Origin of the sequence: Ancylobacter vacuolatus (assembly GCF_030813595.1) — a bacterium.
Classification (GTDB): domain Bacteria; phylum Pseudomonadota; class Alphaproteobacteria; order Rhizobiales; family Xanthobacteraceae; genus Ancylobacter; species Ancylobacter vacuolatus.
In genome coordinates this window covers 57,243-249,700 of sequence record NZ_JAUSUH010000006.1, presented here as the reverse complement: position 1 = coordinate 249,700, position 192,458 = coordinate 57,243, and the positions used below count along the sequence as shown (strand labels likewise).

Genomic DNA, 192,458 nt, shown 5'->3' with positions numbered 1-192,458 from the left:
TGAGGTGCGAGCGCAGCGAGCCTCGAAGGATGGTCATCCGGGAGAGAAGATGGGTGCGTTCGTCTACATGCTTCGCTGCGCCGACGGTTCGCTCTATGTCGGCTCAACCAGCGGTGCATTGGAAAAGCGCCTCGCCGAACACCAGAGTGGCAGCTATCCCGGCTACACGTTTCGGCGCCGGCCGGTAACGCTGGTCTGGTCGGAAGCGTTCGAGCGCATCACCGACGCCATCGCCGCCGAGCGACAGATCAAGGGGTGGAGCCGGCTCAAGAAAGAAGCCCTCATCCGTGGCGACTGGGAGACGGTGCGAGGGGCCGCGCGGCGGCCGTCTCTGCGCAAATAGTGACGCGCTTGTGCGACCATCCTTCGAGGCTCGCTGCGCTCGCACCTCAGGATGACGTGGCTTTCGCGGATTCGCAGCCCAGCATCGTTTGCCTCCGACGAGCATCGCCCCCTGAGGTGCCCGGCATCACCGGTCCTCGAAGGATTCCCGCCCCACACACTCCTTCCTTCCGCCAACACGCCGTCATTCTGAGATGCGAGCGCAGCGAGCCTCGAAGGATCCCCGGCCCACACCCTACTGCCTTCCGCCAAAGCGCCGTCATCCTGAGGTGCGAGCGCAGCGAGCCTCGAAGGATGGTCATCCGGGAGCGGGCATCATTCTCTTCCTGCGGGAGATCAAGCCGCGCCTTCGCCCCTCCCCTCCCCCTCCACCCGTTGCCCTCTTGCCCCTTATCGCGTAAAAGCCCGCGCTCGCCCGAGCCTGTGAATGGCAGGGCCTTCAGGAGATCAGCACATGGGCTACAAGGTCGCCATCGTCGGTGCCACGGGTAATGTGGGCCGCGAAATGCTCGACATTCTCTCCGAGCGCGGGTTTCCCGCCGACGAGGTGGTCGCGCTTGCTTCTCGCCGTTCCGTCGGCACCGAGGTTTCCTTCGGCGACAAGACGCTCAAGTGCAAAGCCCTGGAGAATTATGACTTTTCCGACACCGACATCTGCCTGATGTCGGCCGGTGGCGACGTGTCCAAGGAATGGTCGCCGAAGATCGGCCGCCAGGGCTGCGTCGTGATCGATAATTCCTCCGCCTTCCGCTACGACAGCGACGTGCCGCTGATCGTGCCGGAAGTGAACGCCGACGCCATCACCGGTTTCACCAAGAAGAACATCATCGCCAACCCGAACTGCTCGACCGCCCAGCTCGTCGTGGCCCTCAAGCCGCTGCACGATCTGGCGACGATCAAGCGCGTGGTGGTGGCGACCTATCAGTCGGTCTCCGGCGCCGGCAAGGACGCCATGGACGAACTGTTCGCGCAGACCCGCGCGGTGTTCGTCTCCGACCCGGTGGAAGCCAAGAAGTTCCCCAAGCGCATCGCCTTCAACGTCATTCCTCACATCGACGTCTTCATGGAAGACGGCTACACGAAGGAGGAATGGAAGGTGATGGTCGAGACCAAGAAGATTCTCGATCCCAAGATCAAGCTCACCTGCACCGCCGTGCGCGTGCCGGTGTTCATCTCGCATTCGGAAGCCGTGAACGTCGAGTTCGAGAAGCCGATCTCGGCCGAGGAGGCGACGCAGGCCCTGCGCAACGCTCCGGGCGTGCTCGTCATCGACAAGCGCGAGCCCGGTGGCTACATCACCCCCTATGAGGCCGCTGGCGAGGACGCCACCTATGTCTCGCGCATCCGCGAGGACGCGACGGTGGAGAACGGCCTCTCCTTCTGGTGCGTGTCGGACAATCTGCGCAAGGGCGCGGCGCTGAACGCGGTGCAGATCGCCGAAGTGCTCATCAACCGCAAGCTGATCAAGCCCAAGGCCAAGAAGGCGGCCTGACGCCGCCCGCACGACCTTGTGAACTGATGAAACGGCCGCCTCCGGGCGGCCGTTGCCGTTTGTGCTGCAATGCGTCACCATTCCGCCGAACTGCACCGCCACCACTGCGACACCTTGGCGGCTTCGGAGAGGCCCGACGTGATTCAGCGATTTCTGGCGACCCTCTTCGTTCTCACTGCACTGACTGGCGCTGCCACTGCACACCCGCATGTGTGGGTCGAGGTCCATTCCGAGCTCGACTACACCCCCGCCGGCACGCTCGCCGGCGTGCGCCATCACTGGAAGTTCGACGAGGCGTTCTCGACCTATGCGCTGCAGGGGCTGGAGACCACGCCCGACGGCAAGCCGAGCGAGAAGACGCTGAAGGAACTGGCGCTGGTGAATATCGAATCCCTGCACGAATTCGATTTCTTCACCTATGCCAAGCGCGGCAAGCAGGACGTCAAGTTCCTGCCGCCAAAAGATTATTCCCTCACCTATGACGGCACCGCGCTCACCCTGCACTTCACCCTGCCCCTCGCGGAGCCCCCGGCGAAGAAGGGCGAATTGGCGCTCGACGTCTACGATCCCACCTATTTTGTCGCCTTCCAGCTCGCCGACACCGATCCCATAAAGCTCGCCGGCAATGCCGGGGACTGCGCGCTCACCCTGCACCGCCCCGACCCGGCGGCGACCGGGAGTTCGACCACGCTGTCGGAAGGCTTCTTCAACGCCCTCACCTCGGCCAGCGAGTTCGGCTCGCAATTCGCCAACCGCGTCACGGTGAAATGCTCGTGAGCCGGCGTCTGGCGCTCTGCGTTCTGGCGCTGGGCGCCGGCGCGCTGATGCTGCACCCGGCCCTGGCGCAGAGCCCGTTCGGCGTCGGTGCCCCGGCCGCGCCGGAGAGCGGCGGCCTTGCCGGCTTCATCCTCTCCAAGCAGGCGGAATTCTACCGGCTTCTCACGTCAGCCGTGCGGGCCTCGAAGCAGGACGGGCACGCGGTGTTCCTGCTCGGCGGCATCTCCTTCGCCTATGGCGTGTTCCACGCCGCCGGCCCCGGCCACGGCAAGGCGGTGATCTCCTCCTATCTGCTCGCCAATGAGGCGACGCTGAAGCGCGGCGTCGGGCTCGCCTTTGCCAGCGCCCTGGCGCAGGCGCTGACCGCCATCCTGGTCGCTGGCATCCTCGCCGCCGTCATCGGCACCACCGCCGCCACGATGAGCCGGGCGGTCAGCCTGATCGAACTCGCCGCCTATGGCCTCATCGTCCTCATCGGCCTGCGCCTCGCCTGGATCAAGGGCCGCGCGCTCCTCGCCGCCTGGCGTGGCGGGCCGGCGCATCGGCACGGGCCGGACTGCGGCTGCGGCGACGACCTCGCCCATATGCCGGCGCCGGACGAGCTGCCGCGCAGCAATGGCTGGCGCGAATGGTGGGGCGCGGTGATGTCGGTGGGGCTGCGCCCTTGCTCGGGCGCCATTCTGGTGCTGGTCTTCGCGCTGGCGCAGGGCATCTTCTGGGTCGGCGCCGCCTCCGCGCTGCTCATGGGCGTCGGCACGGCCCTGACGGTGAGCGCCATCGCGGCGCTGGCCGTCTTCGCCAAGCACGCCGCGGTGCGGCTTGCCGCCAGCCACTCCGGCCCGGCGGCGGCGGTGGCGTTGCGCGGCCTGGAACTCCTCGCCGCGCTGATGCTGGTTGCCTTCGGGCTGGCCCTGTTCTTCGGCTTCATGGCCACGGAGCGGCTGACGCTGGGATAGTGCGTCACTCCTGCAGATAGTCGAAGGCCACCTTGCCGAGGCCGAGGGTAAGGTCGGTGCGAAAATGCGCCGCCGAGATCACCTCCAGCACGGGCAGCTTGGCGACATCGGCCAGCGCATGCGGGAACAGGCCGAGCGCTCCGGGACCGGTCCACGCCTCCTGCACCGTGATGTCTTCCAGATAATACTCGACCAGCTCGCATACCCGCGTGGTGCCGTCGACATGGGGGATGATCTTTATCACCCAGTTCGGTCCCAGTAGCGACGCGTGCAGCGCCGCCTTGTCGAGCGCCTCGAACTTGTAGCCCATGGTGGCGGAGGCGACGAGCACGCTGCCATAGTGCAGCGTTCCGACCAGCGTATCGCTCTCGACGCGCAGCGACGGCTTGGCAAGCTTCTTGGGAAAGCCCCACAGCTCGCGCCCGCCGGCTATCGGCGCCTCGTCGTCGAGATACATGGAATGGACATAGCCGCCTTTCACGCCGTTGAGTTCGACGGGAATGACCTGCCCGGTCTCGGTGTAGTCGCCGAAACCGGTGGAATCCGGCATGCGGATGAACTCATATTTGACGATCGGCTCGAGCACTTTGAGCGGCTCGGGCACCACCTTCTCCAGCGCCGCCAGATCGGTGCGGTAGGTGATGACGAAGAACTCGCGGTTGAAGAACCGATACGGCCCCTTGGGATAGGAGGGGCTGGTGAGCGGCATGGAATAGGCGGTGCGGCGAACGTCGTCGATCTTCATGCGGGCTCTCTCCTGCGATGGCCGAGCCTAACCGATTTGCGCCCCCTCGGCAGGGGGCTGCGGCCGTGCCCGTGAAGTTTGGGCCCGGCCGCGCGGGACTCAGAAGCGGTAGGTGAAGCCGCCCTTGATCGCGTTGGTGTTCACGTCGCTGGCGAACTGCCCCTCATAGCCGACATTGAGAAGCACGTTTGCTCCCACCGCAAAGTCGATGCCGGCGCCGAACAGGAAACTGTCCTCGGCGATCGGCGCACCGGCGACGGTGAAGGCGGTGCCGGTGGACGCGAAGGTCATGCCCAGTTCCGGCGTGATGTCGCCATAGGCATGGCGCCAGGCGAAGCTGGCATGCGGCGTCACCGTGCCCTCGCCCATGGCGAGCGTGGTGGCGAGGCGCAGGCCGAGCGTCGAATAGGGCACGTCATAGGACAGGCCGGCAGAGACGAGGCCGCTGGTGAAGGCACCGGCCTCGGTGAAGCTGTCCGTGTCGATCCAGCTCCACGCCATCTGCGCGAAGGGCTCAAAGGCGATGCCGCCGGCCTCCATCGCATAGGCCGCCTCGACGAAGATGTTGGCCGTCGATCCGTCATAGGAGCCGAGCGGGTTCTCGAACAGGCTGAGCATGGCGACGCTGCGCGTGGTGTCGATGTCGCTCCAGCCATAGCTGGCGCCGCCGCGCAGGCGGAAGGCATCGAAGCTCGCGCCGGCATAGGCGGCGAGGAGCACCGTGTCGGCGTCGGCGCTGCTCATCTGGTCGTCGACATCAAGGCTCGCCGAGGCATAGCCGGCTGCCAGGCCGAAAGTGTAGTTGCCGGAGGTGACGTCGCCGCCGGCCAGGAAGCCGCCGAGCGAGGAATCGACATCGGCGGAATTGCCGGTGCCATTTGCCGAGTTCCACTGGCCGAAGCCCTGCGCCCAGGCCGCATAGACCGGACCCGCCGGTTCGGCGGGCAGCGCCTTGACGGGGAACGGGCTCGCCGCTTCCGGCGCCTTCGCCGCATAGGCGGTCACAGGTCCACCTGCGGCAAGCGCCGCCAGGGCCGGCGAGGCCCCACCCGCGGAAGTCTGGCGCAGGCGGCCGATCAGCGTGTCGGCCACCAGCGTCGACTGGAAGTACAGCGTCGTGCCGACCGAGGCATGCACCTCGCCGGAGAGCAGGTCATAGCCGGCGCGGATCGCCTGTTCCTGACCGGCGCTGCCGGCGAGCACGGTGGCCTGCAGCAGGCTGCCATCGGCGCGGTCAAGGGCGCCGGCGACGCTCGCCTGGTTGGCGGTGCGGGCGAGGCTGGCGAGGGCCACCTCGTTGCGGCTGAGGGTGAGCGTCACCGAGGCATCGTCGCGGCCAAGCTCGGCATCGACAAAGAGGAAGCTGGGTTCCTCAAGCGCGAACTGTGCCGACGGCGTGGTGGTCGTCGCAGCGGAGACGATCTCGTAGACCGTGCCGGTGTAGACCGGGCCGATCGCCGAGAGCACCACCGTGCCGCCATTGATCGTCAGCGTGTCGGTGATGATCTGGTCCGAGGTCAGCCCGCTCAGCTCGACCTCGTAGAACGAGCCAGCCGCGAAGGTCGTGGTGCCCAGCACGGTGACGGTGCCGATGGAGTTGCCCGGCGACACCGTGCCGCCGGTGCCGACAGCGAGAGCGCCCACAGTGGCGTTGCCGCCGAGGAAGGCCCCCTCGCCAATCTCGACCGAGGCCGAGGCCAGCGATCCGTTCAGTACCAACGTGCCATCGATCCCGATCTCGCCGTCGAAGGTCGAGCTGCCGGTGGCGGTGAAGCTGGAGCCCTCATCCACGAAGAGCGCGTTGAAGTCGCGATACTGCGCGTCGTCGCCCAGCAGTGAGAGGTCGAACGTGCCCGTGCCGCTGAGTTCAAAGGTGTTGTCGCCATCATTGCCGATGACGAGGCCGACGACCTCGCTGCCCGCGACATAGACGAACACGTCGTCGCCGCCGCCCATATCGACCGCGACTTCGCTGCCGCTGCTGATGAGGCCGCTATTGACGATGGTGTCGTCCTGCGTGCCGATGAGGGTGATCGCCGTGCCGTCCGAGCGGATGGTGCCCATATTGACGATCTGCGTCGCGAAGGGCGCCGCACCTTGCGAGCTGTCGTCGATCAGGATGGCGCGGCCGACATCGTCCGACCCCTCGTTCGGGTAGTTGTCGAACGCCTCGATGACGGCGCCCGCATGGTTGATGATCGTGCCGCCGCCCGCGGCGATGCCATCGGCCGTGTTGGGCGTGCCGTCATTGGTGCCGGTGGCGCCGGTGCCCTGGATCAGGCCGTAATTGTCCAGCACCAGCTGGCCGTCGACATCGACGCCGTCGCCATCGCCGTCCGGCACGCCGTCGGGATCGCCGTCATCGTCCAGGAGACCCGTCACCTCGCCGCGGATGGTGCCATAATTAATGACCGTGACCACCGTGTCGCCGGTGCTGTCGATGTTGATGCCCGACCCGTTGCGGCCGGCGATCAGCCCGCCCTTGTCGTTCTGCACCGTCACCTCGCCGTCGCCGGTCACCCCGTGCTTGGCGCCGAGGATCTGGCCGGTGGCCTTGTTGACGACCGTGCCGCCGGCTTCCTGGAAATCGATGCCGTCGCCGGTCTGGGTAAGGTCGGTAGACTGGATGAGGCCGTAGTTGGTCACGATGGCCCCGCTGCCGGGGCGGATGCCGTCGGCGGTGGCCGATTGCAGCGTGCCGTAATTGGTGATGAGGATCACATTGTCGGGCGAGGTCAGGTCGGCGAAATCGAGCGCCTGGCCGGCGCCGCCATCAATGAGGCCGTGATTCTCGATGATGATCTGGGCATCGGAGGTCTTCGAGTCGGCGGCGAACTTGAAGCCGTCGTCGAGACCGAGAATCCGGCCGCTTTCCTCGTTGACGAGGGTGAACGAGACCAGCGTATCGATCGTCTTCTTGTCGTCGAACTTCAGGGCGCGGCTTCCGGCATCCAGCGTCTGGATAGTGCCTGAATTGGTGAGGAGGATGGTGCCGCCGCCGAAACGGATGGCGTCGCTGCCCTCGGCGGTGAGCCTGCCACTATTGTCGATCTGGACAATGGCGCTCTCCACCGTCGCCTTGTTGAGGTCGAACACCTGGCCGCTGGTCGCCGTCATGGAGCCCGTGTTGACGACACTGAGTGCGCCATTGGCGAAGGAGCCGCTGAGCCGCACCGTGTCATCACCCGAGGTGATGTCGCCACTGTTGGTCAGCGTCAGCGTACCGCTGACCTTGGAAGCGGCGTCGAGCGCGCGGCCGGTGCTGGTGATCGTGCCATCATTGCGCAGGTCAACACCCGCGCCGGTGGCCGCCGCGCTCCAGGTGATCGCCGTGCCGGTCACGTCGAGCGCACCGCCTGCCGCAATGACGCCGGTGTCCGTGCCGGATACGGTCTGCGCCGTGGTCACGGTCGCGCCGGCGGGAACCGCGAACGAGTCGGCGCGGGCGCCGGACAGCGGCGCCCCGAGCAGAACGCCCGCAGCAAGCAGGGCCGCGTGGCTGGCGGATGAAAACAGGCGGTTCATGGCGGTCAGTTCCCCGGCATCAAATTGTGATGTCCGCGCTAGCGAGCGGGGATGACAGGCAGGTGACTGTTCGACGACACGCACCCGCTTGTTCGCACACGGGCGAAATACCCGGGCAAGCGTGGTGCGAGCGCCACAGGGGCGTCGACTAAAGCTCTGGTTTTACGGTATTAAATAACCTCAGAAAACGGTAAGGCCCGCCGCGCCGCTCTCGGTGCCGATGGCGAGCGCGCCGCCATCCCCGCGCCAGGCCAGGGCACTGACGGTGGTGCCATCGGGGCCGCGCAGAAGGATCTCGGCGCCGTCGGAAATCCGCACCATCAGCACCAGCCCGTCCTCATAGCCGCAGGCGATCACCTCGTCGCGCGGATGGGCGGCAACCGCCGAGACGCGCACGTCGCGCGGCGCCAGCATGGAAGGCTGCTTGCCCATCGGCCCTTCCTTGCTGGCGAAGGGCCAGAGGATCGCCTCGCTGGAGCCTGACGTGGCGAGGAACTTGCCGCCTGTCGTGAAGGCCATTGACGTCACCCGCGAGGGATAGCCCGTCATCCGCATATGGCCACCATCCGAGAGGCGCCAGCCATGCAGCGCCGCTTCCTGCATGGTCGTCACCACGAAGCGCATGTCGGGGCTCCACATCACACCGCGATGCGAGCCCTTCCATTCCAGGAGTTCAGGCTTGGCCTGCGCGTTCGGAAACCACAGCGAGACGCCGCCATAATGGGCGACGGCGAGGCGGGTGCCCTTCGGCGCGAAGGCGAGGCCGCCCACGGTAGAGGGGAAGTCATGCGACTTGCGTTCGCCCTTGGCGGGCTGGAAATGCGCGGTCTTGCCGGCCGAGAAGGCGAAGGCCCCCTCGCTGCCCGCCGCCACCTGGTCGATCCAGCGGCCCTTCTGCTCATAGAGCGCCTGCGCCGAGCCATCGGCCCGCGTCGCTACCACGCGGCCATCATCGCCACCGGTGAGGATCCGCTTGTCGTCGCCGGCGACCGAGAGCACCGCGCCATGATGCGCCCGCACCCGGACCTCGTCTTCCTCCACCAGCACGATCTCACCCTCGCCCAGCACGAAGGCGGGGGTCGTGCCGAGAAAGCGCAAGCCGACCACGGCCCCGCCGAGGTCGAGCGGGCGCAGCTTCGAGGTGAGGGAGGAGGGAGAGGAGGTATCGGTCATGACGCTATCGGTGCTCGGAAAGGACCGCAGGCTTAGCCGATGCGGGCGACCACGTCACGCCCCGCCGGCCGGCGACAATCGATTCGCCGGCCTGCCATCGCTCTGCGTTCACGCCACGCAGCTCAGAAACCCCTTCTCCAGCGCGGCCGCATCGAGCTGCCGGCCGATGAAGACGAGGCGGCTCAGCTTCGGCTCGTCCGCCCGCCAGGGGCGCTGGTGGTCGCCGTCGAGAATCATGTGCACGCCCTGGAACACGAAGCGCTCCGGGTCGTCCTTGAAGGCAAGGATGCCCTTGGAGCGCAGGATGTTCGGGCCCTGCGTCTGGGTCAGATCCTGGATCCAGGGAAAGAACCTGTCGGGGTCGAGCGGCTTGTCGGACGAGAAGGAATAGGAGCGCATGTCCTCGTCATGGAAATGCCGGTGGCCGCCTTCCAGAAAGTCCGGGTCGATCGCCTGGATGCGGTCGAGGTCGAAGGCCCCCTGCCCCAGCACCTTGTCGATGGCGATCTCGGAGCGCTGGGTCCGGTGGATGCGGGCGAACGGGTTGATGGCGCGGATGCGCATCTCCACGTCCTTCAGCTCGGTCTCCGTCACCAAGTCGGTCTTGTTGAGCAGGATCACGTCGGCGAAGGCGATCTGGCTTTTCGCCTCGGGCGCGTCCTTCAGCCGGTCCTTCAGCCATTTGGCGTCGGCCACCGTCACCACCGCGTCGAGCGAGGTCTTGGCGCCCACCGTCTCGTCGACGAAGAAGGTCTGGGCGACCGGGGCCGGGTCGGCAAGGCCGGTGGTCTCGATGATGATGCCGTCAAAGTCGTTCTTGCGGCGCAGCAGCCCGTCGATGATGCGGATGAGGTCGCCGCGCACGGTGCAGCAGATGCACCCATTGTTCATCTCGAACACTTCCTCGTCGGCGCCCACCACGAGGTCATTGTCGATTCCGATCTCGCCGAACTCATTGACGACGACAGCGTATTTCTTGCCGTGCGGCTCGGAGAGGATGCGGTTGAGCAGCGTCGTCTTGCCGGCGCCGAGATAGCCGGTGAGCACAGTGACGGGAATCTTGGGCGAAGCCACGTCGGGCATGGTGAACTCCAATGGTCATCTCAAACGCATCATCCCGGACGCCGCTCTGCGGCGATCCGGGATCGCTTGTTCCGTTCAAATGTGCCGAGCACTCCCGGATCGGCCTGTGGCCCTCCGGGATGTCAGCAGACCAGCGTCAGCTCGACAGGGCCGAGGAGAGCTGGGCGACGTTGTTCTTCATCATGTCGATGTAGGTGCTCGCCGGGCCTTTGTCATCGGAGAGCGCGTCGGAAAACAGCTCGCCGCCGACCTTGGCCTTGGTCTCCTTGGCGATGCGCTTGACGAGGCGCGGATCGGAGATGTTCTCCATGAACACGGCCGGGATGTTGTCGGCCTTGATCTGGCGGATGATGTGGGCCACGTCCTTGGCCGAAGCCTCGGAATCGGTGGAGACGCCCTGCGGGGCGATGAACTCGACGCCATAGGCGGCGCCGAAATAGCCGAAGGCATCATGCGAGGTAATGATGCGGCGGTTCTTCTCCGGAATGCTCGCCACCGCCGCCTTCACTTCGGCGTCGAGCGCCTGCAGCTTGGCGGTGTAGGCGGCCGCGTTCGCCTCATAGGCCGCCTTGCCGGCGGGATCGGCGGCGATCAGCGCGTCGCGGATGTTGGCGACATAGATCTCAGCATTGGCAACCGACTGCCAGGCGTGCGGATCGACTCCGCCATGGTCGTGCCCGGCGTGATCATGGTCATGCCCGTCCTTCTTGGCATGCTCGTCATGATCATGGTCCTTGTGGTCCTTGCCGTGGTCGTGCGCGGCGTGGTCGTCCTCATCCTCGTCGGCCATTTCGCGCGGCGTGATGCCCTTGGTGGCGACGACGATCTCGGCCTTGGTGCCGGAGGCCTTCACCAGCCGGTCGATCCAGCCCTCGAAGCCAAGGCCATTGACGAAGACGATCTGCGCGGCGGACACCTTCTTGGCGTCGCCGGGGGCCGGCTGGAACACATGCGCGTCGCCATTGGGACCGACGAGGGTGGTGACCTCGACCCGATCACCGCCGACCTGCTTCACGAAATCACCGAGGATCGAGAAGGAGGCGACGACGGGGATCTTGGTGGCGGCTTCCTGCGCGGTGGCGGGAAGCGAGATCGGGAGGGCGATGCCGAGCGCGAGCGCGCCGGCGAGAGTGAGGCGGCGGGTGAGCATTGGGGGGGCTCCTCAGGCTTCGAGATGGCGTTGCGGCAGGAAGCGGGGCAGAAGCCCGCCGACCGGCCCGAAAAGCACGGACAGCGCATAGGCACCGCCGGCGACGAGGATGATGGCGGGCCCGGAGGGCACGCCGGAATGATAGGAAACCAGCAGCCCCAGCACGCCGGAGCTACAGGCGATCAGCACCGAGACGCCGACCAGCGTCGTCAGTTCGCGCGTCCAGAACCGTCCGGCGGCGGCCGGCAGCATCATCAGCCCGACCGCGAGCAGCGTGCCGAGCGCGTGGAAGCCGCCGACGAGATTCATCACCACCAGCGCCAGGAAGATGAGGTGGGTGGGTGCTCCCGCCCGGCTCACCGAGCGCAGGAAGCCGGGATCGACGCTCTCCAGCACCAGCGGCCGCCAGGCCAGCGCCAGCGCCACCAGCGTCAGGCTGGAGATCGAGACGATGAGCAGCAGCGTCGCGTCGTCGAGCGCCAGCACGGTGCCGAACAGCACATGCAGCAAATCAACATTGGAGCCGCGCAGCGACACCAGCAGCACGCCAAGCGCGAGAGAGATGAGGTAGAAGGCCGCGAGCGCCGCGTCCTCCTTCATCTGCGTCGCCCGCGCCACCGCGCCGGCGCCGAGCGCCACCGCAAAGCCCGCCACCAGCCCGCCCACCGTCATGGCGAACAGGTTCAGCCCGGCGGCGAGGAAGCCGACCGCCGCGCCGGGCAGGATGGCGTGGGCCATGGCGTCACCGGCAAGGCTCATCCGGCGCAGCATCATCAGCACGCCGATAGGGCCGGCCCCGACGCCGAGCGCCAGCACGCCCACCAGCGCGCGGCGCATGAAATCGAACTCGGCGAAGGGGGCGATGAGGAGATCGTACATCACGCTGCCCTTCCCGAAACCGGGCCACAGGCCGGCGCATCCTCGTCCCACGCTTCGCACATGCGCCGCGCCTCGGCGAGATTATGCGATGTCAGCACCTCGCCGGTGGCGCCCCAGGCGACCGCCTCGCGGGCGAGGAGCAGGGTGCGGGGAAAAAGCCCGCGCACCAGTTCGAAATCGTGCAGCACGGCGATGACGGTGCGGCCCTCGCCGTTCCAGCGCTTCACCAGCGCGGTGAGATCGGTGATCGTGCCGGCATCGAGCGCGGTGAAAGGCTCGTCGAGCAGCAAAAGCCGCGCATCTTGCAGCAGCAGGCGGGCGAACAGGGCGCGCTGCATCTGGCCGCCCGACAGCGTGCCGATGGGGCGCGCCTCGAAGCCTTCAAGACCCACGGCGGCCAGCGCGTGCTCGATGCGCGCGCGATCCGCGCGGTTGATGCCGCCGAACAGCCCGGCGCGGCGCCACAGCCCCATGGAGACGAGGTCATAGACGTCGATCGGGAAGGAACGGTCGACCTCCGCCGCCTGCGGCAGATAGGCGATCTCCCGTGCCGGCACATGGCCCTCAATGCGCCCGGTCAGCGGCGTCAGCACGCCGGCAATACCCTTGAGCAGCGTCGACTTGCCCGCCCCGTTCGGCCCGCAAATGGCGAGCAGGTCGCCCTCGGCCACATCGCCGTCGAGATGATGCACGGCCGGGTGGCGGTCATAGCCGAGGGTCAGGTTGCGGAAGGCGAGGACGTTTCCCATCACGCACCCGCCCCGATCACCGCCAGCGCCATCGCCCACAGCGCGGCCGCCAGCGGCAGGGCGATGGCGAGGCGCTGCAGGGCGGAGAGCCGCAGCAGTGAGAAAGCCGGACGGGCCGACGGATGCCGCTCGCCCGCCTTGTGCGAATGGTGGCGGGAGCCCGGACGGGCCGGTGCAGTGCCGTGAGGAGGGTGGCTGTCGTCGTGTCCATGGCCCGGCGCATGCGCGTGCCCATGCCCGGCGGCGCCCGCCTTTCCACGTCCCTCCGGAGGGGCGGAAGTGTGGGCGTGGTCGTGCAGGCGGACGGGGGCGACAGACATGATCAAACTCCAGAGGCGGAAGTGATACTGTATATCGGCGGGGTCCGTCCAGATGAAAGATACACTGTATCAAACGGCTGACGGAGCGTCATCGCCCTCCGCGCTGGGCGCCGGAGGCCGCGTGCCCGTCGAAATGATGGGTCGACACGTCTCGACGGCGCGCCCGCATCGACCTATGAGAGGGCGCCTCTGTGCCCGCCGGCCTTGCCGGCCCGTCGACCTGGAGCCGTTGGAGCCCATTCATGGATATTTCGCGCATTTCGGTCGGGCCCAATCCGCCTGACGAAGTTCACGCCATCATCGAAATCCCGGCCGGCGGCGCGCCGGTGAAGTACGAGATCGACAAGGAATCGGGCGCGCTGTTCGTCGACCGCTTCCTGCACACGCCGATGTTCTACCCGGGCAATTACGGCTTCGTCCCGAACACGCTCGGCGATGACGGCGACCCGATCGACGTGATCGTCATCTCGCCGATCCCGCTGCTCGCGGGCTGCGTCATCGCCTGCCGGCCGATCGGCGTCCTGATGATGACCGACGAGAAGGGCGGCGACGAGAAGATCCTCGCCGTGCCGGCGGACTCGGTCTACCCCTACCATTCCAAGGTCAAAAGCTATGCGGATCTGCCGCCGCTGATCATCGAGCAGATCGGCCACTTCTTCACCCACTACAAGGATCTGGAGAAGGGCAAGACGGTCACGGTCTCCGGCTGGGAAGGCCCCGAGCGCGCCCGCGAGCTGATCCTCAAGGCGATCGCCGCCTATAAGTGAGCGGGGCGCCGGTCCGGCGCCGCGACGCGCGAAAGGCCCGGGCATTCCCGGGCCTTTTTGCTGTCAGGACACGCCGGCCGCCTCCACGAATCCCATCTGCGCCAGCGCCCGCTGCACGCCGGCCGTCAGCGTAACGCCCTCGCGCGCGGCACGCTCGCGGTTAAACAGCCGCCTGGTGCCCGGCAGCCGCGCCCCAGGCTCGCTCTCCACCGTCAGCGCCAGGCGCTCCAGATGGTCGAGATAGGCATCCCCCGCCACCGCGCCGGGATTTATCGCGATGACCACATGTCCGACCGCCGCCGGCGGCCCCGCACCGTCGAAGAAGCTCGGCGCGTCGAAGGAGAAGGTCGAGGCGGTCAGCGCCGCCGCCATCACCTCGATGACGAAGGCGAGCGCCGTGCCCTTGGCTTCGCCCATCGGCACCATGGTGCCGGCAAGCCCGGCCGTGGCGCTCGTGGTCGGGTTGCCCTCCCGGTCATAGGCCCAGCCCTCGGGAATGGCGGTCTCCCCCCGCTGCACGGCAGCGAGAATGTTCCCGCGCGCCACTTTGGCGACGGAGAGGTCCACCACCGCCGGCGCCCGGCCTCTGAGCGGCGTGGCGAAGGCGATCGGGTTGGTACCGAACACCGCCCGCTTGCCGCCCCAGGGGGCAATGGAGGCCGAGGCATTGGAAAAGGCGAGGCCGACCAGCCCCTCATTGGCGAGTGCTTCCACCGGCTGGCCGGCGACGCCGAAATGGCTGGAGCGCCGCACCGCCATCAGCGCCACGCCGCTCGCGCGCGCCAGCGCGGCCAGCGCCGGCAGGCCGAGCGCGAGGGCGGGATAGGCGAAGCCATTGCCGGCGTCGACCGCCAGCACCGCCGGCGCCACCCGGCGCATCTTCGGCACCGCATGACCGTCGATCTTGCCGGCCGCCGCCATGGCGCTGTAGCTGGGCAGGCGGGTGAGGCCATGCGTGCCGAGCCCATCCGCCTCGGCGCGCACCAGCGCGTCCGCGGTGAAGGCGGCATTGCCGGCAGACGCGCCAAAGCGCTCCAGCACCTGCGCCGCATAGGTATGGGCCGCCTCGAGACTCAGTTTTCGGCCGTGAAAGCCGGTGCGCGCGACCGAGCCCTCCATCAGCGCCCGGCCCCGCCGCGCGGGCCCGCCGGCAGCCGCGACAGGTCGAAGCGATGCACATCGCCGAGCAATTCGACAAAGGCCCGGGCGCCATAGAGCGCGCAGACCTCGCCCTTCTCAAGGCTCGCCTCGGTGGCATCGCCCATCGCGCCCGAGGGCTGGATATCCTGCGCCATCCAACCGAAGCCGGCCGGCGAGCCGGCGCGCAGGAAGGCGAATTCCTGCTCCATGGCGAGCGTCACCGGGGGAAAGTCGCGCACCTCGTCCATCCGCACCGTGTCAGGCCGGAAGGCCAGCATCAGCGAGGTCTCCACCCCGCCGGCATGAATGCCGTGCTGGCGCTCCTGCGCGGTGAACAGGCCCTCGGGATAGCCGAAGCGATGCCAGGACACCATCACCGCCAGCATGCCGAGCCGGGCCCGCAACTCGCGCGCCACGATGTCGAGTATAGGCACATTGCCGCCATGGGAATTGACCAGCACCAGCTTGCGCACCCCCGCGCGGTGGACACTCTCGCCGATCTCGGTCCAGGCGCGGATCACCGTCTCGGCCGAGAGCGTCAGCGTGCCGGGAAAATCGAGGTGCTCATTGGACTTGCCGATGGCCTGCAGCGGCAGGAACACGGCGGGAATATCATCCGGCAGCAGCCGCGCCACTTCCCTGAGATAGCCCTCGCCGATGAAGGCATCGACCCCAACCGGCAGATGCGGCCCATGCTGCTCCACCGCCGCCACCGGCAGCACGGCAATCCAGTTCTCGGTGTCGCCTTCGGCGAAGTCGGTCCAGCTGAGTTCGGTCCAGAAGCGTTTGGGGGGCATGGCGGCAGGTCCGGTCGTTGGAATGGGCGGGTTCTAGGCTCAATCCGCCCGCGCGGCCAGCGCCTCGATCTCCACCTTGAACTCCGGCCGGGCGAAGCCGGAAACGATCATCAGCGTCGAGGCCGGCGGCGGATCGGCGATGAAGCGGTCGCGCGCCGCCATATAGCCGGGAAGATGGGCGCGGTCGGTGACATAGGCGTTCAGCCGCACGATATCCTCGCGCGCCATCCCCGCCGCAACGAGGCAAGCGTCGATGGCGGCAAGGCACAGGGCGGCCTGCGCCTCCACGCTCTCGGGAACCACATCGTCGGGCGAAATGCCGAGCTGGCCGGAAACCAGCAGTAGCCGCGCGCCGGCGGGAATCTCGACGGCGTGGCTGTAGCGGGCGAAGGGCGGACGGATGGCGGGGGGCACGAGGTGACGGAGCATGGACGGGCCTCCCGTGTGTGGCCGGCCGGGCTTTTGCCGGCCGCTGCTGCGCATGCACAGTCTAATCGCCGCAGCATATGTGCATGACGATTAAGCTCGCCTATCATGAGGGCATGGGTCACGTCACGCACCGCCCTTCTTAGCCGGATGGAGATTTCGATGCGCCCGCGTCTGTCGCGCTTGCGTTCCCTCTTCCCCCTCGTCGCACTGGCGGTCGCCGCCTTGCTGAGCGCCGTTCCGGCACGCGCGGCGGACAAGGTGACCTTCGGCACCAATTGGGTGGCCCAGGCCGAGCATGGCGGGTTCTACCAGGCGCTCGCCGATGGCACCTATGCGAAATACGGGCTGAACGTCACCATCCTGCCGGGCGGACCGCAGGCCAATAACCGGCTGCTGCTGCCGGTCGGCAAGATCGACTTCTACATGGGCGCCAACATGCTGCAGGCGATTTCCTCCGTGGTCGAGGAAATCCCCACCCAGGTGGTCGCCGCCCTGTTCCAGAAGGACCCGCAGGTCCTGATCGCCCATCCCGGCGTCACCGCCTTCGAGCAGCTGAAGACGCGGACCCTCTTCATCTCCAAGGAAGGGCTGGCGAGCTATTATCAGTGGCTGGTTGACGCCTATGGCTTCAGCGAGAGCCAGGTGAAGCCCTACACCTTCAACGCCGCGCCGTTCCTCGTCGACAAGAACAGCGCCATGCAGGGCTACATCACCTCCGAGCCCTATGCGATCGAGCAGCAGGGCGGGTTCAAGCCGACGCTCTTCCTCCTCGCCGATTACGGCTTCCAGACCTACGCCACCACCATTGAGACGCGCAACGAACTGGTGAAGCAGAACCCCGACCTGGTGCAGCGCTTCGTCGATGCCTCGATCATCGGCTGGTACAATTACCTCTACGGCGACAACGCCAAGGCCAATGCGCTGATCAAACAGGACAATCCCGAGATCACCGACGCCATGATCGCCTTCTCCATCGCCAAGATGAAGGAATATGGCATCGTCGATTCCGGCGACACCGCCACGCTCGGCATCGGCGCGATGACCGATGCGCGGATGAAGGGGTTCTACGACACGATGGTGAAGGCCAAGGTGCTGGAGCCGGGCATCGACTACGCCAAGTCCTACACGCTGCAATTCGTCAACAAGGGCGTCGGCAAGGAGCTGGCGCCGAAATGAGGCCTCCCCGACATGAGCGCACGGCTATGGGGCCGCCCGCGTGCCTGAGATGAGCGCGGCGGCGCTTGATATGGCGCCCCGCGCGGTGAGCGACGGCGCGCCGCTGCTGCGTCTTTCCGGCGTCGGCAAGCGCTTCTCCAATGCCGTCACCGCGCTGGAAGGGCTGGACATGGAGGTGCGGCAAGGCGAGTTCGTCTCGCTGCTCGGCCCCTCCGGCTGCGGCAAATCCACCGCGCTGCGCCTCATCGCCGGGCTCACCGAGCCGAGCGGGGGCCGGCTTGACTGGGGCGCGGACGAAATGGCCCGCCGCGCGAGGGAGCCCCACGCCATCGGCTTCGTGTTCCAGGAGCCGACGCTGATGCCGTGGGCCAGCGTGTTCGGCAATGTCCACCTGCCGCTCAAGCTCGACGGCATCGGCCGGCGCGAGGCCGAGCCCGCCATCCTGGAGGCGCTGGAGCTGGTCGGCCTTGCCGGCTTCCGCGACGCCTATCCGCGCGAACTCTCCGGCGGCATGAAGATGCGCGTCTCGATCGCCCGCGCGCTCGTCACCAAGCCGCGCCTGCTGCTGATGGATGAGCCCTTCGCCGCGCTGGACGAAATCACCCGCTTCAAGCTCAATAATGATCTGCTGGAGGTGTGGCGGCGCCTGCGCTGCACCATCGTCTTCGTCACGCATTCGGTGTTCGAATCGGTCTACCTGTCCTCGCGCATCCTGGTCTTCCGGGCCCGGCCGGGGCGGGTGTCGGCGGAACTCGTCATCGATCCGGACCAGCCGCGCGACGAGACCTTCCGCACCTCGCCCGAGTATGCGGGCCTCTGCCGCGAAACCTCCCTCGCCCTCGCCCGGGCGATGGACGCGACGTAGCGGAGGCCGCCATGTCCACCTCGCCGTTGCGCTGGCTCCTGCCCCTCGGCGTGATGGCGGCGCTCGTTCTGGCCTGGGCGCTGGCGGTGAAGCTCAACAATCTGCCGCCCTATGTGCTGCCGGCCCCCGACACGGTGCTGGAAACGCTGATCAAGGACCGCGCCGTGCTGTTCGCCTCCATGCTGGTGACGCTGCGGACCACCTTGATCGCGCTGGCGCTGGCGGTGGCCGGAGGCGTGGCGCTGGCATTGCTGTTCGCCAGCGCCCGCATCGTCGAGTTCTCGCTGTTCCCGATCGCCGTCATCCTGCAGGTGACTCCTGTCATCGCGGTGGCGCCGCTCATGCTGATCTACCTCTCCACCGATACCGCCGTGCTGGTCTGCGCCTGGATCGTCGCCTTCTTCCCGGTGCTGTCCAACACCACGCTGGGGCTGAACTCCGTCGATCCCAATCTGCGCGACCTGTTCCGCCTGTCCGGCGCCACCCGCTGGCAGACGCTGGCGCAGCTCAAGCTGCCCACCGCCCTGCCCTATTTCCTCGGCGGGCTGCGCATTGCCGGCGGGCTGGCGCTGATCGGCGCGGTGGTCGGCGAAATCGCCGCCGGCTCGGCCGGCCAGGGATCGGGCCTCGCTTTCCGCATCGTCGAATCGGCCTACCGGCTGAACATTCCGCGCCTGTTCGCGGCGCTCATCCTCATCTCGCTCACCGGCATCCTCATCTATGCCGCACTGAGCCTGCTCTCCTGGCTGGTGCTGCGGCGCTGGCATGAGAGCGAACTCGGCGGCCGGACGTGACGATGCTTGATCTCAAGGCTCCCCCCGCCGCCTTCGTTCTTGCCCAAGCCCGGGTGCCCGCCTGCCTCGTCCCGGCCGTCGCCGGGCCGGCGGATGGCGAGGGGCTGATGGCGCTCGACATCGCGCTGGAAGGCGCGCGCATCGCCCGGATCGCGCCCGCCGGCACGCTGATGGACGCCGGCCCGCGCCGCGATCTCGAAGGCGGGCTGGTGCTGCCCGGCCTGGTCGACATCCACACCCATCTCGACAAGGGCTTCATCTGGAAGCGGGCGCCGAACCCGGACGGCACCTTCGAGGGCGCGCTGCGGGCGGTGAACGCCGACCGCGCCGCGAACTGGAGCGAAGAGGACATAAGCCGGCGCTTCGACTTCGCGCTGCGCTGCGCCTATGCCCACGGCACGGTGGCGATCCGCACCCATCTCGATTCCGATGGCCCGCGCGCCGCCACCGCGTGGAAGGTCTTTGCCCAGATGCGCGAGGCCTGGCGCGGGCGCGTCGAGCTGCAGGGTGTGGGCCTGACCGCGATCGACAGCGTGCGCGATCCCGCCGCTTTCGCCGGCCTGATCGATCTCCTGCGCGCGCATGGCGGCCTGCTCGGCAGCTACACCTATGTCACGCCCCACCTTGAAGGCGGCCTCGCGCGGCTGTTCGAGGCGGCCGAGCGCTTCGGCCTCGGGCTCGATTTGCATGTCGACGAGCGCGACCGCGAGGGGCGCGGCCTCGACCTGCTGGCGCGGATGGCGCTGGAGCGAAGCTTCGAGGGACCCATTCTCGTCGGCCATTGCTGCGCGCTGGCGGTGAAGGACGCTGACGAAATCGACCGCACGCTCGACCGGGTGGCGCAGGCCGGCATCCGTGTCGTCTCACTGCCCATGTGCAATCTCTACCTGCAGGACCGTCAGCCCGGCCGCACCCCACGCTGGCGCGGCGTGACCCTGCTGCAGGAGATGAAGGCGCGCGGCATTCCCGTCATGGTGGCGAGCGACAATGCGCGCGATCCCTTCTACGCCTATGGCGATCTCGACCTTGTGGAAGTCTACCGGGAGGCCGCCCGCATCGCCCATCTCGACCATCCCCATGGCGCGTGGCCGGCCAGTATCGCCCGCACGCCGGCCACGCATATGGGCGTAGCGGCCGGCACGCTGGCCGAGGGCGCTGCGGCCGACCTCTCGCTATTCCCAGCGCGCAGCCTCAATGAATGGCTCTCCCGCCCCGCAATGGACCGCATCGTGCTGCGCGGCGGGCGCGCCATCGACACCACGCCACCCGACTATGCCGAGCTTGACGATTTGATGGAGCGCCCCGCGTGACATATGACCTCGCCGCCCTCAAGGCCCGGCTGGAGGGCATCCATATCGAGGAAAATCCCGCCCTTCTCCGCCAGAAGAGCCGCGATTTCTACTGGTACTCGCCGACGCTGAAGCGCCAGCTCGACGCGGTGATCGGCGACATCCTCGCCGCGCCCACCAGCGAGGAGGAGGTGCTGCGCATCCTCGCCGCCTGCTTCGATCTCGGCATCCCCGTCACCCCGCGCGGAACGGGCACCGGCAATTATGGCCAGGCGATGCCGTTGGCCGGCGGGCTGGTGCTCGACCTCTCCGGCCTCGACCAGGTGCTCGACATCTCCACCGGCCGGGTGCGGGCGCAGGCGGGTGCCCTTCTCGCCGACATCGACGCTGCCTGCGCGCCGAGCGGCCAGGAACTGCGGCTCCACCCCTCCACCTACCGCACCGCCTCGATTGGCGGCTTCATCGCTGGCGGCTCCGGCGGCGTCGGCTCCATCAGCTGGGGCGGGCTGCGCGACCTCGGCAACATCCTCTCGCTGCGCATCGCCACGATGGAGGCGACCCCGCGTATCCTCGTCCTCTCCGGTGAGGAGGTGCAGAGGGTCGCCCACGCCTATGGCACCAATGGCATCATTCTAGACGTCGAGATGCCTCTCGCCCCCGCCTATGACTGGATCGAAGCGATTATCGGCTTCACCGATTTCGCCGAGGCCGCCGCCTACGCCCAGGCGCTGGGCGAGCAGGACGCCATCCTCAAAAAGCTCGTCTCGGTCATCGCCGCGCCGGTGCCGCAGACCAGCTTTCTGCGCCACCGCTCCTTTTTGCCGGACGGGATGCACATCGTGCTGGTCATGCTCGCGCCGATGGGCCGGGCGGCGTTCGAGAGCTTCACCGCCCGCCGGGGTGGAACGATGCTGTTCCGCTCCGACCTGCTGGCCGAAGCTGACAGGAAAGGCCTGCCGCCGCTCTATGAGCTTGCCTGGAACCACACGACGCTGCGGGCGCTGCGGGTCGATCCCGCCATCACCTATCTGCAGACGCTCTACCCGCATCCCGACCCGCTGACTCGGGTGGCCCGCATCCATGCCCTTCTCGGCGACGAAGTGCCGGCGCATCTGGAATTCGTCCGCTTCGACGGGCGGATCACCTGTTTCGGCCTGCCCCTGGTGCGCCACACCAGCGAGGAGCGGCTGGAGGCCATCGTCGCCCGGCATGAGGAAATGGGCATTCCGGTGTTCAACCCGCACCGCTACACGCTGGAAGAAGGCGGCATGAAACAGACCGACCCGGCGCAGCTCGCCTTCAAGCGCGAGGCCGACCCGAAAGGCCTGCTCAACCCCGGCAAGATGATCGCCTGGGAGAACCCCGCCTTCGACTTCACCACCGGCCGTACCTATCTCTTCCCTGGGCTGGAAAGCCGCAACATGGGAGAGGCCGGCTGATGCGTGCGCTTGTGGTCTATTGCCATCCGGTGGCAGAGAGCTTCACCGCCGGCGTGCGCGACGCCGTCATCCGCGGCTTGAAGGCCGCCGGGCACGAGGTGGACCTCCTCGACCTCTACGCCGAAGGCTTCGCCCCGGTGATGGGACGCGACGAGCGGCTCGCCTATCACGAGCCGGGAGCGAATGTGCTGCCCGTTGCCGACTATCTCGAACGGGTAAATCAGGCGGAGGCGCTCGTCTTCGTCGCGCCCACCTGGTGGTACGGCCCGCCCGCCATGCTCAAAGGCTGGCTCGACCGGGTGCTGGTGCCGCACGAGACCTTCGGCATGCCCCAGCCCTACCGCCCGCTTGAACGCCGGCTCACCAATATTCGCCTCCTCGCCACCGTCACCTCGCTCGGGTCACCCTGGTACTGGTGGCTGTGGATCGGCCAGCCCGGCCGGCGGATCCTGCTCGATGGCATTGGCGGGATCGTGCATTCGCGCGCGAAGAAGCTCTGGCTGGCCTTGCACCGCATGGATTCCGCCACCGCGGAGCGCCGCGCCGCCTTCCTCGCCAAAGTCGAGGCCCGCTTCGCCCGGCTGTGACATCCACGCGCGACGGGCGTCCGTTGACCTGACCTCCGGTTGCATCCGGTTTTGTGTCACGGCAATGCGTTATTTTCGCATTAGATAATGGTACCGTGGCGTGTTTTGGATCGCAGGAGCGCCCATGAAGGACGGCTTCGACAAGAAGATTGGCCAGAGGCTGCATCATGTGGCGCGACTCCAGCGCTCCCTGGCGGCGCGTCGTCTGCAGGACATCGGCCTGTTTCCCGGCCAGGAAACGGTGCTTAAGCTGCTGTGCGAAACCGACGGGCGCACCATGACCGAGCTCGCCGCCGCGCTGAAGGTCCGCCCGCCCACCGCCTCTAAGACGGTCGGCCGGCTGTCCGCGCAGGGGCTGCTGGTCCGCCGCGCCTCGGAGGGCGATGCACGGCTGGTGCGGGTCCACCTCACCGATGAAGGCCGCCACCGGGCCGAGGCGATCGACGCGATCTCGGATTCGATCGAGGACACGATGACCGCCGGCCTCGACGGCAAGGACCGCAAGCGGTTTCGCAAGATGCTGCGCAAGATCGACCGCAACCTCTCGACCCAGCTGGGCGCCGTCTCCGCCGACGCCGACGAAGACGCCGAGGACGGGCTGGAGGAAGAGCCGGCCTGAAAACGGAAGGGCACTTCGGCCGAATCGGGCTTGAAACCTTCCTGGCTTTGGTGAGGAATGGCGGCCCCTTCGTCCGCAGGAGTGCCCCATGTCCGGCCGCCCCGACCTTCTCCAGACCGGCCCGATGATGGGCATGATCGAGGCGCAGCTGAACGAGCACTTCACCGTTCACCGGCTCGACGCGCCCGGCGCCGAGGCCATGCTGGCCGAGGTCGGCCCACGCATCCGCGCGGTGGCCACCGGGGTCGGCTCCACCGGCGGCGGTGCCCGCCGGGTGACGGACGCGCTGATGGCCCGGCTGCCGGCTCTCGAAATCGTCGCCAATTTCGGTGTCGGCTATGATTCGGTGGATGCCGAGGCGGCCGGCCGGCGCGGCGTCGTCGTCACCAACACGCCCGGCGTGCTCGACGACGAGGTCGCCGATCTCACCCTGGGGCTGCTTCTCGCCACGATCCGGCAGATTCCACAGGCCGAGCGGCATCTGCGGGAGGGGAAATGGCCCTCCGGCGGCTTCCCGTTGACCGCAACCCTGCGCGACCGCACGCTCGGCATTGTCGGCATGGGGCGCATCGGCCGCGCCATCGCCCGCCGGCTGGAAGGCTTCGGCCGGCCCATCGCCTATCACAGCCGCCGCCCGGTGGCGGATGTGGCCTACACCCATTATCCCGACCTGATCGGGCTGGCGAAGGCCGTCGACGCGCTCATCGTCATCGTGCCCGGCGGGGCCGAGACCGAACGCATGATCAATGCGCAGGTGCTGGCCGCGCTCGGGCCGAAGGGCGTGCTGATCAATGTCGCGCGCGGCTCGGTGGTCGACGAGCCGGCGCTGATCAAGGCGCTGGAGGACGGCACCATCGCCGCCGCCGGGCTCGATGTGTTCGCCAACGAGCCGCAGGTGCCGGAGGCGCTGATCGGCATGAACAACGTGGTGCTGCTGCCGCATGTCGCCTCCGCCACCCATGTCACCCGCGACGCCATGGGCCAGTTGGTGGTCGACAATCTCCGCGCCTGGGCGGCGGGCCAGCCGGTGCTGACGCCGGTGCCGGAGACGCCCGTGAACCGGGCCGGTTGAGGGAAGACGCCGATGCGCGCGCCCCGGATGCTTGATCGTGGCGCCTGGCGGCTCGGCGTCGCGCTCGCCTTGGGCGCTTTCGTCGTGATGCTCGCAGGCCGGGCGTCGGCGCAGGACGACACCGTGCCCTCGGCCGGCGCGCTGGCGGCTGATTACCGGCTGACCAATGCCGATGGCGACCGCGTATGCCTGATCGCGCTGTCCGACACGCCGCTGGGCCGCGGCCGCGCCACACCGGAGCGCTACTCGCTCGGCCTGGATCGCGCCGCCTGCGCCAGCGCCATCCTGTTCAGCGTCGATATCGCCTCCTGGGCCCCGGGCCCCGGCCACTCGATCCGCCTGTATGGACCGGACGGGGCGCTGGTGGCCGAGTTCACCGAAGGGGTAGGCGGCACCTGGGAGGCGCTGCGCGAGGGCGATGGCGTCTATTTCCTGGTCAATCCCCGTCTCACCGATCCCGGCCTGCACGCCGGCGATCTTGTCGGCGCCTGGGATATCGCCGAGGTGGCGGGCAAGCCGCTGTGCCGGCTTGAACTCACCGATATCGACGGCGGCGGCGGCACCCTCCGCGCCCGGCTCATGCCCGGCTGCCCGGCCCGCCTTGTCGCGCGGGCACCCGACCGCTGGCGCCTCGACAGCGGCAGCCTGGTTCTGCTCACCGCCCGCGGCGAGGGCCTGCGCTTCGCCGCGCAAGAGGATGGGGGCTGGGAGAAGGTACCGCCGGAAGAGGGAACCCCGCTTTTGCTCAGCCGGCCTTAGCGGGCCGCTCGTTGCGGCGACGGGGCGCGGTGGCGTCGCTCCCCGAATGTTGAAATCACAACGACCACACCGCGCAATTGCACTGAGAAGTCCACTTCCCGAGGGACGGACGAATTATAATGACCACACATGTTGCGATATTTCTGCATGTTGCGACGATCGGCCGCTATAATGAGACTCTGAATGAAGCCTTGGGCGCAGTTTTTAGCTCAAATTATTATGACTATGTCAAAAAGATTGAAATTAATGTTGTTGGCACTGGACCCGTATGCCTTGATTACACAGATCATAAAACAACCGTTCACAGACGCAGCGACAATATCACAGATTTCGAAATACCTACGATCTGCTCCCTAAAAAAATATAGCAGAGATAATATCGACGCAAAAATACTTTATCTAAATTGCCTCGGTGGACGATATGTCGGCGCCGGATACGAAACAAGACGAACCTGGCGACAGATGTTGTATCAATACTACATCGACGATATGCCCAATTGCCTTGCGCTTCTGACGCGCTACGACGCCTGCGGCGTGTTCTGGCATGAGAAGCCACTCCCCCATTTTGCGAGCAATAACTGGTGGGCTAACGCCAGCTATATCGCGTCGCTGATAGACCCTGTCGCCTATGCGGACTGCGTCGAAAAATTAAATCTCGATGCACTCGGTGCAAGCTGGAAGGAAGCAGCGCACAAGCGCCGTCATTCGGCAGAATTCTGGATTGGCTCTGGCGAGGACATCAATCCCGTCAGCCTGATGAAATTCCGATCCATTGTACTGCCAAAGACATTTACATCATCCTATCCCTGGTGGGACCTCCACGGAATTGATTGGGGACTGCGCGCCCGCATAGAGAGAAAGAAGGGGGCACGGTATGAGCGCCTGCTCTCGTCGGCGCAGAACCTCCGGGCGGCCACTCGCTATCACGTGAAGAAGGCCTATGATCGGCTTATGACGTTACTCGTCCGATCATAGGTCCGGATGGTTGCGCACCCTTGACCTGCTACAGCGCCAAGAGGCTTCCGGCAGTGAACAGCGTCGCACTCCGAAAGATAGCCGACCCACCGCAGAGTCGGGCTGTCCGCTGCTGCGGAAATACACCTGCAAGCACCGTTATGCGCACCCTACATTAAATTGTCACTTTGATTTTTCATACAAATTATAGATGAAAGACGACTATGACGCCCGTTATTTCGATATGCATCCCGACGTATAATCGCGCAAAAATGCTATCTGAGCTGCTAGATAGCATAATGAATCAAGAAAACGTCGACGATATTGAAATTATAATAAGTGATGACGCCTCCACTGATGACACAATTTCCATAGCAAATTTGTACAGTCACAGCTTCAAAAACTACAAATTAATTTCGCAAAAGACCAATTTAGGCATAGATGGAAACTTTCTTGCTGTGGTCGCCGCGGCCACCTCTCCTTACATTTGGCTGATGGGTGACGATGATCGATTGGAACCGGGAAGCATCCGTCGTCTCCTTGATGCGATCGAGCTCTGGCCTGACGCCGTGGGGTTCACACTCGGCGTGATCGACTATGATATCACCATGAGGACCGCTGTCGGCATTCGCGCAACCCCGCCCACCCAATTGATGACGGGTTCAAAAGCCGTATTTTCAACTATAGCGGACCTATTGGGCTTCATGTCCGCACTTGTTGTAAAAAGGGATCTTTGGAACCAAGAAATCAATGATCCAAAGATAAAATCGATCACGAATTACTATGTTCAGGTAATAATACTCGGGCGCATCATCGGAGAGAATGGTCAGTGGGGCGTTATTCAGCCTCCCTGCGTTGGTTTCCGAACAGGAAATGATCAGTTGCAGGCCCGATATGGTTGGCTGAAGCGACTCAAGATCGACGCACAGGCCTACGGGGAAATAGAACACATTCTATTCGCAGACGCGCCCGAAACGCGGGCCATCATGCGCAAGCGCATTTTCAACACGCACATAATGGCACGAGTTATGAATGCCAAGACCACGACCGAGCCGACCGACGGAATTATATCGGCGATTATCTTCCTCGCCAAAAACTATGGGACACTTCCTTCATACTGGATTATTGCCGTTCCACTCCTAATATCCCCCAAATGGTTCGTTCGATTTTATCGAGGATTATATCGATCTTACTTCAAATCATCTGGAACAAATCGAGCGTCGCTGAATCAGGGCGCCCGCGGCCGTTAGAAATTCCTGTTCGCCTCCTGATCAATTTCTGGGAAAGCTGCGAGAGAGGCTGGGCTTCTCGCACAGCAACCGACTGGTCAGATCAGCCGCAGGCCGCGCAGGCTCGCGTGGCCATCCTTGCCGACGATGATGTGGTCATGCACCTCGATGCCGAGCGGCTTGGCCACGTCGATGATGGTCTTGGTCATCTGGATGTCGGCATTAGAGGGGGTGGGATCGCCGCTCGGGTGGTTATGCACCAGTATGATCGCGCTCGCCGCCACCTCCAGCGCCCGCTTCACCACTTCCCGCGGATAAACCGGCGTGTGGTCCACCGTGCCGCGCTGCTGCACCTCGTCGAGGATCAGCTGGTTGCGTTTGTCGAGGAACAGGATGCGGAACTGCTCCTGCTCGACAAAGGCCATGCTGGCGCGGCAGTGGGCGATCACCGCGCTCCAGGAGGAGAGAACGGGGCGGGCCCGCACCTGGCCGCGCGTCACCCGCTCCACCGCCGCGCCGATGAGCTTCAGCTCGGTGACGATGGCCTCGCCGACCCCCTTCACCTCGCGCAGCCGCCCGGGCGGGGCGCCGACCACCTCGGCGAAGGAACCGAACCGGTCTATCAGCGCCTTGGCCAGCGGCTTCACATCCGCCCGCACGACGGCGCGGAACAGCACCAGCTCCAGCAACTCATAATCGGGCAGCGCCTCGCCGCCCGCCTTGCGAAAGCGCTCGCGCAACCGCTCGCGATGGCCGAGAAAATGCGGCTCCGCCTCGGCGAAGCCGGCCGGCGCGGCTCCTTCATCAGGATCGTCCGGCAGGTCGTCACGGCCGCCGCTGCGCCCTGCTCGGTTACGCGCCATGCGGGCTCCCGCCTCGCTCAGTCGTTGCTGAAGATCGGCTTGTGATAGCCCTTGGGCGAGAGCGTGAAGATCTCGCACCCGGTCTCCGTCACCCCCACCGTGTGCTCGAACTGGGCGGAGAGCGAGCGGTCGCGCGTCACCGCCGTCCAGCCGTCGGAGAGCACCTTCACATGCGGGCGGCCGAGATTGATCATCGGCTCGATGGTGAAAATCATGCCGGGCATCAGTTCCGGCCCGTCGCCGCGCCGGCCGACATGCACGATGTTGGGCTCGTCGTGAAAGAGCTGGCCGACGCCATGGCCGCAGAAATCGCGCACCACGCTCATGTGCAGCGGCTCGACGAAGTCCTGGATCGCCGCGCCGATATCGCCGACATGGCGGCCCGGCATCACCTCGGCAATGCCGCGCATCATCGATTCATAGGTCACGTCGAGCAGGCGCTCGGCGCGGCGGGGAATCTCGCCCACCGGGTACATGCGGCTTGAATCGCCATACCAGCCGTCGACGATCAGCGTCACGTCGACATTGACGATGTCGCCCTCGCGCAGCGGCTTGTCGTTCGGGATGCCGTGGCAGACGACATGGTTGATCGAGGTGCAGGTCGATTTGCGGTAGCCGCGATACATCAGCGTCGCCGGCAGCGCGCCATGGTCCATGGCGAAGTCGAACACCAGACGGTCGATCGCCTCGGTGGTCACGCCCGGCGCCACCAGCTCATGCACGAGGTCGAGCGCCTGCGCCGTCAGTTGCCCGGCCTTGCGCATGCCGGCAAAGCCCTCGGGGCCATGCAGCTTGATATGGCCAGTCTTGCGCAGCGGCGCGCCGGCCGCCTCCACATAGCTCATCATCGAACGTCCAACAGCACGTGTTCAGGGCGAATGCCCGCGCCGAATGTAAGCCATCCGCGCTCCGGCGCAAGGAAAGCGCGCGCAGAACAGGCGCGCCGCCCCTTACCCCACCGCCTCACCCCACCGGCTTGGCCATATGCACCAGGCGTCGGTCGGGCAGTTGTTCCACCCGCTCGATGGCGTAGCCCTTGCGCCGGTACCAGTTGATGTTGGCCGAGAGCGGCTCGCCGGTATAGAGCCGCACGGTGGGCCGCCCCAGCGCCCGCGCCCGCGCCTCGGCCGCCGCGAGCAGCAGGTTGCCATGACCGAATCCCTGCGCGCGCGGGCAGGCGGCGAGGCTGTCGGCCAGAAGGTCCTCGCGGCGCGACTGAAGGATGGCGACGGCGACGACCCCCTCGTTGCCGTCGAGCACCCACACCTCGCGCTCGCGGAACACCCGGGCATAATCCCACAGCAGCGGCACCGGCTCGACCCCGAGCAGGATGCGGTTGCGGGCATAGGCGGCGCGCTGCAGCGTCTCCACCGCGGCAAGATCGGAGAGATCGGCCCGGCGCAACGTGCGGCCTTCCACGTCAAGCGCACGCGCATTCAGCACCGAGAGCGACACGTTCTGTCGGCCGGCCGCGTCGAAATTCTCCGCCGCCAGCCAGGCCTCCATCGCCACGGCGATCTGCGGCCATTCCTCCGCAAGAATCGAGAACCAGGCCGTGTCGCGGTTACGGCCCTTGACGATCATATGGTGGCGAAAAAGGCCCTCGAAGCGGAAGCCGTAGCGTTCCGCCGCCCGGCGCGAGGGGGCGTTGAGCGCGTTGCACTTCCACTCATAGCGGCGATAGCCCAGCGTCTCGAACACATGCCGGGCCATCAGATACATCGCCTCGGTGCCGCCGGGGGTCCGCATCAGCGCCGGGGTGTAGAGAATATGGCCGACCTCGATGGTCCGGTTCGCCGGGTCGATCCGCAGATATGTCGCATGGCCGACCGCCACGCCGCTCGCCTTGTCGACAATGGCGAACATCAGCGGGTCGTCGCGCTCCGCCGCCGCGCCGTAATAGGCGGCGAAGGCGGCATAATCCTCATAAGGACCCGTGGGCAGATAGGCGAAGAGCGCGTCGCGTTCCGGCCCGTGGCTGGCGGCGAACAGCGCCGGGCCATGCGCGGCGAGATCGAACGGCACAAGCTCCACATGCTGACCGGAGAGCCGGGTGCGCGCCGGTCGCGGCGCCGGGACAGTGTCCACAAGGGCGCCGAGCGGCAGCGCCTGCGGCGCGGATGTCTCGTCGTGCGGCACAGCCATCAGCGTCTCACCCAACTCACGCGCCACCGGCCACGCGACTGGCCATTTGCCGGTCCGGCCGGGACAGCCCCTTGAACCTCGCCCCGCTCCCGTGTGACACGAATGCGAAAGACTGCAAGAGCTTTGATGCGCCGCGCCAACGGAAACGCCAACAGAACGCCGACGAGGACATGATGAAGCCTGCCACCCGCCTGCCGCTCCACCCTGTCGCGGCCTTCGACCGGATCGGCGAGGAGAACGCCTTTGCGGTGCTGGCGCGCGCCGCCGCGCTGTCGGCGCAGGGGCGCGACATCATCAATCTCGGCATCGGCCAGCCCGATTTCGCCACTCCCGGCCATATCGTCGAAGCCGCCATCAAGGCGCTGCGCGACGGGCAGCACGGCTACACCCCTTCTGTCGGCATCCAGCCGTTGCGCGAGGCGGTGGCGGGCGACATCCACCGCCGCTTCGGCCTCGATATCGACCCCGGCCGGGTGATGATCGTGCCCGGCGGCAAGGTGACGATGTTCTCGGCCATCCTCATGCTGGGCGAGCCCGGCGCGGAAATCCTCTATCCCGACCCCGGCTTTCCCATCTACCGCTCGATGATCGAGTTCACCGGCGCCACCCCTATCCCGGTGCCGGTGCGCGAGGAGAACGGCTTCGGCTTCTCTGCGGCGGAAGCGCTCGCGCTCATCACCGAGCGCACCCGCCTCGTCATCCTCAACTCGCCGGCCAACCCGACCGGAGGCGTCACGCCCAAGGCCGAGATCGACGCCCTCATTGCCGGGCTGGCGCAGCACCCCCATGTCGCCATTCTCTCGGACGAGATCTACGATCAGTTCCTGTTCGACGGCGAGGCGCACACCACCCTGCTGGCCTACCCGGAAATCCGCGACCGCCTGATCCTGCTCAATGGCTGGTCGAAGACCTATGCGATGACCGGCTGGCGGCTCGGCTGGGCGCTGTGGCCGGAAGGCCTGTTCGACGCCGCGCGCAAGCTCGCGGTCAATGCGTGGTCCTGCGTCAACGCGCCAGCGCAGTTTGGCGCGCTGGCCGCGCTCACCGGGCCGCAGGACTGCGTGGCCGAGATGGTGGCCGAATTCGACCGCCGCCGGCATCTGGTGGTGGACGGGCTCAACGCTTTGCCGGGCGTGCGCTGCGCTGTGCCGAAGGGCGCGTTCTATGCCTTCCCCAATATATCAGCCACCGGTTGGACCTCGGCGAAGGCGCTCGCCACCGCCTTGCTGGATGAAGCGGGAGTCGCCACCATAGGCGGGCCGGATTTCGGCGTGTTCGGCGAGGGCTATATCCGCCTGTCCTACGCCAATTCCGCCGCCAACATCTCCCGCGCGCTGGAGCGCATGGACGCCTTCCTGCGGGCGGCCCGCGCCACCTGAACGCGCTGGGCCGAACGGAGGCCGAGAACGATGAGATCCCGCCGCCTCGGCCCGCTGCTGGCCGCGCCCCTGCTGTTCTTGGCCGCCGCCGCATGGGCTGGGGACGCGGCGGAATGCCGGCGGCAGAACCAAGAGCCGCGCGCCTATCTCGACTGCCTCACCGCGCTGCAGGTGGCGGGCGAGCGGCAACTCCAGCGCAGCGTCGTGGGCGTCGGCGCAACGATCGAGGCGCGGGCCGATCTCCAGCCGGCGCAGCGGCGGCGGTGGATCGAGTTGTTCGAGGAATCGCAGGGGCGCTTCGTCCATTGGCGCAATTTCGAATGCCAGAGCATCGCCCCGTTCGAGGGCGAGGGGCCGCGCCAGAGCTTTGGCGGGCGGCTGGGCGGCTCGGGTGTGATCGAGCAGCGGCTGATCTGCCTGATCAATCACAATGAGCACCGCGCCCGCGATCTCGATGCCCGCTACGCCCCGGCGGGTGGCTGGCCGCCGGCACTTCGTGCAGTAGAGCCGGCAGAAGACGGTGCAACCACGCCTGCGCAGCCGACGGCGCCCGCCACCGCTCCGCGCATCATCATGATCGCGCCGTGAGCGCCGCACCGCACGCCGCACCGGGATAAACCGGCGAGGTGTCTTGTGCCGGAGCCGTGGTGCGGGAATCATGGGCCGAGACTCCCCCCACTTCTGAAGGATCACCGACCATGGATCTCGGACTCAAGGGACTGCGCGCCGTCGTTACCGGTGGCACCAAGGGCATCGGCCTCGCCATCGCCGAGACGCTGGCGGCCGAGGGCTGTGATGTCGCCGTGTGCAGCCGCCATGACGGGGAGGCACAGGCCACCGCCGCCCGGCTGGCGGAGGCGGGCGTGAAAACGCTCGGCGTCGGGGCCGACGTGTCCGACGGCGCCGCCCTCGCCGGCTTTGTGGAGAAGGCGGCCAGCGCGTTTGGCGGGCTCGACATCGTTGTGGCCAATGTCAGCGCGCTCGCGGTCGGCCATGAGGAGGAGCACTGGAAGAAGGGCTTCGACACCGACCTCATGGGCACGGTGCGCCTCGTCAACGCCGCCATGCCCTATCTCGAACAGAGCGCCGCCGGCTCCATCGTCACCATCTCCTCGGTGTCCGGCCGCGAGATCGACTTCGCCTGCGGCCCCTATGGCGTGTTCAAGGCGGCGCTGATCCATTACACGCAGGGCCTCGCCTACCAGCTGGCGCCGAAGAAGATCCGCGCCAACACCGTCTCCCCGGGCAACACCTATTTCGACGGCGGCATCTGGAACCAGATCAAGGACGGCAACCCGGCCCTGTACGCCGAGGCGCTGGCGCTCAACCCAACCGGCCGCATGGCGACGGCGCAGGAAATCGCCAACGCCGCCGTCTTCCTGGCGAGCCCGGCGGCGAGCTTCATCTATGGCACCAATCTGGTGGTCGATGGCGCCCTGACCCGCGGCGTCCAGTTCTGAGCCTGCCTTTCCGTCCCGCCCCGGGCGGGACGGAAAGCCGCCCCGACCTTGCCTCGCTGGTGGAATAAAGCGAGGCTCCCGCGCGAATCGACGCGCATAGGGAGGGACGCATGGCCCGGGTCATTTCAATCGGCGAAGTCATGGTCGAGCTGGCACGGGGCGCCGATGGGCGCTTCGGCCAGTCGGTCGGTGGCGACACCTTCAACACCGCTGTCTATCTCGCCCGCGCCGGCGTTGAGACCGCCTATGCCACCGCGCTCGGCGACGACCCCTATTCCGACGCCATCCGCGCCTCCGCCCAGGGCGAGGGCCTCGACACAAGGCTGATGGCGCGCGTGCCGGGGCGGACCGCCGGCCTCTACCTCATCGACACCGACCCGCAGGGCGAACGCAGCTTCACCTATTGGCGCGACACCGCCCCGGCGCGCGAGCTGTTCGAGCTGCCCGGCTGGGAAGTGGTGTGCGAGGCGCTGATCGAGGCCAATCTCATCTATCTCTCCGGCATCACCCTCTCGCTTTATTCCAATGCCGGGCTCGGGCGGCTGCTGGCGACGCTGGAATTCGCCCGCGAGCGCGGCACCCGCATCGTCTTCGACGGCAATTTCCGCCCGCGCAACTGGCGCGGCGACGTGGCGAGGGCGCGCGCGGTCTATGCCGAGGCGCTCAAGCGCACCTCCATCGCCCTGCCGACATTCGAGGATGAGGCAACGCTGTGGGGCGACGGCTCCCCCACCACCACCGCCGAGCGCCTCGCCACCTTCGGCGTCCAGGAAATCGTGGTGAAGAACGGCGCCGAGGGCGCGCTGGTCGTCAGCGGCGGCACGGCGCAGCTCGTGCCCATTCCCCAGCCGGTGGAACCCGTCGACACCACCGCCGCCGGCGACAGCTTCAACGCCGCCTATCTCGCCGCCCGCCTTGCCGGCGAGTTGCCGACAGCGGCGGCGGAAGCCGGGCACCATCTGGCGGGCCGCGTCATCCGCCATCGCGGCGCGCTGCTGCCCCGCCACGCCAACGCCTGAGGCCCTTCACTGAGAAGGACTGCAAACGCTTCTGCGAATGACTTGCAAGTCATTGCCGTTGCTTGCTTTTCATCGCATGAGCGACTAAGCGCAGGGCCTGAGGCGCGCGGCGCCATAACAGGTAGGCGCCGATGGCTCTCTCCTCGCGGATCGCCTTGATCAATGTTGGCATCAGCCTGATCGTACTTGGGCTGAAATATCTCGCGTTCCTGCTCACCGGCAGCGTGGCGCTGTATTCGGACGCGCTGGAAAGCATCGTCAACGTGGCCACCGCCATCGCCGCCGTGGTGGCGCTGCGCGTCAGCGCCAAGCCGGCCGATGCCGCCCACCCCTATGGCTATGCCAAGGCCGAGTATTTTTCCGCCGTCATCGTCGGCGTGCTGATCGTCGTCGCCGCCATCACCATCTTCCGCGAGGTCTATCTCGGCTGGCTCGAACCGCACAGCTTCGATGCCTCGCCCAAGGGCCTGGCAATCAACGCCCTCGCCACCATCATCAACGGCATCTGGTGCGCGATCCTGATTCGCGAAGGCCGCCGCGCCCGCTCGCCCGCGCTCGCCGCCGATGGCCGGCACCTGCTGACCGATGTCGTCTCGTCGGCAGGCGTGCTGCTCGGCGTCGCGCTGGCGGCGCTTTCCGGCTGGGAGAAGCTCGACCTCGTGCTGGCCGGGCTGGTCGCGGTGAACATTCTGTGGTCAGGCTGGTCGGTGCTGAAGGAGAGCGTCGGCGGGCTGATGGACCAGGCCGTGCCGGCGGAGACGCTGGAGCGCATCCGCCGCCGCATCGCCGCCGAGGCCACCGGCGCCATCGAGGCGCATGATTTGCGCACACGGCAGGCGGGGCGGATGATCTTCGTCGATTTCCACCTCGTCGTTCCCGGCGACATGCCGGTCAGCGAGGCGCATGCCATCTGCGACCGCATCGAAGACGCGCTGGAGGCGGAGGTCGCCGACGTGCTCGTCAACATTCATGTCGAGCCGGAAGTGAAGGCCAAGCAGCAGGGCGTGCCGGTGCTGTGAGGCTGGCGGTTGCCCCGCCCTGCCGACGATTGCCGTCCTCCCCGGGCTGCGCTCATCCCCGGGCTTGACCCGGGGATCCACGTCTTGGGCGCGCGGAAGAAAGGCGTGGATGACCAGGCCAAGCCCGGCCATGACGATGCTCCCTCAGGCGTCGATCTTCACTTCCCCGCCCGCAGGGCCGCCACCAGTTCCGGCGTCGGGTAGGAATCGGCCGGCAGGCCGAGCCGCTGCTGCTCCACCTTGATCGCCTGCCGCGTCGCCGCGCCGATAATGCCGTCGACCCGCCCGACATGGTGGCCGCGCGCGTTGAGCAGCGTCTGCAGTTCCTTCGCCTGCGCCATGGACAGCACCGGGATCTTGTCGCCCTGCCCCCGGTTGAACGGCCCCGCCCCGGCGACGCGCGAGGCGAGATAGGCGGCTGACGTGGCGTAGGTCAGCGAATTGTTCCACTCAGTGAACACGTCGAAATTCGGGTAGACGAGGAAGGCTGGTCCCGTCCGCCCCATCGGCAGCAGCAGCGAGGCGGGAAGCTGGTCGGCGGGAAGCTGGCCGCCGCCGGCCCGCACCACCCCCATTCGCGCCCATTGGGAGCGGGGGATCTTGATCGAGAGATCCGCCTGGTCCCAGGGCAGGTTGGCCGGCACGCTCACCTCTTCCAGCCAGGGCTGGCCGGCCTTCCAGCCCAGCGCCTTGATGTAGTTGGCCGCCGAGGCCAGCGCGTCGGGCGCCGAGCGAATGAGATCGACCCGCCCGTCGCCGTCGAAATCGACGCCGTAGTTCAGATAATGGTCGGGCAGGAACTGGAACTGGCCAAGCTCGCCCGCCCAGGGGCCGCGCATGGTCTGCACGGTCAGGTCGCCCCGGTCGATGATCTTCAGCGCCGCCATCAGCTGGGTGCGGAACATCTCCGCCCGCCGGCAGTCCCACGCCAGCGAGGCGACCGAGCGAATCGTCTGCTTGTCGCCCATGAAGGCGCCGAAATCGGTCTCCAGCCCCCAGAAGGCGACCAGCACCGCGCCCGGCACCCCGAATTGCTGCTCGATCCGGCTGAACAGATCGGGATTGGCCTGAATCTTCTGGCGACCCTGCTGGATGCGGTAATTGGCGACCATGCGGTCGGAGAACTGGAAGAAGCTCTGGCCGAACACCTTCTGCCCGCGATCGGTGCCGACAATGTCGGGGGCATAGGTCACGCCGTTGAGCGCGGCCGCCACCGTGCGCGGCGACACCCCTTCCGCCACCGCCTGCTGCTTGAAGCCGGCGAGCCAGGCATCGAAGCCGGCGCCGGTCCGGCCGCAATTCTCCTGGGCAGAGGCCGCAGCAGGGGCGAGCAAACCGAAGGCAAGCGCGCCGGCGATCAACGCGCGGCGGGTCGCAGTGCGGGGCGGAAACGTCGTGCTGGCCATAGGTCCCCCGATATCTCAGGCATCGTTTCGTTGTGATCAGCAATCTACAGGAAATACGGCAGCCGCAGGGTGACGGTTCGGCGGGATTTGACCCGTGGCCGACTTTCGTCGAAGATCATGGCGTTCCAAGGGGAGCCCCGCTAGGGGGCTGAGAGAGCGCCGGCTGTGCTGCAAGGCAGGGCAACGCGATGACCCTTCGAACCTGATCCGGGTCATGCCGGCGAAGGGATCGGAACCGAATGGCGTCGCCACCCGCGGTGTATCTCCGTGCCACGCGTCGCCATCCTTCCCCAGCGTCACAACACCCGGATCTCCCCAACCTCTGGTTCAGGAGATCCACCATGTCGACCAAACACCCCCACAGCCTCAACGTCGCCACCGGGCCCATCCCCGGCTCGCGCCGCATCTATGCCGAATGCCCGGCGCGCGGCTTTCGCGTGCCGTTCCGCGAAATCCTGCTGCACCCCTCGGCCGGCGAGCCCAACCTCGCGGTCTATGACGCCTCCGGCCCCTATACCGACGCGGACGCCACCATCGACATCACGGCGGGCCTCGCGCGCCCGCGTGACGCCTGGGTGCGCGCGCGTGGAGATATAGAGGCCTATGACGGGCGAGCCGTGAAGCCGGAGGACAATGGCCATGTCCCCGCCGACAAGCTGGTGGCGCCCTTCCCGCTGCGCCACCGCCCGCTGCGGGCGAAAGCCGGCGCGGTGACGCAGATGGCCTATGCCCGCGCCGGCATCGTCACGGCGGAGATGGAATATGTCGCCCTGCGCGAGAATGGCCTGCGCGAGCGCATCCGCGACATCCTCCGCGATGGCGAGGATTTCGGCGCCGCCATCCCCGATGTGGTGACGCCCGAATTCGTGCGCGACGAGGTGGCGCGCGGGCGTGCCGTCATCCCCGCCAACATCAACCATGGCGAATTGGAGCCGATGGCGATCGGCCGCAATTTCCTCGTCAAGATCAACGCCAATATCGGCAATTCCGCCGTCACCTCCTCGGTAGCCGACGAGGTGGACAAGATGGTGTGGGCAATCCGCTGGGGCGCTGACACGGTGATGGACCTCTCCACCGGGCGCAACATCCACAACATCCGCGACTGGATCGTACGAAACTCCCCCGTGCCGATCGGCACCGTGCCGATCTACCAGGCGCTGGAAAAGGTCGGCGGCATCGCTGAGGACCTCACATGGGAGGTTTTTCGAGATACGCTGATCGAGCAGGCCGAGCAGGGCGTCGACTATTTCACCATCCATGCCGGGGTGCGCCTGCCGCATGTGCCGCTGACGGCGAATCGGGTGACCGGCATCGTCTCGCGCGGCGGCTCGATCATGGCGAAATGGTGCCTCGCCCATCATCGCGAGAGCTTCCTCTATGAGCGATTCGCCGAAATCTGCGAAATCATGCGCGCCTATGACGTCACCTTCTCGCTGGGCGACGGGCTGCGCCCCGGCTCCATAGCCGACGCCAATGACGCGGCCCAGTTCGCCGAGCTGGAGACGCTGGGCGAGCTGACGCAGACCGCCTGGAAGCACGACTGCCAGGTCATCATCGAAGGCCCCGGCCATGTGCCGATGCACAAAATCAAAGCCAACATGGACAAGCAGCTCGCCACCTGCGGCGAGGCGCCGTTCTACACGCTCGGGCCGCTGACCACCGACATCGCCCCCGGCTATGACCACATCACCAGCGCCATCGGCGCGGCGATGATCGGTTGGTTCGGCACCGCCATGCTCTGCTACGTCACGCCGAAGGAGCATCTCGGCCTGCCCAACCGCGACGACGTGAAAACCGGCGTCATCACCTACAAGATCGCCGCCCACGCCGCCGATCTCGCCAAGGGCCACCCGCTGGCGCGGGCCTGGGACGATGCGCTCTCACGGGCGCGCTTCGAGTTCCGCTGGCAGGACCAGTTCAGCCTCGCCCTCGACCCCGACACCGCCATGGCCTTCCATGACGAGACGCTGCCGAAGGAGGCGCACAAGCTGGCGCATTTCTGCTCCATGTGCGGGCCGAAATTCTGCTCGATGAAGATCAGCCACGAGATCCGCGACACCGCCCGGCAGGCCGAAGCGCGGGCGGAGGCGGAACAGGGCATGGAGGAGATGGCCGAACGTTTCCGCGCCGGCGGCGGACGGATCTATCGCGACGCGACGGCGGCGGAGTAGTTGTTTCCCGCGCGGCCGGGCTTGTCCGGCCGCGCACCCTCTCAGGAGTATTGTCGCAATGACCTTGCCGCATCCGGTCCGCCCCGTTGCCGCCGTTCTCGCCCTTGTGGCGCGGGGGGAGCAGATGCTGCTGGTGCGCCGCGCCAACCCGCCCGACCAGGGGCTCTGGGGTTTTCCCGGCGGCCGTATCGAGCCAGGCGAAACCCATCTCGACGCCGCTTTGCGCGAGTTGCACGAGGAAACCGGCCTCCATGCCGACCTGCCGCGCCTGCTCACCGTGCTCGACTTCATCGAGCACGGCCCCGACGGCGCCCTCACCCATCATTTCGCGATGATCGCCGTGCTGTGCCGCTGGCGCTCCGGCGAGGCCGTGGCCGCCGATGACGCGCTGGAGGCGCGCTGGTTCGACCGCCCGGAACTCGCCGGGCTTGGCCCGCGTGCCAGCGTCAAGGTGGGGTATCTCGCCGACCTCGCCCTCGCTCTGCCGGGCGAGGCCGGCTGACTGGCACTTAGCGCCGCGCATACGAAAAGGGGGCCCGCAAGGGCCCCCCGTCGAGATGGTGAATTTTGGCAGGACCGACCGGCGGCCGCGCGGGCCGCCGATGGATCAGGCATGCGCCGTGACGGTGCTGGTCTTGTCCACCGCCGGCGGCATGGCGGCCGAACGTGCCACATGCGCCTTGAGCGTGCGCGGCAGTACCGCGATCGCCAGGAACGCTGCGAACAGGTCCATGGCGGCAACCGTGTAGAGCACGGTGGACCAGGTGCCGGTCGCTTCCATCAGCAGGTTGCCGACCGGAACGAACAGCGCGCCGATACCCTTGGCGGTGTAGAGCACGCCGTAGATCTTGCCGATGTGCTTGGTGCCGAAGGCGTCGCCGGCGAGAGCCGAGAACAGCGAGTAGACTTCACCCCAGGCGAGGAACACCACGCCGGAGAGGATGAGGAACGCCCACGGATTGTGGCCGAAGGCGCCGAGCGCGATGATGCCGAGGCCTTCAAGGGTGAAGGCGATGACCATCGTCTTCTCGCGGCCGATATGGTCCGAGATCCAGCCGAACAGCGGACGCGAGATGCCGTTCATGACGCGGTCGAGCATCAGGGCGAGCGGCAGTGCGGCCATGACGAAGAAGTACAGGTCGACCTGGAACTCCTTCACGCCGAGATCCTGCGCGATGACGCCGAGCTGGGCCACCGCCATCATGCCGCCGGTGACGACGCAGATGAACATCAGGAACATGAGCCAGAAGAGCTTGGTGCTCATGGCTTCGCCAAGCGTGTAGTCGCGGCGGCTCTGGTTGAGCTTGGTGGAAGCCTTGACCTCACCCGCCTTCGGCGAGCGCAGGAACCAGGCGGCAACGAAGGCGAGACCGCCCTGCAGCAGGCCGAAGAAGAAGAAGGTCTCCTGGAAGCCGGCGCTATCGATCATCGCGGCGATCGGCAGGATGGTGGCGGCCGAGCCGGCGCCATAGCCGCCCGCCGTCAGGCCGACGGCGAGGCCGCGACGATCCGGGAACCACTTCAGCGCGTTGTTGATGCAGGTCGCGTAGATCGAGCCCACGCCGATACCGCCAATGGCGGCGCCGAGGTAGAAGCCCATCAGGCTGGTGGCCTGCGAATTGATCACCCAGGCCGCGCCGATGAACAGGGCGCCGAAGGCGACCATCAGGCGGGGGCCAAGCTTGTCGATGAAATAGCCTTCGATCGGCGCGAGCCAGGTCTGCACCAGAACGAAGATGGTGAACGCGATCTGGATCGACGCGCGCTCCCAGCCGAAGGTCTCCTGAATTTCAGGAACGAACAGCGTCCAGGCGTACTGGATGTTCGCGGTCGCCACCATACAGACGACGCCGACAACAAGCTGAAGCCAACGGCGGCTTTCCGAATAATCCTGGCCAGGCCCGACGGCGGCCAGCGTCTTGGACGTACTCAAGGGCGATCTCCTCTCCCAAATCGATAAATGCCGCGGATCGGCTTTTTATTGCGGTCGTTCCGTTGCCTGTTCGGCTCGGCGCCGGCTTGTCGTTGGTCCCGGGGGCGCTTTCTGCGTCGCCCCCGCGACGGCCGCTTGAGCGGCATTTTGGTCCCAAAGGTTGCGCGGTATCCGCCCCCTTACGCCGCGTTCCGAAACCTCGGAGGCGCCTTGACGCAGGGTTGCGGAACCGACCCGCTGAGGCCGGATCATAATCGACAATATTATGTATGCCAATTGCGATTTATGACTCGGCGCACGTTCCGTAAGCCTAAAGACCTTGTAGACTTTCCACTTGTCGTCGAGATCGCCTTTAATAGATGTCACATCGTTGTCGCGTACCGCCCCTGCGTTAGTGCAAATCGCAACAGAAGGTGAATAGCAGGAACCCTCGGGAATGGAGACTTGCCCTCGTCGCTGGAGACAACCGCATTTGGGCAGCGATGACACCAAAGCGCACGGTTCGCGTTCCATTTTGGCGGGGTATTTACAATTGGAATGCTGCCAATCTGGCGGACCACCAGTGAACCCTCAACGTCGGCGCGCAGGCCCCTCCGTGCGGCGGACAAGAAAAAGGGCCCGTCCGAGGACGGGCCCTTGAAGAAAACGGGTGGTGGGGGGAGAGGCGGCTATTCGGCCGCCATCACCTTGGCCGACCCCTTCGCCGCTGCCGCGGCGGCGGCCGCGCGACGGCCATGGGCGGACGCCAGCGGCTTGAGCACGGCCAGCGCCATCACCGCGGCGACGATGTTCAGCGCCGCAGCCGTGATGAACACCGCGTGCCAGCTGCCCGTCATGGTGGTGATGACGCTGGTGAACGGCACGATCAGCGCCGCCGTACCCTTGGCGGTGTAGAGAAGGCCGGCATTGGTGGTGGCGAACTTCGAGCCGAAGGCGTCGCCGCACATAGCCGGGAACAGCGAGTAGATCTCGCCCCAGGCGAAGAACACCAGGCCGGTGAGGATGACGAACAGCACCGGGTTATGACCGAGCACGCTCAGCGCGTAGATGCCGACGCCTTCAATGGCGAAGGCCACGAACATGGTGTTCTCACGGCCGATCTGATCCGACACCCAGCCGAAGAACGGACGGGTAAGGCCGTTCAGCACGCGGTCGATCGCGGCGGCGAAGGTCAGCGCCGGCAGTGTGATGCCGATCAGGCTCACCGGAATATCGGCGATGCCGAAATCCTTGGCGATCGGGCCGAGCTGGGCGGTCGCCATCAGGCCGCCGGCGGCCATCATGACGAACATCGCATACATCACCCAGAACAGCGGGGTGGAGAGCATCTCCTTGGGCGCGAAATCGCGGGCCGACTGCGAGACCTTGGCAATCGCTTTGGCGGCGAAGGCGGCGATCTGCTCCTTCTTCGGCGCAGCGAGGAAGAGCGCGATCAGCGTGATCACGACGCCCTGGGCAACACCGAAGTAGAAGAACGCAGCCTCATAGCCCTGATTCTTGATCATGTTCTGGATCGGGATCACGGTCAGCGCCGAGCCGGCGCCGAAGCCGGCGGCGGTGATGCCGGCGGCAAGGCCGCGACGATCCGGGAACCACTTGAGCGAGTTGCCCACGCAGGTGCCATACACCGCACCGGCGCCGATACCGCCCAGCGCCGCACCGACATAAAGCAGGGTCAGCGTGTCGGCATAGGAGTTGATCACCCAGGCCAGGCCGCAGAGCACGCCACCGAACAGCACCACGACGCGCGGGCCGTATTTGTCGACGAACCAGCCCTCGACCGGCACCAGCCAGGTCTCGGTGACGATGAAGATGGAGAATGCCACCTGGATCGCGGCGCGATCCCAGCCATGGGCTTCCTGCATCGGATTGACGAAGAAGGTCCAGCCATACTGCATGTTGGCGATCATGCACATGCAGATCACGCCGAACACGAGCTGCAGCCAGCGCTTTTTATTGACGGATGCCGTTGCGTCAGATGTCATGTTGTCCTCGAACGTTTCCCAACGTAAAGAGATCAGTTATTTGCTGTTCTTCTTGTTGAATGCCCGCTGCGCGCACCCATAAGGGCGCGTCTTAGATCAGCCATTCCGCCGACCATACTATGGTTTTTTGGTAATGCAAAATTTTGCATACCACAAACATCTGTATCCAACAGAAATCGAAATGACCTAACGGCATGTTACGATAGGGGATACTTCGCCTCTATTACCTAACGTCAGTTACGCGAAAGCCTTGGCGCCGCTTGGGCATCCGGCAGGTCCCGGGCCCCGGGAGGGGAACCGATTGGCGAGAATTTGCGGGCGAGGCTTTGCCGCGCACACCCGGCCGCGCGGGCCTGGGGCCATCCCGCATGGACATTCTGTATGTGTTATACGATGCTCACAGAGCCTGTTCCCCCAAAGAGAATCGCAAAGGATCGTGGGGCAGGACCGCGTAATGGCCGGGCGAAAGCGGCCGCCCTGCAGGAAAACTGCAGCGGACAACAACAAGAACAACGTCTTCAGCAACTGACGAGGAAACCGCCCGTGGAAAGCGCCGACACCCAGACGAGGCTGAACATCGCGCCTCTCGCCGCCAATACCAGCCTTCGGACCCTGGCCTATGACGCCATCAAGAAGGCCATCACCGAGATGGACATGTATGGGCAGGACAGCGAGATCCGGCTCGACGAGCGGCAGCTCTCGCACGATCTCGGCGTGAGCCGCACCCCGATCCGCGAGGCTCTCACCGTCCTTGAGCAGGAAGGCTTCGTGCGCTCGGTGCCGCGACGCGGCATTTTCGTGGTGCGCAAGTCCAAGCGCGAGATCATCGACATGATCGTCGTCTGGGCGGCGCTGGAGAGCATGGCCGCCCGGCTCGCCGCCAGCCGGGCCACCGATCGCGAGCTCGCGGAACTGCGGGAGCTTTTCCACGATTTCGAGGGCGAAGCGCCCGCCGACCACATGAACGAATATTCCAACGCCAATATCCGTTTTCACCAGAACATCATCCGGCTCGGCGGCTGCGAGATGATCGCCGAGATGACGGAAAACCTGTTCATCCACATTCGCGGCATCCGCGCCGTGTCAGTGCGCCAGGAGAACCGCTCCGAGCGCTCGCTGCAGGAGCATCGCGGCATCATCGCCGCCCTGGTGGCCCGCAACGCCGATCTGGCCGAGCGGCTGGTGCGCGAGCACACGCTGGGCCTTGCCGCCCATGTCGAGAAGCACGGCAAGTTCCCCTCCTGACTCCCGCTTTCCGGCGGTTTACGGGCGGCGGGAGGCCGGAACCATCGGCGCGAAGCGCCCTTCAGGCCCTTCGCCATGTGGCGGTAGGCCTTTTCTTTTCAAAGCCTTAGGACTGATTCGCCCGCCCCCGGACGCAACCACCGGTCAGAATGGAGCGAACTTTTGACTGCGGGACGCCGCAAAGTGTTCCGGCGCCCTCGCCAGGCCCGATCGTCCGTGGTATATTGCATACGCAAGTGCGCTCCACCCTCCTTACTAAAGGTCAGGATGAGCTGAGAAAGCGCACGGCGCAGGTGAGGAAAAGGGGACCGGAGGCACCCCCGCGACGGGGACAAGCGAATTGACATGTTGGTATTTGGTATGCCACTTTTTCGGAAATCCGCTGTGGGTTTTCCGCAGAGGACGCTTCCGTGAACAGCAAGGCAGTTGTGAGCAAGCACTGGCAAAGCGGTGAGAATGGCCTGACCATCGAGCGCCTGCCGGCCAAGGAGAGCTTCAAGAGCAAGGCCTATGCCGCTCTCAAGGAAGCCATCACGCACATGAATATCTACGGCTCGAGCGAGCCGATGCTGCTCGACGAGCGGGATATTTCCGAGCGTCTCGGCGCAAGCCGGACGCCGATCCGCGAGGCGGTCGCGATGCTGGAGCAGGAGGGCCTGCTCCGCGCCGTACCCCGGCGGGGAATTATGGTTGTTCGCCGTTCCAAGGCCGAGATCATCGAGATGATCGAGGCCTGGGCGGCGCTGGAAAGCATGGCGGCCCGCCTCGCCACGCAGCGCGCAAGCGACGAGGCGATCGCCGAGCTTAGGACGTTGTTCAAAAAGTTCGATCTGGCGCGGATCGAGCGCGACCGGTGCGACGAGTATTCCAGTGCGAATATCGCGTTTCACCAGGCGCTGATCCGGCTGAGCGGCTCTTCGCTGCTCGTGGCGATGACGGAAAACCTGTTCTTCCATGTACGGGCCATCCGCCACCGCACGATCTTTGAGATGGACCGGGCGCAGCGTTCGGCATCCGACCATCTGGAGATCATTCTTGCTCTCGAGGCGCGGGACGCGGACCGCGCTGAACGTCTGGTCAGAGACCATACGCTCCGGCTCGCTGAGCATGTCGAGAACCACGTAGACCTAGATTAGGGCGGCATGAACCCGCCGAAGGACGTTTGGGAGGGAATACGGGATGTCCGCAGTCGCACAGGTTATTGACGTGAATGCCGCCGCCGAGACCGAGCAGGAGCTCACGGACGGCTTCCACCTGGTCATCGATGCGCTCAAACTGAACGATATCGACACCATTTACGGCGTACCCGGGATCCCGATCACGGATCTGGGTCGCATGGCGCAGGCCGAAGGCATCCGCGTCGTCTCGTTCCGCCATGAGCAGAACGCGGGCAACGCCGCCGCCATCGCCGGCTTTCTGACGAAGAAGCCGGGCGTGTGCCTCACCGTCTCGGCGCCGGGCTTCCTCAACGGCCTCACGGCCCTGGCGAACGCCACCACCAACTGCTTCCCCATGATCCTCATCTCCGGCTCGTCCGAGCGCGAGATCGTCGACCTCCAGCAGGGCGACTATGAGGAAATGGACCAGCTTGCCATTGCCAAGCCGCTCTGCAAGGCGGCCTTCCGCGTGCTGCACGCGGCCGATATCGGCATCGGCGTCGCCCGCGCCATCCGCGCGGCCGTTTCCGGCCGTCCCGGCGGCGTCTATCTCGACCTGCCGGCCAAGCTGTTCTCGCAGGTGATGGATGCCGATGCCGGCGCCAAGTCGCTGGTCAAGGTGATCGACGCCGCCCCGGCGCAGCTCCCCTCGCCCTCCGCCGTCACCCGCGCGCTCGACGTGCTGAAGTCGGCCAAGAAGCCGCTGATCATCCTCGGCAAGGGCGCCGCTTACGCGCAGGCCGATGCGGAGATCCGCTCCTTCATCGAAACCTCCGGCATCCCCTTCCTGCCGATGTCGATGGCCAAGGGCCTGCTGCCCGACAACCATCCGCTCTCGGCCGGCGCCGCTCGTTCGACGGTGCTGAAGGATTCGGACGTCGTCGTTCTCGTCGGCGCGCGCCTCAACTGGCTGCTGTCGCACGGCAAGGGCAAGACCTGGGGCGACGCCCCGAAGAAGTTCATCCAGATCGACATCGAGCCCAAGGAAATGGACTCGAATGTCGAGATCGCGGCGCCGCTGGTCGGCGACATCGGTTCGGTCATCGAGGCCCTGAACGAGGGCATCAAGACCGGCTGGAAGGCGCCTGCGGCCGAGTGGATCGACGCGATCAACGCCCGCAAGGAAGTCAATATCGGCAAGATGGCCCAGCGCCTGCTGAAGAACTCCACGCCGATGGATTTCCATTCGGCGCTCGGCGCTCTCAAGCAGGTCATCAAGGAGCGTCCGGACGCGATCCTCGTCAATGAGGGCGCCAACACGCTCGACCTCGCCCGTGGCGTCATCGACATGTACCAGCCGCGCAAGCGCCTGGATGTCGGCACCTGGGGCGTGATGGGCATCGGCATGGGCTTCGCCATCGGCGCGGCGGTGGAAACCGGCAAGCCGGTGCTGGCGGTCGAGGGCGACAGCGCCTTCGGCTTCTCCGGCATGGAAGTCGAGACCATCTGCCGCTACAACCTGCCGGTCTGCGTCGTTATCTTCAACAATAACGGCATCTATCGCGGCACCGACACCGACCCGACCGGTCGCGATCCCGGCACCACCGTCTTCGTCGCCGACTCGCGCTACGACAAGATGATGGAAGCCTTCGGTGGCGTCGGCGTCCACGTCACCACCCCGGACGAGCTCAAGCGCGCCGTGGACGAGGCGATGGACAGCGGCAAGCCGACCCTCATCAACGCCGTGATCGACCCGGCCGCCGGCAGCGAGAGCGGCAATATCGGCAGCCTGAACCCGCAGAGCGTCGTGAAGAAGAAGTAAGTCAAACCGGGACGGGTGGGGAGCGGCAATTTCCCCACCCGTCCCATCCCCTAAGTAACAACGACACAACGGCGAAAAGCCGGGTCATCTTGAGAGGAACCCCATGGGCAAGGCATTGGACGGCGTTCGCGTCCTCGATTTCACCCATGTTCAGTCCGGCCCCACCTGCACGCAGCTTCTCGCGTGGTTCGGGGCCGATGTGATCAAGGTAGAGCGTCCGGGCGAGGGTGATGTCACCCGCGCCCAGCTGCGCGATGTCCCCAATGCGGACAGCCTCTACTTCACGATGCTGAACTCCAACAAGCGCTCCATCACGCTCGACACCAAGAACCCCGAGGGCAAGAAGGTCCTCGAGGAGCTGGTGAAGATCTGCGACGTGATGGTCGAGAATTTCGCCCCCGGCGCGCTCGACCGCATGGGCTTCACCTGGGAGCGCATCCAGGAGCTCAACCCGCGCATCATCCTCGCCTCGGTGAAGGGCTTCGGCCCCGGCCCGTTCGAGGACTGCAAGGTCTATGAGAACGTCGCCCAGTGCACCGGCGGCTCGGCCTCGACCACGGGTTTCCGCGATGGCCTGCCGCTCGTCACCGCCGCCCAGATCGGCGATTCCGGCACCGGCCTGCACCTCGCGCTCGGCATCGTCACGGCGCTCTACCAGCGCACGCTGACCGGCCGCGGCCAGAAGGTGCTGTGCGCCATGCAGGACGCGGTGCTGAATTTCTGCCGCGTGAAGATGCGCGACCAGCAGCGCCTGGAGCGCGGCCCGCTGCGCGAATACAGCCAGTTCGGCGAAGGCCTGCCCTTCGGCGATTCGGTGCCGCGCGCCGGCAATGATTCCGGTGGCGGCCAGCCCGGGCGCATCCTGAAGTGCAAGGGCTGGGAGACCGATCCCAACGCCTACATCTATTTCATCACCCAGGCCCCGGTCTGGGGGAAGATCTGCGACGTCATCGGCGAGCCGGACTGGAAGACCGATCCGAACTACGCCACGCCGGCGGCGCGCCTGCCCCATCTCAACGAGATCTTCCACCGCGTCGAATCGTGGACCATGGCCCACACCAAGTTCGAGGCGATGGAAATCCTCAACAAGGTCGACATTCCCTGCGGCCCGGTGCTCTCGATGAAGGAGATCGCCGAGGACCAGTCGCTCTACGCGACCGGCACACTGGTGGAGATCGACCACCCCACGCGCGGCAAGTACCTGACCGTCGGCAACCCGATCAAGCTGTCGGACAACGACGTCGAGGTCGAGCGCTCGCCGCTGCTGGGCGAGCACACCGAGGAAATCCTCGCCGGTGTCCTCGGCCTCGGTGGCGACGAGATCGCCCGCATCAAGGCTTCCGGCGCGGTCGGCGAGCCAGTGCGGCTGGCGGCCGAGTGAGATTGCCGCCCTCGGGCGGCGCAAACGGTACGCGGCCGGGTCTCCCGGCCGTCGGCGAGACGGGAGCCTCCCGGCGGCGGGAAGAAAAGGCGGACGCGCTTCAGCGCCTCCGCCCTCCTAACGAAAGACACGGGCGCCGCGCGGCACGCCGCGGCGGCAATCCGCAAACAGACATTTCGCCGGGCGGCGGGCGCGATCCGCGTCGATGCCCGGCGGCGTGTGAGGCCAGGGTGGACGAGAAGAAGTCGTGAGTCGTTCCGAAGTCGATCACCCCCTGGGAGATGCAAGCCGGTGCCGTCAAGGCGCCGGGGCGCATGGGGAGAAGTACGGTTTCCATCCGCGAGGGATGGGAAATCTCAATCCGGCGGCAGGGTGAGCCTCCGTCCGGACTGTTAACGCTAAAAGGGAAGTCGACTACAATGTCTAAGCCCCTCGAAGGTATTAAGATCATCGATTTCACGCACGTTCAGGCTGGTCCGGCCTGCACGCAGCTTCTTGCCTGGTTCGGCGCCGACGTGATCAAGGTCGAGCGCCCCGGCGCGGGCGATGTCACGCGCTCGCAGCTGCGTCATGTCAAGGACGCCGACGCGCTGTATTTCACCATGCTGAACTCCAACAAGCGTTCGCTGACGCTCGACACCAAGACGGCGCAGGGCAAGGAAGTCCTGACCAAGCTGATCAAGGAATCGGACGTGATGGTCGAGAATTTCGGCCCCGGCGCGCTCGACCGCATGGGCTTCACCTGGGAGCACATCCAGTCGCTCAACCCGGGCATGATCCTCGCCTCGGTGAAGGGCTTCTCGGAAGGCCACGCCTATGAGGACCTGAAGGTCTATGAGAACGTCGCGCAGTGCGCGGGCGGCGCCGCCTCCACCACCGGCTTCTGGGATGGCCCCCCCACCGTGTCGGCCGCCGCTCTCGGCGATTCCAACACCGGCATGCACCTCGCCATCGGCATCCTGACCGCGCTGCACCAGAAGGTGAAGACCGGCAAGGGCCAGAAGGTCGCCGTGTCGATGCAGGATTCGGTGCTGAACCTCTGCCGCGTCAAGCTGCGCGACCAGCAGCGCCTCGACGCTCTCGGCTATCTGGAAGAATACCCCCAGTACCCGCATGGCGAGTTCTCGGACGTCGTTCCGCGCGGCGGCAATGCCGGCGGCGGTGGCCAGCCGGGCTGGGTGCTGAAGTGCAAGGGCTGGGAGACCGATCCCAACGCCTATATCTACTTCACCATTCAGGGCCATGCCTGGGCGCCGATCTGCAAGGCGCTGGGCAAGCCGGAGTGGATCGACGACGCGGCCTATAACACCGCTGAAGCGCGTCAGGACAAGATCTTCGACATCTTCGCCTTCATCGAGACCTGGCTCGCCGACAAGACGAAGTTCGAGGCCATCGACATCCTGCGCAAGTTCGACATCCCCTGCGCGCCGGTGCTGTCGATGAAGGAAATCGCCAACGACCCGTCGCTGCGCAAGAGCGGCACCGTGGTCGAGGTCGATCATCCCAAGCTCGGCAAGTACCTGACGGTCGGCTCGCCGATCAAGTTCTCGGACGTCGAGGTCGAGATCACCGCCTCGCCGCTGCTCGGCCAGCACACCAATGAAGTGCTCGCCGATCTCGGCTACTCGCAGGAAGAAATCGTCGCCCTGCACGACGCCAAGGCGGTCTGATCGCCTCGGTCTGATCGGCTATCGGAGCGGCGCCCGCGCCGCTCCTTCCCCGCAACGCGGGACCCAATCGGCCTTCCCCGTCACGCCGCGCGGCTCTGTGTGGCAGCGGGGAAGGACCACAGAGCCTCCCGGAGCAGAACGAAGGGTCTTCCCCGCGTTCGGTTCCTCCTAGGCGACTGGTGCCGGCGCTTCCCGCGCCGGCATTTTTTTGTCGGCACGCAGGTCGTCATCCCGGAAGGGCCGGCAGGCCCTATCCGGGATCGTCTAAAAGAGAGTGCTCATGCTGCGCACGATCCAGGCTCGAAGGCTGCGCCTTCGTCCCGGATGACGGCTGTTCGAAGGGAACCTTACCGCCCGGAATACTGCGTCGTCAGCCGCCGCGCCGCCTCGCGCACGCGGGCGCCGAGATCGGCGATGCGCTCGGGCGGCATGCGCACGGTCGGGGCGGAGATCGAGATCGCTCCCACCGGCTCGCGCCATTCGTCCAGCACCGCCGCCGCCACACAGCGCATGCCCGGCGTGTGCTCCTCATCGTCGATGGAAAAGCCGCGCTCGGCGATCTCGGCGAGGTCCGCCTGCAAAGCGCGCCGGCTGACATGGGTGTGCTCGGTGAAGCGCTGCAGCTGGTCGCCGCCCAGCCAGGCGCGCCGCGCCTCCGGGTTCATTGCGGAGAGAATGGCCTTACCGCCGCCCGAGGCGTGGATCGGCAGGTCGCCGCCGATGCGGAAGAAGGCGCGCACCGCCGCGTGGCTCTCCACCTGCGCGACGCAGACCAGATGCGGTCCCTCGATCAGCGACAGATTCACCGTCTCGTTCACCCCATGCGACAGCTCGCGCAGCAGCGAGCGCGCGATCTCCGGCAGCTTGCGGATGCGCAAGTAAGCCGAGCCGACGCGGAACAGGCCGATGCCGACCATCCACAGCCCCGTCGCGGCGTCGTGGCCGACCAGCCCGCGCCGCTCCAGCGTCGTCAGCAAGCGGTGCACGGTGGAGGTCGGCAGCTCGGCGGCACGCGCCACCTCGCTCAGCGTCAGCCCGTCGGAGAGGGCCAACACCTCCAAGAGCGCGATGGCGCGGTCGAGCGACTGCACCTCGCCGCCGCCCTCGGTGCCGGTGGCGGAGGAGGGGCGGCCGCGGCGGCGCACGGTCGGAACATCCTGGTTCATCCGCAGATCACCTCCGAAAATGGCGGGCGCGAACGCTCGGCCCTGCCCCAACTGCCCAGGCGACCCATCTTATGCCACCGCCCGGCCGCGTCGCGTCTGCGCATAAAGGCGCATCCGCATATTTTTCGCAAACCAGAAATACATCCCGTATTGCGGAAATAGCTCCGGCGTGGCATGTTTTCCGCGATTTCGGAAATTCATTCCGCAGTGCGGAAAGAATGATGCCGCTCCGCAGCATGCGCCCGGTTCCCTGAACCCGGCGCCGGATGAGGCGCGCGGCAGCCGGACAAACGTTTTGAACAGGTCGGAAAGGCCGGTGCCGGGCGCCGCCAGCCCCGCGAGGGGCGAGCCCCCGCCAGCCGACGACACGAGGAGGAACTGCCATGGCCAAGATGCGTGCCGTCGATGCCGCGATCCGGATTCTCGCAATGGAGGGCGTTACCACCGCCTTTGGCGTGCCCGGTGCCGCGATCAATCCGCTTTATTCCGCGATGCGCGCCTATGGCCAGACGCGCCACATCCTTGCGCGCCATGTCGAGGCCGCGTCCCACATGGCCGAAGGTTACACCCGCGCCAAGGCCGGCAATATCGGCGTGTGCATCGGCACATCAGGCCCGGCCGGCACCGACATGATCACGGGCCTCTATTCCGCCTCGGCCGATTCGATCCCGATCCTGTGCATCACCGGCCAGGCCCCGCGCGCGCGGCTCTACAAGGAAGACTTCCAGGCGGTCGACATCGAATCCATCGCCAAGCCGGTCGCCAAATGGGCGGTGCTGGTGCGCGAGCCCGCGCTGGTGCCGATGGTGTTTCAGCAGGCCTTTCACGTCATGCGCTCGGGCCGCCCCGGCCCGGTGCTGATCGACCTGCCGATCGACGTGCAGCTGGCCGAGATCGAGTTCGACGAGGAGACCTATTCCCCGCTCGAAGTCTACAAGCCCAAGGCCACGCGCAAGCAGGCCGAGAAGGCGCTGGCCATGCTGAACGAGGCCGAGCGCCCGCTCATCGTCTCGGGCGGCGGCATCATCAATGCGGACGCCTCCGACAAGCTGGTCGAGTTCGCCGAGCTGACCGGCGTGCCCGTGATCCCGACCCTGATGGGCTGGGGCACCATCCCTGACGACCACGACCTCATGGCCGGCATGTGCGGCCTGCAGACCTCGCACCGCTATGGCAACGCCAACATGCTGGCCTCGGACTTCGTGTTCGGCATCGGCAATCGCTGGGCGAACCGCCACACCGGCTCGGTCGAGGTCTACACCAAGGGCCGCAAGTTCATTCACGTCGACATCGAGCCGACCCAGATCGGCCGCGTCTTCGGGCCCGATCTCGGCATCGTCTCCGATGCCGGCGCCGCGCTCGACCTGTTCCTCGACGTCGCCCGCGAATACAAGGCCGCCGGCAAGCTGAAGGACCGCTCCGCCTGGGCCAAGGAATGCCTCGACCGCAAGAAGACCATGCTGCGCAAGACACATTTCGACAATGTGCCGCTGAAGCCCCAGCGCGTCTATGAAGAGATGAACGAGGCCTTCGGCCGCGACACCCGCTATGTCTCGACCATCGGCCTCAGCCAGATCGCCGGCGCGCAGATGCTGCATGTCTACAAGCCGCGCAACTGGATCAATTGCGGTCAGGCCGGCCCGCTCGGCTGGACCCTGCCGGCTGCGCTCGGCGTGCGCGCGGCGGACCCGGATGCGGAGATCGTGGCGCTCTCGGGCGACTACGACTTCCAGTTCCTCATCGAGGAGCTGGCGGTGGGCGCCCAGCACAAGCTGCCCTACATCCATGTGGTGGTGAACAACTCCTATCTCGGGCTGATCCGTCAGGCGCAGCGCGGCTTCAATATGGACTTTGAAGTCTCGCTCGCCTTCGACAACATCAATGCCGAGGAAAATGCCGGCTACGGCGTCGACCATGTGGCAGTGGCCGAGGGTCTCGGCTGCAAGGCGGTCCGCGTCTCCTCGCCGAACGAGTTCAAGGACGCCTTCGTCCGCGCCAAGGCGCTGATGCAGGAGCACCAGGTGCCTGTCGTGATGGAGTTCATCCTCGAGCGCGTCACCAACATCGCCATGGGCACCGAGATCGACGCGGTGAACGAGTTCGAGGACGTGCTCGACCTGCCGCTGGAAGGCGCCGCCAAGGCCTGAGAGTGGTTTCGCGCTCATGCGCGAACCGATTAGCCTTTACTTTCCTCTCCCCGTTGGGGAGAGGTCGCCGCGTAGCGGCGGGTGAGGGGAAAGCCTCCGCGCTGCGGTAGCCCCCCTCACCCCACCCCTCTCCCCGCCGGGGAGAGGGAGCCAGTCCATCTTCCGAATGCCCTAGGAGCGGTCCATGCCCCGTTTTGCCGCCAATCTCACCATGCTGTTCAACGAGGTGCCCTTCCTCGATCGTTTCGAGAAGGCCGCCGCCGCCGGCTTCACCGGCGTCGAATACCTGTTCCCCTATGATTTTCCGGTCGAGGAACTGGTCGCCAAGCTGAAGGCCAACAACCTCAAGCAGGTGCTGCACAATCTGCCCGCCGGCAATTGGGGCGGCGGCGAGCGCGGCATCGCCATCCTTCCCGAGCGCGTCGACGAGTTCCGTGCCGGCGTCGACAAGGCGATCACCTACGCCACCGCTCTGGGCTGCCCGCAGGTCAACATCCTCGCCGGCATCGTGCCCGCCGGGGCGGACCGCGAGGTGCTGCACAACACCTTCGTCAACAATCTGAAGTTCGCCGCGCCGAAGATCAAGGAAGCCGGCCTCAAGCTGCTGATCGAGCCGATCAACACGCGCGACATCCCCGGCTTCTTCCTCAACTACACCAAGCAGGCGAAGGCGATCATCGAAGAGGTCGGTTCCGACAACCTCTTCATTCAGTACGACATCTACCACATGCAGATCATGGAGGGCGATCTCGCCCGCACCATCGAGGCGAACCTCGCCCAGATCGCGCATATCCAGCTTGCCGACAATCCCGGCCGTAACGAGCCCGGCACCGGCGAGATCAACTACCCCTTCCTGTTCCGCCATCTCGACGCCATCGGCTACGAGGGCTGGGTGGGCTGCGAATACAAGCCGAAGGGCGAGACCGGGGCGGGCCTCGGCTGGCTCAAGGAACTCGCCGGCGTGGCGTGAGGCCGCGGCGGTCAAGAAACCGAATACGTCTGGGAAAACGAGGATAAGACGATGGCGAATGTTGGATTTGTCGGTCTCGGCATCATGGGCGCGCCCATGGCCGGTCATCTCATCGACGCCGGCCACACGCTCTATCTCTATGACGTCAAGCCGGTCCCGGCCGAGCTGACGGGCAAGGGCGGCGTCGCCTGCGCCAGCGGCACGGAAGTCGCCAAGAACGCCGACATCATCATCACCATGGTGCCGGATACCCCGCATGTCGCCGCCGCCCTGTTCGGCGAGAACGGCATCGCGGCTGGCCTCTCGGCCGGCAAGATCGTCGTCGACATGAGCTCGATCGCTCCGGTCGAGACCAAGGAGTTCGCCAAGAAGATCAACGAGCTCGGCTGTGACTATCTCGACGCCCCGGTATCGGGCGGCGAAGTCGGCGCCAAGGCCGCCTCGCTCACCATCATGGTCGGCGGCCCCGAGGGCGCCTTCGCCACGGTGAAGCCGCTGTTCGAGAAGATGGGCAAGAACATCACCCTCGTCGGCGGCAATGGCGATGGCCAGACCACCAAGGTCGCCAACCAGATCATCGTCGCGCTGAACATCCTCGCCGTCGGCGAGGCGCTGCTGTTCGCCTCCAAGGCGGGTGCGGACCCGGCCAAGGTGCGCCAGGCGCTGATGGGCGGATTCGCCAATTCGCGCATCCTGGAAGTCCATGGCGAGCGGATGATCAACCGCACCTTCAACCCGGGCTTCCGCATCGAGCTGCACCAGAAGGACCTGAACCTCGCCCTGAACGGCGCGCGTCAGATGCAGATGGCGCTGCCCTCGACCGCGCTGGCGCAGCAGCTTTTCAGCACCTGCGCCGCCAATGGCGGCTCGGCCTGGGATCACTCCGCCCTGGTCAAGGCTTTGGAACTGATGGCAAATCACACCGTCGCGCCGGATGCGTGACACCATCTGAATTCATAATTCAGAACGACCTTCGGGGGCGCTTGGCGCCCCCGAACTGTTTGTGGCGAGAAAAGTAAGCAATGCTGTCCGGCCAGTGAAACGCGGCACCCCGCGCCGTCTTTTGCGTATTCATTCAGACAATTGTTCTGGCCTATACACCGTGGACAAGCCGGTCCCTCGCGAAGTAACTTAAGTGACACGTCGCAAACACGCCCCGCGAGGAAATGCGAAGCGGCTAAACATGCGCGACGTTTTATCACGCCCGTGCCTTCGCTCTTGACTAGGGGCTCATCGCACCTAATCATGGCATACAAAATACCAAACAAAATCCGGGCACCGCGGGGGTAGCCTGGATATAGGAGGGAGTCCCATGAAGGTCTGCATCTATGGTGCCGGCGCGATCGGCGGTTATGTCGGTGTTCAGCTCAAGCGGGCGGGCGTCGATGTCAGCCTCGTTGCCCGTGGCGCCCATCTCGAGGCCATGAAGAAGAACGGCCTCAAGCTGCTCATCGACGGCGAGGAGCGTGTCGAGCACATTCCCTGCTCCGACAACCCGGCCGAGCTTGGCCCGCAGGACTATGTCATCGTCGCCCTCAAGGCCCATTCGGTGCCGGGCGTGGTCGATGCCATGCAGCCGCTGCTGGGCAACGACACCGCCGTGGTCACCGCCGTCAACGGCGTGCCCTACTGGTACTATTATAAGCATGGCGACCATCTGGAGAACAAGACGCTGGAGAGCGTCGATCCCGGTGGCAAGCAGTGGGCCGGCCTGCGCCCCGAACGCGCCATCGGCTGCATCGTCTATCCCGCCACCGAAGTGGTCGAGCCGGGCGTCATCAAGCACGTCTATGGCGACAAGTTCCCGCTGGGCGAGCCCTCCGGCGAGATCACCGAGCGCGCCACCAAGCTGTCGGAGGCCTTCGCGGCCGGCGGCATGCGCGCGCCCGTCCTGCCCAACATCCGCGACGAGCTGTGGCTGAAGCTGTGGGGCAATCTCTGCTTCAACCCGATCAGCGCCCTCACCCACGCCACGCTCGACGTGATCGCCTCCGATCCCGGCACCCGCGCCGTGGCCAAGGCGATGATGCTTGAGGCGCAGGAAATCGCCGTCCAGTCCGGCGTGAACTTCCGCGTCGGCGTCGAGCGCCGCATCGATGGCGCGGGCGCGGTCGGCGCGCACAAGACCTCGATGCTGCAGGATCTCGAACGGTCCCGCGCCATGGAGATCGACGCGCTGGTGACAGTGGTCCAGGAAATGGGCCGCCTCGCCGGAATTCCGACCCCGACCCTCGACGTCGTGCTCGCCCTGGTTCGCCAGCGCGCGCAGATCGCCGGCTGCTACAACTGAGTTCGGCGACACATGGCACACTGGGTTCGTTACCAGCGCTCGGGCGCTGCCGGCTTCGGCACGCTTGAGGGCAATACCATCACCGTCCACAGCGGCGACATGTTCAATGGCGCCACGCCGACCGGAGAGCGCATCGCGCTCTCCGAGGTCGATCTCCTCGCCCCGACGGAGCCGACCAAGATCATCGCGCTGTGGAACAACTTCCATGCCCTGGCGGCGAAGCTTAATTCGCCCGTTCCGGCCGATCCGCTCTATCTGCTGAAAGCCAGCTCCTGCCTCACCAATCCGGGCGCCACCGTGCACCGGCCGGCCTCCTATGACGGCAAGGTCGTCTATGAGGGCGAACTCGGCATCGTCATCGGCAAGAAGGCAACCGCCGTCTCCGAGGACGAGGCCGGCGCGTACATCTTCGGCTACACCTGCGTCAACGACATCACCGCCGCCGACATCATCAACAAGGACGCCACCTTCGCCCAATGGGTGCGGGCCAAGAGCTTCGACGGCTTCGGCCCGTTCGGGCCCGTGGTGGCGACCGATGTCGATCCGGCAACGCTCGTCGTCTGCACCGTGCTCAATGGCGACGAGCGCCAGCGCTACCCGATCAGCGACATGGTGTTCTCGGCCCATCAGCTGGTGAGCCGCATTTCGCACGATATGACGCTGAACCCCGGCGACATCATCTGCTGCGGCACGTCGGTGGGAGTCGGCGTGATGAAGGCCCCGACCAACACGGTGGACATCGTGATCGAGGGCATCGGGACGCTCAGCAACACATTCGTGCAGTAGCGGCATAGGGTGTCTGCGTTTCGGCGCAGTAGCGTCTTGGCGCGTCTGCGCCTATAGGGAAATAGGATACGCCAATCGACGGGAGAGCCTTCGGCAGCTCTCCCGACCGTCCGGTTGTGGAGGAGCGGATTTAATGAACATCCATGAATATCAGGCCAAGGGAGTCCTGCGCGAATACGGGGTCCCGGTGCCGAATGGCGTCGCCATTGTCGACGCCGCCGAGGCGGACGCCGCAGCGGCCAAGGTCGCCGGCCCCGTCTGGGTGGTGAAGAGCCAGATCCACGCCGGCGGGCGCGGCAAGGGCAAGTTCAAGGAAGCCGATGCGGGCGAGAAGGGTGGCGTGCGCGTCGTCAAGTCCGCCGCCGAGGCCGCCGCCAATGCCAAGCAGATTCTCGGCAAGACCCTCGTGACCATCCAGACCGGCCCGGCCGGCAAGCAGGTCAACCGGGTCTATATCGAGGAAGGCTCCGAGATCGAGAAGGAGTTCTACCTCTCCGCCCTGGTCGACCGCGCCACCTCGCGCGTCGCCTTCGTCGTGTCCACCGAAGGCGGCATGGACATCGAGGAAGTCGCCCACTCGACCCCTGAGAAGATCCACACCTTCTCGATCGACCCGGCCACCGGCGTGATGCCCCATCACGGCCGTACCGTCGCCCAGGCGCTCGGCCTCACCGGCGACCTCGCCAAGCAGGCGGGCGACATCGTCTCCAAGCTCTATGCCGCCTTCATCGGCAAGGACATGGCGATGCTGGAGATCAACCCGCTGGTCGTCACCAAGGACGGCAAGCTGAAGTGCCTCGACGCCAAGATCTCCTTCGATTCCAACTCGCTCTACCGCCATGCCGATGTCGTCGCCCTGCGCGACGAGACCGAGGAAGACGCCAAGGAAATCGAAGCGTCGAAATATGACCTCGCCTATATCGCGCTCGACGGCTCGATCGGCTGCATGGTCAACGGCGCGGGCCTGGCCATGGCCACGCTCGACATCATCAAGCTCTACGGCGAAGAGCCCGCCAACTTCCTCGACGTCGGCGGCGGCGCCACGGAAGAGAAGGTGACGGCGGCGTTCCAGATCATCACCTCGGACCCGAGCGTGAAGGGTATCCTGGTCAACATCTTCGGCGGCATCATGAAGTGCGACGTCATCGCGCGCGGCGTCATCGCCGCGGTGAAGACGGTCGGGCTCAAGGTTCCGCTGGTGGTGCGCCTCGAAGGCACCAATGTCGAGGAAGGCAAGACCATCATCCGCGAGAGCGGCCTGAACGTCATCCCGGCGGACGACCTCGACGACGCCGCCCAGAAGATCGTCAAGGCTGTGCAGGGAGCCGCCTGATGTCCATTCTCATCAACAAGAACACCAAGATCATCACCCAGGGCTTCACCGGCAAGAACGGCACCTTCCACTCCGAGCAGGCCATGGCCTATGGCTCGCAGGTGGTCGGCGGCACCTCGCCGGGCAAGGGTGGCTCGGTCCATCTCGGCCTGCCGGTGTTCGACACCGTCGCCGAAGCGCGCGAGAAGACCGGCGCCGATGCCTCGGTGATCTATGTCCCGCCCCCGGGCGCGGCGGATGCCATCTGCGAGGCGATCGCGGCGGAAATCCCGCTCATCGTTTGCATCACCGAGGGCATTCCGGTGCTCGACATGGTGAAGGTGCGCCGGGCGCTGGACGCTTCCAAGTCCCGCCTCGTCGGCCCCAACTGCCCCGGCATCGTCACCGCCGGCGAGTGCAAGATCGGCATCATGCCGGCCAACATCTTCAAGAAAGGCTCGGTCGGCGTCGTCTCGCGCTCGGGCACGCTGACCTATGAGGCGGTGTTCCAGACCTCCCAGGAGGGCCTGGGCCAGACCACCGCTGTCGGCATTGGCGGCGATCCGGTCAAGGGCACCGAGTTCATCGACATGCTGGAGATGTTCCTGGCCGATGACGCCACCGAATCGATCGTCATGATCGGCGAGATCGGCGGCTCGGCCGAGGAAGAAGCGGCGCAGTTCATCAAGGACGAAGCCAAGCGCGGCCGCAAGAAGCCGATGGTCGGCTTCATCGCCGGCCGCACGGCGCCTCCCGGCCGTCGCATGGGCCATGCCGGCGCCATCATTTCCGGCGGCAAGGGCGGCGCCGAGGACAAGATCGCGGCGATGGAAGAGGCCGGGATCGTGGTCTCCCCCTCCCCCGCGCGCCTCGGCAAGACGCTGGTCGAGGTCCTGAAGGGCCGCGCCGCCGCCTGATCCCTCAGGCAGGCCTGCAACACAAAGCCCCGTGGCAGCGATGCCGCGGGGCTTTTTACATGTCAGGCCGGGTAGCATTCCGGCGCCAATGCCGCCGTCTCTTCCTCGCCCAGCAGTTCCACCGCCAGGATGGTGATCAGGGCATGGCCGAGGATGAGAAGCGGAAGGAGGGGGTAAACCGACTGCAACATGCGCCTCTCCGATCGAGATTGCTGCGACGCAACATACGAAAGGGTCGACACCTCTGGTATACCTAATGCCAAATACCACCCTTGCACCGAACGCATGACATTACCCCTGCGGAAGAGTGGGCGCCCGCAGCGCCGATCACCGCGCGCAACAAAAAAGGGGGAGCGTGGCGCTCCCCCTGATAAGCCGTCCAAAAAAGCAGGCGTGAACCGTCAATTGGCCTTCTGCGCCGGACCGACCGGCAGGCCCCAGGCCGTGAACGCCTCGCGGAACGCCTCGTCGCCCGCCCCGCCCTTTTCCAGAACCAGGATGGCGCGGCGGCCATTCTCGAACACCAGCGGCAGGTCGAGCCAGTTACGGGTGATGATGAAGCCGAGATTGCGCTGCACATCCGTCGGCAGCGAGGACAGGCCGACCAGGAAATAGTTCGGCGCCACCCGCACGGCGAGGCCGACCAGCGGCGCCCCCTGAGCGCCTTCGGAGGCCTTGGCCCGCATGCCCGGCACGCTGGAAATATTTCCAAGATCGAAGCCGGGCGGCAGCTTGAACTGCACTTCGAGAATGTGCGAGGCCGGAATCGAGGGATCCTGATTGCGGCGGAAGGTCAGGACGGCGCTGACATTGCGGGCCGGGATCGAGATTTCCGCCCGCACGCCAATATCAGCCGGCTGGCCGTCGCTGGCGCTGGCGCTCTCCGTGCTCCACTCGACCGTGCCGACATATTGCTGCAGGCCCTGCTCGCCGCCGCCGGGGCTCTCCTCGAACAGCACGGCGCGCTGGTCGGCACCGATCGCGGCGGCGCCGGCAGGGCTGCTGGCGACAGGCGGCGCGCTCGACGCCGCCGGGGCGGCGGCATCGTCCGCCTGAACGATTCGGTCGGTCGATTTGGGCGCATCGCTGGGCGCGGGGGTCGCGGGAGCCTTGGCAGTGGACGAGGAGGTGCCACTGCTCGCCCCATTGATCAGCCCGACAATGGTTTCACGCTGGGTATAGCCGACGACGCCACCGGCGATCAGCAGCAGAACGAAGACAAGCACGGCCACGAGACGGCCGCGTCCGCCTTGCGCGGGCGGCGCCTCGGCGGCGGGGGGCACGTCAGCCGGCGGCTCCTCGCCCTGATGGGCAGCTTCCTCGGCTTCACGCTCGCGCACCAGCCTTGTGGCTTCGCGGCGCCAGTCGGATGAGCCGCCGGCGCTGCGGGGAGGCTCCAGCCCGGCGGCGACCGCCTCGGCTTCCGTCGGATGGAAACCCGTCGTCGGCTCGGCGGCACGCTCCAGCGGCCGCTCCGGCGCACGCGGGAAAGCGGCGGCGGGGGGCGCGGCAGCGGGAAAATTCGATGGCGGCAGCGGCGAGGCCGTCAGCGGCGCCCGCGGGGCGGGCGGCGCGGGCACGGGCGCCGGGGGCACCGGCGCGGAGGCGGCCGGGGGCGGCGCGGCAGCATACGGCGCGGCAGGCACCGGTGCCGCCGGCGGCGGGCTCAGGGGGCGGGCCGGCGGCAGGCTGGCCGGTGGCGGCGGCGTCCCCGTGCCGTATTCGGCCTCCACCCGGCCGATCGCCGTCTCCAGCGCCTGCTGCTCGCGGGCGACATCGGACTCGGAGAGCGGCGGGTCGACGGCGGTCAGCTGGGCGAGAAGCGCCCGCCGTGCCCGCTCATAGACAGCCTTGCGCGACTCCCCGGTCTTGTCGGGGAGGCCGCCAATGGCGCGGGCGATGAGCGGGTAGTAATCGGCCATGGGGAGCGATCGGGTCCGGGGTGGAACGTCAGGATTCGAAAGGGTTCTGCACGAGAATCGTATCATCCCGCTCGGGGCTGGTGGACAGCAAAGCCACCGGGCAGCCGATCAGTTCCTCGATAAGGCGCACATACTTGACCGCCTCGGCCGGCAGGTCGGCCCAGGAGCGGGCGCCCGCCGTCGATTCGGTCCAGCCCTCAATGCTCACATAGACCGGCTCCACCCGCGCCTGGGCGTCCTGCCCGGCGGGGAAATAGTCGATCTCCTGCCCGTCGAGCCGGTAGCGCGTGCAAATCTTCAGCTCGTCAAAGCCGTCGAGCACGTCGAGCTTGGTCAGCGCGATGCCGTTGATGCCTGACGTGCGCACCGTCTGGCGCACCAGCGTCGCGTCGAACCAGCCGCAGCGGCGCGGACGCCCGGTGACGGTGCCGAATTCGCGGCCGCGCTCGCCGATCCGGCGACCGGTGTCGTCGTGCAGTTCGGTCGGGAACGGGCCCTCGCCAACGCGGGTGGTGTAGGCCTTGGTGATACCAAGCACATAGCCGATAGCGCCCGGCCCGAGGCCGGAGCCGGTGGCCGCCTGCGCCGCCACCGTGTTGGACGAGGTGACGAAGGGATAGGTGCCGTGGTCGACATCGAGCAGCGCGCCCTGCGCGCCCTCGAACAGGATCTTGGCGCCGCGCCGGCGCTCATCGTCGAGCAGCGCCCAGGCACGGTCCATATAGGGCAGAACCTTCGGCGCGATCTCGGTCAGCTCGTCGCGCAGCCGGGCGCCGTCCACTTCCTCGATGCCGAGGCCGCGCCGCAGCGCGTTGTGATGCGCCAGCAGGCGATCGATCTTGCCGTCGAGCGTGCCGGGCGAGGCGAGGTCGACAAGGCGGATGGCGCGCCGGCCGACCTTGTCCTCATAGGCCGGGCCGATGCCGCGCTTGGTGGTGCCGATCTTGGTGCCGACGGAAGCGTTCTCGCGGATCGCGTCCAGCTCGCGGTGCAGCGGCAGGATGAGCGCGACATTCTCCGCCACGCGCAGCCGCTCGGGCGTCACCTCGATGCCCTGCCCGGTGATGCGGGTGATCTCGTCGACCAGCGCCCACGGGTCCAGCACCACGCCATTGCCGATGATCGACAGACGGGCGCCGCGCACCACGCCGGACGGCAGCAGCGACAATTTGTAGGTCTTGTCGCCGACGACCAGCGTATGGCCGGCATTATGGCCGCCCTGGAAGCGGACGACGACGTCCGCCTGCTCGCTGAGCCAATCGACAATCTTGCCCTTACCCTCGTCGCCCCACTGGGAACCGACGACGACCACATTCGCCACGAGCCACGCTCCTGCATTGCGAGGCGGGGTGCGGCGGCGTGCCGTGCCCGCGCACAGACAAAGCCCCGGCGAAACGTCCGACCGGGGCTGCATCGTCTTAAGGGATGACACAGGGAGAGGCAAGAACGCCGGCACCGCCCGCGATGCGGTGCACACGTTGCAGGCCGCCGGGCGGCAATGGCAGGGCGGTATTGCGAGCCTGCAATCATCTGCCGATTGCAGCTGCGCCGGTGCTGCACGACCTTAGGAGCATCGAATGCCGCCGCCGTGAGGAACCGTCATGACAAGCACCGCCATCGCCCATCCTCCTTCCGCCAGCCCGGCGCCCACCCTGCCGGCCGGCCTGCGCATGGGCGCGGTGCGCCTGCGCGTACGTGACGCGGCGCACTCGGCCGCCTTTTACACCGGCACGGTGGGGCTTTCGCTTCTCGGCACCAATGCCGATGGCAGCCTGCGCCTGGGGGTCGGCGGCGAAACGCTGATCGAACTGGTCGGCGCCCCCGGTGCCGGCCTGCGCCCGCGCGGCACCACCGGCCTGTTCCACGTCGCCCTGTTGGTCCCGGACCGCCCGGCCCTCGCCATCGTGCTGCGCCGGCTGGTCGCGAAGGGCGTGCGGCTCGGCGCCTCCGACCATCTGGTGAGCGAGGCGCTCTATCTCGACGACCCCGACGGCAATGGCATCGAGATCTACCGCGACCGGCCGGAAAGCGACTGGCGCTGGGACGATGTGACGGTCGAGATGGCGACCCAGCCGCTGGACCTGCGCAAGCTGCTGGCCGACACCCCCGAGGACGTGCCGCTCGACGCGCCGATGCCGGAGGGCACGCGCGTCGGCCATGTGCATCTGCAGGTCGGCGATCTCGCCGGCGCCCGCCGCTTCTATGTCGAGCAGCTCGGATTCGCGGTGACCACCGATCGCTATCCCGGCGCGCTGTTCGTCAGCGCCGGCGGCTATCACCACCATCTGGGGCTGAACATCTGGCAGAGCCGGGGCGGCGGCCCGGCCCCTTCGGGCAGCACCGGCCTGGTCGAGTTCGAGGTGCTGCTGCCGGATGCAGCGGCGGTCGAGGCGGTGCGGGCACGGCTGGCGGCGGCGGGCGAGACGATCACGCCGCTGGCGCAGGGCTTCGCCGTCGCCGATCCCTGGGGCACAAGGCTGCACATCCGCGCCGGGGCGTGAAGCCCGGCACTCCCCGCCCCCTCTTCGCCCCCACGCATCGACGACGCGCGGGGATGGATCAGAAGATTTCATGGACGCGCCGTCGATCCGGCGGCGTCAGGGCGACCGAATTGCTTTAGAGGCTGGGCGGGCCACCCGTTCCGTACCCGGCCCCGCTCATGTTCCGCCGCCTGTTCGACGCGCCCTATCTGCTGCTCACCCTCGTCTCGCTGTTCTGGGCGGGGAACATCGTGATGGGCCGCCATGTCGCCGGGCATGTGCCGCCGGCGAGCCTGGGCTGGATGCGCTGGGCGCTGGCGGTGCTGATTCTCCTGCCCTTCGCGTGGCGGGACATGCGGGCGGACTGGCCGCTGATGCGCCGGCACTGGAAGCTGGTTGGCCTGCTGTCGCTGGCCGGCATCACCGTCTTCAACACCATGCAGTACCATGCACTGGAGTTCACCCCGGCGCTCAACGCCCTGCTGATCCAGTCGACGGGCCCGCTGCTCATCGCCTTCTGGTCGCTCATCCTCAATGGTGAACGGCTCTCAATCGGCCAGGCATGCGGCATCGGCCTGTCGCTGCTCGGTGTGCTCACCATCATCTGCCGGGGCGACCCGGCGGTTCTGGTGAACATCGAGTTCAACGAGGGCGATCTCTGGCTGATCGCCGCGATGATCGTCTATGGCGCCTATTCCTCGCTGCTGGCGCGCCGGCCGGCCTTTTCCCAGCTGGGGTTCCTCGGCTTTCTCCTCACCGTGGGCGTGGTGCTGCTGACCCCGCTTTTCGTCGCCGAGCGTCTGGTGAGCCCTCCGCTCGTCTTTGACGCCAAGGCGCTGACCGCCATCGTCTATGTCGCGCTGTTCCCCTCGGTGCTGGCCTATCTGTTCTTCAACCGCGGCATCCAGCTGGTCGGACCGAACCGTGCCGCGCCGTTCTTTCATCTGATGCCGGTGTTCGGCTCGGCGCTGGCCATCGTGTTTCTGGGCGAGCGCCCGCATCTCTACCACGCGGCGGGCTATGCGCTGGTGCTGGCGGGCGTCGTCATCGCCACGCTGTGGGCGCCGAAGACCGGCCGCCCAAGGGCCGGCTCGGCCTCAGCCGAGCTCGAAGCTGGTGACGCCGAAGAGCGGCTGCAGCGTCGCCGGGCGGAGTGAGCCGCGATACATTCGCGCGGTCTCGAAAACCGGTGAAAGGCCGTGCCGCCGGGCCAGCGCCAGCGCCAGCGCCTCGGCATGAGGCTCCGGTACGTCGAGCACAACAGGCGCCTCCCCCGCCTCTGCGCGCAGCGCCCGAAACAGCACATCCGCCGTCTCCGGATCCTCGGCGATCAGCGGGCCGATCTTCCACCCCGTCCGCGCGGGCCGCACCACGCCCCAGCCTTTGAGACGCCCCGCGCGCATCACCGCCCGCCCGGCATGGCCGGGGGCGGCGATCCAGGCCTTGAGGAAGGCGGCACGGGGCGCGGGAAACACCCGCGCATCGCTGGCCGCCACCTCTTGGAACGGAATTTCCGCGAGATCGACCGTCTCCCCCATCTCCCCCGGCCCCGGCACGCCGGCAAAGCGGATGTTGCGATGGGCGAAGACGAAGCCCTGCCTGATATAATTGGCCTGCTGCGCCGGCACGCCATCGAGCCCGATGGTGCGTTCCCCGGCATGGGCGAGCCCCGCCTGCCAGAGGCGCAGGCCGATGCCCTGCCCGCGCAGGTCCGGCCGCACGATGTAGAAGCCGAGAAAGGCAAAGCGCGCGTCGTAATTGACCACCGAGATCACCGCCGCCGGGGCGCCGTCCACCTCCGCCACCCGAAAGCCATCCGCGTCCACCGTGGCGAAGCAGGCCGCGTCGGCGTGGCCGGGGTTCCAGCCCTCCGCCGCCGCCCACTCCACCGCCAGCCCGATTTCCGCCGTGTTAAGCGCGCGAATGCTTATATCCGCCGGCATTCACTCCTCCTCCGCCCCCGGGAGACGACGATGATCTTCGAGGAAATCGGCCTCGGCATCTCCATGATGCTGCTGGTGATGCTGGTTCATCTGATGGCGACGTATATTCTCATCGACTGCTCCGGCGCCTATGATCAGGTATTCAAGCGTCATCCTCGGATGCGCCTGCTGCTGGCACTCCTCGTCGCCAACGTGCTGCTGCTCGTCGCCCATCTCGTCGAGGTCGGCATCTGGGCCGTCGTCTATGCGGCCAAGGGTCTCGTTTCCGACCACAACGACGCCTATTACTCCGCCTTCGTCAACTACACCGCGCTCGGCTTCGGCGATGCCGGGCAGCAGACCGCGACGCGCCTGATCGGCCCGATGACGGCGGGCAGCGGCATCATGATGTTCGGCTGGACCACCGCGCTGCTGCTGCTGGTCATCCAGCAGCATCTGCCGGAGGTGCGCCGTCCGCCGCGCAAGCGCGCCGTGCACAAGGCCGACGGTGATCACGAGGACGAGGTGCAGGAGGCCACCGGCGCCGCGCCCTCGCCCAAGGTCACGTCATAGAGGTCGGCACCGCTGCCCTTGGTCCACCAGATGTATTTTCCGCCGGCGTAGCGCGCGCCCGAGGCGGCGATGACATTCGACACCACCAGGAACTCGCCCTTGAACGACAGGCTCGCCAGCGCCACCGGCGGCGCGTTGAAATAGCGCGCCGCGACAGGGCCGAAGGCGCCGCAGTCGTAATGCGCCGTGATCGTCTCGGGCGTGGCGCCGGCCGGCAGGGGAATGACGATCTCCCCCGCCCGCGCGGCACCGGGCAGCGCGGCGAGAAAGAGGGCGGCAAGGAAGGCGTTGCGCGTTGTCATGGCCTCACTCCGGCTTTTGGGACGGCTTGTGATGTTCGTGCCAGTGCCGGGCAATGTCGATCCGACGCGGCACCCACACGCGGTCATGCGCGGCGATGTGGTCGAGGAATCGCTGCAGGGCGAGAAACCGCCCCGGCCGCCCGGCCAGCCGGCAATGCAGGCCGACGCTCATCATCTTCGGCGCCTCTTCCCCTTCCGCATAGAGCACGTCGAAACTGTCGCGCAGATAGGCGAAGAACGGCTCGCCATGGTCGAAGCCGGCGGGAATGGCGAAACGCATGTCATTAGCGTCGAGCGTGTAGGGAATGGACAAATGCGGCCCGCGCGGCCCCTCGACCCAGAACGGCAGATCGTCGGAATAGATATCGGAATCATAGAGAAAGCCGCCCTCCTCCATGACGATGCGGCGCGTGTGCTCGGAGGTGCGCCCGGTGTACCAGCCGAGCGGGCGCTCGCCTGTTATCTCGGTGTGCAGGCGCAGCGCGGTGGCGAAATCAGCCTTCTCCGCCTCATAGGAATGGTGGCGGTAGTCGATCCATTTCAGCCCGTGGCTGGCGATTTCCCACTGCGCCTCCTGCATCGCGGCCACCACGTCCGGGTTGCGCGCCAGCGCGGTGGCGACGCCATAGACCGTGACCGGCAGGCCGCGCGAGGTGAACAGCCGCCACAGCCGCCAGAAGCCGGCGCGCGAACCATATTCGTAGATCGACTCCATGTTCATGTGCCGCTGCCCCGGCCAGGGCTGGGCGCCGACGATCTCCGACAGGAACGCCTCGGACGCCGCATCGCCATGGAGAATGCAGTTCTCGCCGCCCTCCTCATAGTTGAGGACGAACTGCACCGCGATGCGCGCCCCGCCCGGCCATTTCGGGTCTGGCGGGGTGCGGCCATAGCCGACCATGTCGCGGGGATAAGGGGAATCGATTCGGAACATGGGGACGGGTCCGGGCCGAGTCGGGAAAGGCGGTTCCACAGGCTAGCCGGTTCAAAGCCGGGGCGGAACCGCCACCGCACCGCATCGCACCGCACAAATCTCGGGCGAGCCTCTCGACAAGCCGATGCCCGGCGGTCTTCATGTCGCCAGGAACTCCCGCACAGATCTCTCGCAAGGTGCCCGATGTCGCTTCCCGATCCCAGCCTGCTGCTCGCCCGCGCTCCCGTGGTTCCCGTCGTCACCGTGCCGAGTGTCGCCGCCGGCGTGAAGCTGGCGCGGGCGCTGGCCGAGGGTGGGCTGCCGCTGATCGAGGTGACGCTGCGCACGCCGGCGGCGCTCGAAGCCATCGCCGCCATCGCCGCCGAGGTGCCGGACGCCATTGTCGGCGCCGGCACGGTGACGCGGCCCGACCTGATCCAGAAATGCATCGATGCCGGCGCCCGCTTCCTCGTCAGCCCCGGCTGCCCGCCGGCGCTGGCGGAGGCGCTGGCCGAGGCGCCGGTGCCTGTTATGCCCGGCTGCGCCACCGCCACCGAGGCGATGGCGCTGCACGCCATGGGCTTTCCGGTGCTGAAGCTGTTCCCGGCCGAGGCGGTGGGCGGCGTCAATCTGCTGAAGTCGCTGGCCGGCCCGCTGCCCGATCTGCGCTTCTGCCCGACCGGTGGCATCGGCCCGGCCAATGTCGGCTCCTACCTCGCCCAGCCCAACGTCCTCGCCGTCGGCGGCTCCTGGGTGGCGCCGAACGATGCGGTGACGATGGGCGACTGGGAACAGATCGTCGCGCTGGCCAAGGCCGCCGCCAAGCTGCACCGGGCTTCCTTCCCGCTCTGAGCGGATCGCACTTGATGCAAAAGGCCCCCGGATCGCTCCGGGGGCCTTTTTCTGTCCCGTCTGACTCGCGCCTCAGAACACGAGCGGCTTGGCCTGCTTCACGGAAGGCAGCTGCTGCACCTTGGCGAGGAGTTCGCCCGGCACCGTGCCGTCCACTTCCACCAGCGCGATGGCATCGCCCCCCTGCCGGTCGCGGCCGAGCGCGAAGGTGGCGATGTTGAGCCCGGCATCGCCGAGCAGGCTGGCGAAGCGGCCGACGAAGCCCGGCTTGTCCTCATTGGTGACGTAGAGCATGGAGGGCGCGAACTCGGCGTCCACCTTGATGCCCTTGATGTCGACGATGCGCGGACGGCCATCGGCGAACACCGTGCCGGAGATGGAGCGCTCCATCTTCTCGGTGATGACGGTGAGCGTGATCAGGCTGTCGTAATCGCCGGCGATCTCGCGGGTGGTCTCCTCCACCACGATGCCGCGCTCCTTGGCGATCGAGGGCGCCGAGACGACATTGATGTCGGCCAGCGCCGGGCGCAGAAGGCCCGCCACCGCCGCCGAGGTCAGCGCCTTGATCTTCAGGCTGGCCACCGCGCCGTCATAGGTGATGCGCACGGTCTGGATGTCGGTGTCGGTCAGCTGGCCGGCGAAGGAGCCGAGCTTTTCCGCCAGCTCGATGAAGGGCTTCAGCTTCGGGGCTTCTTCCGCCGTGATCGAGGGGAAGTTCACCGCGTTGGAGATGGCGCCGCGCAGCAGATAGTCGCTCATCTGCTCGGCCACCTGCAGCGCGACATTCTCCTGCGCCTCGGTGGTGGACGCGCCCAGATGCGGGGTGCAGATCACGTTGGGATGGCCGAACAGCGGGTTTTCAGTCGCCGGCTCGGTGATGAACACGTCGAAGGCCGCGCCCGCGACATGGCCGCTCTCCAGCGCCGCCGCCAGCGCCGCCTCGTCGACCAGCCCGCCGCGCGCGCAGTTGACGATGCGCACGCCCTTCTTCGTCTTGGCGATCGCCTCGGCCGAGAGCACGTTGCGGGTCTTGTCGGTCAGCGGCGTGTGCAGGGTGATGACGTCGGCGCGGGCAAGCAGATCGTCCAGCTCCACCTTCTCGACGCCGATATCTTTGGCGCGCTCAGGCGAGAGGAAGGGATCGAAGGCGATGACCTTCATCTTCAGGCCGATGGCGCGGTCGGCGACGATGGAGCCGATATTGCCGCAGCCGATGATGCCGAGAGTCTTGGCGGTCAGCTCCACGCCCATGAAGCGGTTCTTTTCCCACTTGCCGGCCTGGGTCGAGGCATCGGCGGCGGGGATTTCGCGGGCGAGCGCGAACATCATGGCGATGGCGTGCTCGGCGGTGGTGATGGAATTGCCGAACGGCGTGTTCATCACGATCACGCCCTTGGCGGTGGCGGCCGGGATGTCGACATTGTCGACGCCGATGCCGGCGCGCCCGACCACTTTCAGCCGCGTGGCATTGGCCAGGATCTTCGGCGTCACCTTGGTGGCCGAGCGGATGGCGAGGCCGTCATAATTGCCGATGATCTCGGCCAGCTTGTCCTTGTCCTTGCCCAGCGCCGGCTGGAAATCGACCTCGATGCCGCGATCCTTGAAGATCTGCACGGCGGCGGGGGAAAGCGCGTCGGAAATGAGAACGCGGGGAGCCATGGGCTTCATCCTGTTCGGAAAAGGGGGAACGTCGCCCCGCAGCGCGGGGGAATGGGATGTCCCGCCGCTGGCGGGAGGGGACGACGAAGCGTTCGTCGGGCGCACACACACGGCATCGAAGGCGAGACGCGGCCGGGAGAGGAAGCCATTCGCCATCGAGCCGAAACGTGGCCCCTTCGCCGTCCCCTTGCGTCAGCGGCGGGGACAGGGAGGAAGGGCTCAGGCGGCCTGCTTGAGGCCGGCCTTGGCGCTGGCGAAGGCCCAGTCGAGCCAGGGCAGCAGCGCTTCGAGATCGGACGCCTCGACAGTGGCGCCCGCCCAGATGCGCAGGCCCGCCGGCGCGTCGCGATAGGCGCCGATGTCATAGGCGACGCCGGCCTTTTCCAGCGACGCCGCCAGCGCCTTGGCGAAGGCCGCCTGAGCGTCCGGCGCCAGCGCCCTCACTTCCGCGTCGGCGACGACGAGGCACACGCTGGTATTGGAGCGCGTCTCCGGCACGGTGGCGAGGAAATCGATCCACGGCGTCTTCGCGACATAGTCGGCGAGAACCTTGAAATTGGCGTCCGAGCGCGCCTGCAGGCCCTTGAGCCCGCCGGCCTGCTTCGCCCAGTTCAGCGCATCGATATAGTCCTCGACGCACAGCATGGACGGGGTGTTGATGGTCTCGCCCTCGAACGTGCCCTCGATCAGCTTGCCGCCCTTGGTCAGGCGGAAGATCTTCGGCAGCGGCCAGGCCGGCACATAGCTCTCCAGCCGCTCGACCGCGCGGGGCGAGAGGATCAGCATGCCGTGCGCGCCCTCGCCCCCCAGCACCTTCTGCCAGCTATAGGTGACGACATCGAGCTTGGACCAGTCGAGGTCCTGCGCGAACACCGCCGAGGTGGCGTCGCAGATGGTCAGGCCCTGCCGGTCGGTGGGGATGAAATCGGCGTTCGGCACGCGCACGCCCGAGGTGGTGCCGTTCCAGGTGAACACCACGTCATGGTCGAAATTGATCTGCGCGAGATCCGGCAACTCGCCATAGCCGGCCTTGAGGACGCGGGCGTCCTTGAGCTTGAGCTGCTTGACGACATCCGTCACCCAGCCTTCGCCGAAGCTCTCCCACGCCAGCAGGTCGACCGGGCGGGCGCCGAGCAGCGACCACAGCGCCATCTCGACCGCGCCGGTGTCGGAGGCGGGAACGATGGCGATGCGGTAGTCGGCGGGAATGTCGAGAACTTCGCGGGTGAGGTCGATGGCGAGCTTCAGCTTCGCCTTGCCAACCTTGGCACGGTGCGAGCGACCGAGCGGAGCATCGCTCAAGGCCTCAAGCGTCCAACCGGGACGCTTGGCACAGGGGCCGGACGAAAAATTGGGATTGGCCGGCTTCACAGCCGGCTGCGTGGTAGTCGTCATGATAGCCATCCTTCCAGATGGGAGCCCTTCGGTGGGGAAGGGTAGCCCGAGGAGCGATCTACTCCCGCCGACGGGGAAAGGCAAGCGGCTTTTCAGGCGCGCCATCCACCGGCCTCGCGCGCGGCGCCCCCGCGCCCGGTCGCCGCAACCGCCCGCCACGGCGCACATTTCCCTAGCGTCACGCGCTTTAGCCGTCACACTCATCGCTGCGCGGTTCGCCCTTGCCGGGAGAGCTGCGACGCCGTGCCGGAAGGGCCGTCCACGCTCCTGCCCGGCACTTGAGGGACGCACAGCACCAAGAAGGACACAGGATGAACTCGATCGAATCCCCGAACGATGTCACGACGGAATATAGCGAGCGCGAAGCCGTGGCCGTCTTCGCCTCGGAGGCCGCGCTTCACGCCGCCGTCGATTCGCTGCTGCAGCTCGGCCTCGACGAGAAGGATATGAGCGTTCTGGGCGCGCATGGCGCCTTCTCGCTGAAACCGCTCAGCGTGCGGGAGGACTCCGGCGACGTGCCGCGTGGGGCCTATGTGCCGGCCGATGAGCGGGCGGAAGGCCTGGCCGCGCTGGCCGGCGGGCCCGCTCTGGTCGCGGGCCTGTGCGCGGCGCTGGTGGCCGGCACCGGCGGCGCGGCACTGATTCCCGCCATTGCCGTCACTGCCGGCAGCACGGCGGCCGGCGGCGTGGTCGGCCTGCTTCTCGCCCGCGTGTTCGGGCGCAAGCACGCCGCCTACATCGAGCGCCAGATCGGCGATGGCGGGCTGCTCCTGTGGGTGCACGCGCCCGATGCGGCACGGGATGCGGAAATCGCCGCCATCCTCACCGCCAAGGGCGGCAAGGACGTGCATTTTCACGAGGTCCGGCGCCAGTGGACGCTGCACGCGCTGAACCCCGATCCGCTGCTGCGCCTCTGATCTGCCAGCCCCCACAGCAGACGGGCGGCCCCTTTCGCCGCCCGTTCTTGCTGGCGCGGAATGCCGCGAAGCCGTCGCCGAACCGCCCGCCTGTCCACATTGTGATCGCGTTCCGGCCCCGCGCCTTAACGCGGTCTTAACGTCGACCGACAAGTCTCCTGCGCTGAACCACAGACGAGAGGAGGCTTCCCCCGATGATTGGACGGACCGCCATCGCACTGAGTGTGATGTTCCTTGCCAGCACAGCCGCCATGGCATCAAAGCCGACAGCAATGGGCGAGTACAAGGACTGGAGCGCCTGGCGCTTCAACGCTAACGGCAAGTCGCAATGCTACACGATCAGCACGCCGACCTCGGCCTTGCCGGAGCGGCTCGCCCATGGCGACGTGACGTTCTTCGTTACCGCCCTGCCCGACACCGCGCAGCGCACCGAGGTGAGTTTCCAGACCGGCTACACTTTCGCCAGCGGCTCGCAGGTGGTCGCCAGCATCGGCGACGACAAGTTTACGCTGATGACTGAAGGCAGCAGCGCCTGGCTGCGCCGGGCCGAGCGCGAGCCGGCCTTTCTCGAAGCGCTGCGCGGCGGCAGCCAGATGAACATCAGCGCCACCTCGGCGCGCGGCAACGACACGAGCTACGTGTTCTCGCTCAACGGCGTCACCGCCGCCACCAACCGCATCCTCTCGGGCTGCCGCTGAAAGGCGGACCGGCGCGACAGGGACAAACAGGGAGCAGGAGCGTGAGGAAGAAGGGGGCCACGGCGCTTTTCGTCCTCGCGACCCTGTTTCTGTCCGGCGGTCCGGTGCTCGCCGAGCGCGCGCTTCCCTATTTCGCCACGCTGAGAAACGGGGTGACGAATGTGCGCGTCGGACCGGGCGTCGCCTATCGCGTGCACTGGGTGTTCCATCAGCGCGGCTGGCCGGTCGAGGTGGTCAACCGTTTCGGCAACTGGCGCCGCATCCGTGACAATACCGGCGATGTCGGCTGGGTGCACAGCGCGCTGCTTACGGTGCGCCGGGCGGCGTCGATCCGCACGCGCGACGGTCACAATGTCGCCCTGCGCGCCGCTCCCGACACGGAGGCGGCCATTCGCGCTTATCTCGCGGCCAATGTGCTGGTGCGCCCGAAAAGCTGCACGGGCGGGTGGTGCGCGGTGGAGGTGACCGGCCACGGCCTCGACGGTTTCGTGCAGCAGGCCCGGCTCTGGGGCGTCTATCCCGACGAGAATTTCTGACGGCGTGAGTTTCTGACGACCCGCCTCAGTCGAACAGGTAGCGCACGCCGAGCCGCACCTCATGCGCCGCCTGGCTGATGCCCGACAGCACGCCGCCCAGGTCGGCATTTTCGATGCTGAGATAGCGATAGCCGAGATCGAGCTGCCAGTTTGGCGCCAGCGTCACCGTGCCGCCGGCCATCAACGCCCAGGCGAGGCCCCAGCCCTCGGCATCGGCAACACCCGAGAGCGCGAGATGGCTGGCGCCAAGGCCCGCCCCGACATAGGGGGTGAGCCCGTGCCAGGTGCCGAGATCGAGATAGAGATTGGCCAGAAGCGTGGTCGCGCTAGCTTCGCCGCGCCACCCGCGCGCGGAAAAATCCGCCGGGCTGCGGTAATCGGCCGTGAGGTCGACCCGCACCAGATCGCTGAGCCGCGCGCCGACACCGAGGCCGAACACGCCGGCATCGTCGAGAGGCAGATGGCCCGCCCCCCCGGTATCGGCCGCGCCATTGAAGACGTAGCCGATATCGCCGCGCAGATACCAGAAGCGGGATTCCTCGATCTCAGGCGCGAGAGCCAGCAAATCGTCGGCAAACAGGTCGTCGGCGCCCTTGGCGTCGATCGGGTCCGCCGCCCGCGCCACGCCGCCGGCGCCGAGCAGCATCACGGCCAGCGCCGCCGCCAGCAGCCGGCTTTTCCCGCGCAGGCCCGCCCCACGCCTCAACGCCCCGAAATCACGCATGCAACCATCCCGGATGAGCCGGGAGATTCCCGGCGCTCTTCGACGGCTGCACTGTGCCCGCGAGTGATTAAGAGGGGCTTAACCTTAACGCTTAACCTTGATTACCTCCGGCAAACCGAAGGTTCTGCCGTCAGGCAAGCCCGAAAGGCTTTGCCTCAGGCGGACCCCTTGGTCCTGCCTCAGGCCAACCGCAGGTTCTGCCGCCCCCCAGCGTCATCCCGGACGGGCCGCAGGCCCTGTCCGGGATCGCTAACCCATTCCGGCGCGCGATCCCGGCTCTCCGCCTACGGCGGCAGCCGGGATGACGGGGCCTCGGCCAACCGCCGCCTCAGCCCATGCGGGCGGCGCGGGCGCTGGCTTCCAGATGCGGCACCAGCGCCGGGTCGAGCTTCAGCGCCGTCGCCAGCCGGGCGAGAAACACCCGCTCCGAGGTGGTGTCGGCGTCAATGGCGAGCAGCGCGGTCATGTAGATTTCCGCCCCCTGCTCCGGCGAGGAGGCCGCGCCGGCCAGCGCCTCGGGCGTCGCTGGCGCCCCAAGCTCCGCCGTAAGGAACCGCTCGGCCTCGTCGAGCTGGGACCCGCCCAGCTTGGTGGAGATGGCGGCGCGCTCAGCCTCGTCGACATGGCCGTCGGCGAGCGAGGCGGCGATCATGGTGCGCAGCAGCGTCACATCGAAATGGCTGCGCTCGGCCTGCGCCGGGTGGAAGGGCGACTGCGCCGGGGGAAGCTGCGTCGGCACCGGCTCGGCCGCCGTCTGCTGTGGCTGCTGGCCCTGCTGGTAGTTCTGGTAGGCCTTGTAGGCGAGCGTGCCGACCAGGGCGAGGCCGCCGAGCTTCATGGCGCTGCCGGCCATTTTGCGCCCGCCCTTGCTGCCGAGCACCAGCGACACCAGCGCGCCGGCCGCCGCGCCCGAGGCGAGCGAGCCGCCATTGTTGCCGAGATAGTCCTTGGCCCGTCCCATCAGGTCGCCCGCGCCGGACGAGGCTGCGCCCGCGCCGGGGGGCTGGGCGTTGGCGCTGCCGGTGAGGCCGGAAAGGCCGCCCGTCAGCCCGCCGAGCAGTCCACCCAGCGGGTTCTGCGTCGCGGGAACACCGCCCTGCGTGCCCGCCTGCGGCGTGAGGAACTGGTCGAGCAGCCGCTTGGCGTCGAAACTACCGCTGTTGAACATGGTGCATCCCGTGTTGCTGTCTGCGCTGGGAGGTAGGGAGCGATCATGGCTTCCGCAAGGAAACCCGCTCTACGCCCATCACCAGCGCGTGAACGCTGCGGGGGGCTTCGGCTCGCACGCGGCGATGTCGCATCCAATGTCGCATCTGTTCAACGCCAGCGCCGAAACAATGCTCGCCTTGCACCGGGCGCCGCGCAACGATGCGTCTCAGGTTCACGGCGGTCCGCGCACCGCAGGCGTCTATTTTCCGTCGGAGGCGAATGTGCAGAAATTCTCCGGCTTCGAGCTGTTCCGCCGCGCCTTTGGCGGCCACAAGAGCTGGCAGCCCCAGTGGCGCAATCCCGAGCCGAAGGCCGAATACGATGTCATCATCGTCGGCGCCGGCGGGCATGGGCTGGCGGCGGCCTATTACCTCGCCAAGGAACACGGCATCGCCAATGTCGCGGTGATCGAGCGCGGCTGGCTCGGCGGCGGCAATACCGGGCGCAACACCACCATCGTGCGCTCGAACTACCTCTTCGACGAAAGCGCCGCGCTGTACGAACACGCCGTGAAGCTGTGGGAGGGCCTGTCGCAGGACCTCAACTACAACGTGATGTATTCGGCGCGCGGCGTGCTCATGCTGGCGCACAATCATCATGACGAGATCAGCTTCAAGCGCCATGTCCACGCCAACCGTCTGAACGGCGTCGACAATGAATGGCTGAATGCCGAGCAGGTGAAGGAATTCTGCCCGCCGCTCAACATCAAGAGCATGCGCTATCCCATCATCGGCGGCGCGCTGCAGCGGCGTGGCGGCACCGCCCGCCACGACGCGGTGGCCTGGGGCTATGCCCGCGCGGCGGATTCGCGCGGCGTCGACATCATCCAGAACTGTGAAGTCACCGGCATCCGCCGCAACGCCGCCGGCGCGGTGGAAGGGGTGGAAACCTCGCGCGGCTTCATCCGGGCGAAGAAGGTTGGCGTGTCCGCCGCCGGCCACACCAGCGTCGTCATGGCGATGGCCGGGCTGCGCATGCCGCTGGAGAGCTATCCGCTGCAGGCGCTGGTGTCCGAGCCGGTGAAGCCCGCCTTCCCCACCGTTGTCATGAGCAACACCATCCACGCCTATATCTCGCAATCCGACAAGGGCGAGATGGTGATCGGCGCCGGCACCGACGCCTACACCTCCTATTCCCAGCGCGGCGCGCTGCACATCGCCTCGCACACGCTGGACGCCATCTGCGAGCTGGTGCCGCAGTTCCGGCGCCTGCGCATGCTGCGCAACTGGGGCGGCATCGTGGACGTGACGCCCGACCGCTCGCCGATCATCGCGAAAACCCCGGTGCCGGGCCTCTATGTGAATTGCGGCTGGGGCACCGGCGGCTTCAAGGCGACCCCGGGCTCGGGCCATGTCTTCGCCCACACCATTGCGAAGGACGCCCCGCACGCCATCAACGCGCCCTTCACGCTGGAGCGTTTCCGCGATGGTTTCCTGATCGACGAAGCGGCCGCCGCCGCCGTCGCGCATTGAGGGGGGCCGCGATGACACCCTCGCCCGCGACCATCCTTCGAGGCCCGGCGTGCCGCCGGGCGCCTCAGGATGACGGCGCTCTCTGTCTTTCCGAACAACATCATCCTGAGGTGCCGCCGCAGGCGGCCTCGAAGGATGCTCGCTCACGCGCGCTGAGGATCTGAGCCATGCTCATCATCACCTGCCCCTGGTGCGGCGCCCGGCCGGAAGTCGAATTCCGCTATGGCGGCGAGGCGCATATCGCCCGCCCGGCCGACCCCTCCGCCCTCACCGACCAGGAATGGGCGGATTTCCTCTACAACCGCACCAATCCCAAGGGCCTGCACGCCGAGCGCTGGCGCCACATCCATGGCTGCGGCCGCTATTTCAACGCGCTGCGCGACACGGTGAGCGACTTCTTCGTCACCACCTACAAGGCCGGCGAGCCGCGCCCGGACGTCGAGGGGAGCGGGTCATGAGCCGTTTCCATCTCCTTCCCCCTCTCCCCGTCGGGGAGAGGGCCGGGGTGAAGGGCCTTCTCTTCGCTGCCGCCGCCTTCCCCCTCACCCGCCGCTGCGCGGCGACCTCTCCCCGCCGGGGAGAGGTGGACACCGCCCGAGGGTCCGCGACATGACCAACCGCTTCCGCACCGCCTCGGGCGGGCGCATCGATCGCGCCGCGCCACTGTCCTTCCGCTTCGACGGCCAGACCTTCTCGGGCTTCAAGGGCGACACGCTGGCCTCGGCGCTCATCGCCAATGGCGTGCACCTCGTCGGGCGCTCGTTCAAATATCACCGCCCGCGCGGCTTCCTCTCCGCCGGCTCGGACGAGCCGAACGCGCTGGTCAATGTCGCCCGCGACGCCGCCCGCGCCGCGCCGAATCTGCGCGCCACCCAGGTGGAACTGCATGAGGGGCTGAAGGCGCAGAGCCAGAACCGCTGGCCCTCGCTCTCCTTTGACGCCGGCGCGGTCAACGACCTCGCCTCGCCCTTCCTGCCCTCGGGCTTCTACTACAAGACCTTCATGTGGCCGGCCGGGGCGTGGAAGCGCTTCTACGAGCCGAAGATCCGCGCCATGGCCGGGCTCGGCGTCGCCCCTGAGCTGCCCGACCCGGACCGCTACACCCAGAACCACGCCCATTGCGACGTGCTCGTGGTCGGCGCCGGCCCGGCCGGCCTTGCCGCCGCGCTGGCCGCCGCCGAGAGCGGGGCAAAGGTGATCCTGTGCGACGAGCAGGCGGAACTCGGCGGCTCGCTGCTCTCGGAAGTCTCGGCCACCATCGAGGGGCAGCCCGCCGCCGGCTGGCTCGCGGCGACGCTGGCGAATCTGGCGGCGCGCGACAACGTCACGCTGATGCCGCGCACCACTGCCTTCGGCTATTTCCCGCACAACCTCATCGCGCTGGCCGAGCGCGTCACCGATCATCTCGCCACCCCCGGCGCCGCCCTGCCGCGCGAGCGGCTGTGGCAGGTGCGGGCTCGGGAAGTGGTGCTCGCCGCCGGCGCGCTGGAGCGCCCGCTGGTGTTCCCCGAGAATGACCGGCCCGGCGTGCTGCTGGCCGATTCCGCCCGCATTTATGCCAACCGCTATGGCGCCAAGGTCGGCGAGCGCGCGGTGATCTTCACCGCCTGCGATGCCGGCTACCGCGCCGCGCTTGATCTCAAGGGCGCCGGCGTCAGCATCGCCGCCATCGCTGATCTGCGCACTGAGGTCTCCGGCGAACTCCCCGCCCGGGCGCTCGCGGCGGGTATCGATGTGCGCCCCTCCACCGTGCTTGTGGGCACCAAGGGCCGGCTGCGGGTCTCCTCCGCCCAGCTCGCCAAGGTGAAGAATGGCCAGGTCGGCCCCGCCGAGACGATTGCCTGCGACAGCGTGCTGATATCAGGCGGCTTCACGCCGAGCGTGCACCTGTTCTCGCAGTCGCGCGGCAAGCTGGTCTGGGACGGCGCCGCCGGCGCCTATCTCCCCGGCACCTCGGTGGAGCGCGAGCGCTCCGCCGGCGCCTGCCGGGGCATCCATGGCCTGCAGCGCGTGCTGGAAGACGGCTATGCCCAGGGTGAGGCGGCCGCCCTCGCCGCCCGCGACCATACCTCCCCCGCGCGCGGCGCCACCCCGGCCCCGGCCACACCCTCGCGCGCCTTCGCGGCAAACGCGGAAGATCTCGGCAGCGCCGGCTTCATCGGCGCCACCCCGCACGGGCGCAACCCGGCGCTGGCCAAGGCCTTTGTCGACTGGCAGAACGACGTCACATCGAAGGATATCCTGCTCGCCACACGCGAGGGCATGCGCTCGATCGAGCATGTGAAGCGCTACACCACCACGGGCATGGCGACCGACCAGGGCAAGACGTCGAACATGAACACCCTCGGCATCGTGTCCGAGGCGCTTGATACGCCGGTGCCGAAGATCGGGCTCACCACCTTCCGCCCGCCCTTCACCCCCACCACCTTCGGCATCTTCGCCGGGGCGGCGCGCGGCGATGTGTTCGATCCGCTGCGCAAGACCGCCATTCACGACTGGGCCGCCGCGCAGGGCGCGGCCTTCGAGGATGTCGGCAACTGGAAGCGCGCGCATTACTTCCCCCGTCCGGGCGAAGACATGCACGCCGCCGTCGCCCGCGAATGCAAGGCGGTGCGCGCCAGCGTCGGCATGTTCGACGCCTCCACCCTCGGCAAGATCGAGATCGTCGGCCCGGATGCCGCCGAGTTCATGAACCGCATCTACACCAATGCCTGGGCCAAACTGGAGCCCGGCCGGCTGCGCTACGGCGTCATGCTGCGCGAGGACGGCTTCGTGATGGATGACGGCGTCGTCGGCCGCATGTCGGCAGACCGCTTCCATGTCACCACAACCACGGGCGGCGCCCCGCGCGTGCTGGCGCATATGGAGGACTACCTCCAGACCGAATGGCCGGATCTCGATGTGTGGCTCACCTCCACGACAGAGCAATGGTCGGTCATCGCCGTGCAGGGTCCCAAGGCCCGCGAGGTGATCGCCCCGCTGATCGAGGGCATCGACCTCTCCAAGGAGGCCTTCCCGCATATGTGCGTGCGCGAGGGCACCATTCTCGGCGTGCCAACGCGGCTGTTCAGCGTCTCCTTCACCGGCGAGCTCGGCTTCGAGATCAACGTGCCCTCCGCCTATGGCCGGGCGGTATGGGAAGCGGTCTATGCCGCCGGCGAGCGTTTCGGCATCACCCCCTACGGTACCGAAACCATGCATGTGCTGCGCGCCGAGAAGGGCTACATCATCGTCGGCCAGGAGACGGACGGCACCGCGACGCCGGACGACGCCAATCTCGGCTGGGCGGTCGGCAAGGCGAAGAAGGATTTCGTCGGCAAGCGCTCGCTCGCCCGCGACGCCATGTCGGCGCCGGATCGCCGGCAGCTGGTCGGGCTGAAGACCACCGACCCGAAGGTGGTGCTGGAGGAAGGCGCGCAGATCGTCACTGATCCTGCCGCCCCGGTGCCGGTGCCGATGCTCGGCTTCGTCACCTCCTCCTATCACAGCGCCGTTCTCGGCCGCTCCATCGCGCTGGCCATGGTCAAGGGCGGGCGCGCCCGTATCGGCCAGAAGCTCATGGTGCCGATGCCGACCCACGCCATCGAGGTCGAGGTGGTCGAGCCGGTCTTCTACGATCCCAAGGGGGAACGCCTCAATGGTTGAGAGCCCGTCCGTGACCATGCCCCTCGCCCCCGCAAACCCTCTCACCGCAAGCCCTCTTACAGCGCTCGCCGCCGTCGCGCGCGATGTCGCATCCGCGCGACTTGTCGCGCTCGGCGACGCCGCCCGGCTGGTGTTTCGCGGCCGCGAGGCGGCGGTCGGCCCGGCGGGGGAAGCCTTCGGCGTCGCCCTGCCGCGCGAGGCCTGCCGCTTCAATGCCGCCGGCGGCCGCTTCGCCTTCTGGCTCGGCCCGGATGAGTGGCTGCTGCTGGTGCCCGATGCCGAGGCCGCCCCGCTCTTCGGCGCGATCGAGGCCGCCACAACAGGCCTGCCGCACGCGCTGGTCGATGTCTCGGCCCGCAGCGTCGGCATTGAGGTGGCGGGCGAAAAGGCCGCCTTCGTGCTGAACCAGGGCAACCCGCTGGACCTGTCGCTGGCGGCGTTCCCCGTCGGCATGTGCACCCGCACCGTGTTCCACAAGGCGGAAATCGTGCTGGTGCGTCATGCTCCGGACGTGTTCCACATTGATGTCTGGCGCTCCTTCGCGCCCTATGTCTGGGAACTGCTGGAAGACGCCCGCCGCGAGCTGGCCTGAGTTTTGCCGAAAGCCCGGCAGCGTTGACCGAGCGACGACGAAGCCGAGACGCAGGTTTTCTCCTTGGTCCCGGCGCGGCGCTTGCGCTTCGCCTCCGCTGGGCCGGGACACGAAAGACGAGCTGACCGACCCGGTGTCCCGGCCAAGCGGCACCCTGTGCAGCGCTGAGCCGGGACCCAACAAAGACTCTGCGGCCTTATCGTCCCACCGGGTTAAACGTCCATGATCAGCGCCTTCGAGCTCTTCAAGATCGGCATCGGCCCGTCCTCCTCGCACACGGTGGGGCCGATGCTGGCCGCCCTGCGCTTTGCCGAGACGCTGGCGGCGGAGGGCGCGCTGGCTCGCACCGCGCGGGTCGAGGTGACGCTCTATGGCTCGCTCGCCTGGACCGGCAAGGGCCATGGCACCGACAAGGCTGTCATGCTCGGCCTCGCCGGCAACCACCCGCGCAATGTCGACCCCGACCAGGCGGAGGCGCTCATTGCCGGCGTGGCGGAAGAGCGCCGTCTGCCGCTCGGCGGCACCCATGGCATCGGCTTCGAGGCCGCCCGCGACATCGTCTTCGATGGCGTCTCGCCCACCCCGCAGCACCCGAACACGCTGGCCTTCCGCGCCTTCGCCGGCGATGGCGGGCTGCTCAATGAGGCGCGCTGGTGCTCCATCGGCGGCGGCTTCGTCGTGCCTGAGCACGAGGTCGGCCAGCCGCCCGCGCCGGACGAATTCGCCCTGCCCTATCCCTTCCGCAACGCCCGCGAGCTGCTGGCCTATGCCGCGCGTGAAAAACGCTCCATCGCCGAGCTTGTCCTCGCCAATGAGCACGTCCGCCGCCCGCCGGCCGAGGTGGAGGCACGTCTCGACGGTGTGGTCGAGGCGATGATGGCCTGCATCGATCGCGGCCTTGCCACCTCGGGCGAACTGCCCGGCGGGCTGCAGGTGAAGCGCCGGGCCAAGGCGATCCGCGACGCCCTCATTGCCCGCAACGCCCCCACCCCGCACGAGATCATGGACTGGGTGAGCCTCTACGCCATCGCGGTGAACGAGGAGAACGCCGCCGGCGGGCGCGTCGTCACCGCCCCCACCAATGGCGCGGCCGGCGTCGTGCCGGCAACGCTGCGCTACTATCGCGACCATTGCCCCGGCGCGAACCGGGAGGGGCTGCATGTGTTCCTGCTCACCGCCACCGCCATCGGCGCGCTGTTCAAGATCAACGCCTCGATCTCAGGCGCCGAGGTCGGCTGCCAGGGCGAGGTCGGGGTGGCCTGCTCGATGGCGGCGGGCGGGCTCGCCGCCGCGCTGGGCGGCACGCCGGCGCAGGTGGAGAACGCCGCCGAGATCGGAATGGAGCATCACCTCGGCATGACCTGCGACCCCATTGGCGGGCTGGTGCAGGTGCCCTGCATCGAGCGCAACGCTTTTGGCGCCATCAGCGCGGTCAACGCCGCCTCGCTGGCGCTGCATGGCGACGGCACCCACATCGTCTCGCTGGACAAGGTCATCGTCACCATGCGCGAGACCGGCCGCGACATGGCCTCGAAATACAAGGAAACCTCGCTGGGCGGCCTCGCCGTGAACCTGCCGGAATGCTGAACGCAGGTGACGCGAACGGGCATCTGCAACCCCCTTGCTACCTGAGGCCGCAAATTTGCTATGCTACCTGCAGGAGCAGGCCATGAACCAGCAGCGACCCACCTCTCCCGGCATGACGCCCCCCGCGCACGCGGCGGCGCCGGCGCTGAATGTCGGCTTCATCCTCGCCGACAATTTCACCCTCTCCGCCTTTTCGCTGATCGTCGATCAGCTTCGCCTCGCCGCCGATGATGGCGACCGCTCGCGCCCCATCCTCGCCCGCTGGCAGGTGATGTCGTCGCACCCCGAGCCGATCCGCGCCAGCTGCGGTATCACCGTGGCGCCCTCCGGCCCGTTCACCGACCCGGCGAATTTCGCCTATATCATCGTCGTCGGCGGCCTGCTGCATGGCGGCCAGCAGCTCGACGAGGAGAGCATCGCCTATTTGAAGCGCGCCGCCCGTGCCGGCGTGCCGCTGGTCGGCGTGTGCACCGGCAGCTTCGTGCTGGCCCGCGCCGGGCTGATGACCGGGCGGCGCTGCTGCGTCTCCTGGTATCACTATCAGGACTTCATGGAGGAATTCCCCCACCACACCCCGGTGGCGGACCGGCTCTATGTCATCGATGGCGACCGCATCACCTGTGCCGGCGGCGGCGGCGCGGCCGATCTCGCCACCGCACTGGTGGAGAAGTTCCTCGGCCGCTCCATCGCCCAGAAAAGCCGCCACGTGCTGCTGCTGGACCGCCAGCGCCCCGGCACCGAATCCCAGCCGCACCCGCCGATCGCCGATCTGGTGGCGGACGACCGCGTGCGCCGGGCGCTGCTGATGATGGAGCAGCACCTCGCGGACCCGCTCCCCATTGCCGACATCGCCCGCCGGCTGCAGCTCTCCACCCGGCAGCTGGAACGCCTGTTCCAGACCGTGATGGGCCAGCGCCCGGCGGAGTTCTACCGGCGGCTGCGGCTGCGCTATGCCCGCTTCCTGCTCGACACGACAGGCCGCTCGGTGACCGACATCGCGCTGGAGGCCGGCTTTTCCGACTGCGCGCATTTCTCCCGCCAGTTCAAGGCGCAGCACGGCTTCACCCCGTCTGATGCCCGCGCCCGCGCCCCGGTGGCGGTGCAGAGCATGGCGGCGCAGCGGCTGTTCGAGTAGCGCGCGCTTACTAAATGCCGGTCTCGGTCGGGCTCGCATTGCCCTTCATCAGGATCGGCCCGGTCGGGCGCCCGGTGGGCGAGCCGCCCGCCGGCTCCAGCGTCACCTCATAGAGCTGCGCGGCGGCGGGGCGCGGCAGGCCCTCGACGCTCAGTTCCACATTGCGCATCGCCTCCAAGAGGCCGACCGAGACCGGCCCGCGCTCTCGGTCCCACAGCGTCCACACCTGCAGCGACTTGCCTTCCGGCGCCTTGAGCGCGCTCAGCGCCAACAGCTCGGTGCGCCCGTCGCGGAAGGCGTTGACCACCGCCGCCGGCTGGTTCTGGTCCGAGAGCAGCACCGCCACCAGCACCGGCGCCTGCGCCGCCTGCCGCGCCAGCTGCGCCGTGCCGATCGCGAGCAGCACCAACGCGGCCGAGGCCGCCAGACCGTAGCCGCGCCACAGGCTGAGACTCTCCCACCATGTCGCCAGCCGCGAGGGGCGAGCGGGCGTCGGGCGCGCCGCCTTCGGTGCCGGCACCGCCAGCGCCGCCTCGATGCGCGGCCACAGCGCCGGATCGGGCGTCACCGGGGCGGCAGTGGCATCCAATTCGGCGAGGCGCGCCCGCCACAATTCCACCTGCACGGCGAGCCCGGCATCGCGCGCCAGCCTTTCCTCGCAGCGGCGCATTTCCTCCGCATCGAGCAGGCCGAGCACATATTCGCTCGCCAGCCGGTCGCGCTCATCCGCGCTCATGTCATGCACTCCCGCAGGGTGAGCAGGCTGCGGCGGATCCAGGCCTTGGCGGTGCCGAGCGGCACGCCGAGCCTTCCCGCCAGCTCGCCATGGGTCAGCCCGCGCATATAGGCGAGCAGGATCGCCCGTCGCCGCGCCGGCTCCAGCCGGTCGAGGCAGCGCCTGAGCGCGCTGGCCTCGGAGAGCGCCATGACCAGCGTCTCGGCGTCGGCTTCCTCGCTGGCCGGCTCGATCGCCTCGAAATCGCCGACCAGCTCCATCCGCCCCTCGCCGCGCAGCACATTCAGCGCGGTGTTGCGCAGGATGGCGAAGGCCCAGGAGGTCGGCCGGCCGCGCGCCGCATCGAAGCTGTCGGCCTTGTCCCAGATCCGCAGAAAGGTGTCGTGCACCACCTCGTCGGCGAGATCGCGCCGGCGCAGCATGCGCAGCGCGACGCCGGTCATCTTTGGCGCCAGCCGGTCATAGAGAAGCTGCAGCCCGGCGCGATCCCCGCGCGCGCAGCCATGGAGCGCCTCGGCGAGGTCGTCCTCGGTGGCGCCCTCGAGCGTGGGCAGCAGGGTCGTCATCGGGCGGCTCCCGCAAAGTAAGGCTTGGTACTCTTACGCGACACCGGCGGTTTCGGATGCAACGGCAAGAGATTTTTTCGCGCCTTGCTGCATCCGCCGGCGATTCCCGTGTGTAGCCGCTCTGTCCCAGCCGACACGGGTTCGGCGCGAAACGGAGTTCGCCACCATGAAAAGCTCGATGATCGCCCTCACCTTCAGCGCCGTCACCGGCCTCGCCTTCACCACCACCGGCGCGCAGGCGCAGTCCGTCGCCGCCCTGCTCGACGGCAATCGCATCGTCCTCGTCGATGTGAAGGCCGCCAAGGCCGGCACGCCGATGACGGTCGCCGGCGAAGGCAAGCTCGTCGGCATCGATGTGCGCCCGGCCGACGGCATGCTCTACGGCCTGTTCGCCGACGGCACCGTCGTCACCATCGATCCGATGAGCGGCAAGGCGATGAAGAAGTCCACGCTCTCCACCATGCTGCCGGCCGGCTCCATGGCCACGGTCGACTTCAACCCGGTGGCCGACCGGCTGCGCGTCATCGGCAGCGACGGCACCAATCTGCGCGCCAATGTCGACGACGGCAAGGTGACGACGGACGGCGTGCTGAACTACGCCGAGGGCGACATGCACAAGGGCAAGCCCTCGAAGGTCGTCGCCGGCGCCTACACCAATTCGGTGAAGGGCGCGAAGGAGACCGCGCTCTACGACATCGACGCCACCGCCGGCACCCTGGTCAAGCAGGCTCCGCCCAATGATGGCGTGCTCAATTCCGTCGGCAAGCTCGGCGTCACCGGCGACACCTACGCCTTCGACATCGTCACCACCCCGGCCGGCGCCAATGAGGGCTGGCTGATGGCCGGCGACACGCTCTATGCGGTTGATCTGGCCACCGGCAAGGCCACCGCGGCTGGCAAGATCGCCGGGGTCGCGGGCGAGGTGCACGACATCGCCATCCTGCCGTCCATGTGAGCCCTTGCGGCGTGAGCCTTTCCGACACCTGCGAACCACGGAGAGGGCGGCGCGGCAACGCGCCGTCCTTTCCCGTTGCGCGCACGGTCGGAATGTCGCGTCCAGAGAATTGTCTGTCGCTTCCAGCAAAGTCAGCGTCGCGCTTCCGTCGAACAATTCCAGACGACAAGCGGGGCCGGGAACCCGCGCGAGGGAGAACAGACGATGCTGGATTCGACCGCCACGCCGCTGAAGGCGCTGCTGCGCCGCCGCAAGCCGGGCTACAGCCTGGAGGCGCCGTTCTACACCAGCCCCGAGATCTTCGCGGCCGACATGGACGTGATCTTCGGCCATCACTGGCTGTTCGTCGGCGTCGACCCCGATATTCCCGAGCCGGGCGACGCCATGACGCTCGCGATCGGCAAGGCCAGCATCTTCCTGGTGCGCGACGATGATGGCGAGGTCCGCGCCTTCCACAATGTGTGCCGCCATCGCGGCGCGCCGATCGTGCACGACTACAAGACCACGGTCGGCAACCTGGTCTGCCGCTATCATTCCTGGACCTATGGCCTCGACGGCAAGCTGCTCGCCGCCTCGCATATGGGCGAAGGCTTCGATGCCTCCTGCCATGGCCTGAAGCCGGTGCATGTGCGCTCGCTGGAAGGACTGCTGTTCGTGTGCCTGGCCGACGAGCCGCCGGAAGATTTCGAGGTGATGGCGGCGAAGATGGCGCCCTATCTCGCCCCGCACGATTTGAAGAACGCCAAGGTCGCCTTCGAGAAGGACATCATCGAGCCCGGCAACTGGAAGCTCACCATGGAGAACAACCGCGAGTGCTATCACTGCGCGGGCAACCATCCCGAGCTGACCGTGCCGCTCTTCGCCTATGGCTTCGGCTTCGCCCCCGAGGAGCTCGACGAGCATGAGCGCAAGGAGGCCGAGGACTACGACAAGCTGCTCAAGAACAGCCATAAGGAATGGGAAAGCTGCGGCTTCCCCTCCACCCTGATGGAGCATCTCGACGATATGGCGACCGGCTTCCGCACCGAGCGCCTGCCACTGGCCGGCGACGGCGAGAGCCACACCAACGACACCAAGGCCGCGTGCAAGAAGCTGCTCGGCCACATCAACGACCCCAAGCACGGCGCGCTGCATTTCTGGACCCAGCCCAATAGCTGGCACCACTTCATGTCCGACCATGCGGTGGTGTTCTCGGTGCTGCCGCTGGATGCCGAGCGCTCGCTGCTGCGCACCAAATGGCTGGTGCACAAGGACGCGGTGGAAGGTGTCGACTACACGATCGAGAACCTCACCGGCGTGTGGGACGCCACCAACGACCAGGATTCGGAACTGGTCGGCTATTGCCAGGACGGCGCCCGCAGCCCGGCCTATGAGCCCGGCCCGTACTCCCCGCACACCGAGATGCTCGTGGACAAGTTCTGCAACTGGTACATCAACCGGATGACCGCGCATCTGGGGCGGTGACGGCGGGCAGACGCCTGAATGTCCTCTCATCCTCTCCCCGTTGGGGAGAGGTGGCCCGCGAAGCGGGTCGGTGAGGGGTTACGGGACGGCCCAAGCGTAGCCCCCTCCCCCCACCCCTCTCCCCGTCGGGGAGAGGGCGCATGGCTGATCCGCCGGGACAGTCGCTCATAATCGGAACCCGCCCCCATGCACGCGCCCACCCCCACCGTCCTGCCAGACCCCGCCGCGCTGCGCCTGACCGGCGCGCTGGCCGAGTGGAACCCGGAGGCCGACGACGCGCTCACCGTCCTCGCCATCCGCGAGGAGACGGCGGACGTAAGGACCTTCGTGCTGGCGCCGCAGCAGCCGTGCCTGTTCCGCTACCAGCCCGGCCAGTTCCTCACTTTGGAGCTGGAGATCGGCGGCGAGACGATCAATCGCTGCTACACCATCGCTTCGGCGCCGACACGCCCGCACACCATCGCCATCACGGTGAAGCGCGTGCCGGGCGGGCCGGTGTCGAACCATCTGCATGACCACATCAAGGTCGGCTCCACCCTGCGCGCCGTCGGCCCGATGGGCGAGTTCTCCTGCTTCCTGCAGGGCACCCCCTCCCCCGCGCCGAAATATCTGTTCCTGTCGGGCGGCAGCGGCATCACCCCTTTGATGTCGATGGCCCGCACCTTCCACGACCTCGGCACGTCGCGCGACATCGTCTTCGTCCACGCCGCCCGCTCGCCGGCCGACATCATCTTCCGCGAGGAGCTGGAGCTGATGGCGCGCAACCAGCCGGGCGCCTTCCGCTTCGCCCCGGTCTGCGAGGCCGACAGCCCGCGCGCGCCGTGGCAGGGCCTGCGCGGCCGGGTCAGCCTTGGCGTGCTTGAACATGTCGCACCCGACTATGCCGAGCGCGAAATCTTCGTCTGCGGCCCGGCGCCGTTCATGAAGGCGGTGCGCGAGTTGCTGAAGGGCGCCGGCTTCGACATGTCCCGCCACCATGAGGAAAGCTTCGACTTCGCCGAACTGGCCCGGGCCGAGCCTGACGTGGCGGCGGAAGTGGTGTCGGCCGAGCTGCTGCAGGCGGTGCCGGAGGCGCTGGAGGCGCCGGTCGTCACCTACACCGTCGAGTTCGCCAAGCAGAAGCGCAGCATCGAGTGCCGCTCCGACATGTTCGTGCTGGACGCCGCCCGCCGCGCCGGGGTGCGCCTGCCGTCTTCCTGCTCCAAGGGCCTGTGCGGCACCTGCAAGTCGAAGCTCATCGAGGGCACGGTCGAGATGAAGCATGGCGGCGGCATCCGCCAGCGCGAGATCGACGCCGGCATGGCGCTGCTGTGCTGCTCCAAGCCGACCAGCAATCTTGTGGTGGATCGCTGAGCGGTCGCCGCCCGCACAGACAGTAAAACGTCATCCCGGAAGGGCCGCAGGCCCTGTCCGGGATCGTCACGTTCGTCGGGGGGCGATCCCGGCTCGAAGCCTCCGGCTCCGTCCGGGATGACGGCCTGCCGAGGAAAGCCTCAGCGCCAGAAGTCGAGCGCGCCGTTCACCGCCTGCTTCATGCCGTCATAGGCCCGGTTGGTGCCCTCGACGGTGCGGTCGACGATTTCACTCGCGGTGGGGATCGGCGGCAGGCCGAGAAAGCCTTCCTTGGGCTCCTCCACCCGCGCGACAACCGGTGCCGGCGGCACGATAACCGGAGCGGCCGCCAGATCACGCGGCACGCCGACCGGCGAAGCCGCAGCGGCCGGTTCAGGCTGCCCGCCGACGACCAGCGGCGCTTCCGCGTGAGTCACCATCGGGTCGCGGCTGTCGCAACGGGCGCCGCACTGGTCGAAGCGCTCCACCCCGGCCGGCAGCGAGGCCACCGTGATATCGCTGGACAGTGGCGCCTCGCCTGTCGTCACGTGCGGGGCGACCGCCTTGGCGGCGGCCTTCTGCGGCGGCTTGTAGACCGCGCCGGGCTCGATGGCGCGGATCATGGTGGGAATGTCCAGCTGGTCGCCCTTCTCGGTCGGCTCCTCGGCGAGATCGACCGGCTGAGCCACCAGCCGGGCCAGCGTCTTCACGCTCTCCTGCGCCTGCAGCGCGCCGGCCTCGTCCGCCTTGCCACGGGCATAGCCATTGCTCTCGGCGATCACATAGGTGCCGGCGGCGATGGCAAGCGCGAAGCCCACCGGCAGCATGATGCGGCCGGGTAGCCAGGACTGGAAGGTGGAGCGCGAATGCATCATCGGCCGCATGGAAGGAATCCCCCGTTATCTCGTCGCATTTCTCCCTGTTTTGGCGACCATTTTGCGGCATGATTGGCGCCGGCCGGTGACGAAGCCGAGGTAATCCTGCGCGCCGCTTTCCGAACATCATCCCCAGCAACATTGGGCAAGCTATTCCCCGGGTGCCTCCGACGTGCGCGACACCGCCTCCCTCACCCGCATCGGCTTCCTCACTTTGCCGAACCATTCGATGATCGCCTGCGCCAACGCGCTGGAAGCGCTGCGCATGGCCAATTACGTGACCGAGGGCGAGCTTTATTCCTGGCGCATTCTCACCATCGACGGCACGCCGGCGGTGGCCAGCAATGGCCTGAGCCTGTCGCCCACGCACGCCTTGGCCGAGGCCGGCCCGCTCGACCTGCTGCTGGTGTGCGGCGGCATTGATGTGCGCCACGCCGCCACCCCCGCCATCGCCGACGCGCTGCGCCGCCTCGCCCGGCGCGGCGTCGCGCTGGGCGCGCTGTGCACCGGCAGCTTCGTCCTCGCCGAGGCCGGGCTGCTCGATTTCTACCGCTGCGCCGTGCATTGGGAAAACCTGCCGGCGCTGCGCGAGGAATTCCCCCGCATCGACTTCGTCGAGGAGGCCTTCGCCATTGACCGCGACCGGCTCACCTGCACCGGCGGCGTGGCGCCGCTGGAAATGATGCTCACTTTGATCGAGGCCAAGGGCGGCCGCGCCCTGGCCGACAAGGTGTCGGAGCAGTTCATCGTCGACCGCGCCCCGCGCCGGGCGGAGAAGGTGGCCGCCCGCCCGCGCCCGCTGCTGCCCGACCCGACACTGGCCCGCGCGGTGCGGCTGATGGAGGCCGCCATCGAGCAGCCGCTCGGGGTCTCCGGCATCGCCAACCGGCTCGGCGTGTCCGCCCGCCAGCTGGAGCGGCTGTTCCAGCGCCATCTCGGCGTCGCCCCGGCGGCCTATCAGCTGCGGCTGCGGCTGGAGCGGGCGCGCGAATTGCTGCGCCTCTCGCCGCTGCCGGTCACCGATGTCGGGCTGGCCTGCGGCTTCCAGTCGGCGGCGCATTTCTCCACGGCCTATGCCCGCCATTTCGGCCGTCCGCCCAGCCGCGAGCGGCGCGAGGCGGTGCCGCCCGCGCCAGCGCGCCCAAACGCCTGAGCATGCCGCACGCACTTCTCCGCTCTGGCGCCGGCCCGATCGTGGTATTAATTACACAGGCCTGTTGCCCCTCCCCCCTGAACGCGGCCCCCGCCGCGTGCGGTCCTGACTGCGCCGGATGAATGCGCCGATGAATGCGCCGATGAATGCGCCCGTGAACCCGACCGGCTATCGCAAGCTGGCCGCCCGTTACAGCGACCTGACGTCCGGCATGCTGGCGCCCGAGCGCACGCCGCTCGCCGATGCCTGGCTCGGTCTGCCGATGACCTTCGTCGCCGGCGCCACCAATGCCGGCGGCTTGCTGGCGGTGGGCCAGTACACCTCGCACATGTCAGGCATCATCTCCTCCGCCGCCGACCAGGCGGTGCTGGGCGCCATGGACCTCGTTTTCGCCGCCGCCGGCGCGCTCACCGCCTTCGTCGTGGGCGCCGCAACCTCGGCGCTGCTGGTGAACTGGGGCCGGCTGCATGTCGCCGGGCGCGAATATTCGCTGCCCCTGACGCTGGAAGCGCTGCTGCTGCTGGCCTTCGCCGCGATCGGCCCCTTTACCCGCACCTCCGGCCTCATGCTCGGCCTCGCCGTGGCGGTGCTGTGCTTCATCATGGGGCTGCAGAACGCCACCGTGACCAAGATGTCGGGCGCCAAGATCCGCACCACCCACATGACCGGCGTCGTCACCGATATCGGCATCGAGCTGGGCAAGCTGCTTTATTCCAACCGCCGCCGGCGCGGCGTCAGCGGGCCGCTGGTGCTGGCCGACCGGGAAAAGCTGAAACTTTTGAGCTATTTCCTCGCCGCCTTCTTCGGTGGCGGCGTCGTCGGCGCGGTCGGGTTCAACTATGTCGGTTTCGTCTTCGCGGTGCCGCTGGCGCTGCTGGTGCTGGCGCTGGCCGGCCCCTCGGCGCTGCGCATCCTGCTGCGCTGAGCGGCTCGGTCGCAACGCTACCGGCGCGATGGCGCAAATCTTCTGTCCGGCATAGGCGCATGCGACCTATCGTGTCAGGACGGGTTTAGAATGCGTAGGCGAAGGAGCGCGCCGACCATCATGATCGCCAATGCCGAGGCACTTCTCAAACCCTTGACCATCAAGGGCCTCACCATCCGCAACCGGGTGATGTCGACCTCCCATGCGCCGGGCTATGGCAAGGACGGCAAGCCGCAGGAGCGCTACCAGCTCTACCACATGGAAAAGGCCAAGGGCGGCATCGGGCTCACCATGTTCGGCGGCTCCTCCTCGGTGGCGATCGACAGCCCCGCCGCGCCGTGGAACCAGATTTCCGTCACCGATGACAGCGTCATCCCCTATTTCCAGCAATTTGCCGAGCGCGTGCACGCGCACGGCGCCAAGCTGATGATCCAGCTCACCCATATGGGCCGGCGCACGAAGTGGGACACGGAGAACTGGCTGCCCACCCTCTCCGCCTCGGTGCGGCGCGAGCCGGCCTCGCGCACCATTCCCCGCGCGATGGACAAGCACGACATTCGCCGCGTGGTGAAGGCCTTCGCCGATGCCGCCCGCCGCTGCAAGGAGGGCGGGCTGGATGGCTGCGAGATTTCCGCCGCCCATGGCCATCTGGTCGACCAGTTCTGGTCGCCTTCCGTCAACCAGCGCACCGATGAGTATGGCGGCAGCCTGGAAAACCGCATGCGCTTCGGCAAGGAAGTGCTCACCGCCATGCGCGAGGCCACTGGCGACGACTATGTCATCGGCATGCGGATGTCCGGCGACGAGCTGATCGCCGACGGGCTGAACCATGAGGACTGCGTCGCCATCGCCACGGAATATGCGCGGGCGGGCCTGGTCGACTTCCTCAATGTGGTCGGCGGGCAGGCGCGGGACGAGATGTCCCATGCGCTGTCGCTGCCCAACATGTCGTTTCCCGTCGCGCCCTTCCTCTATCTGCCGAGCGCCATCAAGCGCGAGGTGGACGTCGCGGTGTTCCACGCCCAGCGCGTGACGGATCTGGCCACCGGCGCCCGCGCCGTCGCCGAAGGCCATGTCGACATGATCGCCATGACCCGCGCCCACATTGCCGATCCGCACCTCGTCAAGAAGCTGATGGAAGGCCGCGACGACGACATCCGCCAATGCGTCGGCGCCGGCTACTGCATCGACCGCATCTATGTCGGCGGCGACGCGCTGTGTTTGCAGAACGCGGCGACGGGGCGCGAGGCGACCATGCCGCACGTCATCCCCAAGGCGGAGGTGGCGCGCAAGGTGGTGGTGGTCGGCGCTGGCCCGGCCGGGTTGGAAGCCGCCCGCGTCTGCGCCGAGCGCGGCCACTCCGTGGTGCTGTTCGAGAAGGAGGCCGTCGTCGGCGGCCAGGTCAACATCGCCGCCAAGGCCACCTGGCGCGAGGCGCTGTCCGGCATTCCGCGCTGGCTTTACGGACAGGTCCAGAAGAAGGGCGTCGACATCCGCCTCGGCCGCGCAGCCACGCCGGAAGACATCGCCGCCGAAGCGCCTGACGTGGTGATCATGGCGACCGGCGGCGTGCCCAATCTCGGCCATGCCAAGGGGCACGAGCACGCCGTCTCCACCTGGGACATCCTCACCGGCCGGGTCGAGCCCACCGGCTCGGTGCTGCTGTTCGACGAGATCGGCGGCCACAACGCCGCCTCCACCGCCGAGGCGCTGGCGAAGAAGGGCTGCCTGGTCGAGATGGTGACGCATGATGTGCAGATCGCGCAGGAGGTCGGCACCACCAACAAGCCGGTGCATCTGCGCGAGCTTTACAAGCTCGGCGTGGTCATGACCCCCAATACCGAGCTGATCGAGATCTACCCCGAGGGCAACCGCCTCATCGCCGCCCTGCGCAACACCATGACCGAGGCGGAGGAGGAGCGCGTGGTCGACCGCGTCGTGGTCGATTACGGCACGCTCCCGGTCGATGCCTTGTTCGAGGCGCTGCGCGGCGCCTCGGTCAATGATGGCGAGACCGATCTCGACGCCCTCATCGAAGGCCGCGCGCCGCGCTGGACCGGCCAGAAGGGCTTCGCGCTCTACCGCGTCGGCGACGCCTGGACCGGGCGCAACATCCACGCCGCGCTCTACGATTCGCTCCGGCTCTGCAAGGATCTGTGAGGGCGATCATGAGCACCGTCATCCTGAGGTGCGAGCGGAGCGAGCCTCGAAGGATGGGCCTTCACCCCCGTCATCCCGGCCGGAGCCCACAGGGCGTAGAGCCGGGATCGCACGCAGGAGAGGCATCTGTCGGCACGCGATCCCGGCGCGGCCTGCGGCCGTCCGGGATGACGGCGCCGGACAGACTGACCGTCCTGACGGCGCCCGGCCGCCCCTGCCCCCCTCACCCCACCCTCTCCCCCACGGGGAGAGGGCTTCCGCGCCCATGCCGTTTTTCCTCGCCTCATCCGCTGGCGCGCCCTCTTCACCTCTCCCCGACGGGGAGAGGTCGGCCCGAAGGGCCGGGTGAGGGGCAGCGGCGTCCCCCCCGCGAGGTCCGCCGATGACTGACCTCGCTTTCCTCCTCTCCCTCACCGTCCTCGCCATGGTCCTCCTCGCCGGCGCTCTCGCCATGCGCCGTGCGGGCCTGTGGCGCATCGGCCGCGCGGCGAAGGTGGACTGGACGGCGGGGCTCATCGCCTTGCCGAAGCGCTACCTCGTCGATGTCCACCATGTGGTGGGGCGCGATCGTTACGCCGCGCGCATGCACGCACTGGCCGCCGGCGGGCTGCTGGCCGGCTCGGGCCTCGCCCTGCTCGGGCTCATCCCCGCGCTCGGCGATATCAGGCTGTTCTGGTGGCTCACCGCGCTCGCCTTCGCCGCCGCCTTCGCCGGCGGGGCGATGGTCGGGCGGCGGCGGCTGCCGGTGAAGCCGGCGCGGCTTTCCGGCGGGCGCTTCCAGATCCTGCCCTTGCTGCTCGCCGCCTATAGCGGCGGCGGCTTCCTCGTCGCGCTCGACGCCTCGCTCGGTGGCGCGCTGTGGCCGCTCGGCCTGCTCGGCCTTGCGCTGGCGGCGGTCGGCGGCCTCGGCCTCGCATGGCAGATCGACCGTGGCCCGATGCGCCACGCCTTTGCCGGCGCCGCCCACCTCGTCGCCCATCCCCGCCCCGGGCGGTTCAATGGCGAGCGCGCCACCGCGCTGGCCGCGCTCGACCTCGACGCGCCCCGGCTCGGCGTCGCCCTGCCGGAGGATTTCGCCTTCAACCGGCTGATCGGCTTCGATGCCTGCATCCAGTGCGGGCGCTGTGAGGTGGCCTGCCCCGCCTTCGCCGCCGGCCAGCCGCTGAACCCGAAGCGGCTGATCCAGGACCTCGCCGCCAGCCTGCAGCCCGGCGCCACCAACGCGGCCTATGCCGGCAGCCCCTACCCGAACGCGCGGCCCGTGGCCGGGGTTGGCGGGCCGGGCCTGCCGATCGTCGGCGCAGGGGCGATGATCCATCCGGACACGCTGTGGTCCTGCACCACCTGCCGCGCCTGCGTCGAGGAATGCCCGATGATGATCGAGCATGTCGACGCCATCCTCGATCTGCGCCGTTTCCAGACGCTGGAGCTCGGGGCCGTGCCGGCCCGGGCCGCCGCGCCGCTGATGGAGCTGCGCTATGCCGACGAGCCGGGCGGGCGCCCGCTCACATCCCGCACCGATTTCGCCGCCGGCCTCACTTTGCCGCTGATCGCCGCGAAGGGCGAGGCGGAGGTGCTGCTCTGGCTCGGCGAAGGCGCCTATGAGCTGCGCTATGGCCGCACGCTGCGCGCGCTCGTCACCCTGCTGCACAAGGCGAAGGTCGATTTCGCCGTGCTTGGCGAAGAGGAGCGCGATTGCGGCGACCTCGCCCGCCGGCTCGGCGACGAGGCCAGCTTCCAGCGCCTCGCCCGCGCCAATATCGACACGCTGTCGCGCTATCGCTTCGCCCGCATCCTCACCGCCGACCCGCACGCTCTGCATGCCTTGCGCAACGAATATCGCGACTTCGGCGGCGCCTATGAGGTGGTGCACCACACCGCCTTCCTCGACGAGCTGGCGGCGGCGGGGCGGCTCGCTTTCGGCGCGCTGGACGAGGCGCGTGTCACCTATCACGACCCCTGCTATCTCGGCCGCTACAATGGCGAGGTGGAGGCGCCGCGCCGCCTGCTCGACCGGCTCGGCATCGCGCGGCTGGAGATGGAACGTTCCGGCAAGCGCTCCATGTGCTGCGGCGGCGGCGGCGGCGCGCCGGTCTCCGACATCGAGGGCGAGCGGCGCATTCCTGACATCCGCATGGCGCAGGCGAGCGCCACCGGCGCCGGCATTGTCGCGGTCGCCTGCCCGCAATGTTCCGCCATGCTGGAAGGCGTCACCGGCGAGCGCCCGGCGGTGCACGATATCGCCGAGCTGGTGCTGATGGCGGTGGAGAAGGCCGGCCCCACGCCCGCACGGTCGGCGCAGGTGCCGGCATGAGCCGCCCGCGCAAGGACCCACGCGCGGCACGCGCCGCCCATCTTGTCGCCGGCGGCGCCCGGCCGCGCTTCGATCTCGCGGCGATGCCCGCCACCACCGGCCGCCTGCGCCGTGATCCCCGCGCGGAGGAACGCCTCGCCCTCGTGCCCGGCACGCTGCGCCGCCGGCTGGACCGCGCCCAGCGCGTGGCCGTGGTCTCGGCCGCGCCAAACGCCCTCGCCGCGCCGGTGGACGCCGCGCCGCGCCTCGTGGTGATCGCGCAGCCGGCCTATCTCGTCGCCGTGGTGCCGGATGCGCCGGGCGGGCGGCTCTCCGCCCATGATCGCCAGCTGTTCGGCGCGGCGCGGATGCTGGCGGATGAAGGCGGCGGGGCGGTGCTGGCCTTTGTCGAGCAGCCGGGCGAGGAACTCGGCCAAGCGGGGGCTGACCGCGTGCTGGCGCTGCCCGTCTCCGGCTACGATCCCGAAGCCAAGGCGCTGGCGCTCCACGCCGCGCTCGCCGCGCTCGATCTGCGCCATGTGCTGTTCCCGGAAAGCGCTGACGGCGGCGATCTCGCCCGCCGGCTGGCGGCCCTTTCGGGCGAGCCCTTCTTCGCCGGCACGGAGAGCCTCAGCCCCAAGGCCGTGACCCGCGCCGCGCGCGGCCGGCGGGTGGAACAGCGCCGCATCCCGCCGCGCCTGATCAGCCTCGCGCCGGATGCCGTCGCCCCGCATGCGGGGACGCTGCACGAGGCGCTGCCGGTGGAGTTCTCCTTCCCGCAGCCGACCAGCGGCGCCCTTCTCTCCGCGCAGTTCATCCCCGCCGACCCGGCGAAAGTGTCGCTGGCGGAGGCCGATTTCGTCGTCTCCGCCGGCAATGGGGTGAGTGATCTCAACGCCTTCCGCGCGCTGGCGGCGGTCCTCGGCGCCACGCCCGGCGCCAGCCGCATGCTGTGCGATGCCGGGCTGATGCCGCGCGCCGCTCAGGTCGGCGCCTCCGGCACGGTGCTGGACGCACGGGTCTATTTCGCCCTCGGCATTGCCGGCGCGCCGCAGCATCTGCAGGGCGTGGCGAAATGCGAGCAGGTGATCGCCGTCAACACCGACCTGCACGCCGCGATGATCGAACGCGCCGGCCTCGCCATCGTGGCGGACGCGCAGAAGGTGATGCCGGCGCTGCTGGCGCTGCTACAACAGGAGCGCGCATCATGAAAATCGCGGTTCTGCTCTCTGCCGGCCGGCATAGCGTGTCCGGCCGCCCCGCCCCGGTGCCGGTGGAGCTTCAGGCGCTGCGGCTCGCCGTCGATCTCGCCGCCCAATGCGGCGGCCAATCCGGTGGCGACGTCACCGGCCTGCATGCCGGGCCGGAGCTCGGCCCGCTCACTGACGCGCTCGGCCATGGCCTCGCCCATCTCATCCATCTGCGCGGCGAGGGTACGGCGGACCCCGCCCCCGCCCTTGCCACCGCTCTGGCGGCGGGCGGCTATGATCTCATCCTCGCCGGCCGCGCCGGACAGGGTGGCTGGGATGCCGGCCTGCTGCCCTACACGCTGGCGCGCGCGCTCGGCCTGCCAATTATCGCCGATGCCGCCGGGCTGGCGCCGGGCGAGGCGCCGGGCACGCTCGGCGTCGAGCAGGCGCTGGCGCGCGGCGCCCGGCGGCGTCTGGTGGTGAGGCTGCCAGCGCTCGTCACCGTCCACTCCGCCGCCCCGGCGCCGCTGCCCTTCGCCTTTGCCGGAATGCGGCGGGGACGGGTGGAAACCCGCGAGGCGCCGCCCGCTCCCGCCCCCGCGCCTGATGTAGAGGAACGCGCCTATCGCCCGCGCCCGAAGCTCATCGCCAAGGCGGCGACCGGGGCGAGCGCACTGGAGCGGCTGCGCGCCGCCACCGAGGCCGCGAGCGGCGGCGGCCGCCTGCTGGTCGATCCCGCCCCGGAAGAGGCGGCGCGGGAGATTCTGGCGCATCTGCGCGCGCTCGGCCTGCCGGCGGGGCGCTGAGGCGCCGCTGTCAGGCGATTGCCAGCGGACAGCGGCAAAGTTTGCGCTGGCGTGCCGCGCGTTTCCACATGCATTTGCCACGAAGAGAAGCTAACAAGCTACCGCTTCCCGGGGGGCCGGCGACGCATGCGCGAGAGGGGGAACCGTTCATGAGCACATCCCGCGAGCCCGCCTCGCGTGCCGGATCCGCAGGCCAGCCCCGCCGATCGCTCCCCGGTGACGCCCTGCGCCGGGCCGGCTGAAACCGGCGCGCCGGGGCCGTGCGCCCGCCCGCCGCGCCTTGATCCGACCGTCACATGCGCGTGCTTTTCCCCTTTGGCCTTCCGAGACAGACACGACTGAAATGGCGTTCCAGACCACTCCTCCCGGCGACACGGAAGACAGGTTTTTTCGCGCGCCATTGCTGATGGCTCTTCTCGCAACGGCTTGTCTGTCGTTTTTTTTCTATCTCGTCCCGCAGATTGATCTCGCCTTTGCCGGCCTGTTCTACGTGCCCGGCAAGGGGTTTCCCGCTGCCCAAATCGGCCTCTTGCAGGATTTCCGCACCTTTGCCTCCAACGTCTCGCTGTTTCTGCCGCTGCTGGTGCTGGTGTGCCTGATCCTCAAGCTCTCCTTCCCGGCGAAGAAGAGCCTGCTGCCCCCGCGCATGGCGCTGTTCTTCATCCCGCTGTTCCTGCTCGGCCCGGGCCTCTTGGTGAACGGCATCCTCAAGCCCTATTGGGGCCGCCCGCGCCCGCTCAATGTCACCGAATTCGGCGGCCCCTGGCCGTTCGGGAACCCGTGGGTGATTGGCCCGCAGGGGCTGGGCAACCACTCCTTCTCCTCCGGCGAGGCCGCGTTCACCGCCTGCCTGCTGCCGCTGATCCTGTTCCTGCCGCGCGAATGGCGCGGACCGGTCGGCGCGCTGATCGGGCTGTTCGTGGCCGCGGTCGGGCTGAACCGCATCGCCTTTGGCGGGCATTTCCTCTCCGACGTGCTCATCTCGGTCGGGCTGATGGTGATCCTGGCCGCAGTGCTGCATCACCTCATCTTCGTGCGCTATCGCGACACCCTGTCCGATGCGGCGCTGGAGACGCGGCTGACCGCGCTGGGCGAGCGCTGGGCCGATGACCGCGCCGCGCTTCGCGGCTGGATAGGGCGGCAGGCCGCCGCCGCCTACCGTGCCGCCCGCCGCCTGCGCAGTGCCGAGCGCTCGGTCCATCCCGGCGCCGCCGCCCGCGCCGCGGCCCGCGACGCAGCTAACGGCGCTCCCGCGGCCGGCACCGGCACGCCGGCCGGCCCGAACCCGCCGAACCTGTAGCAACGCCCCGCCCGTGTCGCGCTCTAGCGCTGCGCGCTCTGCCAGTTCGGCGCGGCATAGACCGGCGCATTGGACGGCGCCAGCAGCGCCCGGCCGAGAATATGGTCCGCCGCCTTCTCCGCCAGCATGATGGTCGGCGCGTTGAGATTGGCGTTGGTGATCGAGGGCATGGCGGAGGAATCCACCACCCGCAGCCCCTCCACCCCGATCACCCGCATCTGCGGGTCCAGCACCGCCAGCGGGTCGGAGACCGCCCCCATCCGGCAGGTGCAGGAGGGGTGATAGGCGCTCTCCACCTTCTCGCTCACAAAGGCGTCGATCGCCTCATCGCTGATCACCCCCGCCCCCGGCTGGATTTCCCGCCCGCGATAGGGCGCGAACGCTTCCTGCGCGAAGATCTCGCGGGTGAGGCGCACGGCGGCGCGGAACTCGGTGCGGTCGTCGGGATGGGAGAGGTAGTTGAACCTTATGCGCGGCGCCGCGAACGGGTCAGCGGAGGCGAGCCGCACCCAGCCCCGGCTCTTCGAGCGCATCGGCCCGACATGCGCCTGGTAGCCATGTTCGCTCGCCAGCCCCTGCCCGTCATAGGTCACGGCGAGGGGGAGGAAATGATACTGGATGTCCGGCGAGGCGATGCCGGGGCGCGAGCGGATGAAGCCGCAGGCCTCGAAATGGTTGGTGGCGCCGAGCCCGTCCTTCTTCAAGAGCCAGCGCGCGCCGATCAGCCCGCGCGGAATCAGCCCCATCTTGGAATAGAGGGTGATCGGCTGGGTACAGGCCTGCTGGAAATAGATTTCCAGATGGTCCTGCAAATTCTCCCCCACCCCCGGCCGGTGCGCCACCATCTCGATGCCGAGCGGCAGCAGCTCGTCGGCGCTGCCGATGCCGGAGAGCTTGAGCAGTTGCGGTGAATTGATCGAGCCGCCCGACAGGATCACCTCGCGCGCCGCCCGCACCTCATGGCTCTGCCCGCCGCGTGACCAGCGCACGCCGACGGCGCGGCGGCCCTCGAACAGGATGCGCTCGACCCGCGCATGGGTCTCGACCTTCAGGTTCGCCCGCTTCATCGCCGGCCGGAGATAGGCATTGGCCGCCGACCAGCGCACGCCGTCCTTGACGGTCATGTCCATGCGGCCGAAGCCTTCCTGTTGGTAGCCGTTCACGTCGTCGCTTGGGGGGTAGCCGGCCTGCTGCGCGGCCTCAATGAAGGCCTTGTAGAGCGGGTTTTCCAGCGTGCCATAGCGGGTGGCGAGCGGGCCGTCGCTGCCGCGATACTCATCCCCACCCTCGCGCCGGCTTTCCGCCTTGCGGAAATAGGGCAGCACATCGGCATAGGACCAGCCCTGCGCGCCCTCCTGCTGCCAGCGGTCGAAATCCGCCGGCGCACCGCGCATATAGACGAGGCCGTTGATCGAGGAGGAGCCGCCCAGCACCTTGCCGCGCGGGCAGTGCATCCGCCGCCCGCCAAGGCCCGGCTCGGGCTCGGTCTCATACATCCAGTTGTATTTCTTCATGTTCATCGGGATGGAGAGCGCGCTCGGCATCTGGATGAACACGGAACGGTCGGAGCCGCCATATTCCAGCACGAGGACGCGGTTGCTCCCGTCCGCGCTCAGCCGGTCGGCCAGCACGCAGCCGGCCGAGCCGGCGCCGATGATGACATAGTCATAGAGGTCGTGCGCGCCGCTCTGCATCAGTAAGGCGCCTCGACGCGGCCGAGATTGACATAGACGCTCTTCAGCTGGGTGTAGTGCTCGATCGCCGCCTTGCCGTTCTCGCGGCCGAGGCCGGACTGCTTGGCGCCGCCGAAGGGCAGTTCGATCGGCGTGATGTTGTAGGCGTTGATCCAGCAGGTGCCGGCCTGCAATTGCGCGATCACCCGGTGGCCGCGCGCGAGATCCTTGGTGAATACCCCGGCGGCGAGGCCGAACTCGGTGTCGTTGGCCCGGGCGATCACCTCGTCCTCCCCGGTGAAGGACAGCACGGCCATGACAGGCCCGAAGATCTCCTCGCGCACGATGCTCATCGCCTCATCGCAGCCATCGAACACGGTGGGGGCTATGAAGCAGCCCTTGGCCAGCGCCCCTGTCGTGACGCGGTGGCCGCCGGCCAGCAGCGTCGCCCCCTCCGCCTTGCCCTTGGCGATATAGCCGAGCACCTTTTCCATGTGCTCGGGCGAGATCAGCGCGCCGACCTGGGTGGCCGGGTCGAGCGGGTCGCCGACCACCATCTTCGCGACGCGCGCGGTGAGCTTTTCGAGGAAGGCCGCGCGCACGCTCTCATGCACGAAGACGCGGGTGCCGTTGGAGCAGACCTCGCCGGCGGAATAGAAATTCGCCAGCATGGCGCCTGATACCGCATCGTCGAGATCGGCATCCTCGAACACGATGAGCGGCGATTTTCCGCCCAGTTCCAGCGTCACATATTTCAGCGAGCCGGCGGCATCCACCATCACCTTCTTTCCCGTCCCGACCTCGCCGGTGAGAGACACCTTGGCGATGGCGGGGTGGCGGGTGAGCAGGCGGCCCGTATCAGCAAAACCCTGCACCACGCTGAACACGCCCTCCGGCACCCCAGCCTCGGCATAGATTTCCGCCAGCTTCAGCGCGGTGAGCGGGGTCAGTTCCGCCGGCTTGAAGATCATCGCATTGCCGCAGGCGAGCGCCGGGGCGGATTTCCAGCAGGCGATCTGCAAGGGGTAGTTCCACGCGCCGATGCCGGCGACGATGCCGAGCGGCTCGCGCCTTGTATAGCCGAAGGCGCTGGGGCCCAGATCCACATGCTCGCCCGAGAGGCCGGCGGCGAGGCCGGCATAATATTCGATGCAGTCCGCGCCCGAGAGCACGTCGACGATGCTGGTTTCCTGGATCGGCTTGCCGGTGTCGAGCGTCTCCAGATGCGCCAGCTCGTCATTGCGGGCGCGCAGCAGGTCCACCGCCCGCTTGAGCACGCGGCCGCGCTCGGCGCCGGTCATCGCGCCCCAGATCTTCTGGCCCTTACGCGCGGCGACCACCGCCGCCTCGACCTCGGCCTCGCCGGCGATTTCGATTTCCGCCAGCACCTCGCCGGTGGCGGGGTTCGAGGTGGTGAAGGTGGCGCCGCCATGCGGGCGGTACTGCCCGCCAATATGGTTGGCGTGCAGCGTGGGGCGGGTGGTCATGAGCGCGGGTCCGTTGGTGGAGAGCGCCGGCGCGGCGGCGGCGATCTGGGCGTCGACGAAAAGCGAGGCGACCTGCCGGGCGCTGACCGAATCGGTCTCGCCGGCGGCCGATAGCGAAGAGCGCAGCCAAAGCCCGTCAATGATGGCGGCGATGGTGATGGCGATGCGGGACACGTCACCGGGCGCGACCAGCCCACGCAGATCGTGGCGCAGATTGGCCAGCATGCGGGCCTGGTAGATGCGCTGCACCCGGCGCAGCCGCTCGGAATGCAGCACCTGCCCCCAGAAGGCGAGCCAGACGCTTGAGGTGCGCTGGTCGAACTCCTCTGGCGCCAGATTGGCGTCGATCAGCGCCTGCACCCGGCCACGCGGCGTGTCGGCGGCGGCGAGGCGCTGCGCCGTGGCGCGGTAGAGCCGCAGCGAGAGGTGACGCAGCGTCGCCTCCAGCAGCCCGTCCTTGTCGCCGAAATAATGCGCCACCAGCCCGGGCGAGACGCCGGCCCGCCGGGCGATCTGCGCCAGGGTGGAGGCGTTGAAGCCGATTTCGGCCAGCGACTCGATGGTGGCGTCGATCAGCTGGCGGCGGCGGACATCCTCCGGCGCGCGCCGGCGGGTGTCGTCCACACGCGACTCACTGGCCTGATCGTCCACCTCATCGAACCGCGCCTGAGGCTTCTGCGCCTGCGCATTCGCCCGGGCCACCGGCACCTCCTGATCGACGGGAAGGGAGCTATTGAATGCTCGTACAATACATGGATCAAACCTGCCGGCAATCCCTGCCGGCTTCCCGTCGGCGTGTCACGCAGCGGTGTCGTAATGCTTCTACCGGCGCGGCGCAATTCGCCAAACAGCCTCGAAAAGCGTCGTAAATTCGTCATTTCTGGGCAAAGATTGCGCGTGACAAATGGTCCGATCGCGTTTTGAATAGCTGTTCAAAAGAAGCCTCCAGAGGCCGCATCCGGGCGGAGCGGGCCGGGCCCTTCAGGGCACCGAGAGACCCCGCCGTCCCCGACTTGTCGATTCCGGCCGTACCGGGCTTGGCGTCAGGCCATGCCGGTTCCATGATCCTGCCAGGATGCCAACGGGAACAACAATGATGCGCATGCTCAATTTCATGGCCGCCGCCGCCCTAGGATTGGCGCTCGGCCTCGCTCCCCAGCCCCGCGACGCGGCCCAGGCTGCCGAGCCGGCGGCCTGCAAGACGGTCCGCTTCGCCGATGTCGGCTGGACCGACATCACCGCCACCACCGCCCTCGCCTCCTCGATCCTGGAAGCCCTCGGCTACACCCCGAAGACGCAGGTTCTCTCGGTGCCGGTGACGTATAAATCCATGCAGACCAAGGATATCGACGTCTTCCTCGGCAATTGGATGCCGACCATGGAAGCCGATCTGAAGCCCTATCGCGACGACAAGACGGTCGAGGTCATCGGCGTCAATCTCGAAGGCGCCAAGTACACGCTGGCGGTGCCGACCTATCTCTATGACGAAGGCCTCAAGTCCTTCGCCGATATCGCCAAGTTCAAGGACAAGCTGGGCGGTAAGATTTACGGCATCGAGCCGGGCAATGACGGCAACCGCCTGATCCTCGACATGATCAAGGACGACAAATACGGCCTGAAGGGCTTCGATCTCGTCGAATCCAGTGAACAGGGCATGCTCGCCCAGGTCGAGCGGGCGTCCCGCCGCAAGGAAGCCATCGTCTTCCTCGGCTGGGAACCGCACCCGATGAATGCCAAGTACAAGATGAGCTATCTCACCGGCGGCGACGATGTGTTCGGCCCGAACTATGGCGGCGCGACCATCTATACCAATACCCGTACCGGCTATACCAGCGAATGCCCGAATGTCGGCACGCTGATCAAGAACCTGAAATTCTCGCTCGACACCGAGAATGTGGTGATGGGCTATATCCTGCTCGACGGCATGGAGCCCGCCAAGGCGGCCGACAAGTGGCTGAAGGCCAACCCGACCGTGTGGGAGCCCTGGCTCGCCGGCGTCACCACCATCGACGGCAAGCCGGCCGTGCCGGCGGTTAAGGCCGCGCTCAAGCTCTGACGCTGGCCGCTCTCGGGTAACGCGAGCGCAGCGTGGAGCCGTCATCCCCGGGCCCGCCCGGGGATGACAGCCCTCGGCCTGGGGGTAAGCCACGCGAAAAAAACGGGGATGGCCGGGCAAAACCGGCCATGACGAGGGATAGCAACGCCGGAGGTCCGCTCGGCCACGGCGAGATAAATCTGCTCATCGCCGCGGGGGGACGCAACCGATGTATGACTGGCTGACCGAGCACAAGATTCCGCTGGGAATCTGGCTCCGCGACTTCGTCGACCTGCTCACCACGCATGGTCAGGGTTTCTTCGATTTCGTCTCGCTGGTGCTGGGGTCGCTGATCGGCGGCTTCACCGAGGCGCTGCTCTGGGTGCCGCCGCTTCTCCTCATTGCCCTGTTCGGCCTCGCCGCCTGGCTGGTGCACCGCTCCATCGGCCTGGTGGTGTTCATCGTCGGCGCGCTGCTGCTGGTCACCAATCTCGGCTACTGGTCGGCGACCATGGAGACGCTCTCACTGGTCATTTGCGCCACGCTGGTCTGCGTCGTCGTCGGCGTGCCGATCGGCATCGCCGCCGCGCACCGGCCCTGGCTCTACACCGCCATCCGTCCGATCCTCGATTTGATGCAGACGATCCCGACCTTCGTCTATCTCATTCCCACGCTTGTGCTTTTCGGGCTCGGCGCGGTGCCGGGGCTGATTTCCACCGTCATCTTCTCCATCCCCGCGCCGATCCGCCTCACCCATCTCGGCATCTCCTCGGTGCCGCCCGCTCTCTATGAGGCCGGCAAGGCCTTCGGGGCGACGAAGACCCAGCTGCTGTTCAAGGTGGAACTGCCCTATGCGCTGCCCACCATCATGGCCGGCATCACCCAGTGCATCATGCTCAGCCTGTCCATGGTGGTGATCGCCGCCCTGGTCGGTGCCGACGGCCTCGGCAAGCCGGTGGTGCGGGCGCTGAACTCGGTGAACATCGCCATGGGCTTCGAGGCGGGCCTCGCCATCGTCGTCCTCGCCATCGTGCTCGACCGCGTCTGCAAGCGGCCCGAGCGGCGCTCGCGAAAGGGTTGAACCATGCCCGCCGTCGAATTCCGCAACATCGACATCGTCTTCGGCGCTGACCAAAAGAACGCCTTGAGGCTCATTGACGAGGGCCGCTCGCGCGACGAGATCCTCGCCGCCACCGGCGCCGTGCTCGGCGCGGCGGGTGTGAGCTTGGCCATCGAGCGCGGCGAGATCTGCGTGCTCATGGGCCTCTCCGGCTCCGGCAAGTCCACCATCCTGCGCGCCATCAACCGCCTGAACGAGGTGGCCCGCGGCGAGGTGCTGGTCGAGCACAACGGCGCCGCCATCGACGTCGCCCGCTGCAGTGAGGACACGCTGCGCGACATCCGCATGCACACCGTGTCCATGGTGTTCCAGCAGTTCGGCCTGCTGCCCTGGCGCACGGTGCGCGACAATGTCGGCTTCGGGCTGGAACTGCGCGGCGGCATGAGCGCCGCCGAGCGCAACCGCATCGTCGACGAGAAGCTGGCCATGGTCGGCCTGACCAACTGGGCGGAGAAATACACCAACGAGCTCTCCGGCGGCATGCAGCAGCGCGTCGGTCTCGCCCGCGCCTTCGCCACCGATGCCGACATCCTTCTTATGGACGAGCCTTTCTCGGCGCTTGATCCGCTGATCCGCGACAAGCTGCAGGACGAGCTGCTCGATCTGCAGCGGCGCATTCAGAAGACCATCGTCTTCGTCAGCCACGATCTCGACGAGGCCCTGAAGCTCGGCAACAAGATCGCCATCATGGAAGGCGGGCGCATCGTCCAGGCGGGCACCGCCGAGGACATATTGCTGCGCCCGGCCACCGCCTATGTCGCCGAATTCGTCAAGCACATGAACCCGCTGAACGTGCTGCGCGGCACGGCGGTGATGCGTCCGGCCGCCAGCCTCGCCCGCCAGGGCGACGAAGTGGTGCTCGACAAGGGCGGACGGGTGAAGGTGAAGGTGGACGCCGAAGGGCGACCGATCTCGCTCGATCTCGATGGCCGTCAGGGCGTGCTCGCCTCCGCCGATGGCGAGGCCGGCCTGATCGACGACAAGCTGGCGCATGATGCCGACTGCATCGTCGCCCCGGTCGACCTCAAGCTGAAGGCGGCGATCGAGCTCAAGCGCCACACCGACCTGCCGATCCTCCTCGTCGACAGCCTCGGCCGCCTCGCCGGCCTGTGCGACGATGACGAGATCTATCGCGGCCTGCTCAGAAGGCTGGACGGCTGAGGGGCACAGACCTCTCCCGAACGGGAGGGGGAAATCGCGCCTACGCCGCCATGGCCTCAAGCATCATCCCGGATGTGCAACAGGCCGTCATCCCCGGGCGTGACCCGGGGATCCACGCCTTCGCCTCATCTGAAATCGTGGATGGCCGGGACAAGCCCGGCCATGACGGCGCGATGGGATTGCGGACGATCCCGGCTCCGCGCTTCGCTTCGGCCGGGATGACGGTGGGACGCGTGGCTTCACGCCGCCGCCAGGCCCACCGCTTCCACCACGTCATTGACCACGGCCTCGACCAGGTCGCGATTGTCGCCCTCGGCCATCACCCGGATCACCGGCTCGGTGCCGGAGGGGCGGATGAGCAGCCGGCCATGGCTGTTGAGCTTGAGTTCGGCAGCGGCGATGGCCTTAAGCACGCCGTCATTCTCCAGCGGCCGGCCGCTCTTGTAGCGCACATTGCGCAGGATCTGCGGCAGCGGCTCGAAGCGGTGGCACACCTCGGAAACCGGCCGCTGGCGACGCTGCACCATGGCGAGCACCTGCAGCGCTGCGACCAGACCGTCGCCGGTGGTCGAATAATCCGACAGGATGATGTGGCCGGACTGCTCGCCGCCGACATTGTATCCATTGGCGCGCATGTGCTCCAGCACATAGCGGTCGCCCACCGGCGTGCGGGCCAGCGTCAGGCCAAGATCGGCCAGGTGGCGCTCCAGACCGAGATTGGACATGACGGTGGCGACGATGCCGTTGCGCGACAGCCGGCCATCCTCGTGGAAGCTCTCGGCCACCACGGCCATCAGCTGGTCGCCATCCACCAGCCGTCCCTTCTCGTCGACGATCAGCACCCGGTCGGCGTCGCCATCGAGGGCAATGCCGATATCGGCACGCACTTCCCGCACCTTGGCCGCCAAGGCCTCGGGCGCGGTGGAGCCGACATCGCGGTTGATGTTGAAGCCGTCCGGCTGGTCGCCAATGGTGATGACCTCGCAGCCGAGTTCCCACAGCGCTTCCGGGGCGACGCGATAGGCCGCGCCATTGGCGCAGTCGACCACCACCCGCAGGCCGTCAAAGGACTGGTTGCGCGGCAAGGTGCGCTTGGCGAATTCGATATAGCGGGCATGCACGCTCTCAATGCGCTTGGCGCGGCCCATATCGGCGGGCTGGGCCAGCATGCTGCCCATATCGCCGCTGATCAGCGCCTCGATCCGGGTTTCCAGCTCGTCGGAGAGCTTGTAGCCGTCAGGGCCGAACAGCTTGATGCCATTATCGTCATAGGGGTTGTGCGAGGCGGAGATCATGACGCCGAGATCGGCGCGCATGGAATGGGTGAGCATGGCCACCGCCGGGGTCGGCATCGGGCCGAGCAGCAGCACATCCATGCCGACGGCGGTGAAGCCGGCGACCAGCGCGTTCTCGATCATGTAGCCGGAAAGGCGCGTGTCCTTGCCGATGACCACGCGGTGACGGTGGTCGCCGCGCTGGAACACCAGCCCGGCAGCCATGCCGACGCGCAGCGCGAGTTCCGGCGTGATGATGCCGTTGGCCCGGCCGCGAATCCCGTCGGTGCCGAATAATGTGCGTGCCATGCCCTGCCTCATGCGAATCGACGCCGTCCCGGCGCGCCATCGGCGCGTCGCCGCTTACTCTTCTCTACCATTGAGCTTACACGCAAGGGTTTCACAAAGTGTAAGCGTTCATTGCGCGCCGGCCGGGTCGAGAAAGACGCCCCTCGACGCCGGCGCGATCAGGATCAAGCGATTTAATCTCGCGGGATACTTCGTCCGCCTGCCGCTCGGCGAGGTGGCCGACAAATAAAAGGGGAAGATCTGCTTGCGCAGACCTTCCCCTCAATTCACCCCGAGACGGGGATCACGCCTGCGGCTGCGGCTCCATGCCGGCATCCGGGCGCGGCGGGCGGTTCTTGCCGGCGCTCGGCACCACTGAACCGCGCGCATTGGCGGGCTCGATGGTGGTGTCGCGCACGGGCGCATTGCCGTCGAGCAGGCCGATGATCTCGTCACCGGACAGCGTCTCATATTCGAGCAGGCCGCGCGCCAGGATTTCCAGCCCGTCCTTGCTCTCGGTCAGGATACGCTTGGCCTCGGCATAGCCTTCGTCCACCAGGCGACGCACTTCGCTGTCGATGGTCTGCGCCGTGGCTTCGGAAACGTTCTGCTGGCGCTGCATCGACATGCCGAGGAACACCTCGTCATTGTTCTCGCCATAGGCGACATTGCCGAGCTTCTCCGAGAAGCCCCAGCGCGTCACCATCATGCGGGCGAGGCGGGTGGCCTGCTCGATGTCGGAAGCCGCGCCTGACGTCACCTTCTCGGCACCGAAGATCAGCTCTTCGGCGACGCGGCCACCCATCATGATGGCGAGGCGCGAGGTCATCTGCTCATAGGACATGGAGAGCTTGTCGCGCTCCGGCAGCTGCATCACCATGCCGAGCGCACGCCCGCGCGGGATGATCGTCGCCTTGTGCACCGGATCGGTCGCCGGGACCTTGAGGGCGACGATGGCATGGCCGCCTTCGTGATAGGCGGTCAGCATCTTCTCGTCCTCGGTCATGACGAGCGAGCGGCGTTCCGCACCCATCATCACCTTGTCCTTGGCGTCCTCGAAGTCGCTCATCGTCACCATGCGCTTGTTGCGGCGCGCGGCCATGAGGGCGGCCTCATTGCAGAGGTTGGCGAGATCGGCGCCGGAGAAGCCGGGCGTGCCGCGGGCGATCACCTTGAGGTTCACATCAGGCGCGACCGGGATCTTGCGGGCATGGACCTTGAGGATCTGCTCGCGGCCGACCACGTCCGGGTTCGGCACCACGACCTGACGGTCGAAGCGGCCGGGACGCAGCAGCGCCGGGTCGAGCACGTCCGGGCGGTTGGTCGCGGCGATGAGGATGATGCCCTCATTGGCCTCGAAGCCGTCCATCTCGACGAGGAGCTGGTTCAGGGTCTGCTCGCGCTCATCATTACCGCCGCCGAGACCGGCGCCACGATGGCGACCGACCGCGTCGATTTCGTCGATGAAGATGATGCAGGGCGCGTTCTTCTTCGCCTGCTCGAACATGTCGCGCACGCGGCTGGCGCCGACGCCGACGAACATCTCGACGAAGTCGGAACCGGAAATGGTGAAGAACGGCACGTTCGCTTCACCGGCGATGGCGCGGGCGAGCAGGGTCTTGCCGGTGCCGGGCGGGCCGACCAGCAGCACGCCGCGGGGAATGCGCCCGCCGAGCCGCTGGAACTTCTGCGGATCGCGCAGGAAGTCGACGATCTCGGTGAGGTCGCTCTTGGCCTCGTCAATGCCGGCCACGTCCTCGAAGGTCACGCGGCCATGCGCCTCGGTCAGCAGCTTGGCGCGGCTCTTGCCGAAGCCCATCGCCTTGCCGCCCGCGCCGCCCTGCATCTGGCGCGACAGGAAGATCCACACGCCGATCAGAGCGATGAAGGGGAGCCAGGAGATCAGCAGGCTGACGAACCACGGCACATTGTCGGTCAGCGGCTTGGCGGTGATCGACACGCCCTTGCCGTAAAGGCGCTGGATCAGCGAGGGATCATTGGGCGAATAGGTCTGGAAGGTGCGCCCGTCGGTGAAGGTGCCGGTAATCTCCGGACCCTGGATCACCACGTCGCGCACGCGACCCTGATCAACCTCGTTGAGCAGCTGCGAGAAGCTCACATCGTTCGTCGCCTGACGCTGCGCCGGGTTCTGGAACAGCGAGAACAGCGCCAGAAGCAGAAGAACGATGATCACCCAGAGGGCGAAATTCCGAATATTGGCGTTCATCATGTCCCTTTCGGCGTCGGATTCACCCGACGCGCGGGCACCGCCGGCGCTGGCGGCCCTCCCTTGTCGCTCCGTAATTTAGGTGGCGCAGGGGTGATTGCCAAGATGTCGGGAGCAAGGCACCTGCGACCTTCCGCGCAAATCGGCGTCACCGGGCGGAACCGAGGGGTCGCCGCGCGGGGGCGGGAGCCAGCGCGACCGTCCGCCGGTTCACCCGCACCACCGCTCCGGCAAGGGTGCGCGCGCCCTGTTCGTCTCGCCCGAGCCCGGCGATAAACGCCAGCAGCGCCTCCAGCTTGCCGAGTTCCACCGGACCCTTGCCCACCGCCGCGAGGCCCCGCCCGAGCAGGCGCAGGGCGATCTCCTCGGGAAGGGCGGCAAGCCCGGCGCGGGAAAAGGCCAGCGGCTCCTCTCCTTCTCGCCGCGCCGGCCAGAGGGCGGCAGCAGCGGCGTCTGTCGCCGCCTCCAGGGCCGCCTCGGCCCGGGCCATGCGATAGGCCAGGCGCTCCAGCGCCGCCGCGTCACAGCCTTCCGCCGCCAGCCTTGGCAGCAGCGCCCGCAGCCGCACACGGGCGAAGCGCGGGTTGCTGTTCGAGGGGTCCTCGGCAAAGGCGATGCCGGCCGCCTGGCAAAGCGCGACCAACTCCGCCTTCGGTCGGCCGAGCAGCGGGCGCAGGAGAGTGATCTTTCCCAGCGAGCGCTCGGCAGGAATGCCGGCGAGCCCGCCAATGCCGGAACCGCGCATCAGCCGGAACAGCACCGTCTCGGCCTGGTCATCACGCGTGTGGGCGGTGGCAAGCGCGCCGGCGCCGATCGCCGCCGCATGGTCGGCCAGCGCGTCATAGCGGGCATCGCGTGCCGCCTCCTGCAGGCGGGTGCCCGGCAGCGGGGCGGCAAGATCGAGAAGAGCGTGCGGCAGGCCCAATTGCTGCGCAAGCGCGGCCACGTCCCACGCCTCGGCGCGCGATTCGGCCCGCAGGCCATGGTCCACCGTGGCGACGTGAAGCCGGGTCGTCGCGTGGCATTGGGTTCGCCAGCGATGGGCCAGCAGCATCAGCGCGGTCGAATCGGGTCCGCCTGAGACCGCGAGCAGAACATCGGCATGGGCAGAGAAGGGAGCAAAGAGCGCCGCCAGGCCAGCCGCGTCAGGGCCGTTGGCGGGGTGGGCAGGCGCAGCCTCAGCAGCCGGCGCGCTTCTGCTCACGCTCCACCCCCTGCTTCACCGTCGCCGAGGCGCGCGGGTATTTGTTGCCGACAGCGTTCAGCGTCGCGCAGGCGGCATCTTTCTCGCCTATGGCCGCGAGCGACTGGCCGAGCCGCAGCAAGGCATCCGGCGCCTTCACCGCATTGGGGTAGTCGGTCGACACTTTGAGGAAATTCTGCGCCGCCTCCTTGTAGGACTTGCGCAGATACTGGCTCTCGCCCAGCCAGTAATAGGCGTCCGGCGTGGCGCGGTCGGTGGGGTAGAGCTTGACGAACTGCTCGAAGGTCTGGCCCGCGCCGGCATAATCCTGGCGCTGGAGCGCGCCGAAGCCGAGATCGAACATCTCCTTCGGCGAGGCCCCGGGCTGGGCACCCCCACCCGCCGCGGCGCCCGACAGTGTGCCGAGGTCCATCGGCGCGCCGCTCGGGGCGGTGGTTCCCAGCGGGCGGGGCGCGCCGGGAGCGGCGGCCTGCGCGGCGGGATCGAACACGTCGGGACGGCGAGCCGGCTCGCCCGCAGCCGCCGGCCCGGCGCCGGTGTCGCCCTGCAGCAGCCGCACCTGCTGCTCAAGCTGCTGGTTACGGTATTGCAGCTGCTCCATCTGCCCGGTCATCTGCCGCAGCTGGTTTTCCAGCCGGTCGATCCGGGTGAGGAGGCTGTCGGTTTCCTCAACCTGCGAGGGCTGGTTGCCCGCGCGCACCTGTCCCGGCGGCTTGAAAAGATTGCCGAAGAAATTGTTGTCCGCCTGCGCCTGCGCTGCCTCGAACGGCGCGGCAGAGGCAGCGAGGGCGGCGACAAGAACGAGAGCGGCGAAACGAGGCGGGCGGACGGTCATCATGGCCATGCACTGGAACGGGAACAGCGGAACGGCGGCAGGAGGCCGCGCGCTTTCCATTTGAGCATACGGGGCCGATCGCGTCCAAAGTTTGACCCAGGGGCATCCCCTTGTACGTCTTGCCCCTGGATAACGCTCTAGAAACGCCAAACCCGGCCCGCAGGGCGAGCCGGGTCACGTTGACGCGCGGATGCGGCGATCAGGTGCCGGCGCCGTTCAGCACAGTGACGGCGCGGCGATTCTGCGACCAGCAGGAAATGTCGTTGCAGACCGCGACCGGGCGCTCCTTGCCGTAGGAGATGGTGCGCATGCGGCTGGCCGGGACACCGCGCTGGACGAGATAATCGCGCACGCTCTGGGCGCGGCGGGCGCCGAGGGCGATGTTGTATTCGCGGGTGCCGCGCTCGTCGGCATGGCCTTCGATGGTGAAGCTGTAGCGGGCATACTGGTTCAGCCACTGCGCCTGCTTGTCGAGCGTCGCCTGCGCCTGCGGCGTCAGGCTGGTCTGGTCGCTCTCGAAGAACACGCGGTCACCGACCGAGACGATGAACTCCTGCGGGCTGCCGGGAGGCGCCGAGCCGAGAGCCGTGCCGGCCCCGTCCATCGGGTTCTTGGCGCAGGCGGCCGCGAGCATCGCGAAACCGACGATGAAGGCGACGCGCGCGCCGCCCAGATGGCGCAACATACGGATCATACCGCTGACTCCTGAATTCCCGACTGATCTGCCGACTGGCTGCTGGCGTTCATCAATGTTCCGTCGTGCTTTACGAAACCTTGCTGAACTACGCCAATTTCACGACCGTGCCGTAAACCGCCGCTTATGGTTAATCGTTCCCTGACAGAACCCGCTTAGGAGCGCAAGGGCGACCAGGCCGGGTCGGAAGCGTAGCTCGGGGTCGGCACGCGCTGCTCGTTATAGCCGGTGATGTCCACCGTATAGAGCTGCGGGCCACCCCCGCCCCCCGCATCGCGGAAGAACATGATCACCCGCCCGTTCGGCGCGAAGGTCGGCCCCTCATTGTGGTAGCCCTCGGTCAGGATTCGCTCGCCCGAGCCGTCCGGCCGCATCAGCCCGATGGCGAAGCGCCCCTGCGCCTGCTTGGTGAAGGCGATCACATCCCCGCGCGGCGACCAGACCGGCGTCGAATAACGCCCGTCGCCGAAGGAGATGCGGCGCTGGTTCGAGCCGTCCGGGTTCATGAGGTAGATCTGCGAGCCGCCGCCGCGGTCGCTTTCGAAGCAGATCTGCGTGCCGTCCGGGGAATAGCACGGCGCGGTGTCGATGGCGGCGGTGTCGGTGAGCCGTGTGGTGGCCTTGGAGCGCAGGTCCATCACGAAGATGTTGGAATCCGCCCCCTGCTGCAGGCTCAGGATCACCCGCTGGCCGTCCGGGGCGAAGCGCGGCGAGAAGCTCATATTGGGGAAGTTTCCGACCACCTCGCGCTGGCCGTTCTCGATGTTGAGCAGGAAGACGCGCGGCTCGCCGTTTCCATAGCTCATATAGGTGATTTCCTGGCTGGTCGGCGAGAAGCGCGGGGTCAGCACGAGGTCGTCGCCGCGCGTGAGATAGGTCACGTTGGCGCCGTCCTGGTCCATGATGGCCAGGCGCTTGATCCGCTTCTCCTTCGGCCCGCTCTCGTCGACGAAGACGATGCGGGTGTCGAAATAGCCCTTCTCACCGGTGAGCCGCTCATAGATGGCGTCGGCGATGATGTGGGCGACGCGGCGCCAGTTCTCCGGCTGGGTGAAATATTGCTGGCCGATCAGCTGCTGGCCGGCGAACACGTCCCACAGGCGGAATTCCGCCTTCACCCGCCCGTCCGGCTGGCGGGTGATGCGGCCGGTGACGAGCGCCTGGGCATTGATGACGCGCCAGTCCTGGAAGCGCGGCGAGGCGTCCGGATTGGCGATCTTCTCGACAAAGGCGGCCGGGTCGATCGGGGCGAACAGGCCCGAGCGGCGCAGATCGGCGGAGATGATCTGCGTCACGCCCCGGCCGGCCTCGATGTCCTGCGGGCTGCCGCCGCCGACGAAATCGGTGATGGCGATGGGAAGCGGCTGCACCGTGCCCGAGGTGATGTCGAGGCGGACGGCGGCATTCGCCAGGCCCGGCGCGAGCATCGCCCCGCCAAGCCCGGCCCCGCCAAGCGCCGCCATGCCGACGAGAACCGACCGGCGACCGACAAGGCCGTTGGCTTCAAGGGGAAAACGCCGCGACATTCTGGGTACCTCGGAAAAAACAGGCATCAATGAAGCATGGCCGGATTGAAGCCGAGCTCCAATTCCCGCCACGTATCGTAGCGGTCGGCGCGCAGCATCGGGAAGGGATTGGGCTGGTTGGCGATCTCATACAGCGCCCGTTGCGCGGTTTCCCGCACCACCGGCGCATAGGCATTGCCGGCGCCCTGCACCTCGACCAGCTGCGGCGCACCGACCATCTTGCGGTCGGGGCTCAGCACGATCTTGAACACCACCGTCACCTGGCCGGCATCCACCGCGCCGGCCGGCAGCTTCCAGAAGCGGGCGATATAGGCGCGCAGCGCGTCGATCTCGGTCTGCGATAGCGAGGTCGCCGTCCCCTGCGACGCGCCGAGCGAGGCGGTGTTGTTGATCGTCTCGCCAAGCGCCGCCATGCGCCGGGGGTCCTGCTTGTTCAGCAGGGCCGCAATCTGGTTCGGATTGAAATCGCGCTCGGGCGCGGGCTCCTGCACCACCTTCGGCGGAATGTTCTTCGGCTTCTGCGGCGGCTTGGGCGGCGGCGGGGTCGCCTGCGCCTGCTCCTGCGGCTTGGGCTGGTCCTTCGGCGGCTCCGGCGGCTTGGCGGCGAGCGCCTCGGCTTCCGGCGGCGGCGGCGCGGGCTGGGCCTCGGCCCGGGCCGCCGGCGGCTTGGGCTCGGCCGGCTTTGCCTCGGGCGGCGGCGGGGGCGGAGGCGGCGGGGTGGCAGGCTCGTTGGCGGCCTTCACCTCGGGCTTCTCCGAAACCTTGGACTCGAGGTTCTCCGCCTGCTTGGGCGTGTCGGCCTTCTTCTCGACGACGGGCTTGGGGGCCTCCTTCGGCGCGTCCTTCTTACCGGCCATCATCTTCGACATTTCGGAATCGGAGATGATGTCGATCGGCATGGATTCGGGCGGCGTCACCTCATAGGGCGAGGGAGACGCGAAGGAGACCGCCATGAAGCCGATGATGCCGACGTGAAGCGCCGCCGAGGAAAGGAAGCCCGCCTTCATGCGTCAGCCTCCCTGCTCGACTTCGGAGACCAGCGCCACGCGCTTGAAACCGGCGCCGGACAGGCGGCCCATCACACGCATCACCGAGCCATAATCGAGGCTCTTGTCGGCACGCACGAAGATGCGCTCCTCATAGCCGGCCTTGCCGATCGCCTGCAGCTTCGGCACCAGCTCGTCGACGGGAATTTCGGTCTCCTGCAGGAAGATCTTGCCGTCCTTTGTAATATTGATGACCAGCGGCGCGCTCTCCTGCGGCACCGCCTTGGCCTCGGTCTGCGGCAGGTCGAGCGGCACGCCCGTGGTGAGCATGGGCGCGGCGACCATGAAGATGATGAGCAGCACCAGCATCACGTCGACCATCGGCGTGACGTTGATCTCGGACATGACGGCCCCGCCCGCGCGACGACGCGAACGCCGCGAGTGCCAGCCCCCTCCTCCTCCTCCGGACATGCCCATGGATCAGCCCCGTTCGTCGATCTGGCGCGACAGGATGGCGGAGAACTCGTCGGCGAATCCCTCCAGCCGCGCTGCCTGCCGGTTCACTTGCGAGACGAACTTGTTATAGAAAATCGTCGCGGGAATGGCGGCGATAAGGCCGATTGCCGTCGCGAAAAGCGCTTCCGCAATGCCCGGCGCCACCACGGCGAGGCTGGTGTTCTTCGAGGCGGCGATCGACTGGAAGCTGGTCATGATGCCCCACACCGTGCCGAACAGGCCGATGAACGGGCCGGCCGAACCGACCGTCGCCAGCACCAGCAGCCGGTTCTCCAGACGCTCCACCTCGCGGGCGATGGTGACGTTCATCACCTTGTCGAGCCGCTGCGTCAGGCCGGAAAGCGAGCGCGCGCCGCCCTCATAAGAGCGCTTCCACTCGCGCATGGCCGCGACGAAGATCGCCGCCATGGCGTGGTTCTGCCGCGAGGACAGCGAGCGGTACAGCTCCTCCAGGCTCTGGCCGGACCAGAAGGTGGTCTCGAAGCGGTCCATCTGCCGCTTCATCCGGCCGTACAGGATGGTCTTGTCGATGATGATCGCCCACACCCAGACCGAGGCCAGCACGAGGCCCGCCATGACGAACTTCACGATCAGGTGTGCCTGAAGGAAAAGGCCGATCAGCGACAGGTCGGCGCTGCCCATGCCGGCACCCGCCGGAGCCGCCATCATGCCGTCGGGGGCGGCGACGGCCTGCCCATCGACCTGCGCCGTCGGCGCGGCGGTAACCGGCGCGGGCGCATTTTGGGCGATGGCCATGGACGCCGGCGCCGCCAGAACCAGCATCACCGCGAATAGAAGCTTCTTCAGCGTCATCAAGCCAATCCTGCCAGATCGTTAAAGGTCGCACTGCCGCCCTGCATCGGCTGCGAAGCAGCGAATGCCCTGCATGGCTGCTGTGGGAACGCGCCCGCCATCAACCGACCGAGTCTGTCCAAACTTGGGCGATAGAGGCCGGGCCACACCCGCAGCCGCCCGGTACAACACCCTATTAGGGTTAATACCGGGTTAGCGTTGCCGCATCGCAACAGCTTTACGGGTGTTTTGTTACCGGGCTCAGAATCAGGGCTGCGGGGCCTGCTCCAGCGCCAGCTTCATCGCCGCCCGCAGCGCGTCCGGAATGCGCCGGGCGCGCCCCTGCGCGACGAACGCGACCTTGACCTTGGCCTCGACGATGAGGTCCGCGCCGCGCTTCACCTTCTGGGCAAGCGTAATCGAGGCGCCGGCGACTTCCACCGGGCTGGTGTGCACTTCCAGCACGTCATCGATGCGGGCGGGACGGACGAATTGCAGCTCCATTGAGCGCACCACGAAGGCGAAGCCCGGTGCCTCGGCCAGCGCCTCGCCGAACAATTCGCCCTGCACCACGCCGATCAGCCGCAGATGATCGGAACGGCCGCGCTCCATGAACTTCAGGTAGTTGGCGTGATAGACGATGCCGGAAAAGTCCGTGTCCTCGTAATAGACCCGCACGGGCAGCACATGCCCGCCCGGCACCAGCTTTCCCGCCAGATGCAGGAAGGGGTCGGCCTTGAGGACGTCAGGGGAAAAAGGGTCGGGGCGCTCGTTCATGCTGCCCTCATAAACGAGAAGGCTCGGCAAAAAAAGAACCGCGCCCCTCGGGTGAGGGGCGCGGCCGCAGGATGGTCGCCTTGTTCAGTTCTGGACGTCATCCATCGGCGCGGAAGGCGCGGCCGGACGGTTGCGGCGGTCGGCCATGAACTGGTCGAACTCCGCCTTGTCCTTGGCCTGGCGCAGGCGGTCGAGGAAGGAGCGGAAATCCTTCTGCTCGTCTTCCAGCCGGCGCAGCGTCTCCTGGCGATATTCGTCAAAGGCGCGGTTGCCGCTGGAGGGGAAACCGCCACCGAACCGGCTGCCGAAGTTACGCACCGCTTCCGCGCCCTCTTCCTGCCAGCGGCCGAAGCCGCGCTTGCCACCACAAAACATCCGTCCACTCCCTATCGTGAAGGCCAGGACCGCAAGACCCAGAGGCCACCAGGCCATGAAGCCCAGTACCGTGAGCGCGATCCAGGCCGGCTTGCCGTAACTGTCGAGCTTCTGTGCGAGCTCCATGGGCGTACCGCTCCTGGGTAGAACCTTCGCGGACCCGATGTCCGCTTGGGTTAATGTTAATCACATTCACATAGATAGAAATCCACTCCCATCTTGTCAATGGGGGCGTCCTGCGGGATGGAAGGGAAAAGGACACATCCAATGACTGCACCGATTCCCGCTTGGACCGACGTCGCCTGGATTTTCGAGCCGGATGGCTCCTTGCGCGATCTCTATGTGCTCGATGCCGGCCCCGAAGGCTGGCAGGCCGTGCTTGACGGCCTGCGCGCGCTCGACCCGCCGTCCGTCTTCGAGATCGACGGCGAGCCGGCCGCCCTGCCCGCGCGCATCGAGGATGTGTTCGCCATCTGGGGAAACGCAAGCCCCAGCCTGCGGTGGAATGCCGGCGAGGTGCAGGTCAACCTGCACTTCTTCCGCAGCGACGATATCGAGTTCGATATCGATCCCGCCGATGTCTGCGAGCCGGAAGACTGGCAGGCGCTCGCCCGCTTCATCCTCTGGCTGGCGGAGAAAGCCGGGCGCCCGGTGATCCTGACACCGGAGAACACACCGGACGACATCCAGCTGTTCTGCCGGAAGGCGCAGGACGGCATCGAGGTCAACAACGTAGCCGAGGGCTGAACGCCGCCCCGTCCTAGCCCCCCGCCGCCAGCCCCTTGAGATAGACCAGGAAGGCCGCCTCAAGCAGGTCGTCCGGCGCCATTGGCAGCTTGCGGCGGGCGCCATCGGCGCGGCCGAACAGCGAGGCGACGCCATGCGCCAGCGCCCAGGTGTGCAGCGCCACCATCAGCGCCGGCGGGCGCACGGTGGGCGGCATGGAGGCGACCAGCGTATCCGCCGCCTCGCGCAGCACGCCGAAAGCGCGCTGGCCGGCCTGGTCGAGCGCCGGGAACGCCTCGCTGCGCAGGCCGGATTCGAACATCGCGACATAGTCGGCCGGATGCTCGCGGGCGAAGGCGAGATAGGCCCGGCCAAGCCGTTCAAAGGCCTCGGACGGGGTCGGCCGTCCCTCGTTCCAGCCCGCCTCCAGCGCCTTGGTGAAGCGCTCGAACCCATCCGCCGCCACCGCCGCCAGCAATTCGTCGCGGTCGCGGAAATGCCGGTAGGGCGCGGCCGGGGAGACGCCGGCGCGGCGCGCCGCCTCGGCGAAGGTGGCGCCAGCGGTGCCCTTCTCCGCGATCAGCTCAAGCGCCGCCTTCATCAGGGCTTCCCGCAGGTTGCCGTGATGATAGCCGCGCGATTCTCCGCCGTTCCGGGACCAGCTCATGTGAAGGGGACTTACATCACGCGGGAGGTCACGTCGATGGCCGGGCGCACAAGGGGTTAATCCGCGCCCTCGTCGAACAGCGGCATCTGGTTGACGCTCGACGGCGCTGCGAGGCCGAGATGCTTGAAGGCGTGCGCGGTCAGCACCCGCCCGCGCGGGGTACGCTGGAGAAAGCCCTGCTGCACCAGATAGGGTTCGATGATTTCCTCGATGGCATCGCGCGGCTCGGAAAGCGCGGCGGCGATGGTTTCCACCCCCACCGGCCCGCCGCCATAATTCATCGCCACCACGGTGAGGTAGCGCCGGTCCATCTGGTCGAGGCCGAGCCCGTCCACTTCAAGCGCCAGCAGCGCATGATCGGCGGCGGCGCGGTCGATGATCTCCTTGCCGGCCACCAGGGTGAAGTCGCGCACCCGGCGCAGCAGCCTTCCGGCGATGCGCGGCGTGCCGCGTGCCCGGCGGGCGATCTCGCGCGCGCCGTCCCGGGCGATGGGAATGCCCATCACCCGCGCGCCGCGCGTCACCACCAGTTCCAGCTCTTCCACGGTGTAGAAATTCAGCCGGATGGGAATGCCGAAGCGGTCGCGCAGCGGCGTGGTCAGCAGGCCCGAGCGCGTGGTGGCGCCCACCAAAGTGAATTTCGACAGCGAGATCTTCACCGAGCGCGCCGCCGGCCCCTCGCCGATGATGAGGTCGAGTTCATAATCCTCCATCGCCGGATAGAGGATTTCCTCCACCGCCGGGTTGAGCCGGTGAATTTCGTCGATGAACAGCACATCGCGCTCTTCGAGATTGGTCAGCAGCGCCGCGAGGTCGCCGGCCTTGGCGATGACCGGACCGGAGGTGGAGCGGAAGCCCACCCCCAGCTCGCGCGCCACGATCTGCGCCAGCGTGGTCTTGCCGAGCCCCGGCGGGCCGACGAACAGCACATGGTCCAGCGCCTCGCCGCGTGTCTTCGCCGCCTTGATGAAAATGTCGAGATTGGCCCGCGCCTGCTCCTGCCCGACGAATTCCGCAAGGTTCTGCGGCCGCAGCGAGGCCTCGGCGAGGTCTTCCTCGCGCTTGTCCGGGGCGATGAGGCGCGTCTCGCTCACTTCGCCAGTTCCTTCAGCCCGAGGCGGATCAGCCGGGCGGTGTCGGCGCCCTCGCCCGCCTCACGCACCGCGCCGGCAATGGCGGCGCTGGCCTGGATCGGCGCATAGCCCAGATTGACCAGCGCCGAGACCGCGTCCGCCACCGGGCCGGGCGCCTGCCGGTCCTCGATCTGCGCGACAAGGCCGGCGACGCCGGGGTCGACGCTGGCAAAGCCCGGCGCCTTGTCCTTCAGCTCGGCGACGATGCGGGCGGCCACCTTCGGCCCGACGCCATTGGCCCGCGCCACCATCACCTTGTCGCCCAGCGCCACCGCATTGGCGAGCTCGGAGGGCGAGAGGGTCGAGAGCACGTTCAGCGCCACCTTGGAGCCGACACCCTGCACATTCTGCAGCAGCAGGAACCAGCTCTTCTCGGCCTGCGAGACGAAGCCATAGAGGCGGATCATGTCCTCGCGCACGAAGGTCTCGATGAACAGCGTGCCGGCCTCGCCGACGCGCGGCAGCGCCTGCAGCGTGCGGGCCGAGCAGTGCACGAGATAGCCCACGCCCTGCACGTCGAGGATCACATGATCGTCGCCATAGCTGTCGACCAGGCCCTTCAGCTTGCCGATCATCGTGCTGCAACCCTTGAGGTGAGCTTTGTCGAAACCTTGGCCGCCATCTGCGCCTTCATCGCTGCCATGCCCCGATGCTGCGCATGGGTGACGGCGACCGCAAGCGCGTCGGCGGCATCGTCAGTGGTGAAATCGGCCTGCGGCAGCAGGATCTTCATCATCAGGCGGATCTGCGCCTTCTCGGCACGGCCGGCCCCGACAACGGTCTTCTTCACCAGCAGCGCCGCATATTCGGAAACCGGCACCCCCGCGAGCGCCGGGGTCAGCATCACCACGCCGCGCGCCTGGCCGAGCTTGAGCGTCGAGGCCGGGTTGACGTTGACGAAGGTCTCTTCGACCGCCGCCTCGTCAGGGGTGTAGGTGCGCAGCACCTTGGCGAGATCATTGTGAAGACAGGCGAGCCGTTCCGCCAGCCCGCCCTCCTCCGGCGGCATCACCGTGCCGCAGGCGACGAAGGCGAGCCGGGTGCCGACAGCCTCGATCACCCCCCAGCCGGTGCGGCGGAGGCCGGGATCAAGGCCGAGGATGCGAATCGGAGACGTCGCCATCCCTTAGGGCGTACCCGAACAAAGGACGAACGGAAAGGGGCGATGCGCCGCCGCGCGCCCCGGTTCGGCGGGGACGCCGATCATGGTTGACGCATCGTTAACCGCTAGCGCCGCCCGCTGAATGCCCCGCTGGCCAGCACCACGCCGACGCCCGTCGCCGCCACGCCGATGATCGCCGCCGTGTCCGGGTGCTCGCCCAGCGCCGGCACGGCGATCAGCGCCGCCAGCGCCGGCACCAGCCCGGTGAAGGCGGCGGCGCGCGAGGAGCCGAGCCGCTCAATGGCGATGCCGAAGGCCACCAGCGCCACCACGCCCGACAACAGGCCCTGGATCAGCAGCTGGAACAGCACTTCCCGGCCATAGCCGCTGGCCACCGCCTCCACCACACCAGGCACACCATAGGGCGTCAGCACCACCGTGGACCACAGCCCGACCAGCCCGACCGTCTCGGTCGCCTTGAGGCCGGTGCGGCGGAAGGCGAGCGTGTAGCAGGCCCACATTCCGGCCCCGATGAGCAGCAGCGCATGGCCGCGCCAGGCCCCATCTTGCGGGTAGAGCAGCCCGCGCCCGCCCAGCGTGACCACGCCGAGCGCGATGGCGGCAAAGCCGATCGCCCGGCCCATCCCCAGCCGCTCGCGGAACACCAGCACCGAGATCGCGGCGACGATCAGCGGCATGGTGCCGGGCAACAGCGGGCCGACATCGGCCGCCGGCACGAAGCGCATCGCGGTCGCCACATCGAGGAAGAAGAAGGCGCCCGCGCCGAGAAAGCACAGCAGGAAGGGCAGGAAGCCGCGCTTCGGCCACAGGCCGATACGCCACCAGGCCGGCGCCAGCACCACCGCCGGCACGACGAAGCGCAGCCAGCCCACCGTCGCCGGCGACAAATGCCCGTGCACGGCGTGCCGGGTGGAGACGATCCAGGCGCCCCAGATAGCGATGGCGAGAAGGGCGCAGCCGGCACCGGTCAGGCGATCGGAAAGCGAGGGAGCGGCCGTGCCGCCGAGCGCGGCCGCCGAGACGGACTTGTTCATGATCGATATCCCGCCGCAGCGCGGCGCAGGAAAATGTGGCGCCCGGCACGATGTCGGGCAGCGAGTTGCGCCGAATGTGGCGTGCGCGACCGGTTCGCGCAAATGCGTTTTGCGAATGAGCACGTTCGCGAAAGCTGATGGATGTGTCACATCCATCACCAACCGTGTTGACGGCACAAGGCGGCGGGACTAGGTCTGCCGGCCCACGCTTCGGCGCTGCGCGCTCCTTCGGTTCCCCATGGCCCTCGATCCCGCCCTTGTCTGGGCCTTCCTCACCGCGCTGATCGCCGGCGTCACGCGCGGCTTCTCGGGGTTCGGCGGCGCCCTCATCTTCGTGCCGCTGGTGAGTGCCGCCTATGGCCCGCGCGTCGCCGCCCCCTCTCTGCTGGTCATCGACACGCTGCTGACCCTGCCTTTCCTCGTGCCGGCGCTTCGCGCCTGCATCTGGCGCCAGGTCGCCCCGCTGGCAGCGGGCGCCGTGGTGGCAGTGCCGGCCGGGGTGTGGGTGCTCGGGCACACCGACCCGATGGTGCTGCGCTGGGCACTGGCGCTGCTCGGCCTCGGTCTTCTGGCGCTGCTGGCGTCCGGCTGGCGCCATACCGGCCGGCACTCTTTGCCGACGACGCTGGCGGTCGGCGCGGTTGCCGGCTTCTGCGGCGGCGCGGCGCAGATGTCGGGGCCCGCCGTCGTCGCCTATTGGCTCGGCAGCGGCCAGCCCTCAGCGCTGGTGCGGGCGAACCTGTTCGGCTTCTTCGCGCTGGTCACGCTGGCGAGCGGCACCGCCTATGCGGTCAGCGGCCTGTTCACCGCCGAGGTCGGACGACTCACCCTTCTGCTCGGGCCTGGCTATGCGATCGGCCTTTATGCCGGCGCCCGCGCCTTTCGCGGCGCCTCGGACCGGCATTACCGCATCGCCGCCTATTGGGTGATCGCCGCCGCCGCCCTTCTCAGCCTGCCGCTGTTCGACGCGCTGATCGGGCGGTGAGGCCGTCCCCTCGCCATGGCGTCATCCCGCACGGGATGACGCGCCTTCCGCAATGAGCGTTCAGTCGCTCATCTTCGCCATGAAGGCGTCGGACAGTTCGAAATTGGCATAGACGTTTTGCACGTCGTCATTGTCGTTGAGGTTGTCGACCAGGCGGATCAGCTTCTCCGCCACCTCGTCATCCACCGCCACCGTGTTCTGCGGGCGCCAGACCAGGCCGGACTTGCGCGGCTCGCCGAACTTGGCTTCCAGCGCGCGGGCGACCTCGTGCAGGTTCTCCACCGAGCAGACGATCTCGTGGCCATGCTCGTCCGAGGTCACATCGTCGGCGCCCGCCTCGATGGCGGCTTCCAGCATGTCGTCGGCCGAGGCCTTGGCGGCGTCGAACTCGACGGTGCCAATGCGGTCGAACATGAAGGAGACGGCGCCGGTCTCGGCCAGCGCCCCACCGGACTTGGTGAAGAAGGAGCGCACTTCCGAAGCGGTGCGGTTGCGGTTGTCGGTCAGCGCCTCGACGATGACGGCGACGCCGCCGGGGCCATAGCCCTCATAGCGGATCTCGTCATAATTCTCCGCGTCGCCGCCCAGCGCCTTCTTGATGGCGCGGTCGATATTGTCCTTGGGCATGTTTTCCGCGCGGGCGGCCAGCACGGCGGCGCGCAGGCGCGGGTTCAGCGCCGGGTCGGGCATGCCGAGCTTGGCGGCGACCGTGACTTCACGCGCCAGCTTGGAGAACAGCTTGGAACGCACCGCGTCCTGCTTGCCCTTGCGGTGCATGATGTTCTTGAATTGCGAATGACCCGCCATGGCCGCCTCCACGTCACACCGGGCGGGCCTGCGGCCAACCCTGTCCGAATACCTGAAACAAAAGGGTGCGCGGCTTATAGGCGAGAGGGCGGGCACGCGTAAAGCGCCCCCGCTACCAGAAGCTTGGCACGGCCTCGCTCAGGCTACCACCGATCCGCACCGGCGCCAGCGCGACGGCGCGCCCGCTGCCGTCGGTTTCCACCGCGAGGCCGGACAGCGTGCCCGGCCCGGCGACGGGCTCGAAGCGGCTTGAGCCGATCTTGCGGGTGAAGCGGCGCAGCGGCTCTTCCTTGTCCATGCCGATCACCCCGTCATAGCAGCCGCACATGCCGACATCGGTCATGTAGGCCGTGCCCCCCGGCAGGATGCGGTGATCGGCGGTCGGCACATGGGTGTGGGTGCCGACCACGAGGCTCGCCCGCCCGTCGCACCAATGGCCGAAGGCCTGTTTCTCGCTGGTGGTCTCGGCGTGGAAATCGACGATCGTCGCGTCCGCCACCAGCCCGAGCGGGGCGGCGTCGAGTTCGCGGTCAATGCTCGCGAAGGGGTCGTCGAGCGGGTCCATGAACACCCGGCCCATCATGTTGACCACCAGCACCTGCGCCCCGTTCGCCGCCTCGATCAGCGCTGCGCCGCGTCCCGGCGTGCCGGGCGGGAAATTGGCCGGGCGGATCAGCCGCGGCGCCCGCTCGATGAACACCAGCGCCTCGCGCTGGTCGAAGGCGTGGTTGCCGAGCGTCACCGCGTCGGCACCCGCCTCCAGAAACTCCTCATAGATCGCCTCGGTGATGCCGAAGCCGCCGGCGGCGTTCTCGCCGTTCACGACGACGAAATCGAGCGCCCAGTCGCGGCGCAGGCGCGGCAGGTGCTCCAGCACGACACTGCGGCCGGCGCGGCCGACCACGTCACCGAGGAAGAGAAGGCGCATGCGTCAATCCTCGGCCGGGCGAACGATGCCGGCATCCGTGGCGATGGCGTCGAGCCGCTCATCGTGCGGCTCGGCCGGCACGGCGGCAAGCTGCTGCACCGCGAAAGCATAGCCCAGCGCCTCGACGCGCTTGGCGCGCCGCAGCAGGCAGAGCGTGCGGTCATAGAAGCCGGCGCCGTAACCCAGCCGGTTGCCGCGCGCGTCAAAACCGGCGAGCGGCACCACCAGCACATCGGGCGAGACCGCCGGCGCGCTCTCCGGCGGGGCGGGAATGGAAAAGCGGCCGGGGCCGGCGGACGGCGTCAGTTCCTCGCCCGGCTCCCACAGGCGGAACAGCAGCGGCTTGCCGGTCTCCAGCACGATCGGCAGGCAGACGCAGGCCCCCGCCTCCCGCAACCGCCGCACCAGCGGGTCGGTGGCGATCTCGCCGCCAATGGGTGAGAAGACGGAGACGATCTCGCCCGCGACCTCGCCGAGCCATTGCATGGCATTGGCGGCCGCCGCCTCCGCCGCCTCGGCGCGCGCAGCGGGGTCAAGCGCCGCCCGCCGGGCGAGCGCCACGGCGCGAAGGCTGGCCTTGTCGAGTTGGGCGTCGGTCAAGTGGGGCATGATACGATGAGTGCGGAGCCGCGATGGCCGTTGGAGGCTCGATCCCGGGAACCTACAACGTAGGTGGGCACCGTGTGTCCAAGCCCAGGAGCTTGGTCAGGGACAGTTCCCTTTGAGATCGATAAGGCCCCGGAAATATGTGCTCCTGACGAACCCCGCAGCCCCGCATGACAAATCTAGGATGCCACCGGCCAAATTGCCAGAGGGGGAAGGCCCAAGGTGAACAGCTTTCGGTGAACGGACATCGTCATCCCGGCCGACGCGCAGCGTCGAGCCGGAAACGCTCACCTACCGGGTGGACGATCCCGGCCCGGCTTTTCGGCCGTCCGGGATGGACCGGGTGCGGAATCCTCACCCCACTGTCAGCATGATCTTGCCGATATGGGCGCTGCTCTCCATGCGGGCATGGGCCTCGCTCGCCTTCTCCAGCGGGAAGCTCTGGTCGAGCACCGGCTTCACCGTGCCGGCCGCGATCAGCGGCCACACCTTCTCGACCAGCGCGGCGGCGATGGTCGCCTTCTCCGCCTTCGGCCGCGAACGCAGGGTCGAGCCCATATGCGACAGGCGCTTGAGCATCAGCCGCATGAAGTCGATCTGCACCTTGGAGCCTTCCATGAAGGCGATCTGCACCAGCCGGGCCTGCGGCGCGGCGGCCTCGTAATTGCGGGCGATATAGGACCCGCCCACCATGTCGAGAATGACATTGACGCCCTTGCCGCCGGTCTTGTCTTTCACCACGGCGACGAAGTCCTCGGACTTGTAGTCGATGGCGACATCGGCGCCGAGCTGGCGGCAGACCTCACACTTCTCGGCGCTGCCGGCGGTGGTGAACACCGTGGCGCCGAACGCCTTGGCGAGCTGGATCGCCGTCGTGCCGATGCCGGAGGTGCCGCCATGCACGAGGAAGCGCTCGCCCGCCTTCAGCCCGGCAAGGTCGAACACATTGGTCCAGACGGTGAAGAAGGTTTCCGGCAGCGCCGCCGCCTCGACCATGGAAAGGCCGGCCGGCACCGGCAGGGTGGAGCCCTCGTCGGCGAGGCAATATTGCGCATAGCCGCCGCCGGAAACCAGCGCGCACACCTTGTCGCCCAGCTTCCAGCGCGTCACGCCCTCACCGAGAGCGACCACTTCGCCTGAGATCTCAAGGCCCGGAATGTCAGGCGCGCCGGGCGGCGGCGGGTAGAGCCCCTTGCGCTGCATCACATCAGGCCGGTTGACGCCGGCGGCCGCGACCTTGACCAGGATCTCGCCCGCGCCGGGCGCCGGCACCGGGCGCTGCTCGGGAACCAGGGCTTCCGGGCCGCCCGGAGTGGGCAGGCCGATGGCGGTCATGGTGGCGGGCAGCTCGGTCACGGCGTGATCCTCATCCTGTCGAATGTGATGTCCGTCCTAGGTCAAGCCGCCAGCGCTGGCAACCGCCGGCAGGGGCGGCTAAACTGGCGAAAACAGCGATCCGCCGGCCGGGCGCTGACCGTGCCGGCGATCAACAGGAGCGATGCCATGGCGATCGACGACGACCTTTTTCCCGCCGCAGCCCCGGCCCTGAAGCCGGCGGGGCACGTGGTCGGCAGCGACATCTCCGTCCTCTCGGAGGCCGAGATCGAGGAGCGCCTCGCCCAGCTTTCCGCCGAGATCGAGCGCTTGGCGCGCACGCTGGAGGCCAAGCGCGCCTCGCGCTCCGCCGCCGAGCATTTCTTCAAGCGCTGAGGCTGGGTGCCTTAACCCGCGGTTAAGCTTTCCAACCTATTACTGGCGGCGGTCCTTTTTGACCGCGAGTGGCCTCTGTCCACTCTGTTTGACGCATCCCTGTCTACCACTTCACGAGCCGCCCTCTGGGCGGCTCTTTTTTCATCCCCGCTATCCCCCAGCCGAATCGCTCCCCCGCCGAATCCGTCGCCGCCGACTGGACAGCGCCGCGCCGCTGGGCGACAGACTGCGGTGTCCGGCGCCGCCATGCGCCAGTGAGGGTTCGGCACGATGGGCAGCTTCCGCGAAGGTTCGGACAGAGACGGCACGCCGGACGAAAGCCCGCGCGCGACCCGCGAGGCCCCCTCCGCCGAGATGATCCGCTTCGCCGAGCGTCGGCTGGCCTCGCCCGCCTTCTTCGCGCTGTTTCAGGACGGCATGGCGCTGGTCGAGGAGACCGCCGCCTATCTCGACGGCGAAGGGCGCGCCGCCAGTGCGGCTCTCTCCCCGGGGCGTCAGGCCGCCTATGTCCAGCAGAGCATGCGGCTTTCCACCCGGCTGATGCAGCTCGCTTCCTGGCTGCTGCTGCGCCGCGCCGTCGCCGAGCGCGAAATGGCGGAAGCGACCGCCCGCCGCGAGGCGGGCAAGATCGACATCAGGGGCCCGCTGCGCGACATCGACCAGGAAGCGCTGTTGCCGGAAGCCCTGGTCGCGCTCATCCACCGCAGCTTCGAGCTGCAGGGACGCATCTCGCAGCTTGAAGCTGTTCTCTCCGCGCCTTCCGCGGTGGAGAATGCCGGCCTGCGACCGAATGTCGTTGCCGGGCAGATCGGCCGCCTGCGCCGCGCGTTTGAGAACCGTTGACCGTTCCCCAGCTTCAGCGCGCGCCGGACACCAGGCAAACGAAAACCCTCGCGCCAGGCCAGGCCTTGCGCGAGGGCGGATGTCGTTGGTTCGACAAACGCTGCGGTGGCGCGCCCCGAGGGGCGCTCCTTCCCGGCCGATCAGGCCTTGAGGAAGCCCGCGAACTTCTTCTGGAACTTGGACACGCGGCCGGCGCGGTCAAGCAGCTGGCCGGAGCCACCGGTCCAGGCCGGGTGCGAGGTCGAATCGATATCGAGCTGGAGGACGTCGCCCTCCTTGCCCCAAGTCGTCCGGGTCGTGTACTCGGTGCCGTCCGTCATCACCACCTTGATGAAGTGGTAGTCGGGATGGATGTCGCTCTTCATGGGTAGCATCCTCAGCCGCCGCAGGCCGGCCCCTCGCGGGAGCCATGCGGCGATCTACAAAACGATCCTGCCGGAAATCCGAGCGGCTCTATAACCGAGACATGCCCGTGACACAAGCCGCCTCCCAGCCTTCCCCGTCCGCTTCCACCGTCGCTTCCACGACAGTCTTGCCGGACAAGGCCGCCACGCGCCGCCCGCGCCTCAAACCGCTGATGGCGCTGTGGCCGCATTTGCTGCGCTATCGCGGCCGCGCTTTGGCGGCGCTGGCGGCGCTGCTGGTGGCGGCCATCGCCACGCTGGTGGTGCCGATCGCGGTGCGGCGGATGATCGATTTCGGTTTCGACCAAAGCCATGCCGGCTTCATCGACCGCTATTTCGCGGTCATGATCTGTGTGGTGGCGGTTTTGGCGATGGCCTCGGCCGCGCGCTACTACCTCGTCATGACGCTGGGCGAGCGCATCGTCGCCGATCTGCGCACCCAGCTGTTTTCCCATGTCCTCACCCTCGACGGCGCCTTCTATGACGGCGCCAAGTCGGGCGAGCTGATCTCGCGCCTCACTGCCGACACCACCCAGATCAAGTCGGCGGTCGGCTCCTCCGCCTCCATCGCCCTGCGCAACATCGTGCTGTTCGTTGGCGCGACGGTGATGATGGTCATCACCAGCCCCTGGCTCGCCGCCACGCTGCTCATCGCCATTCCGGTCATCGTCGCGCTGCTCATCGGCGCCGGGCGCGGGGTGCGCAAGCGCTCGCGCAGCGCGCAGGACACGCTGGCCGAGGCATCCGCCTATGCCGCCGAGGCGATCGGCTCCGTGCGCAGCCTGCAGGCCAACACCGCCGAGGCGGCAGCCTCCCGGCTCTTCGCCGGCGAGGTGGAACATGCCTTCAATGCCGCGCGCAACGCCGTGCGGGCGCGGTCCTGGCTCACCGGAATCGGCATCTTCCTGGTCTTCGCCAGCGTCGTGGGCATCCTCTGGGCCGGCGCCAACGCGGTCCTCGCCGGCTCCATGAGCGCCGGCACGCTCGGCCAGTTCGTGCTCTACGCCGTGCTGGCGGCGAGCGGCCTCGGCCAGCTGGGCGAGGTGTGGGGCGAAATCTCACAGGCCGCCGGCGCCACCGAGCGCATCGCCGAGCTGCTCCACGAAAAGCCCAAGGTCACGGTGCAGGCCAACCCCGTGCCGCTGCCCACACCGGCGCGCGGCGCCATCGCCTTCCGGGACGTGGCCTTCGCCTATCCCGCGCGGCCGGACGTGCCGGCGCTGGCCGGCGTCAGCTTCAGCGTCACCCAAGGCGAGCGCATCGCCGTGGTCGGCCCCTCGGGCGCCGGCAAGAGCACGCTGTTCCAGCTGCTGCTGCGGTTCTACGACCCCGTCGCCGGGCAGGTGCTGGTGGACGGCGTCGACATCGCCGAGGCCGATCCGCAGGCGGTGCGCGCCCGCATCGCGCTGGTGCCGCAGGATGTCGCCATCTTCGCCACCTCGATCCGCGAGAACATCCGCCTCGGCCGCCCGGACGCCAGCGACGCCGAGGTGGAGGAAGCCGGCCGGCTCGCCCGTGCCGACGAGTTCGTCGTCCGCCTGCCCGAAGGCTGGGAGACCCCGGTGGGCGAGCGCGGGGTGACGCTGTCAGGCGGCCAGCGCCAGCGCCTGGCCATCGCCCGCGCCATTTTGCGGCAGGCGCCCATCCTGCTGCTCGACGAGGCCACCTCGGCGCTGGACGCCGAAAGCGAGACGCTGGTGCAGCAGGCGCTCGATCTCTCGATGCAGGGCCGCACCACGCTGGTCATCGCCCATCGCCTGGCGACGGTGCTGTCGGCCGATCGCATCCTGGTGATGGAGGGCGGGCGCATCGTCGAGGAGGGCACCCATGCCAGCCTGGTCGGCCGTGGCGGGCTCTATGCGCGGCTGGCGGCGCTGCAGTTCGGCGAGGCGACGGGTGGCAGGTAGCCGCGCCGTGTCGGTCTGACTGGCCTCATCGGCCTGACACTTCACCTCATCGGCCTCAAACTTGGCCTCATCGGCCTAGCCTTTCACCCGACGCTCCATCCGCAGCGTCGGGCGGCCGGAGGTGGCATTGACGCCGTGCCCCACCACGGTGAAGCCGGCTTTCTCGTAAAAACGCACCGCGCGCTCGTTCTGCTCGTTGACGTCGAGCACGAGATGGCGCGGCGAACGGGCGGCGGCAGCAGCGACCAGCCGGCTCGCCACCCCGGCGCCCCAATGGTCGGGATGCACCACGAGCTGGTCGACATAGCCGGTGCGCGGGTGCACCGAGACAAAGCCGAGCAGCGCGCCGCCCTCCCCCGGCGCCAGCGCCAGATCGATCACGGCGCCCTCGTCGATCAGCGTACCGATGCGGTGGCACAGCCAGCCGCGCCGGGCCTCGAAGTCGATCTCGGGCAACGCCTCCTGCCACGCCTCGACCCATAGATCGGTCATGCCTGGCATGTGGCTCCAGTCGAACGGTGCCAGCAGGGTGGCGCGCGGCGCGCTCATCGCCGGGGGCTCATCGCTCGGTGAGCTTGAGTTCGATGCGGCGGTTGCGGGCGCGGGCTTCGTCGTCGCTGCCGGAATCGATCGGCTGGTACTCGCCGAAGCCGGCGGCGACGAGATGCTGGGGCGATACGCCCTTCTGCGCCAGATACTGCACCACCGCGATGGCACGCGCCGCCGAAAGCTCCCAGTTCGAGGGATAGAGCGGGGTCGAGATCGGCCGGTCGTCCGTGTGCCCGTCGACGCGCAGCACCCAGGGGAGATCGGCGGGAATCTGCTTTTCCAGCTCGATCAACGCGGTAGCGAGCTTGTCGAGCGCCGGCAGCGCGTCGCCACGCAGTTGCGCGGCGGCCCGATCGAAGAAGATCTCCGATTGGAAGACAAAGCGGTCGCCCACCACCCGCACATCCGGGCGGTCGCCGAGAATGGCGCGCAGCCGGCCGAAGAAGTCCGAGCGGTAGCGCGTCAACTCCTGCACCCGCTGGGCAAGCGCGACATTGAGCCGTTTGCCGAGATCGGCGAGGCGCGACTGGCTTTCCTTGTCCTTCTGGTCGGAAATGTTCAGCGCCTCCTCCAGCGCGGCGATCTGCCGGCGAAGGGCGGCGATCTGCTGGTTGAGGATGGCGATCTGAGCCGCGGCCTGGGCGGTGGCGTCCTTCTCCTGGCCGAGGGCACGGGCAAGTTCCGCGCTGCGGCTTTCGGCGGCGGCGATTTCCTCGGGGCCGGCGACGGCGATCGCCGCCTCCCGCAGCACATCGCGCTCCTGCTCCAGCCGCAGCAGGCTGGCGCGCAGCGCGCCCATCTGGCTGTCGGTCTCGGCGTCGCTCGCCCGCTCCAGCGCCAGCAGGTCGGTCAGTTCGCGGATCTGCGCCTGCAGCCGCGCCATGGCATCGTCCTTGGAGCCGATCTCCTGGGTCAGCACGAATTGTGCGAGCACGAAGACCGACAGCAGGAAGACGAAAACCAGCAGCAGCGTCGACAGCGCGTCGACGAAGCCGGGCCAGTAGTCGATGTGGCGCTCGCCACGGCGGGAACGTCCCAGGGCCATCAGGCGCTCTCGCGATCCGACTTGGTTTCAGCGATGCGCTCCAGCAGGCGCTTGATGTCGCGCTGCTGCTCGGCCTGGGCCTCGACCCAGTCGCGGACCATCTGCTGCTCGCTGCGCATGTGCTGCACCATGCCCTGAAGGCTCTCGGCCAGATGCGCCATGGCGGTGGTGACGCGCTGCGAGCCGGCCTCCGTCATGGTGCGCTCAAGCCGCGCGATCGCGGCGGACAGATCGCTGAAATCAGGCACCGCCGCGGGTGACGGCGGCAAGGGCAACGGCAGCGGGCCGATCGGCACCGCATGGGACGGCACCGGAACCGGCCCCCGGGCGCGGGCGGCCTCCGTGCCGAGATCCTCGACCGTGGTGGAGAGCCAGTCTTCAAGGTCGATATAGAAGCGGTTCTGCGCCTGCCCGGCCTGGAGGTCGAGAAAGCCGAGCACCAGCGAACCGGCCAGACCGAACAGCGAGGAGGAGAAGGCGATGCCCATGCCGCCCAGCGGCGCGGCAAGGCCGGTCTTCAGCGTGTCGAGCACAGAGGCCGATTCCGGCCCGACATCGAGCGAACTGATGACGCCGGCAATGGAGCTGACGGTTTCCAGAAGACCCCAGAACGTGCCGAGCAGGCCGAGAAAGACGAGCAGGCCGGTGAGGTAGCGCAGCAAATCGCGCGCCTCGTCGAGGCGGGTCCCGATGGATTCGAGGATACCGCGCATCGTCGCCTGCGAGATCGACATGCGCCCGACCCGGTCGCCGAGCAGCGCCGCCATCGGCGCCAGCAGCACCGGCGCCTGCCGCACTTCGAGACCCGGATCGGCGATGCGGAAGCTGTTCACCCATTCGACTTCCGGCAGCAGGCGCACCACCTGGCGGAAGGCGAAGATGATGCCGATCAGCAGAACACCGAAGATGACGCCGTTCAGGCCGGGATTGTTGAGAAAGGCACGCCAGATCGGCTCGTGCAGAATGGAGGCCAGCGCCACGCACAGCAGGATAAACACGAACATCCGCACCAGAAAGATGCGGGGCGATGACAATTTATGAAAAGAATCCGTAGCGCTCATACCCTCGGCCGTCCCCGTGAAGGACGGCGATGGCCCGAAAAGACCGCCCTTCGGGCCGGACTATGCCACAGACGCACGGAAAAGGAACGCCGCAGAACCCATATCGGCCGGCGCCATCTCTTTACCGTTACGGCTTTCTCTACGCCTTGTTTACGAGCGTCAGAAGGTCGCGGCGCACCGTATCATTGCCAACGATGATGTCGCCCTTGGCCAGCATCTTGTCGCCGCCGTCGAGGTCCGAGACATAGCCGCCCGCCTCGCGCACCATCACGATTCCGGCCGCCATGTCCCAGGGGCTGAGGCCCCGCTCCCAGAAGGCGTCGAAGCGGCCGGCGGCGACCCAGGCAAGGTCGAGCGCGGCGGTGCCGGTGCGGCGCAGGCCCGCGACCTTCGGGGCGACCGACGCATATTCACGGCCGAACCGCGCGAAATCGCCGCGCCCCATATGCGGCAGGCCGCAGCACACCACGGCATCGGCCAGGTTGCGCCGGGCAGCCACACGGATGCGGCGGTCATTCATGAAGGCGCCGGCGCCCTTCTCGGCGACGAAAAGCTCGTCCGTGACCGGGTTGTAGATCACCCCCGCAACCGGCACGCCGTCGCGCGCCAGTGCCAGCGAGACGCAGAAGAGCGGGATGCCGTGCAGGAAGTTCGTGGTGCCGTCGAGCGGGTCGATGATCCAGCGATGGCTCTCATCGGTCCCATCGACCTCCCCACTCTCCTCCATGATGAAGCCGTAGCTCGGCCGCGCCTTGGTCAGCTCGTCCTGGAGGATGCGCTCGGCCTTGCGGTCGGCGTTGGAGACGAAATTGGCCGGCCCCTTGAGCGACACCTGCAGGTTTTCGACCTCTCCGAAATCACGGATCAGGGAGCGGCCAGCCTTGCGGACGGCCTGGACCATGACGGTCATCAGGGGAGTACGGATCATGTCAAATTCCAGATAAAGCGCGATCGGGAGCCAGAAAACGGCCTGCTCCTGTGCGCCGCGCGGCGAACGGCGTCAAGTCCGGCGCGCCCGCCACCCGGGATACAGCGGCGAGAGGCGGCGGGCGGAAACCTGCGCCGCTGCAATGATCTTCAGCCCATGCCGACCCCGCCGGACGGACTGGTACCCAGTTCCCGGGTCAGCCGCTCCAGGCGCTCCGCGGCGGAGGCGACGCTGCGCGCCAGCCGCGCCTCGGTCTCGCCGAGCCTCTGGGTCGCGGCGCTGCGGGCGGCGCGCTCGGTGGCCGCCTCCTGCTCCACCGCCTTGAGCCGCCGGCGCGCCTCGCTCAGTTCATCCGCGATGGTGATGGCGGCCATGATGCTCAGGCGCTGGTCGCCGATCTCGCCAAAGGCGACGCGCAGCTGGTCGATGCGCGCATCGACCTCCTCGCCGAGCCCGCTGAGATGGTCTTCCTGGCCGTCGTCGCAGGCCATGCGATAGGCGCGCCCGCCAATGCTGATGGTCACATAGGCCATTGCCGCCCCTTAGCGTTCATGCGCGGCGAGTACCGCTCGAATGGTTTCCATGGCGCTGCCGAGGCGGCGCGCCACCTCGTCATTGGCGGTATCGAGGCGGTCGGCCCGCGCCTGCGCGCCATCGAGAGCGTCGGCGAGACGCGAACGGTCGGCCCCGAGGACGTGCAGCTGCTGGGCGAGCGCGGCCTCCTGCCGCTCCACCTCCAGCCGGCGCTCGATCGCGCCTTCGAGAGCATCGACCGCACTGTCGAAGCGTCGCAGCGCCGCTTCCAATACGCTTGTCGGTTCGCCCGCCTCAGGCGCGTTCATGACGTCTCCGTTCTCTCGCCCGGCCAGGGCAGCAAGCAGGGGCCTTCATCGAAGGTGGGGAAGGCGACATCTCCGGCCCGTCGTCAAGCGATTCATCGCCGAACGATTCCGGCGATATTGAGCCTGCGGGCAGAAACCGCGTCAACTAACGCGCTCGGGGATCGAGCGCCCCACATCTTCCGCGCCTTGGCGAGCGGCGTTGGCGGCGCTGAGGGGGCGGACAAACGCTGTTGCGCGCCGTGCGTCACACGCCTGTCTTTGACAGCGCGCCCGGTGATGCTATCACTCGCCGGCCCCCGCCCGCATGCTGAGCTGGCCCGCCCGGGAGCAACGCCGCCCGGCCTGCGGCCTCGAAACGTCGCGCCCTGACACAGCAACCCATCTGCCTCGGAGACATCCGTCCTCATGTCAAATCGCGAGAAGCACGATCGCATGGCCAATGCCATTCGGGCACTGGCCATGGACGCCGTCGAAGCCGCCAATTCCGGCCATCCGGGCATGCCCATGGGAATGGCGGACGTCGCCACCGTCCTGTTCGGCAAGGTGCTGAAATACGACCCGACCGATCCGCACTGGCCGGACCGGGACCGGTTCATCCTCTCCGCCGGCCACGGCTCAATGCTGATCTATGCCCTGCTCTACCTCACGGGCTATGAGGGCATGTCGATCGAAGACATCAAGAATTTCCGCCAGCTTGGCTCGCGCACGCCCGGCCATCCGGAATATGGCCATACGGTTGGCATCGAGACCACCACCGGCCCGCTCGGCCAGGGCCTCGCCAACTCGGTGGGCTTCGCGCTCGGCGAGCGCATGCTCGCCGCCCAGTTCGGCTCAGACCTGGTCGACCACCACACCTATGTCATCTGCGGCGATGGCTGCCTGATGGAAGGCATCTCGGAGGAGGCGATCGAGATCGCCGGCCGCCAGAAGCTGAACAAGCTCACCGTGCTGTGGGACGACAACCACATCACCATCGACGGCTCGACCGCGCTCTCCGTCGCGACCGACCAGCTCGCCCGCTTCGAGGCCTCGGGCTGGCACGCCACCCGCGTCGACGGCCATGACCCGGACGCTATCCTTGCCGCGCTGGAGGCCGCCAAGACCAGCGACAAGCCGACGCTGATCGCCTGCCACACCACCATCGGCTATGGCGCGCCCAACAAGGGCGGCACCAATGCCGTTCACGGCGCCCCGCTCGGTGCGGCCGAGATCGCCGCTGCCCGCGCCTTCCTGAACTGGGAATACGAGCCCTTCGTCATCCCCAGCGATGTGCTGGACGCGTGGCGCCTCGCCGGCCTGCGCTCGCGCCAGGCGCACAAGAACTGGAACCAGCGGCTGACCGAGGCCGATGTCGAGCGGCGCGGCGAGTTCGAGCGGCGCGTGCGCGGCGATCTGCCTTCCAAGCTGGGCGAGACCATCGCCGCCGTGATCGCCAAGGCCCGTGCCGATGGCGGGGCGGTGGCCACGCGCAAATCGTCCGAGATCGTGCTGGAAGCCCTCACCGCGGCGCTGCCGGAGATGGTGGGCGGCTCGGCCGACCTTACCCACTCCAACAACACCAAGACCAAGGCCACCTCGGTCTATGTCGAGCCGCCGAAATATGACGGCCGCTATGTGAACTGGGGCATCCGCGAGCACGGCATGGCGGCGGCGATGAACGGCATCGCCCTGCATGGCGGCTTCATCCCCTATGGCGGCACCTTCCTCGTCTTCTCCGACTATTGCCGCCCCTCCATCCGCCTCGCGGCGCTGATGGGCGTGCGCGTGGTCTATGTGTTCACGCATGATTCGATCGGCGTGGGCGAGGACGGCCCGACCCACCAGCCGGTCGAGCAGATCGCCGCGCTGCGCGCCATTCCGAACCTCCTCGTCTTCCGCCCCTGCGACACGGTGGAAACGGCGGAAGCCTGGAAGCTGGCGCTGGAGCACAAGACCGGCCCGAGCGTGATGGCGCTGACCCGCCAGAACCTGCCGCTGCTGCGCACCGACGATAGCGAGCGCTGCCTCACCGCGCGCGGCGCCTATGAGCTGGCCTCCGCCTCCGACGAGGCTGAGGTCACGCTGTTCGCCTCCGGCTCGGAAGTCTCGCTGGTAATGAAGGCCCGCGAGCAGCTGGAAGCGCAGGGCGTGGCGACCCGCGTCGTCTCCGTGCCGTGCTTCGAGCTGTTCCTGAACCAGCCCGAGGAAAGCCGCCGTCAGGTGGTGGGCACGGCGCCGGTCAAGATCGCGGTCGAAGCGCTGATCCGTCAGGGCTGGGACGAGATCGTCGGCTCCGACGCCGCCTTTATCGGCATGCGGGGCTTTGGTGCCTCCGGCCCGGCTCCCGAGGTGTTCGCCCATTTCGGCATCACCGTGGAAGCCGTGGTGGCGACCGCGCTCAGCCGTCTCAAGCGCTGAACCCGGCTTAGAAGCTATGCGGCTGGCGCATGCACAATGCGCCAGCCCTGCGCCCAGCAAGCAGCGTCAAAAGAGCGACTGGTGTCCTGGCTATCGCCGCGCTATGAGGCCAACGCGCGGATCGTGATGATAAAGCTTACCTGGGGATTAAACGCATGACGCTCAAGGTTGCCATCAACGGCTTTGGACGCATTGGTCGCAATGTGCTGCGGGCCATCATCGAGTCCGGGCGCACCGATATCGAAGTCGTCGCCATCAATGATCTCGGCCCGGTCGAGACCAATGCCCACCTGTTCCGCTTCGACAGCGTCCATGGCCGCTTCAACGGCACGGTGACGGTCGACGGCGACACGATCGATGTCGGCCGCGGCCCGATCAAGGTGACGGCGGTACGCAATCCGGCCGAATTGCCACACACGACGCTCGGCGTCGACGTGGCGCTGGAATGCACCGGCATCTTCACCGCGCGCGACAAGGCCGCCGCGCATCTGACCGCGGGCGCCAAGCGCGTGCTGGTTTCCGCCCCGGCGGAAGGCGCCGACCTGACGGTCGTCTTCGGCGTCAACCATGACAAGCTGACCAAGGATCACCTGGTCGTCTCCAACGCCTCCTGCACCACCAACTGCCTCGCGCCGGTGGCCAAGGTGCTGAACGATGCCGTCGGCATCGACCACGGCTTCATGACGACGATCCATTCCTATACGGGCGACCAGCCGACGCTGGACATCATGCACAAGGATCTCTACCGCGCCCGCGCTGCGGCGCTGTCGATGATCCCCACCACCACTGGCGCCGCCAAGGCCGTCGGCCTTGTGCTGCCCGAGCTTGCCGGCCGGCTGGACGGCACCTCGATCCGCGTGCCGACCCCGAACGTCTCGGTCGTCGACTTCAAGTTCGTCGCCAAGAAGAAGGTGACGAAGGAAGAGATCAACGAGGCGATCAAGGCCGCCGCCACCAGCGGTCCGCTCAAGGGCATCCTCGGCTTCACCGACCAGCCGAATGTCTCCACCGACTTCAACCACGACCCTCATTCCTCGATCTTCCATCTCGACCAGACCAAGGTGCTGGAAGGCAACTTCGTCCGGGTCCTGTCCTGGTACGACAATGAATGGGGCTTCTCGAACCGCATGTCCGACACGGCGGTGGCCCTCGGAAAGCTGATCTGAACATTCGGCCCGGCCGGGCCTCCCGCCAAGGAGGTCCGGCCGTTTCGCATCCAAGATCAACAATCCAAGGGAGAAGACCATGAGCGAGGCCTCCGCCTTTCGCACCCTCGACGACGCCGACGTCGCCAGCAAACGCGTTCTCGTGCGCGTCGATCTGAACGTGCCGGTCGATAATGGCCGCGTCACCGACGACACCCGCATCCAGGCCGTGCTGCCCACCATCCGCGAGATTTCCGACAAGGGCGGCAAGGTGATCCTGCTGGCCCATTTCGGCCGCCCCAAGGGCGAGGACCCGACGCTGTCGCTCGGCTTCATCGCGCAGGAAGTGGCGAGCCGGCTCGGAAAGCCCGTCGCCTTTGCCCCCGCCACCATCGGCCCGGTCGCCGAAGCGGCTGTCGCCAAGCTCCAGCCCGGCGACGTGCTGCTGCTGGAGAACACCCGTTTCGACAAGCGCGAAGAAAAGAACGACCCGGACTTCGTGGCGGCACTGGCCGGCCTTGGCGACCTCTATGTCAACGACGCCTTCGCCACCGCCCACCGCGCCCATGCCTCGACCGAGGGCCTCGCGCACAAGCTGCCGGCCTTTGCCGGGCGCTGCATGCAGGAGGAGATCGAAGCGCTGGCCAAGGCACTGGAGAAGCCCGAACGCCCGGTGCTTGCCGTCGTCGGCGGCGCAAAGGTGTCGTCGAAGCTGGACCTGCTCGGCAATCTCGTCGCCAAGGTCGATATTCTGGTGATCGGCGGCGGCATGGCCAACACCTTCCTCGCCGCGCAGGGCAAGGATGTGGGCAAGTCGCTGTGCGAGCACGATCTGGCCGGCACCGCGTTGGAAATCCTCGACAAGGCCAAGGCCGCCGGCTGCGAGATCGTCCTGCCGGTCGACGCGCTCGCCGCCACCGAGTTCAAGGCCAATGCACCGCACCGCGTCGCCTCGGTCGATGACATCAAGCCGGACGAGATGATGCTCGATGCCGGCCCGGCCTCGGTCGAAAACGTCGTCGCCCGACTGAAGGACGCCAGGACCATCGTCTGGAATGGCCCGTTCGGCGCCTTCGAGCTGCCGCCCTTCGACACCGCGACGGTGGCGGTCGCGCGGGCGGCGGCGGAACTCACGGACGCCGGCGGACTTCTGTCGGTAGCGGGCGGCGGCGACACGGTGGCAGCTCTCAACCATGCCGGGGTGGCGGACCGCTTCACCTATGTGTCGACGGCGGGCGGCGCCTTCCTCGAATGGCTTGAGGGCAAGCCCCTGCCGGGCGTCGAGGCCCTGAGACGTTGAACGACGCCCGGGCGGCACATCCTGTCATGCGGGATCGTGCCGCCCGGTGCTAGTATCCGACAGGTCCGGCCCCGCGTTCGATCCGGTCGCGGTGCCGGACGGTCAGTTTCGCGCGGGAGAGAGAGACATGACGGCAAGCCTCGAAGAGGTTGCGTACAAGCTTGCAGCGGGTGGCAAGGGCCTGCTGGCGGCGGATGAGAGCGCCAGCACCATCAAGAAGCGCTTCGATGCCATCGGCGTCGAATCCACTTTCGAGAATCGGCGCGATTATCGCGAGATGCTGTTCCGCTCCGAGGCGATGACGCAGTACATTTCCGGCGTTATCCTGTTCGATGAGACCATCCGCCAGAAGGCGCAGGACGGCACGCCTTTGGTGTCCCTCATCGAAGCCGCCGGCTCGATCCCCGGCATCAAGGTCGATCTTGGCGCCCAGCCGCAGCCGGGCTGCCCCGGCGAGACCATCACCGAGGGGCTCGACGGCCTCGCCGGCCGCTTCAAGGAATATTACGATCTCGGCGCCCGCTTCGCGAAGTGGCGTGCGGTGATCGATATCGGCCAGCATATCCCCAGCTACACCTCGATCCTCGCCAATGCGCAGGCGCTCGCCCGCTACGCGGCGTTGGCGCAGGCTGCCGGCATCGTGCCGATCGTCGAACCGGAAGTGCTGATGGATGGCGATCACGATATCGACCGCTGCTACGACGTGACCGAATGGGTGCTGAAGGAAGTGTTCCAGCAACTCTTCTATGGCCGCGTGAAGCTTGAAGGCATGGTGCTGAAGCCGAACATGGTCATCGCCGGTCGCAAGGCGCAGAAGCAGGCCTCGGTCGAGGAAGTGGCGGCCAAGACCGTGCGCTGCCTCAAGAACTGCGTGCCCTCGGCTGTCCCCAGCGTCGCCTTCCTCTCCGGCGGCCAGTCGGACGAAGAGGCCACCGCCCATCTCGACGCCATGATCCGCGGCGGCGGGCTACCCTGGAACCTCACCTTCTCCTATGGCCGCGCCCTCCAAGCCGCGCCGCAGAAGGCCTGGTCCGGCAAGCCGGAGAACATCGTCGCCGGCCAGGCGGCGTTCACGCACCGCTCGCGGATGAACTATCTCGCCGCGCTGGGCCAGTGGACGCCGGAGAGCGAACAGCAGAAGGCCGCCTGATCGGACGTTCTTCTCGTCACGACTAGACGCCGCCGCAGGGCGGCGTCTTTGTTTTGTCGGCTTATATTCGACAGATCAAATTTTCATCCCATCTTGACCTTGCGCAAGGTGCGGACGGCACGAGCCTCTAACCTTGCATAACGGCATGGGAGAGACGCGCGTGCGACACGATCTCAAGACGAGCCTTACCCTCGGCGGCTTCGGGGCCGATGGCCTCGCCCATCCCTCCGCCCGTGCCGGGGAGCCTTTGCCAAGCCCGGTCAAGCTCGACATCCGGCATGTCGGCTTCCGCTTCGGCACCAAGCCGGTGCTACACGACATTTCCTTCCCCATTCACGCCAATCGCGTGACGGCGCTGATAGGCCCTTCCGGCTGTGGCAAGTCCACGCTGTTACGGGTGCTGAACCGCATGGCCGACCTCTACGAGGACCAGCATGCAGAGGGACAGGTGCTGCTCGACGGGAAAGACATTCTCGGCCCCGATGTCGACGTGCTGACGCTGCGCCAGCGCGTCGGCATGGTCACGCAGAAGCCCTCGCCCTTTCCGATGTCGATCTATGACAATGTCGCGATCGGCATGCGCCTCAACGAGGAACTGACGAGGGTTCAGCTCGACCAGCGGGTGGAGGATGCTCTGCGCCGCGCGGCGCTGTGGGAGGAGGTTGGCGGCCTGCTCGACCATTCCGCCCTCAGCCTGTCCGGCGGCCAGCAACAGCGCCTGTGCCTCGCCCGCACCATGGCGGTGCGCCCGGAAGTGATCCTGCTCGACGAGCCGTGCTCGGCGCTCGACCCGATCTCCACCGCCAGGATCGAGGAGACGATGGAGGAGCTCAAGAGCGTGAGCACCCTCGTCATTGTCACCCACAATCTCCAGCAGGCGGCACGGATCGCCGATTACACGGCCTTTCTCTATCTCGGCGAGCTGGTCGAGTTCGGCACGACCAGCCAGTTGTTTTCAGCCCCAAGCGAGGAGCGGACCCTCAGCTACGTCTCGGGCCGGATGGGCTGAGCCACGCGGAGGGCTGCCTCGGCCTCCATAAAGCCGGCACGACGAACGCGCAGCACGCAAAAATCCCCGGCACGCGGCCGGGGATGATGTGTCGCTATACCTGATGAACCGTCCTGCTTCAGCGGCGCCCGCCGCCGAAACCGCCACCAAATCCGCCATGGAAGCCGCCGCCTCCACCGAACCCGCCGCCATAGCCGCCACCATAATGGTCGCCGCCGCCGAAACCGTCATAGCCGCCCGAGCGGGCGAAGCTGTCGGCGCGCTGGTCGCCATAGCCCTGATACTGGCGCTGCTGGTCGAGCCGACCGATCTGGTCGGCATCGGTGTTGGACTTCCAGCCGTCGATGGACTGGTGTTGCCAGCCATTATTGGCGTCGTACTGGTGAATCGAGCCGTCATGGTCGGTGTAGACGTTGCCATTGTTCCAGGCCACGCCATTGCCGGTCTTGGCATTGCCGGCGACGCCGCGGCTGTCGACGCTGACATGGCCGTCATTGTCCACCACGCCGGTCTCCGAGGCATGGCCGACGCCGGTGGTCGGGTTGTAGGCCGCCGATTCGCGGCCCGCCACGGCGTTGCCGGTATAGGCATTGCCCGCAACGCCGGCGCGCGCCTCGCCATGGGCGCCCGTGTAGGGGTTGAAGAAGGCGGCCGAGCGCCCGGCGGCATAATTGCCGGTCCAGGGGTTGAAGGCGGCACCGGAGCGGCCGGCAAAATCAGTGCCCCAGCCGGTCACGCCATGCACGGCGTTGGCGCCCCAGGCGGTGCCATAGGGGCCGACCCCCCAGGCGTGGTCCCAGGTCGCCGCGCCGCCCCAGGCGCCATAGATGTTGGTGCGGGCGATGTCGACGCCCGCCCAGGGACCACCCCAGGGGCCGGGCCGCCAATAGGGACCCCACCAGGGATACATGGCGCCCCAGCCAAAGGCCGCGTCGTAGCCGAAGCCAAAGCCATCGGTCCAGGCGAAGGCGGCGTCATAGCCATAAGTGGCGGGGCAGCCATACCAATAGGTGCCGATATAGCCGACGCAATTGTAGCCGGTGCCGTAGACCACGGTGCCACCCGGCTCGATCACCACGCCCATATAGCCGGGGGTGTAGCCCACCGTGACCACATCTGCCGTCGAGGCGTAGACGCGCACATAGGTGACGTAATGCAGCGGCGAGGACACCGGGATGGTGTAGATCGCGTCCGGCACCACGTCCGCGACCAGCCACGGGCCGGTCGGTGTCGCCGAGACGAACCAGGCCCCCTGGAACAGCGCATAATAGCGCGCCGGGTCAAGCTGGATCACCGGCGTGCGGGTGTTCACCGCCGAGGACAGGATGGTGCCCTTGATCGGTTCGAACTTCGGGGACCCGCCATCATATTTGATCGTAAGTTGTGTATCGCGCTTGATGGTGGCGGTCTGCGGCACGGTGGCGGCAATCGCCGCCTCCTTTGCCTGCGGCGTGCCGGGCACGGCGACCAGCGCATTCGCCGCCGGGTCGGTCGGCGAAATCTTGGCAAAGCCGGCGGGCAGGCTTGTGCCGGGCACGAAGCTCCATGGGCCATTGAAACCGGCAGCGCGGAACCAGCGGCCCGAGATCAGCACATAGTACTGGTTGCTGTCGGGATCGAGGATGATCGCGTGGTCGGCATTGCTCACGCGCAGCAGCGACGTGCCGCCCACCGGCGTCATCTGCGCCGCTCCGGCAGTGATGACGAGCTCGGCCGGGGCGGTGGAGACGATGATAGCTGGGGGCGTCGCCGGCTTCTGGCCATTGGCCGGCAGCATGGTTTGCGCCGGCTCCTCATAGGTCGCCGTGCTGCCGGCAGCTTCCAGCGCCGGGTCGGGCTGGGCGGTCACGGTCCAAGGCCCGGCGACGGCGGGCGCTTGGTACCAGGTGCCGGCGGCCTGCAGGTGATAGAGGCCGGCCCCGTCGACCAGCATCAGCGGCTGGGTATTGACGATTCGCTGGAAGCCCGGCACCCCGTCGACCGGTCGCGGCACCGGCTGGCCGGCCACAAGCACCAGCAGGGTCGGCGTTTGGGCGAAGACGATGCGCGGCGGGGTGTTCTCCACCGGCTGCGTCATCTCCTTGTCCAGCTGCTTGGTCGCGGCATAGCTGGTCATCAGATGATCAAGGGCAAAGGTCATGCCCTGCGGCGAAATACGCGACTGAAGCGCGTTCAGCAGCACGGCGTCCTGCGAAGAATCGGTCGGCACATCAACCGAGGTGATCCGGATATTGCTCAGCTGCGCCAGCTTGGACGGCTTGTCGATCGCCACCCGCGCGGTGAAGCGGGCGAGGCCATAGGTCGGGCCCGCCGCAGGCGCGCCGGAAGCGGCGAGGTCCGGCTTCGGTCCGATGGCGACAGCGGCACGGCCGGAAATCTGGTCGCCGTTCCACTGCTCGATCATCGGCTGATAGACCTGCAGCAGCTTGTCGCCGAGGTCGAAGCTGCGCGGCCAGGCCAGCGCTGGCGGAAGGGCGGAAGCCGGGCCGGCCGTGGCGGCGGCCGCCGGAGCGGCCGGCTGCTGCGCGAGAGCCGGTGTAACGCTTATGGCGAGAACCGCCGCAAGTGCGGCGATGGGATGAGGATGACGGCGCATATTTCCCCCAACGGGCAGCAACAATCCGGCGACAGGCCGGGCAACCCCACCCAGCCAACCAATATCACCGCCATTGTGCGCCGATAAGACTGGTCTGGGCCTGACGCGAAATGACGGGAGGAGAGAACGCCGTTAAAATGTTACCGCATTAAGGCAGAGGGAGGCCCTCCCTCCTTCCAGGCACATCACTGGACCGCCGAGGGGCGCGCGCGCTAGACAGACTGGCGCGCGTGCCGTGCTTTCGCCGCCATCCTGCACGATGGCTTCCCCATGGCTCGTCACAAGACTGTTCCCTGATGGCTCGTTCCTCCTCCCGCTCCGATTCCACGCCGGCCCGACCGGCGCCCCGCCTCTATGTGCTCGTGCCGTCCCTCGCCGATCCGGCCGGCATCGCGGCGCAGGCCGAGGCGCTGCGCCAGGCGGCGCAGGAGGTCGACATCGCGGCCGTGCTGCTGCGCCCGCTTGATGGCGCAGCGGCACAGGCCATGGGGCCCCTTCTCGATGCCTGCCACGCCATCGGCGCGGCCGGGCTTCTTGAGGGCAACGCCGCACTCGTTGCCACTCTTGGCGCCGACGGCGCGCATTTCGACGACGCGGCGGCACTGAAAAATGCATCCCCGACGCTGCGTCCCAACGGCATCGCCGGCGCCGGAGGGCTGCGCACCAAGCACGACGCCATGACGGCGGCGGAGAACGGTGCCGATTATGTGATGTTCGGCGAGCCCGACGCCGAGGGCCGCCGCCCGCCGTTCGAGGCGACGCTGGAGCGCACCGAATGGTGGGCGCAGCTGTTTGAGCCGCCCTGCGTCGGCTATGCCCGCACACTTGACGAAGTCGTGGCGCTCGTCGCCGTCGGTGTCGATTTCGTGGCCGTGGACACGCTGGTTTTCGAGGCGCCCCGCGACGGTGCCCGGGCTCTGGCCGAGCGGCTGGCCGCCATCGGGGACGCTTCCTGATGCGGCCGCCGCGCGCGCCCGGCCGATATATGGCCCTCCCGGCCGGCACGCTGCTGGCGTGCCTGGCATGGGCCGCAACGGCGAGCGCGGCACAGGGGCAGTCCTCGACCGAGACGGCGCCCGCCGCAGCGATGCGCGCCGCACCCAATCCTGCCGGCCCCCGGCTGGGCATGCCGAGCACCCAGGCCCCGCTGGGCCTAGACCCCGACCCGGCCTTCACCGCCTATCAGCGCGGCCGGTACGGCACGGCCCTCGATCTCGCCGTCAGCCGGGCCAATGCGCAGGGCGACGCCGTCTCCATGGTTCTCGCGGCGGAGCTGCTCTCCCAGGGCTATGGTGTGCGCCAGGACCCGACGGCAGCGCGCAAATGGTACGAGGCGGCGGCAGCGAAGGGAAATCCCGACGCGCTTTTCACCCTTGGCGCCATTCTCATGGCCTCCCCCTCGGCCTCCAACAAGGATCAGGCGGTCGATTTCTTCCGCCGTGCCGCCGAAGGCGGCAGCGCGCGCGCCGCCTATAATCTCGGGCTCGTCTATCTCCAGGGCCAGGTGGCGCCGAAGGAGCCGGCCATCGCCGCCGAATGGTTCAAGCGCGGGGCCGAGAGCGACCAGCCGGATGCCCTCTACGCGCTGGCGACACTCTACCGCGACGGCAATGGCGTGCCGCGCGACCCTGTCGAGTCCGCCCGGCTGCTTCAGCGAGCCAGTGAGGTCGGCAACGACGTTGCCACCACCGAACTCGCCATCGTGGTCTTCAATGGCACGGGCGTGCCGAAGGACGAGGAGCGCGCCGCCGCGCTTTTCCGCAAGGCGGCGCTGCAGGGAAACACCATCGCGCAGAACCGCTATGCCCGCATCCTCTCCGCCGGGCGCGGCGCTCCCAAGGACGTGATCGCCGCCGCCGCCTGGCACCTTGCCGCCAAGGCGCAGAAGCTGGACGATCCGATGCTCGACAAGCTGGTCGCCTCGCTGACGCCCGAACAGCGGGCTCAGGCGCAGGCCCTCGTCAAGCCGTGGTCGCCCGCCCCGGCCTATTAGCCGTGCGTGGCGGTTTTGATAGCGACCCGATTACAGGGACGGGCGCCCTGTTTCCACGCCGACGCCAGCGCAGCGTGGGGAGTTCCCGCCTTGCTCATGCCGCCGGGCACCGTTACTCATCGTGACGCTTCGCCGTCGGGAGCCGGCGGCGCGGCGTTCAAGGCAGCCTTCTGGGGATTTCGTTTGCTCATTGCTCGTCCAGTGCCGTCGCGGGGAACACCGCGTCTTCCCTCCCGCCGGCCGGCTGTCGCCCGGGCGTTCGCGGTGGCGGCGGCGCTGCTGTTCGCGATGCTCGCGCTGGGCGTACCGGGCGCCCGCGCGCTGGAGGCCGTGGCGATCCGGCTCGATGCCCCGGTCGTCGACCTCGCCCCCGCCATTGAGCGCCGCACCAGCGACACGGACCGCATCCAGGTTTCCACCGTGCCGGGTGCCGACGGCATCGTCCGCCGCATCGAGGTGCGCTCGGTGGCGACGGGACCGAATGGCAGCAAATGGGCCGTCTTCGCCCTCGCCAACAACACCGACGAACAGGTCGACCGACTGATCGTCGCCCCGCATTACCGCATGGTGGGTTCCGGCGTGTTCTGGCCGGACCTCGGCAATCGCCGTATCCTCAACGTGACGACGAGCCAGGGCTTCCGACCGGAGCTGCAGAACGCACCCGATGCCGATGTGTTCTTTCTCACCCTCGACCCCGGCACGACGGTGACGCTGGTGGCCGAGCTCGGCGATGGCGGCCTGCCGCAGCTCTATCTGTGGGAGCCGGAGGCCTATAAGGACAAGGTCAACAGCTTCACGCTCTATAACGGCATCGTCATCGGCATTGCCGGCCTGCTTGCCCTCTTCCTCACCATCCTGTTCGTGGTGAAGGGCAGCGCCATGTTCCCGGCGGCGGCGGCGCTGGCCTGGGCGGTGCTGGGCTATATCGGCCTCGATTTCGGCTTCTGGTCAAAAGTGTTCGGCATCTCGCCGCTGGCGCAGCAATTCTGGCGCGCGGCGGGCGAGGCGATCCTTGCCGCGACGCTGGTGGTTTTCCTGTTCGCCTATCTCAACCTCAATCGCTGGCATGTGCGCTACGCCCATGTCACCGCCGGCTGGCTGGTGTTCCTCGCCGCCATTGTCGGGCTTGCGCTTCTCGACCCTTCCGCCGCGGCCGGCATTGCCCGGCCCTCGCTGCTGGTCGTCTCCTTCATGGGCTTCGGCGTGGTGGTATGGCTCGCGCTGCACCGCTACGACCGGGCAGTGCTCATCATCCCGACGCTCTTCCTGCTGGTGGTGTGGGTGATTACCGCCGGCATGGCGGTGTCAGGCCGCATCGGCAACGATCTCGTCGCCCCGGCGCTGCTCGGCGGCCTCGTGCTGATCGTGATGCTGATCGGCTTCACCGTGATGCAGCACGCCTTCGCCGGTATCGGCTCGGTCGCCGGCAGTGCGCAGGAGCTCGAACGTCGGGCGCTGGCGGTGGCGGGCTCGGGCGATATCGTCTGGGACTGGGACGTCGATACCGACCGCATCCATGTCAGCCCCGAAGCCGAGCACATGCTGGGCCTCAAGCAGGGCACGCTGGAGACCGAGGCCGCCGGCTGGCTCGACATCATCCATCCCGGCGACCGCGACCGTTTCCGCGCCACGCTGGACGGACTGCTGGACCAGCGGCGCGGGCGCATCGACCAGGATTTCCGCCTGCGCGCGCATGACGGCCATTATCTCTGGTTCAACCTGCGCGCCCGTCCGGTGGTCGGCACCGATGGCGAGGTGGTGCGCTGCATCGGCACGCTTTCCGACGTCACCGACAGCCGCACCGCCGAGGAGCGCATGCTCCACGACGCCGTGCATGACAACCTGACCGGCCTGCCCAATCGCGAACTGTTCCTCGACCGCGTCTCCGGCGCCGCCGGCCTGGCCCGCAGCGACGACCAGATCCGCCCGACGGTGATGCTGATCGACCTCGACCGCTTCAAGCAGGTGAATGCCTCTCTGGGCATGCCGGCGGGCGATTCCATCCTGCTCACCGTCGCCCGCCGCCTGATGCGCCTCGTGAAGCAGCAGGACACGCTTGCGCGTCTGGGCAGCGACCATTTTGCCCTAATCCTGCTGTCCGAGCGCGACCCCGAGCGCATCACCGCCTTCGCCGACACGCTGCGCCGCACGCTGCGCGCGCCCATCACCTTCGGCGACCGGGAAATCTTCATCACCGCCTCCATCGGCCTGCTGCTCGCCGACGGCCAGAAGCGCACCCCGATGGAGACGCTGAAGGACGCAGAGCTGGCGATGTACTTCGCCAAGCGCGTCGGTGGCGACCGGATCGAAGTGTTCCGACCCAACATGCGCACGCAGAAGCTCGACCGGCTGACGATGGAGCAGGACCTGCGCCAGGCGCTGCAACGCGGCGAGATCAACGTTCTCTACCAGCCCATCGTCGACCTCGCGACGCGCCGGATTGCTGGCTTCGAAATGGTGATGCGCTGGCAGCACCCCACGATGGGGGCCCTGGCCGCCGACGACTTCCTCGGCCTTGCCGAAGAATCGGGGCTGATCGTCGATCTCGGGCTTTTCGTGCTCGACAGCGCTGCACGCCAGCTCGGCGTGTGGCAGCGGACCCTGCGTGGCGAGCCGATCTTCGTCTCGGTCAACATCTCCTCGCGCCAGATGCTGCGCCACGACATGCTGCAGGATCTCAAGGCGGTGCTCGCCCGCAATGTCGTCGCCCCGGGCACGCTGAAGCTGGAGCTCTCCGAATCGCTGGCGATGGAGAATCCGGAATACACGGCGCAGATCCTGCTGCGTATGCGCGAGCTCGACGCCGGCCTGACGCTGGAAGATTTCGGCTCCGGCTATTCGGCGCTCGCCTATCTCCAGCGCTTTCCCTTCGACAGCATCAAGGTCGACCGCACCTTCACCAAGGCGCTGGGCCGCAGCGGCAACAAGGCGCAGCGCCCCGTCATCCTGCGCACCATCGTCAACATGGCGCAGGATCTCGGCATGGACATCATCGCCGAGGGTGTCGAAACCGAGCAGGTCGCCGCCGCGCTGGGCAAGCTGGGCTGCCGCTATGGCCAGGGCCGCTTCTTCGGCGAGGCGCTGACCACCGACGAGGCCCGCAAGCGCCTGCAGCCCGAGCAGCCGCCCACCTCCCTGCTCGAACGCGGGCGCCAGCTGTCGCGCGGCGCCCGTGCAGGTACCGGCTCGGCCACCACCCCTCTGGCCGCCGCACGCCCTGCCAGCGCCGCAGAAGCCGCGCAGCATGCCGCCGCTCAGCCTGCCGCTGCTGCGGCCCCACAGGCGGCCGCCCGCCCGGCAGCCTCATCCTCCGCCACGCCGGCATCCGCACCGACCACGCAAGCCTGAAACTGAAGGTAAGCGTCACGCCCACCCGGCCGTGTGCGGGCTCAGGCGTGGCCCGCCTCGCTGGAGAGCATGCGGGGGTCGATGCCGATCTTGCGCAGGGCCAGATCGTATTTCTCGCCGGCCTCGGCCTCGAACACCAGCGTCGGATCGGCCGGGCAATGCAGCCAGCCATTCTGCTGGATTTCGTTTTCGAGCTGCCCCGGCGCCCAGCCGGCATAGCCCAGCGCCAGCATCGCGCTGGCCGGCCCGCTGCCGGTCGCCATCGCCCGGAGAATGTCGAGCGTCGCCGTCAGGCAGATCCCGTCATCGATCGGCAGGGTCGAATCCTGGATGAAGAAATCGGCCGTGTGCAGCACGAAGCCGCGCCCGGTTTCCACCGGCCCCCCGCGCAGCACCTTCACCCCGCCGGCGCTGCGCGGCAGATGAATGCGCTCCTCTTGCGGAATGACGTCCAGCTGGACCAGCAGATCGGGAAAATTCACGTGGCTGGCCGGCTGGTTGACCACGATGCCCATCGCCCCTTCCGGCGAGTGCGCACACAGATAGATCACCGCGCGGGCGAAACGCTCGTCCCGCATGCCCGGCATGGCGACCAGCATCTGTCCGTCAAGGAAAGTCCCGCCGGCAGGGGCGTCGGGACTTCGGGGGCGCTCGCGTCCGATCCACATGAGGGGAAGCCTAATCCCCGCCGGGGCATTTTCAAGCCCGGCGACTCATGTCGACCGGCCGACCGTCGCGGCCTCACACGAAAGTGCGCCCCGCGCGACTTCCCCATCCCGAGTGGAGAGGCTATCGCCAAGGCCATGCTGTCCCGTCTGCGTCACTTCACTCTGTGCTCGCTCGCGCTCGTGCCCCTCGCGGGCTCGGCCCTCGCGGGCGACATGTCCGCCTGGTCGGCCCCGGAGGGTACCGCCGCGCGCCTCGTCGCGGGCGGGAGCCAGGACGGCGCGCTGATGGGCGGCGTCGAAATCCGTCTGCCCCCGGGGCTGAAGACCTATTGGCGCTATCCCGGCGACAGTGGAGTGCCGCCGCATTTCGACTGGAGCGGTTCGCGCAATGTCGAGGCCGTCGAGGTGCTGTGGCCGGCACCGTCGCGGTTCGATGATGGCGGCTCCTTCTCCATCGGCTATAAGCACGACGTCGTCCTGCCGCTGCGCATCACGCCGAAGGACCGCACGCAGCCGGTCGAGCTGAAGCTGAACCTTGATTTCGCCGTCTGCGGCAAGATCTGCCAACCGGCCAATGCCGCGCTCGATCTGGCCCTGCAGCCCGGCGACACCGGCGCCCCCTCCGCCGCCCTGGCGCAGGCGCTGGCGAGCGTTCCGCGCTCGGCGGTGCTGGGCGCGCAGGGCCTCGGCGCCAAGGGCGAGCCCGGCATCGCTACCGCCGAGCTGCACCATGCCTCCGGGGGCACCTCCATCCGCATCGTGACCCATGTTGACCACGCCGCCACGGCCGATCTGTTCGTGGAGGGGCCGGACGAGGACTGGGCGCTGCCGCTGCCGGCGCGCGAGACCGGGGTCGACGGACGGACCGTTTTCGTGCTGCCGGTCGATGGGGTTCCCAAGGGCGCGGACGTCACCACCGCCCGCCTGCGCTTCACCCTCGTCGATGGCGAGCGCGCGATCGAGGTGGACACCCCCCTTTCCGCCCGTTGAACGCGCTTCCCGTCGGGAAGGAAACCGCTATGGTACCGGCCGACCGGACCCGCCGGTCGCGGCGGGCGCCGGTCTGCACGGTCCCTCGGCGGGTTCCGTCCCCACATTTTCCGCCGTAAGAAAGGAAACACCCATGACGATCAAGGTCGGCGACCAGCTCCCCAGCGTCACATTCCGCGTGGCCACGGAGGACGGCCCGGTGCCGAAGTCCACCGATGAGCTCTTCAAGAACAAGAAGGTCGTGCTGTTCGCCGTTCCCGGCGCCTTCACGCCCACCTGCCACAAGAACCACCTGCCGAGCTTCATCGCCCGCGCCGAGGAAATCCTCGCCAAGGGCGTCAGCACCATTGCGGTGACGGCGGTGAACGATCCCTTCGTCATGGCGGCCTGGGAAAAGGCGTCCAATGCCAATGGCAAGATCGTCTTCCTCTCGGACGGCAATGCCGAGTTCGCCAAGGCGGTCGGCCTCGATTTCGATGCCTCGGGGGCCGGCCTCGGCCTGCGCTCCAAGCGCTATTCCATGCTGGTCGACGATGGCGAGGTGATGATCCTCAATGTCGAGGACGTGCCGAGCAAGGCCGACAAGACCAACGCCGACGTGCTGCTCACCCAGTTCTGAACATAGAGCCGCGGATTCCCGGCCGGGGCCAGCCCCGCGCCGGGATTTCCCGCGGGCAACCAGCCCCCTTCCCGCCGCTCAGGCGATGATGTCGGGGCAGATCTGATCCTCGATATAGCCTATGCGGTCGCGCAGCTGCAGCTTGCGCTTCTTGAAACGGGCAAGCTGCAGCTGGTCGCTGCCCGGCATATCCTGCAGTGCCTGGATCGCGATATCCAGATCACGGTGCTCCTGCCGCAAGCGCTCGAGGTGAGCCAGGAGCTCGCGTTCCTCATCCGCCGTCATCTGTGTCAAACGCCCGACCCGAAAACCGACTCATCCCCGGCACGGCCGGGGTCCGGACAGAGTATCGCCGCCCTCGCCGCCGGCCGCAACAGCGGGGCAGCCGGCCCCTCCCATTACCACGCTGCAGTGCAGCACATCCTTTGATCGACAGCCCGCGCCTCTCGTGACAGACTGATGACGTTCGCTTCGGAAGACAGGGAGATACTGTCCATGACCATGCAGTCGCATGTTGCCGAGTTGGAACGTCGCCACCAGGCACTCGAGAAGCAGTTGCGAGAAGAGATTACCCGCCCTGCGACGGACGACACCCGCATTGCCGATCTCAAACGGCGAAAACTGATCCTCAAGGACGAGATCGCCCGCTGCAAGGGCGGAACGCTGCACTGAAGCCAGTGCGGTCAGTCTGCGACACGCTGATCGGACGAGCCTTTGTCTCTCATCGAGTTTGAGGGCTGTTTGGCGAACCGATCAAGGCGATCGAACAGTCCGCTGTGGCTGTGCCAGCCTGAATTCACGACCTTCCAGTGATTGGACGCAAGACCCGGCCGCCGGCATTCTGCCGGCGGTTCGTTTTCGTGCGTGCGGACGCAGGGGCCGGGACAAACCCGACGAAGGGCGTAAGCATTTCAGCGTCTTGCCATACCGTCGCGAAAGGCGAAATCTCGGGGCAATAAAAAGCTATCCGACAAGAATGTTCCTGAGGGAGACGCCCGCGATGCCCGGTCCCGCCAGCCGCTACCCCGACATGCACGCACGTTCCATTCGCGACTCCGAGGGTTTCTGGCGCGACGCCGCCGGCGCCATCGACTGGACGTCGGAAGGCGAGCGCACCTTTGATGCCTCGCAGGGCATCTATGGCCGCTGGTTTCCCGGCTGGACAACCAATGTCTGCCACAATGCGGTGGATCGGCACGTCGACAGCGGCCGCGGCGCGCAGCCGGCGATGTTCTATGACAGCCCCGTCGCCGGCGCCAAGCGCACCGTTACCTATGCCGAGCTGAAGGACGAGGTGAGCCTGCTCGCCGGCGTGCTGCGCGAGCTCGGCGTCGACAAGGGCGACCGCGTCGTCATCTACATGCCGATGATCCCGGAAGCCGTGTTCGCCATGCTGGCCTGCGCCCGTATCGGGGCGGTGCATTCGGTGGTGTTCGGCGGCTTCGCCGCCGCCGAGCTCGCCAGCCGCATCGAGGACGCCCAGCCCAAGGTCGTGCTCTCCGCCTCCTGCGGCATCGAGCCCTCGCGGGTCGTCCACTACAAGCCGCTGCTGGACCTCGCCTTGACCATGGCGAAGCACAAGCCGGACGCCTGCCTCATCTTCCAGCGCCCGCAAATCGAGGCCCGGCTTGTTGCCGACCGGGACCATGACTGGGCGGCCCGGCGCGAGCAGGCCCGCGCGGCCGGCACGCGGGCGGACTGCGTGCCGGTGGAGGCCACCGATCCGCTCTACATCCTCTATACCTCGGGCACGACCGGAAAGCCCAAGGGTGTGGTGCGCGACAGCGGCGGCTATATGGTGGCGCTCCGCTGGTCGATGGAAGGCCTCTATGACGTACGCCCGGGAGAGGTCTACTGGTCGGCCTCCGACATTGGCTGGGTGGTGGGTCATTCCTACATCGTCTACGCCCCGCTGCTCGCTGGCTGCACCACCGTCCTTTACGAGGGCAAGCCCGTGGGCACGCCGGATGCCGGCGCCTTCTGGCGGGTGATCGAAGAATACCGGGTGGCGGTGCTGTTCACCGCCCCCACCGCCCTGCGCGCCATCAAGAAGGAAGACCCGGAAGGGCGGCTGATGGGCGATTATGACCGCTCCAGCCTGCGTACCCTTTTCCTCGCCGGGGAGCGGGCCGACCCCGACACGGTGGAATGGGCCAAAGCCCGGCTGGGCGTGCCGGTGGTGGATCACTGGTGGCAGACAGAGACCGGATGGGCCATTGCCGGCAACCCGGTCGGCCTCGGCGCCCTGCCGATCCGCGTCGGCTCCACGGGTGTGCCGATGCCGGGCTATCAGGTCGACATTCTCGACGAGGGCGGCCACCCCGTGGGCCCCGACCGCATGGGCTCCATCGCCATCAAGCTGCCGCTGCCGCCCGGCTGCCTGCCGACGCTGTGGCGGCAGGACGAGCGCTTTCGCGAGAGCTACCTCGTCGATTTCCCCGGCTACTACAAGACGGCGGATGCCGGCTTCACCGATGCCAATGGCCAACTCTTCATCATGGGCCGCACCGACGACATCATCAATGTCGCCGGCCACCGGCTCTCCACCGGCGGCATGGAGGAAGTGCTGGCCGCCCATGCCGATGTCGCGGAATGCGCGGTCATCGGCATTCATGACGAGCTGAAGGGCGAGGTGCCGTGCGGCTTCGTGGTGCTGAAGGCGGGAGTCTTCCGCTCGCCGGCCGATATCGAGGCGGAGATCGTGGCGCTGGTGCGCGAGCGCATCGGCCCGGTGGCAGCCTTCCGCCTCGCCATCACCGTCAACCGCCTGCCCAAGACGCGCTCCGGCAAGATTCTGCGCGGCACGATGAAGAAGATCGCCGATGCCGAGCCGTGGAACATGCCGGCCACCATCGACGACCCGGCCGCGCTCGATGAGATCGCCCTCGCCCTAGGCGCGCGCGGCTTCGCCAAGGTGACGGCCGCATAGGCGCCCCTCACGAAAAAAGCCCGGGGCGCATCGCCCCGGGCTCTGATCGTTCAGGCCGCGCGCCGCAGGGCCGGGCTTATTCCTCGTCGTCGACCTCGCTCTTGCGCGAACCACCCAGCTTGGCGAACACGGTCTCCAGGTCGATCGGCTCCTCGCGCGGCTTGCGGCTCGGCACGAAGGGCTCCGGCCCGTCGCCGATCGAGACGTCGACCGGCAGCAGCGTCGCCTCGTGCTCGCCGGACGGCGCCGCCGAGGCGGGGCGGTCCTTAGAGGAGCGCTGCACTTCGATATCGAGGTCGATCTGCGAGCACAGGCCCAGCGTCACCGGGTCCATCGGCGTCAGATGCGCCGCGTTCCAGTGGGTGCGCTCCTTGATCGACTCGATGGTCGTCTTGGTGGTGCCCACCAGCCGCATGATCTGGCTGTCCTTCAGCTCCGGATGGTTGCGCAGCAGCCAGAGAATCGCGTTCGGACGATCCTGGCGCTTGGAAACCGGGGTGTAGCGCGGGCCGCGGCGGCGCTTGGGCTCGGGCAGGCGCACCTTCGATTCCAGCAGCTTCAGGCGGTAATTGGGGTTCTTCTCGGCGCGCTCGATTTCCTCGCGGGCCAGCTGGCTGGTGGTCATCGGGTCGCTGCCCTTGATGCCCTGCGCGACCTCGCCATCGGCGATGCCCTTCACCTCAAGCACGTGCAGCTTACAAAAGTCCGCGATCTGGTCGAAGGTCAGCGCGGTATTCTCGACCAGCCACACGGCGGTGGCCTTCGGCATGAGGGGGGCGTTCGCCATGGGACGCAGCTCCATCCAGTGAGGCGCCGGGCTGGCGATGAAACCGAGCCGGCGTGCAGATTTGAGGTCTTTCGGCCGCGCAAACTTCTCCCCGCGCCCCACCACCCTGCGGGGCGGAGCCTCGGACCGTCTCGCGATGACCGGGATGCGAAGAATATAGGCTTCCGCGCGCCTTCCTGCAAATCCTAAGACGAGGGTCGGTGTGGCCGCGCCGCAGGGCGGCTGATAGCGTCCGCCGACCCGAATCGAGGAGAAACCAATGAAGCCCATTCGACTTCTGGCGACAGCCCTGCTGATCGGATTCACCGCCGGCGCCCAGCCCAGCTTCGCGCAAGAGAGCCCCGCGCCGCAGAGCGCGCCAATGCCCGGCACCGAGGATGTCGCCGGCATTACCGGCGGCAGCTACACCGTCGACCCGGATCACACCCAGATCGTCTGGACCGTCGACCACATGGGAATCACCCCACTCGCCGGCATGTTCGGCGCCTCCAGCGGGACGCTGGTTCTCGACCCGACAAAACCCGAGGAGGCGAAGCTGGAGATCACCGTTCCTATCTCCGGCCTGCGCGTTACTTCGGAAGGCTTCGCCACGCATCTGGCGAGCCCGGAACTTTTCGACGCGGCGAAATTCCCTACCGCCAGCTTCAAATCCACCCGGGTGACGGTTGAAGGCACCGACGCCACCATTGAGGGCGAACTGACGATCCATGGCGTGACCAAGCCGGTGACGCTGGACACCAGCTTCTTCGGCGCCGGCATCAACCCGATGACCAAGGCCGAGAATATCGGCTTCACCGCCACCGCCGAAATCCGCCGCAGCGATTTCGGCCTGGGTTTCGGTGCGCCGGTCATTTCCGACGAGGTGGCCCTCGACATTGTCGGCGCCTTCATCAAGCAGCCCTGATCCGGCCACGCTTGACAGCGCGGGCCCCGGCACCCATGACGATGGCGAGGCCCCGCTGGACCCTGCGATGACCCCCGAAACATCTGCCCGGAAGCCCGAGCTTCGCGTTCTTCTCTGCGCCCCGCGCGGCTTCTGTGCCGGCGTGGTGCGCGCTATCGACGCGGTGGAGCGGGCGTTGGAGATGTATGGCCCGCCGGTCTATGTGCGCCATGAGATCGTGCACAATAAATACGTCGTGGAAGGGCTGAAGGCGAAGGGCGCGGTGTTCGTCGAGGAACTCCACGAAATTCCGGCCGGCACCACCGCCCCCGTCATCTTCTCCGCCCATGGCGTCGCCCGCTCGGTGCCGGAGGACGCGGCCCGGCGAAACTTCTTCGCCATCGACGCCACCTGCCCTCTGGTGACCAAGGTGCACCGCGAGGCGACCGTGCATCACAAGCGCGGGCGCGAAGTCGTGCTCATCGGCCACGCCGGTCATCCCGAGGTGATCGGCACGATGGGCCAGTTGCCCGAGGGCGCCGTCTCGCTGGTCGAGACCGCCGAGCAGGCGCGGCTCTTCCAGCCCCGCGACCCCGGCAATCTCGCCTTCACCACCCAGACCACCCTCTCCATCGACGACACCGCCGAAATCGTCGCGATCCTCCGGCAGCGCTTCCCCTCCATGGTGGCGCCGCACAAGGAGGACATCTGCTACGCCACCACCAACCGGCAGGAAGCAGTCAAGCGCGTCGCCCCTGAGGTGGACGCGATGATCGTGGTCGGCGCGCCGAACTCTTCCAATTCCCAGCGGCTGCGCGAGGCCGCCGAGCGCGAGGGCTGCCGCCACGCCGTGCTGGTGCAGCGCGCGAGCGAGATCGACTGGAATGTCTTCGGCGCCATCGCCTCGCTGGGTGTCAGCGCCGGTGCCTCCGCCCCGGAAATCCTCGTCGAGGAAATCCTCGACGCCTTCGCCGCGCGCTACACGCTGAAGGTGGAGACGGTGCATACCGCCCATGAGGACGTGTTCTTCCCGCTGCCCCGGCAGCTCCGTTCCGATGCTGCCGAATAGGCTCGACCCCACCCCATGGCCGTTTACACCGATGTCTCCCCGGAAGAGCTCGAAGCCTTCCTCGCCACCTATGATCTCGGCCGCCTGCGTGCCTTCAAGGGCATCGCCGAGGGCGTCGAGAACTCCAACTACCTGCTGCAGACCGAGGCCGGCAGCTTCATCCTGACGCTCTATGAGAAGCGGGTGAACCCCGCTGACCTGCCCTTCTTCGTCGGGCTGATGGAGCATCTGGCGACGCGCGGCATCGATTGCCCGCAACCGGTGCGCAACCGCGAGGGCGTGGCGCTCGGCACGCTGGCCGGGCGGCCGGCGCTAATCGCCACCTTCCTTCTCGGCACCTCGGTACGCCGCCCCACCGCCGCCAACTGCGCCGCGCTCGGCGCCGCGCTGGCCGGGCTGCACAAGGCGGGGGCTGACTTCACCGCGCTGCGCCGCGCCAATGCGCTCTCCGTCGCCGGCTGGCGCCCGCTCTATGAGCAGGCGGGCGAGCGGGCGGATACGGTGGCACCGGGTCTGTCGGCGCTCATCGCGGACGAGCTGTCCGTGCTGGAGGCGCGCTGGCCGACGGATCTGCCGGCCGGCGTCATCCATGCCGATCTGTTCCCGGACAATGTGTTCTTCACCGACGGCCGGCTGTCCGGCCTGATCGACTTCTATTTCGGCTGCAACGACCTGTTGGCCTATGACGTCGCCATCTGCCTCAACGCCTGGTGCTTCGAGCCGGATGGCGCCTTCAACCAGACCAAGGGTCGCGCCTTGCTCGCCGCCTATCAGGGCGAGCGGCCGCTCGGCGCCGACGAAATTGCGGCGCTGCCGCTGCTCGCGCGCGGGGCGGCGCTGCGCTTCCTGCTCACCCGGCTGGTCGACTGGCTCAACGTGCCGCCCGGCGCGCTGGTACGCCCGCACGACCCGTTGGAATATTTGCGCAAGCTGCGCTTCCACCGCTCGGTGACGAGCCCGCGCGACTACGGCATCATTGAAGGCGTGAGCCCGTGAAGACAGCCCCCGGAACCGCCCGCGTCTTCGCCGACGATGCCAGGACGGAGACGCCCAGCGATGCGCCGAAAGGCATCGTCGCGATCTGGACCGACGGCGCCTGCTCGGGCAATCCCGGCCCCGGCGGCTGGGGCGCGATCCTGCGCTATGCCGGCTCGGCGAAGGAGCTCTCCGGCGGCGAATCCCCCACCACCAATAACCGGATGGAGCTGATGGCGGCGATCTCCGCGCTGGAGGCGCTGAAGCGCCCCTGCACGGTCGATCTGCACACCGACAGCGAATATATGCGCAACGGCATCACCAAATGGATCGCCGGCTGGAAGCGCAATGGTTGGCGCACCGCCGACAAGAAGCCGGTGAAGAATGTCGACCTGTGGGAGCGGTTGGAGGCGGCCATCGCCCGCCATGAGATTCGCTGGCACTGGGTCAAGGGCCATGCCGGCGACGAGATGAATGAGCGTGCGGATGAGCTCGCCCGGGCCGGCATGGCACCCTACAAGGCGTCACGGGGCGCCTTCTGAAACAGGGGTGGGGAACCATGGCGGACAGCATCAAGGCGTCCTGGGGGGCGGCTATGGGAGCGCCTGCCCTGCTCCTGCGGGCTGAGGGGCTGGCCGTCTTCGCCGTCGCGCTAGTCGCCTATGCGACGCTCGGCGCCAGCTGGTGGCTGTTCGCCGCGCTGATTCTGGCGCCGGACCTGTCCATGCTCGGCTATCTCGCGGGGCCGCGCCCCGGCGCCTTTTTCTATAACGCGGCACACACTTACGTCGCCCCGGCCCTGCTCGGCGGCCTCGCCTATGGGTTCAGTGCGCCGCTTGCCGGCGCGATCGCCCTTATCTGGACGGCACATATCGGGCTCGACCGGCTACTGGGCTATGGCCTGAAATATGCTGCGGGTTTTGCCTACACACACCTTGGTCGTGTTGGCCGAAACTGAGGAAGGCCGCGCGGGAAGTGGGCGCGCGGATTGACAAGGCCCCCTCCCCTCCGCTATCAGCCGGGCCTCAATTTCTGCTGGCGGATCGAGACGCGGCCATGGGGCGCCGTCTCATACGCAGGCGCCGTCGATCCGAAGGTTAGTGTCATGAAGATCCGCAACTCGCTCAAGTCGCTGCTCGGCCGTCACCGCGACAACCGTCTGGTGCGCCGCAAGGGCCGCGTCTACATCATCAACAAGACCCAGAAGCGCTTCAAGGCCCGCCAGGGCTGATCGCAGGCTGCTGAGCCTTCCGGCAGTCAACCGCGTTCACGATTTCGCGGCCGGCTTGCCGGCAATATTGCTCAAGGGCGCCGTGACTCCTAACATGGGGTCATGCGCGCCCTTTTTGCTGCCCTGATCCTCGCCGCCGCTCCGCTCGGCGCCATGGCCCAGACCACCTCCCCGCCCAGTGCTGCGGAGCGGCCGGACGCTGCTGCACCTGCCGAGGCGACAACGCCCTCCGCAGTGGCAAAGCCGGCGGAACCTGACCGCGCCAAGCGCCTCGATGCGCTGTTTGCCGCACTCAAGGCGGCACCCGACAAGGAATCGGCCAAGGCCATCGCCGCCCGCATCGATGTCGCCCTTACCCCCTCGGGCAGCGACACGGCGGACCTGTTGATGGCGCGCGCCTCGCAGGCGACACAGGCGAAGAAGTTCGATCTGGCGGTGGAACTGCTGGACGGCCTGCTGGCGATCGAGCCCGATTATCTCGAGGCGTGGAACAAGCGCGCCACCGTCTTCTTCCTGCGGCAGGATTTCTCCAATGCGCTGATCGACCTGCGTCAGGTCGTCGCCCGCGAGCCACGCCACTATGGCGCCTGGGCGGGCATCGCCATTATCTGCAAGGAGATTGGCGACGAGAAGCGCTCGCTCGAAGCGGCGCGCCATGCCCTCGCCCTCTATCCCCATCTCGACGAGATCGAGGACCTGGAACAGGAACTAGCGATCAAGGTCGAAGGCCGGCCGATCTGAGAGCGGCCGCACGCAAGGTCGAAGGCCGGCCGATCTGAGACCGGCCGTACGCAAAGTCGAGAGCCGGCCGATCTGAGAGCGGCAGCTCTCGCCCGCTCGCCGCTCACGCCCGCTCGTAATCCACGAAGCTGAAGGCGAACTCGTCCTTTTCGCCCTGGATCGGCCCTTCCCGGCCCACCTCCCGCCACTCCGCGCGGGCGAAGGCGGGGAAATGCACATCACCCTCCGGCTGCCCGTGCACTTCGGTCAGGCGCAGCCGCGCGGCATGCGGAAAGGCTTGCGCATAGATCTGCGCACCGCCCACCACCGCCATCTCGTCGACGCCAAGCCTCTCGGCCTCCTGTGCCCCGCGCTCCAGCGCCGCGCCGAGCGAGGAGACGACCAGCACCCCCTCGGGCGGGCGGAAGCCGGTGTCGCGGGTGATGACGAGGCTGGTGCGCCCCGGCAGCGGCCGCCCGATCGATTCGAAGGTCCGCCGCCCCATCAGGATCGGCTTGCCCCAGGTGATCGCCCGAAAGCGCTTGAGATCACCCGATATATGCCAGGGCAGCGCGTCGCCGCGCCCGATCACGCCGTTCTCTGCCAGGGCAGCGACAAGGGTAAGCACGGTCATGCGGGCCTCCCGCGCAGCAGCGTCAGCGCGGTTTCCGCCGCGGTGAGGCCGGTCTGGTGCGCGCCATGGGCGGTGGAATAAGCATGCGGCGAGGACGCCTCGCCGGCGAACAGGAGACGATCGCCAAGCGGATGGTCGAGGGTCTGCGTCAGGCGCGCACGCATATGCGCGAGGCCCGGCAGGGCGCAGCTATAGCCGCCGCCGATCAGCGGGTCGGCGACCCAGCCTGTCGTAGCGACGCCGGCGACGTGCTTTTCGATGTCCGCCCCGACGGCGTCCTTCAGCGCGGCAAGGGCGAAATCGCGCATCGCCCCCGGCCCGGCCTTGACCAGCGCCGAGGCATTGGCGCCGCCGAGCTGGGCGATCGCCATGGGCTGGCCGAACGGGTTGAGGGTGAAATTCACCGGCTTGCGGTCCGGATTTTGGAGATCCAGCGTATCGATATAGCTGGTGGGCTCGACGCCAAACACGTCGCGATCGAACAGGAAGGCGACCTTCTCCGCCGCCCCCAGCGGCAGTGCCTCGAACGCCTCGGCGAGATCGGGCGGCAGCAAGGGGGCGAAGGCAAGGCCGCCGCGCGCGATCACCGAGGTCGGCACGGCGACAATGGCGAGCCGGGCGGTCAGCGTGCCGCGCGAGGTGGCGAGCGCCACGCCCTCCCCCGACCAGTCGATGGTGGAAACCGCGCAATCGGTGACGATGTCGAGGTTCGGCGCGGATCGGGCGGCGAGCGCCTGCACCAGCGCGCCATAGCCCTTCTCGACCGGGTAGTTCTCGCCCGTGTCGGAATAGGCGGCATAGTCGAGGGTCGACAGTCGTTCCGGCTCGGCGGCGGAAAGCAGCGTCAGCCAGTGCCGCGCCAGCCGCGCCCACGGCGGAGACAGGCCGGCCTCGGCCAGCACTTCGCTCGCGGCGACGTCGCGCCCGTCCTCGCCGGCCTTGTGGATGGCGGCGTAACTGGCCTGAATGTCGTTCCAACTGGCCTCACACTCCACCTCATCGGCCCAGCGATCGCCGAGATGAGTGGCGCGGGCCTTACGGTTGCCGCGCGCGAAATAGGCGAGGCCCAGTTCGTCCGCCGCCACCCGCAGCGGGTTCACCGAGGCGGAGTGCAGCCAGTGGCAGCCACGGTCCCAGGCGACGCCGAAGGTCGCGGTATCGGTGAAGGCCCGCCCGCCGGTCCGGGCCGCCGCTTCCACCACGCGCACATCGATCCCGGCCTGCTGCAGCCGCGCCCCTGCCGCAAGGCCTGCGGCACCGGCGCCGACGACGATCACCTCATGCTGTGCGGCCACGTTCACGTCCGGCTCTGGCGGGGGCTATCTGGCGACGTCCGGCACACACGGCTCAGTGCCGGCAACGCGATTATTTCTTGCGGAACGCATCGAGCCGCACGACCTGGGCGCCGCCGGAGCCGCCATCTGTCGGCTCATCGTCATCCACCGGCTTCACCGCGCTCGGGGCATCCGACGCCTTGCCGTCCGCAGCCTTGCTGTCGGGGCCTGTCTTGTCGGGCGCCTTGCCTGAGGCCTTGTCGCCTGCGGAGGGGCGCGGAGCGTCCTCGGCGCTAGCGGCATCGACGGAAGGCGTGGCCGGCGCGCGCGCCGCACTGGGCTGCTTTGGCGCCGCCTTGGCATCCGGCACCGCGACCGGCGCCGGCTTCGGTGCGGCGGGCTTCAACCCGATGGAACGGGAAGCCACAGCCTCTGCCGGCGCCGGCTTGGGCGGCACTTCGGCCAGGCGCGTGGGCGCGCGGGTGGAGGGGACGGAGGTCGGTCGGCCCTCACCGATCGGCGTCGGCATGGCGGTGGGCTCATCCGCCCCATCGCCTTCTGCGTCGGCATCGTCCTCGTCTTCCACCGATTCGAATTGCAGTCCGAATTTGACGGAAGGGTCGAAGAAGCCCTTCAGCGCCGCATAGGGAACGTGCAGGCGCTCGGGAATGCCGTTGAAGGAAAGGCCGACCTCGAAGAACTGGTCGGTGACGATCAGGTCCCAGAACTGGTGCTGGAGCACGATGGTCATTTCTTCGGGGTAACGCTCCTTCAGGCGCGGCGAAATCCGCACGCCGGGCGCGCAGGTATCGAAGGCCAAATAGAGATGGTGTTCCCCGGGCAGGCCGTCGCGGGCCACATCGGTAAGGACACGGCCAACGACGCCGCGCAACGCATCCTGCACCAGCAGGTCATATCGGATCAGATCGACGCTCATGCCGGCAATGAACCCGATTTCAGCCCCGACGGCCAGTAGGTTGTGAGAATGAAGTGCAGGCTTCTGTTGCCAGGTGCCTGCGAACCCCGCCTCACGGTGCTACCCGCTTGGACTTATTTTCCGTAGATCAAACCGCTCACGCGGCCTGAGCAACCGGAGCATAGTTGTCGTTGGCAACTATATGTTTGGTCCGATGACGGCGGTACCATGCCGGGCGAAAGAAGACCCTTTACGCTCTCGTCGATCCTGTTTCGCCCCCGCCGCAGCCCACCCTTCGATGGGTTCCGGTGGAGGCGCCGGGTACTGCCCCCGGGTCCGAAGAGTTTATTCCGATGTCCGTTTATCGCCATATCCGGCTTGCGCCGGCAAAACGAATATAGGGCTTTGCCCCCGCGGTTGGAAGGGGGGCATCCACAACTCCCCCTTCCTTTCCCCTTGAAGGCTAGGCCTCGGTCTGGTCGCCATATTGCAGATGCTCGATCGGCCGGTTTCCACCATTGGTGCCGAGCAGCTTTTCCTCCTGCGCGGCAATCTCTGTCCGCAGCGTCTCCATGAAGATCTGGCGCATCATCTCATAGTCGAGCCGCACGTCGGAATGGGCACTGCGTAGTGCCTGACCCTCGCGCAGCACCAGCGCCGGCGCCGTGTGAGAATGCTCCACCGTGAAGTCGAGCGGGTGCGTCGCATCCTTCTCCAAAAGGTTCAGGTGCATGCGCAGGCGGTGTAGATCGGTGTTGAGCGCGTCGGTGCTTTTGGTCACTGCGTCCTCCCTCAGACTTTGGTCGCATCGGGACAAGTCGAGCCTGCCGGGAATGTTCCCCGTTACCGCCCCGGGCGCGGCATGGGCTTGCTGGGGACGCCGGGCCGAATGGCAGCCTGCCGGGTGTGCCGGCGGCGCCGCGTGCTATATGTAGCGGGCATGAACGCCTCGGGAACCATAGGCATGCGGAACTATCACGAGCTTCTGGAACGGGTGCTGCGCGAGGGCACGCGCAAGGACGACAGGACCGGCACCGGGACACTATCGGTGTTTGGCCACCAGATGCGCTTCGACCTTGGCGAGGGCTTTCCGCTGGTCACCACGAAGAAGCTGCACCTGCGCTCCATCATCCACGAATTGCTGTGGTTCCTCGCGGGCGATACCAACATCGCCTATCTCAAGGAAAACGGCGTTTCGATCTGGGACGAATGGGCGGACGCCAATGGCGACCTCGGCCCTGTCTACGGCCATCAGTGGCGCTCCTGGCCGGATGGGCAGGGCGGGGTGATCGACCAGATCGCGCAGCTGGTTGCCGAGATCCGCCGCAACCCCGATTCGCGCCGGCTGATCGTCTCGGCCTGGAACCCGGCCGACGTGCCTGTCATGGCACTGCCGCCTTGCCACTGCCTGTTCCAGTTCTATGTGCAGAACGGGCGGCTCTCCTGCCAGCTCTACCAGCGCTCGGCCGACATCTTCCTCGGCGTGCCGTTCAACATCGCCTCCTACGCCCTCCTCACCCACATGGTGGCGCAGGTGACGGGGCTGGAAGCGGGCGACTTCGTTCACACCTTCGGCGACGCCCACATCTATCTCAACCACCTCGACCAGGTGCACGAGCAGCTCTCGCGCGCGCCGCGCGCCCTGCCGCGTCTGCAGTTGAACCCTGACGTGCACGACCTCTTCGCCTTCCGCTTCGAAGATATCGCCATCGAAGGCTATGACCCGCACCCGGCCATCAAGGCGAAGGTGGCGGTGTGACGCCGCCAGGCCTTGCCGGCGTGGCACACGTGAAGACGGAAGCGGAGACCCCCCATGGCCCTCACCCTGCGCCCCGCCCAGCGGGAAGACGCCGCGCTTATCCTCGCCTTCGTGCGCGAACTCGCCGACTACGAAAAGCTGCTGCATGAGGTGGAGGCGAGCGAGGAGGATTTCGTCCGTGCGCTCTTCGGGCCGCAGCCGCGTGTGTTCTGCGACATCGCGGAGTGGGAGGGCGCGCCGGCCGGTTTCGCGCTCTGGTACTACACCTTCTCCACCTTTCGCGGCCGGCAGGGCATCTTCCTGGAAGACATCTTCGTGCGCCCGGAATTTCGCGGGCGTGGCATCGCCAAGGCGCTGATGCAGCTTCTGGCGCGGCGGTGCATCGACGAGGAGCTGGGGCGGTTTGAGTGGAACGTGCTGGACTGGAACGCCCCCGCGATCCGCTTCTACCGCTCGGTCGGCGCCGTCCCGCTCGACGCCTGGACCATGCAGCGCGTCAGCGGCGAGGCACTCGAGAGGCTCGCCGCGAACTGACAAGCCTGCACCGACGCCGTGTTCAAGAGCATCCCCAGCAAAGGCACGCACGAAAAAGCCGCCGACGAGACGCCGGCGGCTGATGCGATGGAGGAGCGTGGAGTGCCGGCGGCTGCCCCCGCTCAGAGCGGCTCGGCCTCCGGACCCGCCTCCGGCCCGTCCGGGCCGTCGTCCATCGGGCCGGGCGGCATGCGGTGGTGCATCGGGCCGTCGTGACCGTGTCCGCCGGGGCCGGCACGATGCGGGCCGTGGCCCTTGCCGTCGCGGCCGGACGCCATGCGCGGATGCTCGATCTGCTTGAACAGGATGGCGAAGCGACGCTGCTGTGAACCGTCGAGGCTGTCATAGAGCGGGGCGGCCGCGTCGGCGACCTTCTTCATCATCTGGCCGCGCTCGACCATGCCATCGGCCTGTGCGCGCAGCCGCGCGATCACGTCGGGGCGCTCGCCCTTGGGCTTGTCCGCGCGTTCGGCGCGACGCTCGGCGCGATTTTCCATCCGCTCCTTGGCAGCCTCCTGCAGCGCGGTCTCCACCGCCGGCCACAGCTTCTCCTGCTCGGCGGTCAGCCGCAGCCCCGCCTTCAGGGCGGCGATGCGCGCGTCGCTCATGGCGCCGGCGAATTCGGCCATCTGCTCGACGCTCGGGCGCGGGTGATCGGGGCCACCCGGCTTCGGCGCCGCCACGCCAAAGGTCACACCGGCGAGAAGGGCAGCAGCCGTTGCAGCAATGATCGTACCTTTCATCGGCCTCATCTCCTGTGAAGGTGAGGCCGATGCTGGGTCATGGCGCCGAAAGATTCAAATGAAACTTCGGTAATGAACCTGAATTACCTTCAGAAATGAAGATGAATAGGCGTTCAGATTCATGAATAGTTATTAACGGGGAGATATCATCTTCTCCGGCCGCACAACAGCATCGAACTCCTCGTCGGTAACATAGCCGCCACCGACCGCTTCCTGGCGCAGCGTGGTGCCGTTCTTGTGCGCAGTCTTGGCGATCTTGGCGGCATTGTCGTAGCCGATCTTTGGTGCCAGCGCCGTCACCAGCATCAGCGAGCGCTCCAGCGCCGCCTTGATGTTGTCTTCGCGCGGCACGATGCCGACGACGCAATTGTCGGTGAAGCTGATCGCCGCGTCCGAGAGCAGGCGCACGGACTGCAGGAAATTATAGGCCATGACGGGATTGTAGACGTTCAGCTCGAAATGGCCCTGGCTGCCGGCAAAGCCGAGGGCCGCATTGTTGCCGAACACCTGCACGCAGACCTGGGTGAGCGCCTCGCACTGCGTTGGGTTCACCTTGCCCGGCATGATCGAGGACCCCGGCTCGTTTTCCGGCAGCGCCAGCTCCCCGAGGCCCGAGCGCGGGCCCGAGCCGAGGAAGCGGATGTCGTTGGCGATCTTGAACAGCGACACCGCGACCGTGTTGATCGCGCCATGCGAAAACACCATCGCGTCATGGGCGGCCAGCGCCTCGAACTTGTTCGGCGCGGTGGTGAAGGGAAGGCCGGTGATGGCGGCGATCCGCTCGGCCACCTTCTCGGCGAAGCCGATCGGCGCATTGAGCCCGGTGCCGACCGCCGTGCCGCCCTGCGCCAGTTCCATCAGCCGCGGCAGGGTCTGCTCGACGCGCTCGATGCCGGTCGCGACCTGATGGGTGTAGCCCGAGAACTCCTGGCCGAGCGTCAGCGGCGTGGCGTCCTGGGTGTGGGTGCGGCCGATCTTGATGATGTGCTGCCACTGCGCAGCCTTTTCGCCCAGCGCATCGCGCAGCTTGGCAAGGGCAGGAAGCAGACGGTGGGCAATTTCCTCGGCAGCGGCCACATGCATTGCCGTCGGATAGGTGTCGTTGGACGACTGGCTCATATTGACGTGGTCGTTCGGGTGCACCGGCTTCTTGGAGCCGAGCGTGCCGCCGAGCATCTCGATCGCGCGATTCGAGATCACCTCATTGGCGTTCATGTTCGACTGCGTGCCTGAGCCGGTCTGCCAGACCGCCAGAGGGAAATGCGCGTCGAGCTTGCCGTCGATCACCTCCTGCGCTGCCGCGATGATGGCGTCGGCAAGTGCCGCGTCGAGATGGCCGAGGTCGCGATTGGTCTCTGCCGCCGCCCGCTTGACGATGGCGAGCGCCCGGACCACCGGCAGCGGCTGCTTTTCCCAGCCGATCTTGAAATTGCCGAGCGAGCGCTGCGCCTGTGCGCCCCAATATTTGTCATTTTCCACCTCGATGGGCCCGAACGTGTCGGTTTCGATGCGGGTAGTGCTCATCGGTCAAAGCCTTTCGGACGTCGGGTGCGTCAAGATGGCCCAGTGAGAGGGCCTCGATCCTCGCGGCGGTTTAGCACGCGGCGCCGAGGGACGAAATGCGGCGCAGAACCGACGCCAGCCTCCCGCAAGGTTCCCAGGACACAGATCACAACTGCGTGACCTGTACCCCCTTCAGGGCCGGCCTCGCCCCTGTTTATGGCGTACCTTGATACCGCAATTTCGCCGGCGGCATTCAACAGCCGGCTACCCGCAACGCTTTCAGCCAGCGCTACCCGCGACGGCCGCCGCGTACCACGTAGCTGCAAATTCTTGGAATGAGCCATTTTCACCGATATTATGAGAGAACTAATAAAGCCCGACGCGCCGATTCTGCGTCCCCCTTTCATTGGAGGCCGGCGCCCGTGGGCGACATCGTAAATCTCAACCGCCATCGCAAGCGGATCGCCCGCGAGCAGGCGGAACAAACCGCCGCCGCCCGGCGTTTGGAGTTTGGCCGTCCAAAGTATCAGCGCGAGCTGGAGGCGGCCGAGGAACGAAAGCAGGAAAAAATGCTTGAAGGGCATAGGCGCATACGAGAGGACGAGACATGAAGAGCCCCGTGGTTAAGCGGTCAATCGTGATTGCCGGGCACAAGACCAGTGTAAGTCTGGAAGACCAGTTCTGGGACGCCCTCAAGGAGATTGCCGCCAATCGGCGCAGCACCTTGTCGGAAATCGTCGCCTCGATCGATTCCGGACGCAATCAGGGCAACCTGTCGTCGGCGATCCGGCTTTATGTCCTGGCGCATTACCGCAGCCCCGCGCCCGGCCGCGAGGCGGTGGAACACTCCGAGCGCAATGGATCCCTGCGCTCTACCGTTGCGTAAACCCGAACTAGATCCCATATCGGGAGGTGGCGGCGCGTTGTAACCTGATGCCTCGTCACCTATAACCGCCTCGTCACGTCGTTCGGACGGCGAGGCGCGGGTTTTCTTGCACGGTGGCGTCTGCCGGTTCTGCGCTTGCGAGCCCGGACAAGCCGGGCGCGCAAACGGAGTTGGCGCGGAATGTCATGGAAGAACCAGAGCGGCGGGCCGTGGGGCGGTGGTCCGCGCGGCCCCTGGGGCACTGGTCCGCAATCGTCGGGACCGAATTCTCCTGACCTTGAAGATCTGATCCGTCGTGGTCAGGAGAAGCTGCGGACGGCGATACCGGGCGGCTTCGGCACCGGCAAGGGCATCGTGGTGGTGGTGGCTCTGGCCATCGTCGTCTGGCTGCTCTCGGGCTTCTACAGGGTCGAACCTGACGAGCAAGGCGTGGTGCTGCGCTTCGGAAAATTCGTCGGGACCACAAATCCCGGCCTGAACTACCATCTTCCCTATCCCATCGAGACCGTGCTGACCCCGCAGGTCACGCGCGTCAATCGCATTGATATCGGCATTCGTACCGGCGATGATCCGCGCCGCGGCGCCGCCATGCGCGATGTGGCGGAAGAGAGCTTGATGCTGACCGGCGACGAGAACATCGTCGACGTCGATTTCGCCGTCTTCTGGATGGTAAAGCCCGCGGCCGCCGGGTCGACAGAGGATGTCGGAGCCGCCAACTTCCTGTTCAACGTCCAGAACCCGGAAGGCACCATCAAGGCCGTGGCCGAAAGTGCCATGCGCGAGGTGGTCGGCCGCACCAACATTCAGCCGATCCTCACCGGCGCCCGCCAGAACATCGAAACGGCGGTGCAGGAACTCATGCAGCGCACGCTGGACGGCTATAAGGCCGGCGTTCTCATCACCCAGGTCCAGTTGCAGAAGGTGGATCCGCCCTCGCAGGTGATCGATTCCTTCCGCGACGTCCAGGCGGCGCGTGCCGACGCCGAGCGTCTGCAGAACGAGGCCCAGGCCTACGCCAACCGCGTGGTGCCGGAAGCCCGAGGTGACGCCGCGCGCATCACCCAGGGTGCCGAGGGCTACAAGGAACGGGCGATCATCGAGGCAAGAGGCCAGGCGGCGCGCTTCCTCAGCGTTCTGGGCGAGTACCAGAAGGCGCCCGAAGTCACGCGCCAGCGCCTCTATCTTGAAACAATGGAACGCGTGTTCGGCGGAATGGACAAGGTGATCATCGATCCTGCGGCGGGCGGCTCCTCCGGCGTCGTCCCCTATCTGCCCCTCGCTCCGCTCACGGGCAGCACCACCGCTCCGGCGGCCGCTCAGGGAGCCGCGAAATGAGGAACAGCCTCGGTCTCGTTCTGGCGGTCCTCGTCGCCGTCGTCCTCATCGGCCTGTTCTCGGCCCTTTTCAGCGTCTACCAGACCCAGCAGGCGCTGGTGCTGCGCCTCGGCGAGCCCATCCGGGTCATCGAGGAGCCGGGCCTGCACGCCAAGATCCCGCTGGTCGACAGCGTGATATTCGTCGACAAGCGCATTCTGGACCTCGAAAATCCCTCGCAGGAGGTGATCGCCGCCGACCAGAAGCGTCTCGTCGTCGACGCGTTCGCGCGCTACCGCATCGTCAATCCGCTGCGGTTCTATCAGTCGGTCGGCACCATCGACGCGGCCAATTCGCGCCTCGCCACCATCCTGAACTCGTCGCTGCGCCGGGTGCTTGGCGAATCGACCTTCATCGAGGTGGTACGCGACCAACGCGAGGCGCTGATGGCGCGCATTCGCGACCAGGTAAATCGCGAGGCGGCCGGCTTCGGCATCGATGTCATCGATGTCCGCATCCGTCGCGCCGACCTGCCGGAGGCCAACAGCCAGGCGGTGTTCCAGCGCATGCAGACCGAGCGTCAGCGCGAAGCCTCCGAGATTCGCGCGCAGGGCGCCGAAGCGGCCCAGACCATCCGCTCCCGCTCCGACCGCGACTCCACGATCATTGTCGCCGAAGCCAATGCCACCGCCGACCAGCTGCGCGGCGAGGGCGAGGCCCAGCGCAATGAGATCTTCGCGCAGGCCTATAATCAGGACCGCGGCTTCTTCGACTTCTATCGGTCGATGCAGGCCTATGAGGCGTCCCTGAAGGGCTCGGACACGCGTATGTTGCTGGCGCCGGATTCGGAGTTCTTCCGGTTCTTCGGCAATCCGGCGGCTCGCCCGGCCACGCCCCCCGGCGCGGCGGCTGCGCCGACGGCTCCGGCCGCGCCGCTCGCGCCCGCCAACTAAAGCGGCGCGACGATGTATGATCTCATCGTCGCGCTCGGCCTCGTGCTGGTTATCGAAGGCTTGGTGCTTGCCGCCGCCCCGGCGGCGGTACGCCGATCCGCCGATGCAATCACGCAGTTGACCGATTCGCCCCTGCGGGTGGCCGGCATTGTCGGTGCCATCCTGGGCCTTGCCATCGTCTGGCTGATCCGAGGATAAAGAGGCGGGGCCGCGTGCCCCGCCTCGCGCTCTTTTGGCTTGCATCGCATCTTGCGGCGGGTAGCGTCTGAAGCAACGGCCAATGAATTTCGGGCCGTTCCGCCCGGATCCGCGTGGCGGCGTCAAGGAGGCTTCATGACTAACTGCCTTGAAGGCCCCGGCCTTAAGCGTTCCAACATCGCGCTTCCTGCCCTGGAACGGGCCTTTTCCTTCCCCTGGCCGCACCGCACGGCGCGCCGCCTCGCCGCCGCGCTCATTGCCTTCAGCCTTGCCGCACCGCTGGCCCTGATGCCGCTCGAGGCCCGTGCCGCCGCCGCCAAGGGCCCCGACACGGTGGCCGACACCGCTGCCCTGATCATGGATGCGGTGGTCAACATTTCAACCTCGCAGACCGTCGCCCCCTCGCGCAGCGTACCGACGCCGGAACTGCCGCCAGGCTCGCCTTTCGAGGAGTTCTTCGAGGAGTTCTTCAAGCGCCGCCAGCAGCAGGGCGAGGAACAGGCGCCGCGCCGCGTCTCCTCGCTGGGCTCGGGCTTCGTCATCGACGCAAGCGGCTTCATCGTCACCAACAACCACGTCATCGCCGATGCCGACGAGGTCTATGCCAATTTCGCCGACGGCTCGAAGCTGAAGGCGGAGATCGTCGGCCGCGACACCAAGATCGACATTGCACTGCTCAAGGTGACGCCAGAGCCCGACAAGCCGCTCAAGGCGGTCAAGTTCGGCAATTCGGACATTCTGCGCGTCGGCGACTGGGTGATGGCGATCGGCAACCCGTTCGGCCTCGGCGGGACGCTCACCGTCGGCGTCATCTCCGCCCGCAACCGCGACATTAATTCCGGCCCCTACGACAATTTCCTGCAGACCGACGCGGCGATCAACCGCGGCAATTCCGGCGGCCCGCTGTTCAACATGGAAGGCGACGTGGTCGGCATCAACACCGCCATCATCTCGCCCTCCGGCGGCTCCATCGGCATCGGCTTCGCCGTGCCTTCCAACACCGCCATCCCGATCATCGCCCAGCTCAAGGAGTTCGGCGAGACGCGGCGCGGCTGGATCGGGGTCCGCATCCAGCAGGTCACGCCGGAAATCGCCGAGAGCCTCTCGCTCGATCGCGCGCGCGGCGCGCTGATCGGCTCGGTGAACGAGGACGGCCCCGCCGCCAAGGGCGGCCTGAAGGCCGGCGACGTCGTCGTCAGCTTTGACGGCAAGGAGGTACGCGACATTCGCGCCCTGCCGATCATCGTTGCTGACACCCCGGTCGACAAGGAGGTGGAGGTCGTCGTCATCCGCAAGGGCCAGCAGGAGACGCTGAAGCTGGTGGTCGGCCGGCTTGACGAGGGCACGGCCGCGCCCAGCGCCGCCGAAACGCCGGAACAGAAGCCGGATACGCCGCCGCCGGTGACGACCCGCAAGCTCATGGGCGTCGAGATGGCGGAGATCACTCCGGAGCTGCGTACCCGCTTCAAGATCAAGGACGAACTCAAGGGCGTGGTGGTGATGGCGGTCGATGCCGGCTCCGTGGCCGCCGAGCGTGGCATCGCGGCAGGCAACCTCATCGTCGAGGTCAATCAGGAAGCCACCTTGACGCCCGGCGATGTGGAAAATCGCCTGGCGGCACTCAAGAAGGAGGGCCGCCGCTCAGCCCTGCTGATGGTGGCCGATCCCGAGGGGCAGATCCGTTTCACCGCGCTGCCGATCGAGTGATCGCCGCCGCCTGATCCGCCCAGTCGCCGGGCACCTCGCCTGATATTGCTGTGACACCAGCACCCTGGAGCCTAGCTCCGGGGTGCTGGTCTGCAAAACTCGGCGCGAGAGACCGCAGAATGCTGTCGCGACGCACTCAGGGCCGCGGCGGCGGCAAGGGCGCGAGCGCGCCGGGCGGCAGCGCTGCGCCGGCCTCGGCCTGGGAGGTCTTGCTCTCGGTCAGCTGGACGGTCCAGCTCTTCTGCTCGTGGGTGTCGACTTCGAAGAAGCCGGTGCGGTCGAAGCCGCGCGCCAGGCAGTCCTGGATGCCGCGAATGGTGAACTCCTTCTCGCGGGTACACATGAAGGCCTTGCCGGACCACTCCCCGCCGAGATCATAGTCGATGGCGTAGACGTAATAGAACCGCGCCACCAGATCGCCACGCAACAGCGTCTCGCAGCTATTGGCGCCGATGTTCCACCAGCCCTCGGTCGACCAGGCATTGCCGTCCTTGTAGCCGAGCGCGATGCCGACCCGGCTGCTGGAGCGGTTGCACAGTCGGAAATCGGCCGCCGCCGGCGCCGGCATCAGCCCGGCGAGAACCGGCCCCGCCAGCACGGCCGGCAGCAGGACGCGAGTGAAGGCGCGCCGCAGCGCGCCGCTCCGACGGGTCGCGCCAGAGGCGGCGCCTCTGGAGACAGTGTCACTCGTCGACGAGAACAGCTCGGAAATCATTGACGTTTGTGCAGGTCGGCCCCGGTGTGAGCAGATCCCCGAGGGACTCGAAGAAGCTGGTTGAATCGTTATTGGCGAGAAAGGCGGCAGGATCGAGACCCAAAGCCTTCGCCCGCGCCAGCGTGTCCGGCATCACATAGGCGCCAGCGGGGTCGGAAGCGTCGCCGCCGCCACCATCGGTGCCGTCAGTATCGCCGGCCACCGCATAGATGCCCGCCGCCCCTTCGAGCGCCACCGCCAGCGCCAGCGCATATTCCTGGTTGGGTCCGCCCCGGCCCTGGCCGCGCATGGTGACGGTGAGTTCGCCGCCCGAGAGCAAAACCGCCTTGCGGCCCGCCGCCTTCAGTTCCCTGGCCTTGGCCGCCTGCGCCTGCGCCACCTCGCGGGCCTCGCCCTCAAGATTGTCGCCGAGCAATACCGGCTCGATGCCGGCCTCGCGGGCGATCTTCTCAGCGGCGACGAAGGAATCGGCCGGGCGCGAGATCAGAATATAGTCGGAACCGGCAAAGGCAGGATCGCCGGGCTTGGGCGATTCATTGGCCGGATCGCGCAGCGCCACCGCAACGGAAGGCGGCGGGTCGATGCGGTAGCGGGCGAGCACGTCGCGCGCCTCGGCGAGTGTCGTCGGGTCCGGCACCGTCGGGCCCGAGCCGATCACGGCCGGGTCGTCGCCCGGCACGTCGGAAACCGACAACGTCACCACCCGCGCCGGCTGGGCCAGTGCCGCAAGCCGGCCGCCCTTGATGCGCGAGAGGTGCTTCCGCACCGTGTTGATCTCGGTGATGTTGGCGCCCGAACGCAGCAGCGCGCGGGTCAGCGCCCGCTTGTCGTCGAGTTCGACGCCAAAGGCAGGGGCGATCCAGTTGGCCGAAGCACCGCCCGAGAGCAGCACCAGCACAAGATCGTCGGCCGTGGCGGAAGCGGCGAGGTCGATCGCCGTCTGCGCGCCGGCAAGGCCCGCCGCGTCAGGTACGGGATGGCCGGCCTCGACCATCTCCAGCTGGCGGGTGGGGCGGCCATAGCCATGGCGGGCGACGCCGATGCCGACCAGCCGGGCGGGATCGACGCCCATCTCGTCGAGATAATGCCGCTCGGCAACTTCCAGCATCGAACCGGCGGCCTTGCCGGCGGCGAGCAGAATCAGGCGGCCCTGGGCGGGAGGCGGCGGCAGCGCCGGCGGCAGGCAGGTGGACGGATGCGCGGCCGCAACGGCAGCGGTAAACAGGCGATCGAGAAAGTTACGCGCCGAAACCTCAGTCATCACCACCCTGCCCGCCCCCCGAAGGGGCCCTTCCTGCCGGTCCATTGCCCGGCCATTGCTTATTGCGCGCGAACGCGAATCCCCGCCGCGCGACGCGAAACGGGCGTATTCCTATGGCACGGCAGGGCTCACGTCGATATCCTCTTGAACACTTCGCTTCAGCTCACGGGCAATTATGCGCCGCCTTTCGACGGAAGACTCCGCCACAACCGACAGCGTCGCCGGCGCCCCGGTGCCGTTCCCCGCTTTCGAGCGCGTTCCGGGAACGCTGGCGGCCGGGCTGATCCTGCTGTGCGACCATGCCTCGAACGCGCTGCCGCCCGGCTATGGCTCGCTCGGCCTGCCCAAGGCCGAGCTGGAACGACATATCGGCTATGATATCGGCGCCGCCGGCGTCACCCGCATGCTGGCGCATCGTCTCGGCTGCCCCGCCGTGCTCTCGCGGTTTTCGCGCCTGCTGATCGACCCCAATCGCGGCGAGGACGACCCCACTTTGGTCATGCGCCTGTCGGATGGCGCGGTGATCCCGGGAAACCGCCATGCCGACGAGGTAGAGATCGAACGCAGGCTGGCGCTGTTTCACCGTCCCTATCACGACGCCATTCACGCCGAGATCGAATCAGCGCTGGAACAAGGTGTCGTGCCCGTGCTGCTCTCGCTGCATAGCTTCACTCCGGTGTGGCGCGGGCTCGCCCGCCCCTGGCACGCCGCCGTGCTGTGGGACAGCGACCCGCGCTTCACCCGCGAGCTCATCGACGCGCTGGAGGCGCCGGGCGACCTCATCGTCGGCGACAACGAGCCCTATGACGGAGCCTTGCGTGGCGACTGCCTGTTCCGCCACGCGACACTAAGGGGGCTGGCCAATACGCTGCTGGAAATCCGCCAGGACCTGATCGCCGAGGTCGACGGCCAGCGCGCCTGGGCCGACCGGCTCGCCGGCCTGCTTCCGGACATCCTCGCCCGGCCCGAGCTGCATGAAGCGCGGGCCTATGGCTCGCGGACCGGCCCGGTACCCCCCATCTGACCGGAAGACCTACCCGGGAGATTTCGATGTCCAATCTCGACGACAAGACCCGCACCGAGCTGGAGGCCGCCGCCTTTCGCCGGCTCGTCGCCCATCTGCAGGCGCGCACCGACGTGCAGAATATCGAGCTGATGAACATGGCCGGCTTCTGCCGCAACTGCCTGTCCAACTGGCTGCTGGACGCGGCAAAGGAGCGCGCCGTGCCGCTGAGCAAGGACGAGAGCCGCGAGGCGGTCTACGGCATGCCCTATGAAGAGTGGAAGGCGCGCCACCAGAGCGAGGCCACGCCCGAGCAGAAGGCCGCCTTCCCCGGTCCCGGCGCCCATTGAGGCCGCGCCGCTACGCGGAGTTGAAACGCACGGGCGCCGCACGGACGTGGATTGCCGGTGGATAGCGGGGTTAGCCGGCCCCGAGGCGCAAGCGGAACGCGCCTTTGCCTTGACGACCCGCCCGGCTTGCGCTCCCTATCGCCGCCCGAATTGCCGTCTAGACGCCGGGCCCCGCCCGATGCCCTGGAGACCACATGTCCGATATTCCGAACGACCAGCCCCTGTCCGATGCCGCCGCCGGCTTCGCCAAGGAGCAGCTCAAATCCTTCATCGAGCGCATTGAGCGCCTTGAGGAGGAAAAGAAGACCATTGCCGACGACATCAAGGATGTTTTCGCCGAAGCCAAGGGCACCGGCTTCGACACCAAGGCGCTGCGGGAGATCCTGAAGATCCGCAAGCAGGATGCCGACCAGCGCGCCGAGCACGAGGCGATCGTCGACCTCTATATGCAAGCGCTCGGCATGCTCAGCCCGAGCTGATTGCGGCGGAAGCGTCGCGTCGACCAACCAGCCGATCAGACCGACCGGGCGGCCAGTGGCCGCCCGTTCCGTTTGGCGTGGTGACTTAGAGCGCCTTCTTGAGCGGGGCGGGGCCGGTCATCATTGCCACCACAGGCACCGCCACTACCGCCTCGCCGGAGAATTGCGTGGTCGAGAGACCCTTGGCGCCGTCGCGGCTGAACTGCGCGGCGACGATGCGGCGCGGCGGCAGCACGAAGGCGGCGAAACGGCGGAGCTCGGGAAGGTGCATGGAGACCTTGCCGGAAACACTGGGGCCGCTGAACAGGCGGCGGATTTCCGCGACCATGGCCTGCGAATAGGGCTGAGGCTTACGCGCCTGCGCGACTTGCGTGGCCGGCGCCCCGGCGGGACGGGCGGCGCGGGCGGTCGCCGTATCGACCTCCGGCGCGCGGCCGGGCTGGAGCCGCGGCGCCGTGAACACGCTGCCGGCGGCGTCGGCATAGGCAAGCGCCGGGCCTTCGCCATTGGTGCCGCGCACGATCACTTCCGGCAGCCCGCCCATTTCGCTGGGGCGGGTCTGGGGCAGCGGCGCGCCGGAGAGGGCGCTGGCGATCTGCCGGTTATTGGTCGCTTCAGGCGTGCCCGGCAGCGGAATGGCGGCGGCAAGCGCCGCGAGATCGGCCCTGTCGCTGGGCGCGACGCGCGAGGCGACGGGACGGGGGGCTGGCGCCGCCACGGAAGCCACCGCGCCGCGCGGCAGCGGATTGGGCTGGGGCAGCGGCACCGCGCCGAGCGAGGCCACCTCGAAGGGCGCGATCGGCGCAGCAGCCGATGCGACGGCGGGCGCCGGCGCGGCCGGCAGCGCCGGGCGGGGCATGGGGGTGGGGACGGCAGCGGCCAGCGCCACCTGTTGGGGCTCGGAAGGGACAGGCGGGGCCGGCGCCACCGCCGCAACCCGGGCCGGTGCCTCCTCGGCAGGCGCGGCCGCCGGCGTTGCCTCTTCCTCGTCGTCGCTGTCCTTGGTGAACAGGCCGGCAAAAATGTTCTTCGGCTGAGCGCCGTTCGCCGCCACCCGGCGCTTGGGATCATTGCCGCCGGGAAGGCCGGCGAAGGCGGCACCGGCGCCGCCCGGCTCGCTGCCCCGCGATTCGACCTGGGCCAGGGCGGAGGCGTAGCCGGACATCGGCTTGCCGTCAGCCGGGACATGAACGGTCTTGCCGTCCGGGAAGACGCGGGCAAGCTCGGGCCGACTCATGCGCGGCCAGTGGCGCACGCCGCCCGTGTCCATATGCACGAAGGGCGATCCGGAGGTTGGGTAGAAGCCGACGCCGCCGCGCTGCAGCCGCAGCCCCGCCTCACGCACCTTCGCCAGCGAGACCCCCGGAATGTAGAAGTCCATCGCCTTGCCCTGGGTGTGCAAGCTCGTCTGGGCGACGCCGCGCGAGCGCGAGCGCAGCATCGCGTTGGTCGCCGGCGAACGGTAGCCGCCGATCACCTGGATCGGCTGCGTCGCATCGACCTCGCGATAGACTTCCCAGACGATGTCGAACAGCCGGGGATCCATGTCGATGGATTCCTTGCGCCGCCAATCCTGCATGAGGACGTTGAGCTGCTTCAGCGCCGCCGGGTCGTAGCGGCCATTGCGCTTGAAGGTCACGGTGGCGTTGGCGCCGGAGTGAACGTGATGGAAGGTCAGCGTGCGCGTGTCGCCATTGGCCACCGCGTCCTGCAGCAGATCGGCGCCGCACAGCGTGGCAACCGCCGCGATGGCGGCGACCTTGGCGAATTTCGACGAGCGGAGGGCAAGGGTGATGCGCAAGGACGGGGACCCGATATCAACGTTTCCTGAGACGGTACGGGCAGGAGCGCCCGGACCGCGCTTGGTGAACATAGTCTTGTCGGGTTTGGTTAAGAGGTCATTACGACCCCGCCCCCACGCCTATTGCCTTTCGGACTAGAAACCGACTGTGGCAAAAGAGTGCCGCGCAGTCAAATTCGCGAGGGATTACCACGCTCGGACACGGTTTATGCTCGACCGTGCCCATAGAGCCACAGCGCGCTGGTGCGGAGCTGCCTTTTCGACCTCAGCGCCGCACCGTGTCCGCCCGGCGATCGGCAAACTGGCGCGCGCCGCCAATACCGAGCGCCGATTTGGTGGCGGCGTTGGTGCCGTAGAGATCCTCGCGCGTCACCAATCGTCCGTTTCCGTCCACGAAGCTGGTGAAATAGACGAGATGGACGGGAAATTTATTTTTCAGCGGCAGCGATTTCTCGTCGCCGCCGAGCAGGCGCGACAGCCGCTGCTGGCTCCAGCCCTCGCCCGGCCGGCCGAGGGCGAACAGCGCCTCGGCGAATTCCATCGGCTCGTGCACGCGCACGCAGCCATGGCTGAAGGCGCGGCGATCACGGGCGAACAGGGCCCGGCTCGGCGTGTCGTGCAGATAGACCGAATGCTTGTTGGGGAACATGAACTTCATGCGCCCCAGCGCATTGCGCTCGCCCGGCTCCTGCCGGAACGAATAGCCCTGCGTGCCGGCGCGACGCCAGTCCACCGTACCGGGATCGATGACCCGTCCATTGCGCACCACATCGATGCCCTGTCGCACCAGCGCGTAGGGGTCCGCCCTCAGCTTGGGAAGCATCTCGTTGCGGATGATGCTCGGCGGCACATGCCAGGACGGGTTGAACACCGCATATTGCATGCTCTCGCTGAGGATCGGCGTCTGCGTTTCCGGTTTGCCGACCACCACGCGGGTCTCGTGCACGGGACTCCCGTCCACCACGATTCGAACCATGAATTCCGGAATGTTCACCATCACATAGGCTGGGGCGACCTCGTGCGGCAGCCAGCGCCAGCGCTCCATATTTGCGATGATGTCTGGAATGGGATCAGCGCCGGCATCGTTCAGCGCCGCCAGCGTGCCGCGGCCGACAATGCCGTCGACTGACTGGCCGGCAAGGCGCTGGAAGGCCCGCACCGCCTCCACCAGACGGTCATCATAAAATTCGTCGCCCTCTTGCGCACCGGCATCGACGCCGACGCCGAGACGGGCGCGCAGCAGCGGCACGCGCGGGTCGCTCTCGCCAGGCCGCAGCGAAGGCCCGGGAGGAATGGGGGCGTGGGACACCACCTGCCCCTGAGCCTGCAGCTGCGCCAGCTGCTCCTTCAGCAGTCGGTACTGGTCGTATTGCGGGGCGAAGCTGGCAAGGGCCGCCCGTGCATCCTGCGGATCGCGCGCATCGGCGACTCGCGCGAGAACCGCCGCCGAATCCGGCACGGTCGGGCTCGGGTCGACATCCTTGGACAGCGTCTTGGGATCGAACCGGCCGCTCTGCACGTGGCGCGCATAGAGCAGTGTCGTCGCCGCCAGCCGCATCTCGGTTTCGGCGAGCTGCGCCGCATCGGCATTGGCAGCCAAGGGCGGCACGGCGTAGTCGGCGGGATCGAGCCCTTCCGCCCCAGCCACAGCGAAGGTGTCGAGCGCGACCTGCCCAATCGGAGCGAGACCGCCCTCCCCGGTAAAGGCGGGCTGAAAGTTCCGCGCCGTGTAATAGGCGGTGAGCGCCTCTCGATCGGCGGACCGGGCGGCGAAGCGCGCCAGCTCGCTCGCGACGATGGCCGCGAGGCGCTTTGAAAATGCCGTCTCGCCTGCCGACACGGCTGGAGCCGCCAGAGCCGGTCCGGGTGCGGCACCACTTTCTGTCGCGGTGCCGTTCGTGCCCTCGCCAAGGCCGGGCGCGCCATCGCCCACCGTCGGTGCGGCGGATGGAACCACCGCCCCAGGCTCGGCAGCCACCTCAGCGCCAAGGGGCGCGGCCGGACTTTGCAGCGCCAGCGCCGCGCTGCGTGCCGGGCTGGGACGGCGCGGATCGGTCGCATCGAAGGGTTGATCGTCAGCGGCAATCGCCGGCAATGCCGCCGCCGCCTCGCCGGAGCGCAGAATTCCCGCCGCGTCAGAATTAAAAGCGGGGAGGCTGTCGCCCGTGCCCTCGCCGGCGCGGTCAATGGCGATGGCGCTGCCCATGGTCGCCATGCCGTTTTCCTGCGCCATGACGGAAAGGCCGCTACTGCCGGCCGCCGCGAAGGCGAGACCCGCCACCGTCAGCAGCCGCGCCGCGCCCGCCCTCGGGCGAACCGCGCCGCGCCCCTCGCCCTTACCCGTTACGCCGCGACCGGACATCGACTTCTCCGCTTGTTCCCGCCCCGGACAGACCGGCCTCGCCTTTCCCGGCAGGGATTCGGCGACGATCTGACCACAGCCCACAGACGGTTCAACTCACGAACACGGCAGGGGGATCCTCCGGGAATCTCTCGGCCGCCACTTTGCCGGGGCTTGGTAAAGGCTCTGTTAAGCATATCCTTGCCGCAGCCACCGGTCTCCCGGCAAACTCCACCCGGCTTGGCTGTCATCTTCCCTTGCTCCCAAGGCGCCGATTCCTATAATCCCCGCCTTTCCCTAAAGGTGCGGATAGACAGAATGAGCGACCTGACGGCCGGGATGGCCGCCGACAATCGACCCGTCGCCATCATCATGGGCAGCCAGTCCGACTGGGAAACCATGCGCCATGCTGCCGAAACGCTTGATGCGCTCGGCATTGGCCATGAGTGCCGCATCGTCTCGGCCCACCGCACGCCGGACCGCATGTACGCCTTCGCCAAGGGGGCGCGCGCGGCCGGCACCCGGGTCATCATCGCCGGCGCCGGCGGCGCCGCGCATCTGCCGGGCATGGTCGCCTCGCTTACCTCGCTTCCGGTGTTCGGCGTGCCGGTGGAATCGAAGGCGCTGTCCGGCCTCGACAGCCTCTATTCCATTGTGCAGATGCCGGCCGGCATCCCGGTGGGCACGCTCGCCATCGGCAAGGCGGGGGCGACCAACGCCGCGCTGCTGGCGGCCGCCGTGCTCGCCCTCAACGACGAGGCGCTGGCGAACCGACTGGACGCCTGGCGCGCGGCGCGCACCGCCGCCGTGACGGAGCGCCCGGAATGAGCTTCCCTTCCCGCATTCTCGCCCCCGGCGACACGATCGGCATCCTCGGCGGCGGGCAGCTTGCCCGCATGATCGCCCTTGCCGCCGCCCCTCTCGGGCTAAAGACGCATATCTACGCCCCCGAGGAGGGGAGCCCGGCCTTCGATGTCGCGGGCACCCACACCCGCTCCGCCTATGACGACTTCGCCGCGCTGGAGCACTTCGCCAAGGCGGTCGACGTTGTCACCTATGAGTTCGAGAACGTGCCGGTCTACACTGCCGAGTTCCTCTCCCGCCATGTGCCGGTGCATCCGGGCGCGCGGGCGCTCGGCATCACCCAGGACCGGCTGGAGGAGAAGACCTTCGTCTCCCGCCTCGGCATCGAGACCGCGCCCTTCGCCGCCGTGCAGGACGTGGCGGAACTGGAAGCCGCGCTTGCCGAGATCGGCCGCCCGGCCGTGCTGAAGACCCGGCGCTTCGGCTATGATGGTAAGGGCCAGATCATCATCCGCGAGGGCGACGATGCCGCCGCTGCCTTCAAGGCGGTGGGCCACCACCCCTCGATACTGGAGGGCTTCGTGCCGTTCGAGCGCGAAGTCTCGGTGGTCGCCGCCCGCACCGAGGACGGCCGCTTCAAGGCCTATGAGGTGACGGAGAACGAGCACCGCCATCACATTCTCTACCGCTCCACCGTGCCGGCCGACGTGACACCGGCGGTGGATGCGGTGGCCCGCGAGATCGCCCGCCGCATCGGCGAGGCGCTGGGCTATGTCGGCGTGTTCGCGGTCGAGATGTTCCTCGTGGTGGTGGACGGCGCGCAGGGGGTGATCGTCAACGAGATCGCCCCGCGCGTGCATAATTCCGGCCACTGGACGCTGGACGGGGCCGTCACCAGCCAGTTCGAGCAGCATGTGCGGGCCATTGCCGGCTGGCCGCTCGGCGCGGTGGAGCGGCTCGGCCAGGTCGAGATGACCAATCTCATCGGCGACGAGGCCGACGACTGGCAGGCCATTCTGGACGAGCCGGGCGCGCATCTGCACCTCTATGGCAAGGCCGAAGCCCGCCCCGGCCGCAAGATGGGCCATGTGACGCGCATTTTCGAGGAGTGAGGGCGCAGGCGGCTCCTTCTCCGTTTGCACGGAGGCGCGGCGATCCATCACGCCATCGTGCGCGCCGCTGTTGAAATACGGACGCCGCTGCGGGCGTATAGGCGGGGAACTGCCCCGTCATCGACCCCAGCGGACCGTCCATGCCCTTCCTGCGCGAGAATTCCGGCAAGCTCAGCCCCGAGAAGATCGGCGCGCTGCTGGTCGTCCTCTTCCCCCTTGGCCTGCTGCTGGCTCAGGCGCTCGGCGGCGGCTTCGCCGCGCCGGACGCCCCCGGCCTTGGTGGCCCGGGACTGGATGCGCCGGGTTTGGGCGCCCCCGGTCTCGGCGCCCCCGGTCTCGGCGGGCCGGGTTTGGGCGGTCCTGCGCCCGGCGGGGCGCTGGGGGGCGAAGCGGCGCTGGGCGCCCGCCCGCTGATCCAGATCATCCTGTTCGTCGGCGACTGGGCGGTGCGTCTTCTGCTCATCTCGCTCGCGGTCACGCCGGCGCGTCGGCTGTTCAACTGGCCGAAGCTGCTGCTCACGCGGCGCACGCTCGGGCTCGGCGCCGCCTTCCTCATCGGCGTGCATTTCGTTGTCTATCTCGTCGACACTGGCAGCCTCGCCACGGCGGCCAGTGAGATCGTGCTGCGCATCTATCTCACCATCGGCTTCGTCGCGCTGCTCGCCTTCGCCGCGCTGTCGGCCACCTCCTGGGACGGCGCCATCCGCGGGCTGGGCGGGCCGCGCTGGAACCGGCTGCACCAGTTGGTCTATCCCGCCACCGCGCTCGCCCTGCTGCATTTTTTTATGCAGCAGAAACTCGACGTGACCCAGCCGGTGCTGATGACCGGCTTCTTCGTCTGGCTGATGGGCTGGCGGATGATGCAGCATTACGGGCGCGGCACCGGCTTTCTGAACCTCTCGGCGCTCGCTGCCGCCTCCGGGCTGTTGACCGCGCTGATCGAGGCGGGCTGGTACGCCGCCGCCACCGGCATCGACCCGGCGCGGGTGCTGGCGGCGAATCTCTCCTTCGCCTACGCCATCAGCCCGAGCTGGTGGGTCGCCGGTGCCGGCCTCGGCGTTGCGCTGGCGAGCGAGATCGTGCTCCGGCTGCGCCCGCTCCCCGCGAGGCGTACGGCGCGGGCCTGAGCCTCACCCCACCGCCTGCGCCAGAAACGCGGCCGCGTCTTCCTTAGGCAGCGCGGTCCAGCCTTCCAGTTGGTGGCGGAACCAGGTGTCCTGCCGCTTGGCATAGTGCCGCGTGTCGAGGATCGCCCCCTCCACCGCCGCCTCCAGCGGAATCTCGCCGGCGAGATGGCGGGCGAACCAGGGCATGCCGTGCGCCTTGAGCAGCGTGCGATCCGCCGGCAGGCCGCGCGCCAGCAGAGCCCGCGCCTCCTCCAGCGCGCCCTCTCCCATCATGGCGTGAAAGCGCTCGGCGATGCGTGCCCGCAGCGCCGTCCGGTCGGTGGCGAGGAAAAGCCGCACGCACTCCGCCGCCGCCAGCACCGGTGCCTCGCCCCGTTCCTCCTGCCAGCGTGCCAGCGGGCGGCCCGTCGCCTCGTAAACCTCCAGCGCCCGCATCAGCCTTTGCGTGTCGGACGGTCGCAGTCGCGCCGCCGTCTCCGGGTCCACCGCCGCCAGCCGCGCATAAAGGTCCGGCGCGTCGAGGCCAAGACCGCGCACCCTTTCGCGAATCTCAGCCGGTATGGCCGGGATTGGCGAGAGACCTTGCGTCAGCGCCTTGAAATAGAGCCCGGTGCCGCCGGTGAAGATCGGCAGGCGGCCCGCGCGCTCCGCCTCGCCCAACACGGCCGCCGCCTCGTCAAGCCAGTGCGCGACCGAATAGTCCTCACCCCCGTCGACATGGCCGTAGAGCCGATGCGGCGCCCGCGCCTCTTCCTCTCGCGTCGGCCGCGCCGAGAGCACCCGGAGGTCGCGATAGACCTGCATGGAATCGGCGTTGATGACCACGCCGCCCGTGCGCTCGGCGAGGTCAAGCGCCAGCGCCGACTTGCCGCTCGCAGTCGGTCCTGCAATAAGCACGGCGCGCGGGCGCGCAGCTCTCGCGGTCACGTCCGCCTCGCTCTTCCGGGTTTCCATCCTGCCTTTTTGCCCGACGCCGGCCCGGCGGCAAGGTCCCAGTCGCAGCCATGTCCGAATCCCTGTCCCATATCGTCGTCCTCATCGCGCACCCGGCCGCCCCCGTGGTGGATGACGCGCTGCTTGCCCGTGCCCGCGCCGCCCTGCCCGCCCCCGGCGCGGCGCGGTGGCTCAATCCCGGCATCGCCGCCGAGATCGAGCATGCCGGCGCGGCCGACATCGCGGCGTTGCGCACGGCACTGGCCGGCGCCCCGGTCGACGTGGCGCTGCTGCCCGCCGAGGGACGGCGCAAGAAGCTGTTTCTCGCCGACATGGATTCCACCATGATCGGGCAGGAGTGCATTGACGAACTGGCCGATTATGCCGGCATGAAGGCGCATGTCGCCGCCATCACCGAGCGCGCCATGCGCGGCGAGATCGCCTTCGAGCCCGCGCTGCGCGAGCGGGTAGCGCTGCTGAAAGGCCTGCCGCTCGCCGTGGTCGACACGGTGATCGCCGAGCGAATCCGCCTCACCCCAGGTGGCACCGCACTGGTGCGGACGATGAAGGCGCATGGCACCCGCACGCTGCTGGTCTCCGGCGGCTTCACCCTGTTCACGGAGCGCGTCGCGGCGATGATCGGCTTCGACGACCACCGCGCCAATGTGCTGATCGCCGATGGCGACAGCTTCGCCGGCCTGGTCGAGGAGCCGATCCTCGGCCGCGAGGCCAAACTGGCCTCGCTGGTCGAGTGGCGCACCAGCCTCGGCCTCGCTCCTGCCGAAACGCTCGCTGTCGGCGACGGCGCCAATGATCTCGCCATGATCGGCGAGGCCGGGCTCGGCGTCGCCTACCACGCCAAGCCGGCGGTGGCGGCGGCGGCGCAGGTGCGCATCGACCATGGCGACCTCACCGCCCTGCTCTATCTCCAGGGCTACGCGGCCCACGACTTCGTCGACGCCTGAACTGGCGCGCCGGGCGCGAATGGCCTGCCCCGGCCTCACGGCGCAAGTGGCGGCAGAATGATGCGGTTGCGCAGCGGGTCATTGGGAATGTCCACCGGCGGGGCCAGCGGCGGCGCGGCGCTGCCCGGTGCGAGCGCCTCTGGCGGGGTATACTGCCCATAATAAGGCGGCGGCACGGCCGGGCTGCCCGGCACGCGCGGGACGGCCGGTGTTGCCGGCACCCGCCGCGGCGCGGCATTCGGGGCGGCCGCGCGCGGCGCCGCCTGCGGGGCGGGGGCGGGCCGGCGCACCGGCGGGGTGTCCGTCGCCTCGCCGCCATCGGTCAGCGGCGTGCGGCCATATTCTGCCTCCAGCCGCTTGGTCTCCCGCTCCAGCGCCCGCATGTTGATGGCGGTGCTCAGCGCCGTCAGGTCGAAACGGCGCTCCGGCGCCGCAAGTGGGCCCCGCCACTGCACAGCCGCCGCCGGAGCCGCCGGCAGGCCCACACTGGCGACGTCCTGCATCTCCAGCGTGGCCTCGAAGCTCAGGGCGGGAATATCGAGCGCCCCGCTCAGCCCGAAACGCTGCTCGCCCATCGCCAGCCGGGCGGCGCTGGTGCGTGCCACGCCGTCGACCACGCTGACGGCGCTCTCCACCCGCGCCAGTTTGAGCGGCGCGCGCGCCAGGCCGTCGCTCAGCAGCTGCGCCAGGCGCTGCTGGTCCGGTGGCGGCCCCCGCTCGGTCGCCAGCATCACATAGTGCAGCGCCTTCGGGTCGCTCTGGTCGACCTCCAGCCCCTCGATGCCGAGGCTGCCCTGCCCCTGCAGCTGGCTTGCCAGCGCGAAAGGCGAGTTGCCCCGCCCGGTCATGTCCAGCGTCGTGCTCAGACGGCCGCGCAGCTTCGGCTGGGTCACGCCGAGGGCGGCGAAGAGCGCGGCACTGTCGGCGCTGGTCAGGCCCAGCCGGCCGTCAAACTGCACGGCCTCGCCGGCGCGCGCGAGATTGAATTTGCCGGAGAATGACCCGCCGGCCAGCGAACCGGTGACGCTCTCCACGGTGAGCCGTCCCGCGGTCAGCCGCGCCGCGATCTTCGCCTCGCCGAGCGCCAGCCCACCAGGAAGATCGAAGCGCTCGACGCTGAGCTTCAGCTCGGCGGCAAGGGTGGAGAGCGGAGCCGGGCCGAAGCGTGCCCGCGACCATCCCTCCGCCTCGCCCGCGTCAGAGGCGCCGACGACGAGCCCCAGCGCCCTCGCGACGCTCCAGCGCGGCATGGCGAGCTCCGCCCGCACCGGCTCGCCCGGAATATAGGCGAGGCCGCCGTCGAGCCGCTGCTCCCCCAGCGCGCCGGAAAGCTCGCGTATCCACCAGCCCTCTCCTTCCCGGCCGAGCTTGCCGGTGAACCGAGCCGGCACCGCGCCCGCGCCGGCCGCCGCCAGTTGCGGCAGCAGCGCCGTCAGGTCGGCACTTTCCAGCGTCAGCGCGAGCGTCGGGTCGAGGCGGCCGGCGGCGTCCAGTGCCGCCGTGCCCTCGCCGCGCAGGCGTGCCCCGGCGAATTCGAGCGTCGCCTCGATCCGCTGATCGAGATCAAGCACGAGGCGGGCCGGGCCAAGAGCGGGGCGCAGGCCCGGCACGCCCACGCCGGAGAGCACGGCGCTGCCATCGCGCGCATCGAGCGCGGCGCGCCCGCTGAGCTTGCCATCGGCGCCGAAGCCGATCTGTCCGGTACCGGACAGACCGCCGAGCCGGCCGTCCGCATCGATCGTGGTGCGTCCGCCCTGCGACACCAGGGTGAGGGTGAGATCCACCGGCGCGAGGCTTGCCTGCGTCGCGGTGAGGAAAGACTGGATCTGGGTCAGGCCGAAGGCGCCCGCCAGGCCCGGCAGGCCATCGGCACGGGGCCCTGAGAGCTTGGCGGCGAAGCGGGCATTGCCACCGCCAAACGCGGCAAGCCGGCCGGAGCCGGTGAGGTCGAGCCCGGCGAAATCCTCAATGGCGAGGCGTTCGATGCCGAGCCCGTCGGCCCCACCCTTGAGGATGACGTCCAGGCTGCGGGCACTGCCCCCGGCAAGACGGACCTGCCGGCCGCTGAGGCTGAGATTGAGATCCGTCGTTCCCAGGCCGAGGTTCACAAGGCGCTGAATCGGCGGCAGCAGTGCGTCGACATCGACATCCGAGGTCGTCAGCACCGCGTCGACCCGTCCACGCCCGCCGGCTGGGGGCAGCGTATAGGCAGCCGTACCCGCAAACCGGCTCTCGCCAGCCGAGAGAGCGATCTTGTCCAGCGCAAAGCCGCCGGCGCTGACGCTGAGCTCGGCGGAAAGCCGAGCCGCGCCGGCGGGAAGGCTGGCGACGAGCCCGCTTGCCTGTGGCACCGCCCAGGCGACGAAGGCCGGCAGATCCTGCGCTTCCAGCACCCCGCTGCCGCCGAACAGGGCGGCGTTTGGATCGCGGGTCCCAGCCACCCGCGGCAAGCTTCCGGAGAGCGCAACATGGGCCCCGCCGGGCAGCCGCGCTTCCAGCGTGCGCGCGCGCCAGCCGCCGGGCGACCAATCCAGACCCGCCTTCACGTCACGCGCCGCCGACCCGGCGAGCAGCACCGTGTCGCTGGACAGATCGAGCGAGCCCACGACCGCGAGATCGGCCAGCGGCGCCAGCAGGCGGGCCAGCGCGTCGGTCGCCGCCAGCGGTGTCGCGCCGCCGGTCATGGCGCCAAGATCGAGCTGGCGCGCCGCCAAGGTGAGGTCGAGCCGCGAATCGGGGTTGCCCGGCCCCGCCCCGACCAGGCGGGCGGAGCCGGAAAGCGCCACCGGCCTCTCGGCGGCGTCGAGCGTCAGGCTCAGATCGGTGGCGGCAACCGCCTGCGGCGTCGCCTCCACCTTGGCCGACAGGCTCCAGGCCTTGAGCATGTCGGCACCGGCGCCGCCCGTGGCGGGCGTAGGCGCGGAAGTCGGCGCGGCGCGCACCAGCGCCGCCCGGCCACGAAAGCTCGGCGCCCCGCCGGCAAGGCTCAGCACCCCATCCGCATCGACGCTCAGCGGCGAGCCGACATTCTGCGCGCCGAGGCGCAGCTTGGCGGTGCCGTCGGCGGCGAACTGCGTCAGATTGAGCCGCACCCGGCGGCGCAGACCGGCCGCATTGGCCTCACCCTCCAGCCTGACCGGGCCAGTGGGCCCGCCGACTTCTCCGGTAAGATCGACCGTGTCGAGCTTCAGCGTGCGTTCATTGGCGCGGTCGAGGATTTCGAAGCTGCCCTCGGTGACAGAGAGCCCGGCGATGCTGAAACCGCCCGGTCGGGTGACGCCGGTGGGCAGGGAGAGCTTGCCTGTCGTGTCGACCACGAGCCGGGCGCGCGGGCGCAGCAGGCCGACATGGTCGGCCACCACCTCGCCGCGCATCAGCGCGCCCAGATTGAGCCGACCGGAAAGCTCCGCCACGGTGATGCCGGTGCCGCCGCCATCGAGACCGATCGACACGTCGCGCAGCACCACGCGCGGGGTCGGCAGGATCTGCGCGTCGATCGGGCCCCGGATGATGACAGGAGCGCCGAGCGTTCGGGCCGCCTGCGCCTCGAAGGTCGAGCGCCATTGCGACCAGTCGACGACGAACGGCGCCGCAAAGGCCGCAGCAACGGCCAATATGATCGCGCCCGCAATCGTCAACAGCAGGTTCTGCACACGTTCCTCCGGCCTTTCGGCCCCGGTTCCCGCCGCCTGGCGGATACCGGAACACTCTACGCTAGATTGTTGATAATTTTCGCGTTCTCCGCGCCGCGCGCAAGGCGCGAATTGATGCAGAGGCGACCCAAAACCCCGGCGGATCTGCGGCCGCCTCCCTCGCTCTCGCCTCTCAGGGCAGGATCTTGCCGGGATTCATGATGTTCTGCGGGTCAAGCGCCTGCTTGATCGCACGCATCGCATCGAGCGTGGCGGCACCGTGCTCGGCCTCCATATAGCCGCGCTTGCCCTGTCCGACGCCGTGCTCGCCGGTGGCCGTGCCGCCCATGGCCAGCGAACGCTTCACCATGCGGGAGATAAAGTCCTTCGCTTTCGCCACATCCTGCGGGTCGCTCATGTCGACCAGCGTCACGGTGTGGAAATTGCCATCGCCGACATGGCCGACGATCGGCGCCAGCATGCCCATCTCCTCGATGTCGCGCTTGGTCTCGTCGACGCAGTCGGCGAGGCGGGAGAGCGGAACGCACACATCGGTGGCCAGCGCCTTGGCGCCGGGCTTCAGCGGCAGGCAGGCCCAGTAGGCGTCGTGCCGCGCCTGCCACAGCTTGGTGCGCTCCTCGGGCCGTGTCGCCCATCTGAAGCCGCCCCCGCCATACTCCGCCGCGATCTCGCTGAACCTCTCGCTTTGCTCGTGAACGCTCGCCTCCGTGCCGTGGAACTCGACGAACAGCGTTGGCTGCTCGGCGAGGTCGAGCTTTGAGTAAGCGTTGCAGGCCCGCACCTGCACCTCGTCCAGCAGTTCGATGCGCGCTACCGGCAGGCCGGACTGGATGGTGAGGATCACCGCGTCGCAGGCGGCGCGGATGGTGGGAAAGGCGCAGACGCCGCCGGAGATCGCCTCGGGGATGCCCGCCAGCCGCAGCGTCAGACTGGTGATGATGCCGAGCGTTCCCTCCGCTCCCACCAGCAGCCGGGTGAGATCGTAGCCGGCAGCGGATTTCTTCGCCCGCCTCGCGGTGGTGATCACCTCGCCATTGGCCAGCACGGCGGTGAGCGCGACGACATTGTCCTTCATCGTGCCATAGCGCACCGCATTGGTGCCCGAGGCGCGGGTGGAGGCCATGCCGCCCAGCGAGGCATCGGCGCCGGGATCGATGGGGAAGAACAGGCCGGCATCGCGCAGATGCTCGTTCAGCTGCTTGCGCGTCACCCCCGGCTCGACCACGCAATCGAGGTCTTCGGGATGCACGGACAGCACCCGGTTCATGCGCGAGAGGTCGATGGAAAGGCCGCCCTGCGGGGCATTGATCTGCCCCTCCAGCGAGGAGCCGGTGCCGAAGGCGATCACCGGCACGCCATGCCGGGCGCAGGCGCGCACGACCAGTTGAACCTCTTCGGTGCTCTCCACGAACACCACGGCGTCGGGCGCTTCATTGGCCAGCCAGGTGATGGTGTTGGCGTGCTGCTCGCGGATCGCCCGACCAATGGCGAGCCGTTCACCAAAATGGGCGGAAAGGGCGGCGATCACCTCCTGCACAGGGGCATGGCCCGCCTGCGTCGCGGGACGCTGCTCGACCGTGGTTTCCATCCCGCTCTCCTTCGGCTTGTTCCCCCGCCGCGCGGCAGCAGAGCCGGCAGCGCCAACGGCATATACCTTATCAAGGCAGGCCGCGACTCACGGCGGGCCCGGTTGCCGCGCAAAAAGCACCCTGAAACCCCGCCGAAGCAAGAATTCGGTCACTCATTTGCCATCGCGACAGGTGACGACTGCACGGAATGTCGGCACAATGCTTGTCAATAAGGCAGCGCGGTATCTCGCGCTCGGCGGTCGGGATGGTG

General features: G+C 67.8%; 177 protein-coding genes, 2 other RNA genes and 1 riboswitch. Of the genes, 100 read left to right on the top strand and 79 right to left on the bottom strand.

Translation table 11 applies throughout. The features are described from left to right. Nucleotides 1-49 precede the first annotated feature (49 nt). From J2S76_RS15170 to J2S76_RS15155, 4 genes are all read left to right on the top strand, one after another. On the top strand, nucleotides 50-343 hold the full coding sequence (locus tag J2S76_RS15170) for a GIY-YIG nuclease family protein (protein ID WP_307061586.1): 294 nt from the start codon (nucleotides 50-52) through the stop codon (nucleotides 341-343). A 453-nt stretch (nucleotides 344-796) separates the two neighbouring features. Beyond that, on the top strand, nucleotides 797-1,834 hold the full coding sequence (locus J2S76_RS15165) for an aspartate-semialdehyde dehydrogenase (protein ID WP_307061560.1): 1,038 nt from the start codon (nucleotides 797-799) through the stop codon (nucleotides 1,832-1,834). A 138-nt stretch (nucleotides 1,835-1,972) separates the two neighbouring features. Then, nucleotides 1,973-2,611: a DUF1007 family protein gene (locus J2S76_RS15160; protein WP_307061558.1), complete on the top strand. Its 639-nt coding sequence runs from the start codon at nucleotides 1,973-1,975 to the stop codon at nucleotides 2,609-2,611. Beyond that, nucleotides 2,602-3,567: a nickel/cobalt transporter gene (locus J2S76_RS15155; RefSeq protein WP_307061555.1), complete on the top strand. Its 966-nt coding sequence runs from the start codon at nucleotides 2,602-2,604 to the stop codon at nucleotides 3,565-3,567. Before J2S76_RS15160 ends, J2S76_RS15155 begins: the two co-directional genes overlap by 10 nt. Nucleotides 3,568-3,571: 4 nt before the next feature. Here J2S76_RS15155 and J2S76_RS15150 read toward each other — a convergent pair whose 3' ends face one another. The 8 genes from J2S76_RS15150 to J2S76_RS15115 form a co-directional block, all read right to left on the bottom strand. Next, the gene (locus J2S76_RS15150; protein WP_307061553.1) at nucleotides 3,572-4,312 is read right to left on the bottom strand and encodes an acetoacetate decarboxylase; all 741 of its coding nucleotides are present in this window, start codon (nucleotides 4,310-4,312) and stop codon (nucleotides 3,572-3,574) included. Between the two features lie 99 nt (nucleotides 4,313-4,411). Beyond that, nucleotides 4,412-7,837: an autotransporter family protein gene (locus J2S76_RS15145; RefSeq protein ID WP_307061551.1), complete on the bottom strand. Its 3,426-nt coding sequence runs from the start codon at nucleotides 7,835-7,837 to the stop codon at nucleotides 4,412-4,414. Nucleotides 7,838-8,017: 180 nt separating this feature from the next. After that, entirely contained in the window at nucleotides 8,018-9,010 is a 993-nt protein-coding gene (locus J2S76_RS15140; protein ID WP_307061549.1) for a WD40 repeat domain-containing protein, read from the bottom strand. 108 nt (nucleotides 9,011-9,118) lie between these two features. Next, the gene (locus J2S76_RS15135; protein WP_307061547.1) at nucleotides 9,119-10,093 is read right to left on the bottom strand and encodes a CobW family GTP-binding protein; all 975 of its coding nucleotides are present in this window, start codon (nucleotides 10,091-10,093) and stop codon (nucleotides 9,119-9,121) included. A 136-nt stretch (nucleotides 10,094-10,229) separates the two neighbouring features. Then, complete coding sequence (locus tag J2S76_RS15130; RefSeq protein WP_307061545.1) at nucleotides 10,230-11,243, bottom strand: metal ABC transporter substrate-binding protein; 1,014 nt, start codon at nucleotides 11,241-11,243, stop codon at nucleotides 10,230-10,232. A gap of 12 nt (nucleotides 11,244-11,255) precedes the next feature. Continuing rightward, entirely contained in the window at nucleotides 11,256-12,122 is an 867-nt protein-coding gene (locus tag J2S76_RS15125; RefSeq protein ID WP_307061584.1) for a metal ABC transporter permease, read from the bottom strand. Further along, entirely contained in the window at nucleotides 12,122-12,871 is a 750-nt protein-coding gene (aztA, locus tag J2S76_RS15120; RefSeq protein WP_307061543.1) for a zinc ABC transporter ATP-binding protein AztA, read from the bottom strand. The genes J2S76_RS15125 and aztA overlap by 1 nt, the downstream gene beginning before the upstream one ends. Next, nucleotides 12,871-13,191, bottom strand: a complete 321-nt coding sequence (locus tag J2S76_RS15115; protein ID WP_307061541.1) for a hypothetical protein — start codon at nucleotides 13,189-13,191, stop codon at nucleotides 12,871-12,873. The genes aztA and J2S76_RS15115 overlap by 1 nt, the downstream gene beginning before the upstream one ends. Nucleotides 13,192-13,433: 242 nt before the next feature. Between J2S76_RS15115 and ppa the strand changes: the two genes are divergently transcribed. Continuing rightward, nucleotides 13,434-13,958: an inorganic diphosphatase gene (gene ppa / locus J2S76_RS15110; RefSeq protein ID WP_018387498.1), complete on the top strand. Its 525-nt coding sequence runs from the start codon at nucleotides 13,434-13,436 to the stop codon at nucleotides 13,956-13,958. Nucleotides 13,959-14,021: 63 nt separating this feature from the next. Here the strand turns inward: ppa and J2S76_RS15105 are convergent, their stop codons facing one another. The 3 genes from J2S76_RS15105 to J2S76_RS15095 are packed head-to-tail and all read right to left on the bottom strand — an operon-like array spanning nucleotide 14,022 to nucleotide 16,324. Beyond that, nucleotides 14,022-15,077 carry an Ldh family oxidoreductase gene (locus J2S76_RS15105; RefSeq protein ID WP_307061539.1) on the bottom strand — a complete coding sequence of 352 codons (1,056 nt, stop codon included), beginning with the start codon at nucleotides 15,075-15,077 and terminating at the stop codon, nucleotides 14,022-14,024. Further along, nucleotides 15,077-15,895, bottom strand: coding sequence for a creatininase family protein (locus J2S76_RS15100; RefSeq protein ID WP_307061537.1), 819 nt, complete (start codon nucleotides 15,893-15,895; stop codon nucleotides 15,077-15,079). The genes J2S76_RS15105 and J2S76_RS15100 overlap by 1 nt, the downstream gene beginning before the upstream one ends. 39 nt (nucleotides 15,896-15,934) lie before the next feature. Beyond that, complete coding sequence (locus tag J2S76_RS15095) at nucleotides 15,935-16,324, bottom strand: RidA family protein (RefSeq protein ID WP_307061535.1); 390 nt, start codon at nucleotides 16,322-16,324, stop codon at nucleotides 15,935-15,937. Nucleotides 16,325-16,483: 159 nt separating this feature from the next. Here J2S76_RS15095 and J2S76_RS15090 point away from each other — a divergent pair, with 159 nt between their 5' ends. The 11 genes from J2S76_RS15090 to J2S76_RS15040 all read left to right on the top strand — a co-directional run bounded on the left by J2S76_RS15090 (nucleotide 16,484) and on the right by J2S76_RS15040 (nucleotide 27,127). Then, nucleotides 16,484-17,500, top strand: coding sequence for an ABC transporter substrate-binding protein (locus J2S76_RS15090; RefSeq protein WP_307061533.1), 1,017 nt, complete (start codon nucleotides 16,484-16,486; stop codon nucleotides 17,498-17,500). A 49-nt stretch (nucleotides 17,501-17,549) separates the two neighbouring features. Next, nucleotides 17,550-18,365: an ABC transporter ATP-binding protein gene (locus J2S76_RS15085; RefSeq protein WP_307061582.1), complete on the top strand. Its 816-nt coding sequence runs from the start codon at nucleotides 17,550-17,552 to the stop codon at nucleotides 18,363-18,365. A gap of 11 nt (nucleotides 18,366-18,376) precedes the next feature. Beyond that, a complete protein-coding gene (locus tag J2S76_RS15080; RefSeq protein WP_307061530.1) occupies nucleotides 18,377-19,159 on the top strand; it encodes an ABC transporter permease in 783 nt (260 codons plus the stop codon). Between the two features lie 2 nt (nucleotides 19,160-19,161). Then, a complete protein-coding gene (locus J2S76_RS15075) occupies nucleotides 19,162-20,469 on the top strand; it encodes a cytosine deaminase (RefSeq protein WP_307061528.1) in 1,308 nt (435 codons plus the stop codon). Beyond that, a complete protein-coding gene (locus J2S76_RS15070) occupies nucleotides 20,466-21,887 on the top strand; it encodes an FAD-binding oxidoreductase (RefSeq protein WP_307061526.1) in 1,422 nt (473 codons plus the stop codon). Before J2S76_RS15075 ends, J2S76_RS15070 begins: the two co-directional genes overlap by 4 nt. Continuing rightward, nucleotides 21,887-22,474 carry an NAD(P)H-dependent oxidoreductase gene (locus J2S76_RS15065; RefSeq protein ID WP_307061524.1) on the top strand — a complete coding sequence of 196 codons (588 nt, stop codon included), beginning with the start codon at nucleotides 21,887-21,889 and terminating at the stop codon, nucleotides 22,472-22,474. The genes J2S76_RS15070 and J2S76_RS15065 overlap by 1 nt, the downstream gene beginning before the upstream one ends. A 124-nt stretch (nucleotides 22,475-22,598) precedes the next feature. Continuing rightward, entirely contained in the window at nucleotides 22,599-23,093 is a 495-nt protein-coding gene (locus tag J2S76_RS15060) for a MarR family winged helix-turn-helix transcriptional regulator (protein WP_307061522.1), read from the top strand. Nucleotides 23,094-23,181: 88 nt separating this feature from the next. Further along, nucleotides 23,182-24,165 (top strand): 2-hydroxyacid dehydrogenase, encoded by a 984-nt coding sequence (locus J2S76_RS15055; protein WP_307061520.1) that lies wholly within the window; start codon nucleotides 23,182-23,184, stop codon nucleotides 24,163-24,165. Between the two features lie 12 nt (nucleotides 24,166-24,177). Further along, nucleotides 24,178-24,924, top strand: a complete 747-nt coding sequence (locus J2S76_RS15050; protein ID WP_307061518.1) for an AprI/Inh family metalloprotease inhibitor — start codon at nucleotides 24,178-24,180, stop codon at nucleotides 24,922-24,924. A 119-nt stretch (nucleotides 24,925-25,043) separates the two neighbouring features. After that, on the top strand, nucleotides 25,044-25,898 hold the full coding sequence (locus tag J2S76_RS15045; RefSeq protein WP_307061516.1) for a hypothetical protein: 855 nt from the start codon (nucleotides 25,044-25,046) through the stop codon (nucleotides 25,896-25,898). A gap of 203 nt (nucleotides 25,899-26,101) precedes the next feature. Beyond that, nucleotides 26,102-27,127: a glycosyltransferase family 2 protein gene (locus J2S76_RS15040; protein WP_307061514.1), complete on the top strand. Its 1,026-nt coding sequence runs from the start codon at nucleotides 26,102-26,104 to the stop codon at nucleotides 27,125-27,127. 77 nt (nucleotides 27,128-27,204) lie between these two features. On the opposite strand, the gene radC is transcribed toward J2S76_RS15040, so the two are convergent. The 3 genes from radC to J2S76_RS15025 form a co-directional block, all read right to left on the bottom strand. Continuing rightward, a complete protein-coding gene (gene radC / locus J2S76_RS15035) occupies nucleotides 27,205-27,969 on the bottom strand; it encodes a RadC family protein (RefSeq protein WP_307061512.1) in 765 nt (254 codons plus the stop codon). A gap of 17 nt (nucleotides 27,970-27,986) precedes the next feature. After that, nucleotides 27,987-28,814: a type I methionyl aminopeptidase gene (gene map / locus J2S76_RS15030; protein ID WP_307061580.1), complete on the bottom strand. Its 828-nt coding sequence runs from the start codon at nucleotides 28,812-28,814 to the stop codon at nucleotides 27,987-27,989. 118 nt (nucleotides 28,815-28,932) lie between these two features. Further along, the gene (locus tag J2S76_RS15025; RefSeq protein ID WP_307061510.1) at nucleotides 28,933-30,114 is read right to left on the bottom strand and encodes a GNAT family N-acetyltransferase; all 1,182 of its coding nucleotides are present in this window, start codon (nucleotides 30,112-30,114) and stop codon (nucleotides 28,933-28,935) included. Between the two features lie 170 nt (nucleotides 30,115-30,284). Between J2S76_RS15025 and J2S76_RS15020 the strand changes: the two genes are divergently transcribed. The 5 genes from J2S76_RS15020 (at nucleotide 30,285) to J2S76_RS15000 (ending at nucleotide 34,991) form a co-directional block, all read left to right on the top strand. Beyond that, on the top strand, nucleotides 30,285-31,493 hold the full coding sequence (locus tag J2S76_RS15020; RefSeq protein WP_307061508.1) for a pyridoxal phosphate-dependent aminotransferase: 1,209 nt from the start codon (nucleotides 30,285-30,287) through the stop codon (nucleotides 31,491-31,493). A 30-nt stretch (nucleotides 31,494-31,523) separates the two neighbouring features. Further along, nucleotides 31,524-32,081 carry a lysozyme inhibitor LprI family protein gene (locus J2S76_RS15015; RefSeq protein ID WP_307061506.1) on the top strand — a complete coding sequence of 186 codons (558 nt, stop codon included), beginning with the start codon at nucleotides 31,524-31,526 and terminating at the stop codon, nucleotides 32,079-32,081. A 110-nt stretch (nucleotides 32,082-32,191) separates the two neighbouring features. Continuing rightward, entirely contained in the window at nucleotides 32,192-32,953 is a 762-nt protein-coding gene (locus tag J2S76_RS15010) for an SDR family NAD(P)-dependent oxidoreductase (protein WP_307061505.1), read from the top strand. 110 nt (nucleotides 32,954-33,063) lie between these two features. After that, the gene (locus tag J2S76_RS15005) at nucleotides 33,064-33,972 is read left to right on the top strand and encodes a sugar kinase (protein WP_307061503.1); all 909 of its coding nucleotides are present in this window, start codon (nucleotides 33,064-33,066) and stop codon (nucleotides 33,970-33,972) included. A 131-nt stretch (nucleotides 33,973-34,103) separates the two neighbouring features. Continuing rightward, nucleotides 34,104-34,991 (top strand): cation diffusion facilitator family transporter, encoded by an 888-nt coding sequence (locus J2S76_RS15000; protein WP_307061501.1) that lies wholly within the window; start codon nucleotides 34,104-34,106, stop codon nucleotides 34,989-34,991. Between the two features lie 158 nt (nucleotides 34,992-35,149). Here J2S76_RS15000 and J2S76_RS14995 read toward each other — a convergent pair whose 3' ends face one another. Beyond that, nucleotides 35,150-36,397: a lytic murein transglycosylase gene (locus tag J2S76_RS14995; RefSeq protein ID WP_307061500.1), complete on the bottom strand. Its 1,248-nt coding sequence runs from the start codon at nucleotides 36,395-36,397 to the stop codon at nucleotides 35,150-35,152. Between the two features lie 118 nt (nucleotides 36,398-36,515). Beyond that, nucleotides 36,516-36,643: riboswitch (TPP riboswitch) on the top strand. Between the two features lie 95 nt (nucleotides 36,644-36,738). Here J2S76_RS14995 and thiC point away from each other — a divergent pair. Together thiC and J2S76_RS14985 are read left to right on the top strand one after the other, a co-directional pair. After that, nucleotides 36,739-38,568: a phosphomethylpyrimidine synthase ThiC gene (thiC, locus tag J2S76_RS14990; RefSeq protein WP_307061498.1), complete on the top strand. Its 1,830-nt coding sequence runs from the start codon at nucleotides 36,739-36,741 to the stop codon at nucleotides 38,566-38,568. A gap of 58 nt (nucleotides 38,569-38,626) precedes the next feature. Continuing rightward, complete coding sequence (locus tag J2S76_RS14985; protein ID WP_307061496.1) at nucleotides 38,627-39,070, top strand: NUDIX hydrolase; 444 nt, start codon at nucleotides 38,627-38,629, stop codon at nucleotides 39,068-39,070. A gap of 105 nt (nucleotides 39,071-39,175) precedes the next feature. Here the strand turns inward: J2S76_RS14985 and oxlT (J2S76_RS14980) are convergent, their stop codons facing one another. Both oxlT (J2S76_RS14980) and oxlT (J2S76_RS14975) read right to left on the bottom strand, forming a co-directional pair. Then, nucleotides 39,176-40,501 carry an oxalate/formate MFS antiporter gene (gene oxlT / locus J2S76_RS14980; RefSeq protein ID WP_307061494.1) on the bottom strand — a complete coding sequence of 442 codons (1,326 nt, stop codon included), beginning with the start codon at nucleotides 40,499-40,501 and terminating at the stop codon, nucleotides 39,176-39,178. A gap of 668 nt (nucleotides 40,502-41,169) precedes the next feature. Then, complete coding sequence (oxlT, locus tag J2S76_RS14975) at nucleotides 41,170-42,486, bottom strand: oxalate/formate MFS antiporter (protein ID WP_307061492.1); 1,317 nt, start codon at nucleotides 42,484-42,486, stop codon at nucleotides 41,170-41,172. 543 nt (nucleotides 42,487-43,029) lie between these two features. On the opposite strand from oxlT (J2S76_RS14975), the gene J2S76_RS14970 reads away from it, so the two are divergent. The 5 genes from J2S76_RS14970 to frc (J2S76_RS14950) all read left to right on the top strand — a co-directional run bounded on the left by J2S76_RS14970 (nucleotide 43,030) and on the right by frc (J2S76_RS14950) (nucleotide 49,701). Next, the gene (locus J2S76_RS14970; protein ID WP_307061490.1) at nucleotides 43,030-43,731 is read left to right on the top strand and encodes a GntR family transcriptional regulator; all 702 of its coding nucleotides are present in this window, start codon (nucleotides 43,030-43,032) and stop codon (nucleotides 43,729-43,731) included. Nucleotides 43,732-44,141: 410 nt separating this feature from the next. Beyond that, nucleotides 44,142-44,867: a GntR family transcriptional regulator gene (locus J2S76_RS14965; RefSeq protein WP_307061488.1), complete on the top strand. Its 726-nt coding sequence runs from the start codon at nucleotides 44,142-44,144 to the stop codon at nucleotides 44,865-44,867. A 43-nt stretch (nucleotides 44,868-44,910) separates the two neighbouring features. Continuing rightward, a complete protein-coding gene (gene oxc, locus J2S76_RS14960; RefSeq protein WP_018387629.1) occupies nucleotides 44,911-46,650 on the top strand; it encodes an oxalyl-CoA decarboxylase in 1,740 nt (579 codons plus the stop codon). 103 nt (nucleotides 46,651-46,753) lie between these two features. Beyond that, on the top strand, nucleotides 46,754-48,031 hold the full coding sequence (gene frc / locus J2S76_RS14955) for a formyl-CoA transferase (RefSeq protein ID WP_018387630.1): 1,278 nt from the start codon (nucleotides 46,754-46,756) through the stop codon (nucleotides 48,029-48,031). Between the two features lie 419 nt (nucleotides 48,032-48,450). Continuing rightward, the gene (gene frc / locus J2S76_RS14950) at nucleotides 48,451-49,701 is read left to right on the top strand and encodes a formyl-CoA transferase (RefSeq protein WP_307061485.1); all 1,251 of its coding nucleotides are present in this window, start codon (nucleotides 48,451-48,453) and stop codon (nucleotides 49,699-49,701) included. Between the two features lie 347 nt (nucleotides 49,702-50,048). Here the strand turns inward: frc (J2S76_RS14950) and J2S76_RS14945 are convergent, their stop codons facing one another. Next, nucleotides 50,049-50,867, bottom strand: coding sequence for an IclR family transcriptional regulator (locus J2S76_RS14945; RefSeq protein WP_307061483.1), 819 nt, complete (start codon nucleotides 50,865-50,867; stop codon nucleotides 50,049-50,051). A 383-nt stretch (nucleotides 50,868-51,250) separates the two neighbouring features. On the opposite strand from J2S76_RS14945, the gene gcl reads away from it, so the two are divergent. The 7 genes from gcl to sucD all read left to right on the top strand — a co-directional run bounded on the left by gcl (nucleotide 51,251) and on the right by sucD (nucleotide 59,289). After that, nucleotides 51,251-53,014, top strand: a complete 1,764-nt coding sequence (gcl, locus tag J2S76_RS14940; RefSeq protein WP_307061482.1) for a glyoxylate carboligase — start codon at nucleotides 51,251-51,253, stop codon at nucleotides 53,012-53,014. A gap of 184 nt (nucleotides 53,015-53,198) precedes the next feature. Then, nucleotides 53,199-53,984 (top strand): 2-oxo-tetronate isomerase, encoded by a 786-nt coding sequence (gene otnI, locus J2S76_RS14935; protein WP_307061480.1) that lies wholly within the window; start codon nucleotides 53,199-53,201, stop codon nucleotides 53,982-53,984. Nucleotides 53,985-54,035: 51 nt separating this feature from the next. Then, complete coding sequence (locus J2S76_RS14930) at nucleotides 54,036-54,926, top strand: 2-hydroxy-3-oxopropionate reductase (RefSeq protein WP_018387636.1); 891 nt, start codon at nucleotides 54,036-54,038, stop codon at nucleotides 54,924-54,926. Nucleotides 54,927-55,296: 370 nt separating this feature from the next. Then, nucleotides 55,297-56,274, top strand: a complete 978-nt coding sequence (locus tag J2S76_RS14925; protein WP_018387637.1) for a 2-dehydropantoate 2-reductase — start codon at nucleotides 55,297-55,299, stop codon at nucleotides 56,272-56,274. 12 nt (nucleotides 56,275-56,286) lie between these two features. After that, nucleotides 56,287-57,060, top strand: coding sequence for a fumarylacetoacetate hydrolase family protein (locus tag J2S76_RS14920; protein WP_307061478.1), 774 nt, complete (start codon nucleotides 56,287-56,289; stop codon nucleotides 57,058-57,060). Nucleotides 57,061-57,193: 133 nt separating this feature from the next. After that, entirely contained in the window at nucleotides 57,194-58,393 is a 1,200-nt protein-coding gene (gene sucC / locus J2S76_RS14915; RefSeq protein WP_307061476.1) for an ADP-forming succinate--CoA ligase subunit beta, read from the top strand. Then, on the top strand, nucleotides 58,393-59,289 hold the full coding sequence (gene sucD, locus J2S76_RS14910; protein ID WP_307061474.1) for a succinate--CoA ligase subunit alpha: 897 nt from the start codon (nucleotides 58,393-58,395) through the stop codon (nucleotides 59,287-59,289). Before sucC ends, sucD begins: the two co-directional genes overlap by 1 nt. Before the next feature lie 62 nt (nucleotides 59,290-59,351). Here the strand turns inward: sucD and J2S76_RS14905 are convergent, their stop codons facing one another. From J2S76_RS14905 to J2S76_RS14895, 3 genes are all read right to left on the bottom strand, one after another. Next, nucleotides 59,352-59,480, bottom strand: a complete 129-nt coding sequence (locus tag J2S76_RS14905; RefSeq protein WP_018387641.1) for a hypothetical protein — start codon at nucleotides 59,478-59,480, stop codon at nucleotides 59,352-59,354. A gap of 210 nt (nucleotides 59,481-59,690) precedes the next feature. Further along, entirely contained in the window at nucleotides 59,691-61,211 is a 1,521-nt protein-coding gene (locus J2S76_RS14900) for a hypothetical protein (protein WP_307061471.1), read from the bottom strand. A 28-nt stretch (nucleotides 61,212-61,239) separates the two neighbouring features. Further along, the gene (locus J2S76_RS14895) at nucleotides 61,240-62,532 is read right to left on the bottom strand and encodes an adenylosuccinate synthase (RefSeq protein WP_307061468.1); all 1,293 of its coding nucleotides are present in this window, start codon (nucleotides 62,530-62,532) and stop codon (nucleotides 61,240-61,242) included. Between the two features lie 280 nt (nucleotides 62,533-62,812). On the opposite strand from J2S76_RS14895, the gene J2S76_RS14890 reads away from it, so the two are divergent. Continuing rightward, complete coding sequence (locus J2S76_RS14890) at nucleotides 62,813-63,712, top strand: VOC family protein (protein WP_307061466.1); 900 nt, start codon at nucleotides 62,813-62,815, stop codon at nucleotides 63,710-63,712. Between the two features lie 158 nt (nucleotides 63,713-63,870). Beyond that, nucleotides 63,871-64,848 (top strand): DMT family transporter, encoded by a 978-nt coding sequence (locus J2S76_RS14885; protein WP_307061464.1) that lies wholly within the window; start codon nucleotides 63,871-63,873, stop codon nucleotides 64,846-64,848. Here the strand turns inward: J2S76_RS14885 and J2S76_RS14880 are convergent. Beyond that, on the bottom strand, nucleotides 64,789-65,634 hold the full coding sequence (locus J2S76_RS14880) for a GNAT family N-acetyltransferase (RefSeq protein WP_307061462.1): 846 nt from the start codon (nucleotides 65,632-65,634) through the stop codon (nucleotides 64,789-64,791). The genes J2S76_RS14885 and J2S76_RS14880 overlap by 60 nt on opposite strands. A gap of 30 nt (nucleotides 65,635-65,664) precedes the next feature. Here J2S76_RS14880 and J2S76_RS14875 point away from each other — a divergent pair, with 30 nt between their 5' ends. After that, the gene (locus J2S76_RS14875) at nucleotides 65,665-66,186 is read left to right on the top strand and encodes an ion channel (RefSeq protein WP_307061460.1); all 522 of its coding nucleotides are present in this window, start codon (nucleotides 65,665-65,667) and stop codon (nucleotides 66,184-66,186) included. Here J2S76_RS14875 and J2S76_RS14870 read toward each other — a convergent pair. Together J2S76_RS14870 and puuE are read right to left on the bottom strand one after the other, a co-directional pair. Then, nucleotides 66,126-66,488, bottom strand: a complete 363-nt coding sequence (locus J2S76_RS14870) for an MliC family protein (protein ID WP_307061458.1) — start codon at nucleotides 66,486-66,488, stop codon at nucleotides 66,126-66,128. The genes J2S76_RS14875 and J2S76_RS14870 overlap by 61 nt on opposite strands. Nucleotides 66,489-66,492: 4 nt before the next feature. Then, entirely contained in the window at nucleotides 66,493-67,422 is a 930-nt protein-coding gene (gene puuE, locus J2S76_RS14865) for an allantoinase PuuE (protein WP_307061456.1), read from the bottom strand. 183 nt (nucleotides 67,423-67,605) lie between these two features. Between puuE and eda the strand changes: the two genes are divergently transcribed. Next, entirely contained in the window at nucleotides 67,606-68,253 is a 648-nt protein-coding gene (gene eda / locus J2S76_RS14860; RefSeq protein ID WP_018387652.1) for a bifunctional 4-hydroxy-2-oxoglutarate aldolase/2-dehydro-3-deoxy-phosphogluconate aldolase, read from the top strand. A 72-nt stretch (nucleotides 68,254-68,325) separates the two neighbouring features. Here the strand turns inward: eda and serA are convergent, their stop codons facing one another. Both serA and J2S76_RS14850 read right to left on the bottom strand, forming a co-directional pair. Beyond that, entirely contained in the window at nucleotides 68,326-69,912 is a 1,587-nt protein-coding gene (gene serA, locus J2S76_RS14855) for a phosphoglycerate dehydrogenase (protein ID WP_307061453.1), read from the bottom strand. A 219-nt stretch (nucleotides 69,913-70,131) separates the two neighbouring features. After that, a complete protein-coding gene (locus J2S76_RS14850; RefSeq protein ID WP_307061452.1) occupies nucleotides 70,132-71,307 on the bottom strand; it encodes a phosphoserine transaminase in 1,176 nt (391 codons plus the stop codon). A gap of 311 nt (nucleotides 71,308-71,618) precedes the next feature. On the opposite strand from J2S76_RS14850, the gene J2S76_RS14845 reads away from it, so the two are divergent. The 3 genes from J2S76_RS14845 to J2S76_RS14835 all read left to right on the top strand — a co-directional run bounded on the left by J2S76_RS14845 (nucleotide 71,619) and on the right by J2S76_RS14835 (nucleotide 73,458). Further along, complete coding sequence (locus J2S76_RS14845; protein ID WP_307061450.1) at nucleotides 71,619-72,224, top strand: hypothetical protein; 606 nt, start codon at nucleotides 71,619-71,621, stop codon at nucleotides 72,222-72,224. A gap of 194 nt (nucleotides 72,225-72,418) precedes the next feature. Beyond that, the gene (locus J2S76_RS14840; protein WP_307061448.1) at nucleotides 72,419-72,922 is read left to right on the top strand and encodes an invasion associated locus B family protein; all 504 of its coding nucleotides are present in this window, start codon (nucleotides 72,419-72,421) and stop codon (nucleotides 72,920-72,922) included. A 41-nt stretch (nucleotides 72,923-72,963) separates the two neighbouring features. Then, nucleotides 72,964-73,458, top strand: coding sequence for an SH3 domain-containing protein (locus J2S76_RS14835; RefSeq protein ID WP_307061446.1), 495 nt, complete (start codon nucleotides 72,964-72,966; stop codon nucleotides 73,456-73,458). A 25-nt stretch (nucleotides 73,459-73,483) separates the two neighbouring features. On the opposite strand, the gene J2S76_RS14830 is transcribed toward J2S76_RS14835, so the two are convergent. Then, nucleotides 73,484-74,182 carry an outer membrane protein gene (locus tag J2S76_RS14830; protein WP_307061444.1) on the bottom strand — a complete coding sequence of 233 codons (699 nt, stop codon included), beginning with the start codon at nucleotides 74,180-74,182 and terminating at the stop codon, nucleotides 73,484-73,486. A gap of 328 nt (nucleotides 74,183-74,510) precedes the next feature. After that, nucleotides 74,511-75,350 carry a tellurite resistance TerB family protein gene (locus tag J2S76_RS14825; protein WP_307061442.1) on the bottom strand — a complete coding sequence of 280 codons (840 nt, stop codon included), beginning with the start codon at nucleotides 75,348-75,350 and terminating at the stop codon, nucleotides 74,511-74,513. 262 nt (nucleotides 75,351-75,612) lie between these two features. Between J2S76_RS14825 and J2S76_RS14820 the strand changes: the two genes are divergently transcribed. The 6 genes from J2S76_RS14820 (at nucleotide 75,613) to J2S76_RS14795 (ending at nucleotide 83,822) form a co-directional block, all read left to right on the top strand. Then, entirely contained in the window at nucleotides 75,613-76,863 is a 1,251-nt protein-coding gene (locus J2S76_RS14820; protein WP_307061440.1) for a sarcosine oxidase subunit beta family protein, read from the top strand. Nucleotides 76,864-77,030: 167 nt separating this feature from the next. Continuing rightward, complete coding sequence (locus tag J2S76_RS14815) at nucleotides 77,031-77,321, top strand: sarcosine oxidase subunit delta (RefSeq protein ID WP_307061438.1); 291 nt, start codon at nucleotides 77,031-77,033, stop codon at nucleotides 77,319-77,321. A gap of 151 nt (nucleotides 77,322-77,472) precedes the next feature. Continuing rightward, nucleotides 77,473-80,508: a sarcosine oxidase subunit alpha family protein gene (locus tag J2S76_RS14810; protein WP_307061436.1), complete on the top strand. Its 3,036-nt coding sequence runs from the start codon at nucleotides 77,473-77,475 to the stop codon at nucleotides 80,506-80,508. A gap of 16 nt (nucleotides 80,509-80,524) precedes the next feature. Further along, nucleotides 80,525-81,100 (top strand): sarcosine oxidase subunit gamma, encoded by a 576-nt coding sequence (locus J2S76_RS14805; protein WP_307061578.1) that lies wholly within the window; start codon nucleotides 80,525-80,527, stop codon nucleotides 81,098-81,100. A gap of 222 nt (nucleotides 81,101-81,322) precedes the next feature. Then, on the top strand, nucleotides 81,323-82,687 hold the full coding sequence (locus J2S76_RS14800) for an L-serine ammonia-lyase (protein WP_307061434.1): 1,365 nt from the start codon (nucleotides 81,323-81,325) through the stop codon (nucleotides 82,685-82,687). 82 nt (nucleotides 82,688-82,769) lie between these two features. Continuing rightward, nucleotides 82,770-83,822 (top strand): GlxA family transcriptional regulator, encoded by a 1,053-nt coding sequence (locus J2S76_RS14795; protein WP_307061432.1) that lies wholly within the window; start codon nucleotides 82,770-82,772, stop codon nucleotides 83,820-83,822. A 10-nt stretch (nucleotides 83,823-83,832) separates the two neighbouring features. On the opposite strand, the gene J2S76_RS14790 is transcribed toward J2S76_RS14795, so the two are convergent. Together J2S76_RS14790 and J2S76_RS14785 are read right to left on the bottom strand one after the other, a co-directional pair. Next, nucleotides 83,833-84,558, bottom strand: coding sequence for an anti-sigma factor (locus J2S76_RS14790; protein ID WP_307061430.1), 726 nt, complete (start codon nucleotides 84,556-84,558; stop codon nucleotides 83,833-83,835). After that, complete coding sequence (locus tag J2S76_RS14785) at nucleotides 84,555-85,124, bottom strand: sigma-70 family RNA polymerase sigma factor (protein ID WP_307061428.1); 570 nt, start codon at nucleotides 85,122-85,124, stop codon at nucleotides 84,555-84,557. Before J2S76_RS14785 ends, J2S76_RS14790 begins: the two co-directional genes overlap by 4 nt. A gap of 166 nt (nucleotides 85,125-85,290) precedes the next feature. Between J2S76_RS14785 and J2S76_RS14780 the strand changes: the two genes are divergently transcribed. The 3 genes from J2S76_RS14780 to J2S76_RS14770 all read left to right on the top strand — a co-directional run bounded on the left by J2S76_RS14780 (nucleotide 85,291) and on the right by J2S76_RS14770 (nucleotide 88,896). Beyond that, complete coding sequence (locus J2S76_RS14780; protein ID WP_307061426.1) at nucleotides 85,291-86,079, top strand: DUF4394 domain-containing protein; 789 nt, start codon at nucleotides 85,291-85,293, stop codon at nucleotides 86,077-86,079. A 204-nt stretch (nucleotides 86,080-86,283) separates the two neighbouring features. Next, nucleotides 86,284-87,543 (top strand): aromatic ring-hydroxylating oxygenase subunit alpha, encoded by a 1,260-nt coding sequence (locus J2S76_RS14775; RefSeq protein WP_307061424.1) that lies wholly within the window; start codon nucleotides 86,284-86,286, stop codon nucleotides 87,541-87,543. Between the two features lie 186 nt (nucleotides 87,544-87,729). Then, on the top strand, nucleotides 87,730-88,896 hold the full coding sequence (locus tag J2S76_RS14770; RefSeq protein WP_307061421.1) for an FAD-binding oxidoreductase: 1,167 nt from the start codon (nucleotides 87,730-87,732) through the stop codon (nucleotides 88,894-88,896). Nucleotides 88,897-89,036: 140 nt separating this feature from the next. Here the strand turns inward: J2S76_RS14770 and J2S76_RS14765 are convergent, their stop codons facing one another. After that, complete coding sequence (locus tag J2S76_RS14765; RefSeq protein WP_307061419.1) at nucleotides 89,037-89,759, bottom strand: hypothetical protein; 723 nt, start codon at nucleotides 89,757-89,759, stop codon at nucleotides 89,037-89,039. Nucleotides 89,760-89,922: 163 nt separating this feature from the next. Between J2S76_RS14765 and J2S76_RS14760 the strand changes: the two genes are divergently transcribed. From J2S76_RS14760 to J2S76_RS14730, 7 genes are all read left to right on the top strand, one after another. Next, nucleotides 89,923-90,903, top strand: a complete 981-nt coding sequence (locus J2S76_RS14760) for a GlxA family transcriptional regulator (RefSeq protein ID WP_307061418.1) — start codon at nucleotides 89,923-89,925, stop codon at nucleotides 90,901-90,903. 142 nt (nucleotides 90,904-91,045) lie between these two features. After that, nucleotides 91,046-91,828 carry a YoaK family protein gene (locus J2S76_RS14755; RefSeq protein WP_307061415.1) on the top strand — a complete coding sequence of 261 codons (783 nt, stop codon included), beginning with the start codon at nucleotides 91,046-91,048 and terminating at the stop codon, nucleotides 91,826-91,828. 120 nt (nucleotides 91,829-91,948) lie between these two features. Then, entirely contained in the window at nucleotides 91,949-93,988 is a 2,040-nt protein-coding gene (locus J2S76_RS14750) for an NADH:flavin oxidoreductase (RefSeq protein WP_307061576.1), read from the top strand. A 382-nt stretch (nucleotides 93,989-94,370) separates the two neighbouring features. Then, a complete protein-coding gene (locus J2S76_RS14745) occupies nucleotides 94,371-96,302 on the top strand; it encodes a DUF3483 domain-containing protein (RefSeq protein WP_307061413.1) in 1,932 nt (643 codons plus the stop codon). Beyond that, on the top strand, nucleotides 96,299-97,492 hold the full coding sequence (locus tag J2S76_RS14740; protein ID WP_307061411.1) for an electron transfer flavoprotein subunit alpha/FixB family protein: 1,194 nt from the start codon (nucleotides 96,299-96,301) through the stop codon (nucleotides 97,490-97,492). Before J2S76_RS14745 ends, J2S76_RS14740 begins: the two co-directional genes overlap by 4 nt. Beyond that, nucleotides 97,489-98,277 (top strand): electron transfer flavoprotein subunit beta, encoded by a 789-nt coding sequence (locus J2S76_RS14735; protein ID WP_307061409.1) that lies wholly within the window; start codon nucleotides 97,489-97,491, stop codon nucleotides 98,275-98,277. The genes J2S76_RS14740 and J2S76_RS14735 overlap by 4 nt, the downstream gene beginning before the upstream one ends. A 406-nt stretch (nucleotides 98,278-98,683) precedes the next feature. Continuing rightward, nucleotides 98,684-99,577 carry a phosphatase PAP2 family protein gene (locus J2S76_RS14730; protein ID WP_307061407.1) on the top strand — a complete coding sequence of 298 codons (894 nt, stop codon included), beginning with the start codon at nucleotides 98,684-98,686 and terminating at the stop codon, nucleotides 99,575-99,577. 23 nt (nucleotides 99,578-99,600) lie between these two features. Here J2S76_RS14730 and betA read toward each other — a convergent pair whose 3' ends face one another. Together betA and betB are read right to left on the bottom strand one after the other, a co-directional pair. Beyond that, nucleotides 99,601-101,271, bottom strand: a complete 1,671-nt coding sequence (betA, locus tag J2S76_RS14725; protein WP_307061405.1) for a choline dehydrogenase — start codon at nucleotides 101,269-101,271, stop codon at nucleotides 99,601-99,603. After that, nucleotides 101,271-103,439: a betaine-aldehyde dehydrogenase gene (gene betB / locus J2S76_RS14720; RefSeq protein ID WP_307061403.1), complete on the bottom strand. Its 2,169-nt coding sequence runs from the start codon at nucleotides 103,437-103,439 to the stop codon at nucleotides 101,271-101,273. Before betB ends, betA begins: the two co-directional genes overlap by 1 nt. Before the next feature lie 391 nt (nucleotides 103,440-103,830). Between betB and J2S76_RS14715 the strand changes: the two genes are divergently transcribed. The 3 genes from J2S76_RS14715 to choV all read left to right on the top strand — a co-directional run bounded on the left by J2S76_RS14715 (nucleotide 103,831) and on the right by choV (nucleotide 107,053). Further along, nucleotides 103,831-104,793, top strand: coding sequence for a choline ABC transporter substrate-binding protein (locus J2S76_RS14715; RefSeq protein WP_307061401.1), 963 nt, complete (start codon nucleotides 103,831-103,833; stop codon nucleotides 104,791-104,793). 208 nt (nucleotides 104,794-105,001) lie between these two features. After that, nucleotides 105,002-105,853, top strand: a complete 852-nt coding sequence (gene choW, locus J2S76_RS14710) for a choline ABC transporter permease subunit (protein WP_307061399.1) — start codon at nucleotides 105,002-105,004, stop codon at nucleotides 105,851-105,853. A gap of 3 nt (nucleotides 105,854-105,856) precedes the next feature. Continuing rightward, nucleotides 105,857-107,053 carry a choline ABC transporter ATP-binding protein gene (gene choV, locus J2S76_RS14705; protein WP_018387683.1) on the top strand — a complete coding sequence of 399 codons (1,197 nt, stop codon included), beginning with the start codon at nucleotides 105,857-105,859 and terminating at the stop codon, nucleotides 107,051-107,053. Nucleotides 107,054-107,292: 239 nt separating this feature from the next. Here choV and glmM read toward each other — a convergent pair whose 3' ends face one another. The 11 genes from glmM to J2S76_RS14650 all read right to left on the bottom strand — a co-directional run bounded on the left by glmM (nucleotide 107,293) and on the right by J2S76_RS14650 (nucleotide 118,673). After that, complete coding sequence (glmM, locus tag J2S76_RS14700; RefSeq protein WP_307061396.1) at nucleotides 107,293-108,636, bottom strand: phosphoglucosamine mutase; 1,344 nt, start codon at nucleotides 108,634-108,636, stop codon at nucleotides 107,293-107,295. 283 nt (nucleotides 108,637-108,919) lie between these two features. Further along, on the bottom strand, nucleotides 108,920-110,842 hold the full coding sequence (gene ftsH, locus J2S76_RS14695) for an ATP-dependent zinc metalloprotease FtsH (protein WP_307061395.1): 1,923 nt from the start codon (nucleotides 110,840-110,842) through the stop codon (nucleotides 108,920-108,922). A 148-nt stretch (nucleotides 110,843-110,990) separates the two neighbouring features. Continuing rightward, nucleotides 110,991-112,046: a tRNA lysidine(34) synthetase TilS gene (gene tilS / locus J2S76_RS14690; RefSeq protein WP_307061393.1), complete on the bottom strand. Its 1,056-nt coding sequence runs from the start codon at nucleotides 112,044-112,046 to the stop codon at nucleotides 110,991-110,993. Continuing rightward, nucleotides 112,021-112,884: a tol-pal system protein YbgF gene (ybgF, locus tag J2S76_RS14685; protein ID WP_307061391.1), complete on the bottom strand. Its 864-nt coding sequence runs from the start codon at nucleotides 112,882-112,884 to the stop codon at nucleotides 112,021-112,023. Before ybgF ends, tilS begins: the two co-directional genes overlap by 26 nt. Nucleotides 112,885-113,080: 196 nt before the next feature. Further along, entirely contained in the window at nucleotides 113,081-113,575 is a 495-nt protein-coding gene (gene pal, locus J2S76_RS14680) for a peptidoglycan-associated lipoprotein Pal (RefSeq protein WP_307061389.1), read from the bottom strand. A gap of 155 nt (nucleotides 113,576-113,730) precedes the next feature. Further along, nucleotides 113,731-115,038, bottom strand: a complete 1,308-nt coding sequence (gene tolB / locus J2S76_RS14675; RefSeq protein ID WP_370874760.1) for a Tol-Pal system beta propeller repeat protein TolB — start codon at nucleotides 115,036-115,038, stop codon at nucleotides 113,731-113,733. Between the two features lie 89 nt (nucleotides 115,039-115,127). Further along, nucleotides 115,128-116,108 (bottom strand): cell envelope integrity protein TolA, encoded by a 981-nt coding sequence (tolA, locus tag J2S76_RS14670; protein ID WP_307061386.1) that lies wholly within the window; start codon nucleotides 116,106-116,108, stop codon nucleotides 115,128-115,130. 3 nt (nucleotides 116,109-116,111) lie between these two features. After that, a complete protein-coding gene (tolR, locus tag J2S76_RS14665; protein WP_370874756.1) occupies nucleotides 116,112-116,564 on the bottom strand; it encodes a protein TolR in 453 nt (150 codons plus the stop codon). Nucleotides 116,565-116,567: 3 nt separating this feature from the next. After that, nucleotides 116,568-117,272: a protein TolQ gene (gene tolQ / locus J2S76_RS14660; protein WP_307061574.1), complete on the bottom strand. Its 705-nt coding sequence runs from the start codon at nucleotides 117,270-117,272 to the stop codon at nucleotides 116,568-116,570. 390 nt (nucleotides 117,273-117,662) lie between these two features. After that, nucleotides 117,663-118,172, bottom strand: a complete 510-nt coding sequence (gene ybgC / locus J2S76_RS14655; protein WP_307061382.1) for a tol-pal system-associated acyl-CoA thioesterase — start codon at nucleotides 118,170-118,172, stop codon at nucleotides 117,663-117,665. A gap of 84 nt (nucleotides 118,173-118,256) precedes the next feature. Continuing rightward, nucleotides 118,257-118,673 (bottom strand): DUF2852 domain-containing protein, encoded by a 417-nt coding sequence (locus J2S76_RS14650; RefSeq protein WP_018387694.1) that lies wholly within the window; start codon nucleotides 118,671-118,673, stop codon nucleotides 118,257-118,259. A gap of 141 nt (nucleotides 118,674-118,814) precedes the next feature. On the opposite strand from J2S76_RS14650, the gene J2S76_RS14645 reads away from it, so the two are divergent. Beyond that, nucleotides 118,815-119,294 (top strand): hypothetical protein, encoded by a 480-nt coding sequence (locus tag J2S76_RS14645; RefSeq protein ID WP_307061379.1) that lies wholly within the window; start codon nucleotides 118,815-118,817, stop codon nucleotides 119,292-119,294. A gap of 13 nt (nucleotides 119,295-119,307) precedes the next feature. On the opposite strand, the gene J2S76_RS14640 is transcribed toward J2S76_RS14645, so the two are convergent. The 5 genes from J2S76_RS14640 to J2S76_RS14620 all read right to left on the bottom strand — a co-directional run bounded on the left by J2S76_RS14640 (nucleotide 119,308) and on the right by J2S76_RS14620 (nucleotide 123,230). After that, complete coding sequence (locus tag J2S76_RS14640; protein ID WP_018387696.1) at nucleotides 119,308-119,940, bottom strand: TetR/AcrR family transcriptional regulator; 633 nt, start codon at nucleotides 119,938-119,940, stop codon at nucleotides 119,308-119,310. 56 nt (nucleotides 119,941-119,996) lie between these two features. Then, nucleotides 119,997-121,034: a Holliday junction branch migration DNA helicase RuvB gene (gene ruvB / locus J2S76_RS14635; protein ID WP_307061377.1), complete on the bottom strand. Its 1,038-nt coding sequence runs from the start codon at nucleotides 121,032-121,034 to the stop codon at nucleotides 119,997-119,999. Then, entirely contained in the window at nucleotides 121,031-121,648 is a 618-nt protein-coding gene (ruvA, locus tag J2S76_RS14630; RefSeq protein ID WP_307061375.1) for a Holliday junction branch migration protein RuvA, read from the bottom strand. Before ruvA ends, ruvB begins: the two co-directional genes overlap by 4 nt. Continuing rightward, nucleotides 121,645-122,196, bottom strand: a complete 552-nt coding sequence (gene ruvC, locus J2S76_RS14625; protein WP_307061373.1) for a crossover junction endodeoxyribonuclease RuvC — start codon at nucleotides 122,194-122,196, stop codon at nucleotides 121,645-121,647. Before ruvC ends, ruvA begins: the two co-directional genes overlap by 4 nt. A gap of 104 nt (nucleotides 122,197-122,300) precedes the next feature. Further along, the gene (locus J2S76_RS14620) at nucleotides 122,301-123,230 is read right to left on the bottom strand and encodes a DMT family transporter (RefSeq protein ID WP_307061371.1); all 930 of its coding nucleotides are present in this window, start codon (nucleotides 123,228-123,230) and stop codon (nucleotides 122,301-122,303) included. Between the two features lie 238 nt (nucleotides 123,231-123,468). On the opposite strand from J2S76_RS14620, the gene J2S76_RS14615 reads away from it, so the two are divergent. Then, nucleotides 123,469-124,215 (top strand): sulfite exporter TauE/SafE family protein, encoded by a 747-nt coding sequence (locus J2S76_RS14615; RefSeq protein WP_307061369.1) that lies wholly within the window; start codon nucleotides 123,469-123,471, stop codon nucleotides 124,213-124,215. Between the two features lie 60 nt (nucleotides 124,216-124,275). Here J2S76_RS14615 and J2S76_RS14610 read toward each other — a convergent pair whose 3' ends face one another. From J2S76_RS14610 to J2S76_RS14590, 5 genes are all read right to left on the bottom strand, one after another. Next, the gene (locus J2S76_RS14610; protein WP_018387702.1) at nucleotides 124,276-125,022 is read right to left on the bottom strand and encodes a YebC/PmpR family DNA-binding transcriptional regulator; all 747 of its coding nucleotides are present in this window, start codon (nucleotides 125,020-125,022) and stop codon (nucleotides 124,276-124,278) included. A gap of 112 nt (nucleotides 125,023-125,134) precedes the next feature. Further along, nucleotides 125,135-125,950: a TIGR00282 family metallophosphoesterase gene (locus J2S76_RS14605; RefSeq protein WP_307061366.1), complete on the bottom strand. Its 816-nt coding sequence runs from the start codon at nucleotides 125,948-125,950 to the stop codon at nucleotides 125,135-125,137. Between the two features lie 3 nt (nucleotides 125,951-125,953). Further along, complete coding sequence (locus J2S76_RS14600; RefSeq protein ID WP_307061364.1) at nucleotides 125,954-126,559, bottom strand: 5-formyltetrahydrofolate cyclo-ligase; 606 nt, start codon at nucleotides 126,557-126,559, stop codon at nucleotides 125,954-125,956. A gap of 11 nt (nucleotides 126,560-126,570) precedes the next feature. Beyond that, a non-coding RNA gene (ssrS, locus tag J2S76_RS14595) (6S RNA) lies at nucleotides 126,571-126,726 on the bottom strand. A gap of 184 nt (nucleotides 126,727-126,910) precedes the next feature. Beyond that, nucleotides 126,911-127,912: an NAD(P)H-quinone oxidoreductase gene (locus tag J2S76_RS14590; protein ID WP_307061362.1), complete on the bottom strand. Its 1,002-nt coding sequence runs from the start codon at nucleotides 127,910-127,912 to the stop codon at nucleotides 126,911-126,913. Nucleotides 127,913-128,059: 147 nt separating this feature from the next. On the opposite strand from J2S76_RS14590, the gene J2S76_RS14585 reads away from it, so the two are divergent. After that, a complete protein-coding gene (locus J2S76_RS14585) occupies nucleotides 128,060-128,266 on the top strand; it encodes a DUF1192 domain-containing protein (RefSeq protein ID WP_307061360.1) in 207 nt (68 codons plus the stop codon). A 270-nt stretch (nucleotides 128,267-128,536) separates the two neighbouring features. Next, nucleotides 128,537-129,109, top strand: a complete 573-nt coding sequence (locus J2S76_RS14580) for a DUF1465 family protein (RefSeq protein ID WP_307061358.1) — start codon at nucleotides 128,537-128,539, stop codon at nucleotides 129,107-129,109. Nucleotides 129,110-129,249: 140 nt separating this feature from the next. Here the strand turns inward: J2S76_RS14580 and rpmE are convergent, their stop codons facing one another. Next, complete coding sequence (gene rpmE, locus J2S76_RS14575; protein ID WP_018387708.1) at nucleotides 129,250-129,474, bottom strand: 50S ribosomal protein L31; 225 nt, start codon at nucleotides 129,472-129,474, stop codon at nucleotides 129,250-129,252. 101 nt (nucleotides 129,475-129,575) lie between these two features. Here rpmE and J2S76_RS14570 point away from each other — a divergent pair, with 101 nt between their 5' ends. Further along, a complete protein-coding gene (locus J2S76_RS14570; protein ID WP_307061356.1) occupies nucleotides 129,576-131,420 on the top strand; it encodes an ABC transporter transmembrane domain-containing protein in 1,845 nt (614 codons plus the stop codon). A gap of 75 nt (nucleotides 131,421-131,495) precedes the next feature. Here J2S76_RS14570 and J2S76_RS14565 read toward each other — a convergent pair whose 3' ends face one another. The 6 genes from J2S76_RS14565 to J2S76_RS14540 form a co-directional block, all read right to left on the bottom strand. Then, on the bottom strand, nucleotides 131,496-131,969 hold the full coding sequence (locus tag J2S76_RS14565) for a GNAT family N-acetyltransferase (protein WP_307061354.1): 474 nt from the start codon (nucleotides 131,967-131,969) through the stop codon (nucleotides 131,496-131,498). A gap of 10 nt (nucleotides 131,970-131,979) precedes the next feature. Further along, nucleotides 131,980-133,014, bottom strand: coding sequence for a peptidoglycan -binding protein (locus J2S76_RS14560; protein ID WP_307061351.1), 1,035 nt, complete (start codon nucleotides 133,012-133,014; stop codon nucleotides 131,980-131,982). Further along, nucleotides 133,014-134,075, bottom strand: coding sequence for a flagellar motor protein MotA (locus J2S76_RS14555; RefSeq protein ID WP_307061349.1), 1,062 nt, complete (start codon nucleotides 134,073-134,075; stop codon nucleotides 133,014-133,016). The genes J2S76_RS14560 and J2S76_RS14555 overlap by 1 nt, the downstream gene beginning before the upstream one ends. 139 nt (nucleotides 134,076-134,214) lie before the next feature. Beyond that, on the bottom strand, nucleotides 134,215-135,003 hold the full coding sequence (locus J2S76_RS14550; protein ID WP_307061348.1) for an inositol monophosphatase family protein: 789 nt from the start codon (nucleotides 135,001-135,003) through the stop codon (nucleotides 134,215-134,217). Nucleotides 135,004-135,152: 149 nt separating this feature from the next. Next, on the bottom strand, nucleotides 135,153-135,536 hold the full coding sequence (locus tag J2S76_RS14545; RefSeq protein WP_307061346.1) for a cell division protein ZapA: 384 nt from the start codon (nucleotides 135,534-135,536) through the stop codon (nucleotides 135,153-135,155). Nucleotides 135,537-135,545: 9 nt separating this feature from the next. Next, complete coding sequence (locus J2S76_RS14540) at nucleotides 135,546-135,845, bottom strand: DUF4164 domain-containing protein (RefSeq protein ID WP_307061344.1); 300 nt, start codon at nucleotides 135,843-135,845, stop codon at nucleotides 135,546-135,548. A gap of 405 nt (nucleotides 135,846-136,250) precedes the next feature. On the opposite strand from J2S76_RS14540, the gene tkt reads away from it, so the two are divergent. The 5 genes from tkt (at nucleotide 136,251) to pstB (ending at nucleotide 142,846) form a co-directional block, all read left to right on the top strand. Next, nucleotides 136,251-138,242 (top strand): transketolase, encoded by a 1,992-nt coding sequence (gene tkt, locus J2S76_RS14535; protein ID WP_307061342.1) that lies wholly within the window; start codon nucleotides 136,251-136,253, stop codon nucleotides 138,240-138,242. Nucleotides 138,243-138,397: 155 nt separating this feature from the next. Then, nucleotides 138,398-139,408 carry a type I glyceraldehyde-3-phosphate dehydrogenase gene (gap, locus tag J2S76_RS14530; RefSeq protein ID WP_307061340.1) on the top strand — a complete coding sequence of 337 codons (1,011 nt, stop codon included), beginning with the start codon at nucleotides 138,398-138,400 and terminating at the stop codon, nucleotides 139,406-139,408. Nucleotides 139,409-139,487: 79 nt separating this feature from the next. Then, nucleotides 139,488-140,687, top strand: coding sequence for a phosphoglycerate kinase (locus J2S76_RS14525; RefSeq protein WP_307061338.1), 1,200 nt, complete (start codon nucleotides 139,488-139,490; stop codon nucleotides 140,685-140,687). Between the two features lie 127 nt (nucleotides 140,688-140,814). Beyond that, nucleotides 140,815-141,837, top strand: a complete 1,023-nt coding sequence (locus J2S76_RS14520) for a class I fructose-bisphosphate aldolase (RefSeq protein WP_307061336.1) — start codon at nucleotides 140,815-140,817, stop codon at nucleotides 141,835-141,837. A gap of 271 nt (nucleotides 141,838-142,108) precedes the next feature. Beyond that, the gene (gene pstB, locus J2S76_RS14515) at nucleotides 142,109-142,846 is read left to right on the top strand and encodes a phosphate ABC transporter ATP-binding protein PstB (protein ID WP_370874759.1); all 738 of its coding nucleotides are present in this window, start codon (nucleotides 142,109-142,111) and stop codon (nucleotides 142,844-142,846) included. A 118-nt stretch (nucleotides 142,847-142,964) separates the two neighbouring features. Here the strand turns inward: pstB and J2S76_RS14510 are convergent, their stop codons facing one another. Next, entirely contained in the window at nucleotides 142,965-145,442 is a 2,478-nt protein-coding gene (locus J2S76_RS14510; RefSeq protein ID WP_307061334.1) for a carbohydrate-binding family V/XII, read from the bottom strand. 296 nt (nucleotides 145,443-145,738) lie between these two features. On the opposite strand from J2S76_RS14510, the gene J2S76_RS14505 reads away from it, so the two are divergent. The 3 genes from J2S76_RS14505 to J2S76_RS14495 all read left to right on the top strand — a co-directional run bounded on the left by J2S76_RS14505 (nucleotide 145,739) and on the right by J2S76_RS14495 (nucleotide 150,783). Continuing rightward, nucleotides 145,739-146,398 carry a thiamine phosphate synthase gene (locus J2S76_RS14505; protein ID WP_307061332.1) on the top strand — a complete coding sequence of 220 codons (660 nt, stop codon included), beginning with the start codon at nucleotides 145,739-145,741 and terminating at the stop codon, nucleotides 146,396-146,398. A gap of 29 nt (nucleotides 146,399-146,427) precedes the next feature. Beyond that, nucleotides 146,428-147,435, top strand: coding sequence for a tetratricopeptide repeat protein (locus J2S76_RS14500; RefSeq protein ID WP_307061330.1), 1,008 nt, complete (start codon nucleotides 146,428-146,430; stop codon nucleotides 147,433-147,435). Between the two features lie 288 nt (nucleotides 147,436-147,723). Then, the gene (locus tag J2S76_RS14495) at nucleotides 147,724-150,783 is read left to right on the top strand and encodes an EAL domain-containing protein (RefSeq protein ID WP_307061570.1); all 3,060 of its coding nucleotides are present in this window, start codon (nucleotides 147,724-147,726) and stop codon (nucleotides 150,781-150,783) included. Nucleotides 150,784-150,824: 41 nt separating this feature from the next. On the opposite strand, the gene J2S76_RS14490 is transcribed toward J2S76_RS14495, so the two are convergent. Next, on the bottom strand, nucleotides 150,825-151,451 hold the full coding sequence (locus J2S76_RS14490) for a YqgE/AlgH family protein (protein WP_307061328.1): 627 nt from the start codon (nucleotides 151,449-151,451) through the stop codon (nucleotides 150,825-150,827). A gap of 135 nt (nucleotides 151,452-151,586) precedes the next feature. Here J2S76_RS14490 and J2S76_RS14485 point away from each other — a divergent pair, with 135 nt between their 5' ends. Both J2S76_RS14485 and J2S76_RS14480 read left to right on the top strand, forming a co-directional pair. Next, nucleotides 151,587-152,441, top strand: coding sequence for a protein-disulfide reductase DsbD domain-containing protein (locus J2S76_RS14485; protein WP_307061326.1), 855 nt, complete (start codon nucleotides 151,587-151,589; stop codon nucleotides 152,439-152,441). 133 nt (nucleotides 152,442-152,574) lie between these two features. Continuing rightward, on the top strand, nucleotides 152,575-153,060 hold the full coding sequence (locus tag J2S76_RS14480) for a peroxiredoxin (protein WP_307061324.1): 486 nt from the start codon (nucleotides 152,575-152,577) through the stop codon (nucleotides 153,058-153,060). Between the two features lie 78 nt (nucleotides 153,061-153,138). Here J2S76_RS14480 and J2S76_RS14475 read toward each other — a convergent pair whose 3' ends face one another. After that, nucleotides 153,139-153,345 carry a YdcH family protein gene (locus J2S76_RS14475; RefSeq protein WP_307061322.1) on the bottom strand — a complete coding sequence of 69 codons (207 nt, stop codon included), beginning with the start codon at nucleotides 153,343-153,345 and terminating at the stop codon, nucleotides 153,139-153,141. A 210-nt stretch (nucleotides 153,346-153,555) separates the two neighbouring features. On the opposite strand from J2S76_RS14475, the gene J2S76_RS14470 reads away from it, so the two are divergent. Both J2S76_RS14470 and J2S76_RS14465 read left to right on the top strand, forming a co-directional pair. Then, a complete protein-coding gene (locus J2S76_RS14470; RefSeq protein ID WP_307061320.1) occupies nucleotides 153,556-153,732 on the top strand; it encodes a YdcH family protein in 177 nt (58 codons plus the stop codon). A 328-nt stretch (nucleotides 153,733-154,060) separates the two neighbouring features. Beyond that, the gene (locus tag J2S76_RS14465; protein WP_307061318.1) at nucleotides 154,061-155,989 is read left to right on the top strand and encodes a propionyl-CoA synthetase; all 1,929 of its coding nucleotides are present in this window, start codon (nucleotides 154,061-154,063) and stop codon (nucleotides 155,987-155,989) included. A gap of 76 nt (nucleotides 155,990-156,065) precedes the next feature. Here the strand turns inward: J2S76_RS14465 and J2S76_RS14460 are convergent, their stop codons facing one another. After that, entirely contained in the window at nucleotides 156,066-156,776 is a 711-nt protein-coding gene (locus J2S76_RS14460) for a DUF1013 domain-containing protein (RefSeq protein WP_307061316.1), read from the bottom strand. Between the two features lie 259 nt (nucleotides 156,777-157,035). Between J2S76_RS14460 and J2S76_RS14455 the strand changes: the two genes are divergently transcribed. From J2S76_RS14455 to J2S76_RS14425, 7 genes are all read left to right on the top strand, one after another. Continuing rightward, a complete protein-coding gene (locus tag J2S76_RS14455) occupies nucleotides 157,036-157,680 on the top strand; it encodes a YceI family protein (RefSeq protein ID WP_307061314.1) in 645 nt (214 codons plus the stop codon). 67 nt (nucleotides 157,681-157,747) lie between these two features. Beyond that, on the top strand, nucleotides 157,748-158,728 hold the full coding sequence (ispH, locus tag J2S76_RS14450; protein WP_307061312.1) for a 4-hydroxy-3-methylbut-2-enyl diphosphate reductase: 981 nt from the start codon (nucleotides 157,748-157,750) through the stop codon (nucleotides 158,726-158,728). Nucleotides 158,729-158,743: 15 nt separating this feature from the next. Beyond that, nucleotides 158,744-159,724 carry a homoserine kinase gene (locus tag J2S76_RS14445; RefSeq protein WP_307061310.1) on the top strand — a complete coding sequence of 327 codons (981 nt, stop codon included), beginning with the start codon at nucleotides 158,744-158,746 and terminating at the stop codon, nucleotides 159,722-159,724. Continuing rightward, nucleotides 159,721-160,245: a ribonuclease HI gene (gene rnhA, locus J2S76_RS14440; RefSeq protein WP_307061308.1), complete on the top strand. Its 525-nt coding sequence runs from the start codon at nucleotides 159,721-159,723 to the stop codon at nucleotides 160,243-160,245. Before J2S76_RS14445 ends, rnhA begins: the two co-directional genes overlap by 4 nt. Before the next feature lie 17 nt (nucleotides 160,246-160,262). Then, nucleotides 160,263-160,661 (top strand): DUF4260 domain-containing protein, encoded by a 399-nt coding sequence (locus tag J2S76_RS14435; protein WP_307061306.1) that lies wholly within the window; start codon nucleotides 160,263-160,265, stop codon nucleotides 160,659-160,661. A 147-nt stretch (nucleotides 160,662-160,808) separates the two neighbouring features. Then, nucleotides 160,809-160,934 (top strand): type B 50S ribosomal protein L36, encoded by a 126-nt coding sequence (gene ykgO / locus J2S76_RS14430; RefSeq protein WP_013167868.1) that lies wholly within the window; start codon nucleotides 160,809-160,811, stop codon nucleotides 160,932-160,934. Nucleotides 160,935-161,036: 102 nt separating this feature from the next. After that, nucleotides 161,037-161,675 (top strand): tetratricopeptide repeat protein, encoded by a 639-nt coding sequence (locus J2S76_RS14425; RefSeq protein WP_307061304.1) that lies wholly within the window; start codon nucleotides 161,037-161,039, stop codon nucleotides 161,673-161,675. Between the two features lie 103 nt (nucleotides 161,676-161,778). Here J2S76_RS14425 and J2S76_RS14420 read toward each other — a convergent pair whose 3' ends face one another. The 5 genes from J2S76_RS14420 to J2S76_RS14400 form a co-directional block, all read right to left on the bottom strand. Then, nucleotides 161,779-162,288 carry a dihydrofolate reductase gene (locus tag J2S76_RS14420; protein WP_307061302.1) on the bottom strand — a complete coding sequence of 170 codons (510 nt, stop codon included), beginning with the start codon at nucleotides 162,286-162,288 and terminating at the stop codon, nucleotides 161,779-161,781. Next, nucleotides 162,285-163,589: a flavin monoamine oxidase family protein gene (locus tag J2S76_RS14415; RefSeq protein ID WP_307061300.1), complete on the bottom strand. Its 1,305-nt coding sequence runs from the start codon at nucleotides 163,587-163,589 to the stop codon at nucleotides 162,285-162,287. The genes J2S76_RS14420 and J2S76_RS14415 overlap by 4 nt, the downstream gene beginning before the upstream one ends. A 64-nt stretch (nucleotides 163,590-163,653) precedes the next feature. Beyond that, nucleotides 163,654-164,499 (bottom strand): SspB family protein, encoded by an 846-nt coding sequence (locus J2S76_RS14410; RefSeq protein WP_307061298.1) that lies wholly within the window; start codon nucleotides 164,497-164,499, stop codon nucleotides 163,654-163,656. A gap of 52 nt (nucleotides 164,500-164,551) precedes the next feature. Then, nucleotides 164,552-164,905, bottom strand: a transfer-messenger RNA (tmRNA) gene (gene ssrA, locus J2S76_RS14405). A gap of 36 nt (nucleotides 164,906-164,941) precedes the next feature. Continuing rightward, nucleotides 164,942-165,259 (bottom strand): hypothetical protein, encoded by a 318-nt coding sequence (locus J2S76_RS14400; RefSeq protein WP_131837037.1) that lies wholly within the window; start codon nucleotides 165,257-165,259, stop codon nucleotides 164,942-164,944. 183 nt (nucleotides 165,260-165,442) lie between these two features. Here J2S76_RS14400 and J2S76_RS14395 point away from each other — a divergent pair, with 183 nt between their 5' ends. Both J2S76_RS14395 and J2S76_RS14390 read left to right on the top strand, forming a co-directional pair. Beyond that, the gene (locus J2S76_RS14395; protein ID WP_307061296.1) at nucleotides 165,443-166,237 is read left to right on the top strand and encodes a thymidylate synthase; all 795 of its coding nucleotides are present in this window, start codon (nucleotides 165,443-165,445) and stop codon (nucleotides 166,235-166,237) included. Nucleotides 166,238-166,291: 54 nt separating this feature from the next. Continuing rightward, entirely contained in the window at nucleotides 166,292-166,771 is a 480-nt protein-coding gene (locus J2S76_RS14390) for a GNAT family N-acetyltransferase (RefSeq protein ID WP_307061294.1), read from the top strand. Between the two features lie 122 nt (nucleotides 166,772-166,893). Here J2S76_RS14390 and J2S76_RS14385 read toward each other — a convergent pair whose 3' ends face one another. Further along, nucleotides 166,894-167,514 carry a Spy/CpxP family protein refolding chaperone gene (locus J2S76_RS14385; RefSeq protein WP_307061292.1) on the bottom strand — a complete coding sequence of 207 codons (621 nt, stop codon included), beginning with the start codon at nucleotides 167,512-167,514 and terminating at the stop codon, nucleotides 166,894-166,896. A gap of 132 nt (nucleotides 167,515-167,646) precedes the next feature. Next, entirely contained in the window at nucleotides 167,647-169,038 is a 1,392-nt protein-coding gene (fumC, locus tag J2S76_RS14380) for a class II fumarate hydratase (RefSeq protein WP_307061290.1), read from the bottom strand. Between the two features lie 401 nt (nucleotides 169,039-169,439). Between fumC and J2S76_RS14375 the strand changes: the two genes are divergently transcribed. From J2S76_RS14375 to J2S76_RS14350, 6 genes are all read left to right on the top strand, one after another. Next, a complete protein-coding gene (locus tag J2S76_RS14375) occupies nucleotides 169,440-169,628 on the top strand; it encodes a DUF4169 family protein (RefSeq protein WP_307061288.1) in 189 nt (62 codons plus the stop codon). Then, complete coding sequence (locus tag J2S76_RS14370) at nucleotides 169,625-169,903, top strand: ribbon-helix-helix domain-containing protein (protein ID WP_307061286.1); 279 nt, start codon at nucleotides 169,625-169,627, stop codon at nucleotides 169,901-169,903. The genes J2S76_RS14375 and J2S76_RS14370 overlap by 4 nt, the downstream gene beginning before the upstream one ends. 180 nt (nucleotides 169,904-170,083) lie before the next feature. After that, complete coding sequence (hflK, locus tag J2S76_RS14365; RefSeq protein ID WP_307061568.1) at nucleotides 170,084-171,238, top strand: FtsH protease activity modulator HflK; 1,155 nt, start codon at nucleotides 170,084-170,086, stop codon at nucleotides 171,236-171,238. Next, nucleotides 171,235-172,170, top strand: coding sequence for a protease modulator HflC (gene hflC / locus J2S76_RS14360; RefSeq protein WP_307061284.1), 936 nt, complete (start codon nucleotides 171,235-171,237; stop codon nucleotides 172,168-172,170). The genes hflK and hflC overlap by 4 nt, the downstream gene beginning before the upstream one ends. A gap of 12 nt (nucleotides 172,171-172,182) precedes the next feature. After that, entirely contained in the window at nucleotides 172,183-172,368 is a 186-nt protein-coding gene (locus J2S76_RS14355) for a DUF2065 domain-containing protein (protein WP_018387751.1), read from the top strand. Between the two features lie 135 nt (nucleotides 172,369-172,503). Then, a complete protein-coding gene (locus J2S76_RS14350; RefSeq protein ID WP_370874754.1) occupies nucleotides 172,504-174,075 on the top strand; it encodes a Do family serine endopeptidase in 1,572 nt (523 codons plus the stop codon). A gap of 136 nt (nucleotides 174,076-174,211) precedes the next feature. Here J2S76_RS14350 and J2S76_RS14345 read toward each other — a convergent pair whose 3' ends face one another. Together J2S76_RS14345 and J2S76_RS14340 are read right to left on the bottom strand one after the other, a co-directional pair. Next, nucleotides 174,212-174,643: a DUF1036 domain-containing protein gene (locus J2S76_RS14345; protein WP_307061565.1), complete on the bottom strand. Its 432-nt coding sequence runs from the start codon at nucleotides 174,641-174,643 to the stop codon at nucleotides 174,212-174,214. A gap of 115 nt (nucleotides 174,644-174,758) precedes the next feature. Continuing rightward, nucleotides 174,759-176,051 (bottom strand): glycerate kinase type-2 family protein, encoded by a 1,293-nt coding sequence (locus tag J2S76_RS14340; protein ID WP_307061282.1) that lies wholly within the window; start codon nucleotides 176,049-176,051, stop codon nucleotides 174,759-174,761. Nucleotides 176,052-176,226: 175 nt separating this feature from the next. Between J2S76_RS14340 and J2S76_RS14335 the strand changes: the two genes are divergently transcribed. The 3 genes from J2S76_RS14335 to J2S76_RS14325 all read left to right on the top strand — a co-directional run bounded on the left by J2S76_RS14335 (nucleotide 176,227) and on the right by J2S76_RS14325 (nucleotide 177,883). Next, complete coding sequence (locus tag J2S76_RS14335; protein ID WP_307061280.1) at nucleotides 176,227-177,075, top strand: N-formylglutamate amidohydrolase; 849 nt, start codon at nucleotides 176,227-176,229, stop codon at nucleotides 177,073-177,075. 26 nt (nucleotides 177,076-177,101) lie between these two features. Next, nucleotides 177,102-177,404, top strand: a complete 303-nt coding sequence (locus J2S76_RS14330) for a DUF1244 domain-containing protein (protein ID WP_307061278.1) — start codon at nucleotides 177,102-177,104, stop codon at nucleotides 177,402-177,404. A 194-nt stretch (nucleotides 177,405-177,598) separates the two neighbouring features. Continuing rightward, complete coding sequence (locus J2S76_RS14325) at nucleotides 177,599-177,883, top strand: DUF2312 domain-containing protein (protein ID WP_307061276.1); 285 nt, start codon at nucleotides 177,599-177,601, stop codon at nucleotides 177,881-177,883. An 85-nt stretch (nucleotides 177,884-177,968) separates the two neighbouring features. Here the strand turns inward: J2S76_RS14325 and mepK are convergent, their stop codons facing one another. Then, nucleotides 177,969-179,684: a peptidoglycan L,D-endopeptidase MepK gene (mepK, locus tag J2S76_RS14320; RefSeq protein WP_307061274.1), complete on the bottom strand. Its 1,716-nt coding sequence runs from the start codon at nucleotides 179,682-179,684 to the stop codon at nucleotides 177,969-177,971. 265 nt (nucleotides 179,685-179,949) lie between these two features. Further along, nucleotides 179,950-182,046 carry a L,D-transpeptidase family protein gene (locus tag J2S76_RS14315; RefSeq protein ID WP_307061272.1) on the bottom strand — a complete coding sequence of 699 codons (2,097 nt, stop codon included), beginning with the start codon at nucleotides 182,044-182,046 and terminating at the stop codon, nucleotides 179,950-179,952. A 297-nt stretch (nucleotides 182,047-182,343) separates the two neighbouring features. Between J2S76_RS14315 and purE the strand changes: the two genes are divergently transcribed. From purE to J2S76_RS14300, 3 genes are all read left to right on the top strand, one after another. Further along, nucleotides 182,344-182,853, top strand: a complete 510-nt coding sequence (gene purE, locus J2S76_RS14310; RefSeq protein WP_307061269.1) for a 5-(carboxyamino)imidazole ribonucleotide mutase — start codon at nucleotides 182,344-182,346, stop codon at nucleotides 182,851-182,853. After that, nucleotides 182,850-183,941 carry a 5-(carboxyamino)imidazole ribonucleotide synthase gene (locus J2S76_RS14305; RefSeq protein ID WP_307061267.1) on the top strand — a complete coding sequence of 364 codons (1,092 nt, stop codon included), beginning with the start codon at nucleotides 182,850-182,852 and terminating at the stop codon, nucleotides 183,939-183,941. Before purE ends, J2S76_RS14305 begins: the two co-directional genes overlap by 4 nt. Before the next feature lie 140 nt (nucleotides 183,942-184,081). Further along, nucleotides 184,082-185,068, top strand: a complete 987-nt coding sequence (locus tag J2S76_RS14300; RefSeq protein WP_307061265.1) for a protein-methionine-sulfoxide reductase heme-binding subunit MsrQ — start codon at nucleotides 184,082-184,084, stop codon at nucleotides 185,066-185,068. A gap of 3 nt (nucleotides 185,069-185,071) precedes the next feature. Here the strand turns inward: J2S76_RS14300 and miaA are convergent, their stop codons facing one another. Beyond that, entirely contained in the window at nucleotides 185,072-186,022 is a 951-nt protein-coding gene (gene miaA, locus J2S76_RS14295; RefSeq protein WP_307061263.1) for a tRNA (adenosine(37)-N6)-dimethylallyltransferase MiaA, read from the bottom strand. Between the two features lie 50 nt (nucleotides 186,023-186,072). Between miaA and serB the strand changes: the two genes are divergently transcribed. Beyond that, nucleotides 186,073-186,966: a phosphoserine phosphatase SerB gene (gene serB, locus J2S76_RS14290; protein WP_307061261.1), complete on the top strand. Its 894-nt coding sequence runs from the start codon at nucleotides 186,073-186,075 to the stop codon at nucleotides 186,964-186,966. A 35-nt stretch (nucleotides 186,967-187,001) separates the two neighbouring features. Here the strand turns inward: serB and J2S76_RS14285 are convergent, their stop codons facing one another. Both J2S76_RS14285 and J2S76_RS14280 read right to left on the bottom strand, forming a co-directional pair. Further along, nucleotides 187,002-190,619: an AsmA family protein gene (locus J2S76_RS14285; protein ID WP_307061259.1), complete on the bottom strand. Its 3,618-nt coding sequence runs from the start codon at nucleotides 190,617-190,619 to the stop codon at nucleotides 187,002-187,004. A 172-nt stretch (nucleotides 190,620-190,791) separates the two neighbouring features. Next, a complete protein-coding gene (locus J2S76_RS14280) occupies nucleotides 190,792-192,207 on the bottom strand; it encodes an FAD-binding oxidoreductase (RefSeq protein WP_307061257.1) in 1,416 nt (471 codons plus the stop codon). Nucleotides 192,208-192,458: the final 251 nt, after the last annotated feature.

What these genes read in the sequence shown, in the direction of transcription:
- J2S76_RS15170 (WP_307061586.1), top strand. Translation starts at nt 50, where the DNA reads ATGGGTGCGTTCGTCTACATGCTTCGCTGCGCCGACGGTTCGCTCTAT.
- J2S76_RS15165 (WP_307061560.1), top strand. Translation starts at nt 797, where the DNA reads ATGGGCTACAAGGTCGCCATCGTCGGTGCCACGGGTAATGTGGGCCGC.
- J2S76_RS15155 (WP_307061555.1), top strand. Translation starts at nt 2,602, where the DNA reads ATGCTCGTGAGCCGGCGTCTGGCGCTCTGCGTTCTGGCGCTGGGCGCC.
- J2S76_RS15150 (WP_307061553.1), bottom strand. Translation starts at nt 4,312, where the DNA reads ATGAAGATCGACGACGTTCGCCGCACCGCCTATTCCATGCCGCTCACC.
- J2S76_RS15145 (WP_307061551.1), bottom strand. Translation starts at nt 7,837, where the DNA reads ATGAACCGCCTGTTTTCATCCGCCAGCCACGCGGCCCTGCTTGCTGCG.
- J2S76_RS15140 (WP_307061549.1), bottom strand. Translation starts at nt 9,010, where the DNA reads ATGACCGATACCTCCTCTCCCTCCTCCCTCACCTCGAAGCTGCGCCCG.
- J2S76_RS15135 (WP_307061547.1), bottom strand. Translation starts at nt 10,093, where the DNA reads ATGCCCGACGTGGCTTCGCCCAAGATTCCCGTCACTGTGCTCACCGGC.
- J2S76_RS15130 (WP_307061545.1), bottom strand. Translation starts at nt 11,243, where the DNA reads ATGCTCACCCGCCGCCTCACTCTCGCCGGCGCGCTCGCGCTCGGCATC.
- J2S76_RS15125 (WP_307061584.1), bottom strand. Translation starts at nt 12,122, where the DNA reads ATGTACGATCTCCTCATCGCCCCCTTCGCCGAGTTCGATTTCATGCGC.
- aztA (WP_307061543.1), bottom strand. Translation starts at nt 12,871, where the DNA reads ATGGGAAACGTCCTCGCCTTCCGCAACCTGACCCTCGGCTATGACCGC.
- J2S76_RS15115 (WP_307061541.1), bottom strand. Translation starts at nt 13,191, where the DNA reads ATGTCTGTCGCCCCCGTCCGCCTGCACGACCACGCCCACACTTCCGCC.
- ppa (WP_018387498.1), top strand. Translation starts at nt 13,434, where the DNA reads ATGGATATTTCGCGCATTTCGGTCGGGCCCAATCCGCCTGACGAAGTT.
- J2S76_RS15105 (WP_307061539.1), bottom strand. Translation starts at nt 15,077, where the DNA reads ATGGAGGGCTCGGTCGCGCGCACCGGCTTTCACGGCCGAAAACTGAGT.
- J2S76_RS15100 (WP_307061537.1), bottom strand. Translation starts at nt 15,895, where the DNA reads ATGCCCCCCAAACGCTTCTGGACCGAACTCAGCTGGACCGACTTCGCC.
- J2S76_RS15095 (WP_307061535.1), bottom strand. Translation starts at nt 16,324, where the DNA reads ATGCTCCGTCACCTCGTGCCCCCCGCCATCCGTCCGCCCTTCGCCCGC.
- J2S76_RS15090 (WP_307061533.1), top strand. Translation starts at nt 16,484, where the DNA reads ATGCGCCCGCGTCTGTCGCGCTTGCGTTCCCTCTTCCCCCTCGTCGCA.
- J2S76_RS15085 (WP_307061582.1), top strand. Translation starts at nt 17,550, where the DNA reads ATGAGCGCGGCGGCGCTTGATATGGCGCCCCGCGCGGTGAGCGACGGC.
- J2S76_RS15080 (WP_307061530.1), top strand. Translation starts at nt 18,377, where the DNA reads ATGTCCACCTCGCCGTTGCGCTGGCTCCTGCCCCTCGGCGTGATGGCG.
- J2S76_RS15075 (WP_307061528.1), top strand. Translation starts at nt 19,162, where the DNA reads ATGCTTGATCTCAAGGCTCCCCCCGCCGCCTTCGTTCTTGCCCAAGCC.
- J2S76_RS15065 (WP_307061524.1), top strand. Translation starts at nt 21,887, where the DNA reads ATGCGTGCGCTTGTGGTCTATTGCCATCCGGTGGCAGAGAGCTTCACC.
- J2S76_RS15060 (WP_307061522.1), top strand. Translation starts at nt 22,599, where the DNA reads ATGAAGGACGGCTTCGACAAGAAGATTGGCCAGAGGCTGCATCATGTG.
- J2S76_RS15055 (WP_307061520.1), top strand. Translation starts at nt 23,182, where the DNA reads ATGTCCGGCCGCCCCGACCTTCTCCAGACCGGCCCGATGATGGGCATG.
- J2S76_RS15050 (WP_307061518.1), top strand. Translation starts at nt 24,178, where the DNA reads ATGCGCGCGCCCCGGATGCTTGATCGTGGCGCCTGGCGGCTCGGCGTC.
- J2S76_RS15045 (WP_307061516.1), top strand. Translation starts at nt 25,044, where the DNA reads ATGACCACACATGTTGCGATATTTCTGCATGTTGCGACGATCGGCCGC.
- J2S76_RS15040 (WP_307061514.1), top strand. Translation starts at nt 26,102, where the DNA reads ATGACGCCCGTTATTTCGATATGCATCCCGACGTATAATCGCGCAAAA.
- radC (WP_307061512.1), bottom strand. Translation starts at nt 27,969, where the DNA reads ATGGCGCGTAACCGAGCAGGGCGCAGCGGCGGCCGTGACGACCTGCCG.
- map (WP_307061580.1), bottom strand. Translation starts at nt 28,814, where the DNA reads ATGAGCTATGTGGAGGCGGCCGGCGCGCCGCTGCGCAAGACTGGCCAT.
- J2S76_RS15025 (WP_307061510.1), bottom strand. Translation starts at nt 30,114, where the DNA reads ATGGCTGTGCCGCACGACGAGACATCCGCGCCGCAGGCGCTGCCGCTC.
- J2S76_RS15020 (WP_307061508.1), top strand. Translation starts at nt 30,285, where the DNA reads ATGATGAAGCCTGCCACCCGCCTGCCGCTCCACCCTGTCGCGGCCTTC.
- J2S76_RS15015 (WP_307061506.1), top strand. Translation starts at nt 31,524, where the DNA reads ATGAGATCCCGCCGCCTCGGCCCGCTGCTGGCCGCGCCCCTGCTGTTC.
- J2S76_RS15010 (WP_307061505.1), top strand. Translation starts at nt 32,192, where the DNA reads ATGGATCTCGGACTCAAGGGACTGCGCGCCGTCGTTACCGGTGGCACC.
- J2S76_RS15005 (WP_307061503.1), top strand. Translation starts at nt 33,064, where the DNA reads ATGGCCCGGGTCATTTCAATCGGCGAAGTCATGGTCGAGCTGGCACGG.
- J2S76_RS15000 (WP_307061501.1), top strand. Translation starts at nt 34,104, where the DNA reads ATGGCTCTCTCCTCGCGGATCGCCTTGATCAATGTTGGCATCAGCCTG.
- J2S76_RS14995 (WP_307061500.1), bottom strand. Translation starts at nt 36,397, where the DNA reads ATGGCCAGCACGACGTTTCCGCCCCGCACTGCGACCCGCCGCGCGTTG.
- thiC (WP_307061498.1), top strand. Translation starts at nt 36,739, where the DNA reads ATGTCGACCAAACACCCCCACAGCCTCAACGTCGCCACCGGGCCCATC.
- J2S76_RS14985 (WP_307061496.1), top strand. Translation starts at nt 38,627, where the DNA reads ATGACCTTGCCGCATCCGGTCCGCCCCGTTGCCGCCGTTCTCGCCCTT.
- oxlT (WP_307061492.1), bottom strand. Translation starts at nt 42,486, where the DNA reads ATGACATCTGACGCAACGGCATCCGTCAATAAAAAGCGCTGGCTGCAG.
- oxc (WP_018387629.1), top strand. Translation starts at nt 44,911, where the DNA reads ATGTCCGCAGTCGCACAGGTTATTGACGTGAATGCCGCCGCCGAGACC.
- frc (WP_018387630.1), top strand. Translation starts at nt 46,754, where the DNA reads ATGGGCAAGGCATTGGACGGCGTTCGCGTCCTCGATTTCACCCATGTT.
- frc (WP_307061485.1), top strand. Translation starts at nt 48,451, where the DNA reads ATGTCTAAGCCCCTCGAAGGTATTAAGATCATCGATTTCACGCACGTT.
- J2S76_RS14945 (WP_307061483.1), bottom strand. Translation starts at nt 50,867, where the DNA reads ATGAACCAGGATGTTCCGACCGTGCGCCGCCGCGGCCGCCCCTCCTCC.
- gcl (WP_307061482.1), top strand. Translation starts at nt 51,251, where the DNA reads ATGGCCAAGATGCGTGCCGTCGATGCCGCGATCCGGATTCTCGCAATG.
- otnI (WP_307061480.1), top strand. Translation starts at nt 53,199, where the DNA reads ATGCCCCGTTTTGCCGCCAATCTCACCATGCTGTTCAACGAGGTGCCC.
- J2S76_RS14930 (WP_018387636.1), top strand. Translation starts at nt 54,036, where the DNA reads ATGGCGAATGTTGGATTTGTCGGTCTCGGCATCATGGGCGCGCCCATG.
- J2S76_RS14925 (WP_018387637.1), top strand. Translation starts at nt 55,297, where the DNA reads ATGAAGGTCTGCATCTATGGTGCCGGCGCGATCGGCGGTTATGTCGGT.
- J2S76_RS14920 (WP_307061478.1), top strand. Translation starts at nt 56,287, where the DNA reads ATGGCACACTGGGTTCGTTACCAGCGCTCGGGCGCTGCCGGCTTCGGC.
- sucC (WP_307061476.1), top strand. Translation starts at nt 57,194, where the DNA reads ATGAACATCCATGAATATCAGGCCAAGGGAGTCCTGCGCGAATACGGG.
- sucD (WP_307061474.1), top strand. Translation starts at nt 58,393, where the DNA reads ATGTCCATTCTCATCAACAAGAACACCAAGATCATCACCCAGGGCTTC.
- J2S76_RS14905 (WP_018387641.1), bottom strand. Translation starts at nt 59,480, where the DNA reads ATGTTGCAGTCGGTTTACCCCCTCCTTCCGCTTCTCATCCTCGGCCAT.
- J2S76_RS14900 (WP_307061471.1), bottom strand. Translation starts at nt 61,211, where the DNA reads ATGGCCGATTACTACCCGCTCATCGCCCGCGCCATTGGCGGCCTCCCC.
- J2S76_RS14890 (WP_307061466.1), top strand. Translation starts at nt 62,813, where the DNA reads ATGACAAGCACCGCCATCGCCCATCCTCCTTCCGCCAGCCCGGCGCCC.
- J2S76_RS14885 (WP_307061464.1), top strand. Translation starts at nt 63,871, where the DNA reads ATGTTCCGCCGCCTGTTCGACGCGCCCTATCTGCTGCTCACCCTCGTC.
- J2S76_RS14880 (WP_307061462.1), bottom strand. Translation starts at nt 65,634, where the DNA reads ATGCCGGCGGATATAAGCATTCGCGCGCTTAACACGGCGGAAATCGGG.
- J2S76_RS14875 (WP_307061460.1), top strand. Translation starts at nt 65,665, where the DNA reads ATGATCTTCGAGGAAATCGGCCTCGGCATCTCCATGATGCTGCTGGTG.
- J2S76_RS14870 (WP_307061458.1), bottom strand. Translation starts at nt 66,488, where the DNA reads ATGACAACGCGCAACGCCTTCCTTGCCGCCCTCTTTCTCGCCGCGCTG.
- puuE (WP_307061456.1), bottom strand. Translation starts at nt 67,422, where the DNA reads ATGTTCCGAATCGATTCCCCTTATCCCCGCGACATGGTCGGCTATGGC.
- eda (WP_018387652.1), top strand. Translation starts at nt 67,606, where the DNA reads ATGTCGCTTCCCGATCCCAGCCTGCTGCTCGCCCGCGCTCCCGTGGTT.
- serA (WP_307061453.1), bottom strand. Translation starts at nt 69,912, where the DNA reads ATGGCTCCCCGCGTTCTCATTTCCGACGCGCTTTCCCCCGCCGCCGTG.
- J2S76_RS14850 (WP_307061452.1), bottom strand. Translation starts at nt 71,307, where the DNA reads ATGACGACTACCACGCAGCCGGCTGTGAAGCCGGCCAATCCCAATTTT.
- J2S76_RS14845 (WP_307061450.1), top strand. Translation starts at nt 71,619, where the DNA reads ATGAACTCGATCGAATCCCCGAACGATGTCACGACGGAATATAGCGAG.
- J2S76_RS14840 (WP_307061448.1), top strand. Translation starts at nt 72,419, where the DNA reads ATGATTGGACGGACCGCCATCGCACTGAGTGTGATGTTCCTTGCCAGC.
- J2S76_RS14830 (WP_307061444.1), bottom strand. Translation starts at nt 74,182, where the DNA reads ATGCGTGATTTCGGGGCGTTGAGGCGTGGGGCGGGCCTGCGCGGGAAA.
- J2S76_RS14825 (WP_307061442.1), bottom strand. Translation starts at nt 75,350, where the DNA reads ATGTTCAACAGCGGTAGTTTCGACGCCAAGCGGCTGCTCGACCAGTTC.
- J2S76_RS14815 (WP_307061438.1), top strand. Translation starts at nt 77,031, where the DNA reads ATGCTCATCATCACCTGCCCCTGGTGCGGCGCCCGGCCGGAAGTCGAA.
- J2S76_RS14810 (WP_307061436.1), top strand. Translation starts at nt 77,473, where the DNA reads ATGACCAACCGCTTCCGCACCGCCTCGGGCGGGCGCATCGATCGCGCC.
- J2S76_RS14805 (WP_307061578.1), top strand. Translation starts at nt 80,525, where the DNA reads ATGCCCCTCGCCCCCGCAAACCCTCTCACCGCAAGCCCTCTTACAGCG.
- J2S76_RS14800 (WP_307061434.1), top strand. Translation starts at nt 81,323, where the DNA reads ATGATCAGCGCCTTCGAGCTCTTCAAGATCGGCATCGGCCCGTCCTCC.
- J2S76_RS14795 (WP_307061432.1), top strand. Translation starts at nt 82,770, where the DNA reads ATGAACCAGCAGCGACCCACCTCTCCCGGCATGACGCCCCCCGCGCAC.
- J2S76_RS14790 (WP_307061430.1), bottom strand. Translation starts at nt 84,558, where the DNA reads ATGAGCGCGGATGAGCGCGACCGGCTGGCGAGCGAATATGTGCTCGGC.
- J2S76_RS14785 (WP_307061428.1), bottom strand. Translation starts at nt 85,124, where the DNA reads ATGACGACCCTGCTGCCCACGCTCGAGGGCGCCACCGAGGACGACCTC.
- J2S76_RS14780 (WP_307061426.1), top strand. Translation starts at nt 85,291, where the DNA reads ATGAAAAGCTCGATGATCGCCCTCACCTTCAGCGCCGTCACCGGCCTC.
- J2S76_RS14775 (WP_307061424.1), top strand. Translation starts at nt 86,284, where the DNA reads ATGCTGGATTCGACCGCCACGCCGCTGAAGGCGCTGCTGCGCCGCCGC.
- J2S76_RS14770 (WP_307061421.1), top strand. Translation starts at nt 87,730, where the DNA reads ATGCACGCGCCCACCCCCACCGTCCTGCCAGACCCCGCCGCGCTGCGC.
- J2S76_RS14765 (WP_307061419.1), bottom strand. Translation starts at nt 89,759, where the DNA reads ATGCGGCCGATGATGCATTCGCGCTCCACCTTCCAGTCCTGGCTACCC.
- J2S76_RS14755 (WP_307061415.1), top strand. Translation starts at nt 91,046, where the DNA reads ATGAATGCGCCCGTGAACCCGACCGGCTATCGCAAGCTGGCCGCCCGT.
- J2S76_RS14750 (WP_307061576.1), top strand. Translation starts at nt 91,949, where the DNA reads ATGATCGCCAATGCCGAGGCACTTCTCAAACCCTTGACCATCAAGGGC.
- J2S76_RS14745 (WP_307061413.1), top strand. Translation starts at nt 94,371, where the DNA reads ATGACTGACCTCGCTTTCCTCCTCTCCCTCACCGTCCTCGCCATGGTC.
- J2S76_RS14740 (WP_307061411.1), top strand. Translation starts at nt 96,299, where the DNA reads ATGAGCCGCCCGCGCAAGGACCCACGCGCGGCACGCGCCGCCCATCTT.
- J2S76_RS14735 (WP_307061409.1), top strand. Translation starts at nt 97,489, where the DNA reads ATGAAAATCGCGGTTCTGCTCTCTGCCGGCCGGCATAGCGTGTCCGGC.
- J2S76_RS14730 (WP_307061407.1), top strand. Translation starts at nt 98,684, where the DNA reads ATGGCTCTTCTCGCAACGGCTTGTCTGTCGTTTTTTTTCTATCTCGTC.
- betA (WP_307061405.1), bottom strand. Translation starts at nt 101,271, where the DNA reads ATGCAGAGCGGCGCGCACGACCTCTATGACTATGTCATCATCGGCGCC.
- J2S76_RS14715 (WP_307061401.1), top strand. Translation starts at nt 103,831, where the DNA reads ATGATGCGCATGCTCAATTTCATGGCCGCCGCCGCCCTAGGATTGGCG.
- choW (WP_307061399.1), top strand. Translation starts at nt 105,002, where the DNA reads ATGTATGACTGGCTGACCGAGCACAAGATTCCGCTGGGAATCTGGCTC.
- choV (WP_018387683.1), top strand. Translation starts at nt 105,857, where the DNA reads ATGCCCGCCGTCGAATTCCGCAACATCGACATCGTCTTCGGCGCTGAC.
- glmM (WP_307061396.1), bottom strand. Translation starts at nt 108,636, where the DNA reads ATGGCACGCACATTATTCGGCACCGACGGGATTCGCGGCCGGGCCAAC.
- ftsH (WP_307061395.1), bottom strand. Translation starts at nt 110,842, where the DNA reads ATGAACGCCAATATTCGGAATTTCGCCCTCTGGGTGATCATCGTTCTT.
- ybgF (WP_307061391.1), bottom strand. Translation starts at nt 112,884, where the DNA reads ATGATGACCGTCCGCCCGCCTCGTTTCGCCGCTCTCGTTCTTGTCGCC.
- pal (WP_307061389.1), bottom strand. Translation starts at nt 113,575, where the DNA reads ATGATCCGTATGTTGCGCCATCTGGGCGGCGCGCGCGTCGCCTTCATC.
- tolB (WP_370874760.1), bottom strand. Translation starts at nt 115,038, where the DNA reads ATGGCGGCGCTTGGCGGGGCCGGGCTTGGCGGGGCGATGCTCGCGCCG.
- tolA (WP_307061386.1), bottom strand. Translation starts at nt 116,108, where the DNA reads ATGAAGGCGGGCTTCCTTTCCTCGGCGGCGCTTCACGTCGGCATCATC.
- tolR (WP_370874756.1), bottom strand. Translation starts at nt 116,564, where the DNA reads ATGGGCATGTCCGGAGGAGGAGGAGGGGGCTGGCACTCGCGGCGTTCG.
- tolQ (WP_307061574.1), bottom strand. Translation starts at nt 117,272, where the DNA reads ATGATGGCGGCTCCGGCGGGTGCCGGCATGGGCAGCGCCGACCTGTCG.
- ybgC (WP_307061382.1), bottom strand. Translation starts at nt 118,172, where the DNA reads ATGAACGAGCGCCCCGACCCTTTTTCCCCTGACGTCCTCAAGGCCGAC.
- J2S76_RS14650 (WP_018387694.1), bottom strand. Translation starts at nt 118,673, where the DNA reads ATGGAGCTCGCACAGAAGCTCGACAGTTACGGCAAGCCGGCCTGGATC.
- J2S76_RS14645 (WP_307061379.1), top strand. Translation starts at nt 118,815, where the DNA reads ATGACTGCACCGATTCCCGCTTGGACCGACGTCGCCTGGATTTTCGAG.
- J2S76_RS14640 (WP_018387696.1), bottom strand. Translation starts at nt 119,940, where the DNA reads ATGAGCTGGTCCCGGAACGGCGGAGAATCGCGCGGCTATCATCACGGC.
- ruvA (WP_307061375.1), bottom strand. Translation starts at nt 121,648, where the DNA reads ATGATCGGCAAGCTGAAGGGCCTGGTCGACAGCTATGGCGACGATCAT.
- ruvC (WP_307061373.1), bottom strand. Translation starts at nt 122,196, where the DNA reads ATGGCGACGTCTCCGATTCGCATCCTCGGCCTTGATCCCGGCCTCCGC.
- J2S76_RS14620 (WP_307061371.1), bottom strand. Translation starts at nt 123,230, where the DNA reads ATGAACAAGTCCGTCTCGGCGGCCGCGCTCGGCGGCACGGCCGCTCCC.
- J2S76_RS14615 (WP_307061369.1), top strand. Translation starts at nt 123,469, where the DNA reads ATGGCCCTCGATCCCGCCCTTGTCTGGGCCTTCCTCACCGCGCTGATC.
- J2S76_RS14610 (WP_018387702.1), bottom strand. Translation starts at nt 125,022, where the DNA reads ATGGCGGGTCATTCGCAATTCAAGAACATCATGCACCGCAAGGGCAAG.
- J2S76_RS14605 (WP_307061366.1), bottom strand. Translation starts at nt 125,950, where the DNA reads ATGCGCCTTCTCTTCCTCGGTGACGTGGTCGGCCGCGCCGGCCGCAGT.
- J2S76_RS14600 (WP_307061364.1), bottom strand. Translation starts at nt 126,559, where the DNA reads ATGCCCCACTTGACCGACGCCCAACTCGACAAGGCCAGCCTTCGCGCC.
- J2S76_RS14585 (WP_307061360.1), top strand. Translation starts at nt 128,060, where the DNA reads ATGGCGATCGACGACGACCTTTTTCCCGCCGCAGCCCCGGCCCTGAAG.
- J2S76_RS14580 (WP_307061358.1), top strand. Translation starts at nt 128,537, where the DNA reads ATGGGCAGCTTCCGCGAAGGTTCGGACAGAGACGGCACGCCGGACGAA.
- rpmE (WP_018387708.1), bottom strand. Translation starts at nt 129,474, where the DNA reads ATGAAGAGCGACATCCATCCCGACTACCACTTCATCAAGGTGGTGATG.
- J2S76_RS14570 (WP_307061356.1), top strand. Translation starts at nt 129,576, where the DNA reads ATGCCCGTGACACAAGCCGCCTCCCAGCCTTCCCCGTCCGCTTCCACC.
- J2S76_RS14565 (WP_307061354.1), bottom strand. Translation starts at nt 131,969, where the DNA reads ATGAGCGCGCCGCGCGCCACCCTGCTGGCACCGTTCGACTGGAGCCAC.
- J2S76_RS14560 (WP_307061351.1), bottom strand. Translation starts at nt 133,014, where the DNA reads ATGGCCCTGGGACGTTCCCGCCGTGGCGAGCGCCACATCGACTACTGG.
- J2S76_RS14555 (WP_307061349.1), bottom strand. Translation starts at nt 134,075, where the DNA reads ATGAGCGCTACGGATTCTTTTCATAAATTGTCATCGCCCCGCATCTTT.
- J2S76_RS14550 (WP_307061348.1), bottom strand. Translation starts at nt 135,003, where the DNA reads ATGATCCGTACTCCCCTGATGACCGTCATGGTCCAGGCCGTCCGCAAG.
- J2S76_RS14545 (WP_307061346.1), bottom strand. Translation starts at nt 135,536, where the DNA reads ATGGCCTATGTGACCATCAGCATTGGCGGGCGCGCCTATCGCATGGCC.
- J2S76_RS14540 (WP_307061344.1), bottom strand. Translation starts at nt 135,845, where the DNA reads ATGAACGCGCCTGAGGCGGGCGAACCGACAAGCGTATTGGAAGCGGCG.
- tkt (WP_307061342.1), top strand. Translation starts at nt 136,251, where the DNA reads ATGTCAAATCGCGAGAAGCACGATCGCATGGCCAATGCCATTCGGGCA.
- gap (WP_307061340.1), top strand. Translation starts at nt 138,398, where the DNA reads ATGACGCTCAAGGTTGCCATCAACGGCTTTGGACGCATTGGTCGCAAT.
- J2S76_RS14525 (WP_307061338.1), top strand. Translation starts at nt 139,488, where the DNA reads ATGAGCGAGGCCTCCGCCTTTCGCACCCTCGACGACGCCGACGTCGCC.
- J2S76_RS14520 (WP_307061336.1), top strand. Translation starts at nt 140,815, where the DNA reads ATGACGGCAAGCCTCGAAGAGGTTGCGTACAAGCTTGCAGCGGGTGGC.
- J2S76_RS14510 (WP_307061334.1), bottom strand. Translation starts at nt 145,442, where the DNA reads ATGCGCCGTCATCCTCATCCCATCGCCGCACTTGCGGCGGTTCTCGCC.
- J2S76_RS14505 (WP_307061332.1), top strand. Translation starts at nt 145,739, where the DNA reads ATGGCTCGTTCCTCCTCCCGCTCCGATTCCACGCCGGCCCGACCGGCG.
- J2S76_RS14500 (WP_307061330.1), top strand. Translation starts at nt 146,428, where the DNA reads ATGGCCCTCCCGGCCGGCACGCTGCTGGCGTGCCTGGCATGGGCCGCA.
- J2S76_RS14495 (WP_307061570.1), top strand. Translation starts at nt 147,724, where the DNA reads ATGCTCGCGCTGGGCGTACCGGGCGCCCGCGCGCTGGAGGCCGTGGCG.
- J2S76_RS14490 (WP_307061328.1), bottom strand. Translation starts at nt 151,451, where the DNA reads ATGTGGATCGGACGCGAGCGCCCCCGAAGTCCCGACGCCCCTGCCGGC.
- J2S76_RS14485 (WP_307061326.1), top strand. Translation starts at nt 151,587, where the DNA reads ATGCTGTCCCGTCTGCGTCACTTCACTCTGTGCTCGCTCGCGCTCGTG.
- J2S76_RS14480 (WP_307061324.1), top strand. Translation starts at nt 152,575, where the DNA reads ATGACGATCAAGGTCGGCGACCAGCTCCCCAGCGTCACATTCCGCGTG.
- J2S76_RS14475 (WP_307061322.1), bottom strand. Translation starts at nt 153,345, where the DNA reads ATGACGGCGGATGAGGAACGCGAGCTCCTGGCTCACCTCGAGCGCTTG.
- J2S76_RS14470 (WP_307061320.1), top strand. Translation starts at nt 153,556, where the DNA reads ATGACCATGCAGTCGCATGTTGCCGAGTTGGAACGTCGCCACCAGGCA.
- J2S76_RS14465 (WP_307061318.1), top strand. Translation starts at nt 154,061, where the DNA reads ATGCCCGGTCCCGCCAGCCGCTACCCCGACATGCACGCACGTTCCATT.
- J2S76_RS14460 (WP_307061316.1), bottom strand. Translation starts at nt 156,776, where the DNA reads ATGGCGAACGCCCCCCTCATGCCGAAGGCCACCGCCGTGTGGCTGGTC.
- J2S76_RS14455 (WP_307061314.1), top strand. Translation starts at nt 157,036, where the DNA reads ATGAAGCCCATTCGACTTCTGGCGACAGCCCTGCTGATCGGATTCACC.
- ispH (WP_307061312.1), top strand. Translation starts at nt 157,748, where the DNA reads ATGACCCCCGAAACATCTGCCCGGAAGCCCGAGCTTCGCGTTCTTCTC.
- J2S76_RS14445 (WP_307061310.1), top strand. Translation starts at nt 158,744, where the DNA reads ATGGCCGTTTACACCGATGTCTCCCCGGAAGAGCTCGAAGCCTTCCTC.
- J2S76_RS14435 (WP_307061306.1), top strand. Translation starts at nt 160,263, where the DNA reads ATGGCGGACAGCATCAAGGCGTCCTGGGGGGCGGCTATGGGAGCGCCT.
- ykgO (WP_013167868.1), top strand. Translation starts at nt 160,809, where the DNA reads ATGAAGATCCGCAACTCGCTCAAGTCGCTGCTCGGCCGTCACCGCGAC.
- J2S76_RS14425 (WP_307061304.1), top strand. Translation starts at nt 161,037, where the DNA reads ATGCGCGCCCTTTTTGCTGCCCTGATCCTCGCCGCCGCTCCGCTCGGC.
- J2S76_RS14420 (WP_307061302.1), bottom strand. Translation starts at nt 162,288, where the DNA reads ATGACCGTGCTTACCCTTGTCGCTGCCCTGGCAGAGAACGGCGTGATC.
- J2S76_RS14410 (WP_307061298.1), bottom strand. Translation starts at nt 164,499, where the DNA reads ATGAGCGTCGATCTGATCCGATATGACCTGCTGGTGCAGGATGCGTTG.
- J2S76_RS14395 (WP_307061296.1), top strand. Translation starts at nt 165,443, where the DNA reads ATGCGGAACTATCACGAGCTTCTGGAACGGGTGCTGCGCGAGGGCACG.
- J2S76_RS14390 (WP_307061294.1), top strand. Translation starts at nt 166,292, where the DNA reads ATGGCCCTCACCCTGCGCCCCGCCCAGCGGGAAGACGCCGCGCTTATC.
- J2S76_RS14385 (WP_307061292.1), bottom strand. Translation starts at nt 167,514, where the DNA reads ATGAAAGGTACGATCATTGCTGCAACGGCTGCTGCCCTTCTCGCCGGT.
- fumC (WP_307061290.1), bottom strand. Translation starts at nt 169,038, where the DNA reads ATGAGCACTACCCGCATCGAAACCGACACGTTCGGGCCCATCGAGGTG.
- J2S76_RS14370 (WP_307061286.1), top strand. Translation starts at nt 169,625, where the DNA reads ATGAAGAGCCCCGTGGTTAAGCGGTCAATCGTGATTGCCGGGCACAAG.
- hflK (WP_307061568.1), top strand. Translation starts at nt 170,084, where the DNA reads ATGTCATGGAAGAACCAGAGCGGCGGGCCGTGGGGCGGTGGTCCGCGC.
- hflC (WP_307061284.1), top strand. Translation starts at nt 171,235, where the DNA reads ATGAGGAACAGCCTCGGTCTCGTTCTGGCGGTCCTCGTCGCCGTCGTC.
- J2S76_RS14355 (WP_018387751.1), top strand. Translation starts at nt 172,183, where the DNA reads ATGTATGATCTCATCGTCGCGCTCGGCCTCGTGCTGGTTATCGAAGGC.
- J2S76_RS14350 (WP_370874754.1), top strand. Translation starts at nt 172,504, where the DNA reads ATGACTAACTGCCTTGAAGGCCCCGGCCTTAAGCGTTCCAACATCGCG.
- J2S76_RS14345 (WP_307061565.1), bottom strand. Translation starts at nt 174,643, where the DNA reads ATGCCGGCGCCGGCGGCGGCCGATTTCCGACTGTGCAACCGCTCCAGC.
- J2S76_RS14340 (WP_307061282.1), bottom strand. Translation starts at nt 176,051, where the DNA reads ATGACTGAGGTTTCGGCGCGTAACTTTCTCGATCGCCTGTTTACCGCT.
- J2S76_RS14335 (WP_307061280.1), top strand. Translation starts at nt 176,227, where the DNA reads ATGCGCCGCCTTTCGACGGAAGACTCCGCCACAACCGACAGCGTCGCC.
- J2S76_RS14330 (WP_307061278.1), top strand. Translation starts at nt 177,102, where the DNA reads ATGTCCAATCTCGACGACAAGACCCGCACCGAGCTGGAGGCCGCCGCC.
- J2S76_RS14325 (WP_307061276.1), top strand. Translation starts at nt 177,599, where the DNA reads ATGTCCGATATTCCGAACGACCAGCCCCTGTCCGATGCCGCCGCCGGC.
- J2S76_RS14315 (WP_307061272.1), bottom strand. Translation starts at nt 182,046, where the DNA reads ATGTCCGGTCGCGGCGTAACGGGTAAGGGCGAGGGGCGCGGCGCGGTT.
- purE (WP_307061269.1), top strand. Translation starts at nt 182,344, where the DNA reads ATGAGCGACCTGACGGCCGGGATGGCCGCCGACAATCGACCCGTCGCC.
- J2S76_RS14305 (WP_307061267.1), top strand. Translation starts at nt 182,850, where the DNA reads ATGAGCTTCCCTTCCCGCATTCTCGCCCCCGGCGACACGATCGGCATC.
- J2S76_RS14300 (WP_307061265.1), top strand. Translation starts at nt 184,082, where the DNA reads ATGCCCTTCCTGCGCGAGAATTCCGGCAAGCTCAGCCCCGAGAAGATC.
- miaA (WP_307061263.1), bottom strand. Translation starts at nt 186,022, where the DNA reads ATGGAAACCCGGAAGAGCGAGGCGGACGTGACCGCGAGAGCTGCGCGC.
- serB (WP_307061261.1), top strand. Translation starts at nt 186,073, where the DNA reads ATGTCCGAATCCCTGTCCCATATCGTCGTCCTCATCGCGCACCCGGCC.
- J2S76_RS14280 (WP_307061257.1), bottom strand. Translation starts at nt 192,207, where the DNA reads ATGGAAACCACGGTCGAGCAGCGTCCCGCGACGCAGGCGGGCCATGCC.